Raw genomic sequence first — 223,956 nt, forward strand, 5'->3', positions numbered from 1 at the left:
AAAACGGGGCAAAAAGTCAACCACCCCCTTGCCCTTCCCCAACCCCCCCGCCGCACCCGCACCCGCCCCCCTCCGCACCCACCCGGCTCAGAGGTAGCCGCCCAGCGGTGCCCCCGCACCACCGGCAGGGCCCTCGCCCCCTCAGTCACGCTTAGCCAGCGGGCTCCGCCTCCGGAAGCGCCTGGCCGGTCTCCAGCAGCGTCTTGAGGCTGGAGACGATGGCAGGCCAGCCGTGCCGGATCATCTCGCGCACCGTGCTGCCTGGTTCGAAGCCGTCATGGACGACGGTCAACCTGACCACCTCCCCCAGGGCTTCGATCTCGAACGCGACCTTCGACCGCCGCTCAGCGGCGATCTCGGCACGGGTCCCCTCATCCACCCCCACCGCCTTGGCCCATTCGCGCGTGAAGGTGTGCCATGGGTAGGACAGCCGCCGGCACGGCTCGGATTCCAGCACGATCTGCGCCGGGTCGGCGACCTTCGCACCCCTCTCCTCCCAGGTCATCGCCGATCCGACCGCCCAATCCGTAGTGAATTCGGCGCCCCAGTAGCGCCGGGTGAAGGCCGGGTCGGTCAGGCCCTGCCAGAGCTTCTCCGGCGTGGTCTCGATGTAGACGGTGTAGACGAACGCGTTCCCGTCCATGGCAATGCCCTCCAGTCCGTACGCTCTCCGGATCAGCGAGTGCCTGCGCGCCCGCGAACGGTGCAGAGGCCGGGCCGCGCGGCTTCTTGTCCAGCCCGGAACGCGACGCCCGCAGGCGCTGCCCACACCAGGCATGGAAATTCTCCGGCAGCCGAAGGCGGCCGGCATCAGGAAGCCAGTCCCCCAGGTCAGCACGCGAGCTTCCGTCCAGAGCCGTGCGCCTCCGCTTCCCCGCGGCAGCATCGGCGTTGACAAAACGTACCCTCAAGCAGATCGTAAGCGCATGCGTACGAAATTGTTGAGGTCGCCCTGGACGCCCGGCCCGGACCACGGCCGGGACGGCCCCGTCCTCGTCAGCGTCACCGACTTCAAGCCCGACAACGTCTGGGCTCTGCCCGGCATTTACCGCGCGGCGCGGCGGCTCGCGCACGGCTGGCAGGAGCTGGAAGGGGCGTATGGAATGTGGCTGTGGGCGCAACCCCTCGCCCGCCGCTGCGGCTCCGTGGCCGTCTGGCGCGATGAGGCCGCCCTGCACCGGTTCATCGCCTGGGCGCCGCACGTCGACATCATGCGCGCGTATCGGGGAAGGGGGGCGCTGGCCTCCACCACCTGGCGCTCCGACGCCTTCGACCCGGCGGAGACGTGGGCCTATGCCCGCACCGGCCTCCTCGCCTGAGCCCGGCCGGTCGCGTACTGCCGGTATTCGGCGGCGTTGTGCGCGGACAGTATGCGGACCTGGTCGCCCTGGTGGCGGGCCAGTTCGCGCAGGCGTTGCTGGTTGTGCAGCCTGGCGTGCTTCTCGGTCTGCACCAGCGACTCGAACAGGGCGAGGGCGGGCGGGCAGTGCGGCCGGTCCGGATCGAGTTCGCCGGGGTGGAAGTAGGCGTCGCCGGCGTGCAGGAGCCAGCCGTCTCCCGTGTCGACGGCGACGCCGGCATGGCCCCGGGTGTGGCCCGCGAGCGGAATGAGGAGGATCTCCGGCGGCAGGCCCTTGAGTTCCCGTACGGCGTCGAAGCCCCGCCACGGCTCGCCGAGGCCCTCGTAGGAGGCCCACTTGGGCCCGTGGGCGAAGTGCGCCGCGCGGTACCGCTTGTGTTCCCGCAGGGAACGGGGGCGTTGGGCCGCGCGGAGTTCTTCGGCGTAGACGTGGACGGTCGCCTGGGGGAAGTCCGCCAGTCCGCCGGCGTGGTCGAGATCGAGATGGGTGAGTACGACGTGCCGGACGTCGTTCGGGTCGAACCCCAGGCGGGCGATCTGCCGCACCGCCGACCGGTCGGCGTCGAGGTCCGGGTTGGTGAGGCGCAGGAACCGCCGGCCGAGCCACTCGTCCGGCCGGTGCGCCGCCTGCGCGCCGATTCCGGTCTCGACGAGGACCAGGCCCGCGTCCGTTTCCAGCAGCAGGCAGTGGCAGACCATCGTGGCGCGCCGGAGCAGTCCCGGCTCGCCGTCGATGAGCCGGCCGCCGAGCGGCCGCAAGGTCCCGGCGTTGAGGTGGTGGACGCGCATCAGGCAAGCTCCTTCGTGATCGCGGCCTTGAGGTGTTCGGCGACCGCGCGCAGCGGGGCGGTGTCGTGGCGTGCCTTGGCCAGCAGCAGACCGCCCTCGAGGGAGGCGAGGACGACGGTCGCCAGGGTCTCCGCCCGGTCCGCGGCCAGTCCCTGCTCGGTGAGGAAACCGGCGATCAACTCGCGCCAGGAGTCGTAGCCTTCGGCACAGGCGTGCCGGATCGGTTCGCTGTCGGCCGCGGCGTCCAGGGTGACGGCCGCCAGCGGGCAGCCGCGCTGGAAGCCGGAGTCGGCCAGCAGGCCGCTCAGCAGATCCACGACCGCGCCGATGGCGCCGGCCGCGTCCGGGGCCTCGGCGAGGACGTGTTCCAGCGCCTCGCGTAGCTGACCGCCCGACAACTTCAGTGCCTCAGCGGCCAGTTGCTCCTTTCCGCCCGGGAAGTGGAAGTACAGCGAACCCTTTGGGGCCCCGCTGGCGGTGACCACCTGATTGAGGCCGGTGGCGTGGTAACCCTGCGCATGGAAGAGCTCGGCGGCGGACTCCAGCATCCGCCGCCGGCTGTCGGTTCGACGAGCCATGACGGGAACGCTACCGCTAACTATGACGACCGGTCTAGTTATTTTTCCAGGAGCGCGGGGCGGGAGTGGGCATGGGTGAGCCCCCGCCCCTTCGATCCGCAACGACTTGGGCGAGGACCCACACGTCAGCGCCGCGCTACGGCGCCCACGTCCACATCTCCTCCATCGCCGCGGTGTAGTGCTCGGTGTGGCGGACGCGGAAGACAGACATCTCAAGTCCGCTCCGGAATCCGCGGCCGCAGTGCTCCAGGACCAGTCCGCCGAGCATCCCCCAGTTCGTGAGGTGGGGTTCTTCGCCCAGGCGGAGGTCTTCGCGGTCCTGCTCGGTCAGGTCGGCCTGGTCGATGCCCAGCGCCTCGAGGATGGCCTCCGGGTCGCCTTCGACGTGCCACGGGTCCTCGTACGCGGGGAAGCCGGAGGCGAAGAGTGTCCGGCCATCGGGAAGGCGGATCACGTCCTCGGTGTGCGTCTCGCCGAAGTCGGGCGCGGCGGAGCCCACGATCAGGGCGCGGGGGTAGCGCTCGTGGAGGGCGGTGACCTCGTCCAGGACCGGCGTCATACCGGCGTCGTACGCGGCCAGGGCCGGATCGGATATCCAGGTCACGTGGCCCCAGCAGCCGATCGCGATCAGGTCGAGGTCGGAGCGGATGTCCACCGCGAGCGTGTCGGACGCGGACCGGGGAGGGAGTTCCTCCAGTACGGCGTCGACAGTCGGGAACGCCTCGGCGAACGCCCGCGCCCGCCCGGGGTCGTGCGACGGCAACGGGGTCGTGCTCCCGGGCAGCGGCGGGTCGAGGAGGGTGATGTGGTACTCGTCGGAAACCGAACCGCGGACGGGCTTGTCGGGCGGGCAACTCCAGAAAGAGATCTCGTTCATGACGGCACCGTAGCGAGGGGCGCTGACAGTGCGTGGCCGGTCGGCCCCGACGCCGGGCCAACGGGCACGTAGTTGATGGGGCGTCAGGTCATGACCTCGGACGCGTCGGTCGGGTGAGAGGGAGGAGCATGAGGGTCACGGCGGTGATCAGGAGGAGGTCGATCAGGGTGGTGGTCGCCATCGCGCCGGGGAGGTCGGCGGACGGGCCGGCCAGGGCGAAGAAGACCGTGCCGAGGACGGCGACTCCGGCGGCGCCGGCGAACTGCTGGGCCGTGGTGAGCACCGCTCCGCCGATACCCGCCTGGTCGGGGCGCACGTCGACCAGCGAGATGCCGAGCAGGCGCGGCAGGACCAGGCCGTTGCCCAGTCCCACCAGGGTCAGGGCGAGCACGATCCAGGCAGGTCCGGTGCGCGGGCCGGCGGCGTGCAGGCACAGGGCGAGGAGGGCCAGGCCGAGGCCGGTCGTCGCACCGCCGAACACCGTGGTCCGCGGACCGTAGCGGGCTATGAGCCGGGGGCCGAGCAAGGCCGTCGCGGAGAACGAGACGCCCATCGGCGCGAACACCGTCCCGGCGCGCAGCGCGCCCATTCCCAGGCCGTCCTGGAGCAGCAGCGCCAGGGTGAACATGAACGAGGCGAAGTAGGCCATGAACGCGGTGACCGCGACGATTCCGGCAACGTAGGAGCGGGAGCGGAAGAGGGCCGTTTCCAGCACCGGCGACCCGCCGCGCGCGCTTAGGTGGCGCTGCCACCAGCCGACCAGGACGGCGAGCGGGACGCTGCCCAGCAGACCGGCCCAGGCCCAGGCGGGCCAGCCCTGGCCGCGTCCCAGCGTCAGCGGGACCAGTACCAGGGCGAGGGTGGCGGCGAGGCCGAGCGCTCCCAGCGGGTCCTGCCCGGGCGGGCGGCCGGCCCCGAGGGGCGGCAGGGCCCGCACCGCCAGCCAGGCGGCGAGCAGCCCGATGGGGACGTTCACCAGGAAGATCACGCGCCAGCCGAGGCCGAGGACATCGGCCTGGAGCAGCAGTCCGCCGAGCACCTGGCCGGCGATCGAGCCGAGCCCGCCGGCGGCCCCGTACCAGCCCAGGGCGCGGGGCCGGGTGGCCGGCGGGTAGGCGGCGGTGATCAGCGCCAGGACCTGCGGCACCATGACGGCACCGGCCAGTCCCTGGAGCAGCCGTGCGCAGGTGAGCGTGACCGGGCCGGTCGCGGCTCCGCACAGCAGCGAGGCGAGGGTGAACGCCAGCACACCGCCGGTGAACGTCCGCCGGTAGCCGAACCGATCGCCCAGGCGGCCGCCGGTGATCATGCCGGCCGCGTAGGCGAACGCGTAGCCGCCCACGGCCATTTCGAGTGCGGCCGGGCCGGTGCGCAGGTCGTGCCGGATGGACGGCGCGGCCACGTTCACCACGAAGAAGTCGAACTGGGCCAGGAACCACGCGGACAGCAGCACGGGCAGCATGAGCCTGCCGGGTCGCGGCCCCGGATCGGCGGCGGATATGCCGGTCGGGGTGCGGGGGCGGGTCGTCATCGACTGCCTCCCAGATATTAGAACCTTTCGATGTCCGTAATAGCTATAGTAGGCGCCATGAAGCTTTCGCAAGGGGTGGAGTGGGGGGTGCACTGCGCCACGCTGCTGGCGCTGGCGCCCGCCGGGCGGTCGGTCCGCAAGGAGGGGCTCGCCGGGCATTACGGGCTGCCCGAGACGTACCTCGGCAAGCACCTCCAGGCGATGGCCCGGGCGGGCATCCTCCAGGCCGTCACCGGGCCCAAAGGGGGCTACCGGCTTGCCCGTTCGGCGGAGGAGATCACGGTCCTGGATGTGGTGGAGGCCGTGGAGGGTGCGCAGTCGCCGTTCGTCTGCCAGGAGATCAGGCAGCGGGGTTCGGGCGCGCTGGCCCCGGAGCAGTGCCGCCGGCCCTGTGCGGTGCACGCGGTGATGGCGCGGGCCGACGAAGCCTGGCGGGCGAGTCTGCGCGCGGTGACCCTCGCTGATCTGGTCGACCGCCTGCCGCCGGGCATCCGCGAACGCAATACCGAACTCGCGGCCCAGGCAGCCGGCCCAGGCAGCCCGGCCGGCCCCGGCGGCCCGGCCAGTCGCGCGAGTCGCTGACCGGGGCCGGGGCCGCGCCGAGTGCCGGAGCCGGCCCGTCCCTCACCGAGGGTGCCGGGCCCCCGAGGGAAACGCGGCCATCCGCCAGATGCGGACCTCGCGCACCAGGCCGGGCATCTCCCGGATCAGCAGGGCGAGCGCCGCGCCCGCGAGGAGCACCACCTCCGCGGTCACCACGCGTCGGGCCGTCAGCCGTGCCATGTGTCGCTCCTCATCGCTCCTCGCCGCACGCCGTCATGTCTGTTCATCGCTCCTCGCCCCGTCGTCGCTTCGCACCGCTGCTCGCCGGTGCTCATCCCGGCGGGATGTTCGGCATGATCTTCATGATCGCGTTGTGCTTCTTCCAGTGGATGCCCGTCGAACGGCGCGCGTCGGCGGTGCCGTCCTTGTGGTGTCCGGCCTGGTGCCCGTAGGGGCCCTTGTTGCCCTGGTGGAGGCCGCGGACATGGGTGGGCGTGTCCGGTTTCACCTGCGGTTTTCCGACTCTGATGGTGCTCATGGTGTGCTCCTTGCGGTCGTGAGGCCGGCGAAGAACTCCTCGACTGCGGGCCATACCCGCGCCCCGCCCGACAGGCCCCGCCACTCCCGTCGCACCACGGCGACCAGGCGGAAGCAGTCGTCGATCGGCACGATCCAGTGGTGCCGCATCGCGCGTGCGGTGTTGACCAGGAGTGCCTCGGTGTCGGGTGCCACCGTCGCCAGCTCGGGGCACGCGGTGGCGACCCGCTGCCAGGCGGCGGCGTCCACCTCCCACTGCGCCGGGCCCGCGGGGCTCGGGTAGTGGGCGACGACCGTGCCGTCGCTCCGGGGGACGAAGAAGGCCAGGCCGACGGGGACGCCCAGCGGTTCGGTGTCGAGTGGGGGGAGCCGGATCCGGCGCTGCGGGATCAGGCGGTAGTGCCGGTCGCTGGCCTCGCCGCGGACGAACAGCAGCGCGCAGGCCCGGCAGGCGCACAGCACCTCGTCCCGTTCGCCGTCGTAGAGGTGGCGGTGGTCGTCGGGGACGGCGGCGGCGCACAGGTCGCAGCGTTCCTCGGCCGCCGCGCGGCTGCCGGCCGCCGCCGAGCGGATCAGCCGGGCCAGGGGGGTGCCGGTGGTCATGGCGCCCCCTGGGGCTGGGCGGGCCGGCGGGTCACCGTTTCCAGCGGGACGAACGCGGCGGGTGCCTGGCCGGCGGCGGGTTCCAGCTCCACACCGTCGAGTTCGGGGGCCACCGCGAGGATCGTCTCGCGGACGGCGTCCAGGACACCGTCGGTGCCCGCGCCGCACCCCTTGGCCGTCAGCCGGACCCGGGCCAACTGGCCGTCGATACCGGCCAGTTCGAGGTCGGCGCCGCGTTCGCGCAGCTGGTCCCGCAAGCGTCGGACGGCCCGGGCCACGCGGGTCGCCACCGGCTCCGGGTGGACGCCGTGCAGCACCATCAGGTGGCCGACGAGCTCGTCGTCCGCCAGCTCGCGCGCCAGCGCGGGATCCGCGCGGTCCAGGACGCGGGCCAGCGCCTCGCCGTAGACCTCGGTCAGCGACCGCACCGCCGCCAGCGCGTCCTGGACGGTCGGTCCGGGCGCGGCCTCCAGGCGTTCCAGCAGCTCGTTGATCCGGGTGAGCCGGCCGCCCACCGCGGTGTCGTCGAGCCGGGCCGGGTCAGCCATGGCCGCCGGCCCCGTAGATCGGCGAGTGGACGGTGGTGCGGGTGGTGCCCTTGCCGAGGTACATGTGGACGCCGCAGGGCAGGCACGGGTCGAAGCTGCGGACGGTGCGCATGATGTCGACGCCCTTGAAGTCGTCGGGGCCGTTCTCCTCGAAGATCGGCTGGCCCTGTACGGCGTCCTCGTAGGGGCCGGGGTTGCCGTAGCTGTCGCGGGGGCTGGCGTTCCAGGGGGTGGGCGGGTAGGGGTGGTAGTTGGCGATCTTCTTGTCCTTGATCACCAGGTGGTGGGAGAGGACGCCGCGGACGGCTTCGTGGAAGCCGCAGCCGATCGCCTCGTCGGGGACCTCGAAGTTCTCGAAGACCTTCAGCTCGCCGGCCCGGACCAGGGCCATCGCCTTCTCCACGAACTCCAGCGCCATCGCGGCCGCGTAGGCGACGAAGTAGGGGCGGGCGCGGTCGCGTTCGATGGTGTTGCTCCACTGCGGGATCTTCCACTCCAGCGTGGTCTCCGGCAGCTGCTCGCTCTTGGGCAGGGTGATGCGGACGCTGTGCCCGGTGGCCTTGACGTACGGCGTGTCGACCAGGCCGTTGAGGGCCGTGGACCACAGGCGGGCCAGCGGCCCTCCCCCGGTGTCCAGGGCCAGGTGCCGGTCGGTCTCCTTGTGGTACCACCGCGGGCTCATCACCCAGCTGTACTTGCCGTCGAACTCGCGCTTCTGCGGGACCGGAACGGTGGTCTGGTTCCACGGGTGGCGCATGTCGACGGGGTTGCCGAGCGGGTCGTGGGTGACGAACGGGTCCTCGTTCACCCAGTCCTCGTAGAAGGAGCTGCCGAGCAGGATCCGCATGCCGAGGTTGATGTCGACCAGCTTGTTGGTGACCAGTTCGCCGTCGACGATGATGCCCGGGGTGACGAACATCGCCTTGCCCCACTCGTTCATCGACGCGTACCGGTAGTCGCAGACCTCGGCGTTCTGGAACGCGCCCCAGCAGCCGAGCAGGATGCGGCGGCGGCCGACCTCCTCGTAGCCGGGCAGCGCCTCGTAGAAGAAGTCGAAGACGTCGTCGTTCATGGCGACGGACTTCTTGATGAAGTCCAGGACGTTCATCAGCCGCGAGAGGTAGTCGGTGAAGGTGGAGGGTGTCGCGATGGTGCCCACGCCGCCGGGGTACATGGTCGACGGGTGGACGTGGCGGCCCTCCATCTTGCAGAACATCTCGCGGGTCAGGCGGCTGGCCTTGAGGGCTTCCTTGTACATGGCGCCCTCGAACGGGTTGAACGCCCGCATGATGTCGGCGATCGTCCGGTAGCCGTGGATGTCACCGCGAGGCGCTGGGGTGCGTTCGGCCCGGGCCAGGACGCCCGGGTTGGTGGCCTTGACCATGGCCTCGCAGAAGTCCACGAAGACCATGTTGTCCTGGAAAATGGTGTGGTCGAACATGTACTCGGCCGCTTCGCCGAGGTTGACGATGTGCTCGGCGAGCATGGGGGGCTTGATGCCGTAGGCCATCTGCTGGGCGTAGTTGGAGCAGGTGGTGTGGTTGTCGCCGCAGATGCCGCAGATGCGCGAGGTGATGAAGCCGGCGTCGCGCGGGTCCTTGCCCTTCATGAACACCGAGTAGCCGCGGAACAGCGACGAGGTGCTGTGGCACTCGACCACTTCGCGGTTGGCGAAGTCGATCTTCGTGTAGATGCCCAGGTTGCCGATGATCCGGGTGATCGGGTCCCAGGACATCTCCACGAGCTGCGCGGGGTCGCGCTCGCCGGATCCGGCCCGGTCCGCGGTCTGTGTCATGTCCGTTCCTGCTCCTTGTTTCAGGGGCGCCAGTACGGGTCGTATCCGCTGGTCAGCGCCGGTTCGTTGTGGTGCCACTTGGCTTCGCGGTTGACGGCGATGCTGGTGATGCCGCGCAGCCGGCGGATGAACGCGCCGTACGGCTTGATGAGCAGCGAGGAGAGCGCGCCGCCGGTGGGCTCGTCCATGAACGGCATGAAGGCGTCGGGGAAGCCGGGCATGGTGCAGCCGATGCAGATACCGCCGACGTTCGGGCAGCCGCCGATCCCGGCCATCCAGCCCCGCTTGGGGACGTTGCAGTTGACGACCGGGCCCCAACACCCCACCTTCACCTGGCACTTGGGGGCGTTGTAGTCCTTGGCGAAGTCCGCCTGCTCGTAGTACGCGGCCCGGTCGCAGCCCTCGTGCACGGTCTTCCCGAACAGCCACTGCGGGCGCAGCATATGGTCCAGCGGAGGCGGCGGCGCGGCGCCGGCCGCGTGGTAGAGCACCCACACCAGCGTCTCCATGAAGTTCTCCGGCTGGATCGGGCAGCCGGGGACGTTGACGACGGGGAGCGCGCCCTGGGTCTTGAAGTCCCAGCCGAGGTAGTCCGACAGGCCCATGGAGCCGGTGGGGTTGCCCGCCATGGCGTGGATGCCGCCGTACGCCGCGCAGGTGCCCGCGGCGACGATCGCCCATGCCCTGGGGGCGAGTTGGTCGATCCACCAGTTGAGGGTGAGGGGCTGGCCGGTCTCCGGGTCGTTGCCGAAGGACGTCCAGAAGCCCTCCCCCGCGATGATGTTCTGGTTGGGGATCGACCCCTCGATCACCAGGATGAACGGCGCGAGGTCGCCGCGCGCCGCCGCCCGGAAGGGGGCCAGGAAGTCCTCCCCGCCCATGGTGGGCGAGAGCACCTTGTTGTAGAGGTGCACCTTGGGCAGGCCGGGCACCAGGCCGAGGACGACGTCCTCGATCGACGGCTGGCCGGCGGCGGTGAGCGAGACGGTGTCGCCGTCGCAGCTCATCCCCTCGGAGATCCAGAGGATGTGGATCTCGTCGAAGCCGTCGCGCTGCTCCGCCTTGGCGGGTTCCCGGCTGTCGTCGGTGGTGGTGCCGCTCTGTATGGTCATGTCCTCGGCCTCCTGTCCAGTCGGTCTCGCAAGCGGTCGTACGCGGCGGCCAGCGGGCCGGCGAGGGTGAGCGCCGGTGGGTGGTCCGGGGCGTGCGGATGGGGCCGGGTCGGGGCGCTCTGCTTGGCCTGTGTAATGATCTGCCCGAGTTCGTCCAGATCCTCCTGGGACACGGCCGCGCGCACCCGCGGCATGAACTCCTCCTCTTCCTCCCGCACATGCTCGGTGACATCGCGGCGCAGTTCCGCGACGAGTCCGTCGGTGCGGGCGTCGCCCTCGGACAGCTTGTCCAGGGCGAGCAGCGTGGTCTTGACCGCCATGTGCTCGCCGAGGTGCTCGTCCACCTCCTCGTCGCCGTCCGGGAGGACCTTCCGCGCCAGCGGGTAGACCAGCAGCTCTTCCAGGGCGGCGTGCTTGGACAGTTCGCGGACGAGCAGTTCCACGACGGCCCGCCGCTGGGTGTCGGAGGCGGCGGAGTGGTAATCGCGGAACAGCTGCTCGACCATGCGATGGTCGTGGGTCAGGACCTCAAGGGCGTCCATGGCGTCTGTCCTCGTCGGTGGCGGCGGTCAGGGGCTGGAGTTCGTGCGGGCGGAAGTAGCGGTAGCGGCCGTACCAGGCGTCGAGTTCGGCGGCGGGGTCGTCGTCCAGGGTGACGGCGAGGTGCACGCTGCCGTCCACGTCGTGGAAGACGGCCGCCACCCGGGCGGTGCGGCCGGCCAGGAACATGTCCTGCGCGTCGGCCCCCCGCCCGGCCGGCCGCAGCCGCACCCGGCTGCCGGCCGCCACCGGTACGCCGTCGACCGGCACGCTGTCCGTCGTGGGGGACAGTCCGTCGTCGCCGCCTTCCTGCCACCAGGGGGTGCGGGAGCCGAAGGCGTCGTACGACTCCGGGGTGTGCGGCGCGGGGGTGCCTGGGGCGGGACAGCTGTCTGGGGTCGGACTGCCCGGGATCGGGGTGCCTGGGGCGGGGGCCGGGGCCGTGCGGACGGGGGCCAGCGAGCGGATCGCGCCGTGCAGGCGGGCGAACATCTCCGGCGGCATGGCCTCGACCCGGTCCAGGATGTCCGCGGCCCGCTGATCGGTGGCCCGCGCCTCGCGCTTCTCCTCATCGGTGAGGAGCAGTGTGCGCAGGCTGAGGATCTCGTCGATCTCCGCCGCGTCGTGCAGATCGCCGGGGCTCTCGGGGGCCACCTGGGGGTGGTCCGGGAGGATGATCGGGGACGACAGCAGCGCGTCGCCGCGCCCCGGCTCGCCACCCAGCACGGGGAACGTGTGGACGTTCCGGCAGTCACGGGCGAACCGCTCGCAGCCCGGCGGCGGGTCGATCAGGGACAGGAACGCGACGCCGTCCCCGGTGACGAGGGTGTGCGTGGCGATGAGCGCGTGCCGGAGCGCGTCGGCGCGGGGGGTGTCCGGGCCGGGCGACGGCCCGGTGTTCTCGGTGCGGATCCGGAGGCGGTAGAGGGCGGTGTCGGCCCGGCCCTGGCCCGCGTCCTCAACCACGCGCTCGGCGTCTCCGGGGACCCGCCCGGTATCGTCGCCGATCCGCTCCGCCTGGATGGTCGTTACCGCGTGGATACGGTCGCGTCGGCGCACGACCCGACAGGCGCCCCCGGCCAGCGGCTCGATGTCCTGGCCGGCGGGAGAGCCCACGTCCACCCGGTGGGGCCCATCGAGCAGGTGGGCCAGCGGCAGCGCGATGTCCGTTTCGCGGGGCACCGCCTCGTCAAAGGTGAGGTGGACGGCGTCGCCGACCTCCAGCGACTCGACCGGCTGATGGCGGCCGTCGGGCAGCCGCCGCTCCACCTGCTTGTGCTGCTGGTGCAGATAACGCACCGTCAGCCGCAGCCGGGCCGTCGCCGAGGCACGCACCAGGCACTCCGTCTGCTGGTACCAGGCGTCCACGGAGCCCGAGATGCCCTCGGCCACCGGACCGTCGCGTTCGGCCCACTCGCGCGGCGCGAGGACGCCGAACTGCCAGCGCACGCGGTTCTTGGGCGAGGACCGGCGGTAGGGGTAGAGGAGGTAGCCCTCGTACAGCACGGCGTCGGCGACGGCGCGCAGCCGCTGGAACGCGTCCGCGCCCGCCTGGTACGCGTCCTGGCCCGCCTGGTACGCGTCGGGGTCCAACGCCACCGGCACCGTCCCGCTCCGACCGCCGTCCATCGCCTCGCCTCGCCTCCTGCGACGACCGACGACCACCCACGGGTCGTCCACGCATCGCCACCAGGCTCACATCCCTTCCACCACGGCGCCTTCCGCAGCGCACGGAATACCGCCGGTCGGGTGGTGGCGGCCCGCGGTCAGGGGGAAACGGGACTGTGTGCGGGTGAACGCGGGGAACGGGAAAGGGCTGCCGGTCGCGGTCAGGCGTGGCCGCGTACGAACGACCCGGCCGCGATTTCGATCCGGTGCGCCAATTCGACGTCGTCGTCGGTGAGGCCGTCGCGGGCGTGGAGCGTGAAGTGCACCACCGCACCGCGCACATCGATATCGGGGCGGCGATTCAGCTTCTGGGTCTCGGCCACGATCTTCTCAAGGATCCGGATCGCCGTGGGGAAATCGTGCGCCTCAACCGTTCGGCGCAGCACATTTCCCTCGCGCCGCCATCCCGTCATCTCCGCGCCCGACATCCGCTCGTCGACCTCGGCGTCGTCCAGAACTCTGGTCACGGTGGCCTCCAACCGGTCGGCTGCTGCGTTTATCCGTGCTCGCTGGGTTCATCCGTGTTTATGGGCGGTTATCGCTCTGCCCCTTCATTGGTTATCGCTCTGCCCCTTCATACTGTGATGCGGATCCCTCGCCCAGGCAACACAGCGCTCGGCGCAGCGGCCGGCGGCGACAAAGCGGGCCGTGCGCGGGACACTGTTCCGGAACGCGATGGACTCCCCCGCCGCCGACCGGAAGGGAGGTTCCCGTGACGGTGCACACCACGGTCGGACAGGACCCTGACAGCAACGATGTCGTGATCCTGCTGGAGATGCAGCACCGCGAGATCCGGCGGCGTATGGACGCGGTGCTGGAGGAAACGGGAAAGGCCCGCGAGAAGGCATTCCGGCGCTTCGTCCACCTGCTCGCGGTGCACGAAACCGCCGAGGAGGAGATCGTCCACCCGTATGTGCGCAAGGCCGGCGAGAAAAAAGGCGATCAAACCGTCGCCGACCGGCTGCGGGAGGAAGAAGCGGCCAAACGCGCACTGCGCGAGCTGGAGGACGAACGCTGCGACAGCGAGGAGTTCGAGCCGAAATTCCGCGAACTCCGCGCGGCCGTTCTCGCGCACGCGGAGGCGGAGGAGGCCGAGGAGTTCCCCCTGGTCCGGTCGATGGCCGACGCGGCGCGGCTCCAGTACATGTCCAAGGCACTGCGCGCCGCGGAGATGGTGGCCCCTACGCGGCCCCATCCGGGCACCGAATCCGCCGCCGGGAATCTGCTCCTCGGCCCGTTCGCCGCGATCGCCGACCGCACCCGCGAGGTCGTCCGCATGGCGCTCGGGCACTGAGGGCCCCCGGCCGCCGAGGCCCTCCGGCGTCGCCGGTCAGGGGGTGTCGGTGGGGCGGTGGGGTGCCCACAGCTGGTCGGCGTCGCCGGCGGCGAGGCGGTCGCGGTAGATGTCGACCTTGCGCTGGATGAGCCGGAGGCTCTCCTGGAGTTCGGCGATCCCGGCCAGGACGTGGTCACGGTGCGATTCCAGCAGGGCCAGCCGCTCTTTCTCGTTGCCCCGGCCCGCGGCGACGAGTTGGGCGTAGCGGCGGATGTCCTTGATGGGCATGCCGGTGGCGCGCAGCCGGGTGCAGATGCGGATCCACTCCAGGTCCAGCGCGTGGTAGCGGCGCCGGCCGCTGTGCGTGCGGTCGACGGGGCTGACGGTGAGCCCGGCGCGTTCGTAGTAGCGCAGGGTGTGGACGCTGACCCGGGAGCGGCGGGCGGCCTCCGCGATGGTCAGCCCGCAGTCGGGGATCGGCTCCCCGCGGGGCTTCGACCGGGGCTGGGCGGCGGGCTCGGGGTCACGCTCGGCGGCGGCCTCGGGCGGCTGTTGGTTGACTTCGAGCACGGTCGAAATCCTAGCGTCACCGGCATGTCCGAACCCATGCCTGTCCCCCTGCCCGACCTCTCACCCCGCCGCCGGCTCCTGGTGCTCGCCGTCTGCTGCGCCAGCATGATCGTGGTGGTGATGGACATCTCCATCGTCAACGTGGCACTGCCCGCGATCCGCCGCGATCTGCACGCCTCCCTCTCCGGCCTGCAGTGGACGGTCGACGCGTACACCCTGGTCCTGGCCGCTTTCCTGGTCCTCGCCGGATCGGCCGCCGATCGGTTCGGCCGCCGCCGGATCTTCCAACTCGGCCTGGCCGCCTTCGGGTTCGGGTCGCTGCTGTGCGCCCTGGCGCCCGGTATCGACTGGCTGATCGCGGCGCGCGCGGTCCAGGCCCTCGGCGGCACGATGCTCAACCCGGTGGCGATGGCGATCGTCGCGACGACGTTCCCCGCACCGGCCGAACGGGCCCGGGCCATCGGCGTCTTCAGCTCCGTCTCCGGACTGGCCCTGGCCCTGGGGCCGATCCTCGGCGGCGCCCTGGTCGACGGCGTCGGCTGGCACGCCATCTTCTGGATCAACGTACCGATCGTGGCCGTCGCGCTCGTCGGCACCGCGCTGTTCGTGCCCGAGTCCCGCGCGCCCCGGGCGCGCCGGTTCGACCCGGTGGGCCAGCTGCTGATGATGGTGTTCCTCGGCGGTGCCGTCTTCGCGATCATCGAGTCCCAGCGGCTGGGCTGGGCCTCGCCGGTCATCTGGTGCCTGCTCGCCGCCGCCGTGCTGAGCGTCGCCGGGCTCCTCGCCTACGAACCGCGCCGGGCCGACCCGCTGCTCGAACTGCGCCTGTTCCGCAGTGTGCCCTTCAGCTCGGCGGCCGCGATGGCGGTGTTCGCGCTGTGCGGGTTCGGCGCGTTCCTGTTCGTCACCACGCAGTACCTCCAGGAGGTGCGCGGCCTGTCCGCGCTGGCGACCGGGCTGTGCCTGCTGCCGCTCGGCGCGCTGGTGGTGGTCCTCGCCCCGGTGGCCGGCCGGCTGGTCGGCGCGCGCGGCCCCCGGCTGCCGCTGACCGTCGCCGGGGCCGCGCTGGCCCTGGGCGGCGCCGCGTCGCTGGGGATCGGAGCGGCCACCCCGCTGCCGGCCGTGCTGGCGGTCTACCTGCTGTTCGGCGTCTTCATGAGCACCGTCAACCCGCCCCTGACCAACACCGCGGTCTCCGGCATGCCCCGTTCGATGGCCGGTGTGGCGACCTCGCTGACGTCCGCCGGCCGGCAGACCGGCACCACGCTGGGCGTCGCCGTTTCGGGAACGATCGCGGGGCCCGCCCTGGCCGGCGGCGGAACGGCGTTCGTGGCGGCCGCGCGCGGTGTGTGGTGGTTGGTGCTCGTCCTGGGCCTCGCCATCGTCGTTCTCGGTCTGGTCAGCACCGGACGCCGGGCGATGCGCACGGCAGCCCGCGCCGCCGCGCTGTTCGACGAGGTGGACCGCGGTCCGGCGCAACGGGCCGGAGCGCTCGAACGCCGGTGAGCCGGGACACCGCGGCGGTACGGTTCGGCGCCCACCCGGCGGGCAACGGGCCTCGGGCGGGCCCGCCGGGGGCGACCGGATCGGCGCCTACCCGCCTCTCCCCCGCTCGACCAGCGCGGCGAAGGCGTCGAGGACGCGTTGCAGGCCGAAGGCGTAGGCGTGGTCGGGGTCGTAGGCGCTGCCGTGGGCGGCGCCGGCGGCCGCGCCGACCCGGACGGCGGTGGGGTAGACCGCCTCGTCGAGGACGCGGGAGAGGAGCGGGGCGTTCGCCTCCCACCACTCCTGGTCGTTCATGGCGCTGTCCTGCTGGGCGGCGCGGGCGTCGGCGGCGGCGCGGGCGGTTGCCTGGACGAAGGTGAGGAGATGGGCCAGGCAGTCGTCCATCTCCACATCGGTGAGGCCCAGGCCGTCGAGTGCGGAGAGTTCGTGTTCGTACTTGGCCATCTGGCCGGGGCCGAGCGGGGGCCGGGTGGTGGAGACGCCGGCGGCCCATGGGTGGCGGGCGAAGAGGGACTTGTTCTCCTCGGCGATCGCGGTGACGCGTTGGCGCCAGGGCTGCCCTGAGGTGTCGGTGCGGGGCATGCGGGCGTAGGCGGCGTCGAGCATCAGGTCGAGGAGTTCGGCCTTGCCTGGCACGTAGGTGTAGAGGGTCATCGGTACGACGCCGAGTTCCTTGGCCACCCGGCGCATGGTCAGCGCGTCCAGGCCCTCGGCGTCGGCGATGGCGGTGGCGGCGTCGACCACCGCGTCGATGCTCAGCCCGCGGCGCGGTCCTCGGCGGGGGTCGGCCGGGGAGAGGGAACCGCGCCACAGCAGCTGGAGGGTGCGGGCCGGGTCGCCCGAGCTGGTTCGTTCAGTGGACACCGGGCCATCCTCTCGCATTCGATCTCTGTACGTGGTACAACGTACGTCGTACAGAGTAATGCTGCGCCGGCCGCGCGCCGACCGCCCGCCGCCGGCACCCCTTCTGGAGGAGCCTTCGTGAAGATCACTTCGAGTGCCGTGTCGCTCAACGTGGAGGACGTCCCGGCGTCCAGCGGCTTTCTCGTCCAGCACTTCGGATTCCGCGAGGAGATGGCCGCCGAGGGCTTCGCGTCCCTGACCCGCGACGACGCGGGCATGAACGTCATCTTCCTGCGGCGCGGACTGGAGACACTACCGGCCGACCAGCGCGAGGTGCACGCCGCCGGCCTGATCCTCGCCTTCGTCGTGGACGACCTCGAGGGCGAACTCGCGCGCCTGCGCTCCGAAGGCGTCGAGATCACGATGCCGCTGACCGAGGAGGAGTGGGGCGAGCGCGCCTTCCAGGTCCGCGATCCCAACGGCGTCATCGTGCAGCTGGTCGACTGGAACGCCCCGGCCGGCGCCTGAGGGCATCGCCAACTGGCGCCTCATACAAGGGTATTGGCGCCTTCCGTTTACAAACCTGGTGTGTACGGCGCGTGAAGGGTGCGGCGTTTGATTCACCGGGCCGCACCCGAGCGGGCAGTCTGGCGCGTGGCGGGAATCGTTCAAGGGATTCCTGCTCCAGCACGGCATGCGCTGCGATCCACGACGAGAAAAAGGACGCTCATCAGCATGAGCAACACCTCCGGCATTGAGACCCGCGAGATAGCCGACGACGACCTCGACAACGTCGCGGGCGGTCTCTCCGTCAGCGGCTCCTTGGAGGGCCTGACCGCCAAGTTCACCCCGGGCCCGAACGGGGTGCCTGTCCTGACGGGCGGCTCCATCAAGTCCCTCAGCATCACCGTCTCGGACATCCCGCTCGGCCCGCTCGGCGGCTGAGCCCGCGGGTTCGGCACGGCGCTCGGCCGCCCGGTCCCCGCTGCGGGGCCGGTCCCCGCTGCGGGGTATGGGGTAGCGCGTCGGGTGCCTGTGTGACGTCGGCCTTCAGGACGTGGGTTCGCCCCCGGTCCTGGGGGCCGATGTCGTTGTGCGGGGAGGGGGGTGGTTGCGTCCGTCACGCTGCCGCTTCGCGTTCCGGACAGGTCGGGCATGGCGGGCAGGCTCAGCAGACGAACGCCGCCGTGGGGACGTAAGGTGCGGCCATGACCGACGTTCAGACTGCAACGCCCCAGGAAGCCTTTGAGCTGCTGATGGCTGGCAACCAGCGCTTTGTCACCGGTGAGCCCGCGCACCCCAACCAGGACGCCGCGCGGCGCGCCGCGACCGCGCCGGCGCAGCGCCCGTTCGCCGTGCTGTTCGGCTGCTCCGACTCGCGCCTGGCCGCCGAGATCATCTTCGACCGGGGCCTGGGCGATCTCTTCGTGGTCCGTACCGCCGGCCACGTGACGGGCAACGAGGTGCTGGGCAGCATCGAGTACGGGGCCGCCGTGCTGGACTGCCCGCTGGTCGTGGTGCTGGGGCACGACTCGTGCGGCGCGGTCGGTGCGGCCCGCGCCGCGCTGGAGGACGGGACGACGCCGGCCGGCTACATCCGCGATGTCGTCGAACGGGTCACGCCCAGCGTCCTCGCCGCCCGGGCCGCCGGCTACGAGAAGCCGGAGGAGATCCTCGCCGAGCACGTGCGCAACACCGTCGACCTGCTGCTGGACCGCTCCCGGATCCTGGCCGAGCGGGTCGAGGCGGGCCAGGCCGCCGTGGTGGGGCTGTGCTACCGACTGGCCGATGGCACCGCCCAGGTCGTCGCCGCCCGGGGGCTGGACGTTCCGGTCGCGTTGTCCGCCTGAGCGGCGGGACTTCCTCGCCCGCCTGGACGGGCGGGCGGTGAGCAGTGCCTGTCGGCGCGGGGCGCACGGCGTCGCCGCGCCGACAGGCACTCCTCCTCTGCCTGGGACTCCGCACGGCTTCCTTCCGTGCCTAGTCGGCAGGCCGCGTACGGGTCGCGTCCGCTGCCTGGGACAGGGCCCGCAGGGCTCGGATCAGGCCGGTGCGCTCCTCGGCGGGGAGGCGGGCGACGATCGTGCCGATCTCCTCGTACCGGCGGGCCAGCACCCTTTCGACCAGGTGGCGGCCGGCCGCGGTCAGGCGCAGGACGACCTCGCGGCGGTTGCGGGGGTTGACCCTGCGGTCCACGAGGCCGGTGGCCTGGAGCTTGTCGATCATACGCAGTGCCGTGGACGGGCTGACCTGCAATGATGCGGCCAGTGCGGCCAGCTTCACCGGCCCCTGGCTGTGCAGCATGACCAGGGTGCGGAGCTGGGGCAGGGTCGGTGCGGGGTCGACCGCGGCCAGGGAGCGGGCGGAGATCCCCACGAAGATCCGTATCGCGGATTCCAGCGCGGCGGTGACTTGCTCGATGGTTTCCTGGGCGTCGCCGGCCGCGTCGGCGTCCCCGGCGCGCGTACGGAGGTCCCCCGCTCGGGCGCCCCATGCCTCGCCGCCGCGGCCTGCGTACTGTCCCACGGGAAGCACCGCCTCTTCCCCAGCCAGTTCCCCGGTGTCCTCCCGGGCTTTTACCCGCTCGCGCGAGCTTCACGGTTCACTATTGCAGAGTACAATGGTGGCGTAGGTGAGGTCATTCGAAGGATCTGCATCTGAGAGGAAGCGATTCGAATGTCGGACCTCTCTCACCGCCCGTCGCATCAGACGACGGACATCACCAGTCACCCCGATGTACCCGAGATGCGGGAGCGCTACGCGCGGCTGACTTCCGGGCGCGAAGCGGCGGCGCTGGACGGGTTCGTCCTCCTCACCGGGATGTACACGGCGATCTCGCCGTGGGTGGTGCACTTCCGTCTGTCGAGTCCGGAACTCATGGTGAACAACCTCGTCATCGGCCTGGTGCTGGCCGTGATCGGCCTCGGGCTGACCCGCGCGCCGGAGCGGATGTTCCAGCTGAGCTGGACCTGCGCGGTGGCCGGTGTGTGGTTGATCATCTCGCCGTGGGTCGTGACGGCCGGGCACAGCGCGACGGCCGGAATGATCTGGAACAACGTGTGGATCGGAGCCGTGACTCTGGTCCTCGGTCTCGCCGCCACCTATCTGGCGCTGCCGACGCTGCGCCGGCCGTCGGCCAGCCCGTAGAAGCGGCGGAGAGCGACCGGAGCCGCGCGCCGCGGCACGTCCGGCGGGCGCGCGGCTCCGGGAGGAGGCGACCATGACTCTCCCCATGCGTGACCGGCGGATCCTCGCTGAAATCGAGCAGTGCTTCCTGGCCGACGATCCCGAACTCGCCATCCTGCTGGGCACGTTCGGCGAGGTCCGGCCGAGGCGCCGGTGGCGTCTTCTCGGGCCGCGCCGCCGGGTGGTGGCGCTTGCCTACGCGGCGGTGGCGGCGAGCGCGGTCCTGCTGGTGGCGGCCTGTGCGGCCCGGAGTGTGATCCTGCTGTGCGCGGCCGGAGCCATGGTGCTGCTGTCCGCAGCGCCCTTCCTGCTCAGGGCGCGCCTGCGCAACGGGAGTCGGCGCGAGTCCGCAGGAAGCGGAGGCGGGTGAGGGTCGTGAAGTGCTTCGACTGCGCGCGGGCCGAAGAGGCCGTCGACGCGGTGGGGATCTGCCATCACTGCGGTGTCGGGGTGTGCCTCGCGCACTGCCATGTGAGCCTGGAGCCCGGCCATCGGCTGTCGGGCGTGGGCCAGTCCACGCTGTCCCGGCGGGCCCGGGTGCTGGTCTGCCTCACCTGCCACTCCGCTCTGGTTCCCTCCTACGCGGCCGACGCCCAGGGCCACCACGCACGCTGACGAAACCACCGCCGCTGTTCGCCAACCACCGTTCACCGCTCGTCAGTCGCCAGTCGCCGTTCTCCCCCCACCAACCGCCGAATGTGCACCGCACGGTCGGCTTAACTCCTTGCGGATGACGCCCCGAACCCTGTTTCTGGATTGCCGCACTGGCCCCCATACGCGAACGTAAGGGACATTCGGCCACGGGGGAATCGAGGGTGGCGTGGCGGCGGGGGCGAAGCGTTCCCGCCGCTCCGGGCAGTTTTCACACCGCCGCGCAGGCGCGCGCGTCGCGATGCGGTATCCCCGTCGGCAACCGAGGCGGCGTCTGCGCGACGGCTGCTCCCCCTCCCCGTGGCACCTTCTCGTGTGCCTTTCGGCAGAAGGGTGGCAGTGAGCATGGACATCCGGGAGAGACGAACGCGGAAGGTCCCGGCGGACCGTTCCGCGCACCCTGGACGAACGACGCCGGCCGCGCGCTCCCGGCTTCCGCTTCTACCGGACCGCGACGACCTCGCGGCGCTGCGCCGCGCACCACGCCAGGACGTCTTCGCCGGACTGACCGTGGCGATCGCCGCCCTTCCGCTCTCCCTCGGCTTCGGAGTGGCGTCCGGGCTGGGCGCCCGCGCCGGGCTGATCACCGCCGTACTGGCCGGCGGGCTGGCGGCCGTACTGGGCGGGGCGCGGCTGCAGATCACCGGGCCGAGCGGGGTCATCGCCGTCGTGCTGGCCCCGGTCGCGGCAGCCCGCGGGACGTCGGCGGTGCTCGTGACCGGGCTGCTGGCCGGGGCCGTTCTCCTCGCGTTCTCGCTGGCGGGCGCCGACCGGTATCTGCGGTGGGTGCCCGCGCCGGTCGTCAAGGGCTGTGTGCTCGGCGCCGCCGCGGTGATCATCGCCCAGCAGATTCCGGCCGGGCTGGGCAGGACGGTTCCCCACGGGGAAGCCGTGGCCGCGGCGGCGGCCGGGGCGGTCGGCGGCTTTCTCCGCGACCCTGACTGGCCCGCGCTCGCCGTGGCCCTGGCGACCCTGGCCATCAGCCTGCTCGGCCCCCGGCTGCGTCCGGCCGTCCCGTTCCCGCTGCTGGCCGTCGCCGCGGCCACCGCCGTCGCCGAGTGCGCCCGGCTGCCGCTCCCCCGGATCGGCCACCTGCGGACGGGCCTGCCGGCACCCTCCCCCGACTTCCTGGTGCCGTCCGAGGTGTTCGGGCTGGTACCCGGCGCGCTGACCCTCGCGGCGCTGATCGCCCTGGAATCCTTGATGGGCGCGGCGGCGGCCGACGCGATGAGCGGTACCGAACGGCACGACGGCCGGCGGGTGCTGTTCGGCCAGGGCGTCGCCAACCTGGCGGTGCCGTTCTTCGGGGGCGTGGCCGCCACCGGCACCATGTGCCGTACCGCCCTCAACGTACGGTCCGGAGCCGTGTCCCAGCTGGCCGCGCTGGCCAACGCCGCGGCCCTGGCCGTCGTCCTCCTCGCCGCCGCCCCGCTGGCGTCCGCCGTCCCGCTGGCGGCGCTGGCCGGGGTGCTCATCGCCACCGCCACCCGCATGATCGACATCGGGTCGCTGCGCGCGCTGAGCCGCGTGGGGCGCGGCCAGGCGGCGATCGCCGCGCTCACCGCGACGCTCACCCTGGCCGTCGATCTGGTGACCGCGGTGTGCACCGGCATGGTCCTGGCGATGGCGCTGGCCCTGCGCACCCTGACCGCGACCTCGCGGGTGGAGCACGTACGGGTCCCCGCCCAGCGGACCCCGCTCCCCGAGGGGACTCCCCCGGCGCCCGCCTCTTCCGAGGCGCAGATCGCCGTGCACCACCTCGCCGGGCCGCTGCTGTTCACCACCGCCGACCGGGTACTGGGCCCGGTCATGCTGCCCTCGCCGGCCCGGGCGGTGGTGCTCGACCTCAGCCGGGTCACCGGACTCGACAGCACGGCGATCCTGCTGCTGGCCGAGGTCATCGACCACCATCGGCGGCGCGATGCGGTGGTGCATCTCTCCGGTGTCTGCGAGGCCCACCGGGTCCACCTCGGCGCTCTCGGCGTGCTGGCCAAACTGCCGCCGCCAGGCACCCCGTTCGCCACGGCGAGCGAGGCGGTCGCCCAGGCACGCGCGCACCTGCACGCCCTCGCGCCCTCACCCCAGGACGAGCCCGCGACCCGCCCGCTCCCCTGACCGACGACCGCGCCCGCACCACCCCACCTCACTCCCTACGCGGCGACCAGCCGCCACCCCCCTCTTGCTCAGTCGAGCAAACCCCACTACCGTCTTGCTCATGCAAGCAAAAAACAGCACGGGCAAGCAAACGGGGAGCCGCCGCCCGGCCGGTCCGTCCTTCACGGAGACGGGCCGGCGCGCGCAGATCGTCGCCGCGGCGATCGAGGTCATCGCCGAACTCGGTTACCACCGGGCCTCGTTCGCCAAGATCGCGGAACGTGCCGGGCTGAGCAGCACCGGGATGATCTCGTACCACTTCGACGGGCGGGACGACCTGATGCGCGAGGTCGTCACCGAGGTGCTGCGCCTCGCGGAGGGCTACCTCCGTCCCCGTATCGAGGCCCACGAGAGCTACTCGGCCCGCCTGCGCGCCTCGATCGAGGGCAACCTCGACCTGTTCGCGGAGTACCCCGAGCACCTGGCGGCGATCACCGAAATCCTCGGCAACCTCCGGGGCGGCGAGCCAGGCATGGTCGCCTTCCGCGACACCACGGAGGCCCACCTCGCCGTCCAGGTGGAGCAGCTCCGCAAGGCCCAACGCGCCGGTGAATTCCGGGAGTTCGACCCCTGGGTGATGATGCGCGCGATCCGCGCCGCCATCGACGACGTGGTGCGCCGCGCCACCCACGATCCCGAGCTCGACGTACGGGCCGCCGGCCGGGAACTCGCCGACCTGTTCGAACGCGCCACCAGGAACGCGTGACCGCCCACCGGCACGTACTCCGCTACGAGCCCACCACGACCACACCGAACACGGGGGTACCCATCATGGCAACGCAGCAGGCAGCGTCACAGGCCGATCCGAGCAAGTCCGATACGGGCGAGCCCGGCGCCGGCGAGCCCGGCGCCGGCGAGTCCGGCGCGGCGGCCGCGCGAGCGCGCACCGCGCGGCTGCGCCGGCGCCTGGCCGCGCAGCTGGTCTTCGAACTCGCCCTGCCGCTCGGCTCGTACTACGGGCTGCGCGCGGCCGGGCTCGGTGAGTGGCTGGCGATGGCCGTCGGCGGGGCGCTGCTGCTGCCGTGGATCGTCTACGGCATCGTGCGGCAGCGGCGCCTGGAGGCGATGGCGGTGTTCACGCTGAGCCTGGTGGTTGTCGGCACGGTATTGACCCTGGTCACGGGCAGTCCGCGGGTGCTGATGATCCGGGACAGCTGGCTGACCGCGGCGATCGGGCTGTGGATCGTCGGCACCCTGTTCACCCGGCGCCCGTTCATCATGACGGCCTCGCGCGGCATCGTCATCGCCAAGGTGGGCGAGGCCGGACTGGCCTCCTGGGAGGCGAAGTGGGACGCGGAGCCGGCGTTCCGCCACCACCTCCGGCTGGTGAGCGCGGTCTGGGGCGGGGTCTTCCTGCTCGACGCGCTGCTGCGGGTGGTGCTGGCGTACACGATCCCGGTGGACTCCTTCCCGCTCGTCAGCACGGTGCTCTGGCTGGCGCTGCTGGGCGGCCTGCTCACCTGGCACAACTGGTACCTCACCCGGCACGGCCTGAAGCTGTAGCGGAGCCGTGGCCCGGGACGTGCGGCGGGGCCGTTCGTCCCGGCGCCGAAAGGGTCGGTCGCGGTCTGTCGCGGGGCTGTTCGGCCCTGGGGTGTGTGGTGGGCGCCGGCGGACGATGGCGGGGCCGGGAAGGGCCGGGTCTCCCCCGTGTCGATGGTTCTTCCCGGCCCTGGCCCCTTCCCGGTCCAGTTCACGTTTTCTCAAGGTGGAGGACGACAGCACCGTGGATGGTTGGGAAGTTCAGCAGACGGCGGTCAGGGAACCGGCGCCCGGCCGGGCCGGTCCGGGCCGGCCGCGGCGCCGGAGCAAGGTGGTGGAGTGGCTGACGACCACCGACCACAAGCAGATCGGCACCCTCTACCTCGTCTCGTCGTTCGCCTTCTTCCTGATCGGCGGTGTGATGGCGCTGCTGATGCGCGCCGAACTGGCCCGTCCCGGGAACCAGATCCTCAGCAACGAGCAGTTCAACCAGGCATTCACCATGCACGGCTCGGTGATGCTGCTCCTCTTCGCGATGCCGCTGTTCACCGGCTTCGCCAACTGGATGATGCCCCTGCAGATCGGCGCCCCGGACGTGGCGTTCCCGCGCCTGAACATGCTGGCCTTCTGGCTGTTCCTGTTCGGTTCGCTGATCGCCGCGGCCGGCTTCCTCACCCCGCAGGGCGCCGCGGACTTCGGCTGGTTCGCGTACGCGCCGCTGTCGGACGCCGTCCACTCCCCCGGCGTGGGCGCCGACATGTGGATCATGGGTGTGGCGATGTCCGGCTTCGGCTCGATCCTGGGCGCGGTCAACTTCATCACCACCATCATCTGCATGCGCGCGCCCGGCCTGACGATGTTCCGGATGCCCATCTTCACCTGGAACGTCCTGCTGACCGCGGTGCTGATCCTGATGGTCTTCCCGGTCTTCGCGGCCGCGCTGTTCGCGCTGGAGATGGACCGCAAGTTCGGCTCCCACATCTTCGACGCGGCCAACGGCGGCGCGCTGCTGTGGCAGCACCTCTTCTGGTTCTTCGGCCACCCCGAGGTCTACATCCTGGCCCTGCCGTTCTTCGGCATCGTCTCCGAGGTCATTCCGGTCTTCTCGCGCAAGCCGATGTTCGGCTATATGGGGCTGATCGCCGCGACCATCTCCATCGCCGGCCTGTCCGTGACGGTCTGGGCCCACCACATGTACGCCACCGGCGGCGTCCTGCTGCCGTTCTTCTCCTTCATGACGTTCCTGATCGCGGTGCCCACCGGGGTGAAGTTCTTCAACTGGATCGGCACGATGTGGAAGGGCTCGCTGTCCTTCGAGACGCCGATGCTGTGGGCGATCGGCTTCCTGGTCACCTTCGTCTTCGGCGGTCTGACCGGCATCATCCTGGCGTCCCCGCCGCTGGACTTCCACGTCACCGACTCGTACTTCGTCGTCGCGCACTTCCACTACACGCTCTTCGGGACCGTGGTCTACGCGATGTTCGCCGGCTTCCACTTCTGGTGGCCGAAGTTCACCGGCAAGATGCTCGACGAACGCCTCGGCAAGATCACCTTCTGGACGCTGACAGTCGGCTTCAACCTCACCTTCCTCGTCCAGCATTGGCTCGGCGCCGCGGGCATGCCCCGCCGCTACGCCGACTACCTCGCCGCCGACGGCTTCACCGCCCTCAACACCCTGTCCACCATCGGCTCGTTCCTCCTGGGCATGTCCTTCCTGCCGTTCTTCTACAACATCTGGAAGACCGCCAAGTACGGCACCGAGGTCGGCTGCGACGATCCCTGGGGCTACGGCCGCTCCCTGGAGTGGACCACCTCCTGCCCGCCGCCGCGCCACAACTTCGTCGCGCTGCCCCGGATCCGCAGCGAATCGCCGGCCTTCGACCTCCACCACCCCACCGCGGACGCCCTCGAAACGGCCCGTCCCGCGGCCGGCCGCTGAGGGAGGAACGCCCGTGCTGTCTCCCGCCGTTCTGGCCCTGGGGGCCACCGCGCTGTGCGCCTCGGGCTGTGTCTGGTACCTCCCGGCCGTCGTGGATCTCCGGGCGGGCGCGGACCGCCCCGCGTCCCGGCGCCTGGCGGCCGCCGCCTGCCTGACCGCCTGGGCGACCGTCGCGCTGTGCGCGCCGCTGCTGCTGGCGGCCGTCCCCTGGACCGCGCTCGGCGCCGTCGTGCTCACCGGCGCGGCCGCCGCGCTGCTGCTCGCCGCGCTGGCCCGCGTCCGGCGCGGCCACGAGCGGCGCGCGACCGACCGTGCCTGGGCCGCACTGCGTCTGCGTCCCCCGGCCGCCCAGGCATCCCGGCCCAGCCGGGTCTTCCTCCGGTGGTTCATCCCCGGGTACGCGGTGGCCGCGGGCGCGGTGTTCCTGCTGGTCGGGGGCGCGGTCGTCCGGTAGGGGGGAGGGGGGAAGGGGGTGCGAGGGACAGGGTTTGCCGGCCCGCCGGTCACCGGGGCGGCCATCTGCCCTCCCCTCCTTTTCCCTCCGCTCCCCCGCCAACCGGCGTTATGATGCGCCCATGCGTGTGCGTACGTCATCGTGTCCGAGCTGGTGGCGCTCCTCGTAGGAGCGGCCGCCTCTCGCGCATGACCGGGCCGTTCGGACGGACGGCCCTTTCGCATTCCCTGGACCGGGGCTCGTGTCGCCCGTACGGCGCGTCCGACACCCACCAGGAGACCTCGTGAACACCACCATCCCCACCCCTCCCTCCGCCGATGCTCTCGGGGTATCCGCGGCGCAGGCCCGCAACGCGGTGCTGGAAGAGCTGATCCATCAGAACCCCGGGCGGTTCCGGGTGCTGACCGGGGACCGGCCCACCGGCCGCCTGCACCTCGGCCACTACTTCGGCACGCTGCACAACCGCGTACGGCTCCAGGACCTCGGCGTGGAGATGTTCGTACTCATCGCGGACTACCAGGTCCTGACCGACCGCGAGGTCGCGGACAACCTGGCCGGGCACGTCGAGGAACTGGTCCTGGACCACCTGGCGAGCGGCGTGGACCCGGCCCGCAGCACGATCTTCACGCACAGCGCCGTACCCGCCCTCAACCAGCTGATGCTGCCGTTCCTCAGCCTCATCTCCGTCGCCGAGCTCAGCCGCAACCCCACGGTCAAGGACGAGATCGCGCACTCCCGCCAGTCGGCGGTGAGCGGGCTGATGTTCACGTACCCGGTCCACCAGGCAGCCGACATCCTCTTCTGCAAGGCCAACCTGGTGCCGGTCGGCCAGGACCAGCTGCCCCATCTGGAAGTCACCCGCACCCTCGCCCGCCGCTTCAACGACCGCTACGGCGACGGCGACGCCGTCTTCCCCCAGCCCGACGCCCTGCTGTCGAGCGCGCCCCTCCTGCTCGGCACGGACGGTACGAAGATGAGCAAGAGCCGGGGCAACGCCATCGCCCTGGCGGCCACTGCCGACGAGACCGCCCGGCTGATCAAGGGGGCCAGGACCGACTCCGAGCGCCGCATCACCTACGACCCGGCCAACCGTCCCGAGGTCGCCTCCCTCCTCCTGCTGGCCGCGCTCTGCCTGGACCGCACTCCGCAGCAGATCGCCGACGACATCGGCTCCGCCGGAGCCGCCGCGCTGAAACGGACCGTGACCGAGGCGGTCAACGAGTTCCTGGCCCCCCTCAGAGCCCGCCGCAGCGCGTACGCCCGGGACCGCGGCTACCTCCGGCAGGTACTGCGCGAGGGCAACGCACGGGCGGCGGCCGTGGCCGATGCCACGCTCACCGAGGTGCGCACCGCCATGAACAGCCGCACTTAGCCGCTTTCGACGGCAATTCGCGAGTGCCTGGCTCGGCGATGCGCGTGCCGTGGGCGGTGCGCTGTGCCTGGCACCTACGATCCGTGTTCGTCAGCGTTTGGCCGGAGTGGCCGGGAACAGCGGAATCCGGAAAGGCGGGAGCGGGGTACTGATGGGCTCTTCCGCGACGAGATGGCCCCGGTACGTGTCGTTCCTGCCGGCCGCCATGATCCTGGCCGGGGCGCTCTGGAACGCCCTGTCCCCGCGTGCGTACTGGGGCGACTACCTGCTGGTCTCCGCCGTGACGGTGGCCGGGGCGCTGCTGCCGCTGTGGCACACGATCGCGGCCGGGGCGGCCATCGTCCTGGTCGAGACGGCGCTGCTGTACGCGGGCGGCTACCTCCGCAATGCCGCCGCGACGAGCATCGAACTGGCCAACCTGGCGTTCACCGCGCTGATCGCCATCGGGGTGAACCGGGTGGTGGCCCGGCACGGCCGCCGTCTGGAGCGGGTGCGTTCGGTCGCCGAGGCGGCCCAGCGGGCGGTGGTGCCGCAGCCGCCGGCGCGGGTGGGTCCGCTGGCCGTCGCCGCGGTCTACAAGGCCGCCCAGATCGAGGCGTTGATCGGCGGTGACGCGTACGCGGTGCAGGAGACCCCGTTCGGGACGAGGCTGCTGATCGCGGACGTGCGGGGGAAGGGGATGGGCGCGGTCGGCGCGGTGGCGGTGCTGCTCGGCACGTTCCGGGTGGAGGCGGACCAGGCACCCGACCTGGCGGTGCTGGCGGGGACGTTGGAGCGCGCGCTGCTCAAGGAAGCCGCGTCGCGGGAAGAGGAGGTGCGGATGGAGGGGTTCGTCACGGCGCTGCTCGGTGAGATCCCGCCGGACGGGGCGGAGGTGCGGTTGCTGAACTGCGGGCACCCGTCCCCGTATCTCCTCCACGGCACGGCCGTCGCGGCGCTGGATCCGGACGAGCCCGGTCTGCCGCTCGGGATGAGCGGGCTCGGCGCGCCGCAGGCGGGGCCCGAGAGCCGGCCGCTGCCGCCCGGCAGCACGCTGCTGCTGGTGACCGATGGGGTGACCGAGGCCCGGGACCGCACCGGGGCCTTCTACGACCCGGCCGTCCGGCTCGGCGGCCGGGGTCCCTTCGGGGAGCCGGCGGAGGTCGTCGCCGCCCTCGTACGCGATGTCGAACGCTGGACGGGTGGTCCGCGCGATGACGATATGGCCGTGCTGGCCGTTACGCGGAGCGGCCCCGGCCGGTGAACGCCGCCGGTGAACGGCCCGGAGGCACCCCGTTGACGCCGTGCGCGGACCCGCCGCGCGCCCCCTGACGCCGCCCCTCGCGCAACCCTTCGGTGGGAACTTAGCCGATTTCCAGGTCACCGTACCGGAGAGCACTGCACCATATGGCTGGCGAAAACGGTCGTCAGAAAGGTTCGGGAGCGATGGCGGAACACGGCAGCACGCCGGAGGACAGCGCGGTCGGCGGTACGGCCGGGAGCGAGAAGGAGAAGGCGGCGCCGTTCCACGCGGCCCGGGCCGCCCGGCTCACCAGCGCCGTGGCGGCCCTGCACCTCTCCCCCGCCAAACGCCCGTCCGCGGCGGCGGCCCCGCGGACGAATCCCTGGCTGCGGTAGGCGGGCCCTAGGGCGTCAGCCGCCGTCGGCGCCTCGGGTGGCCCACACCTCGGTGAAGACCCCGCGGCCGACCTCGTCCACCCGGAAGCCGGCGGCGGTGACGGCGGCGGCGAACGCGTCGGCGTCCCAGACCGTGTACCAGCGGCGGCCGTCGGGTTCGTCGAGCCAGCCGGTGCGGCCGGCGGACTTGACGCAGGCGTACAGCTTGCCGCCGGGGCGCAGCAGGCCGGCGAACTGGGCCAGTACGTCCACGGTGTCCGGCTCGCCGAGGTGTACCAGTGACGCGCAGGCCCAGATGCCGTCGAACGTCCCGGCCGGGAAATGGGCGCCGGCCTCGCGCAGGTCGCACCGGGTCGTGGGCGCGTGGGCGCCCGCCATGGCGACGAACACCGGGTTGAGGTCGATGCCCCGGGCGCGGTGGCCGCGGGCGGTGAAGCGCGCGAGGTCGCGCCCGGGGCCGCAGCCGGCGTCGAGGATCAGCGAGCCGGCGGGCAGGGCGGCGGCGAACCGTTCGGCCTGGTCGGCCATCTTGGGCGCGTGGTGGGCGGCGTAGTCGTCGGCGTGGTCGGTGTAGACGGCGACGGACCGGGTGGCCGCGTCGGGTTCGGCGGCCGTGCGGGATTCGGCGGGCCCGTGGGAACCGGCGGCCGCATGGGACTCGGCGGGTGCGTCGGACCGGGATTCCCGGTCGCCGGTGGGGTAGGGGCCAGGCGCGTGCAAGGGGGTGCTCTCACTCTCGTTGTCGCTCAGGAACCGCCCGATTCTCGGCCGTTCGGGCAGGTGGCGGCAACTTCTCCGGTCCGCCGCGGGCCAGGCACAGGCACCTTGTCAGGCGGGATCGAGGGCCTCTCGGGCTCCCGCCGTCTCGGGTCCGGCCGGGAGCCCCTTCCGGCTGCGCGGCAGCAGCAGCGGCGTGGCCAGCAGGAGGACACCGGCGAGCGCGAGAGCGGTCCGGGGGTCGGTCAAGGCGGCCAGCAGGCCCCACAGGGCGGTCAGGGCCGCGATGGCGGCGCTGCTGCTGACCGACCAGGCGGACAGGGTGCGGGCGACCCGGTCGGGGGCGGTGTGGTCGAGCCGGTAGGTGGCCAGCAGGGGGTTGAACAGGCCGCAGCTGGTCACCAGGCCGAACTGGACGAGCATGACGAGGACGAGCCCGGGGACGCCGGGCCCGACGAAGGCCAGTCCGAGGGACCAGCAGGCACGCAGCACCCCGCTGAGGAGCAGCATCCGCCGGTGCCCGTAGCGGGCCGCGAGCGGCCGGGCGAGGCGGGAGCCGATGAGGCCGCCGACGCAGGGGGCCGCGAACGCGAGGGTGTACTGCCAGGGGGCGAAGCCGAGGCGGCCCGTCATGAGGACGACGAGCAGCGGTTCGGAGGCCATGATCAGGCCGTTGACGACGATTCCGTTGAGGAACAGGGGGCGCAGGCCGGGGTGGTGGAGGATGTGACGCCAGCCTTCCAGCAGGTCGGCCGGCCGCAGCCGCGCCGTGCCGGCCCGCGCGGGGCGGGGCTCGTGGCCGCCGATGGCGCGGATGCCGAGCGCGGAGAGGAGGTAGCTGATCGCGTCGGCGAGTACGGTCGCCACCGGGCCGAAGAGACCGATCGCGGCGCCGCCGAGGGGTGGGCCGACCACCGTCGCGGTCCAGGTCGTGGCCTCGAAGCGGCTGTTGGCGACGAGCAGGCCGGCCGGCGGCACCAGCGCCTTCAGATACGCGCCGCTGGCCGCCTTGAAGGCGATATCGGCCGCGGCGACGAGGACGGATACGACCAGAAGTTGTACGAAGCCGAGCCGGCCGAGGGCGTAGGCGGCGGGGACGCTGAGCATCGCGGCGCACCGGAGCAGGTCCATCGCCACCATGACCGGCCGTTTGCGGTGGAACTCCACCCATGGCCCGAGCGGCACCGCGAGGACCGCTCCCACCGCCCGGCCGGCGGCGGCCAGCACCGCGACCTGGGCCGGCCCGCAGTGCAGCACCAGCACCGCGATCAGCGGAAACGCGCCGAATCCGAAGCCGGTGCCGTACGCGCTGACCGCGTACGCGGCCCACAGCCAGCGGAAACGCCGCCCCGGCACCCATGTGTCCTTCATACCCTCACGCCCCCGCAACCGATCCGGACGACCGCACCCTGACCACGGCATCCAACCGAGTCGCGGGCCGCCGGGGCAAACAACCGGCAGGGCGGGACATCACAACGGGTCGTTGTGAGAGCCGTTCAGGGCCGGATGTCCGCGGCCGCCGCGCGCAGGTGGCGCAGCAGCAACCGGGCGGTCAGGGTGAGCGGGCGGTCCGCGGGCAGGGTCACGCCGACGGTCTGGCCCATCATCTCCAGGGCGGTCGGCAGCATCGCGAGCCGGTCGTCCCCGCGGGCCACCAGCTCGGGCAGGGCCGCGACCATGTCGGTCTCCAGCAGCAGGGTGCGCAGGGTGAGGATCGAGGTGCACTCGACGCGGTCCTCGGGCAGGGACAGGCCGCGGCGCCACAGGGCCTCCTCCAGCTCGTGCCGCAGCGCGGTCTGCGGGACGGGGACGACCCACGGGTAGGCCAGGAGGTCTTCGAGGGCGGGGTCGCCGAGGGTGTGGGCGGGGTGGCCGGCGCGGGTGACGAGCCGGATGGACTCGCGGCACAGGGTGTGCTGGGTGACGCGGGTGTCCGGTGAGGGAAGCAGCCGGCCGAGGGTGAAGTCGACATCCCCGGCGAGGAGTTCGGCCTCCAGGAGGTCCGGGGTCGCCTCGCGGACGACGACCGTGACCCGGGGCCGTTCCGCCTTCAGCGCGGCGATCGCCCGGGGCAGCAGCACATTGGTACCGGCCAGGTGCGCGCCGACGGTGACCGTGCCCACCTGCCCGTCGGCGAGTTCGGCCAGGTGCCGGCCCGCCTGGCGGAGTTCGGCCAGGACCCGGCGGGCGTGGGCGGCGAAGGCGCGGCCGTAGACCGTGGGTGTCATCCCGCGCGGGCCGCGTTCGAAGAGTTCGACGCCGAGCAGGGTCTCCAGTTCGCGCAGGGTGCGGGTCAGGGCGGGCTGGGTGACGTGCAGATGCTCCGCCGCGCGCAGCAGGCTGCCGTGGTCGGCGAGGGCGGTGAGCAGGACGAGGTGGCGCAGTTTGAGGCGGCCGTTGAGCAGATCGTCGGGGTTCATCGGGTCCTTCCTCGGGCCGGACCAGCGGCTATGCCGTGATGGCATACCGGCGAGCAGGATAGGCATTATTCAGGCATGGCTCGGACCGCCAGGATCGCCGTACGCACGGCGGAAGTTCTGGGAGGTCATCGGTATGAGCCAGGCACGGCCCGCGCATCCGGGCCCGCGCCACTGGGCGCACTACATCGGCGGACGGTTCGAGGAGGCGGGAGAGCGCTTCCCGCTCGTCCATCCCGTGGACGGCACGGTGCTCGGCACGGTCCCCGAGGCGGACGCCGGGACGGTCGACCGCGCGGTCCGGGCGGCGCGGGCCGCGCTCGACGGGCCGTGGGGCGCCGCCACGGTGGAGGAGCGCTGCCGGGTGCTGCGGCGGGTCGCGGACGGGATGGCGGCGCGGTTCGAGGAGTTCGTCGCCGCCGAGGTGGCGGATACCGGGAAGCCGGCGGCGCTGGCGCGCGAGGTGGACATCCCGCGCGGGATCGCCAACTTCCGCGCCTACGCGGACCTGGTGTGGGGCCGCCCGGAGCGATCGTTCGCCACTCCGACGCCGGACGGCGCGGGCGCGCTGAACTACACGGTGCGCCGCCCCCTGGGCGTGGTGGCCGTGGTCTCGCCCTGGAACCTGCCGCTGCTCCTGCTGACGTGGAAGGTCGCCCCGGCGCTGGCGGCCGGCAACACGGTGGTGGCCAAGCCGTCCGAGCTGACACCCTCGACGGCGACGCTGCTGGCCGAGGTGATGGACGCGGCGGGGGTGCCGGCGGGCGTGTTCAACCTCGTCCACGGCTTCGGCGAGAACAGCGCGGGCGCGCACCTGACCGCCCACCCGGGCGTGGACGCGATCGCCTTCACCGGCGAATCGCGCACCGGCACCGCCATCATGCACGCGGCGGCCGCCCGGCTCGCCCCGGTCTCATTCGAACTGGGCGGGAAGAACCCGGCGCTGGTCTTCGCCGATGCCGACTTCGAGCAGGCCGTGGAGGGCACGGTCCGCTCGGTGTTCACCAACGCCGGGCAGGTGTGCCTGTGCACGGAGCGGGTCTACGTCGAGCGCAGCGTGTTCGGCGACTTCGTCGACGCGCTGGCCGAACGGGCCCGTGGGCTGCGCCTGGGCGGTCCGTACGACGGCGCCACCGAGATGGGGCCGCTGATCTCGGCCGAGCACCGCGACAAGGTGCTGGGGTACTACAGGATGGCCGAGCAGCAGGGCGCCACGGTCCACGCCGGCGGCGGCCTCCCGCCCTTCGGCGACGCGCGCGACCGGGGCTTCTTCGTGGAGCCGACGGTGCTGACCGGCCTGCCGGAGGACGCCCGTCCGGTCCGCGAGGAGATCTTCGGCCCGGTCTGCCATATCGCGCCGTTCGACGACGAGGCGGAGGCGCTGCGGCTGGCCAACGACAGCCCCTACGGCCTGGCGGCCACGGTCTGGACCACCTCGCTGTCCCGCGCCCACCGCGTGGCGCCCCGGCTGCGGACCGGTATCGCGTGGGTCAACTGCTGGAACCTGCGCGATCTGCGGACGCCGTTCGGCGGCGTCAAGGCGTCGGGCATCGGCCGCGAGGGCGGCGAGCACTCCCTGGACTTCTTCTCCGAACCCCTGAATGTGTGCGTGAAGCTGTGACCACCGATGCGATCACGCGGGCGGCCGACCGGCTCGCCCGCGCCCACGAGGACGGCGTCCCGGTGGCGCCGGTCCGCGATCTCGTCACGGACGTGGCGGACGCGTACGCCGTGCAGGAGCGGCTCACCGAGCGGGCGCTGGCCGCCGGCCGCCGCCTGGTGGGCCGCAAGATCGGCCTGACCTCGGCCGCCGTCCAGCGCCAACTGGGCGTCGACTCCCCGGACTTCGGGATGCTCTTCGCCGATATGGCGGTGCCCGACGGCGCCGAGATCCCGGTTGGCGCCGTCCTCCAGCCCAGGGCGGAGGCCGAGATCGCCCTCGTCCTGGAGCACGACCTCACCCACGAGCGGCACACCGCCGCGGATCTCTTCCGCGCGGTGGCGTACGTCGTCCCGGCCATCGAGATCGTCGGCAGCCGGATCCGCGACTGGGACATCCAGCTGGTCGACACCATCGCCGACAACGCCTCCTGCGGCCGCTACGTTCTGGGCGGCACGCCCGTACCGCTGGTGCGCGCCGGGGACCTGCGGGCGGCCGGCATGGTCATGGAGCGCCGCGGCGAACAGGTCTCCACCGGCACCGGGGCCGCCTGCCTGGGCCATCCGCTGCACGCCGCGCTGTGGCTCGCCGACACCCTCGTCCGCGTCGGCCGCCCGCTGCGCGCCGGCGACACCGTCCTGACCGGGGCGCTCGGCCCGATGGTGCCGGTGGCGCCCGGGGACGTCCTGGAGGCGCGGATCGAGGGGCTGGGCGGCGTGCGCGCCGCCTTCGCCCGGGAGGAGGAGCGGTGACCGGCCCGACCACCGACATCCTGGCCGCCGCCCGCGCCCTGGACCAGGCGGCGCTGGACGGTCGGCCCGTTCCCCAACTCACCGATACCGCCCCGCTGGACGTGGCGACGGCCTACGCCGTGCAGCGCGCGCTGCTGGAACGGCGCCTGGCCCGCGGCGAGCGCCCGGCCGGGGTGAAGATGGGCTTCACCAGCGCGGCGAAAATGCGCCAGATGGGCGTCGGCGACGTCATCTGGGGCCGGCTCACGGACGCGATGCGGATCGCCGACGGCGCCACGCTCGACCTGTCCGGTTTCGTCCACCCGCGGGTCGAGCCGGAGGTCGCGTTCCTGCTGGGCCGCCCGCTGGCCGGGGCGGTGAGCGGCGCGGAGGCTGCCCGGGCCGTCGCCGCGGTCGCCCCGGCGTACGAGGTCATCGACTCCCGCTACGAGGGGTTCCGCTTCTCGCTGCCGGATGTCATCGCCGACAACACCTCCGCCGCCGCGTTCGGCGTGGGTCTGTGGCGGGACACCGACCGGTTCGATCCGGTGGCCGGGCTCGCCAACCTCGGGATGGCGCTGGAGGTGGACGGCCGCCCCGCCGAGACCGGCAGCTCCGCCGCGATCCTCGGGCACCCGCTGCGGTCGCTGGTCGCCGCGGCCCGGCTGGCCGCCGACGCGGGCCTGGTCCTGGAGGCCGGCTGGATCGTGCTGGCCGGCGCCGCCACCGCCGCCGTCCCGCTGGAGCCCGGCCGCCATCTGCGCGTCACGGCCGGCGCCCTCGGCCGCGTCGAGGTCACCACCGGACGGGCCGCGCCCGCCGCGAAGGGAGAGCGCTGATGACCGCACCGGACCGCACCGCGCTGACCGTGGCCGGCCAGGCCCGCCCCCGGGGCCGCTTCCCGCACCTGCGGCGGGCGGGCGACTTCGTCTACGTCTCCGGTACCAGCTCGCGCCGCCCCGACAACACCTTCGAGGGCGTCGAGGTGGACGAACTGGGCACCACCCGCCTGGACATCCGCGCCCAGACCCGCGCGGTCCTCGCCAATATCGGCACGGTGCTCGCCGCCGCCGGCGGCAGCCTCGCCGACGTCGTCAACGTCACGGCGTACCTGGTGAACATGAACGACTTCGGCGGCTACAACGAGGTCTACGCCGAGCACTTCGACGAGCACGGCCCCGCCCGGACGACCGTCGCCGTCCACCAACTCCCCCATCCGCACCTGCTGATCGAGATCGCCTGTGTGGCGTATCTGCCCCGGCCCGCGCACGAGGAGTGAGAGCCATGGTGTCCAAGAAGACCCTCAAACCGTTCAACTTCCAGCGGTGGATCAGCGACCACCAGGACCTGCTGAGGCCCCCGGTCGGCAACGTCCAGGTCTGGGAGGACGGCGAGCTGATGGTGACCGTCGTCGGCGGCCCCAACCAGCGCACCGACTTCCACGACGACCCGGTGGAGGAGTTCTTCCACCAGCTCAAGGGCGACATGGTGCTGCGGGTGATGGAGGAGGAGGGCGCGCCGCCCACCGACATCCCGATCCGCGAGGGCGAGGTGCTGCTGCTGCCCGCGCACGTCCGGCACTCGCCGCAGCGCCCGGAGCCCGGCAGTATCGGCCTGGTCGTGGAGCCCGCCCGGCCGGTAGGTGAGCGGGACGCGTTCGAGTGGTACTGCGTGCGCTGCCACCGCCTGGTGCACCGCGCCGAGGTGCGCCTGTCCTCGATCGTCACGGACCTGCCGCCGGTCTTCGCCGCCTTCCACGGCGACGCCGCGGCCCGCGCCTGCGGGCACTGCGGTGCCGTGCACCCCGGCAAGGAATGGCCGGACGACCTGCGCCCGGTGACCCGGCAGACCGGCGGCGCCCGGTGACCGCCGCACCCCGCCCCGCGGAACGAACGGAGTACCCGTGACCGTCGTCGACGTCCACGCCCATGTCTTCCCCCGCGTCTCGCGCGCCGAGTCCCGCATCCTGCACCCCGAGGACGGCCCGTGGCTGCGGGAGGACGGCGGCGGCGCCGGGATGATGATGAGCGGGACCACCGCGTACCGGCCGGTGGGCCAGGAGTTGTGGGACCCCGAACCGCGCCTGCGGCAGATGGACCGCCAGGGTGTCGACATCCAGGTGGTGTCCTCGACCCCGCTGATGTTCGGTTACGCCGCCGACCCCGGGCGCGCCACGCAGTGGTGCGAGCTGGTCAACGACCGGGTGCTTCAGCTGTGCGCGCACGCCCCGGACCGGCTCGTCCCGCTGTGCCAAGTCCCGTTGCAGGATACGGAGTTGGCGTGCGCGGAGGTGAGCCGGGCGATGGCCGCGGGCCACGCCGGGGTGCATCTGGGCAACCACGTGGGCGACCGAGGCCTGGACGACGGCCCGATCCGCGAGTTCCTGGCGCACTGCGCCCACGAGAACGCGCCGGTGTTCGTCCACCCCTGGGACATGCTCGCCCCCGAGCGGATGCCCCGCTACATGCTGCCCTGGCTCGTCGGCATGGCGGCCGAGACCCAGCTGACCCTCCTCGGCCTGTGCCTGTCGGGCGCCTTCGAGCAGCTCCCGGAGAGCCTGCGGCTGTGCTTCGCGCACGGCGGCGGCAGCTTCCCGTACCTGCTCGGCCGGGCCGACAACGCCTGGCACCGCCGCGATCTGGTGCGCGCCGACTCCCCACGGCCGCCGTCCGCCTACCTCGACCGCTTCCACCTGGACTCTGCCGTGTTCGACCCGCGGGCCTTCCGGCTCCTGGTCGAGGTGATGGGCCCGGAGCGGATCATGCTGGGCACGGACTACCCGTTCCCGCTGGGCGAGGAGCGGCACGGCGCCCTCGTCCGCGACAGCCACCTCACCCCGGCCGAACGCGCCCTGGTCCTCGGCGGCAACGCGCTGCGGTTCTTCGGCCTGGACGCCCCGCGCCACGACTCCACGGAGGCACCGCGATGAGTACGACGAAGGTCGCCGTCATCGGATCCGGCAACATCGGAACCGATCTGCTGATCAAGATCCGGCGGTTGTCGGACCGGCTGGAGACGGCCGTGCTGGCCGGGATCGACCCGGACTCCGACGGCCTGGCCCGCGCCCGCCGGCTGGGCATCGCCACCACGGCCGGGGGCATCGACGGGCTGCTGGCCATGGACGAATTCGCCGAGGTGGAGCTCGTCTTCGACGCCACCTCGGCGCGCGCCCACCACCACCACGACGCCGTGCTGCGCCGGCACGGCCGCCGGGTCGTGGACCTCACCCCGGCGGCGCTCGGCCCATACGTCGTCCCGCCGGTGAACCTCGGCGCGCACCTGGACGCGCCCAACGTCAACATGGTCACCTGCGGCGGCCAGGCGACCATCCCCGTCGTCGCCGCCGTGTCCTCGGTGACGCCGGTGCACTACGCGGAGATCGTGGCGTCCATCGCCTCCCGCTCCGCCGGGCCGGGCACCCGCGCCAACATCGACGAGTTCACCGAGACCACCGCCCGCGCCCTCGAGCGGGTCGGCGGCGCGGCCCGCGGCAAGGCGGTGATCGTCCTCAACCCCGCCGAACCCCCGCTCATCATGCGGGACACCGTGCACTGCCTGGTCGGTGACTGCGACGAGGCCGCCGTCACCGCGGCCGTCCACACCATGGCGGAACGGGTCCGGGAGTACGTGCCCGGCTACCGCCTCAATCAGCGCGTCCAGTTCCAGCCGGTCCGCGCGGACGATCCGCTGCGGCGCCTGGCGCCGGCCGGCGCGGGCCCTCTCACGCAGGTGTCCACCTTCCTCGAAGTGGCGGGCGCCGCGCACTACTTGCCCGCGTACGCCGGCAACCTCGACATCATGACCTCGGCCGCCCTGCGCACCGCCGAACGCCTGGCCCGACCGCTCCCCCAGGAGGCCGCTGCCCGATGACCGCCACCCCGGCCCTGTACCTCCAGGACGTCACCCTGCGGGACGGTATGCACGCCGTCCGCCACCGCTACACCACCGACCAGGCCCGCACCATCGCCGCGGCCCTGGACGCGGCCGGTGTCGCGGCCGTCGAAGTCGCCCACGGCGACGGCCTGTCCGGCTCCAGCATCACCTACGGCATCGGCGCCCACACCGACTGGGAGTGGATCGAGGCGGTCGCCGGCAGCCTTGGCCGCGCCGTCCCCACCACCCTGCTCCTCCCCGGCATCGGCACCGTCCGCGACCTCCGGCGCGCCCACGCGCTCGGCGTCCGCTCGGTGCGGGTCGCCACCCACTGCACCGAGGCCGATGTCGCCGCCCAGCACATCGCCGCCGCCCGCGAGCTGGGCATGGACGTCGCCGGTTTCCTGATGATGTCCCATATGGCCGGGCCCGCCGAACTGGCCCGGCAGGCCCGGCTCATGGAGTCCTACGGCGCGCACTGCGTCTACGTCACCGACTCCGGCGGCCGGCTCACCATGGACGGCGTACGGGACCGGGTCCGCGCCTACCGGGACGTGCTCGATCCGGCCACGGAAATCGGTGTGCACGCCCATCACAATCTCGGTCTGGGCGTGGCGAATTCGGTGGTCGCGGTGGAAAGCGGCGCGCTGCGCGTGGACGCCTCGCTGGCCGGGCAGGGGGCCGGGGCCGGAAACTGCCCGCTGGAGGCGTTCATCGCCGTCGCCGATCTGATGGGCTGGCGGCACGGCTGCGCTCTCTTTCCGCTGATGGACGCCGCCGACGACCTCGTCCGCCCGCTCCAGGACCGTCCCGTCCGCGTGGACCGGGAAACCCTCACCCTCGGGTACGCCGGCGTGTATTCCAGCTTTCTGCGGCACGCCGAGGCCGCCGCCGCACGCCATGGCCTGGACACCCGCGCGGTCTTGGTCGAGGTCGGCCGGCGCGCGCTGGTCGGCGGCCAGGAGGACATGATCACCGACATCGCCCTCGACCTGGCGCATTCCGATGAGAACCGTGCGAACCCGTGAGAACCGTGCGGGCCGTTTTCCTCCTCCGTTCCGGAATCGGGGAATTGCGGTCACCTTTCCCCGGGCGGGGAAGAATGAATAAGCACACCTGGCGCGAATCCCCCTTCATATCTTCCCATTATTTAACTCACACGAGTTAATTGCCGTGTGTCGCATTGTCGCGCGGGCATCCCGATTTCGCACAGAGTCATGAAGAGTCACCGAAAGAGGGGAGGAACTGTGCGCGAGGAGAGGGACATCGAGCAGGTCGAGGTCTACGAGCCGCCGGTGCTGGAGGAGGCCGGCGGGTTCACCGAGAAGACCGAGGGATTCCGCGGCCACCACTGGGACGGCTGGGCCGGCTTCGGCCACAAGTGGTGGTGACACCCCTGTGCGGTGAGCGCTGGTTCGCGGTCCTTCCGGACTGCGACGCGGCGCTCGCCGCATTCCGACGGTTGCGCCATGCGGCCTGCCATGTCGTACGGCACGAGTCCGGCCGCCCCTGGCTGCTCGGCTGCTGGGAGGAGAGCCAGGCCCGGATCGTCCGGACCGGACCGGTCCGCCTGGCCCTGCTCGGCACCTGCCGGACGAGCGCCGCCGAACTCCTGCTGCGGGCCGACAAGTTGAGCACGGCGGCCCAGGCGGAGGACGCCGTGCGGGGCACGGCGGGATGCTTCACCCTGCTGGCGTCCGTACGGGGAGTGGTCCACGCCCGGGGCGCCGCCGCGGGAGCGCGGCGGCTGTACCGCGCCTCGGTGGACGGAGTGGCCGTCGTCGCCGACCGCGCCCGGACCCTGGCGTGGCTGACGGGCGCCGGGGTGGACATGGCGCAGCTGGCCGCCCGCATCACCTGCCTGGAGTCGACCCCCTTCCCGCTGGACCGGGCGGCGGTCTTCGAAGGCGTGCGCGCGGTGCCGCCGGAGCACGCCGTCCACCTCGACCGCTCCGGCCGCGCGGACGAACGCCGGTGGTGGCAGGCGCCGCCGCAGGACCTGCCGCTGGCCGAGGGAGCGGCCGGGCTGCGCCAGGCACTCCGGGAGGCGGTGGCCGCGCGGGTGCGTCCGGGGCAGGTGTGGGGCGCGGACCTGTCCGGGGGGATGGATTCCACCTCATTGTGCTTCCTGGCCGCCGAGACCGGCGCCCAACTCGTCACCACCACCCTGGAGTTGAGCGACGCGGCCAATGAGGACGCCGGGTACGCCCGGTCCGCGGCGGCGGCCCTGCCGCGGGGCACCACGTGCCTGTCGTTCCCCATCGCGGAGCTGGAACCGTATCTGACGGGCCTGGCGGACGGCGGCGAGCCGGACGACGAGCCGGCGCTCAAGCGGCGGGACCTGGCCCAGCAGCGGCGCATCCGCGCGGTGCTGCGCGAGCACGGCGCGGAGCGGCGGCTGTGCGGACAGGGCGGGGACCATGTCGTCCTGCCGCCGGAATGCCATCTGCACGACCTCGTACGCCACCGGCCGGCGGCGGCCGTCCGCCGGCTCGCCGCGTTCGCCGCCCTGCAGCGCTGGCCCCGCGGCGCCACGGCGCGCTGCCTGGCCGACCGCCGGGGGCACGGTGCCTGGCTCGCGGGCCAGGCAGCGCTCCTGGCCCGCGGGCGGACGCCGGCCGCCGCACCCGACCTGGGCTGGGGCCCGTCGATGACGCCGAGCCCTTGGGCCACCGAGTACGCCCGGCAGGCCACCGCGGACCTCCTGCGCCAGGCCGCCGCGGACGTCCCCCCGCTGGCGGCCGCCCGCGGACCGCACCGCTGGATCTACCAGGCACAGCAGGCCGGACGGGTCGCCGTCACCTACGAGCAGTACGGGATGGACCTGGAGATGCCGTTCTGCGACGACGCGGTCCTGGAGGCGTGCCTGCGCGTGCGTCCGCACGAGGCGCTGAGCCCGTGGAGCTACAAGCCGCTGCTGGCCGCGGCGATGCGCGGCATCGTGCCGGACCCGCTGCTGGACCGTACGACGAAGGGCGACGCGTCCGCCGAGTGGCACGCCGGGATGAAGGCGCAGCAGCCGGTGCTCGCCGCCTGGGCGGACTCCTCGCGCCTGGCCGCCGCCGGCCTGGCCGACCGGGGCGCGCTGCGCCGTGCCTGGCTGAGCCCCGGCACGCTGCCGGCCGCCTGCGGCCCGGCGGTGGAAGCGGCGCTGGCCGCCGAAGCCTGGCTGCGGGACGTCGAGACCCATCCCGTTCCGGACTACCTCGAGGAGCATCCCCGTGACCGTGACCCTGTGCCGTGATGTGACCGCCTGCGACACCGAGGACGGTATGGTCCTGCTCGACATCCGCCGCGGCCGCTACTGGCAGCTCAACACCACCGGCGCCCTCATCCTGCGGGCGCTGCTGCGTGGCGTCGACCACCCCCGCCTCGCCGGACAACTCGCCGGCACCCGCCCCGTCACCGCCGAACAGGCCGCCCGGGACATCCGCGACCTGCTCGACCGGCTGACCCGGGCCCGCCTGGTGGAGGAGCGGACCGCGGCATGAGCCAGATCCTCGACGCCCAGCGCGGCCCGATGCCGTTCCGGCGCCGCTGCCAGGCACACCTGGCCGTCGGCGCCGCCCGCCTCCTCGCCCGCCTCACCCCCAAACGCCTCGGCGCCCTCCTCAACCTGCTGCGGCACGGCGCCCGCGCGGCCACGTACCACGAGGCGCTGCGCGCCCGCCGCGACGTCACCGCCGTCAGCACCCTGTGCGCGGGCACGTACTGCCTCCAACGGTCCCTGGCCACGGCCTTGTTGTGCCGTATGCGGGGCGTCTGGCCGACCTGGTGCACCGGCGTGCGGACGCCGCCGTTCAGCGCGCACGCCTGGGTCGAGGCCGAGGGCCGCCAGGTCGGCGAGCCCGCCGACGCCGCCGCCTACCGCCCGATCCTGGCCGTGCCGCCGCACCATCCGACGCCACGGACCTGACGGGGCCGACTCCCTGACGTCAAGCCCCCGCACCCCCTCGGACACCGTGCACATCGTCCTCGCGGACGGGGACGAGTCCGCGCCGCTGGCGCGGTAGGGGCGCGGGGCGGCCGGCTTACCTGGAAGAGCCGGACGGCGCGGCGTCCGCCCCGAACCCGTAGTCCAGCAGCTTCGTCGCGTCCCCGTACCGGTCGGTGCTGTTCAGCACGGTGCCGACGAGCGTCTTGCCGCCGCGGGTGGCCGCGAAGACCAGGCAGTCGCCGGCCGGGGTGGTGGTCCCGGTCTTGATGCCGATGGCACCCTCGTAGGAGCCGAGCAGCTGGTTGGTGTTGTTCCAGGTGTAGTAGCGGGTGCGGCCGTTGGCGGCCGGCGCCTCACCCTTGTACTGCTTGGTCTTGACGACGGTGCGGAAGGTGTCGTTCTGCATGGCGTACCGGGCCAGCTTCGCCAGTTCGGTGGGCGTGCTGGAGTCCGACCCCGCGCCGTCGAAGGAGTCGAACTCCGTGTGGGACAAGTGGAGTTCACCGGCCTTCGCGTTCATCTTCGAGACGAACGACGCGGTGCGTTCGGTGCGGTTGGCGCCGCTGCCGAAGGTGTCGGCCAGGGCGTACGCGGCGTCCGCGCCGGAGGGCAGGAGCGTCGCGTACAGCAGCTGGCGGACGGTGACCTTGTCGCCGGTCTGGAGGTCCGCGGTGCTGGAGCCGTGCTCGGTGACGTAGTCCCGGTACGCCTGCTGCACGGGGACCTGGCGCTCCAGGTCGACGTTCGGGGTGTCGAGCACGACGGACGCGGCCATGATCTTCGCCGTGCTGGCGATCGGACGGGCGGTGTCCGCGTCCTTGCCGAAGAGCGTCCGGCCGCTGGAGTCGTCCACGAGCGTGGCCCCCTTGGCGGCGACCGCCGGCGCCGGCCGGTCGGGAGTCGCTGCCTGGGCGGTCAGCGGGGAGAGCGCGAGCAGGGCGCCGCCGGCGACGGCGGCCACGCGCCTGGTGAGTGTGGTGACAGTCAAAGAGAAACGCTCCGTATCGGGTTGGGGTGCCTGCCTCATCAGTGACAGTGCCCTATACATCTAACCCCATCAGCGGTGGTACGACTCGCGCCGGCGCCGCGATCAACTCCCGATACCGCCTTGGGAGTCAGGCCGCGGCCCCTCCGCCCGAGCGCATCGCCCGCCCCTCAATGGCCGGGACCGGGCGGGGGCGGCAGCTGCTCGATGATGACGAGCGTGCCCCGGCTGCCGGGACGCACCGCGTGGCGCACGCCCGCCGCGACCACATACAGCTCCCCCGCGCGCACCTCGACCTCGGTGTCCTCGACGGCCAGTCGCAGCGTGCCGTCCAGTACGAGCAGCGCCTCCGCCGTGTCGTGCGACTCCGGCTCACCGGCCCGCCCGTCCATCCGCAGCACCTTCACCCCGGCGCCCCCGACCCGACCGAGCAGGTGCGAACTCCAGGCATCCGGCAGCCCAGCGGCCGTCCCCCGCACATCGACAACACCGGCTGTCTCAACAACCTTCAAGGCATGCCTCCTCCCGGGCTCAGCCGCCGGGGAAGGAAACAACCCCGCCCAGGCACCCGCCCGCACTCGCAATCGGTGAATGCTGCGACGTTACGACAGGACGGCGCGCCGCCGGCTGACCGTTCGGTAAAGCCTGTCCGGGTGCGCAAGCCGTTCGGACGTGCCCGGATGGCGGCGGCGGCCGGTCCGTGCATGACTGGCATGGGCCGCGCAGGGCACGGGCACCTGCGCTGGCGTGACAGACCGGGCCGACCGCGAAGGGAGCCCTGCGATGGCTGGTACCACCGGCGGCCCGCCACCCGTGACCGGCCCGCCGCCCCTCACCGAACGGCCCGGAAGTCTCCGGCTTCCCGGCCTCCTGCTGGGCGTCGGACTGGGCGGATTCGTCGACGGCATCCTGCTGCACCAGGTCCTCCAGTGGCACCACATGCTGACCAGCACCGACCAGGACCGCATCGGGGTGAAGTTCTACCCGGCCACCACCGTCGACGGCCTGAAGATGAACACCGTCTGGGACGGCGTCTTCCACGCCGTCTGCTGGCTCTCCGTCCTGCTGGGCCTGGCGATCCTGTACGCCAGGGTGACCTGCCACCGGCGCCGGGTGTGGACCTCCGCGGTGCTGTGGGGGTGGGTGGTGGCCGGGTGGGGCGTCTTCAACCTCGTCGAAGGGTTGCTGGACCACCAGATCCTCGGCATCCACCACGTACGCGCCGGCGCCCAGCAGGTGTGGTGGGACGCCGGTTTCCTGCTGCTGGGCGTGCTGTTCGTCCTCGTCGGCTGGCTGCTCCAACGCCGCGGCCGCCCGTTCGACCCGGATTCCGCGGCCGGTACGGCGCCGGCCGGCCCCGCCTCGGCATGATCCCGCCGCACGCCCTGGCCCACCACACCACAGGCACCGGACCGCCGCCCGGCGTGATGCCCCTCGCCGGTGCCTTGCTGGCCGCGGGCGCGCTCTACGTCCTGGGCGCCGCCCTCGCCCGTCACCGCAACCCGGCCGCGGACTGGAGCCGCTGGCGGACCGCCTCGTTCCTGTGCGGTCTGGCGCTGCTGGGCGCGGCCCTGCTACCGCCGGTCGCCTCCCTCTCCCACGCCGACTTCCGCGGCCATATGCTCCAGCACCTGCTGATCGGCATGTACGCCCCGCTCGCCCTGGTGCTGGGCGCGCCCGTCACCCTGCTCCTGCGCACCCTGCCCGTACGGCACGCCCGGCGCCTGGCCCGCCTGCTGCGCGGCCGCTGCGTGCGCGCGTTCGCCCGCCCAGCCGTCGCCCTCCTGCTCAGCGTCGGAACCCTCCCGCTGCTCTACCTCACCCCCCTCTACCCCACCGTGACCGGCCACCCGCTCGGCCACCCGCTCCTCCACCTCCACTTCCTCCTCTCCGGCTGCCTGTTCGCGTGGGTGATCGCCGGGCCGGACCCGGCGCCCGCCCGGCCCGGCGTGCCCGCGCGGCTGGTCGTCCTGGGCGTCGCGGTCGCCGCGCACGCCACGGTGTCGCAGATGATCTACGCCGGGCTCTTCCTCGGCGTACCGGCGCCCCCGGAGCAGATCCAGGGCGGCGCCGCGCTCATGTACTACGGCGGCGACCTCGCCGAACTGCTGCTCGCCGCCGCACTCGTGTCCACCTGGCGCCCCACGCGCCGCCCGCGGACCCCTCCGGGCCGGTGGGCGGACGCGCGAGGAGCGACGCGGGCGACTGCCAGGACGCCCGCTTCCGGCGGCACAGGGACAGACCGATAACAGATCGCGTGCGGCCGGCGCTGCCTGGCAGGCTAGCGCCATGGATCAGACACCACCCGATCTACACCAACACCATGAGCGTGCTGCCGGAGACGGCCGGCATGTTCGAGCGGGCCATGGGGCCGGGGGTGGGAATCGTACGGGTCCTGCTCACCGCGTCCGACGCCACCGCGCGCGGGAGGTGGTGGCCGCCACGGGGTGGGCCGGCGGGCCGCCGCCCGCCGACCGGTCGTGGCCGCGGAGGGGGATCAATAGCCCTTCAGTACAAAGGAGTTGATGAACTCGTAGAACTCCCGCATGTCGCCGCCGGCGTCGAAGGTCTCAGCCGCCTCCGTCTCGTCCTGGTTGGCGACGGCGGCCATCGCCTCCTCCCGGCGTGCCTTGTTGTCCAGGGCGAACTGCTGGGTGCCGCGGACGTGGTCCCGCAGTTCTTCCTCGTAGGCGGCGAACGCCGCGCGGTGATCGCCGCCCGCGGCCTTGAGTTCGCCCGCCAGGACGTACGCGCCGATCAGCGCCAGGCTCGTGCCCTGGCCGGTCATCGGGGAACCGCAGTAACCGGCGTCGCCGAGCAGTACCACGCGCCCGCGCGACCAGGAGTCCATCCGGATCTGGCTCATGGAGTCGAAGTGGAAGTCGGGCGCGTCCCACATGTACTTCAGGGCGCGCGGGAATTCCCATCCCGCGTCGGCGAACCGCGCGGCGATCAGGCGCTTCTGCGCGTCCACGTCGCGGTAGTCGTACTCCAGCGGCTCCTCCTGCTCGAAGCCCAGGAACACCCGGCATTCCTTGTTGTTCCGGGCGCTCATGATGATGCCGCCCAGCTCACCGCTCTGATGGAACGTCTGCCAGTAGTCCAGGTCGAGGAAGTTGGGGGCGGTGAACAGGCCGATGTAGCTGCCGAGGTGGTGGATGTAGTCGGACTCCGGGCCGAAGGCGAGCTTGCGGACGGTGGAATGCAGGCCGTCGGCGCCCACGACGAGATCGAACGTGCGCGGTGCGCTGCGCTCGAAGGTGACGTGGACCTCCCGGTCGTCCTGGGTGAGGGAGGTGATGGAGTCGTTGAACAGGTATTCCACCGTGCCGTCGATGGCCTGGTGGATGATGCGGCACAGGTCGTCGCGCATGATCTCGACGTCGGGGTTGTCGATCTGCCCGCCGGTGAAGGTGTGCTCGGTGCTGCGGTACAGCTCCTTGCCGGACGCGTCGACGACCGACGCCCCGCGCAGGCCGGTGGCCAGCTCGCGGACCTGGGACAGGATGCCCATGCGCTCGGCGACTTCGAGGGCCGGCCCCCGAACATCGATCGCCTGGCCGCCGGCGCGCAGTTCGGGGGCCCGCTCCACCACGGTGACGTGGAACCCGTAGCGGCTCAGCCAGTAGGCCAGGGCCGGGCCGGCGATACTGGCGCCGGAGATCAGGACGTTCGTGTTCTTCATGAGGGGTTCCTCCGTATCGGTCACACCTGCCGAGGTGGACGCGAAACGCCGTACGAAGGTTCCCTGGGCGGTGGGGGGTTGGGGCGGTTGCGGGAGGGGGCGGCGGCACGTTGGGGTGCGCCGGGCCCTGCTCCCGCCCCTGCCGCCCCGCGGGGTCACCGCACGGCCGGCAGCGCGTCCACCGCGGCGAGCGCGACGGACTCCCGGACGGTCTCCAGCGCCGCCGCCCGTTCCTGGTCGGTCATATGCGCCGGCCCGTAGGTGATGACGGGCGCGAGGACCTGGTAGCCGACGAATTCCAACATGCCGCGGTGGATGTGGAACAGGAAATCGTCCATCGAGCCGAGGGCGCCGCCGGGCCGGAACGCCTCACTGGGCCCGCCGGTCGTGAACAGCAGCATCGCCCGCTTCCCGGCGAGCGCCGCCTCGCCGAACAGGCCGTACTCCCCGCCGAAGACCCCGCCCATCACGAAGACGCGGTCCACCCAGCCCTTGAGAATGGCGGGCACCGAGAACCACCACAGCGGGAACGACAGCACGAGCAGATCCGCGGCGAGCAGCCGGTCGAGGTGGTCCCTGACGGTCGCGTCGAGCGTCCCGTCCTTGACCGCGCGCCGCTGTTCGGCCTGCGGCTTGAAGTGGCCTTCCACCGGCGCGAATTCCTCCCGGCCGAGGACCGGCGCCCAGGCGTCGGAGTAGAGGTCGATCACATCGACCCGGTAGCCGGCGTCGCGCAACGCCTGGGCAGCGGTGGTCATTTGGGCGGTGCTGAAGGACTGGGACTCGGGGTGAGCGTGGACGATCAGGGCGGTGGGAGCAGCATCGAAGGTCGACATGAGGAAATCATATCGACGTATTGCGATGTGTCAATGAAATGCCCGCCGGACGCCGAACGACGGACGCGGGACGCCGCCCGTCAGACGCTCGCGGCCATCGCCCGCGCCACCTCCGCCAGCCGCTCCTCGTCCCGGCGGTAGTGGGTCCACTTGCCGACCCGGGTGGAACGCACCAGACCGGCCCGTTCGAGCGTGCTCATATAGCTGGAGACCGTTGACTGCGCGAGCCCTGACTTGCCCTGGATGTGCGTGACGCAGACACCGACCGACCGGCGGTCCGCGATCGGCTCGTACGCGCTGAAGTACCGGTCGGGCTCCCTCAGCCACTGCATGATCTGCAAACGCGCGGGGTTGCCCAGGGCCTTGAACACCTCGACCAGATCACTCGCCCCCACTTCCGCCGCCGCCACCATCAGCCACCTTCCTCGCGTACGGGACACCTCCTCCCCACGGTATCTCGCTACGGAACACGGCCGGACGACGAGCCGGGGCCAGGGCCGAGGGCCGGGCGGCGTCCACCCCTCCGACACCCCCGACCCCAGCCCCCACCCCCCTCAGATGCCGTCCACCTCCGCCACCGTGAACGGCTGCGGCGTCCCCTGCCCCATCGGGCCGCCCTTGTCGAACTGGGAGCGGACGACGAGCAGCCGCCCACCGCTGTGCACCATCGTGGTCGGGACCTGGAGCGCCGGGTCGGTGATCACCCGCTCCCTGCGGGCGGACCGGCCGCCATCGCCAACCTCCCACCGGCTGATGGCGTTGGTCGCATTGTGGACGACCCAGAGGGTGCGCCCCCGCATCTCCAGACCGTCACCGTGCTCCATGTCCCCACCCGCCAGGGCGACTTGGCGTATCGATCCGGTGGCCACCTCGACCCGGTACAGCGTGCCGGCGGTCATGTCGACGGTGAGCAGATAGCGTCCGGAGGGGTCCGCCACGATGCCGTTGAGCGTGACGATGCCGGCCGGGACCGGCGGGAGCACACCGGTCAGGTCGTAGGCCGCGGTCAGCTCGGCGCGCCCGCCGTGCGCGGCGGCCCGGGCCAGCTGGGCGGGTGTGACGCGGTAGACGACGCCGCGGTAGCTGTCGGTCAGGTAGGCGCTGCCGTCCGGGGTGAACGCCAGGTCATTGACGAACCGCGTGGCACGTCCCCGCACGTCGAAGCGGGCGATGAGCCTGCGATCGCGCAGGTCGTAGACGGCGACGCCGGTGGTCGAGTCGATGACCCACAGCCGGCCGGCGCGGTCGACCTTCAGGCCGTTGGCTGTGGTGCGCCCGTCGGCGCCGGACGGCAGGAAGATCCGGGCCGCGGGATGCCCAGGCACCGCGCGGTAGACGGCGCCGGTCTCGTAGGAGCCGATGTAGAGGTCGCCGGTGCGCGGGTCGGCGGCGATGCCTTCCGGATAGACGCGGTCGCCAGGCAGATCGAAGGCGGTACGGACCTGGGCGCGGACTTCCTGCCGGGCGGCGGTGTGCCTGGCCGGCGGTACGTCCAGCGGCCGGGCGCCGGCGGTCGCGGCCGGCAGTACGACGACGGCCGCCAGGGCCAGGGCGGCCGAAGCCAGCGTCCGACGAGTAAGCGCTTGGGACATGGGTGGGTCCTCCCCCGTTCATCACGCCTGCGGATGCCCCCAGGCGATTGGATACCCACGAACTTACATTAGAGCACTAATCATCAGCAAACCTCTAACTAGCATGCGCACACTCATCCCCAATCGAGGTCTTCCCTCCTATACGGCCGATACGATGCGGGGATGACGTCCATGCCCGTGTCCGAGCGCCTCGGATCCTCCATCAAGCGCGCCGAGCAGGCCCTCAACGGCGCCAAGACCGCGGCGCTGAAGCCGGCCGGCCTCACGGTTCCGCAGTACGCGGCCCTGCTCCACAGCGCCGAGCGCCCCGGCATCTCGGCCGCCGCGCTGGCGCGGGCGTGCGGCGTGACGCCCCCCACCATGAACACGGTGCTCAAAAACCTCCAGGAGCGCGGCCTCATCACGCGCACCCCGCACGAGTGGCACAAGAACGTCCTGGAAATCCGCCTCACCGACGAGGGCCGCGCCGTCGTGGCTCAGGCCGATGCCCGCGCGGTCCCGGTCGAACGCGCGCTGGCCGCCGAGTTCACCGACGAGGAACGGGCAACCCTGGTCGATCTTCTCGACCGGTGCGTGACCCTGCTCGATTCCGTACGGGCGGGCTGAGGGGACGAGCACGGGGCCGGTGCAAGGCGTTATCGGCTCCGGGCAGCCTCCGTTAGGCTCCGCCTCCACGTCCGGCAGAGGGGAGCACCATGAACACCGGCTTTTCGGCAGGCGAGGAGCGATGGCGGTCCCGCCTGGGCACACTCCGCCAGGTCGTGCGGCAGGAGTTGGTCCGCCGCCAACTCCTCAGCCACCTCCCCGACTCCCCACCCCGCAGAGTCCTCGACATCGGCTGCGGCCAAGGCACCCAGGCACTCCTGCTGGCCCGCCGCGGTCACCACGTGACGGGACTGGATTCCTCGCCCCAGTTGCTCGGTGACTTCCGCACCGCCCTGGCCGACGAGCCCGAGACCGTCCGCGATCGCGTCCAGCTCCTTCACGGCAGCGCCGAAGACCTCACCAGACTCTTCGAGCCCGCCGGTTTCGACGTGGTCCTCTGCCACGGCGTCTTGATGTACTTCCCGTCACCCGAACCGCTCCTGGACGCCATCGCCCACGTCATGGCGACCGGTGGGCTGCTGTCCCTGCTCGTACGCAACGGCGACGCCCTGGCGATGCGCCCCGGACTGCTCGGCGACTGGTCCAGCGCCACCCACGCATTCGACAGCGACACCTATCTCAACCGCCTCGGCCTCAGAGCCCGCGCCGACCACCTGGAGCCCCTCACCTCCGCACTGGCCCAGCGCCACATCCACCTTGACCAGTGGTACGGCGTCCGCATATTCACCGACACGGCCGACGCGAACGCACCAGTGCCCGACGAGGAGACCCTCAACGCCCTCCTCGACGCCGAGGACCGTGCGGGGAGCACCGACCCCTATCGCCGGGTCGCCTCCTTGCTCCATCTCGTCGCCCACCGCACGGATACGTCGCCGGCCGGCTGAGAAACGGGTGGCGGTGGTTATGCGGTTCGGTCGCTGTTCGGGTCAGTGTCTGATGCCTGACGAGGCGATGCCGAACGCAATCCCACGACGCTGTGTTCCAACGCGCCCGCGGGAGCGTCGTTCTTCCCGGAGAGCCGAGCCGTCAGGTCCCGCAGGGCGGCCCGGAGCTCGGTGGCGGGCTCGCCGAGGACGATGGCGCTGATGACGAGTTCGAGCATCAGCTGGTCGTGCTCATCGCCCGGGCTCCGATAATGCCGCGTATCGGCCTCCACCACAGCCGACACGATTTTCCTCCCGCCGCCGGCTATCGGAGCGAAGCTCGCTTCGTAGACACCGCGTCCGGTCCAACTCCGGTGCAGGAAAAGGACGTCACCCTCCACGAAGGCGTTCCACTTCTCGTCCATGTCCTGTGCGTGATACCCCTGCTGGATCCGCTCCCATTCCCTCTCGCTCCAGACGCGGTCCGGAACGTGAGGCATCTGCTTGGGGGTGCTGATCGGCTTGAGGCGACGGAACGAGTCGCGGGCAAGCGGGGCATCGGTAGTCATGCGGTGATCCTAGACTCGGGGGTACGGCCCGGTCGGCCGTTGGCATAACGGGAATGCCTCGATGCTCGGGCTGTGGCTATGGCTGTGGCTGTGGCCGCTACCCGGCTTCTGCTTTTCGGGCCCGGCGGTCCAGGAAATCGATCAGATCTGTTCCGAGCGGACGAGCCGTTCGCGTTGCCGGGTGGGGAGAGATGCCAGGGCGTCGTCGAGAATTCGCTTCCGGGGGATGTGGACCATATTTCCCGAGTAGATCCGGCAGCCGGAACACCAGGCGAACCCCACGCATCGTTCGTACATGGACGATTCGGGTGGATAGCGGCGGTACTGGTACGAGCGGACGGGCGTTCCGCAGGCGGCGCAGGCCCTTCGGCCTCCGTCAGCGACCGTGGCCCAGGTGCCGACCCTGCGCCAGTGCGGCCGATCGGCCGGTGCTCTTCAAGTCGTCATGATGCCCTCCGTTGATGCCGAGTCGCCCTGGACGGAACGACGTTACGGCACAGCGGGTCTCTGCTGTGCCGTAACGTCCTACAGGGCTGCGGTCGCCGCTTGTGAGGTGCGGCTCCCAGGCATCCGGCCGCTGCACGCGTGTGCGCTCCGCTCAGCGAAGGGGCGGCGGGCTTCGTCCCGTCAGCGTTGGCCGGCGGCGCGCCATATGGTGCGGCGCAGGTCGGTGCCTCGGATCACCTGGACGCGCCAGGGTTCCAGCCGGAGGACGCCCAGTCCGGGATCGGTGGGCCCGCCGCGCCAGAAGTTCCCCAGGTCGTAGCCGGCGCCCTTGGGGCTCGTCCGCCGATACAGGTCCCAGACATGCCGCTTGGTGTCCGCGTCCTCGGCCCACGAGGCGACGGCGTCGATGCTCACCGCGTTCTGCCTGGGGTCCAATACGAGAAGGTGGTTCCGTCCCAGCGTCTCCCCGTCTCCACGTCTCCACGTCCCGCGTCCCGCGTCCCGCGTCCCGCGTCCGCGCAGTACCGCTCAGGCGGCGGTCGCGGCGGACTCAGCGGGGGCCTCAGCCGGGGCCTCGGCGGCGGCGGACGCGGTCGGCGGCGTGACGTTCCGGCCGGTGGGGGCGCGGAGGCCGAACGCGAGGACGAGGGCGCCGAGCGCCGCGGCCGCGACCGGGACGAGCAGCGCGCTGCGCAGGGCCGTAAGTCCCGTGCCGGCGCCGACGTTGACGGCGGTGACGGCCGACAGGCCGAGCGCCGCGCCGAACTGGAGCGAGGTGTAGAGCAGTCCGCCCGCCAGGCCGTGCTCGTCCTCCGCGACGCCTTCGGTGGCGGCCATGGTCATGGGGCCGTACGCCAGGGAGAAGGCGAGCCCCAGGAGCAGCAGCGCGGGGAGCATCGCCGCGTACGTCCAGTCCTTCCCGACCGGGAGGAACAGGGCGTACGCGGCCGCCGCGAGCACCAGGCCGCCGAACAGTACCCGGACGTTGCCGAACCGGTTGACCAGGCGCGGCGTCAGGACGGGCGCGAGGACGGTGTCGATGCCGATCACCAGCATGGCCAGGCCGGTCTGCAGGGTGCTCCATCCCCGCACTTCCTGGAAGTACAGCGTGGCCAGGAACTGGAAGCCGGCGAAGGCGGCCAGGAACAGCAGCGCGGCCGCGTTGACGCGTACCAGCGGTGCGGAGCGCAGGATTCCCAGTCGGACCAGCGGCGCGGCGGACCGTCGTTCCACCGCGGCGAACACCCCCAGCAGCGCCAGGCCGGCGGCGAACACCGCGCCGGTCAGACCGGGGCCGTCGCCGGGGTGCTCCAGCCGGACCACCCCGTACACCAGCAGCAGCATCGCCGCGGTGAGGGACAGCGCCCCGGCCAGGTCGAAGCCGCCCCGGGGCCGCTCCCCAACCGTGCCAGGAACGGCGGTGTCCGCGTCGGTGCCTGTGGCGGGAGCGGTATTGGGAGCGGTATCGGGAGCGGTATCGGGAGCGGTATCGGTACCGGTGGCGGCCCCTTCGCGCAGCAGAGCCAGCGCCGCCACCAGGATCAGCGCCGACAGGACGACCGGTGCGAAGAACACCCACCGCCAGCCGAGCGAGGTCAGCAGCCCGCCGGCGACCAGGCCGAGTGAGAAGCCGCCCGCCGCGGTCCCCGCGTACACGCCCAGGGCCTTCGTCCGCACCGGCCCCTCCGGGAAGTTGGACGTCACCAGCGCCAGTCCCGCAGGCGCCATGAAAGCCGCCGCGACACCCGTCACGAACCGGGCGACCAGCAGCATCCACCCGCCGGCGGCGAACCCTCCCAGTCCGGAGAAGGCCAGGAACACCACCAGCCAGAGCACGAACATCCGGCGGTGTCCCAGCAGGTCGGCGGCGCGTCCGCCCAGCAGCATGAATCCGCCGTACCCCAGCACGTAGGCGCTGACGACCCCGCTGAGCATCCCGGTCGACAACCCCAGATCGGCGCGGATCGACGGCAGCGCCACATTCAGCATCGCCACATCGATCCCCTCAAGGAAGATCGCCCCGCACAGCACCAGCAGTACACCCCACGAGCGCCCCGTCAGGCGGGCGCTCCCCCCGGCAGACCCGGTCACGGTATTCGGCATCGGTCCAACCTCTCGCACGGGAACCGGCGTTCGGGGCAGTTCCCCAAGTGCCTGTGAGTTCCCTCTTGTAACCGAGAGCATCGTCAGGCACCATCCGTGACCATGGAAGACGGCACTTTCAAGTCCCTTGGTTACTGCGGGGATACCGGCCCCGACGACGATGTTCTGCAGTGGGACCAGCGCGCCGACTGCGAGGTGCGGCAGATCCTGGACCGCATCGCCGACAAGTGGTCGCTCCTGGTGATCGCCCTGCTGGACCGGCAGAGCCTGCGGTTCACCGAGCTGCGGCGGGCGATCGACGGCGTCAGTCAGCGGATGCTGACCCGCACCCTGCGGCACCTCGAACGCGACGGACTGGTCAGCCGCACGGTCCACCCGACCGTCCCGCCGCGCGTCGACTACGAGCTGACGCCGATGGGCGCGACCCTGCACAGCACCATCCGCGCCCTGGTCGTCTGGACCGAGGAGCACCAGAACGCCATCGCCGCCGCCCGCGCCGCGTACGACCGGCGCGAGGCCGCCGAGCGCGCCGCCGCCGCACACCAGGCAGCGGAGCGCGAGCGCGTCGCCCGGGCGGCGGCACCGCCCCGGCGCGTCAGCTGACCTGCGGGAACGTGTCGGGGCACCGCCGCGCGTGGCCAGGATCACAACACCGTTCGCCGAGCGGGAGGAATGCCATGGCGACCGGGGCGGTTGGCGCCTACGCAGAATCGGTGCATACGCCATCCAGTGCGTCCGGCGCCGGGTGGGTTACCCACCACCCGTGCGTACGCACCCCACCGCCTGGTACCTACGAGGAGCCCCCGTGACCGACGCCGCCTCCACCGCCTCCCGCGCGGCCGGGATACTGTCCCGGCCCGTCGCGCTGAACGGCCTGACCGTGCCGAACCGCATCGTGATGGCGCCCATGACCCGCATGTTCTCCCCGGGCGGCGTCCCGGGCGACGACGTGCTGTCGTACTACGCCCGCCGCGCCGGCGCCGGTGTCGGCCTGATCGTCACCGAGGGGACGTACGTCGGCCATGAGTCGGCCGGGCAGAGTGACCGGGTGCCGCGGTTCCACGGCGAGGAGCAGCTGGCGGGCTGGGCGAAGGTCGCCGACGCCGTGCACGCGGCGGGCGGCACGATCGTGCCGCAGCTGTGGCACATCGGCATGGTGCGCGAGCAGGGCGACCCGCCCTTCCCCGACGCCCCCGCCATCGGCCCCTCCGGTCTCCGCGTCGACGGCACCGAGGGCCGCGGCAAGGCAATGACCCGGCGCGATCTGGACGACGTCATCGCCGCCTTCGCCACCGCCGCCGCGGACGCCGAACGCATCGGCTTCGACGGCGTCGAACTCCACGGCGCCCACGGCTACCTCATCGACCAGTTCCTGTGGTCCGGCACGAACCGCCGCACCGACGCCTACGGTGGCGACCCCGTGGCCCGCACGAAGTTCGCGGCCGAGCTCGTGGCCGCCGTCCGCGCGGCCGTCTCCCCCGGCTTCCCGGTGATCTTCCGCTACTCCCAGTGGAAGCAGGAGGTCTACGACGCCAGGCTCGCCGAGACCCCGAACGAACTGGAAGCGATCCTGACGCCGCTCGCCGAGGCCGGCGTGGACGCCTTCCACGCCTCCACCCGCCGCTACTGGCTCCCCGAATTCGACGGCTCGGACCTCAACCTCGCGGGCTGGACCAAGAAGCTCACCGGCAAGACCGCCATCACCGTCGGCTCGGTCGGCCTGGACGGGGATTTCGTCAACGCCTTCCGGGGCGAGGGTTCGCCGGTCCGGAGCATCGACAACCTCCTCGACCGCCTGGAGCGCGACGAGTTCGAGCTGGTCGCCGTCGGCCGGGCCCTGCTCCAGGACCCGGAGTGGGCGGCCAAGGTCCTCGGCAACCGCTTCGACGAGCTCAAGCCGTACGACGCGGCAGCGGTGAAGACGCTGAGCTGACCGCCCGCGCCTGCCGGAGGCGGAGCCGCTGCCGCTCGTTGGGTTCGCGCCCACCGGCGGCGGGCTCCGCCAGGCACAGGCATGGGTACAGGGACAGGCGCCGGCCCGGCTCGCGGTGCTGCCGGAACACGGCGCCGACCCCACCGCTCACCTGCTTGTCCGAGAGCCGCTCCGCCTGCGCTCCTCGCACCCGCGCCGCCAGTCCTCCTGGTACCAGCCCGGATGCTTCCGTCGCGCCATCCGGTCGCACGAGGGCAGGGCGTACGCCCGGACGACCAGCTTCGGTGCCTGGCCGGCGGGCATGCAGATCACCTGCTGCAGCCGCGTGCGGCAGTCGGCGCGCCGGCGCTGCTCCTCCCACGCCGACTGCTGTTCCGCACGCCGCTGCCGCTCCTCGGCGGCGATCTCGGCCCGCACTTTCGGGTAGTACGACGCCGCCCAGGCACCGCCTTCTTCCCTGGCCAGCGCCCGGCGCTCGTCATGCACCCCGGCCACCACCGCGGCCGCCACACCCAGCAGCAGTACGCCCGCACCAGCCGTCTTGGATATCCCCCGCATTCCACGCATGCCCGCCACCCTGCCATACCGCACGGACGCACGGCAGCGGGGGGCCAACGCCCGTACTTCGCACGGTACTTGCGCTCGGGGTACCGGCCCGACTCGCGCTACGAAACGGTCGCGGCCGGCGGGGCCCATCGCCGGGTCCGGGGCGTCCCGGCGACGCCGTAGTCCTTCTTGAGCTCTTCCGGAATCGCGTAGTGCATGACGCGTCCGCGGGTCAGGGAGGAGAGTTCGAAGAGCGTGGTGAGGTGTCCCAGGCGGTCCAGCGCCCAGGCACCGAGCGGTGACCGGTCCTCGATGGTTTCCAGTACGCCGAGCAGGTGGGGCGCGGCCTTGACGGCGGTGTCCCCAGCTGGTTCGGGGCACCTGGAGCCAGTCGGCGCAGGTGTCGCCGATGAGGTAGCGGATGAGCGCGGAGACGATCGGATCGAAGAAGGTGCCGGGCACGACCTGCTCGTAGAGGTCGATGAGCTGCCGGGTCAGGTGCGCGCCTGCCGCGGAGGGGCCCATGTACCGGACCAGGTACCGGTCGAGGAAGCGCCGGGCCTCGTCCAGGCACGTGGGGACCGCCTCCTGGTCCACGCCGAGCAGGGCACCGACCACACGCCAGGCGTAGTAGTACGCCTCCGCGCCCTCCACCGACATATGGATGCCGAGGCGGTGCAGACTGTCCAGCACCAGCAGCGAGAAGAACATCTGCCCGCCGATCATGTCCTCCTGGCAGATCGGCGTGCCCAGGGCCGCGGTGTCCCACCGGCCCTCGCGGACGAGGTGATGCCGGATGGCGGCGTGCAGCAGGCGCACCTTCTGGGCGGCGGGCAGGAAGCGCCCACCGGCCTCGAACGCGTCCGGCTGCATCAGGTAGACGGTGAACTGCCCGGTCTCCGCCATCCGTTTCGACGGGTACTTCAGCCCGTGCGTGGCCGCCAGCAGCTTCGCCACATGGGGCACGAGGTAGCAGGCGGGCATGGCGGCGAACGACAGGGCGGTGGAGATGTGCACATTGTTGTCGATGAAGAACAGCCGGGCTTTCTCCATCTCCGCCCAGTCGACCCAGGCAGGTGGCGCGCTGGTGGCCTCCAGGTAGGCGCGGGCCACGTCCGGGAGCCCGTCCGGAAGCGGAGCGCCCGCGGTGGAGACGTAGCGCATCAGGGCGTTGAACTTGCCCACCTCCCCGCGTTCGAAGAGCGTGGCGACGGTGGTGTCGGCGAGCTCGTCTCCGGCGTGGCGCAAGACGTTGGCCGATTGCGGGGACTCCTTCTGCCGGGGGGCGTTCCGTGCGGGGTCTGGGTGTGGGTGCGGGTGTGCCATGGGGTCTCCGTGGGGCGATTGCTGTGCGGTGGGCGTTTCGTGGGGGGCGGGTGTCTGGGGGCGGGTGTCGTGTGGCCGGGGGCGGCGCGCGTGGTCGGTCAGGGATGCGCGCACCGTCGATGTCCCGTTACGACAGTCGCAGCGTCGCCGAGTGCGCCAACGCCGTCAGGGCCTCGGCGGCGTGCGCGGGCACGTCCAACTCGTGCAGGGCGGCGAGGGCTTCCTCCACCCGGGCGCTGATCATGGCCTCGATACGCTCGGGCGCCCGCAACCGCCGCATCACCTCCCGTACCGCGGTCAGGCCGCCGTCCTCCCCCGGGTGGCGCCGGCCCAGCAGCTCCCGAAGGCGCTCCCGGTCGTCCTCGCCGGCCATCCGCCACGTCTCCGCCAGCAGGGTCGTGGGCCGGCGGCCGCGCACATCGTCGGCGTTGGCCTTGCCGGTGTGTTCCGGGTCGCCGAACAGGCCGAGCAGGTCGTCCCGCAACTGGAACGCCTCGCCCAGCGGCAGCCCGTACGCCGAGTAGCCCTCCCGCAGCCGCTCGCCGGCTCCCGCCAGGGCGCCGCCGATCAACAGGGGTTGTTCGACGGTGTACTTGGCGGTCTTGTACCGGATGACCTGCAGCGACTCCGCGGTGTCCGGATCGCTTCCGGTACGCAGGATCTCCAGGCACTCCCCCGCGATCAGCTCCCGGGCCAGCACCGACCACAGCGGGCGCGCCCGGGCCAGATACGCGGCCGGCAGACCGCTGGTGGCGAACATCTGCCCGGCCATCGCCATCAGCAGATCCCCGACCAGCATCGCCAGCGACCGGGCGGAGGTCACCGCACGCGGACGGCGGCGTACGGCCCCGCGCAAGGCACGATGCGCGGTGGGCCGGCCGTGCCGCAGCGGGCTGTCGTCGATGAGGTCGTCGTGCACCACCGCGGCGGCGTGCACCAATTCCATCGCGGCCGCCGACCGGACCAGCGCGTCGCTGTCCGGCTGCCGCGCCGCCCGCCACCCCCAGTAGCAGAAGGCCGCCCGCAGCCGCTTGCCGTCCGCGACCGCCACCTCCAACTGCTGGGCCACCGGCGCCAGTTCGGGATCGATGGCCACGAACTCGTCGGCTTCCCGCGCAACGAACTCGGACAGCACCGCATCGACACGGGCCTTGAACGCGGCCGGCTCCCAGCGCTCAGGCATCGTCGGCGGCCCGCCGCGCCAGCGCGTGACGGGCAAGGATTTCCAGGTGCGCCGGCGGGACCGCGGCGTACCGGTCCAGCACCAGGCGGCCGCGCGCCATCAGGTCCCGCTCGGCCTCCGCCGCCAGTTCCGCCGCATCCGAACGGCGCAACAGCTGGCGCACCGTCCCCAGAGCCGAGCCCACCGTACTCACCGCCAGATCGGCCAATCCGGCCACCAGCAGCACAGCCTGCCCATCCAGCCCGCCCCGACGTCCCTCTTCCCGGGCCATCCGCAACTCCCCCACCCGCAACCCAGTCACCCGGCGCCGGCAATCCCGCACCGCCGCCCTTCCCGGCCGTCCGGCCCTTACCGCCGTACGCCCGCCCCTTGCGGCCGGGGGTTCCAACCCTGGGACCATTCCAGCCGCCCCCAGGATCCCGCCCACCCGGGAAGGAGGCACCGGAAACTCACCGTCGAGTGACCACCTCGCCCACCTGTGCGGTCAGCGCGGACGGCGGGCTCCCGGCGCGCTCAGCAGGCCCCTACGCCGGGTACCGGCCCGGCTAAAAGGCCCCCATGTCCAGAGACAGCCAGTTTTCCGGCCGCAGGTAGAAGAGCACGTGCTCACCCAGATGGGTCCGGTCGTACTCGACGAAGTCGGCGACCTTTTCCTCCGGGAGGTACCGGGCGGCCATCTCCCAGGCACGTTCCCGGCTGTCCGGCTCCGTCCTGGTCACCGGCCCCTCGACCGATACGTAGCGCACGGTCGGCTCGGTACGCTGCACCATCATGCTGAACCGCCCGGCGGAGCGGATCGCCCGGGCCTTCCGGGAATCAGGCCCCGTACGCACCCACAGTTCGCCGCCGGGAGTGTAGTGGTACCAGATGGGAACCGTCAGCGGTGCCCGGTCCGGCCGTTCGACCACCGACAAGGCACCGACATGCGGCTCGGCCAGAAACAACTCTCGTTCTCGGATCGACAGTGACATGCGCTCGACTGTAACGGGGAGCGGTAGCCCCCGATGGGCATTCGCGGAGCCGCCTGCATCGGAACCCCCTCGGCCTCCGCGCGCACCCCCACCCCGCGCCCCGAATACGCTTGTCCGTCCTTCCGGCCCGGTATTACCGTGCCGCGCGTGGACCTCTTCTCACGCTCCTGGACGGCGTTGCGCGCGGCCGTCGCCGAGACTCCGGACGAAGACTTCGAGCGGCCGTCGGGCTGCGCCGGCTGGCTCGTGCGCGACCTGGTGTGCCACCTGGTCATCGACGCCCAGGACGTCCTGATCACGCTCGCCACGCCCACCGAAGCCGAGCCGACCGCGGACGCGATCACCTACTGGGAACTCCTCGCCGCACCCCCGGCCGGCGAGGACCCGCTCGACGCGCTGATCCCCCGACTGGCAGCCGCCTACGGCGAACCGCGATGGCTCAAGTTCCATCTGGACGACGTCGGTTCCGCGGCCGGCCGCGCCGCCCGACTCGCCAACCCCGCCACCCGCGTCAGCACCAACGACAAGGTACTCACCGTCGCCGACTACCTGTCCGCCTACATCCTCGAATGGACCCTGCACCACCTGGACCTGATCGCCCATCTGCCGTCGCTCGCCAGGCCGCCCGCCGAGACCCTCGCGGCGTCACGCGCGTCCCTGGAAAAGATCGCGGGCGCCGCGTTTCCCCCTTCGTTCTCCGATCAGGACGCACTACTGATCGGCACCGGACGCCGCAGACCAACTGACTGGGAAAAAGCGAAACTTGGCCCTCTCGCCGCTACCCTTCCGCTCATCCTCGGCTGAGCGTACGGGCCGCGGAAAGACGCGGAACAATCCGGCCCCGTGCCGATCCGCCGGCTCTCCCCGGCACCCCGCCCTACCCATACGCGATTGACAGATCATTTTCCCCATTGGTAAGACCTTACTCAGCGTCGCAGTGCGCCCGGCAAAGAGACCGCCGAGGGCATGGAGGCGCCGAACCAACGGGACACATCCTTGGTGACATCCCACGAGCGCCTGGCGGCGTTCGGCAACCAACTGATCCAAGTACACCTCTGGCTTCGCGAGGAGCTCGCCACGCTACGTGAAGGCATCGACGCCTATCTCACCGGCGGCGCGCGACTCCGCGAACTGCGGACCCACTGCCTGACCTTTTGCTCCGCACTGAACCGGCACCACTCAGGCGAGGACAATGCGGCGTTCCCCGCGGTCGCCGAGCAATTCCCCGAACTGCGCCCCGTACTCGTCGAGTTGCGCCGCGACCACGAGCTGGTCGAGGAATCCCTGCAACGGCTCAACGCGCTGATCCGCGAGCTGGACCGGGAAAGCGACCCCACCGCGGTCCGCCGCGAGGTGGACAGCCTGACGGCTTTGATGGAGACACACTTCCTCTACGAGGAAAAGCGCATCGTCGCGGCGCTCAACGCGCTGAACGTACCTGAGTGGAAGCAGGCGCCACCGGCGTTTCTCCTCACGGATGACACAGAAATCTGACCGGTCCGAAAGCCCCACCCTCGCTCACCCCATCACCACCCCCATGAGGAGGACACCCTTGTCTCCGATATCCCTCACCATCGAGGAATTCGCCGTGGCCGACCGTGACAGCGGCCCGTACGCCGTCACGACCGGGCCGGACGGTGCGCTGTGGTTCACGTTGGTGCACAGCGGCCGGATCGGCCGGCTGGTGCCCGGCGGCGTACCGACCGGTTTCCCACTCGATCCGTCCAGCGGGCCGACCATCATTGTCCCGGGTCCGGACGGGGCGCTGTGGTTCACCGAATACCGCGCCCACCGGATCGGACGGATTTCCGTCGACGGCTCGGTCGACGAATTCGCGCTGCCGACCCCCGCCTGCGGTCCGTTCGGTATCGCTCCGGGTCCGGACGGCGCATTGTGGTTCACCGAGACAGCCGCCGACCGCATCGGCCGTATCACCCCTGCCGGAGATATCACCGAGTTCCCGCTGCCGGTCAGTGGCGCGTTCCCCTCCGCGATCACCGCGGGCGGTGACGGCGGGATGTGGTTCACCCTGAACCAGGCCAATGCGATAGGGCGGATCGGCATGGACGGAAAGATTTCCGTCCACCCGCTGCCGACCGAGGCCGCCGCACCGGTGGGAATCACCGCGGGCCGGGACGGCGACCTCTGGTTCGTGGAAATCGCCGCCGGACAGGTCGGCCGCATCACCGCCGAAGGCGAGATCACCGAATTCCCGCTGCCCGATCGCTCGGCCCGGCCGCACGCCATCACGGTTGACGGAAACGGCACCCCGTGGTTCACGGAGTGGGGCGCCAATCGCGTCGGCCGCATCACGCCCCAGGGCGCCATCGATGTGTACGACCTGCCCACGCCTGGCTCCGAACCGCACGGTATCGCCCTCGGCCCGGACGGCGCCCTGTGGACGGCCCTGGAAATCGGCACCCTGGCCCGCGTCAGTCCAAGGCAGGCTCCCGACCGCAACAACAACCAGGAGGTGTGAGGCCCCACCGCCTCAGCGGAATATGTCGGCGTGCTCCTCGGCCCACGTGCGGAATGAGCGCGCCGGCGCCCCGGTGAGCCCTTCCACCGTGGACGTGACGACGTCCGATCGGGACCGGCTTTCGGCACTGGCCAGCAGGGCTTCCACCAAGACGGGCGGTCGTCCGTCGGCAAGCATCCGCTGCCGCGCGACCGCCACCGGTACGCTCTCGAAGCGCACCGGGCGGCCGATCGCCTCGCCGATCGCCCGTACCTGTTCGGCCCGGCTCAGCACCTCGGGGCCCGTCAGCACGTACGTCGCGCCCTCATGCCCGTCCTCCGTCAGCACGCGGCGCGCCACGGCGGCGATATCGCGTTCGTGCACCACGGCCGTGGCCGCGATGTCCGGCCCGCGGACCGCGTCCGTAGCGCGGATCTGTTCCGCCCAGCCCCGCGCGTTGGACGCGATGGTGTTGGCCCGCAGGACCGTCCATCCCAGGCCGGAGGCGGCAATCAGGCGCTCCATATCGGCGTGGAGCTGGTTGATGGGATCGGTCTGCCGGCCGGCGGCATCATCCACCCCCGATGACGAGAGGTAGACGACGCGGCGGGCCTGCCGCGCTATCGCCTCCAATACGGCGGGCGCCCCCTCGGCCGTCAGGAACGGCCACACCAGGAAGACCGTATCGCTGCCCTTCAGGGCCGCCTCCAACGACTCCGGCCGGGACAGGTCCCCGCCGAACACCCGGACCTCACCCGGCAGCCCAGCCGCTTCGGGCCGACGCACCACGGCGCGCACGGGGGCGGCACCGGCCGCTACGAGCTCTTCCACAACCACTCGGCCGACGTTGCCCGTCGCACCCGTCACAAGAATCTCACTCATGGTCAGGTAAGGCGCGGCACTGCCTGCGGTATTCCGTCTCCTATCCCCAACTGCGCGAACACAGCACCAGTCGGTATCCGTCCGGGTCAGCGACGGTCACCCCGTGTTCGTCCCAGTAGGGGTTGTGTGCGGGGACCCGGGTCCCGCCTGCGGAAACCAGGCGGTCCACCATGGCTTCGTCCACCGGGGACCCCAGATAGATGACGAACAGGTCGTCCGCGGTCGGGGTGGGCTCCCGCGGGCCGTCGGGGTCCCGGGTCAGTTCGAGGTGCCAGGCCGCGCCGGGACGGCCGACCATCAGCAGATCGTGTTCGCCCGGGGCCCGCTTGGTGCCCCGCCACAGCACATCGAGCCCAAGGCCCGCGACGTAGAAGTGCTCGGCCGCGGCAAGGTCCCGCGAGGGCCTGGCCACGCGGACCTGCGCCGTGGGATCGATCATGCCTGGACCTCCGGGTTCGTTCGTTCAGCACGCCGGGCAGGACGGTCGGCGCAGCGGTCGCCACAGCAGTCGCCACAGCGCGGAAGCTGCGCAACCCACCACGCTACCTCCCTACTTGGCCGCCGAATCACTCGGTCGCTCTCGACCACCGTCACGGAGACCCGGACCCCTCCCCTCACACGCAGGCGTGCCCGAGGCGCCCATCCCGAACGCAACCCACCTGACGCTACGTCAGTGGGCGTGCGACTCGGGCAGGATCCTCGGGCACGCCTACCGCAAGACCGGCTACGTCACGTCCCCGGCTTCTTCACCCAGCCCTTCTGCACCAGCAGGTTGCAGTGCCACCGGGCGTACTTCGGCGACTCCCCCTTCTGCTTCACGGCGGCGTGGATGCAGTCGGCGTACGGGAACGGGGGCTTGTCCGCGGCATGGGCGGCAGCCGCCCCCGTCATCACGCCACCGATGGCGGCGGCCGCAACCAGCAAGGCACTCATTCGGCGCACAGTCGCGCTCCTTCTCTTCCTGTCCGAAGCCCGTCTGCTTCGGACAACTCCAGACCGTTCAACGACTCACCCCACGTCGAGAAACGATCTGCGGGAGGGAGGAAAGACAGGCAGGAAGGAAGGACCTGGCGTGCGTGGTGGCGCGCCCTCGCCGCCTCCTCCCTCCCCCTCCTCATAAATTTGCCTACTCGGAAAACTTGCCGGATCGGCAAGAATTGCTAAGCTGCCCGCATGCCACACGAAGACGACGCCCCACTCGGGTTGCGCGAGCGCAAGAAGAGGGCGACGCGGGTCGCGCTCAGTCAGGCCACGATCGGCCTGTGCATCCAACGTGGTTGGGACAACGTGACGGTCGAGGACATCGCGGCCGCGGCGAACGTGTCCGTGCGAACGTTCCGCAACTACTTCTCCAGCAAGGCGGAGGCCATCGCCGCCGGTCACCTGGAGCGCATGCTGCGGATCGCGGACGAGTTGCGCGACCGTCCGGACGCCGAGCCGTTGTGGGACTCGATCGTCCACGCCGTGCAGTCCCAGTTCGCAGCGGGAGATGCGGCAGCCGCGGCGGGCGGCGGATCGGCGCACGATCGGCGCTGGCAGGACGGGCTTCGGCTGATGCTGGCCGAACCGGCGCTGCAGGGCGAGGTCGTCAAGGCCAACGCGGCCGCACAGGACGAACTGGCCAAGGCGATCGCCGAACGCACCGGCACGGACGCGACCCGCGACCTGTATCCGAAGCTGGTCGCCGCGGTGGTCAGCGCCGGCAGCGCGGTCGCCGTCGAGCACTGTCTGCGCGCGGACTCCCCGACTCCTCTCGGGCCGGTACTGACCGAGGTGTTCGAACAGCTCGCCAGGGGACTGCCGGTCCCGTAGCAAGCCGGCCGACCGCCCAGTCAGTCAGCCCCCCCGGGCGGCTACGTGCTCCACGGCTCCACCGCGCACTTCACCCCACCCCACCCCGCCAACGGAGGAGAACATGCCCGTGATCAGCGATGTCGTCATCGTAGGAGGCGGTCCGAACGGACTGATGCTCGCCTGCGAACTGAGCCTGGCCGGCGTCCGCTCGACCGTACTGGAGCGTCTTCCGGAGCCGGCCAACGAGCCGAAAGCCAACGGCCTGCTCGGGCAGGTGGTGCGGCTGGCCGACCACCGCGGACTGTACGAGCGCCTGAGCGGCAGTGCCGAGCCTCCCGTGGCGAACTCCGCGTATTTCATGTTCGCCGCGATGAGCCTGAATCTCGGTCTGCTGGAGCACAGCCCGGTGTACGGCCTGCCGGTACCCCAACACCGCATCGTGGAAGTCCTGACCGAGCGGGCGACGGAACTCGGCGTGGACATCAGGCGCGGCCACGAACTCGTCGGCCTGGCGCAGGAGGACGGCACCGTCACCCTCGACGTCACCAGTGGCGCGAACGGCCCGTACCAGCTCCAGGCACGGTACGTGGTCGGCGCGGACGGCGGGCACAGCGCCACCCGCAAGCTGTCCGGGATCGGATTCCCCGGCGTCAGCTACGACCGGACGACCACCCGCTCGGCCCACGTCACGCTCCCGGGCGAGAGCTGGGTGGACCCCGCCACCGGCGCCTTGAACGTTCCCGGATTCGGCACCGTCCTGCCGTTCGCGCCCCACCGCACCGACCAGGGCGGGTTCACCTACGCACCGCTGCCTGGCCATCCGCCCCTGATCAGCACCCTGGAGTGGGACCAGCCACCGGCCGATGCGCCGATGAGCCTGGATGAACTCCAGGCCAGTATCCGCCGCGTGCTCGGCGCCGAACTGCCGATCGGGCCGCCCACCGGGGACGGTCCGCACGTGCTGCGCCGGCTGACCGGTGGCAACACCCGCGTCGCGGAACGGTTCCGGGACGGCCGGATCTTCCTCGTCGGTGATGCCGCGCACGTCTACGCTTCCGGCGGCGGTCCGGGGCTCAACCTCGGGCTCCAGGACGCCGTCAACCTCGGCTGGAAGCTCGCCGCCGAGATACGCGGCGCCGCACCGGCCGGTCTGCTCGACAGTTACGACACCGAACGCCGGCCGGCCGCCCACCGGATGGTCATGAACGCCCAGGCCCAGTCGGCACTCCTGGCACCGGGCAGCGACGTCACCGCCCTCCGCCGGCTGTTCACCGAACTCCTCGGCCAGCGGGACACCGTGCAACACCTGGCCGACCTCCTCGCGGGCGCCGACGTCCGCTACGACATGGGCGCTCCGGACGCCCACCCGTTGACCGGCCACTTCGCCCCGGAGTTGCACGTACGCATTCCCACCGGCACCGTGCGCCTCGCTGAACTCACCAGGTCCGCGCGCCCGCTGCTCCTCGACCTGACCGACGACGCCTCGGCCGCCGATGCCTTGGCAGACCAGCACGAACACGTCGACATCGTCACCGCACGGCCGTCCACTTCCACTCCCGGCTCTCCCCAGACACCCGCCTCCGCACCCACATCCACCCCCTCACCCACACCCACACCCACCGTCCTGCTCCTCCGCCCCGACTGCTACGTGGCCTGGGCATCGGAATCGCGTCGCCCGGGCCGGGAAGAACTGGCCGGCTTGCGCACAGCGTTCCAGCGGTGGATCGCTCCGTCGAAGACCCCGACGGGGAACTAAACCGTCTCGGCGGCCGTGCCAATACCCAGGGCCACCAGAACGCCGGCGGCGGTTCGCTCCAGGGCCGTGTTCACTCGCGGGCGACGCAGCCAGGTCATCATCCGCGCTGCGAACACCGCCACCAGCGTCAGCCAGAGAGCGGCGATCGCCGCGTCGATGACGCCCAGCACCAAGGTCGCGGACAGCGCCGAGTGTCCGTTCGGCAGGAACTGCGGGACCACGGCGACGAAGAAGATGCCCACCTTGGGGTTGAGCAGGCAGCTCAGCACTCCCTGGCGGAAGGCTCGTCCAGTGGTTGGGACGGGGCCGGTCGGCTTCCCGGGAACCTCCGGTCGGCCCCCGGCGCCGCGGCGGTACGCCCAAAGACTCTGCACACCGAGGAAGATCAGATACGCGGCGCCCGCCAGGCGGATCGCGGTGAACGCCACGTCCCACCGTTGCAGTACTGCGGCCAGGCCGACGGCCGCGGCCACCGCCCAGGCGAGCGAGCCGGCCGCCGCACCCAGCGCGGTCGCGATGCCCGAGAAGCGACCGCCGCGCAGGCAGTTCCGCAGCACCAGGAGCGTGTCCGGCCCCGGCGCCATCGTCACCAACAGGGCGAACAGCGAAAAGCTGACGACAGCAGTCGTCACGGCAGCCTCCTGACCTTCGATCACAACCGGTGCGAGCGGGCACGGACCTCGTTCGGCCCCGCCCTCCCGGCAGTTTAGAGCCGCCCAGGATCCGCCGGACGGGCCCCTGGACTGCGACGATGGAACGCGCGGCCCGCGCTGGTGGCCCTCGCCGGAGCCGTGGCCGGCCGCAGGTACCGCCAACGGCTACCGGCTCGGACCTCCCGTAGCCAGTCGCGGACCACGACACGAACGGCCCTCCGCAGGCGGCACCCCGCCCCACCGCTCAGCCCTGCGCGATGCGCTCGATTTCCCCTAGCTGATCGGCCCCGACGCGGTTGGCCTCCAGCCGCAGAAGCCAGGGCAGGAGTTCAGGGGTGGCGTGGACCTCGCCGTAGAAGCCGAAGTGGAGATCGGCGAGTTCGTCCTCGATGAGCCAATCGTTGATGGCGTCGTTGAGGTGCTGGTCCGCTGCCTCGGTGCGGGTTTCGGCCCAGAGCGCCAGCCAGGGGCCGGGGGCGCCTGCGGTGGCCGACAGTATCTCCAGTACGTCGGTGACGTGGCCGACGCCGGGGTACGTGTGCAGGAAGGAACGCCACCAGGCGACCCAGAACCCCTCCAGCGCCGAACGCTCCGGAGCGGGCCAGGCTCGCCAGTCGGCGGCGATCAGCCGGGAGGCCACCAGACTGTGGTCCAGATCGTCCGCGACAAGGCGGCGAAGGATCCGGGGCATCAGCCGGCGGTACAGACCGTGGAAGTCGTCCCAGTGACTGGGGACCTCGTGCGCGACACGGGGGATCAGCTCCTCCGCCACCTCGGCTACGGGGCCGGTCAGCGTTGCGAGATCGGATTCGGCGTAGCAGAAGGTGCAGCCGCCCACGGGGCTGACTGCCGACTCGGCGAGTGGCGCGAAGGCGGCATCCAAGGCGTCCCAGGCATCCTGGAGCTGCTGGCGGGGGTCGGTCATGAGGCGTGACGCCTTACGGGACTCCGTCCGGACGTACCGGCGAAGAGAGCGACGTTAGCACAAGTAGCGGCGGCTGAGGGGAAGTTGATTCGCTGGGCCCGCCCATAGCCCTCCGTCAACCACTGCTCGGCCCCGTCAGCCCTTGTTCGGCTGGTGCATTAGCGGTGGGTTCCCCGCGTGGCGCGTCGTCGCCCAGAGGAGCAGGGCGGCGAGGCTGAAGGTTGCGCCGAGGGCGGTTACGGCCGGCCAGCCGGCGGTTGCGTAGGCGAGGGAGGAGCCGAGGGCGCCTAGGCTGCTGCCGGCCGAGTAGAAGACCATGTAGCCGCCGATGATCCTGCTGCCCGCGTCGGGGCGGACGGCGTGGATCAGGGTCTGGTTGGTGACGTGGACGGCCTGTACGGCGAAGTCCAGGAGGACGGCGCCGGCCGCCAGTGCCCACAGCGACTGCCCGGTCAGGGCGAGGGGGATCCAGGAGAGCGTGAGGAGGGCGAGGCCGGCGCCGGTTGTGCGCTGGGCGTAACCGCGGTCGTTCCAGCGTCCGGCCACTCCGGCGGCGACGGCCCCGGCCGCGCCCGCGAGGCCGAACGCGCCGATCGCGGTGTGCGACAGCGACCACGGCGGACTGCTGAGCGGCTGCGCCACGCCGCTCCACAGCGTGCTGAAGGCCGCGAACACCAGGAGGGCGAGCGCGCCCCGGACGCGCAGCAGCGGTTGGCGGGCGAACAGGGTGACGGTGGAGGCCACCAGTCGTCCGTACGAGGGCCGCGGCACCCCGGCGGACGGCTTGCCCGGGGGGAGGACGCGGCGCAGCAGTACGGCGAGGACGGCGGTGGCGCCCGCGGACACCAGGTAGACCGCCCGCCAGCCGGCGAGGTCGGCGAGGACGCCGGCGGCGGCGCGGGCCAGCAGGATTCCGGTGACGATGCCGCCGGTGACCGTTCCGACCGCGCGGCCGCGCCGGGCGGGTGGGGTCAGGGCGGCCGCCGCGGCGACCATGGTCTGGGCGACGACGGCGAGCAGCCCGACCACGGCGAGCGCGCCGAGCAGGGCCGCCACGCCCGGCGCCAGCCCGGCGGCCAGCAGGGCCAGGGCCAGGAGTCCGAGCTGGCCGGTGACCAGCCGGCGGTGGTTGAGCAGGTCGCCGAGCGGTACGAGTGCCAACAGGCCGACCGCGTAACCGAGTTGGGTCACGGTGACGATCGCGCCGAGCAGTCCGGAGCCGATCGCGAACCGCTCGCCGAGGGTCACCAGCAGGGGCTGGGAGAAGTAGACGGTGGCGACGGAGCTGCCGCAGGCGAGGGCGAGAAGGGGGACGAGGCGGGCGGGGGGTGAGGGGTGGGGTGAGGCGTGGGCGTCCGGCATGGGCGCGGGTCCTGACGTCCCGGTGCGTACCCCCGCTTCGCCGGAATCGGCGGCCTCACCGAACTCAGCGGCCTCACCAGGGCATTGGAGCGCCATGGCGCACTCCCTCCAGTCGGTTGCAACTTGCTACCGTCGGGACAGTAGTCGCGCGAGGTAGCATGTTGCAACCACTCCTGGAGATGCCCGGGGGAATTGGAGGAGAGGAGCCGTGGGTGGTCGCTCGCACCCGTTTCGATGCCGACCCCTGTCCCGTCGCCCGGTCGGTGAACGCCATCGGTGACTGGTGGTCGCTGCTGATCGTGCGGGACGCCTTCGACGGCAGCCGCCGCTTCGGGGAGTTCCATCGCAGCCTCGGCATCGCCAAGAACATCCTGGCGGCGCGGCTGCGCGCGCTGGAGGGGGCCGGGGTGCTGCGCGCCGTCCCCGCGCCGGACGGCGGGTCCCGCCGCGAGTACGTCCTCACGGACAAGGGCCGCGCGTTGTTCCCGGTGATCGTCGCGCTGCGCCAGTGGGGCGAGGAGCAGTGCTTCACCCCCGGCGAGGACCACTCCCGCCTGCTGGACCGCCGGACCAATCGCCCGTTGCCCCCGTTGCGGATCCGGGCGGCGGACGGACGGGTGGTGGAGCCGGAGGACACGGTGGTGGAGAAGGTGCGGGAGGATTGACGACACTGCCCCTCACGCCGGCGGAACGGGGCGTTGAGGTGCGGGAACAGCGGACGCACAGCTGAGTCGACGGGTTGGCCGCGGGCCGTACTCGGCGACGGTCGCCATGACTGGCCCCCGCCCGGTAGCTTGTGGGCCGTAGCCGAGGAGGTTGGCCATGGGCGAGTACGCAGCGGTGGTGTGGAAGACCGTGATCGACGGGGAGCTGGTGGAGGTCCCGGCGACGATGGACGGTATCCGCGCCGCGCTCCCCGAGAAGGACCGCGCCGCTTTCGACGCGGAGGTCCGCCGGACGCCGGCCCAGGATCTCCACCGGGTCCTGGCGCGGTGGGCCCTGCCGGCCGCCGCCGAGAACGAGGACGAGGCGATCGTGGCCCGGCTGCGCGACGGTGACTTCACCGGCTGCGTTCCGCAGGACGGCGACGCGCGGCACCCGGGTGCGGCGTGAGCCGGTACCGGATCCAGTACGCCGACCCGGCCGAGGCCGCGCGGAAGGCGATGGTGCCGCGGACCCGCGCGGCGTTCGAGCAGGCCATGGCCAAGACGCTCGGCGACGATCCGTACGGGCACGGCTCGACCTCGGTCAAGCGCGGGGGCCGTGACTACCGCGAGGTCACGGTCGGCGGCGCGTTCGTCGTCTACTACGTCAGCTCGACCGTTCTCGTCGTCACTGCCGTCCGGATCATTCACTGAGCCGCGGCGAGGAGACGGTGACCGGCAGAGAGAACGGTGACCGGCAGATGGAACGGTCGCCGGCAGATGGATATGAGTGGTACGGCCGCCCGACCCCTCGCCAGCCTCGGCGATCATGAAGCAGAGGCGGCGGAAGAAGCTGGCCGGGCGACTCGTCATGGCGGCCATGGTGGAGGACACCCCTCGCGTGCAGGCGCTGCTGCGGGCGGGGGCCGATCCGGAGTGGGCGAACGGGGAGGGCACCACGCCGCTGTATGCGGCATCCGTGCAGGGCGCGGCCGGGATCGTGCGGCTGCTCCTCGACGCCGGGGCCTCGCCGGATGCCGAGAGCGGGCACGGTACGGAGGGCACGCCCCTGTGTGCGGCCGCGTGCTGGGGGCATGCGGACGCGGTGCGGGAGTTGCTGGATCACGGGGCCGATCCGAACCTTCGGGAGGATCAAGGCACCGGTCGGGCGCCGCTTGACTGGGCGGTTGGCGGGCCCCATCCGGAAACGATCGCCCTGCTCACCGCGGCGGGGGCGATCCGTACCCGTACCCGCCAGGCGTGAGGCGGTCGGCGGCGCGGGCCAGGGTGCGGAGGGTGGGTGAGCGGCCGTGGCGGGGGACGGTCCACAGGGGCTGGCCGCGTACGCCCCAGCGTTCGAGCAGGGCGTTGGCGGCCAGGAAGCCGCTGGTCGCGGCGCGTTCCATGAGGGCCACCGGCAAGTCGGTGCGGACCAGGTCGCCGGCCAGGACCAGGTACGGGTCGGGGGTTCGCACGGTGGGGCGGCCCGAGTAGGTGCCGGCCGCGAAGAGCGGGCAGTCGTCGTGCCATTGGTGGACGGCGTCGAGGATCGTGGCGCCTCTCAACTCCTGGTAAATCTGGAGGAGTTGGTCGGTCAGGTGGGACTGGACGGTGGTGCGGTCGCGGTTCGGGTCCACGGCGTAGGCGTGCAGTTCGACGACCGATCCGCCGGTGCGGGCCGACCAGCGGGCCGACTGGCCTTCCCAGCGTTCCAGGACGCTGACGTTGTCCAGGGCGCCGAAGCCGCTGGTGCCGAGGAATCCGGGGCGGTCGGCGGCCACCGGCCGGTCCAGCCACAGGCGGGTGACGAGGAACGGCGGGGCGGTGCGGAGCCGGGCGATACCGGCGCGCCAGGCATCGTCGCCCAGGCGCGGCGAACGGGCGACGAGGTCGCGCAGGCCGGCGGTGTCGAGGGCGAGGACGGCGGCGTCGTGGTGGTGGTCGCCGAGGGTGCTGGAGACGGTGAAGCCGCCCTGGGGCGGCCGGGTCACGCCGGTGACGGCCGTGGCCGTGTGGAGGGTGGCGCCGTGGCTCCGGAGGTAGTCGGCGAGGGGGTTCCACAGGGCGTCGGTGAAGGGCTCGCGGGGGACGTCGAAGAGGAGTCCTTCGCTGGATCCCAGGAAGTAGATGTGGAACATCATGGCCATTTCGGCGGCCGACAGTTGGCGGGGATCGGCGAAGAAGCTGCGGGAGAAGACCTCGAAGGCGAGGTGGCGGGCGGCCTGGGGGAAGCGGAGGGCGGCGAGGAAGTCGTGGGCGGATACGGAATCCAACTGCTCGTAGACGCACGGGACTTGGACGTCGAAGAGGGGGACGGCCGCCAGGGGGCGCATCCGTAGCAGGTCGCGGGGGCGGAAGGTGGGGCTGGTGGCGGCGAAGCCGAGGGCGCTCCAGGGGGGTGTGCGGGGGACGCGGCGGAAGCTGTCGTGCAGGCCGTCGCGGTGGCGCAGGGGGTAGTCGGGCAGGGGGACGAGGCGGCTGAGGGCGGGGTCGGTCCGGCGCAGCAGGCCGCGGAGGTTGTAGTACTGGCGGAAGAAGGCGTGGAAGCCGCGGGTGACGGTGGCGGTGGTGCCGTCGCGGAGGCCGACCGGGAACGCGCCGGCGCGGCCGCCCAGGTGCGGTGCGCGTTCGTAGAGGGTGACGCGGACGCCGCGTTCGGCGAGGGCGGTGGCCGCGGCCAGGCCGGCGATACCGCCGCCGATCACCGCGGCGGAGGGCGGGGCGCCGGTCACGCGGGCGGTGCCTGGCGGCGGCGGGATGATCTGCGCTCTGCGGTCCCGGCCGCGGCGGGCGTTCGGGGGCTGCGGTCGGCGGGTCACCGGGGGGCCTCCGGGCGGGTCCGGCGGCGCAGGAGCGGCAGTTCGGCGGCGGTGCGCAGTATGGGGAGGACGGGGGTGCGCAGGCCGATGGCGAGGTCTTCGGCGGGGTGGCTGCGGCCGTCCAGGAAGCGCAGCAGGCGCGGGGTCGAGGTGTGGCGGAAGAGGTCGGCGAAGAAGTCCGGGCCGTCGATCCGGCCGGTGGCCAGGGCCCGGAGCAGGATGGCGTCCATGGTCCGGGCGCGCCGGGAGTGGCACGGTGGCGGTACGGGGCGCCGGCCGGCGGCGCAGGCGGCGGCGATGGCGCGGGCCTGCCGCTGGACGGCGGCGAAAGTGTAGCCGGTGGACGGGCGGGTGGCGCCGCCGGCGGTGCCGATGCGGAACACCGAGTGGCCGCGCTGCCGGTGCAGGGGCGCGTCGGTCATGGGGATCACCCCGGTTTCGGTGCCGGTGCGGGTGAACTCCCCCAGGCCCAGGATCCGTTCGGCGTAGTGGTGCAGCGCGTCGTCGTATGCCTGGGAGGGGAGGGCGGTGGGCGAGAACTGGGTGTATTCGATGAGTGCCTGGCGCGGGCCGAGCGGCAGGACGTAGCCGAAGGCCAGGCCGCGGGGTGGTTGGGGGACGCGGAAGTCCATGAGGTCGGCGGTCGCCGGGTCGAAGGCCGGGTCCCGGGTGCGGACGAACCAGCCACGGAAGTGCTGGAGGAAAGTGGTGCGCGCGGGCGGGAGGGCGGGGAGCGGGCGGGAGTCGAAGACCCAGCGGGCGCGCAGGTGGAGCGGGGTGCCGTCGGTGGCGCGGGCGTGGAGGTGGGCTCCGCCGGGGGTGTCGCGGACTTCGGTGACGGTGGCCGTGATCCGGCGGACCGTGGGTGCCTTGGCCAGTTCGGCGGCCACCAGGGCGGTGAAGTCCGGGGAGCGGAGCATCTTGTAGCGCAGCGGGGCCAGGCGGCCGAGGGTTGCCCGGCCGTCCCGGGAACGCACCCGCAGCCGGGACCACGAGGTGGTGAGTACGGCGTCGAACTCGCCCCCGGGCTCCTCCCAGAAGCACCAGGTCCGTTCGGGCGGGCGCAGCGGGCCCGGCGGGGCGTCGAGCAGGATCACCGGGGGCGGGTCGGCGTGCGCGGCCAGGCGCCGGACGAGGGAGAGGCCGGCGGCCCCGGCCCCGATGACCGCGATCCGCGCGTCGCGCACTCGTACCTCCTCGGGCCGCGGCAGGCGCCGTACTGCACAGGCGGGCGTCGCTCCGTGAGCGGTCACCAGCATGGCCCGCGCGCCACCGCGCCGGTGGCAGGCCGCGCCCGGGGACCGCCGTCCGGCGGCCGGTCGCACCGCCGAACGTGTGGCCGTCCGCCGTGCTGCCGCCACCGGCCCGTTCCGGAGTGGTCCCCTGGGCGGGACGTGCGGTGCGCGCCGCCGGCTCCGCGGCCACCGCGGCGGACCGCCCGCGGCGCCAGGCGAAGGAGCACGACGATGCGCACTGTGGACGGGCCGACCGACCATGTCGTGGTGGTGGGCGCGGGGCTGAGCGGGCTCGCCGCGGCGCTGCACCTGCTGGGCGCCGGGCGGCGGGTCACCGTGGTCGAACGGGACCCGGTGCCCGGCGGCCGGGCCGGGCGGACGGCCCGCGGCGGCTACCTCATGGACACCGGGCCGACCGTGCTGACCATGCCCGGTCTGCTGGCGGAGGCGTTCGCCGCGGTTGGCGAGAGCCTGGCCGACCGGCTGCGGCTGATCCCGCTGGCGCCGGCGTACCGGGCGCTGTTCGCCGACGGTTCGCGGCTGGACGTGCACAGCGACGGGGCGGCGATGGCGGCGGAGGTCGAGCGGTTCGCCGGGCCGCGCGAGGCGGAGGGGTACCGCCGGCTGCGTGCCTGGCTGACCCGGCTCCACGCGGTGCAGATGCGGCGCTTCATCGACACCAACTTCGACTCGCCGTGGCAGCTGCTCCACCCGGACCTGGCGCGGCTGGCGGCGCTCGGCGGCTTCGGCCGCCTGGACGCCCGGATCGGCCGCTTCCTGCGCGATGAGCGGCTGCGGCGGATCTTCACCTTCCAGGCACTGTACGTGGGGGTGCCGCCGGCCCGGGCCCTGGCGGCCTACGCGGTGATCGCGTACATGGACACCGTCGCGGGGGTGTACTTCCCCCAGGGCGGTATGCACGCCGTACCGCGGGCGATGGCGGACGCGGCCACCGCCGCCGGTGCGGAGTTCCGCTACGGGGAGGAGGTGGCCGGTCTGGAGCGGACCGGGGACCGGATCACCGCCGTCCGCACCGCCGACGCCCGGATCGCCTGCGACGCCGTCGTGCTGACCTGCGACCTGCCGGCCGCGCACCGGCTGCTGGGCCGCCGGCCGCGCCGCCCGGTGCCGCTGCGGCACGCGCCCTCGGCCGTCGTCCTGCACGCCGGCACCGACCGCACCTGGCCCCAACTCGCCCACCACACCCTCTCGTTCGGGCATGCCTGGCGGCGCACCTTCCGGGAGCTGACCGCCACCGGGCGGCTGATGAGCGATCCCTCGCTGCTGATCTCCCGGCCCACCGCCACCGACCCGGCGCTGGCCCCCGCCGGCCGCCACCTCCATTACGTCCTCGCGCCCTGCCCCAACACCCGTGTCGGGCCCGGGGTGCATGCCTGGGCCGAGCTGGGGCCGCGGTACCGGGACCGGCTGCTGGCGGAGCTGGAGCGCCGCGGACTGGCCGGTATCGGCGCGGCCATCGAGGCGGAGTGCCTGGTCACCCCGGCTGACTGGGCGGCGCGGGGGCACGCCGCGGGCAGCCCGTTCTCACTGGCCCACACCCTCGCGCAGACCGGGCCGTTCCGGCCCCGCAACCTCGTCAGCGGGGTCCGCAACGCCGTCCTCGCCGGGTGCGGTACGACTCCCGGCGTGGGCATCCCCACCGTCCTGCTGTCCGGGAAACTGGCCGCGGCCCGCGTCACCGGCGGCCACTCCCCCGGCCCGGCGCACCGGGCGAGCACCCCGGTGCTGCGTTCTCGTGCCGCGCTCCCCCGCTCATGACCGGCCGGGAGCTCGACGCGGCGGGCATCACCGAGCCCGCGCTGCGTGCCGCGTACGCGCACTGCCGGCGGCTCAACGCCCGGCACGGCACGACGTACTTCCTGGCCACCCGGCTGCTGCCCGCGGAGCGCCGGCCCGCCGTGCACGCGCTGTACGGCTTCGCGCGCTGGGCGGACGACATCGTGGACGACCTCGGGTCGCCGGCGGGCCGGGACGAACGCCGGTACCGGCTGGCCGAGTTGGAACGGCGCCTGCACGACGGCCTGCGCACCGGACACAGCGGCGAACCCGTCGTACGCGCCCTGGCCGACACCGCCGCCCGCTACCGCATCGACCACCGCCACTTCACCGACTTCATGGCGGCGATGCGCGCCGATCTCGACGTGACCGGCTACGCCACCTACGCCGACCTGCGCCGCTATATGCACGGTTCGGCGGCGGTGATCGGTTTGCAGCTGCTTCCGGTGCTGGGCACCGTCGTGCCGCGGGAGCGGGCGGCGCCGCACGCGGCGGCGCTCGGGGTCGCCTTCCAGCTCACCAACTTCCTGCGCGATGTCGGCGAGGACCTCGACCGCGGCCGGGTCTACCTCCCCGCCGATCTGCTGGCCGCGCACGGCGTGGACCGCGCGCTGCTGCTGTGGAGCCGCCGCACCGGCCGCCCCGACCGGCGGATCACCGCCGCGCTGCGCACCGCCGAGCACCTGATCCGCGGCGTGTATCGGGAGGCCGCCCCGGGCGTGGCGCTCCTCGATCCGGTCTCCCGCCCGTGCGTCCGCACCGCGCTCGTCCTCTACGCGGGCATCCTGGACGCCGTCGCCGCCAGCGGTTACGCGGCACTGCACCGGCGCGCCGCGGTGCCGCGGCGGTACCGGGCCGCGCTCGCGGTGGACGGGCTGGCGCGGGTCGCCGCGGCCCGGGTGCGGGCACGGGGCCGGTCCGCCCCGGCCCCTGTGGCGGCGCCCGGTCCCGTACGTCCGCACCGGCCCGCGCCCCGTACCCCCGTCCCCCAGGAGACGCGATGAACCGCCGGCGGCCCCGAGCCCGGACCGGTCCCCTGCTCCACCTGCGCCGGCGTCCGCCTGCCTGGCCCGAACAGCCCGCGACCTGGCGCGCCGCCGCGCCGGGGCTGATCGCCGGCGCGCTCAAACACGCCCTGGCCCGCCCGTCCGGCAACTGGTACGTCCTCGGCCCGTCCCGGGACCTCGTTCCCGGCCGCGCCCTCGGCCGTACGATCGGCGGGCGGGAAGTCGTCGTCTGGCGCACCGCGCACGGCCGGCCGGCCGCCGGCCCGGGCAGCTGCCCCCATTTGGGCGCGCCGCTGAAGGACGGCGCGGTCCACCGCGGCGCCCTGATCTGCCGCTGGCACGGCCTGGCGCTCGACGGCACGCCCTGCGCCGGCTGGTCCCCGTACCCCGTCCACGACGACGGCGTGCTGCTCTGGGTACGCCTGGACGACCTCGGCCGGGAGGAGCCCACCGACCGGCCCGTGCCCACCGCGCGTCCGCCGCTCGCGCGGGCCCTGTCCGCCGTCCACACAGCCGTCGGTGTCTGCGAGCCCGAGGACATCGTCGCCAATCGCCTCGATCCCTGGCACGGGGCGTGGTTCCACCCGCATTCCTTCGTGGACCTCGCCGTCGTCGGCGCCCCCGGGCGGGGCACCGCGACGTACGACGACGGCTTCACCGTGGACGTGTCGTTCAAGGTCGCCGGGCGCCTCGTCGTGCCGGTGCGCGCGGTCTTCACGACGCCTGGGCCCCGCACGGTGGTCATGCGGATCACCCGGGGTGAGGGCCGGGGCTCGGTGGTCGAGACGCACGCCACCCCGCTGGCGCCCGGCGCGGCCGGCCGCCCCCGCACCATGGTCACCGAGGCCGTGCTGGCGGTCTCCGACCGGCCCGGCTTCGCCGTCACCCGCCGCGCGGCCCCGGTCCTGCGGCGCCTGATGCGCGCCGCCGCCGGGCGCCTGTGGCGCGATGACCTCGCGTACGCGGAACGCCGCTGGGAGCTTCGCGGGAGCGGGCGCTTCCCGGGCTGACGCGGGCCGCTTGCCCGGCCGGGACCGGCGGCTCGCCTGGCCGGCATCGGCCGCGTGTCCCGGCCGCTGACCCGCGGCGCGGCGCCGAGGTGACGCCTGTGGCGGTACGCGGGAAAATGGTTCCGGCATCCGTTCCACGACCCGCGAGGGGGAACCAGTGGCCGACCCCCGATCCCACAGCCGTAAGAACCCGCCCGGACCTCCGCCGGCCGGACGCCAGGAGAGCCCGGAGGGCAGGCTCCGCTACATCGTCATCCTCGCCGTCGTGCTCTTCATCATCATTCTGATGGGGACCGTGTTCATCTTCTGAGCGCGACCGCCCGCTCAGGCAGATCAGGCAGGTTCGAAGCGCAGCGGCTTGCTCAGCGTGGTCCGCACCGGGGAGCGCTCGATGCGGCGGTTCAGCACGGCTCGGTGGGCCTCCAGCTCGGGGGCGAGGATCAGTGCGTAGCGGAAGCCGGTCGCCGCTTCCGTTCGTTCCAGGTCGACCCGCACCGTCACCCCCGGGTCCCCGCCATCGCCGCCGTCACCGGTGATGCCCAGCTCGGCCAGTGCCCTCCGCGCCGTCATGGTCATGCAGGTGGCCAGCGCCGCCTCCAGCAGTTCGTGCGGCCGCAGGCCCGCCGAGCCGCCGGTGCCCGCCTTGCGCGTATCGGCGACTCCCTCGTTGCCGTCCGCCCGGAAGCTGACCTGCCACGGCGTCGGAAGTGCCCTCGCCTCGACCATCGACTGTCCCTTCCCGTCGCAATTCCTGCGCGCCGAAGCGTAGTGAGTCGGCCCGTATGGCGAGAAGCCGTATCCGTATGGTGGACGGGCAGTTCAGGACCACTGGGGTGCCGGGGAGTTGACGTGCCGTCACGTCCCCGTCACGGTCATCACGACCAGCACGAGAACCAGCAGGCCGACGTAGGCGGCGGAGTAGACGCGGTCGGGGACGCGGCCCGAAACGCGCCTGGCGAGGGCGATGGTGGGGAGTGAGCCGGTGAGCAGGGCGGCGCAGGCGGTGAGGTCGACGTAGCCGAGGTGGCCTGCCTGGGCCGGGATGCCCGGTACGAGCGCGTAGACCAGGGTGCCGGCCACCGCGACCGGCACGCTGAGGGGGTTGGCCATGGCGGTGGCGTTGGCCATCGGCAGGCCCCGGCGCCGCAGCAGGGGGACGGTCATGACGCTGCCGCCCACGCCCAGGCATGCGGCGACCGCGCCGATGCCGAGCCCGCCGAACGTGCTCGCGCCGCGCCCGAGGGGTTCGGGAGGCGTCTCGCGCCGGACGGACAGGAAGCCCTTCCGCAGCAGACTGTCCGCGATCGTCACCAGGAGGTAGCCGGCGAACAGGACCCGCAGCGCCGTGCCGCCGATCCAGGTGGCCGCGCAGGATCCGGCCGCGGCGCCGAGCAGGATGTAGCCCGCCAGCGGCCAGACATAGTGCCGGTCCAGCCGGCCCTGGCGCCACTGGACGGCGGCCGCGACCACCGCGTTCACCAGCATGACGGCGGTGGAGGTGGCCACCGCGGTGTGCATGGCGTCGACGCCGGACGGCGCGGTGACGGACAGGAACCCGTACACGACCGGAACGGTGATGAAGCCGCCACCGAAGCCGAAGAGCACGGTGGTGACGCCGGTCAGGATTCCGAACAGGAGCAGGATGGAGAACGAGGTCAGCACGTGGTTGAGGCTACGTAGGAGGGCGGGTGGCGGGCATTCGGTGATATGCCAGTTTCTTACGCGGAGCGGACAGGTGGGGCCTTGCCGCGTAGCCTGGGGCGGTGCGCAACACTCCTCTCGCGGAGGTGGACGGCCTGGACCGGGCCGTGCTGGCCATCGGTACCGACTACCCCGACCCGTACCTCCTCGCCTGGCACGAGCACCGGCGCGCCCAGGTGCTGTACGCGGCCACCGGCATCATGCGGGTCGAGACGGAGGAGAGCACCTGGACGGTGCCCACCGCGCGGGCCGTCCTGATCCCGCCCGGGACCAGGCACCAGGTCACGATGCTGGGGGTCAGTACGCGCAGCCTGTACATCGAGCCGGACGCCGTTCCGTGGTTCCCGGAGCGCTGCCGGGTGGTCGGCGTCTCCGAGCTGCTGCGGGCGCTGATCCTCGCGGCCGTGGACATGGAGCCCCGCTACCGCGAGCACAGCCGGGACGCGGCCGTCGCCCATCTCCTCCTGCACGAGTTGGAGAGTCTGGCCCCGCTGCCCCTCGATGTGCCGCTGCCCGCCGAGCCGCGGCTGCGCCGGCTCTGCGAGGCGTTCCTGCGCGGGCCCGACGTCCATGATCCGCCGGCCCGTTGGTGCGCCGCGCTCAACGTCAGCGAACGCACCCTGAACCGCATGTTCCACCGCGGCACCGGTATGGGCTTCGCGCGGTGGCGGCAGCGCGCCTGCGTCCTGCATTCCCTCCAGCACCTCGCCGCGGGCACGCCGGTCACCCGCGTCGCGGCGCTGCTCGGTTACGACAACCCGGCCGCGTTCACCACCGCGTTCCGGAATCTGCTGGGCCGGCCGCCGAGCGCGTACCGGCGTCCCGGCAGCGGCGGGCCGCGGTAGCCGGGTGGCTCCTCGCGGCGCGGGCCCAGCAGTTGGCTGACCGCGCCGAACGCCAGCACCCCGCACGGGTTGGTTCCCCAGGTGCAGAGCCGGTCCACGCTGACGCCGCGGAGCGAGGACCGCCGGTCCCCCGGTGAGGACCGCGCGGCGGCCGAGGGCTTCGGTCAGGCGCGCCGCCGTGGCGCCGGCCGCGCCGCCGCCGGAGCCCGTCCGCCCGTACCGCGCCGGATTCGGCGCGCGGGATCCGGGTAGAGCTGGTCTGCTGGATTACGGGAGCGGTGCTGCCCGCCGGCGGAGCGGAGGGAGGCGACCGACCGCGATGACCACCGCACGGGACCTGATGATCACCTCCATGGACGTGGCCGCCGGCCACCCCGTGGACCAGGGCAATCTGTCGCTCGCCCTCGCCGGGGCCGAGCTGATCGACCTGCTCGCCGCCGAGGCCGCCACCCTGGACGGCGACCGCGTCGTACCGGGCTACCGCCCCACCCTTCCCGATCCCCTGCTGGACCAGGCGGCCTCCGCCCTCGTCCGCACCTCGCCGTACGAGTCGGTCGATGACTGGCTGTGGCGGCGGGGAAGCGGCCTGGCGGCGGCCTATCTGACGAGACTGGAGGCGGAGGGAGTGCTCAGCCGGCAGCGCCGCCGCGGGATGCCGTTCCGGGCCGGTGACCCCGTGCTGACCGACTCCCCGGACCGCCGCCAGGCAGCCCACCGCTGGTCCTCCGAGGAGCCGCTACTGGCCTCGCTCGCGGCCGCCCTCGGGATCGGCGGGGCGGACCGCGCCGAGGACGCCGACTCGCCGGGAGTCGACGACGACGCCGTGGACACCGTGCTGGCCGCCACCCATGACGCGCTGACGCGGTTGGCGGGCCTGCGGCAGCGGCGCGCCATCGAACAGGCCGCCTTCGACAACATCTGGCGCGGCAACTGACGCGCGGCGGCGCCCCGGCGCGCTGACCTCGCCCTCCCAGGCCGTCCTCATCCGCCCACGGGATTGCCTTCCCAGGCGGTCACCCCAGGCGATCACCCCAGGCCGTTGTCGTGCACCGCCACGGACGGCTTGTCCCACGTCAGCGAGTAGCGGCGGAGAATGTGGCGGCGGTAGCGGACGCCGGGGAGCAGGCGCCGCGCCGTGGTACGCACCTCTCCGTAGCTCATCTCCGGTGCGGCGACCGGCATTCCCTCGGGGGTGCGGGCCCGGCGCAGGAACTTCGTGACGCGGACGGCCGGCGCGGCCGCGATCAACGCCGCCCACTCGCCCGGGCTCGCCTCCCGGGCCAGTCCGACCACCACCAGCCTCCCGCCCGGACGCAGCAGCGTCCGCATCCGCGTGAGCGCGGCCGCGAAGTCCATGTGGTGGACGGCGGTCACCGAGCAGATGAAGTCGTAGGCGGCGGGCGGGAGTTGGGTGCTGGTCAGGAAGTCGCCGTGGAGGAAGGTGAGGGCCGGGTGGCCGCCGGAGCGCTCGCGGGCGCGGGCGATCATCTCCGGTGACGTATCGATTCCCGTGACGTGCCTGGCGTGCCGGGCGAGCTTCCGGGCCAGCAGTCCGTCGCCGCAGCCGACGTCCAGGGCGGCGCCGCAGCCCTCGGGGACGGCGCGCAGGATGCCTGGGTGCCTGGCGACGTTGGTGTTCCAGTACGGGTCCGGGGGTTCGGGTCGGCGCACCGGTTCATCGTAGGCGTGGCGTGGCGGGGCTGGGCGGTGGCCCGTTCGCCCGGTCCGCCGGCCGAGAGCTGCGGGGACCGGGCCCGAGCACGTACCGCCTCGCCTCACAGGCGGACGCCGCCGGTCGCGTCGATGACCTTGCCGGTGATCCAGCGGGCGTCGTGCGAGGCGAGGAACCCGACGATATCGGCGATGTCGTCCGGCTGCCCGACCCGGCCGAGTGCGGCGCGGGAGGCGGCGTCGGCCTCGGCGGCCGGATTGCCGCGCAGCCAGTCGGCGTTGACGTCGGTGTCGACGATTCCGGGGGCCACCGCGTTGGCGGTGATGCCCCGGGCGCCCAGTTCCTGGGCGAGGTTGAGGGTGAAGGTGTCGAGGGCGCCCTTGGTGGCGCCGTAGGCGATGGCCTGGGGCATCGCCAGGCGGCCGGCGCCGCTGGAGATGTTGATGATCCGGCCGCCGTCGCGCAGGCGCTTGAGCCCTTCCCGGACGATGAAGAACGGGGCCCGGACGTTGACCGCGAAGACCTGGTCGAAGTCGTCCTCGGTCAGGGCGGTGAGGTCCGCGACCATCGCGATACCGACGTTGTTGACGATGATGTCGACGGCCGGTTCGGTGCCGGGTGCCTGGGCCGCGATCCGTTCGTCGAAGGCCGACCACAGCTGCGCGGCGTCGCCGCGGTGGCCGAGCGGGGCGGCGAACGCGACGGCCCGGCCGCCGTCCTTCCGGATGCGCGCCACCACCTCGTCGGCCGCCGCCGCGTCGCGGGTGTAGGTGAGGGCGACCGTGGCGCCGTCGCGGCCGAGGCGTTCGGCGATGGCGCGTCCGATGCCGCGGCTGCCGCCGGTGACCAGCGCGGTCTTGCCGTCAAGGGGGCGTGCGTTCATGGGAGGTGGTCCCTTCGAGGGTGGTGGGTGCCCGGCCCGGAGGGCCGGCGTCGAAGGGACGCTAAAGCCTCACATGAGTGGCAGAGTCAAACGGTGGCCGGTCGGCGCGCGCGGCAGGCGGCGGCTCAGGCGACGTCGAATTCGTTGCCCTCGGGGTCGGCGAGGACCGACCATTCACCGCCCTGTTCCTTGACGTGCCGGACGAGGGTGGCGCCGTGCGCCTGCAAGCGGGCGACGGTGGCTTCGCGCGCTTCGGGGCCGGCGTGGACATCGAGGTGGAGCCGGTTCTTGCCCGACTTGGTTTCCGGTACGCGGTTGAAGAGCAGGCGCCGGCCCAGGCCCGCGCCGCTGACCGGGTCGACGGGGTCGCCGGGGTGCCGGACGGCCGCGGCGTCCCGCCAGAACAGGCGGCCTTGGAACTCCAGGCACAGGTCGTCCTCGATCGCGCCGGCGGACAGCAGCCGCCGGATCAGCGCGCTGTTGTCCTCGACCACGTAGTCCAGTGCCTCGGCCCAGAAGAGTGCCTGGCGGTGCGGGTCGCTGGCGTCGAAGACGACTTTCCATCCCAGGGGCATGGGTTTCTCCTCCTTGTCGCGCGGCGCGGGGGCGCGGGGCGCGCGTTCGTCGTGTACAGGCGTGGTGCGGGTGGTTCGGGAGATTCGGGCAGGGCGCACGGGGTGCGCTGACTGCGCCGTAGCGGACCGGGCCGCCGGGGCCGGAGCCGCTACCGCCCGAAAAGGTCGCGGCAGGTGTCCAGGCCATGGACTTCGACCGGCACCGTGCGGTGGGCCGTCCAGGCCGCGCGGTCCAGGCGCAGCCGCCGCAGGGTGCGGGACCTCCCTTGGACGGCGGTGACCGTCAGGCCGTCCGGTGCGTAGCCGAGCTTCTCCGAGACCCGGAGGGAGGCCGGGTTGTCGGTCATCGCGGCCGATGTGACGGAGTGGGCGCCGAGCCCCGCGAAGGCCAGGTGGAGGACCGCCGCGCGCATCTCCGTACCGAATCCCCGGCCGTGGTGGGCGAGTCCGAGCCATGAGCCGGTCTGCGCCTCCCGGGTCACCGGGAAGTCGTCCGCCGAGAGGTCCTGGCGTCCGATGACCCGGCCGCCGGTGAGCACCGCCAGGCTGAGCTTCCACCGGTGCGGGTGCCATTCCGCGAGGGTGCCGAGGACGTGCTGGAACGTCGCCCGGGCGCGCTCGCGCGGGGACGCCGCGGTCCACGGGACGGTGAACGGCATCCGGGCCTCGTCGTGGACTCCGGCGGCGGCCACGGCGGCCAGTTCCTCCAGCGCCTGGAGGTCGGGAAGGCGCAACTCGAGGCGCGGTGTGGTGATGCGGAGGCCGTACAGGGGCCAGACATGAGCATCCATGCCGGGAGCCTGCCAACACGGCCGGGGCCGGTCCAGCGATATACGCAGGCGCGGGGCGCCAGGCGTGCGGGACGTCATGAGCCGGTGAGCAGGGCCGCCACGGCCCGGGCCGTCGCAGGGTAGCGGGTGGTGAGGGCGGCGGCGCCCTGCGGCCCGGCCGTTGACGCCGCGTCCTGCCACGTCCCGTCGTAGCCCAGCAGATCGGCCAGGGCATCGCAGGTGGCGGGGTGGGCGGCCAGGAGGGGTGTGCCGCGCGGGGTGGCGCCGGCCGGTGCGGTGAGCGGCGCGGCGGGCGCCGCGGGTGGGGTGCGCCATGGGGGTGTCCAGGTGTCGAGGGCGGGGAGGCGGCCCGGGAAGAGGCGGCCGGCCTCGCGGATCAGCAGGGGGGCGAGCTCGGCGCCGTCCGCGCGGAGCGTGGTGATCAGGGTGGGCAGCCAGGGCAGCAGCACCGGGTCGGGGAGGCGCGCGAAGGCGTTCGAGACCGCCTCGACGACGAAGTCGGTGAGGGCCGGGACGGGCTCCAGGGCGTGCAGGAAACCGCTGAGGTAGCGGGGGTAGGCGGGCACCACCAGGGGGTTGTCGAGCAGGGCGGCGCACCGGGCCCGCAGCTCGGCGCGGGTGAGGGTGCCGAGGTGCGTCCGGGCCGCCCACACCAGTGCGGTCCTGGCCGGGTCGTCGGGATGGGACTGGGCGACCGCCAGCTCCAACTGCGTGCGGTCGCAGCCCAGGGACAGTGCCAGGCCCTCCATGCTGAACAGGAAACCCAGCATGGCCGCCACCTGGCGCACGGTGGCGTCCTCGTCGGTGAAGGCGGTCGGGAGCAGCGTGCAGTAGTGCGCGTAGCCGGTCTTGACGAACGATTCGATCCACGGCGGCAGGACCGGTTCGCTGGTCCTGTAGTGGGCCAGCAGCCGCCGGACCCGCCGCAGCACCTCCGGGGCGCCGTCCACGCTGCGCTCGGTGGCCAGCACCTCCAGGGCGTGTGCGCCCAGTTCGTCGGCGAGGCGGCGGCTGCCCAGATAGAGCGTGGCGTCCTCGACGGCTTCCAGGACGGTCGCCGTGGTGGCGTGCGGGGCGTACGCCGTGCGGCGCAGGCGCTGTTCCAGGACCTGCTCGATGCTGACGCCCTCGTAGCCCAGCTCGATCAGGGCGCGCTGGTGGGTGCCGAGGGCGAGGTCCCAGGATTCCTGGAGGGAGCGTTCGCCGAGCCGCCGTTCGCCCATGATCGGGCGGGCGGCGCCGCGGGGCAGCAGCCGGCGCAGGATCCACAGGACGTCGGAGCAGTCGGCCAGCTCCGGCCGGCCGGCTATGTCCAGCAGGGCGCGCTGCACACCGCGCTGCTGGAGGGGGAGGTTGAGCGGGGCGAGCCGGTCGTGGACGTCGCGGGCCAGGGGCGGCAGCGCGTCGTAGCCGACCTGGCCGACGCGGTCGCCGCCCATCATGATCTCCACCAGGCGGCGCACATCGCGCCGGCCGGGCACGGTGTCCTTCTCGATGCAGGTGACGGCCGCGTCCTGGAAGTCGTACGGCGTCGGCCGGGCCCGGTCGCGCATCCCGGCCAGCAGGATCGAGGTTTCGAACACCGCGATGGCGTCGGCGGTGGAGGCGAGGTAGCCGTTGCGGCGCGCGGCGCGGACGATGTCCACGGACCAGCCGAGGAGTTCGGCCTCGTCCAGGCGGTCGAGGGCGGGCGGTTGGCGGAGGAAGCCGGTCAGCCGGTCAGCGGGGTCGGCCGGCGGCGCGGCGGCGGTCCGCTGCGTCGCCTCCTTGGCCTGCTTCGCGGCCGTCCGGGTGCCTGCCTGGCCGGCCAGGCGGTACGGCCGGGTGCGGGTGCGCTTGAGGTTCTTCGCCCAGACCGTGGCGGCGATCGACACCGAGCCGCCGGCCAGGCCGAACTGCGCCTCGATCGCCGCGTGACTGGACGGGATCAGGCCGTACTGCCACTTGGTCGCCGTCCGCGGCCCCGGGTCGAACGTGTCGGTGCCGTGGACGCCGAACTCCGCGACGCGGCTGGCGGCGTGGAACGCGCCGCAGACATACAGGCAGTCGGCGGGGTCGGTGCCGGTCGCAGCCAGGTGGGCGCGCATCCGCGTCCACATGTGGCGCTCGCGGTCCTCATCCACCCGAACGCGGTGCGGGTCGCCGGGGGCCAGGCGCCGGAAGAGGCTGCCAATCAGCAGCATGACCTGGCGGTAGGTGTCGTGGTCGCCGTCGCCGAGCGGCACTTCGACGTACTGGTGCCACCACTCCGACCAGTGCCGCACCTTGCCGTGGCGCAGCAGGTGCTCCTCCAGCTCCGCGAAGCGCGGGCGCAGGTCGCCGATCTCCACGCCGACCGCGTCGCCGTGCAGGGCCGCTTCGGGCTCGGCGGGCGGGGCGTCCGGGTCGGCCGGGGCGGCGGGCAGGGGGCGGCGCGCGTCCCATTGGAAGACATGGTCCGAGGAGCGGTCCACGAGGACCAGCTCGACGCCGGGGGTGTCCAGGGCGTAGGCGATGGCCTGGTATTCGGCGGACGCTTCGGTGATCGGCGCGACCACCGACAGCGGGGACCACTCGGCCGGGAAGCCGTCGGTGTCGGTGGCGAACGCCTGCACCGCCACCGGCAACTTGCAGTTGCGCAGCTCGGTCAGGAGCGGCGCCATGTCCTCGCACAGCTCCAGATAGACGACCTTGGGCTGCTTCTGCCGCAGCCGGCGCGCCATGGCGAGCGCGGAGGCCGGCGAGTGGTGGCAGACCGGGAAGATCTCCAGGGGTTCGTGGAGGGCGCGGTCGACGTCGTCCACGATGCCGAGGAGGATGTCCTCGAGGGCGTCGGGGCCGCCGGCGAAGGTGGCGGCGGCTTCCTGGAGCTGGCCGCGCAGGCCCGCGAAGGTCCCTTCGGCGGGGGCGGTCATCACGGTGGCGTCGGTGGCGGTCATGACAGGGTCGCGATCGCCTCGCGGCCGCCGGCCAGGAACTCCGGCCAGGATCCGCCCTCTTCCTTGCTGCGCGGCTCCACGACGCCGTGCAGGTACTTGTTGAGTATGGCGAGGTCTTCGGGCTCGCGGCGGGCCAGCGAGCCGACGAGCGAGGAGGCCAGGGTGTGCGCGGTCAGGGCGCGCTCGCCGAAGAAGTTGCTGTGCAGGATGGCGTCCTCCAGGACGCCGATCTGCTCGGCGGTGGACAGGGCGGACTCCAGCTTCTCGTCGTCGCTGCCGGCGGCGGCCGACGAGGCGCGCAGGTCGGCGAAGCTCTGCAGCAGGACGTCGAGCAGGGTCGGCGGTACGTCCAGCTCGATCTGGTGGCGGCGCAGCAGTTCCTCCGTACGGAAGCGGACGATCTCGGCCTCGCTCTTCTTGTTCGTCACCACCGGGATGCGGACGAAGTTGAAGCGGCGCTTGAGCGCGGAGGAGAGGTCGTTGACGCCGCGGTCGCGGCTGTTGGCGGTGGCGATGACGGAGAAGCCTGGCTTGGCGAAGACGATGTTGTCGCTGTGGTCGCTGTCCAGTTCCGGAACCGAGATGTACTTCTCGGACAGGATGGAGATCAGGGCGTCCTGAACGTCGCTGGTGGCACGGGTCAGTTCCTCGAAGCGGCCGATCGCGCCGGCCTCCATCGCGGTCATGATCGGCGAGGGGATCATGGATTCCCGCGACTGGCCCTTGGCGATGACCATGGAGACGTTCCAGGAGTATTTGATGTGGTCCTCGGTGGTGCCGGCGGTGCCCTGCACGACCAGGGTGGAGTTGCGGCAGATCGCGGCGGACAGCAGCTCGGCCAGCCAGCTCTTGCCGGTGCCGGGGTCGCCGATGAGCAGCAGACCGCGGTCGGAGGCGAGGGTGACGATGGCGCGCTCGACGAAGCTGCGGTCGCCGAACCACTTCTGCGCGACCTCCCGCTCCAGGCCGTCGGCGCGCTCGGAGCCCAGGATGAACAGGCGGACCATTTTCGGCGACAGGCGCCAGGAGAAGGGCTTGGGGTTGTCGTCGATGGACTCCAGCCAGTCCAGCTCCTCGGCGTACTTGATCTCGGCGGGGGCGCGCAACAGGTCGGACATAACGGGGCCTTTCGGGCGAGTATGGGGTGGGGGAATCCCACGTACGTGGATGGTGTGCGGGTAGCGGCCAGGCGTCTTGGCCCGGCCGGGACCGGGGCAGAGGCCGCGGTCTAGGTGAGGAACGCCTTGAGTTCCTGGACGAGTTTGCGTATGTGGCCGGATATCACCGGCGTACCGAGGTCCTTGAAGCGCTCCCGGAACCACGGGTTGACACTGCCGCGGCCGGAGCTGGTCACCGAGCCGACCGGGATGAATTTCGCGCCGGAGCGGTGGATCGCGGCCATGGACGCGAACAGCGGCTCGGTCTGCCATTCGTAGAAGTCGGAGATCCAGACCACGACGGTGTTGCGCGGCTCGGCGATCTTCGGCTGGGCCAGGGCCATAGCGACCGTGCCATCGGTGCCGCCGCCGAGGTTCGTCCGCAGCAGGGTCTCGAACGGGTCGTGGACCCACGGGGTGAGGTCGAGTGCCTGGGTGTCGTAGGCGATGAGGTGGACGTCCACCTTCGGCAGGCCGGCGAAGATGGACGCCAGGATGGTGCAGTTCACCATCGAGTCGACCATGGAGCCGGACTGGTCCACGACGACGATCAGCCGCTGGGGTGTGGTCTTGCGGGCGGTGTGGCGGTAGTAGAGGCGGTCGACGTAGAGGCGCTCCTCCTCGGGGCTCCAGTTGGTGAGGTTCTTCCAGATCGTGCGGTTGAGGTCGAGGTTGCGGAACACCCGCTTGGGCGGGACGGACCGGTCGATGGCGCCGACCGTGGCCTTCTCGACCTGGGTGCGCAGCACCTCGGCGACCTCGTCGACGAAGCGGCGGATCAGCGCCTTGGCGTTGGCCAGGGCGACTCCGGAGAGGTTGTTCTTGTCCCGGAGGAGCTGCTCGACCAGCGACATGCTGGGGGTGAGCCGCGCGGCCAGCTGCGGATCGGCGAGCACCTCGCGCAGCCGCATCCGCTGGACGAGTCCGGCCTCGATGGCGGCGAGGTCCGGGCCGATGTCCGGGATGAGCCGGCCGAGGCCGGGCAGGGCGCCGCGGCCGCCGGTGCCGGTCGGGCTGACGCCCGGGCCGCCGGAGGGCGCGCCGGCGCCGTTGCCGTTGCGGCCCGCGCTGGCCGTACCGCTGCCGTGGGGGCCCGTGCCGCCGCCGGTGGGCCGGCCGCCGCGCAGCTCGCCGGGCGCGCAGCCGAAGGCGCGCTCCAGCCAGCCGGCGTCGGACTGCCAGCGGGCCAGCTGGCTCGCGCTGACCGCGCCGGAGCCGGTGGCGAAGACGTTGAGCAGCACCTTGGACGCCAGGGCCGCGCGCCGTACTTCGGCGGCCCGGTCGCGGGCGCCGTCCGCGTCCGGTTCGGGCGCCATCAGGCCCTCGAACTCGGCGGCGAGCTGCGGATGGCGCTGGACGACGGAATCGACGGACGCCGCCGGGTCCAGCAGCGCGGTCGGCAGTCCGAGGTCCTTGACGACGGCGAGACCGGCCGATTCCAGGCTCGGCTGCTCCTCGGGGTCGAAGAGGCGGGCGAGCAGCTGCCAGTAGAGGACCTGGCGGCGGTTCTCCTGGGCCTCGGCGCCGGTGCCGGTGGTCTCCCCGGGCGGGCCGGTGGTGTCCCCGGGGTGGGTGGTCTGGTCCGTCATTTCCGCAGCAGCCTCCCCGCCCGCTCGCGCAGTACGGCCACGGCGTCGGTGGCCGCCTTCTCGGCCTTCAGGCCGGCCTTGTCGGCCGTCCCGCCGGCCCATCCCCCGGCGTGCCGGGCGACGGTCTTCTTCCGTACGGTCGTCTCGACGGCCAGGGGCTGGACGCGGAACGTCCCGGCGTCCCAGCGGAGCAGCCCGATGCAGGCACCGGACGCGGCGACCGCCTCCGGGGTGAGCGGCCCGGCGGCCGGAATACGGTCGGTGTCGACGGCGAACGGCCGCCCGGCCACGACGAACGTCAGCGAACCGTCGCCTTGCGGGGCCTTGCCGCCCTGCTGGCCGTCGGCGCCTTGGGGGGCCTTGCCGCCCTGCTCGGTCTCGGCGCCTGGCGGGGCGTCGTCCGCCTTCTGGACCGCGTAGCCCTCCAGGAAGACGGGGACGGCGAGCCCCGCCGGATGCCGGTCCAGCGGTGCCGTCACCGCCTCGGCCGCGGTGGGCAGAACGACGCGGGCGGTGGCGAACGGGTCGGCGGGCTCGCCCGGGTGGGCGTGCTCATCGCTCCAGATCAGGTCGCCCGCCTCGGTGAGCGGCATATCCGTGAGCTGCATCGACCGGCCCTCGCTGACGGCTGCCAGGAGGGAGCAGTGCGGCCGGAGCAGCTGCCACAGACCGGCCCCGACGACCGTGTCGGGCTTGGGCGCCGCCGCCCCGGCCCGCACCAGGCGCGGCGGGCCGCCGTCCGCGGGCTCGAACACCGCGTGGATCTGCGCCTGTACGGCGGTCGGATGCTCCTGGACGTCGGCGCCGAGGGGCAGCAGACGGCCGGTGGCCGTACCGGCCGGAGGCGCGTCTGCCGCTCCGGGCACCGTCAGCAGCATGGCCCGCGCCCACAGATCGGCCCACCGGCGGACCGGTACGCGGTCCAGGGAGGCACCGGGGCAGGAGGCGGCGAGCTCGGCGGCGAATCCGTCGAGGAGCGTCGCCAGGCGGCGCAGGGCGGTGTGCGGAAGCATCGCGGAGACGATCTGCGCCGCGCCGGAGACCAGCTCGTGGTCGATGCCCTGCCAGCCCGCGCGGGCCAGATCGCACAGCCAGGAGCGGGCCGCGGCCAGCAGATTCCCGGACTGCCCGGCCGCGTCATCCGAGCCATGCGCGCCCCGCCGCTCCCCGGCCGACGCCGCCCCGCTCTCCGCGCCGGACCTCTCAGGTGACGCGCCCTGGGACCGCCCGGTCACCTCCTGAACACCCGTCATCAGGGCGTCGTGGACGGAGCCCAGCAGTGCGGTACGGGCGGCGGCGAGGGCGACGAAGTGGTCCTCGCCCGCGGCTCCGGCCGCCGCCTTCTCCGCGGCCTCGGCGACCCTGGCGGCCAGCGGTGTACCCGCCACCGCGTGCGCGCACGCCGCCAGGCCGGCGGCTCCGTCCGGCTGCGGGCGGAGCAGTCCGGTGACCAGGGCCCGGTCGAAGGCGTCCACGGCGGCCAGAGCCTCATCCAGACCGTCCAGGCCCGCCATCAGCGGGTCGGCGCTCTCGTCCGCGGCGCCCGCGCCGGACTCACCCGGGGACACCCCCGCCGTACCCGCCCCGCCGGTCGTCTCCCGCGTCGGCGGGTACCACTGCATCTCCGGCAACGGGACGGTATCCGGGGCGAGTTCGAGATAGGCCAGGTGGCGCAGGAAGCGGCTGAAGACGGAGGCGGCGGCCTGGCTGTCCCCCTGCGGCGGCCGCGCGCCGGCCATCTCGAGGGTGAGGGAGTGGGCGGTCGGCTCGCCCTCCGTCTCGACCTTCAGATAGCGGGCGACGCGCTCGGCGCCGTACTGGAGCACCGCCTCGCCGATCAGCGCCCGGATGTGGTTGCAGAACCCGCCCCGGGCGCCGCCGCAGGGCCGGTTGTTGTTGGTGCTGCACGCGAAGGCGTAGCTGCCGGCGGCCACCGACGAGACGTAGACCCGCCCGATGTCCGAACCGCTGGACACCACGCCCTGCAAGCGTCCGTCGGCCAGCTCGACGAACGGGACCTTGGCGAGTTTGCGCGGCCGCGCCGGCGGGATCACCCGCGCCGTGCTCGACCTCTCCCAGTCAGACAACGCACCATCTCCTAAGCAGCCCAAGGGATGTCCGCACCGCACTCGGTGGGAACACTGCTGAAGATAGTGGCGACCACTGACAACGCCGTCCGAGCGCCGTCCGGCGGCCCTCTCAGGCGGATTTGCCTCCGCCCGACCGCTGGATCCGCGCCGGGTCGAAGGTGTAGCCCACGCGGTGCACCGTCACGATGGCCACCCGGTGCACGGGCCCCAGTTTTCTGCGGAGCCTGGCTATATGGACGTCCACGGTGCGGGTGTTGCCGACGTCCGGCTGCCCCCACAGGTCGTTGGTGAGCTGGGCGCGGGTGTGCACGCGGCGGGGGTGCGCCACGAGGTGGGCGAGGAGTTCGAACTCCAGGTAGGTCAGGGTGAGGGGCCGTCCGTCGACCGACGCGCTGCGCCGTTCCTCGTTGATGACGATGCCGTGCCCGGTCTGCCCGGCGCCCGGGGCCGGCCGCCCGGTGACCGGCGCAGACCCCTGCGCGGCGGCAGGCCCGGCGGCAGGCCCGGGGTTCGGCTCCTCGGGATGCGGACGACTCCGGAAAGGCTGCCGGTACAGGCAGTTCCGGCTCAGGGTGTACTGCGCTCGGGGGTAACGGACCAGCATGCCTCGCCTCATCGCTCCATGACGGCCACCGGGTGACTGCGCACCGCACAACAACGCCGGTACGCGGCGGCGGACCGCACCCACCCTACACCAGTTGAACATCGTTTTCATCTAGCCGCACGGCCCGCCGCCCGGCTCACCGTCCGCCCGCCTGGCCGCGGCCGGGGCTCGGCGTACCGGTACGCACCGGCACGCACAGGTACGCCGAGCCCGTCGACGATCAGCCGCGCCCGCCCGCGAAGCGCCCTTCGAACGACGCGAACGCGGCTTCCTGCCGCCACTCAACCGCCGCCTTCTGACTGGCGGCGAGCAGGCTCCGGCAGGCCGCGCCCGGAGTCCCGTGGCCCGGGAGCTGCCCCCGGCACGCGGCCACCGGCCGGTACCCGTCCCGGGTCGGATTGCCCTCCCACAGACTGTGGCCGGGCAGGAAGGAGTAGTGCAGCGAGGCCCGGGCCAGGTCCTTCAGCTCGCCGTAGCGGAGACCGTAGGTCGTCGCGGCGTACTGGTACTCATGGGTGATGTCGATGCGGGAGATGCCTGGATCGTCGGTGGCCAGCACGATCGGCACCCCGTACGCGCGGTAGGTGGTGAACGGGTGCTCGGCGCCCTTGACCCCGAGGATCTGCGCGTTACTGGTGAACGGGACCTCGACGGCCACCTCGCGGGCGGCCATGGTCCGCGCCAGCCGCTGCCAGTTGTCCTCATGGACGAGGTCGACGCCGTGGCCGATGCGTTCGGCGTGGGCGACGTCGACCGCCTCGTTGATGTGGAACTTCAGGTCTTCCGGCTTGACCAGTCCGGTCCACAACTCCCCGGCGTGCAGGGTGATATGGGCCCGCGGGTAGGTGCGGTGCAGGTAGTCGAGCATCCGCATCTGGAGCGAGTAGTTGCGCAGTGAGCTGTCCCAGTCCTCGGGCTGGACGAGGTTGACCGCGGCGAACCGCGGGTCCCGCTCGGCCAGCCGCATCCCCACCTCCATCTGCGTGAAGACCCGCTCGGGGCTGGAGCCGCGGGAGACCTGGGAGTTCCAGCGGACGGTCAGCCGGCAGGCCGGGGCCGGGTGCGCGGTGCCGCAGCGGGCGGCCGAACGGAACTCGGCGTCCGCGTCGTCCGTCTCCTTGCGGGCCGTGGCCACCAGGCGGTCGAGCTTGCCATCGGCGACCAGCGCCTGGTGCATACGGTCGAAGTCGCCCTTCCAACCGACCTCGTCCGCCACCTTCTTGGCCTCTTCGGAAGCCGGGGTGATCAGCGTCTCCAGGTAGAACTGGTTCTGCTTGACGATCCCGTCCGCGACCTCGGCCAGCAGTTTGCCGCGGTGGCGCCAGGTCACCTCGCCGAACTTCCCGAAGGTGTCGAAGAAGTGGTCATGGCCGGACTGGCCGGGCGGGAAGTCCTGCATGGACCAGGCACGCACCAGCGCGTCGTGGAACGCCCGGTCGGTGCGGGCATCCGCCGCCGGCCGCTTGCCCGGCCCGCACGGCGGCGCGACGGCGGTCATCGTCTTGACGTCGATGCACAGCCCGTCCTCGGCGGCGAGTGTGATCAGGTACTCGGTGCGAACGGCGCCGGAGAGGTGGTTGTGGAGGTCGCCGCCCTTGGGGAGGCGCAGGAAGAACTCGCGCATCCGGGCCGGATCGCGGCGGATCGACTCCAGGTACGCGGCGGTGCGCGCCTCGGACGGGTCGAGCGGGCGCGCGGAACTCTTCGTTGGTGGGCGGGAGTTGGTCGGCTGCGCGGCGGCGGGCAGCGCAGACACCAGCGACAGCATGCTGAGAGTGGCCAGGCCGGCCCGGAGAACCCGGCGCCGGCGCACGGCACGTCGATCACGATTCACGGTCGCATGGTCGCCGTACCGGGAGAACGGACGAGGTGATTTCAGTCAGGTTCACCCGGACGTGGAGCGTAAACCTGTTGGGGTGGATTGGCTGAACGGCACCCCGGCCTCGGCCCGGCGGTCACGCGCGTTCCACCGCCGCGGCGAGGCCGGCGAGCAGGCACTCCAGGCCGAATGTGAAGCGGGCCTCGGCGTCCGGCTCCTCGGCCTCCAGGATGCGCCGGTTGAAGTGCGGATACCGCCCCGAGTCGACGACCTGCTGGACATAGGCCCCCACCGAATTCCGCCACTCGTCCTCGGTCATACCGGTGCTGCGCTGGGCCTCCAGCTCGGCCAGTTCCGTGGTGGCCGAGCCGAGTACGTAGGTCATGACCGCGCTGACCATCATGGCGGCGGTCGTCGCGTCCTCGGTCGCCCTGCCCGCCGCGGCCAGTGCGCGGTCGCTCCGTTCGATCACGTGGGGGCCGAGCGCGGGCCGCCGCGACGCCTGCTGCGCCAGCCACGGGTGCCTGAGCAGCGCGGCCCGGAAACCGTGGGCGATACCGGCCATTTCGGTACGCCAGTCACCTCCGGACCCAGGCGCTTCCGCGGGGGCCTGCTCCCCGTACACGGCGTCCACCATCAGCTCGATGAGTTCGTCCTTGCCGGTGATATGGCGGTAGAGCGAGGTCGTTCCGGAGCCCAGTTCGGTCGCGATGCGGCGCATGGAGAGGGCGTCGATCCCTTCCGCGTCGGCGAGTTCGATCGCGCAGCGGACGATCCGCTCCTCGCTGAGCGCCGGCCGGCTGCCTGGCCGGCGCTCCCGCATCCAGACCAACGTCGAGGGCCGCCGCGGTGGCTGAGCGCACGATGGCGAACGCGACTGGCGGGACTCCGCCTTGGACTCGGACGCTGAATGTGACTGAGACGACATGGGGTCAGTGTACCCGTGAGGCGTACAGTGTTCCCATTGGCGGGAACAGTGTTCCCGAACTCGTGGCGCGCACCCGCGCCCACAGTCCACACAGGGGGATTCATGCCTGATTTTCCGGTCGTGATCGCCGGCGGGGGCACCGTCGGTCTGGCCACCGCCGTCTTCCTCGGCCACCACGGAATACCGTCCCTCGTCGTGGAGCGGCGTCCGGCACCGTCGGTCCATCCGCGCGCACTGGGACTGAGCCCGCGGACGCTGGAGTTCTTCCGGGAGGTGGGGCTCGGCGAACGGTTGGCGGACGTCGCCGTACGGTCGGCCGACCTGGGCCGGGCGGAGGCGCGTACCGTCGCGGAGATCGACCGCAGCGAAGGCGCCGGCGCGCCGGCCCCCGCCGCCCCCTTCCCCGCCTCCCCGGTGATCCCGCTCGGCCACTACCCGCAGGACCGGATCGACTCGGTCCTCCTCCCCGCCGCCCGCGAACGCGGCGCCACCGTCGCGTTCGGCACCGAGGTGACCGCCGTCGAGCAGGACGCCGACCAGGTACGGGTGGCGTTGTCGGACGGACGCACCGTCAGCGCGGGCTATTTGGTGGGTGCGGACGGCGTCAACAGCGCGGTGCGCGGCATGCTGGGCATCGGCACGACGGGCCCGGGCGTCATCGGGGAGACCACCCTGAACATCCTCTTCACCGCCGACCTGGTGGGCCACTTCGGGTCGATGCCCACCATGACGCAGATCGGCCACCCCGACGTGCGGGGAGTCCTGCTGGCCGTGGGCGAACGGCGCTGGGTGCTGCACACCCGGCCCCGGTCGGAGGGCACGCCCTCCGAGGAGGACTGCCTGGCAGCGGTCCGCACCGCGCTCGGCACGGCGGACGTACCGGTGGAGATCCTCAGCGTGCTGCCGTGGCGGGCGACCGTGCGGATGGCGGACCGGTTCCGCGCCGGACGCGCCTTCCTGGTCGGCGACGCCGCCCGGGCCGTCTCGCCGCTCGGCGCGTTCGGCCTGAACACCGGTATGGCCGACGCCCACAACCTGGCGTGGAAACTGGCGATGGTGCTGAACGGGCAGGCCGCGGACCGGCTCCTGGAGAGCTACCACGACGAACGCCATGCCGTCGCGGAGTTGGTGACGCGCCAGGCACTGCTGCGCTGGGAGAATCCGCGGCTGCACTGGGATCCGGCGGCCGTCGCGGAGCGCCGCGCGGTGGGTGGCTGGAACGCCCCGATGGTCACCATGGGCTACCGTTACGACTCGTCCGCCGTCCTCGATCCGGTGGTCGACGTCCCCTCCACCGAGGACGTGGCGGCGAGCCTCGACGGCGCCCCGGGTTCGCGCCTCCCCCACCACTGGCTGAGCGGCCCCGGTGGCTCCCGCGTCTCCACCCTCGACCTCCCCGCCTCCCGCTTCGCCGTCCTGGCCGGCCCGGCCGGTGACGCCTGGTGCGAAGCGGCGCGGAAGGCCGCCGCCGCACGCGGGATGGACCTGCGTACCGCCCGCCTCAACGCCGCCATCGCCGCGGCGCTGCGACTGGCGGACACCGACGCCCTCCTGGTCCGCCCCGACGGCTTCATCGCCTGGCGCTCCCCCGCCACCCCCGCCGACCCGGCCCTCCTGGAAGAGGCCCTGACCGCGATCACGGGGGTGGCTGCGAAGCCGGCGTAGCTCGCGGGGAGACGGGACCCGTCGGCCGCGTATCAGCCAAGCGGCTGGGTGAACCGGATGCGGTTGCCGAACGGGTCGCGCAGGCCGCAGTCGATGCCGTACGGGCGCTCGGTGGGCTCCTCGGTGAACTCCACGCCCTGGGCGAGCAGCGTTTCGTAGGTCTTGCGGCAGTCGTCCGTGGTCAGGATCAGCCAGCCGCCCATGGCGCCCTTGGTGACCAGTTCGCGGACCTGCTGCGCGGTCTCCTCGGACATCGCCGGGGCGCCCGGCTTCTCCAGCAGGATCTGGCGCTCGGGGTGGCCGGGCACGCTGACGGCGAGCCAGCGCATGAAGCCCATGTCGACATCGGCGGCGACCTCCAGACCGAGCTTGCCGACGTAGAAGTCGAGGGCCTGGTCCTGGTCGAGGACGTAGATCTGTGAGTGCGTGATGGCGTTGAACATGGGAATGACGATAGTGACCGGGCCGGTGGGAAACTTATCCAAAACTGCTCAGCTGGTCAGCGGCCCGGTCGGGCGTGCGGACGGTCATCCGCTGGGGCGCGTCCAGGCCATCGTGAAGCAGGTCGGCACGCCCGCGGCCGCCGCTTCCTTGCGGTACGTCCGCGGTGACCGGCCGACGATCTCGCGGAAGGTGCGGCTGAACGTTCCCGGGCTGCCGAAGCCGACGTCGAAGCAGATGTCTGTGACGCTGCGGTCGGTCTCCCGCAGCAGGAACATCGCCCGCTCGACCCGGCGCCGCTGCAGATAGCGGTGCGGCCTCTCACCGAACGTGACGCGGAAGGTGCGGCTGAAGTGCGCCGGTGACACATGGGCGATCCGGGCCAGGGCCGGGACGTCCAGGGGTTGCGCGTAGGCGCGGTCCATCGCGTCGCGGGCGCGCAGCATCCGGCGGTTGGTCTCTTCCACGGGGCTGTTCACGGCACCATCACACCATGGTGCGCGCGGGCCGCCCGTCCCGGGACAAACGTGTGGTTGTGCCGGGCGCGTGCTGGGAGACTGGGACGGTGACGTACGAGAGTGACGGTGGTGCCTGGGGGCCCGTACCAGGCGGTGACGGGACAGGTACCGGGCCGGTGGGGTCCGAGGGGTTGACGGTGGGGCGGGCGGCGGCGCTCGTCGGGGTCAGTGTGAAGACGCTGCACCACTGGGACGCGATCGGGCTGGTGCGCCCGGGCGGCCGGACCCGGTCCGGTTACCGGGTGTACTCCGGCGAGGACATCGGGCGGATCCACCGGGTGCTCGTCTACCGGGAGCTGGGGCTGCCGCTCGCCGAGATCGGGCGGCTGCTCGACGACCCGGAGGCCGACGCCCGCGCCCATCTGCGCCGGCAGCGTTCCCAACTTGTCGAGCGCATCGCGCGCCTGGAAAAGATGGTCGATGCCGTCGACCGCACGCTGGCGGCGACCAACGCCGGGATCCGGCTGACGCCCCGGGAGCAGGTGGAGATCTTCGGCGCAGACTGGGAGCCCGGCCTGGTGGCGGAGGCCGAGGAGCGCTGGGGCGACAGCGCCCAGTGGGCCCAGTACGCCGAACGGGCCGCGGCCCTGTCCGCCGAGGACTGGAAGGACGTCGCGGCCACCACCCACGCGCTCAACGCCGACCTCGCCGCCGCCTGCCGCGCCGGCGTCGCCCCGGGCTCCGACGAGGCCAACGCCCTGGCAGAGCGCCACCGTGCCCTGATGTCGACCTATTTCGACTGCACCCACGCCATGCAGGCATGCCTGGGCCGCCTGTTCACCGACGATCCCCGGTACGCGTCGTACTACGACGCGCTGGCGCCCGGCCTGACGCTCTGGCTGCGCGCGGTGTTCTTCGCCAACGCGGAGGCCCACGGGGTCGATCCGGCGACGGCGGTGTGGGAGTGACCGCGTAGGTGGCGTGCCTGGGCGGCTAGGGGGCGATGATCACCTCGTACCACTCCTTCTCGAGGATGCGGTCCGCGACGACGGCTCGGCCGAGTTCACCGCCCGCCCCCCTGTTCTCGGGCAGCGGCACATGCGCCCGGATGCAGGGCGCGTTATCGCCGTGGGGGCTGGCCCGTACGACATCGACGCGCCACACCCCGGCGGTCTTCCTGGGGATGATCTCCGTGCACTCGGAGCCGTTCGTGCCGCCCTGCACGGAGCTGGCGAAGGGGAACTCGTCGCAGGAGTCGTCCGGGACGCTGGGGTCCTTCTTGAACGGGTCCGGGGCCGCCGTGCACGACTGCCTGCGCTTCTTGGCCGCCTCCGTCTTCCCACCGGAATTGCGCTGCAGCGGCCTGGTCTTGGTGCCGAAGTTGCCGCCCTTGAGGTTGCTCTGCGCCCACCCGTAGGCGATGGCGGCGGCCCCGTAGGCGGATTCGCGGATGGTCACGTTGGCCAGGTGCCCCATCACGATGCAGCCGGGGGTCTGGCCGATCTGCGCATCGCAGCGCAGCTCGTGGCCGTTCCAGGTCACCGGGTTCGCGGGGCTGCCGGGCACGTCGAGGATCTCCCCGAACGATGTGTAGGTGGGGGAGATGAACGAGTAATTGCCGTTGGTGACGGTGGAGGTGAAGGAGAGGTTCCCGGTCTTCTCGTCGCCCAGCGCCAGTTCGACGGGCGCGCCGCCCCAGGCCGGTGCGTCCACGGTGCACAGGCCGCTGCAGGTGGCGGACAGGTCCATCGACACGGTCTTCGCCTCGCCCTCCATCTCGGTGGCCTTGACGGCGATGTTCTCCGTCCACTTCCCGCTGGAGGAGCTCAGGCGGGCGAAGCTCGCGGCCACGACGACGGCGTGGCCTATCTCCTTGCCGCTGGTGTCGAAGGCCCAGATCGTGAACCTCTCGCTCCAGCAGTAGTTGTGCCGGTCGGAGTCCCGGCCGTTGGCGCAGGCACCGTCCGAGACGCCGCGCACGGTGCGCGCGGTGGCAGTGGCAGGGGCGGCGACGGGCACCGCGTCGGCACAGGTCCAGCCGGTGCCCTGGCGGCGTGCCTGGGAGCCCGGGGCGGTGGCCTTGCAGGTGCCGTAGCCCTTGGGGGCGGCCTGGGCGGGTGCGGCGGCGGCCGGTGAGGTGCCCAGGGCGAGGAGGGTCGCGGTGAGGGCGAGTGCGGCCACGGCCGCGAGCAGGCGTCTGAGGCGTTTCAAGGGTGGTCCCCCTCAATCGGTGGTGTACGGGTCCACCAGGGATCGAACCGGTCCGGCGCCTGCGCGCACAGGGGCGGAATAAGCCCATCCGTGACTATTTTTGGCCCGTTGGGGGCTCACACCACCACTGCCGTGGCCGCTACGTTCACCCGTTGACCGAACACACAACCAGGGGGAAAGGGCAACGATGCGCCCCAGAAGACCCGTCAGCCGCATGGGCAGAACGCTCATGGCCTGTGCCGCCTCGGCCGCCGCAGCCACCGTGGGACTCGCCGCCTCACCGGCCGCCGCCGCACCTGCCAAGTCCGCCGCCACGCAGGCCGAGCCCGGTGGTGCCTGCACGGCGGCCGACCTCGGCACACGGCACCCGTTCATCAAGACCTCCGAAGTGACCCCGACGATCACCCACTTCAAGGGCTGGTACGTCACCGCCGGCTCGACGGGTACCCAGACCGTCAGCACCAGCGTCCAGACGACCATCTCGGTGTCCGTCGGCGTCACCGGCAACGTCGAAGGCGGCTTCGCCGTCGAGACGCTCGGCAAAGTCGGCGCGAGCCTGGGCCTGAACGTGCAGGTGAACTACACCTCCACCAGCAGCACGTCGACGTCCGTCACGTGGAACTTCCGCAACCCCGGCTATTACGGTCTCTACAAGGGCACCAAGAAGGTCACCGGTACGTACGGCAGCCTCAACTGCAACCGCGTCCAACTGGGCGACGGCAGTTGGGCGCTGAAGTGGGTCGAAGGGGCCGACACCGGCAGCTACACCACCTTCACCGCCCTCGAGGAAGGCGCGGTGCGCTGCGAGGACCAGGTCCCCGCCAACAGCATCATGCGCAAGGCGCAGGACCTCCTCGACTGCGGCTCCCCCACCGCCACCGCCAAGCACCCGGCCGGGCCGGTCCCCTCGGCGAAGGCCGCCCAGGCCAGGCAGGAAGCCGAGAAGGCCGCCAAGGCCGAGAAGAGCGCGCAGGCCACCGGGAGCCCGGCCCCCGCCACGCGGGCCGCCCTGAACTGCCAACCCGCCGTCTACAAGATCGAGGTCCCCGGCAAGCCCCTGAACTGGAGCGCACCGCTCCTGGCCAGCGACGGCATCCGCCTGCGCGAATCCACCTTCTTCAGCGCCCACCTGGACAACTGGCGGCTGTGCAACGTGACGGAGCGCAACGGGGTCATCGAGGCGTCCCTGTGGAACTGGGGCAACGGCGGGTGCGCCACCGTCCCGGCGAACATCGCCAACCAGGAGCAGGCCTACCTGACGACGGCCACCTGCGCGGAGGACGACCTCCAGCGGTTCTACATCTACCGCGACGTACCCGGCAGCTCGAAGATCGGTGTGCAGAACAAGTACACCGGCTCCATGATGGGCCACGACCGGTACGCGGACGGGGAGTTGATCCGCCAGTACTCCAGCGGCAGGCAGGACGGTACGGGTACGTACACCCTGACCGCGGTCTGACGGCCCCCACCCCGTGAGCGCGGCCCCGCACGTGAACCCCCGGCCTCCCGGTTCCGTGCGGGGCCTTCCGCGTCTCTGACCCTGAGCCCAGCGCTCCCTCTTGCCCTGCCCTCCCCTGCTCCGCCCTCGCTCCGGTCTCCCCCTGGACACGATCTGGCCGGTCGGCTAAATTTCTGGCCATGCGGTCAGAAATTGGTCCGAGTGGCCAGCTCGGCGGGACAACCGGTGGCACCAGCGGCAAGACGGCCGGTGCCGAGCCGCAGCGTTCGCTCATCGAGAAGGTGCGCCGGGCGCAGATCATCGAGGCGGCCATCGAGGTCATCGCGGAACGGGGGTTCGCGAAGGCGTCGATGGCGCAGATCGCCCAACGGGCCGGGGTGAGCAAGGGAGTGATCTCGTATCACTTCGCGGGGAAGAGCGAGCTGATCGAGCGGACCGTCGAGCAGGTCTACGAGGCGCTGGGCAGCTTCGTCCAGTCACGGCTCGCGGGCCAGTCCGGCACGGCTGCCTGGCTGGGCGTCTACATCGGCTCGATCGCCTCGTACATGGCCGACCACCGGACCCAACTCGCCGCGCTGGGCGAGATCTTCGTCCACTTCCGCACCGACGACGGCCAGCTGCGCTACGGCATCGAGTCCAGCGAGCCGCTCTACGCCCATGTCGAGGAGGTCTTCCGGGAGGGGCAGCGCAGCGGGGAACTGCGGGCCTTCGATCCCCGGGTGATGGCGGTGAGCCTTCAGGCCGCCATCGACAACATGTTCGCGTACTGGAGCGCGCACCCGGAGCACGATCTGGCGGCGCACGCCCGCGAGCTCATCGACCTCTTCCGGCACGCGACCAGGGCCCGGCCCGAGAGCGACGGCCCGGCCGCTCCCTGACGCCGCACGACGGCGGGACGGCAGACCGACCACAACACGAAACGGGGGACAGACACCGGTGGCAGACAACCTCGGGCGCGCCGCAGCGCCCACCGGCACCACGGCGCCGACCACCACGCGTCCGCGCCTGCACTACCTCGACAACCTGCGCATCGCCCTGACGGCCCTGGTGGTGCTGCACCACACGGCCGTCACCTACAGCCACATCCCCGCCTGGTACTACACCGAGCCCGCCAAGGACGGCTCCGGGCTGCTGCTGGACGTCTTCCTGATGCTCAACCAGGCGTTCTTCATGGGCTTCTTCTTCATGATCGCCGGGTACTTCACCCCGCCGTCGTACGAGCGCAAGGGCGCCGGCGCCTTCCTCCGCGACCGGCTCAAGCGGCTCGGCATCCCGCTGCTCCTCTTCCTGCTGCTGATCCGCCCGCTGACGGACTTCGGCGGCTTCCTCCACCTCCGTTCCGTGTTCGCCGAGCGCGGCGACGCGCTCCCGTACTGGCTCTACTACCTCATGAGTTGGGACGCCGGGCCACTGTGGTTCGCCGAAGTGCTGCTCGTCTTCGCCCTGTTGTACGTGCTGGCGCGCCGACTGCGCACCCGACGCGCGATGACCGTGCCCACGGTCGATGCCAACGCGCAGTTGTCGCTGTCGCGCCCGTTGCGCGCCGGCACCATCGTGCTCTTCACCGCGGGGCTCGTCCTCGCCACGTACGCCTGGCGCATCGCCGTCCCGACCGGCACCTACGTCCCGTTCCTCGGGCTGCCGACGCCCAGCTACCTGATGCAGTACGCGAGCTTCTTCGCGGTCGGCGTGGTGGCCCGCCGCCGGGGCTGGCCGGAGACCCTGTCCCGCCGCGCCGGGCGCCTGGGATTCGCGGCCGCGGGTGCGGCGACCCTCGCCTACCTCCCCGTGGTCCTCACCGCGCCGGACCGGACGCTCGACGGCCACGGCACCTGGCAGTCACTGCTGGCCGCCGCCTGGGAGTCGGTCTTCGCGGTGAGCATGGTCATCGGCCTGACGGTGGTCTTCCGCGAGCGCCTCAACCGCCAGGGCCGCACGGCCGGGTTCCTGTCGCGGCACGCCTTCGCGGTCTACGTGCTGCACGCACCGGTACTGGTCGGGCTCGGCCACGCCTTCCGCTGGCTGCACGCACCGGCCGCGGCGAAGTTCGCCCTGGTCGCCGTCCTCGCACTGCCGGCCTGCTGGGCCGTGGCCTACGCGGCCCGCCGCCTGCCACGCGCCGACCGGGTGCTGTAGGGCCTGTCTCACAGCACGTACCGGGCGCTGACCGACCGACCCTCAACTCCTCTCTCTTGCAAGGTAATTGGGTCGCGCCCACCACCCCGCGCCCGGTACACAGACACGGTGACGATTCCTCCCCGGTATCCCCCGCGCAGCGTCACCGGCGACGAGTTCGACGCCTGGGCGCGCATGATCGCCGACACGTACGGCGCGGACCGTACCGCGGCCACGCGCGCCCTAGTCGAGACGGTATACGAGCAGGCGCGGGCGGTGACGGTGGGCTGGCCCGACCGGCAGGCCGCTCACTGGCGGGTCCGGCTCGCCGAGCACGACCGGAGCCGCGGTACGGCCGGCACGCCGCGGTGCGCCGTCCACCAGGAACACGACGGGCGCGCCACCGGCTACGCGCTCTACCGCCACCGGACCGACCCGGACCCGCTCGGCGGCAGCGCCCGCGTGCTGGAGGTGCTGGAACTGGCCGCGCTCTCGCGCCACGCATACGCCGCGTTGTGGCGCTATCTCGCCGGGATCGACCTGGTGGCGTGGATCGAGTACGAGGGCGCCCCCGACTGTCCGCCCTCGCCGCCGCGGGCCTGGTCGAGGAGGCCCGCCCCGGCGCGCTGGCCGTGGCGTCCGCCGCGTTCCGCCATGAGCGGGAGCCGTGGTATCCGGGCGGCTGGGCGTTCCCCCCTCTATTGACGCCCCTGACGACCCTGATGACCCTGACCGCAGCTTCATGGCGCGGGGGCGCGGCCGGGGGGCGGGCTGGGGTTCCGCCCGGCGGGGCATGCTGGCCGCATGACGCTCACCACCGCGCTCACCGAGCTGCTCGGCCTGGAACATCCTCTCGTCCTGCCGCCCATGGGCGGCACCGCCGGCGGCGCGCTCGCGGCCGCCGTCTCCCGGGCCGGCGGGCTCGGGATGGTCGGGGGTGGGCGGGGCGGCGCCCCGGACTGGCTGCGGCGGGAACTCGCCCTGGTGCGGGCGGAGACCAGCAGGCCCTGGGGCGTCGGATTCCTGTCCTGGGCCATCGGGCCCGAGGATCTGGCCTGCGCGCTGGAGTACGAGCCGGCCGCCGTGATGCTCTCGTTCGGCGACCCGGTTCCGCATGCCGAGCGGGTGCGGCGGGAATCGGACGCGCTGCTGATCGTGCAGGTGACGGACCTGGCGGAGGCGCGGCGCGCCCTGGACGCGGGCGCGGACGTGCTGGTGGCGCAGGGGACGGAGGCCGGCGGGCACGGCGGCCGGCGGGCGGCGTTGCCGCTGGTGCCGGCGGTGGCCGACCTCGCCGCGCCGGTGCCGGTGCTCGCCGCGGGCGGGATCGCGGACGGCCGCGGGGTGGCGGCGGCGCTGGCGCTGGGGGCGGCGGGCGCGGTGATCGGCACGCGCTTCCAGGCCAGTTGCGAGGCGCTGACGGCGCCCGGGGTGGGGGCGGCGCTGGTCCGGGCGTCCGGCGACGAGACCGAGCGGAGCCGGGTGCTGGACATCGCGCGCGAGGCGGGCTGGCCCGAGCGCTACACCGCGCGGACCCTGCGCAACGGCTATCTCGACCGGTGGCGGGCGCGGGAGGACGAGCTGCGCGGCGACGCGGCGGCGAAGGCGGCGTACCGGGAAGCGGCGGGCAGGCACGATCTGGACGTCGTACCGGTGTGGGCCGGGGAGGGCGTGGATCTGATCACGGATCTGCGGGCCGCCGCCGAGCTGGTGTCCGCGCTGGCGGCGGAGACGGAGGCGGCCCTCGACCGGCTGGCCCGGTTGCGGGGGGCAAGGTGAACCGGATGCGGGGTGCGGGGTGACCCCGATGCCCGGGGGGGGGCGGGGTGACCCGGATGCGGCCGCGTCCGCCGGTCGCGCCACTGAACATGACATTTTGTCAGGACCCGCCGGGCCGCCTCCCTCTTCACAAAAGCACAACCTCGTAGACTCATGTGCAACGCAAGGGAGCCCGGGCCAGAGCAGGCCGACGGGTCCCGGCCCGTCGGGGCTCCCCCTGTGGAACCGCTGTTCTTCGCGTGTACGAGAGGGGTTCCTATGACGACTGTGGAGGGACGTCCGCCGACACCCGCCCGTTTCCGCAAACCATGGCGCCGCTACGGCCGGCTGGTGGTCACCAATTTCTTGCGCGGCGCGTCCTACGCGTGCGGCACCGGCCTGATCGGCCTCGCGGTGTGGTGGGCGGAAAACCGCTAGGGGTGTCCGCAAAGTCCCGCCTGCCGTCCGGCAGAATCGGCGCATGCTGAGTGTTGGTTCGGTGGTCCTGGGCGTGGCGGACGTGCGGCGCGCGGCCGCGTTCTGGACGGCGGCGCTGGATTACGTTCCGCGTGAGGAGATGGCGGACGACTGGGTGGTTCTGGTCCCCCGGGACGGCACCGGGGTGCAGTTGTCGCTCGGTCTCAGCCGGACGCCCGCCCAGGAATACCCGCGCGTGCACCTGGACTTGTACGCCGGGAACGCCGCCGACCAGGCGGCCGAGGCCGAGCGCCTGATCGCCCTGGGCGCCCGGCGGGTCGACTGGGACAGCTATCCGGACGACGCGGACTTCATCGTGCTCGCCGATCCGGAAGGCAATCGCTTCTGCGTGATCGACACCGGGCGCGAGTGAGAGCCGGGAGGAGGCGAGAGCCCGGAAGGGGAGCCGCCCGGGCGGCAGCGAGCGGCCCGGGAGGCTCCCCTCGCCCGTACCCCCATGCCTGAAGTTCGATCACTGTCGTACCATGGCGGTGGCAGGAGGACGCCAGGCGGCGCGGAAGGCCGCGGGCGGCGCGCAAGCGTGCCAGGCACCACGGGAGGACGTCGGATGAGGCGAGAGGTCGGCGGGCGATGACGGCGGGGCAGCGGTGCGGCCGGGACCGGGTGCCGCCGCATCCGGATCTCCGCACGATCACGCTCCAGCAGGTGCTGGAGGCGCTGGTCGATCCGGTGCGCCGCAGTATCGTCCGGCAGTTGCACACCTCCCGGGACGACCTCGCCTGCGGGACGTTCGACCTGCCGGTCAGCAAGTCGACGGCCACCCACCACTTCCATGTGCTGCGCGAGGCGGGACTGATCCGCCAGTACTACGCCGGTACGTCCCGGATGAACGCCTTGCGCGGTGCGGAGTTCGACCAGGCGTTCCCGGGGCTGCTGCGGACGCTGCTGGCGCAGCGCGACGAGGCGTGAGCGAAGGCCCCCGCGGACCGGAGTCCGACGACCGGACCTAGGATGCCTGGCATGGGTGTCTTTTCCTGAGCAGGGCGGTACGGCGCCGATACCAACCGCCGCCGCCATCACTGTCACCGGCCCGGTGAGCACCGGGCTCTCTTCAGCGTGTCCGCACGCTCGGCTCAGGAGACTTTCCCACCATGGCATCGCGTACTGCCGCTCCCCTACTCGACGCCCGTATCGCGCAGTTGCGGCGGATCGCCCGGGCGGAGCCGCGCCTCGAAGGCGTTCTGCTCTACGGGTCCTGGACACTCGGCGAGGCCGACGCCCACTCCGACATCGAGGCGTATCTCTACGTCCGGGACGCGGACCTCGACGGTTTCGACGGGCCGGGCTTTCTGCGCCGGCTGGCCCCGCTCAAGCTGGCGTACACCAACATGTACGGCGTTCTGGCCGTGGTCTTCGAGGATCTGATGCGCGGTGAGTTCCACCTCAGCGCGGCCGGGCCGGGGATCGCGGAGGTGCCCGGCTGGCGCGGGATGGTGCACCTCCCCCGCCCCGAGGAGGCCGTTCTGCTCGACCGCACCGGGCGGCTGACCCGGGCGGCCCGGGAACTGGCGGAGTTCCGGCCGCCGGAGCCCGTCAGCACCGCCCGGCAGCTCATCGACGAGCTGACCAACTGGACGCTGATGCTCGCGCACGTGCTGGCCCGTGGGGAGACCGCGCGGGCGCACGCCCTGCTGCACACCGTCATCGCGCCGCAGCAACTCCAGCTCTGCCGGCTGCTGCGCGAGCGGACCGCGCACTGGCTGACGCCCAGCCGCGCGCTGGAACAGGACCTGCCGGCCGCCGACCGGGACCGCTACACGGCCACCACCTGCGCCGCCCAGGCACCGGCCGTGCGCGCCGCGGCCCGCAGCAGTTGGAGCTGGAGCCGGGAGCTGAGCGCCGAGGCCGCCGGACGGTGGGGCCTGCGGCTCCCGTCCGCGCTGCACGACGAGATCGGTCAACTCCTCGGCAGATAGGGGTTGTCGGAGGGGGTGGTGCTGGCGGCTGTGCCCGTTGGGGCCGCTGAGGTCATCGTGGGCACGCTCTCGCGCCACCCCCGGCGGTGAATTCCGGCCATGCCGCCGCAATGCCGATGGCGGCCGCCGGGCGTCCGTTTACAGTTCCCCGCATGGCTCATGCGCGCCGCGTTCAGCAGGTGGCCAGGGGGCGGACGTTCGCCCGCGCCGGCCGCGGTCATGGTCGCGGCGCCGGCCGGCCCGTCCGCCGGTCCGAGCCGCGCGCACCGCGTACGGCTTGATACGGCACTTCACCGGCGGCGGGAGGAGCGGCATGTCCGAATGGGCGGGGGACGGTTTCGAGGCGGAGCGCGGCGGGGTGGAGCGGGGGCCGGCCGGCCACAGCCACCTGGAGTACGGCCGGGCAGACCGCGCCGTAGCGGATCGCGCCGTGGCGGACCACGCCGGGCCGGGCCGCGCCCTGGCGGCGGAGCCCCCGGCCGGGGACGTGCGGGTGCTGGTGGCCGATCTGGACGGGACGCTGCTGGGCGGTGACGAGGCGGCGCGGCGGCGGTTGCGGCGGGCGCTGGACCGGCACCCGGAGATCACCGTGGTCTTCGCCACCGGCCGCGGTCTGGCGTCGGTCCGTACCCGGCTGGCGCGGGACCCGCTGCTGCCCGCCCCGCGCTGGATCATCGCGGACGTCGGCGCCAGCGTCATCGACACCGCCGGGACGGAGCACACAGCAGGGACACGGGGCCCCGGCAGCGAGCCGAGCCCCGCTATGGAGCATGTCGACGCGCTCGAGGCGGAGTTGCGGGCCGGGTGGCCCGGGTCCGAGCGCGTCCGGGCGGCCTTGCGCGGCTTTCCCGGGCTCGTCCACCAGGACGGGGTCGCGCAGGACGGCCGGTGTTCGTTCTTCCTTCCCCCCGAGTGCCTGACCCCGGAGCTGACCGGAGCGGTGGAGCGGCTGGGCTGCTCCTGGACGTACTCGGACGGGCGCTTCTTCGATGTGCTGCCGCCGCACGCCGGCAAGGGCCAGGCGGTGCGGCGGCTGGCCGACAAGCTCCAGTGGCCGCTCTCGGGAATGCTGGTGGCCGGCGACTCGCTGAACGACCTGTCGCTGTACCGCCTGGGCGCGCACGGCGTCATCGTGGGCAATGCCGAACGGGCGCTCGCGGAACGGGTCCCGGACAGCGCGCTGGTGCACCGGCCCGCGCTCGACGGTGCCGCCGCGATCCTCGACGCCTTGGAGCGCCTGGGCTGGGTGCGGCGCACCGCGCCGGTGGTGATCGGCTACCACCGGCCGCCGGTGCACTGGTCCGGGGGGCGTTGGCGGCGGCCGGCCAGTCCGAACGGGATCCTGCCGACGCTGACCGCCGTCCTCGGCGACCGGTCGGACGGACCGGACGCCGTATGGGCCGCCGCCCTCGTCGGGGACGGCGGGCGGGCGGCGGGGGCGGCGGGGGCGGCGGCCGCCACGGGACTGCCGCTCGCGCTGCTCCCCCTGGCGGCCGGGCGGTGGGCCGGTTACTTCCACGGTGCCTGCAAGGACACGCTGTGGCCGGCGCTGATGTCCCAGCCCCACCTGATCCGCCGTTCCGCGTCCGACTGGGCGGACTACGAGGCCGTCAACGCCGCCTTCGCCGACCACCTGGGCGCGCACGCCGAACGCGGCGCGACGGTCTGGCTGCACGACTACAACCTCTGGCTCGTACCCGGCCTGCTCAAGGCGCGGCGGCCGGATCTGCGCATCGGGCTGTTCCACCACACGCCGTTCCCCGCGCCGGATGTCTTCCGCCAACTGCCGGACGCCGCGCAGCTGCGCCGTTCGCTGGCCCGGCTGGACTGGGCGGGTTTCCACACCGCGGCCGCCGCCGGCCACTTCGGGGGACTGTTCGCCGCCGCGCGCCGCGTCCCGCGGATCGGCGTGCATCCGCTGGGCATCGACCGCGGCGCGGTCGCCGCCCTGGCCCGCGTCCGGGACCGCGCCAGGCAGAAGGCGGCCGGCGACGGCAGTCTGCTGGTGCTGTCCGTGGAGCGCCTGGACTACGCCAAGGCACCGGTCCACAAGGTCCGCGCCGTCGGCGCGCTGCTGGCCCGCGATCCGGCGCTGCGCGGACGGTTCCGCTTCCGCCTGGTGTGCCCGCCGCCGGAACCGGGCATCCGGGCCTACGACACCACCCGCACCGCACTCGAGGCGGCCGTGGCAGACGTCAACGACCGCTGGCGATCCGGGAGTTGGGAGCCGGTCGACTACCGTCCGCGGGGCCTCCCCTTCGCCCAGGTGGTCGACCAGTACCTCGCCGCGGACGTCTTCTGGGTGACGTCCCTGGCGGACGGGATGAACCTCACCGCCAAGGAGTACCTCGCCGCCCGGGACGCCACCGGCCGGCCGGGTGTGCTGGTGCTGTCCCGGCACGCCGGTGCGGCCGAACAGCTGGGCGCCGCCGCCCTGCTCACCGATCCGCACTCGCCGCGTGACCTGGTGCGGACCCTCCACCGGGCGCTGACCATGCCGCCCCACCGGCGGGCGGCCCACACCGCCGAGCTGGCCGCCCTGCTCGGCGACCGGTCCCCGGCCGACTGGGCCCGCGCGGTCCTCGCCGACATCCGCGGCGAGGGCCCGCCGGCTACCCGGTCCCCTTCCGGGCCGCGTAGTGGCCGGGGGTGACGCCCACCAAGCGTTTGAAGTGGCGGGTCAGATGCGGCTGGTCGTAGAAGCCGGCCTCGGCCGCCACCGCGGTCGGCGGCCGGCCGTCCAGCAGCAGCCCGCGCGCCCGCTCGACCCGGCGGGCCATCAGGTACTGGTGCGGGGCGATGCCGAACGCGGCGCTGAACGCCCGTACCAGATGCGTGGGATGGGCGTGCAGCAGGCCGGCCGCCTCGTCCAGGGTCACGCCCTGCCGCACCCGGGCGTCGAGGAGTTCCCGCAGCGCGTGCGCCAGACCGCGCGATGCCTGGCGTGATGCCTGGCGCTCGCGGAGGGCGAGCCTGGGGCGCAGGTGGGCGCGCAGCTGGGCGGCGATGAGGGCGAGCCGGCTCTCGGCCTCCAGTTCGTCGCCGGGGTGGGCCAGCGCGGTGTGCAGCTGCCCGACGCGCCGGCGCAGGAGGGGGTCGGCCAGGTCGGGGCCGTCCACGGCCGGTCCGATGTAGCTCTCGTCCAGCTGCGAACGGTCCAGGTACAGGACGCGTTTGCGGAAGCCGTGCGCGGTGGTCGGGGAGCCGTTGTGCGGGACCTGCGGCGGGAGCAGGGACACGGTGCCGTGCGGGGTGCCGCGCTCGTGGCGGTCCAGGTCGTAGCGGACGGCGCCGTCGTCCACGATCAGCAGCGTCCACACGTCGTGGACGTGCATGGGGTAGGCGTGGGCGGTGAAGCGGGCGTGGAAGACCTCCACGATGCCCGGGACGTTCGGGCGCCATGCGGAGACCTGCTGCCGGACGACCATGCAAAGAACGTACAAGACGCCGCGGCGGGCCGGTCGGCAGCCTGGTCCCATGACAGCGACCGACCACAGCCCCGCACCCACCGCCGACCAGCAGGTACGCACCGGACACGCCGACGCCGTAGGCACCGACCACGCCGCCCCCGTACGCACCGAGCACGCCCCGGTACGCTTCGACACCAAGATCGCCGTGCTGCTCCGGGACGACCTGGCGCCCTGGCAGCGGCTGAATGTGACCGCGTTCCTGGTGAGCGGACTGGGAACGGCGGTCCCGGAGGTGATCGGCGAACCGTACGCCGATGCCGACGGAACCGCGTATCTGCCGATGTTCCGCCAGCCCGTGCTGGTCTTCGAGGCGGACAAGGAGACCCTGACCGCCGCGCACGGGCGGGCGCTGTCCCGGGCGCTCCCCCGGTCGGTGTTCACCTCCGACCTGTTCGCCACCGGGAACGACCGGGACAACCGCGCGGCGGTGCGGGCCGTCCCGCGCGACCATCTGGACCTGGTGGGCCTGGCCGTCCACGGGCCGCGCAACGCGGTCGACAGGGTGCTGAAGGGCGCCCGCATGCACCCGTGAGGCGGCCGCAGTTGATGCCTCAACTGTTTGCCGTTCACCGTTCATGGGCGGCGCCCCTCATTCGCGCCCCCCAGGCACACAGCCCGCCCTTGTCCCCCATTCGGCCTCTATAGTGGGACATGTAGCCACCACATCCGTACGACTTCAGGAGATGGCGGCGTGGCTCGCATCACCATCAACGGCGTGACTGTTGACCCGTTGGCCCAGTCCGAGCAGCTGGCCAGTGCCTCACTGACCTTCGAGGACGCTTCGGCGTCAAATTATCTGCTTGTGCAAACCACGCATGTGCCGTCCGCCGAGGAGAAGGCGCGACTGGCGGAGCTGGGCGTGGTGATCCATGAGTACGTTCCGGAACGTACCTATCTGTGCGGCTACCGGCCCTCCGACCTGGCGGCCGTGCGGGATCTGCCGTTCGTCGCCTGGGCGGACGTGTACCTCAAGGGGTTCAAACTCGGGCCGTCGCTGCGCTCGGGCCGGCTCCGGCCGGGGGTCGCCGTGCTCGCCGACCCGTTGGAAGTGGTGCGGCCGCGCAGCCGCACGGTGGACGTCGTACTGCACCAGGACGTGGACCCGGCCGCCGACGCGGTACGGGACCGTATCGCCGCGGCCGGCGGAGTGGGGCCCGGTGACATCCGGACCGGCCGGCGGAAGCTCCGGATCACCGTCCTGGAGGAGGCGCTGCCGGAACTGACGTCCCTGGACGAGGTCCGGCACATCGAGGAAGTCCCCGAGATGGGGCTCTGCAACGCGGTCGCCGGGAAGCTGCTGCACGCCCGGATCTCCCTCAACGGCACGGAGTTCGCCGGTGCGGGCCAGGTCGTCGCGGTCGCCGACACCGGACTGGACCTCGGCTCCGCGGAGGATGTCCATCCGGCGTTCCGGGGCCGGGTCGCGCGGCTGACCGCCCTCGGGCGCACCGGTCCGGACCGGACCGACGACCCCGCCGGCCACGGCACGCACGTCGCGGGGTCGGTGCTCGGCGACGGGACGTCCCCGGCGATGGGCGGCGCGATCGCCGGTACCGCGCCCAAGGCGACCCTGGTCCTCCAGTCACTGCTGGACGACAACGGTGCGCTGAGCGGTATCCCGACGGACCTGCGGGACCTGTTCGAACCGCCCTACACGCAGGAAGGGGCGCGGGTCCACACCAACTCGTGGGGGCCGGTCCGGCCGGGCGGGCCCTACAACGAGCAGTCGGCGGAGATCGACCAAATGGTGTGGGACCACAAGGACCTGGTGATCTGCTTCGCCGCCGGCAACGCGGGCCGCGACCAGGAACGGAGCGGCCGGATCAGCCAGGCATCGGTCAGCGGCCCGGCCTGCGCGAAGAACTGCGTCACGGTGGGCGCGAGCGAGAGCGACCGGCCCGATATCCCGCTCACCTACGGGGAGTTGAGCGCGACCTCGTTCCCCGTCAATCCGATCCACGACGACCGGCAGGCGGACAATCCCGCCGGTATGGCCGCGTTCAGCAGCCGGGGCCCCACCCAGGAGGGCCGGATCAAGCCGGATGTCGTCGCGCCGGGCACGTCGATCCTGTCGACGCACTCCCGCGCTGCGAGGTTCAGCACGGACTTCGGGGCCTCCGACGACCCGGCGTTCTTCTTCGACAGCGGTACGAGCATGGCCACGCCGCTGGTCGCCGGCTGTCTGGCGGTGCTGCGGGAAACGCTGGTGAAGAACGGCACGCCCGACCCGAGCGCCGCGCTCCTGAAGGCGATGCTGATCAACGGCGCGGACGATCTGCCCGGCCAGTACGACCCGTCCGAGGCCGGTCCCTCCCCCAACAACAACTCGGGATTCGGCCTGGTCAATCTGGAGAACGCCCTCGTCGTGCCCGGCACCGGCGAGCACGCGGGGTTCACCGACGCGGACCCGCTGGACCAGGACGCGGAACGCTCGTTCACCATCGCGGTGCCGGCCGGCAGCGGCCACGGACTGAAGGCCACACTGGTGTGGTCCGATCCGCCAGGGCCGGCGCTCCAGAACGACCTGGATCTGATCGTCCGGGCCGGCGGCCAGGAACGGCACGGGAACATGGGCACCGGCAGCGACTTCGACCGCGTCAACAACGTCGAGCAGGTCAGCTGGACGGACGTGCCGGCCGGGGACGCCCAGGTGGTGGTCCGGGCGCACCGGATCACGCAGGACGCCCAGCCGTACGCCGTTGCCTGGCGGCTGACGTGAACGCGGCGCACCCGGAGCCGGTGCGACGGGACCGGATCACCCCGCTGCCGCAGGGCTTCGAGGCGGTCTGCGACGCGCTGTCCGCACAGGCGAGGGCGCAAGCCTGACCGCCCCGCTCCGCCCGCCCCGAGGAGACCCGCATGCTGTTCCCCAACCCGTTCCCCGACCTGCTGAGTCCTGACCCCGGGATGGCCGCGGCGCTGACCGCGGCGCAGGCGCAGACGGCGCTGACGTTCCCGGCCGCGGGGGTGCAGACGGACTGCCCGCTGTCGGTGGCGGCGGTGCAGAATCCGACCAGCACCTCGCCGACGTTCGCCTACGCCGGTTTCCGCGACACCGAGATGCACTTCTCCGCCAGCCTGCTGAAGATGGCGGCCATGCTCGCGGGCTTCGAACTGCGGCAGAGCGCCAACGACTTCGCGGCCACGGCGGGCGACTGCACGGCGGGCACGGTGTTCAGCGGGCTCCAGGCGGCGTTCGACCCGGGCATCGAGAGTTCCGTGCCGCGGTTGCAGACCGAGCCGGGGATCACCCACGCCATGCGGGTGCCCAAGTATCCGAGCATCTTCGACGCACCGCAGAACCTCGCCAGCGGCGGATGCCTGATGGCCTTCAACCCGACCTTCACGGCCAGCATGCGGGGCATGGTCGTACCCAGCAACAACGACGACGCGTCCGCCACGATCCAGGCGCTCGGCTACAGCTGGATCAACGGGCTGCTGGCCAACGCCGGGCTGTTCGACCCGGCGACGAACCAGGGCATCTGGCTGGCCGGGACGTTCAAGGGCGCGTTTCCCGCGGTGCGGGTGCCGTCGGTGAACGACGGGCCCTCGGCCCAGGCGACCACCACCATCGATATGACGCGCTTTCTCGCCCTGGTCATCGAAGGCGCCACGCTGGACGCGCGCAGCGTGGACGGGATCGCCGCGGACATGCGGGGCCTGCTGGCCGATGCCCAGTCCACCGGCGACGCCTCGTTCATGACGACCGGCGCGCGGATGGGCATCGACGGACTGGGCGCGGGGTTCACGATCACCCATTGCAAGGTCGGGGTGGGAGGGCTCACCAACGACGGCGAAGTGGCCTCCGAGGCGACCGTCCTCTCGCACGACGCCAGCGGGCAGCAGTTCCTCGTGGTCTGGCAGAACCTGCGGAATCTCGTCGACCGGCACAACGCCATGGCGTTCCTGGTACGGCGGACGATGCTGAACTTCCTCGGCATTCCGTGATGCGGCTGGTGTGAGCGGAGGCGTTGGCCATGAGGTTCGGGGATCACGGGGGCGGGCACGGGGGCGGGTTCGGCGGCGGGTTCGGGGGCGGGCCCGATCACGGGGACCACGGGGACCACGGGCCCGATCACGGGGACCACGGGGACCACGGGCCGCCCGACGGCACCGGCCACGGACCGGACCACGGCCCGCACGACGACGATGTCGCGGAGGGGCCGTTCCGGGTGGTGCGGCCGGCGGATCTGCTGCTGCTCGACATCGGGCTGGTCAACCTGCGGTTCGACGGGCGCCGCCTGGTGCGGCGGGATCCGGCCGCGCCCGCGCTGATCCTCGTCGGACTGCCGCCGCAGCACGTACGCGAGGAGGTGCCCCCGCCGCTGGACACCGTCCCGGGCACGCTGCCCCCCATGGGCGCGTTCGCCGCCGACGCCAGCCGCCTGGTGTTCTCCATTCCGCCCACCCTGGACGGTCTGGACCTGACGTTGGAATCGCTGCTCACGTGGCAGCCGCTGGTGCCGATGAGCGTGCCGGAGGGCCTCCAGGTCCCGGACGACCCGGGCACGACGGTCTTCCAGGGCATCCCGCGCAGCGTCATCGAGTTCCCGGCCCAGCTGCTGCTCACCTACGACGAGGCGGTGCACTGGCTGGCCGCGCGGTCCCCCCAACTCGCGGGAAACCGCGCGGCGGTGTGGCACGCGCGGCTGCGCGGCCAGCGGGACGGCGACATCCTGCTGAGGGCGGTGGCGACGGCCACGGGGCGGCAGGCGCCGTTCGCGCGCAGTCCGCTCCAGGACACCGTCCTCGCGGACCTGGTCACCCTCACCAGCCGGGCCGAACTCCCGCTCCCGCCCGGCAGTACGCCCCTCGCCGTCCCCAGCGCGCCGCTGCACGCCGAGCAGCTGCTCGTCACGCCCATGGGCTGCTCGGCCCATCTGCACGGTAATTGGGACGCGCCGCCGGAGGGCGACCGGGCGCGGTACCAGCAGGCCGGCCGGCACTTCCCGACGCTGGCGGCGTACGACCACATCACGGGCCTGGGCCGGGACCAGTACATCCGGGTGGTGACGCGCGGCCGCCTGTCCCCCGGCCACGAGTCGCTCGATGTGTGGGAGGCCCGCCGGGTGTTCGTCGCCCGCCCCGACGACGGGATCGTCGCGTACCTCCAGGTCGAGGAGCACATCGTCCTCAAGCAACCGGAGGTGGCGTACGCGCCGGACGACGGCTTTGTGCACGCGGGGCGGGAGATGCCGTTCCGGTCGCTGCGGATCACCGACCGGGTGACGCCGCCGATCCAGTCGCACCGGCCGAAGCCGGGTGACGGCCCCGGCCCGCCGCCCAAAGCGTTCTGGGTCCAACTCCGCGACTCCGGGAAGGACTTCGAGTTCTCACTGATCGGCACGGACGCGGAGGGGCGGAAGGTCAGCTTCACGATGCCGCTGGTGTTCGTCCCCGATGACGTCCAGGACCCGGACGGGCAGGTACGGGACCTCTACCGCCCGCCCGCCGGCCTCACCCCCGACCCCGCGGCGGCGGCCCTGCTGGAGCAGCGGACCCGCCGCCCGCTGGGCGGCCAGGTGATGGCCATGGCCGAGGCGCCGGACGGCGCGGCCGGCAGCACCAGTCACGCGGTCACCGCGCTGACGTTCGGTTTCGGGCCGCTCGGCGGCGGGCCCGGCCGCACGCTGGGCCTGCCGCATGTGGCCGGCGCGGCGGTCCGCGTCCCGGCGCTGGAGCAGTTCACTCCGCACGGCGGCGACCAGGAGGTGGTGTTCAATCCCACCTACCTCCAGCAGAGCATGGCCAAGCATCCGGCGGGCGGGTACCTGGACCTGGTGCAGCCGGTCGCGCTCGCCTTCGCGGCGGAGCAGGCCGGCGGACTGGCCCGCCCCGACGCCGCGGTCCGCACGCTCACCAGCCAGGCCGGAGTCGTTCCCGACATCTTCGCCACCGACGCCGCCACCGGCGAGGTCACCGGCGCGGCCGACCTGGCCGACATCCAGAAGGCGTTCGGCGAGGCGAAGCTGCTCGGCTTCATCGACCTCAAGAAGTTCCTGATGGCCCTCACCAAGGACCACCTCGACACGCTGCGGCAACTCGACGACCAGCGGATCGAGGACATCCTGGGCGCCCCGGGCGGCGTGCTGCCGGCCCCCGTCCTGCGCATCCGGGACACGCCCGGCGGCAGGGAACTGCGCTACGTCTGGAAGCCCGCACTGGCCCAGCCGATGAAGGACGGCCAGAAGGACCCGACGGAGCTCCTCGACGTGACCGGTGCCGCCCTGGTTCTGGACGCCCGTACCGTCCTGGCCCCGGACGCCGCCGCCCGGACCACCGTCGACGGGAAACTGACGAACTTCGCGCTGGACTTCGCCGGGATCGCCCAGGTGAATTTCCGCGAACTGCACTTCACGACCGGCGCGGGCGCCAAGCCCCAGGTGACCGCCGACGGCGTGGAGCTGACGTTCAGCAACGAGCTGGAATTCATCAACACCCTCCGCAGCGCCCTGCCGGCCGATGTCTTCGGCACCGGCGCGTTCCTGGACGTCCAGCCGACCGGCATCAGGGCGGGCTACAGCCTGGCGCTCCCCGCCATCGGACTGGGCGTCTTCACACTCTCCAACGTGGCTCTGTCGGCCGCGCTGACGATCCCCTTCGACAACCGCCCGGTCTCGTTCCGCTTCGCGGTCTCCGAGCGGGAGCACCCGTTCGACGTCACCGTCTCCGCCCTCGGAGGCGGCGGCTACTTCGCCCTCCAGGTCGGTACCGACGGGGTGGAGGAGATCGAGGGCGCGCTGGAATTCGGCGGCAGTGTGGCGCTGAACCTCGGCGTGGCCAGCGGCGGGGTCTCGATCATGGCCGGCATCCGCTTCAGCTACGCCGACGCCGCGATGTCCCTCGCCGGGTACCTGCGGTGCAACGGCTTCCTGTCCGTGCTGGGCATCGTCACCGTGTCCGTGGAGTTCTATCTGGAGCTCGGCTACGAGAAGCACGGCCACGAGTCGGTGATCCGCGGCCGGGGCACCCTCACGGTCAGTGTGCGGATCGCCTTCTTCAGCAAGTCCGTCAGCCTCACCCTGGAGCGGAGCTTCTCCGGCGCTCCGGGCGACCCGTCCTTCGCCGCGTGCGTCGCACCGGAGCACTGGCGCACGTACTGCGCGGCGTTCGCCCCGCTCCCGTCAGGAGTCGGCCATGGCGGCTGAACAGCACCTCAACTGGACCGCGCTGCCGGCGGGGCTGACCGCCGACGGCACCCAGGCCCGGGTGTCGGTCTTCCTCACCCCCCGGCTGGTGACGCCGGGCCGGCCGGACGACACCACGCTGGACCAGTTCCCCGACTTCCTCGCCTGGCCGGACCGGCTGAAGGACGCCACGTTCACCTTCCTGACCGGGGACGGCGCCACCCCGTTCCCCGGCCCGCTCACCCCCCAGGGCCCGGCGCCGTCCAGCGCGTCGTGGACGAGCCTGTTCCACAAGGACACGCCGGTGAAGCCGTACGTCTTCGACGACCCGGCGAAGCAGGACCACCGCACGTACTCGGCCAAGGAGGTCAGCGGCGTCACCCGCGCCGCGTACGCCAAGGTGGCCAGGGAATCGCCCGAGAAGCCGCCCCCGACGGGCGGGGTGCTGCGCGCGCTGAGCGGCCTGCCGCCGGGCTCCGAGGCCGCGGCCGGCACGGGAGACGGCGGCCTGCCCGCGCCGCTGGCCGCGCTGCGCGACTTCCACCACGCCGCCGGCGGGCCCAAACTCGCCCACGGCGAGACCGCCCCGCCGCCGGAAGTGCCCACGCCCGACTTCCACCACATGCTGACCCTGCTCGGCGACCATCCCGCGCTGCTCCGCCACCTCGGGCTGGTCCTGGACTTCCTGCTGCCGGCCGACCGGCTCCCGGTCTCCACCGGCGATGGCTTCCTGGCCGTCGTCCCCACCTGGACGTCCGCGCTGGGGCCGGACACGCACAACGTGCCGGCCCGCACCCGGTACGTCTTCTCCCGGGACCACGGCGGTGCCTTCGTCCCCGCGTCCCGGAACCGGACCACCGCCGACCCGCTGGCCCCGCCGTCCCGAGGCGTGGAGGCGCTGCCGGAGACGGACTTCTCCGTCGAGCAGGTCGATATCGACGGTGCCGCGCTCAAACTGCTGTCCCTGCCGCCGGACGCCAAGGGGCTGTCGCCGGTGCGGACGCACGGGATCTCGCTCGTCCGGCACGGGCGCCTGGACCAGCTCAAGGCGGACTTCGCCCAGGCCGCGGGGCACCACCAGGACTTCACCCAGGAGCTGGCCCGGCGCGGTGCCCATGTCCCGGACCCGGGCCCGGGGCCCGCGGACGCCGCCCCGGGCGGCACCGCGCCCGGGCTGGGCCCCGAACTGTTCGCCGAGGACGTGATCCGCGGCCACCGGATGGACATCTGGGACGACACCCAGCAGGCGTGGCTGTCCCTGCACCGGCGGGACGTGGAGTACCGGCAGCCGCACCACGGACCGCTGCTCCTGACCGCCTCCGACGAGGGCTTCTTCCAGGACAACCTGGTCGGCCCGCCGCCCGGCTCCACCGACCACAGCCTCGCCGTACCGGAGACGCTGGCCTCCTGGGACGGCTGGTCGCACTCCGCGCACCGCCCGGGCCTGGTGCTGGACATCGACGAGGGCTCGGTGGAGGACAACCGGCCCCCCAACATGCCGGTGCCGGTCACCAACGACGCCAAGACCGACCTCCCCCTGGAGATCACGGCCACCGCCCACCCCGGCTCGCTGCCCCGACTGCGCTTCGGCCACCGCTACCGCGTACGGCTGCGCACCGTCGACCTGGCCGGCAACGGCCCCGCCGGCAAGGACGCCGACGCCCTGATGACCCAGGCGGATCTGGCGCTCCCCGCTGCCGGGACGCTGGTCTTCCAGCGCTTCGAGGCCGTCCCGGCACCCGCCGTGGCGCCCCGGCTGCCCTTCGGGGAGGGCGCCTCGGCGTTCCGGATGGTGATCCGCAGCAGCCCCGGGGCGGGGCCGCCGGCGGTGCGGGCTCCGGCTCCCGGGGCGCCCGGCACGGGTACGCCTTCCACGGGAACACCTTCCACGGGTACGCCGGTGAGCGGCGCGCCCGGTACCGGGACCCCCGGCACCACCGGGCCGGTGCGGGTCGCCCTCGCCCGCGTCCAGCCCGGCGCGGCCAACGAGGACGTCCGGATCGTCCAGCAGGCGCTCCTCGCCCGCGGCCACCCGCTGCCGGGCGGCGCGGACGGCGACTTCGGCGAACGGACCCGGGCCGCCTACGCCGAGGAGCAGCGCGACCAGGGCTTCTCCGGCGGCGGCGCCGACGGCTCCCCCGGCTGCTTCACGCTGCGCGCACTCGGCGCGAAGACCGGCCTCTTCACGGTGGACTGCGGCACCGAGGGCCCGGACAGCGCCGGCAGCCCCGCCGGGGCCGGCGCCGACTCGGCCGATGGCGGTCGGACGGCGGAGCAGTACGCCGCGGAGTTCAACCGCACGCCGCTGGTCACCCAGGACGGGCACGTCCCCTACCAAGGCGCCGACGAACGCCATGTGGTGGCCCCGAAGGCACCCCTGCGGTGCATCGAGTGGCACGGACTGCTGGACGCCGCCATCGGGTCCACCGACCAGAACACCCAGGACGCGCTCTACCGGCTGGCCATCCGGGAAAGCGGCTCGCTCAACGACCCCGCGCAGCCGGACGTCCGCCTGGAGCCCATCCCGTCACCGGCCGCCGACCCCAAGAACCCGGCGACCATCGCCCTGCACACCGGCGATCAGATCCAACTCCCGTACCTCCCCGACCCGTTGTCCACCGGAGCCGTCCTGCTGGACCTGCCGGGCCTGCCTCCCGGTGAGCCCTTCCCGGTCCCGTGGGACGGCGATGCCTGGCACCAGCCCCGGTCGTTCCGGTTGCGGCTGGCCGAAGGCACCGGGCCGCCCCGCTTCGACGCGGCGTCCCGGGTGCTGACCGTGGCGCTGCCCAAAGGCGCGGTGGCGACCGTGCGGCTGTGTTCCAGGATCGCCTTCGACGCGGATCTGCTGGGCCTGGCGTCGTGGTGCCGGCAGCCGGACGAGCCGCCCGCGCCGTCCGCGCCCGGGACGGCGGCGCCCGCGGACGCGGCGGTGGAGCAGGCCGCCCAGGACGCGCTGGCGCTGGCGGCGGCGAGCCGGCACTGGATGTTCACCCCCTGGCAGGAACTCACCCTCGTCCACGCAGTCCAACAGCCGCTCCAGCCGCCGCAGTTGGACCTGCCACCCGCGGCCGGGCCCCGCGACCCCAACGCCACGGCCGAGCACCTCGCCGGCTCCGTCACCCTCGACGAGGCGACCACCAGCCGGATCGACCTCGTCGCCGAGTGGACCGAGGTCACGGACGCCGGGCCCACCGGCCGCCGGACCCAGCAGCGGACCGTCCCGGTCTTCGGCCTGCTGACCGCGCAGGTGCCCCGGACCGGAGTCCCCGGCGCGGAACCCGCCGTCCTCCGCGACGGCCGCCTGACCTTCAGCACCCGCGCGGCGGAGGAGAAGGCCAAGGCGAATCCGGCCGCGCCCGGCACCGCGACGCCGGTCCCGCCCGTGCCCCCGAAACACGAGTTCGGCGACACCAAGCACCGTACGGTCCGCTACCACCCGGTGGCCGGCAGCGCCTTCGCCGACTACTTCCCGCCGGAGTTCGCCGACCCCGGCCACATCGACGCGCTGACCGTCGAGGGCGCCGCGCGGGAGCACTCGGTCCCGAGCAGCGCCCCGCCCACCGTGCCACGGGTGCTGTACTGCGTGCCCACCCTCGCGTTCGAGCCCGCCACCGGACCGCCCGGCACCCTCGTCCACCGCCGGCGCGGCGGCGGAATCCGGGTGTACCTGGGCCGGGACTGGTACTCGTCCGGGGACGGCGAACTGCTCGGTGTGGTCCTCGGCGCGCCGCCGGGCGGCACTCCGGCGTCCGTCCAGGACCCCTGGGTCACGCTGCTGGGCCGCGACCCGCTCCACCGGTCCGCGCCCGTCACCGCGCCGACCGCGGCCACGTTCCCCAACGCGGAGCGGCGGTCCGAGACGCTGTCCCTGCCCACGCCCTCCGGGCCGCTCGATGTCACGGTCGTGGGTTTCACACCGCGGTTCGACGCGGACGAGCCGGGCGGCCGCTGGTTCTGCGATCTGGAGCTGGACACCGGGACCGCCTGCCTGCCCTTCGTCCGGCTCGCCCTGGTGCGCTACCAGCCGGACGCGATCCCGGGAGCCAAGATCTCCCAGGTGGTCCTCGCCGACTTGGTGCGCACCCTCCCGGACCGCGAACTGCGGGTCGTGCTCGGCGACTCCCTGGCGGTGAGCGTCACCGGCCCCTCCTGGAACCCGGCCCAATCGCTGCCCCCGCGGATCACCGCCGCCCTCCAGCGCCGCAACCACCTCATCGACGACGAGGACCTCGGCTGGGTGACGCTCGACGGCACCACCACCGCACTCACCTCGATCGACGCGGAGTCCACCGCGACCCCGTCCTACACGGGCCAGGTCGCGGTCCCGCCGGAACACCGCGGTTCCCCGCTGCGCCTGCTGGTCATCGAGACCGAGGGCATCCCGCCCGACGCCCCGACACCGCCCGACACCCCAGGCCCGGTGGTCTACTGCGACACCGTCACGCTCCCGCCGCCCCACGGCGGCCCGGACGACGGCCATGACCACGACGGCGATCACGGGCACGACGGGGATCACGGGCACGACGGCGGCCCGGACGGTCACGGTGACGGCCAGGAGGACGGCGGTCACGGCGGGCCCGGGGACCACGGCGATCACGGCGATCACGGCGATCACGGTGGCGGCGGATTCCACGGGGGCGGCGGATTCCACGGCGGCTGACGCCCGGCCCACCGCCCGGCCCACCGCCCGGCTATTCCTCCACGGCCCTGACCGCGGACGTGGCACCGGCCGCCCCGTCGCGCCGGAGGCGGCCTGGACGGCGCCCGCGCAGGACGGCGAGGACAAACGCCAGCAGCCTCCGCACACCTCGGCGGGGACGGGCAGCGACCGGACCTGGAGCCGGTCCGGGGACCGGATCGGGTGCCGGGCGCCGGTCGTAAGCCGGGCCGGGATCAGCACCCGGTCCCGGCCCCGTCTCGGCCTGGGCCTGGTCCTGTGCCCGTGCCTTGGCCGGCACCGGCCGGGAGCCCTCGGGAACGGCCGGAGGCGCGGGCCGGGGCACGGAACGGGGGACGTTGCGGACGGCCTCGGCGCGGACGAGCGCGCCAAGGGCCGCGAAGATGTCGGCGGGCATACCGGAACTCCTGCGGTGAGAGTGCGTGGACGCTGACGGCGGCAGGCCGCGCCCGCCCGCCGGCCCCGCTGCCGCCAGGACGGCAGGCAAACAGGACAACGGCAGGACGGGATGACAGGAAAGTCGGGAACGCGGCCGGGTCCGCTCAGCAGCGCAGCACGGTCACCCGGGTCAGGGATCCGGCGGAGGCGGTGGGCAGTACGGCCCAGGGGGCGGCCTGCCCCGGCGCGGCCAGGGACTCCGGCCCGCCCGATTCCCGGACGGCCTTGCCGCTCGGCCCCGTTGGGGCGTGCGGACGCAGATGGCAGGCCGTGGCGTGGCACAGCCGCCGGAAGCCGCTGCCCGGATGGCGCGGGTCCTCGCCGGAAGGTGTCAGTACGTGCGCCGGGGCCTCACAGGCGCGGTCCGCGGCGCCGGTGCGCTCCGGCTCCTCGGCGCGTACCGCGCAGATCCCGGCCGCGGCCGGCGCCGCGTCGGAGACGGCGGTGGTCAGCGCCGTGAACAGCAGGGCCAGCAGCACCAGGAACAGCACCGTGCGGCGGCCGCCGGTCGCGGCCGAGCGGCCCGGGCTGGCGGACTGGCGCATGCGGGTCTCCCAACGCTCTTCCCGCTGGGGATTCCCCGGAGAAGAACCGGGCATTCAGGAGACACCGGAAACAGCGCACGATTCCACTCGTTCCGGCTACGCATCGCATATACGCCCTTAACTGCCCTCGCGCGCACGGCATCACCGGGAGCTACCCGCTCACCCGGTCACGCACCCGCCCGAAGCCACGCACCCACCCGGTCACGCACCCACCCGGAGCCACGCGCTCACCCGGCCGCCGTCGCCCGGGCGAAGTGGTGCGAGAACCGCTCCAGCGGCTCGCCCTCCGCGCTCCACGGCCACGGCGCCGCCACCCCGCCGGTGGCCCGCAGCGCGTTCGCCGCGTCGCCGGGCCGGCCGGCCTTGAGCAGCGCGTAGGCGAGCACGTTGAGATCGGCGAGTGCCTGGGCGTGGTGGAGGAAACCGGGGCTCGTCCAGTAGTGCGCCGCGTGGTCGAGGACGGCCACCGCGTCCGGGCGGCGCCAGAACTCGCCCGCCCCCAGGGCCGTCACACCGCCGGGAGTCATCGCGCGCTGGTGGCTGCGGACGAGGGCGGTCAGTTCCAGGCCGGCCGCCGGGGCGTTGGGCGGCATGGCGGTGCGGACGCTGTCGAGCAGGTCCAGCACCTGGCTGCTGGAGCCGCACTCGTCCGGGGAGAGGTAGCCCAGTGCCTGGAGATGGGCCTCGCGGTTCCAGGGGTCGCGGGCCTTGATCTCCCGCCAGATCGCGGAGAGTTCACCGGCCGGCCGCCGCTCCAGGCGGAGCAGCGCCAGGTAGAGGGTCCACGGGGTGGGGTCGGCGGGCAGCAGCTCGGCGGCCCGCCGGCAGGTCTCCCGGGTGGCGTCCAGGTCGATGTCGGGCCCCTGGCGGCCGGCCTGCAGCAGATCCGACCAGGCGTGCAGCAGCAGGGCGGCCGGGTCGTCCGGGTTGTGGCGCCGCCAGATGCCCGGGAGTCCGCGCCCCGCGGCCGCCGCGAGCACCCGCAGGCGGTGGGCCTTGCGGTCCCAGTCCTCCCCGGCCTCGTCGATGGTGTCCTTCAGCAGGGCCATGACAGCCGTATCGAGCGCCCCGCGGTCCCAGCACGTCTCCACGCGCCGCCGGACCCGTCCCAGCGCGGCATCGTCGAGTTCGGGCACCAAACGGGGACGGTTGCCTTTGCGGCGTCTGAAGACGGGCATTCCGCGGTGGCCTTCCGGTGAGGGGACGGACGGAATTGGGGCATCCTAAAGGCGACGGTGTACCGCGGACATCACCGCCCGTACTCCGAGACACTACGTACGGAGACTACGTCAACGGCCACCGCCCCCGTCCAGATGTTCCAGGCAGCCTTCCCAGGAACCTTCGCTTCCGCGGGATGTCCTCCGCAGGCAGCCGTCCCAGGCACCTCCGCCGGGCCGGCTCAGCCGGTGTGCAGCACGCGGAAGCGAGCGGGGTCCGCCGGGTCCCGGTCGACGACCTGGACCGGCGCCCAGGCCCACTGCCGGACGCCGATGCCCGGTACGCGGGAGAAGCGGATCGGGCCGCGGGTCCCCTCGACCGCGATGTGCGGCCAGGCTCCGGCGATGCGCGCCCGTTCCGCGCCGTGCGCGCGCAGCACCTCGGCGAGCACGGTGACCGTGTCGTAGCCCTCGAAGGCGACGAACGACGGTGCCTGGCCCAGCCGTTCGCGCAGGGCCGCCCCCACGCGCGCGCCGAGGGGGCCCAGGCACTCGGGCAGATAGCGCAGGAACGGGATCGCGGCGCCGTCGCCGCCCAGCAGCTCCGCCCACTCCGCGAACTCCGGCTGCCCGGCCGGGGCGCCCATCATGACCCCGGCGAGGCGCGGATCGCGGCGGACGGCCCGGACGATCGGCACGGCCGGCTCCGGGAGGCCGACCAGGAGCAGGAGGGCCGTCGCGCGGTTCTCGGCCAGCGCGTCGCACACGGCCGCGGGCGTGAGCGCGTCCGGGTCGAGTGCGAGGACGGTGCCGCCGCGCGGCGCGAGGTGGTCCCGCAGAACGCGGGTGCCGGACGCCCAGTAGACGCTCTGCGCGGCCGCCACGGCGATACGGCGGTGGCCTGCGCCGAGGAGGAAGTCCCCGTAGATCCGCCAGCCGTGGGACTGCGCGGGGGCCAGGCGCGCGACCCACTCCGTCGGCTGCTCGGTGAGCGCGTCGAGCACCGCCGACGAGCAGAGGAACGGCAGGCCGAGCGCGTCGGCCCGGGCAGCGGCGGCGCGGGCGACGACGCTGTGGTACTCCCCCACCACGGCGGCCGCGCCCAGGCGGGCCAGGTCGTCCACCGCCGCCGCGGCCTGCCCCGGATCGGCCGCGGTGTCCCGGACCAGCAGCTCAAGCGGTCTGCCGAGGATGCCGCCGGCGTCGTTGGCCTCGCGGACCGCCAGTTCCAGTCCGGCGAGCAGATGCCGGCCGGCCTCGACCCAGCCGGGCCGGGTCAGCGGGACGAGCGCGCCGATCCGGAGGGCGGACCCGTCAGTCCGCTCCCGTTCCGCTCCTGCTGGTGTGGGTGGCGTAGGCATGCGTAGTCGTCTCCCGAGTGGCGATGCGGTTGGCGTGGGCGGGGCCGTGACCAGGGCCGACTCGCTGGATGAACGTCGGCGGCGCCGAGAGTAGCCGAGCCGCGTACGGCCGGCTCCGGCACCCCTCCTGCCTGGTCACGCGTGCCTGAGGACGCCTGCCTGAGCACCCGCACTCCTGAGTACCCGTACTCAGGCGCTCCGCGCACCGGCCCCGTCATGATCTGGCAGGGCAACCCCTGCGAGCTGGAGGAAATCATGTCCGAACACCCACCGCCCGGAAGCGAAGGCCGGGCGCGGCGCTCGGGCTGGGCGATATTCGGCATCGTGCTCGCCGTGGTGCTGGCGCTCTGCGGACTCCTCGCGGTGGGATTCGCCGTCTTCTTGGTTGTGGGGCTGAACAACTGGGCGAGCACGAAATGACGGTGGCGATGCGCGTACGGGCGCTGTTGATGGTGGTCCGACCTCCCGTGCTGGCCCTGCTGGCCATCTACACCGCGCTGGGCGTGACCAGCGGGAGCCCGGCGCACACCGCCGGCGCGCCGCCGCTGCTGACGACCGGTCAGGCGTTGGTGCCGGTCATCGCGTTCCTGATGTTCTCGGTGGCCTGCAATGACGTGGCGGACGAACGGATCGACCGGATCAACCTGCCGGGCGACCGGCGCCGCCCGTTGGTCAGCGGTGGCATCGGGCCCAACGGCATGCGCGTCGTCGCGGTGGTGTGCGCGGTGGTGGCGCTCGCGGGCGGGCTGCTGGTGTCCCCGTGGGCCGCGGCAGTGACCGCGGTCGGGCTGGCGATCAGCGCGGCGTACTCCCTGCGGCCGGTGCGGATCGCCGATCGCGGCGTCCTGGCCTCGCTGACGCTGCCGGCCTGCTATGTGGCGGTGCCGTTCCTGGTGGGCCGGCTGGCCGCGGGGGCGGAGGCGGGTGCCTGGGCCGGTGCCGGCGGCCGGCCGGGGGCGCGGGAGCTGTTGCTGCTGGCCGGGCTCTACGTCGGGTTCATCGGCCGGATCCTGCTCAAGGACTTCCGCGATGTGCGCGGTGACGCGCTGTTCGGCAAGCGGACGTTCCTGGTCCGGCACGGCCGCGTACCGACCTGCCGGCTGAGCGCGGTGTGCTGGACGCTGGGTTCGGCGCTGCTGGTCGCGGGCGCGCCCGGCGGCCCGGCACCCGCCTTCGTCACGACGATCGCCGCTCAACTGGCCGTCGTACTCTGGCTGTTGCGGCGTATCGCGCACGAGACGCACCCGCACCGCGAGGAGTTGCTGATCTGCGCCGCCGCCATCGTCGGGCGCGGGGTGATGACCGTCACGCTGGCCCAGCTCTCCATGGGGCCGCTGCACTGGTCCGCGTGGGGCCAGACCGCCGTACTCGCCGCCCTGGTGGTGCTGACGCTCGGGCAGACCTGGACGATGGTGCGGTACGGCCCCGGCGGCCGCCGCCGCTACGTACCGGCACGCTACCGGCAGGACGAGCGGGAAACGGCGGCGGCCTGAGCCGGCGAGAGCGGGCAAGGCAGGAGAGCGGGAGAGGAGCTAGGGCACGATGCGGGCAGTGGTGATCGACGGCAGGGGCGGCTTCCACCTCGCGCGGCGCGCCGATCCGGTGGCCGGGCCCGGCCAGGTGGCGGTGCGGGTGCACGCGGCGGGGCTCAACGCGGCCGACCTTCAGCAGGCCCGGGGCGACTACCCGGCACCGCCGGGCTGGCCCGCCGACATCCCCGGGCTGGAAATCGCCGGCGAGGTCGAACAGGTCGGGGCCGGGGTCACCGGGGTGCGCGCCGGCGACCGGGTGATGGCCCTCGTGGGCGGTGGTGGGCATGCCGAACGGATCGCGGTCCCCGCCGACCTGCTGCTGCCGGTGCCTGCGGGGTTGTCCTGGCGGGCGGCGGCGGGTTTCCCGGAGGCGTTCAGCACTGCCTGGGACGCGCTGGTCGTCCAGGCAGGGGTCCGCGCGGGAGACCGGGTGCTGGTGACCGGCGCGGCGGGTGGGGTCGGGACGGCCATGGTGCAGGTGGCCGCCCTCTCCGGCGCCCGGGTGGTGGCGAGTGTGCGCAGGGCCGAACTGCACGCCCGGGTACGGGAATTGGCGCCCGCCGGCAGCGTCGTCGAGGTGGTGGCCCCCGGGCAGGAGGGCGGCCAGGCACCGTACGACATCGTGGTGGAGCTGGTCGGCGGGGAGGAGTGTCTGCGGCGGGTCGAACTGCTGCGGACCGGCGGGAAGATCCTCGTGGTGGGGGTGCAGGGCGGGGCGGTGGCGCCGTTGCGGATGTTCGATCTGATGCTTGCGCGCGCTCAGCTGATCGGCACCACCATCCGGGGCCGCTCCCCCGCCGAGAAGGCGGTCCTCGCGGCCACGGTCCGCGCGGGCGTCGTCCCGTTGCTGGCCCAGGGACGGCTGCGGGTGCCGGTCGACGCGGCGTTCCCGCTCGACCGCTACTCCGGCGCGTACGCCCGGCTGGCCGGCCCGGGGAAGTTCGGCAAGGTGGTCATGCTGCCCTGACGGCGCCGCCAGGCCGACAGGCCCGTGGGGCCCGCCCGGTGCGGCTGGCTGTCAGCATTCAGGCGGGCCTCAGTGGATGACTGGGGCTTCGCCCGGGGTCAGGCGGGCGTAGCGCACCGGGCCGGGGAGAGGCGTGCCGCCCACCACCGGCGACCGCGCCGGGTCCGCGCCGAGGGCCACCAGGACCCAGGTGCCGTCCGGGAAGCCGGCGGTGACCGTGACTCCCACGCCAACTACCTTACTACTAACGGCTGTTGGCCCCTCGACGGTGCAGTGGACGTCCGGTGGTGCGGGGTCGGCGCCCCGGCCGGTGAGGGCGATCAGGGCGGCGTGCACGGTCCGTTCGGTGGTCCGCCGGGCGGTGGCGTACGGGACGGCCGAGTGGGGGCCGTAGGCGCTGCCGTCCGCCACGGCCGCGACCGCCACCGCGGTGTGGCCGGCCAGCGAGACGAACGTGCTGGTCAGACCGGAGTCGGTGACCGCTTCCGCCCGGCGCTCGCCGGTCCGGGTGCGCGGCGGCCGGGCGTCCGCGACCTGCCAGCCGCTGTCGTGGACGGACAGGCCGGCGGGCGCCTGGACCAGGTGGACGCGGAGTTCGAAGGCGCCCCAGAACACCGCGGCGGTCTCGATACGGGCCCCGGGCTGCGATCGGCCGGGGCCGTACCAGACCGGCCGGTGCCAGGACGCCGCGTAGCGGTCCAGGACGCGCAGGCGGTGGATGCGGGTGCGGCCCGACAGGCCCAGTTCCGGGTGGAGGAGTCCGATGTGGTTGTCGACGGCGGGGAAGGGCCGCCGGTCAGCGCGGTCGTCAGCGGCGTCGTGGCGGCGGTATGGGTGGTACGGGCCGGTGGCTGTGGAGTAGGCGAGCCGGGCGTAGTGCGGGTCCCCGGGCGTGCGGTCCGGCGGCCAGGCATCCCCCGTTCCGCCTCGACCGGTCCCGAGGCCGGTCCCCCGGTCGGCCCAGCGGCCCGGCCCCCGGGTATCGCCCGCCTGGTTGTCGCTGCCGTGGTTGAGCAGCCGGACGATGCCGTCCGCGCGGGTCGCGGAGAGCAGGAAGCCGGGAACGGGCAGTGCCTGGACGCGGTCGCCGCGTTCGACGGGCAGTGGCTCCTCGCGCGCGGTCCAGCACGGGTGGCCGGCCGGCAGCAGCAGGCCGAGGAAGCCTTTGGCGAGCCAGTACGGGGATCCGGGGCCGGAGTAGCCCTGCACCATGGGCGGGTACGGCCCGTACCAGCCGAGGGTGGCGATGCCGTGCCGGTCGCGGAAGCCGCGGTCGGTGAAGTGCCGTAGCGCGCCGCTGGCCAGGCGCCTGGTCTGGCCGGGGCTCAGCGGGGTGGCGTCCGCCAGGGCGCCCATCCAGGGAGCGGCGACGGCCGCGAAGCGGTAGATCAGCGAGCGTCCCTGGTGCATCGGCGCGCCGTCCGCGCCGAAGAACAGCGCGAAGTCGGCGAGGAAGCGGCGCAGTCGGGCGGTGTACGCGGGCAGGCGGTCCGCCGCGCGGGCACCGGCCATCCGGGCCCAGAGGAGGGGGTACAGGTGCAGCGCCCAGCCGTTGTAGTGGTCGAAGTGGTCAGCGGTGCGCGGGTCGCCGCCGTCGCGGTACCAGCCGTCGCCCGCAGAGAACTCCTCGATCCGCGCCAGGTCGGCGGCCATCTCGGCGCGGTCGTGGGCGGCGCCCGCGCTCGCCAGGAACTCCCCCACGATCACCCGGAACAGGTGCCAGTTGTTATCGGGTATCCGCAGCCCCCAGACACCCTGCAACCAGTCGGCGACCTGCTCCCGTACGACGGCGGGGAGGTGGTCCCACAGCCAGGGCCGGGTGAGGTGGAGGCCGAGGGCGAGCGAGCACGCCTCGACGAGTGTCTGGCGGCAGCCCTGGCCGAGGGCCGGCCAGGCTTCCGGGTGCCTGGGATCGGTCCCGGCGCGCAGACCCGCCGCGTACGCCTCGATCAGCCCGGCCGGCGCCTCCCCACCGCAGCCGGCGGCACGGAACGCCAGTAGCAGGAAGGTGCGGGCGAAGCCTTCGAGGTGGTCGGAGTCGGGGCCGGAGGACGAGGGGCGGCCCGGCAGCATGATCCGCGCGCCGGACGGCGAGGCGAACCGCCGTACATCGGTGAGGAGTTGGTCGGCGAGGGCCAGCCAGTGCGCGCGGCCGTAGCCCGTGAAGGGGGACAGTGCGCGGTCCTCGGGCGGCAGCGGCGGCGCTCCGCCTCCGTACGTCTCCGGCATCGGATTCCTCACCTCGCATCGGCGGGCAACACGGCCCATTCACCGCACGTTCATGACGATTCCGCGTAATTGAGGAATCGTGCAAGGGCCGCGCACGCCCAATGCGGCCAGTGGCGCGGGATGGACAGGAACCGGCCGCGGATTCCGGTAGCAAGGACCCGTCGGCGCTTGTACAACGCAACCCGACCGCCGTACGGAGAAGGCATCGCGGCGGCGGGAAAAGGAGTGGTGGAACAATGGCCATGGCCATCGCCAAGGGAAAGACGGCCGCCCTTGTCCTGGGTCCGGTGACCGTCCTGCTGGCGGCCCTTCCCCTGACGGCGCAGGCGGCGCCTCGTACGGAGACACCGCGTGCGGCGGCACAGCCCGTGAACGCGCCCCGTACGGAGACACCGCGTAAGGAGTCGCTGCCCAGCGAGAGCGAGTGGCTGGCCGATGTCGCGCCGGTCGCCGCGTCCCTCCAGGGCTACCTGGAGCAGCGGCTGGCCGGCGCGCACAGCGGCGAGAAGCCGGCCGTCGTCCTGGACATCGACAACACCTCGCTGGCCACGCACTACGACCGGGGAAAGGCCATCGAGGCCATTCTCAAAGCCACCGATTACGCGCATGCGCACGGTGCCGCGGTCCTGTTCGCCTCGTACCGGAATGCGGACAAGGCGGATGCCACGACCCGGGAACTCACCTCGGCCGGTTACACCGTGGACGGGCTCTGCCTCAAGCCGGAGGGCGACAGCCCGGGCAAGGCGAAGGTCAAACTGGGCTGCCGGAAGAAGTACGAAGCGGAGGGATACACCCTCGTCGCCAATGTCGGAAATCGCAGCACCGACTTCGAGGGCGGACACTACGAAAAGGGCTTCAAACTGCCCGATTACGACGGCCAATTGAGCTGAGCGCGCCCGGAGCCCAGATGACCGCGGCAGACGACGACCGGATCGCGCACCTGGTCCGGCTCGGCCTGTCCGGCACCGAAGCCGGCGCCTATCTGGCCATGCTGGACACCGGGCCCACCACCGTCGCCGCCCTGGCGCGGCGGCTGGGGCGGACGCCGGCGGACACGGAGCTGGTCCTCGCCGGGCTGGTGCGGCTGGGCCTGGCCGCGAGCCACGGCCCCGACCGCTCCGGAGTCGCCCCGATCGAGCCGTCGCTGGGCCTGGGGCAGCTCGCCAACGCCCGTACGGCGGAGCTCCAGCGGGCGCACCTGGCCGCGATGGACGCCTACCGCACCTACCGGCGCCAGGTCCATCCGCAGACCACCGACGATCTGGTGGAGGTGGTCACCGGGCCGCAGATCGTCGAACGCATCCTGCAGATCGAGGACGCCGCCGCCTCCGAGGTGCTGCGCTTCGACTCGCCGCCCTGGCACACCGGCGGCACCGCCAACCCGACCGAGATCCGCAACCTCGAACGCGGGGTCTCGTACCGCGTCGTCTACTCCAAGTCAGCGGTGGGGAACGGCGATTACTACGCCCGCAACATCCGGCCGTGCATCGCGGCGGGCGAGGAGGCCCGGGTGCTCCAGTCGCTGCCCGTGAAGCTCGGGATCTTCGACCAGCGGCTGGCCCTCGTCTCGATGACGTTCGGCGACGCGGAGGTGAACGATTCGCTGCTGCTGGTCCGCCCGTCGAGCCTGCTGCGCGCGCTGACCGGCCTGTTCGAGACCTCCTGGCGGTCCGCGTATCCGCTGCACTTCGGCGCGCGGGTGCCGCCCGCGCTGCGGCCCGTACAGCGCCGGATCCTCGAACTGCTCGGCACCGGCGTCACCGACGAGACCATCGCCGAACTCCTCGGCATCAGCCGCCGGACCCTCTCCCGCCAATTGGAACAGCTCAACCGCGCCGCCGGCGCCACCACCCGCTTCCAACTCGCCCTGTACGCGGCCCGGAAGGGTTGGATCTGAGCGCCGCCGCGATCCGCCCCGGGGGGGGCGGCGGGGGCCGGGAGGGGCCGTAGGGGGCGCTCGAACGGATCCCGTAGGGGACGCGAGGCCCCCCTGCGGGGCCCCAACTCAGCCGCGCCTGTGCGTATTCCCGGGAGGGGCATACGGGAGCGGACGATCGTACGGAAGGGGACGGCCGAACGGGACGACCGTACGGCAGGAAGCGGCCGCACGGGAGGGCCGTACGGCACGAAGCGGCGGCGCGGGAGGGCCGTACGGAAGGGAACGGCCGCACGGCAGGGAACCGCCCCACGGCAGGAAGCAAATGGTCCCGCCCCCCCGTACGGCCGCCCGCCCCCGGCTACCCGTCAGCCTCAGTGACCCGCACCGCGCCCGACGGGCAGAGGAGGCCCGCCTCGCGTGCGGCGGAGCCGTCGCCGCCGGCCGCTGAGGGCCGAAGCACGGTGACCAGGCCGTCGTCGTCCTGGTCGAAGACGGCGGGAGCGGTCAGCGCGCACAAGCCGGCGCCGACGCACACCGTCCGGTCAGCGGTCACCCGCACGGCACCTTCCGGCGCCGTCGCGCCGCCCTCAGCCTCGGTCATCGTCCGTCCCCTCTCTGTCGCAGCCGTGCCATGCCGACCCCTGCCGTGCGCTGCCGTCCGCTGCCGTGCCTGTGCGCATCGGCCGTCCCTATTCCCCTCGCTGTCCCCGTTCGCCGCGCCGTCCCCGCTCCCCGCGCCGTTCCCTCTCCCGTCCCCCTCACCACGTCACCGGCAGTTCGTTCACGCCCTGGATGGTGGTCCCCGGCCGCAGGGTCAACTCCTCGACGGGGACGGCCAGCCGGAGGGTGGGTACCCGGTCGAGGAGGGCGGTGAGGATGACCTCCAGTTCCAGGCGGGCGAGGTTCTGGCCCAGGCACTGGTGGACGCCGAAGCCGAAGGAGAGGTGGTGGCGGGCGGAGCGCCGGATGTCGAGGGTGTCCGGGTCCGCGAACACCGAACCGTCGCGGTTGGCGATGGAGTTGGTGACGATGACGCCCTCGCCGGCCCGGATGAGCCGGCCGTCGATCTCGATGTCGGCGGTGGCGGTGCGGCCGCCGGCGATATCGGCGATGGCGAGGTAGCGGAGCAGTTCCTCGACGGCGCCGGGGACCAGGCCGGGGTCCTCCCGCAGCGCGGCGTACTGGTCGGGGTGGTCGAGCAGGGTGATCACGCTGAGCGAGGTCATCGAGGCGGTGGTCTCGTGGCCCGCGATGAGCAGCAGCATCGCGGTGGCGACCAGCTCCTCGCGGTCGATCTCGCCGTTCGCCAACTGCCCGGCGACCAGGCTGCCGACGAGGCCGGGTCCGGGCTCCGCCTGGAAGGCGGTGATCAGCCCGTCGAGGTAGCGGGCCAGGTCCTCGCGGGCGGTGGCCGCTTCCTGGGCGTCGGTGGACTGGACGAGGCGCCGGCTGGCGTCCTGGAAGAAGTCGTGGTCGGCGTAGGGCACGCCGAGCAGCCGGCAGATGACCATGGACGGTACGGGCAGCGCGAACTGGCTGACCAGGTCGGCCGGCGGGCCGGCGGCGAGCATCGTGTCGAGGAAGCCGTGGACGATCTCCTCGACCTCCGCGCGCATGCCCTTGATCCGCTTGACGGTGAACTCGCTGATCGTCATGCGCCGTTTGGCGCCGTGCTCGGGCGGGTCCATGCCGATGAAGGCCGGGCGGACGTTGCGGACCACCTCGAACCGCGGCGAGGTGGCGGGGAATCCGGGGTGGCTGCGGTCGGAGGACAGCCGGGGGTCGGCGAGCAGCCGGCGGGCGGTCTCGTGCTTGGTGACGACCCATGCCTGGCGGCCGTCGTAGAGGGTGACGCGGTGGAGCGAGCCGGGGGCGTCCCGGAGTTCGGCGTAGCCCTTCGGTAACGCGTAGGGACAGGTGCGGTCGTTCGGGAACGCGGGGGCGTCGGCTATCTGGGGCGGCAGGGCGGTCTCGGTCATCGGTCCCCTCGGGCGTCGTCCTCACCCACCGCTAAGGAACGGTGAGTTCTCTAATCGGCACCATAGGGTGGGCACCATAGAGAACGCAACGACCTCTCTCGGACATCTTCAGGAGTCACGCTGTCACCGAACGCCGACCCCACCGCCGCCCCGGAGCCGACCGCTCCCCCCGCCGGTCCGGGCACCGCCGACCACCGCAAGGGGCCGCGCCGCCGCGGCGCGGAGCTGGAGCGCGCCATCCTGATGGCGACCCTGGAGGAACTGGGCGAGACCGGTTACGCGGCGCTGACGATGGAACGGGTGGCCGCCCGGGCCCGTACCGGCAAGGCCGCCCTCTACCGGCGCTGGGCCAACCGCGCCGAACTGGTCATGGACGCCGTGCGGTTGGCCGGTATGTCCGCTGTGCGGCTGCCGGACACCGGCGCCCTCCGGACGGACGTCCTCGCGCTGATGCGCCAGCTGTCGGCGAAGATGGACAGTCCGCTCGGCGGGATCCTGCGCGGGTTGCTCACCGAGATGACCCGCGACCCGGAATTCGCCGCGCTGATCCGGGAACGGGTGCACACCGTGGGCCCGGCGACCCTGCAGACCATCCTCGAACGGGCCGCCGAACGCGGCGAGATCGACCGCTCGATGCTCACCTCGCGCCGGGCCACGGTCGCCACCGACCTGCTGCGCAACGAATTCCTGCTCTTCGGCGCGCCGGTCGAGGAATCCGTCCTCATCGAGATCGTCGATGATGTGTACCTGCCGCTGATCCTGCGCCCGGCGCCGCCCCGGTCGGGCGGCGGCGCGCCCGCCTGAGCGGCGGCGGGCGCGCCGGGCCGCGGCCCGTCAGGTGATCAGCGCGAGCGCGAAACCGTCGTACCCCTTGGCGCCCACGGTCTGCACGGCCGTGGCGTCCAACCGCGGTTCCCGGCCGAGGAATTCCAGGCCCCGGCGGATGCCCTCGGTCCGCTCGCCGGTGTCGTCCGCATCAACGACGGCCCCGTCGGCCACCACGTTGTCGAGGATGACGAGGGTGCCCGGCCGCCCCAGCTTGAGGGACCACTCCAGATACGCGGCGTTGCTGCCCTTGTCCGCGTCGATGAAGATCAGGTCGAACGGCTCGCCGCCCTCGGCCGCGAGGTCGGGCAGCGTGGTCAGCGCCGCGCCGACGCGCACCTCGACCCGGTCGGCCAGTCCGGCCCGCGCGAGGTTGGCGCGGGCCACCTCGGCGTGCTCCGCCCTGGCCTCCAGGGTGACCAGCCGGCCGTCCGGCGGCAGGGCGCGGGCCAGCCAGATGGTGCTGTAGCCGCCGAGGGTGCCGATCTCCAGGATGCGGCGGGCGCCGCGCAGTCGGGCGAGCAGATGCAGCAGTTTGCCCTGGGCGGGGCTGACCGCGATCGGTGGCAGACCCGCCGCGTCGCTCGCCTGCCGGGCCTGCGCCAGCCCGACGTCCTCCAAGGCGAACAGGTCGGCCAGATAGCCGTCCACCTCGGCCCAGCGCCGCGGACCTTCGTGTGGGGGGTGAGGGGTACTCATACGGGCTCCGTTCCGGTGGGTTGCGCAGCCTGGCCGCGCGAGGGCGATACCAGGCGGCATCGACATACCAGGGACCTCGGGACCCTACCCCTCGGCACCGGCCAACCACCCACCAGGAAAGAGAAGGTTCGACCACCATCGAAGTTTGACAGTGATCATACTTTGCGCTTGGGTGAGGGCCGAAGGCAGAGCGGCAACACCCGGAAGGGGAACGTGAGATGGCCGGAACGGTGCGGTTCCACGCGTACGGCGGTGCGGAGGTCCTGCGGCTGGAGGACGTGCCGGTGGGCGACCCCGGCCCCGGCGAACTGGCGATCCGGGTGGACGCGATCGGCCTCAACCGCGCGGAGGTGCTGTTCCGCGCCGGACGGTACATCGAAGCGGCCCGGCGGTTCCCGGCGCGGCTCGGGACCGAGGCCGCGGGCGTGGTCGAGGCCATCGGCCCGGGGGTGACGGGATTCCGCACCGGCCAGCCGGTCAGCGTGCTGCCCGCCTTCTCGATGAACGACTACGGCGTCTACGCCGAGCGGGCGCTGGTCCCCGCGGCCGCGGTGGTGCCCCGCCCCGAGGAGCTGGACGCGATCGGCGGCGCGGCGGTGTGGATGCCGTATCTGACGGCGTACGGGGCGCTGGTGGAGGTCGGCGGGCTGCGCGCCGGGGACACCGTCGCGCTGACCGCGGCGTCCAGCAGTGTCGGCCTGGCCGCGATCGAGGTCGTCCGCCGGGCCGGGGCGGTGCCGATCGCCACCACCCGCACCGCCGCCAAGAAGGACGCGCTGCTCCGGGCGGGCGCGGCCGAGGTGATCGTCACGGGCGAGGAGGATCTCGTCGGGCGGGTGCTGGAGCACACCGGCGGGCGGGGCGCCGAGTTCGTCTTCGACGCCGTCGCCGGGCCCGGTGTGGTGGACCTGGCGAAGGTGGTCGCCCCGGGCGGCACGCTGTTCCTGTACGGCGCGCTGAGCGGTGAGGTGACCCCGTACCCCGGGTTCGACCTGGGCATGCCGTCGCTGAACATGCGGACGTTCGCCGTCGTGCACGAGACGACCGGGGATCCGGAACGGCTGCGCCGGGGTGTGGCGTACGTGGCGTCGGGGCTGCGGACGGGCGCGTTCCGGCCGGTCGTGGACCGGACGTTCCGGCTGGCGGAGATCGCCGACGCGCACCGGTACATAGAGGCGGGCGCCCAGGTCGGGAAGATCGTGGTGACCGTGGACCACTGAGGCCCGGCGCGCGGGGCCCGGCGCGGTCATCCCCCCGCCGGGCCGCGTCACCCCGACAGGCGGTTTGCCGACTGGTACGGCGCGTGGCCGGAAAACATCGCGGGCGATCCGAGCCAGCGGCTCACGTCTCCCGACGAGAGGTCCGACGATGCCATGCCTGTCACGGCGACCACGACAGCCACGCCCCTCACGACTCCCACGGCTACCGCGTCTGCCACGGCTACCGCGCCTGTCGCGTAGACCGCGCCTGCCGTTGCACGCGGCGCCCGCGCTGGCCGCCGCGGCCGCGCTGCTGTCCAGTGCCGCGATCCCAGCTCCCCCGGCGCACGCCACCGACGGCTCCCGGCCCGCCGTCACCCAGGCGCCGGCCCGCGACCGGGCACACACGGATGTGCTCTTCATCGGGGCGCATCCGGACGACGAGTTCCAGTCACTGGCGACCTTCGGGCAGTGGCGGCAGCGCCGGGGGCTGAGCACCGCGGTGGCCACCATCACCCGCGGTGAGGGCGGCGGCAACGCCGCAGGCCCGCAGGAAGGCGCCGCACTCGGCCTGATCCGCGAGCGCGAGGAGCGCAAGGCCGTGGGTCTCGCCGGAATCCGCAACGTCTACTACCTGGACAAGCCGGACTTCTGGTACACCCTCTCGGCCCCCTTGACCGCACACGTCTGGAACCGGCCGCCGCAGCCGCCCACCGACACCCTGGAGCGCATCGTCCGGCTGATCCGGGCGACCACTCCCAGGACGGTGGTCACGATGGAGCCGCGCCCCTTCAACCAGCACGGCGCGCACCAGGAGTCCGCGCGCCTGGCGATCGAGGCGTTCCGGCTGGCGGCGGCCCCCCACGCCTTCCCCGGGCAGCTCCAGCGGGAGAAGTACCGGCCCTGGCAGGCGTCCGAACTGCTCACCCAGAGCTGGGGGTTCAAGGGCCCGGCCGGTCCGGGGTGCGCCCGGGCGAAGGAGACCGATCCGCGTACCGGACTGCCGGTCAGGGGGTTCTGGACCGGCGTGCGGTCCGCCACCGGGAAGACCTGGGCGCAGGTCGAGCGGGACGCCGCGCGCACCTACGTCACCCAGGGCTTCGGGTCGCTGCCGCCGAAGGTCTCCACCCCGCGCCGGGAGCTGCCGTGCGAGTGGTTCACGGTCCTGGCCCGCGGCGGGAAGCCGGTCCCGGCGCCGGTGCGGGACCAGTCCCAACTGCGCCCGCTCTACGCCGAGTTCCGTGACGGGGCGCGGCGGACGGGCCTGCCGTGGCTGGCGAACGGCGCCCAGCCCGCCTACCCGCCCAACCCCGCCGCCGAAGCCCCCGCGGTGCGGCGGGCACCGGTCGTGGACGGCCGGGCCGGCCCCGGTGAGTACCCCGGCCCGGCGCTGACGCTGCGGCACTGGGAGGGGAAGGAGTGCGCCCCGGCGGACTGCTCGGCGACCGCCAGGATCTCCCGGCACGGGTCGGCGCTGTACGTCCTGGTCGAGGTCCGGGACGACGTCCTGGGCGCGGCGCTGGACGCCGGGAACGACTGCAAACGCCACTGGCGCACCGATGCCGTGGAGATCGACCTCGACCCGCGCGGTGCCTCCACCGACACCTCGACGACCTTCAAGGCCGGCATCCTGCCGTTCACGGCGCGCGGCGGCGGGCCGTGCGCCGCGCGGGACGGGGACAACCGCCAGGGCCCGGCGGCGGCCACCGCGCCGGGGATGCGGGTCGCTTCCGTCGTGACCAGGCCGTACACCGGCTACACGGTCGAGGCGAAGATCCCGTTCGCCGGCCTCCCGGCCGCCGCCGACCCGCGCCGGCTCACCGCCAACATCCTGGTCTACGACTCCGACACCCAGGACAAGACCGGGAAGAGCCGGCTGGCCTGGTCGCCGTTCGGCAGCGCCCAGGCGGACCCGTATGTCTGGGGCGCGGTGCGGCTGCCCGGGTACCGGCCGGTCGCGCGTCCGGTGAGCCCGGCCCGGATCCCGCTGGAGGCCGCGCGCAGCCAGGACTCCCCGGCGGCCCGGGCCCAGGCCCGCCGGACCGGCGTCCCGCTGGCCGTGGGGCCGCGCCACGGGCGCGCCGGCTGAGGGAGCGCGGGGCGCCGCACCGATCCGGGTGCGGCGCCCCGCCTGGTGCCGGTGCGGCGCGGCGGCCGCTACCGGTCAGACATCGTTGAGGCTGGTGTGGTTCCACCAGCCCTGGCGGCCGACGATGAAGTCCACCGCGGCACCGTTCACGGTGAGCTTGCCCTGGTACTGCTGGCCCTTCTTCAGCGGGCTCTCGGTCACCTTGTTGTGCGGGTCCTTGATGGACTCGATGACCAGCGTCGGGACCTTCTTGAGGGTGGCCGCGTCGATGGTCTGCTTGGTGGTGACGGTGACGGCCTCGTCCCAGTTGGGGTGCTTGGCGAGCTGGTGGGCGAGGTGGATCTCGTCGCCCTCGCCGAAGAGGAGGTAGGTGAGGTACTCCGGGTAGTCCAGGCCGCCGAGCTTGCGGAAGGAGAGGACGTCGGCCGGCGTGCACTCCACCTCGGTCTCGGTGTCGGTCATCTGCTGGAAGTCGCGGCTGCCGTCGCTCTTGACGACCACCCGCTCCAGGTGGACCTTGAACTTCTTGCCCTGCTGGAGCTCCGGCAGTTCGAAGTGGTGCGGGCAGCGCAGCGCGTAGTACACCTGCTTGTCCTCGTGCTGGGCGCGGTCCTCGAGGTACTTCTTCTGGAGCGCGCCGCCGTCCTTGATGTCGAGGGTGAGGACGGCCTGGTAGTTGTGGCCGGAGGTCTCCTTGTAGAGCGCCAGGTGGTAGAAGAACAGCTTCTTCTTCCCCAGGATCAGGAACCGGTGGATGTGCTCGTGTCCGGAGTGTCCGGAGTGCTCGGTGGATTCGGCTGTGCTCATGGGGTGTTTCCGCCTTTCACGGTAGGGGTGTCGGGGTGGGAGCGCGGTGCCGCCTGGCCCAGAAGGGGCGGTCGGCCCATCGGGTCTCCTGGGCGTGGACGGCGCGGTGGCCGTCGAGGTAGGCGGCGCGCGCGGTGGCGACCTTGTCCGCGTAGCCGGCCGGCGCCGTGCGGTCGCCGGAGAGGTGGGCGTCGACCGCCTCGCCCGCGCTGAGCCCGGTGTAGAGGGCGGTGAGGATGCCCTGGGAGCTGAGCGGGTCGAAGGCGGCGGCCGCGTCGCCGGCGGCGATCCAGCCGTCCCCGTGCACCCGGTCCAGGTGGGCGGTGTGCGCGGGGGCGCGGCGTGGGGGCCGGAGGGTGGTCAGCCCGTGCGGGCGGGCCCGGCGGGAGATGTGCCGGGTGGCCAGCAGCCGGGCGCGGAACCCCTCGGTGCCGCGGTCGGCGGCGAGGGGCAGGTCGGGGTCGGTGAAGTAGGCGACCAGGCGGTGCCCGGAGGGCAGCGGCGCGGTGTACCACCAGCCGTCCCGGTCGGATTCGACCAGCGAGCGGCTGTCGGCGGTGCCGTGCGGCGCCGGGTCGAGGAGGACGTGGCGGGCGGTCAGCCGGTCGGCGGTGGTGCGGCGGGCGCCGGCCCGGACCGCGAGGGCCGCGCCCCGGCCGGTGGCGTCCACCACCCAGCGGCAGCGGACCGTCCGCCCGGCCCCGCCGGCGCGCGGCCGCAGCGCCAGCCGCCAGGTGCCGTCCGGTTGCCGGCGCGGCTCGCGGACGGCGGTGTGCTCGGCGACCTCGGCACCGGCCGCGCGGGCGGCGGCGCGCAGCCCGCGGTCGAAGAGCGGGCGGTCCAGGTGCCAGCCGTGGCCGTAGGGGTCGCGGAGGAAGTCCACCGCGTGGAGTTCGGACGAGCCCCAGGCCGAGAGGTTGCCGTGGCAGGGCAGATGGCCGCCGCCGAGGACGGCGCGGTCCGCGCCGAGGTCGGCCAGCAGCAGCCGGGCCACCGAGACCAGTGCCTCGCCGACCTTGGGCGGTCCGGTGCCGGCGTCGGCGAGCAGTACGCGGCGGCCCGCCCGCGCCAGGGCGAGTGCGGCGGCGCAGCCGGCCGGTCCGCCGCCCGCCACCACGGCGTCGTAGGCGGGCCGGGCGGTCACTGGGCGTCGTGGAACGGGTCGAGCTTCTCCAGGTAGCCGGCCGCGATGGCCGTCTCGTCGTAGCCGGTCAGCTCCTTGACCTCTTCGATCGCGTGCTGGACGAGGGCGGCTTCGACGCTCTCGGCGGGCAGGTCGCCGCGCCAGAGGCCGGCCGCCGCGGCCAGCTGGGGCGCGCCCGCCTCGGGCACGTGGACGTTGACGAGGTTGGCGTGGTCGGGCGCCGGCGGGTAGCCGGGTTCGGACTCGACCTGGATGTACTTGGGGAACTTGTTGTCGCCGACGGTGTATTCGTGGATCTCGACGATGCCGAACTTGTACCAGTCGTCGATCATCTGGCGGCGCTGGGTGTTGAAGTCGCTGCCCTTCAGGCCGCGCAGCCAGACCGCGCGGTTCTCGAACGCCTTCCGGCGGGCGGTGTCGTCACCGCCGCTCGGTTTGGTGTTGACGGTGGTGAAGTCGGCTTTCTTCAGGACGTGGTTGGGCATCTGGGCGGGCCAGAAGGTGGGCAGGAAGGGGCTGTAGCGGGGGCCGAATCCGGAGCGGGACTGGTAGCCGAAGCGGCAGCTGGCGGTGTCGCACTGCCAGGGCGCGGCCATCCACCGGGTGAGGTCGCCGGGCCCCTGGGCGTACAGCGGGCCGTCCTTGCGCTGGAGGACCGCGCTGGTGAGCGTGTCGCCGTAGTCGGGTTCGGGGGTGTTCGGCGAGCGGTGCAGGATGCGGAACGGCTCGCTGAACATGGTCTTGTGGCGGATCGGCCAGGTGACCTCGCTGCCGGGGTGGAAGGCGTCGGCGGCGCAGTTGTCCAGGGCGGCGCGGTCCAGCAGGCGGGGCTGGTCGGCGACGGGCGCCTTGTCGACGTCGGGCTGGCCGGTGCGGGGCGGGCCGGGGGTGAAGTCGCCCTTGGCCCAGCGCTCCAGGATGCGGTCCTGGGTGGGGGTGAGGGTCAGGTGCTCGCGGACGGAGGTGATGACCTTGTCGCCGGTCATGCCGTCGCCGTAGATCCACGGCCAGGGGATGGGCGAGATCCCGTCGCGGTCGTAGTCGCGCATCTGCTGGTAGATCTGGCGGCGCAGATCGCGGTTGGTCTCGCTGGGGTCGTTGAGCCGCGCGCGCAGGTCGTCGCCGAGGAAGTGGTACGGGCCCTGCCAGCCGAACTGGGTGGCGAAGCCGTGGTTGACCCACTGGAGTTCGGTGAAGCGGGCGAGCAGCGGTTCGACGTGCTCGGGGTAGGAGATCTGCGCGTCGGCCTCGAGGGTCTTCTCGGTGACGAAGACGTCGTAGAGCAGGTCGTAGAGGGTGCGGACGGTCTTGACGCCGGGCGCGTAGTGCGGGGGTCCGACGACGGCCCACGCGGGCGAGGCGGCCTTGGTCTCGCCGTCGATGACGACGTCGGCGGTGACGGGGCCGTCGGAGACGTTGTCGTACCAGGTGTCGTTGTTGGCGACGCCGCTGATCGGGTTGTGCTGCTCGTCCCAGGAGGCGGAGGCGCCGTCGCCGCCGGTGAGGACCAGCCGGCCGGTTTGCTCGGTGCGGGCCGAGCCGAGGGTGACCGCCCGGTCCATGATCTTGCCGGCGAAGTCGGCGGTCTGCTGCTGGGACGCCTTGAGGCTGTGGCGGCCGGAGTCGATGACGAGCTTCTTGCGGTCGGCGCCCGTGACGGCGGCGTTCCGGCGGCCCCGCTGGGCGGGCGAGAGCTTGTCGGCCTCGGGGATGTCGAGCGGGATGTGGAAGCGGTACCACGCGGCTTTCTTGTTGGCCAGGTGCACCGACCAGGTGATCTCGGTGACGCCGGCCTCGCCGAGCTTCAGTTCCCGGACGACCTCGCCGGCCTGGTTGTAGCCGTAGATCCGGAAGCGGGCGGCCTGCCGGATGATTTTTCCGGTGGAGTCCTTGTACGAGCCGGGGGGCAGCGGGGGCTGGTCGGGCGACTCCGGCCCGATGAAGGCCGGTTGGTCGCTGTTGCCGACCCGGGCTATGCCGATGGCCGGGTGGATCTTCACCTGGACGATCTTCTGATCCATTGCGGAACCTCATGTCGGAGTGATCGCTGAAATTCCCCCTGTTCCGTAATGGTTGTTATCTCCGAATCGCCCTGCTATGGCCGTGCGCCCCAATGGCCGCACCCGTTCACTCCCCGGGGCCGCAACCCGCCGCGACCAGCGGTTTTCCACCGCAAGCGACCGGCGGGCCGGTTTCTCCGCCGGCCGTACGCGGAGGACGGTGGCGCTGCCCTCGGCGTGTGCGGCCCGGGCCACCGCCGGCCGTTCTCAACTGATCGGGTGCAGTCCGGGAGAGGTCATCGTCCGCGGACCGCCGGGCCGCTACCCTCCGCGCCATGGGGACCTTCGCCGACGAAGCGCGCTCGCGGCTGGCGCATCTGCTGCGGATGGCCGGGAACAGCGAGCGGGACCGGGAGCTGATCATCGCCTACGTGGAGGCCACGCCCGAACCGCCGCCGCTCGGGCCGCGCGGTATCCACACCAGCGGCTGCCCGCGGTGCCGGAACACCATGTGGGGCCAGCGGGACCGCGACGGCCGCCCCATCTCGGTCTGCGCCCGGTGCGGTTTCGTCAAGGAGGCCGATGGTGGACTGTCCTGACTGCGGCTTGCCGATGCTGGAGCCGGGCCCGCAGAGCAACCGGCACTGCTGCTACCGCTGCGGGCGCGTCGCGGCGACGGGTGAGACCGCGGACGACATCACCATCCGGGAGCGGAGCCGGCAAGAGGCGTTCGTCCTGCTCGACTACGCGATGGCGCTGCGCGGCGGATGCCGCCGGCGCACCCCGAGGGAGGAGCTGCGGATGGGCCAGCTGATTCAGACCCGAGGCTGCGGCAGATGCGGCGGCACCATGTACCGGACGGTGGAGACGGACCAGGAGGGGAACCCCACGGGCGAGAGCCAGTTCGTGTGCTCGGCGTGCGGCCATGTGGAGTGAGACGCGGCGCGGACCGCGTACCCCGCGGGCTCACACCACCGGCAGCCCCACGTAGTTCTCGGCTAGTGAGGCCGCGGCGGCCTGCGAGGACACCAGGTAGCGCAGATGCGACAGGCGCAGCCGGCGGTCGAACGCCGACTCGTCCGGCGCCGGGTGCAGCAGGGTGGTCAGGGTGTACGAGAAGTGCTCGGCGCGCCACACCCGGCGCAGCGCGGCCTCCGAGTAGGCGTCGAGCAGGGACGGGTCCCCGTGCGCGTAGCGGTGGGCGAGCGCCCGGGCCAGCAGGGTGACGTCGGCGACGGCCAAGTTGAGGCCCTTGGCGCCGGTGGGCGGCACGATGTGGGCGGCGTCACCGGCCAGGAACAGCCGCCCGTACCGCATCGGTTCGGCGACGAAGCTGCGCATCGGGGTGATGCTCTTCTCGGTGACCGGGCCGCGCCGGAGCCGCCAGCCGTCGTCGGTGGCGAAGCGGGTCTCCAGCTCGTCCCAGATCCGCTCGTCGGGCCAGTCGGCGGGGCGGTCGTGCGGATCGACCTGGAGGTAGAGCCGGCTGACGTGGCGGGAGCGCATACTGTGCAGCGCGAAGCCGCGTTCGTGGTGCGCGTAGACCAACTCGTCGCAGGACGGCGGGACTTCGGCCAGGATGCCCAGCCAGGCGAACGGGTACTCGCGGGCGGAGACGGTCAGCGCGTCCGGGGGCAGCGAGCGCCGGCCGATGCCGTGGAAGCCGTCGCAGGCGATGACGTAATCGCAGTGCAGGGTGTGTTCGGCGCCGTCGTGGCGGTAGCGGACGCGCGGCGCGTCGGTGCCGATGCCGTCCACCGACAGCGCCTCGGCCTCGAAGAGGAGGGTGCCGCCGGCCGCCCGGCGCAGCGCGATCAGGTCCTTGACGACCTCGGTCTGGGCGTAGACCATCACCGACCGGCCGCCCGCCAGGGACGGGAAGTCGATCCGGTGCGCGCGGCGGTCGAAACGCAGCTCGATGCCGTGGTGCGGCAGTCCCTCGCGGTCCATCCGGGCGCCGGCGCCGGAGGCGCGGAGCACGTCGACGGTGGCCTGTTCGAGGATGCCGGCGCGCTGCCGGCGCTCGGCGTACGCCCGGCTGCGGAGTTCCAGGACGGTGGAGTCGATGCCCTGGCGGTGCAGGAGGTGGGAGAGGAGGAGTCCGGCCGGGCCGGCTCCGATGATGGCGACGCTGGTGCGCATGGCGGGATTCCGTCTCGGGTCGGCGGGCGAATCAGCGGATGGGCGCGGCGGCGCGCGGTGCGGTGAAGTGCGCGTGGAGGGCGGTGCGGACGGCCCGGGGTTGTTCGACGGGGGCGAGGTGGGCGGCGCCGGCCAGCTCCAGCAGGGTCGCGCCGGGGATGCCGTCGGCCAGTTCGCGGGCGTGCGCGGGCGGGGTGGCGCGGTCCGCGCGGCCGGCGACGACCAGGGTGGGCGCGGTGATCCGGGCGAGCGCGGCGCGCAGGTCGTGGCCGGCGAGCGCGTCGCAGCAGGCGGCGTAACCGGCCGGGTCCGCGGTGCGGAGGTCGTCGAGCAGCCCGGCCGCGGCCCCGGCGGCGGGCCCGGTGCGGAACGCGGGCGTGAACCAGCGGTCCGGCGCGGTGGGCACCAGCGCGCCGGTGCCGCGCGCGCGGACCAGCGCGGCCCGTTCGCGCCAGCCGCCCGGCTCCCCGAAGCGGGCCGAGGTGCAGAGCAGCGCGAGCGCGGTGACCCGCTCGGGATGGTGTGCGGCGAGGTGGGCGCCCACCGCCCCGCCGAGCGAGATCCCGGCGTACGCGAAGCGCGCCGCGCCGAGGTGATCGGCGAGTTCGAGGACCAGTGCGGCGAGGTCGGCGACGGTCGTGGCGCCGGGCACGGGGTCGGGCAGGACACCGGCCGGGGTACCGCCGTGTCCGGGGAGGTCCCAGCGGACGACCCGGTGGCGGCGGGCGAGCACGGCGGTCTGCCCGTCCCAGACCCGCAGCGAGGTGCCGAGGGACGGGCCGAGCAGCAGGACGGGCGCGCCGGGCGGGCCCTCGGCGGTGTGGTGGAGGCGGGCGGTCACCGGCGGCTCTCCTCCCGTCCGGTCGCGGCGGTACGGGCCAGGGCGCGGTCGACCAGGGCCCCGGCCGACCCCAAGTAGCCGGTGGGGTCGGCGAGTTGGCGCAGCCGCTCGATGCCGGGCAGGCCGTCCGGCACCGCTCCCCCGGCCGCCGCCTCCGCCAGCAGGCCGGCCAGCGCGTCGGCGAAGTCCGTCCCCTGCTCGGCGCACCGGCGGGCGGCCGCCTCGACCAGCCCCCGGGCCGGGCCGCGCCCGAGCGGGCCGCTGAGTTCGGCGGCCACCCGCTCGGCGGTGGCCAGTCCGCGGTCGCGGTCGAGGTTGGCGCGCATCCGGTCGGCGTCCACCCGGAGCCCTGGGCAGAGTTCGGCCGCGTGGGCGGCCGCGCCGCCGGCCAGCCGCAGCAGGTCGCGCAGCGGCTGCCATTCGGCGTGCCAGGCGCCCGCCGGGCGTTCGTCCTCGGCGGCGACCGCGCCGAGCAGCACGGCGGCGAGCGCGGGGGCCTGCCGGGCCGCGGCCGCGAGGAGCGTGGCGCGTACGGGGTTGTGCTTGTGCGGCATGGCGGACGAGCCGCCGCCGTCCCCCTCGGCGAGTTCGCCGGTGTCGGTACGGGCCAGGACCAGCACATCGGCGGCGAGCTTGCCGAGCGCGCCGGTGGTGAACGCCAGGGCGGCGCCGAGGTCGGCGATCGGCGTGCGGAGGGTGTGCCAGGGCAGCGGCGGGGCGGCCAGGCCCAGTTCGCGAGCGTAGGCGGCGGCCAGCTGCGGGCCGGTGCCGGGCGCGCCGGCCAGCGCCTCGAAGGCCGCCAACGTGCCCGCCGCGCCGCCGAGTTGGGCGGGCGGGCGGAGGGCGGTGAGCCGGTCGGCGGCGTCCAGGACGAGGCTGCGCCAGCCGGCGGCCTTGAGGCCGAAGGTGGTGGGGACGGCGTGCTGGGTGAGCGTCCGCCCCGGCATCGGCGTCGTCCGGTGCGCGGCGGCGAGCCGCCGCAGGGCCGCCGCGGTCCGGGCCAGGTCGGCGGTGATCAGCGGCAGGCAGCGGGCGGTGACCAGCATCGCGGCGGTGTCGAGGATGTCCTGGCTGGTGGCGCCGCGGTGGACGTACGGGGCGGCGTCGCCGGGGACCGCGGCGGTCAGGTCGGCGACGAGCGGGATGACGGGGTTGCCGCCCGCGCGGGCGCGCAGCGCGAGGTCCCGGACGTCGAAGCGGTCGGCGCGGGCGGCGGCGGTCACGGCCTCGGCGGCGCGGGCCGGTGCCTGGCCGAGCGCGGCCTGGGCGCGGGTGAGGGCGGCCTCGGCGTCCAGCATCGCCTGGAGGAACGCCGCGTCGCCGGTGGCCGCCTCGACGGCCGTACCGGCCCGGCCGGGCGCGAGCAGGCCGGCGTCGGCGGGCGGCAGCGACCCCGGGTCGGCGAGTGGCGGCCTGTCAGGCGCGCGGTGGTCAGCGGAAGTCAAGGAACACCGTCTCCTTCGGTCCCTGGAGCCGGATGTCGAAGCGGTACGTCCGCCCGCCGGGCCCGGCCCCGCCTGCCGTTTCCGTCGCGAGCAGCGTCGCACGGCGCTCCGGGTCGAGCCCGGTCAGCAGCGGATCGTCCGCGAGCCCCGGCCCGGGCAGGTAGACGCGGGTGAACAGGTGGTGCAGCAGCCCGCGGGCGAAGACGCACAGCGACAGATAGGGCACCCCGCCGGGCGGCAGGGTGCGGAACGCCCAGCGCCCGTCCGCGTCGGTGGCGGCCCGCCCGAAGCCGGTGAAGGTGAGCCCGTCGCGCCCGGCGAACCCGCCGGTGGCCGGATCGCGGCGCAGGGAGCCGGGTGCGCCGGTGCGGCTGCCGTCCGGGGCGGGCTGCCACAGTTCCAGCAGCGCGTCGGGGACGGGCGCGCCCGCGCCGTCGAGGACGGTGCCGTGGACGGTGAGGGTGTCCGGGTGTCCCGGCGGCGCCGGTTCCGGGCCGCCGGGGAACGGCAGGGCGTGGCCGTGGAACGGCCCGATGGTCTGCGCGGGGGTGGGAAGCATCAGCGGCCTTCCTCGGTCCAGGTGGCGGCGGGCCCGTCGAGGACGATGTCCCAGCGGTAGCCCAGCGACCATTCGGGGACGGACAGGTCGTGGTCGTAGGCGGCGACCAGGCGGGCGCGGGCGGCGGGGTCGGTGACGGACTGGAGGATGGGGTCGTGGCGGAAGAGCGGGTCGCCGGGGAAGTACATCTGGGTGATCAGGCGCTGGGTGAAGGCGGTGCCGAAGAGCGAGAAGTGGATGTGGGCGGGGCGCCAGGCGTTGGTGTGGTTGCGCCACGGGTAGGCGCCGGGCTTGATCGTGGTGAAGCGGTAGACCCCCTGATCATCCGTCAGGCAGCGTCCCGTTCCCGTGAAGTTGGGGTCGAGCGGGGCCGGATGCTGATCGCGCTCGTGGGCGTAGCGGCCGGCGGCGTTGGCCTGCCAGATCTCCACGAGCTGGCCGGTGACGGGGCGGCCGGCGCGGTCCAGGACCCGGCCGGTGACGGTTATCCGCTCGCCGAGCGGTGCGCTGGAGTGCCGGCGGGTGAGGTCGTGGTCGAGGTCGGTGAGGTCGGTGCGGCCGAAGACCGGGCCGGACAGCTCGGCCGCCTCCGGGTCCAGAACGGGCACCAGCGGCTGCCGGGGGTGGCGCAGCGCGGTGCTGCGGTACGGCGGGTAGTCGCGGTCGGGGTGGTGGCGGGGGCGGCCGTCCGCGGCGGCGGCCTCGGCGCGGGCGGCGATCTCGCGGGCGATGTCCTGCTGGTCGGCGGGCATGGCGTTACCTTTCGAGGACGGGGGCGGCGGTCCGGTGGACGACGTCCCGGGCGCTGACCCCGGGCGCGGTCTCGGCCAGCACCAGGCCGGCGGGGGTGACGTCGAGGACGGCGAGGTCGGTGATGATCCGGTCGACGCAGGCCCGGCCGGTCAGCGGGAGGGTGCACTCGGGGACGAGTTTGGGCGTGCCGTCCTTGGCGGTGTGCGACATCAGCACGATCACCCGGCGGGCGCCGTGCACGAGGTCCATCGCACCGCCCATGCCCTTGACCATCTTGCCGGGCACGACCCAGTTGGCCAGGTCGCCGCGGGCCGAGACCTGCATCGCGCCGAGCACCGCGGCGTCGAGGTGGCCGCCGCGGATCATGCCGAAGGAGAGCGCGGAGTCGAAGCAGGCGGCGCCGGGCAGCGCGGTGACGGTCTCCTTCCCGGCGTTGACCAGATCCGGGTCGAGTGCGTCCTCGGTGGGGTACGGGCCGACGCCGAGCAGGCCGTTCTCGGAGTGCAGTACGACGTCCACGCCGGGCGGCAGATGGCCGGGGACGAGCGTGGGCAGGCCGATGCCGAGGTTGACGTACCAGCCGTCGGCGAGTTCGCGGGCGGCGCGGGCCGCCATCTCGTCGCGGGTCCAGCTCATCCGGTCCGCACCGTCCTCCGCTCGATGCCCTTGGCGGCGGCCTGCTCCGGCGTCAGCGCCACCACGCGCTGCACGAAGACGCCGGGCAGGTGCACCGCGTCCGGGTCCAACTCCCCTGGTTCCACCAGCTCTTCGACTTCCGCGATGGTGATCCGCCCGGCCATCGCGGCGAGCGGGTTGAAGTTGCGGGCGGCCTTGGCGAAGACCAGATTGCCGTGCCGGTCGCCGCGGGCGGCCCTCACGAGCGCGAAGTCGGTGCGCAGCGCGCGCTCCAGGACGTACTCCCGGCCGTCGAAGGCGCGGACCTCCTTGGGCGGTGAGGCGACGGCGACCGAGCCGTCCGCGGCGTAGCGCCAGGGCAGTCCGCCCTCGGCGACCGGGGTGCCGACGCCGGCCGGGGTGAAGAAGGCGGGGATGCCGCAGCCGCCGGCCCGCAGCCGCTCGGCGAGCGTGCCCTGCGGGGTCAGTTGCACCTCCAGTTCGCCGCTGAGGTAGCGGCGGGCGAATTCCTTGTTGTCGCCGACGTACGAGCCGGTGACGCGGGTGATCCGGCCGGCCGCGAGCAGGATGCCCAGACCGCCGCCGTCCACCCCGCAGTTGTTGGAGACCACGCCCAGTCCGCGGGCGCCCTGGTCGTACAGCGCCTGGATGAGCACGTTCGGGACGCCGGTGAGGCCGAAGCCGCCGACCGCGAGGGTGGCGCCGTCCGGGATGTCGGCCACCGCTTCCGCGGCGGTGGCCACTTCTTTGTCCATGCCCGCTCCCCTTGTTCGCCTGGTGAACTTTGGTTCATACTCGCGAGTGGGCAGAGTGTCCGCCCCTGCTGGCGCACTGTCAATGGCCCGTACGCCGCGCCGCGCCGCCGGGGCCCGAACGACCAGGAGCGTCCGCCATGCCGCAGCCCGATCCGCGCTTCCCCGACGCCCCCGCCGAGCTGGTCGGCCCGCTGGCCCGCGGCCTGGCGCTGCTGCGCACGATGGGCGCCGCGCCCGAAGTCCGGCAGCGGCCCGGCGACTTGGCGCGGGCCACGGGGCTGGCCCGCTCCACCGTCGACCGCATCGCCACCACCCTGACCCGGCTGGGGCATCTGCGCGCCGAGGGCCGCGATCTGCTGCTCGCCCCCGGGGCGATGGCGCTGAGCAACGCCTATCTGGCCGCCAGCGGTCTGCCCGGACTCCTCGGCCCGCTCGCGGTGGACCTCGCCGACCGCCTCGACGAGTCGGTGTCGCTGGCCGTGCCGGACGGGGACGGGGTGCGCTTCGTCACCCAGGCCACCCGCCGCCGCACGATGGCGATCGCGTTCCGCATCGGCGATCTGCTGCCCGCCGAACGGTGCGCGCCCGGCGCCCTGTTCGCCGACGGCTGGGACGCCGAGCAGCAGGCGCGCTGGCTGCTCCGGCTGCGCCGCGACCCGCTGCACACCGGTTTCCCCGCGGTACCGCCGCGCCCCGCCCCGGCCCGGCCCGACGAGGTCGCCGCCGCGTTCCTGGATCGCGTCCGGGCGGCCCGGGACCGCGGCTTCTCCCTGGACGACCAGCTGATCGAACCGGGCCTGGTGGCGGTCGCCCTCCCGGTCCGCGATCCGTCCGGCGCGCCGGTCTGCGCGCTCAGCGTGGTCAGCCACACCAGCCGCCACGACGCCGGTTCGCTGGCCGGCCACGCCCTGCCGCCGCTGCGGGAGACCGTGGCCGAGATGGAGCGCCGGCTCGCCGCGCCGCGCCCCGCGCCGCCCGCCCCGGCCGCCGCGCCCTCCGCCGGCGCGCTCAAGGAGGAGCTGGGCTCCGGCTTCCTCCAGTCCCTGGCGCGCGGCCTCGATGTGCTGTGCGCGCTCGGCGCGGCACCGGACGGCGCGCCGCTCGCCGAGATCGCCCGGTCCACCGGCCTGCCGCGCGCCACCGCCCGCCGGTCCCTGCTCACCCTCCGCCACCTGGGCTACGTGGCCGCCGACGACGAGGGCTTCCGCCTCCTGCCGCGGGTGCTGGAGCTGGGCTGCGCGCGGCTGTCCGGGCTCCCGCTGCCCGAGATCGCCCGGCCCCACCTGGTCGATCTGGTCCGCAGGGTCGGCGAGTCGGCGTCCGCCGCGGTGCTCGACGGCGATGACATCCGGTATGTGGCGCGCGTCCCGACCACCCGCGTCATGCGGCTGGACCTCACGGTCGGCACCCGCCTGCCCGCGTACGCCACGGCGATGGGCCGGGTCCTGCTGGCCGCGCTGCCGGACGCCGAACGGGCCGCGTTCCTGCGCCGGGTGGCACCGCGGCCGCTGACGCCGTACACAGTGGCCGGCCGGGCCGCGCTCGCCCGGGCGGTGGCCGCCGCCGGGCGGGACGGGCACGCCCTGGTCGAGCAGGAGCTGGAGGAGGGGCTGCGCTCGCTGGCGGTGCCGGTGCGCGACGGGCACGGCCGGGTGGTCGCCGCCGTCAACGTCGCCCTGCACGCCGGCCGGGGCACGCCCGAGGAGAGCCGGGCGGCGCTGCTGCCGGCGCTGCGGGAGGCGGCCGGGCGGATCGGGGCCGACCTGGCCGCGGTCGGCCGGTGGACCGGCACCCCCGCGGCCTGAGCGGCGCCGCGGCGGCACAGCGGGCCCCGGGTACGCAAAGGGCCCCGCCCCGCTCCTGCCCGAGGTGACGGACGCAGGAACGGGGCGGGGCCGGTGCGGGGGAGCCGCGCCGTCAGGCGCTCAGCGGCGGCCGCCCTTGCCGTGGTGGCCCTTGTGGTGGTGCTTGTAGTGGTGGTGGTGGTGGCGAACGATCACGTGCCGCCGCTCATGGGAGTTGATGCAGGTGTTCCCGAAGGCCGGGTTCAGCAGCCCGATGATGTCGATGGTGTTGCCACACACGTTGAGCGGAACGTGCACCGGGATCTGGATGACGTTGCCCGACAGCACGCCGGGCGACCCGACGGCGCCACCGCCCGCACCGCTGTCGGCGAAAGCGGCCGAACTTCCACCCAGAGCGGTCCCGGCCGCCAGAGCAGCCACAGCGGTAATCCGTGTGATCCGTGACATTCCGAACCTTTCGATCAATCCAAGCGACCCAACGCCGCTCTCTGCTCTTCCCTTCGGCATACACACCGTCACCATGAGGGCATAGGCCCGCAATTCCCTCTTTCGCGTCGCTCCGGACGCCGCCAATCGGACGACGGTTGACGCTCCCCCGCCCGCACCCCGGTCCGGCGGCGGCCCCCGGTCACCGGCGCGACCAGGTACGCCGCCACCCCGCCGGCACGGCAGGCCGGCTCCTGACTCCCCCGGGGCGGGCCAAACCTGCTCCGTCGCGGACCGGACCCCCGGTCAGCGCGGGGTTGACGCCTGGCAGTACGGGCAGCGGACCGCGCCCCCGGCCGTGACCAGCCGGCCGCAGCCGGCGCACACCGCGCCCAGCCAGCAGGCCGCCTCCCCGCCCTCCCCGGACCGGCCGGCCGCCGCCCCGCCCGTGAGCAGGCACCGGGCGAGGACCCGGGCGTGGCTGAGGTGGAGCGGTGCGACGGCGGTCCGGAGCACGACCGGGCCGCGGCCGGCCAGCGCCCGCAGCCGGCGCAGTCCGGCGGCCCGGACCGCCTCCGCCAGCTCCTGCTCGTAGTGGCGGGCGAACGCCTCGTACCGCTCCTCGCGCGTCCCGTACCAGCGCCACAGCGCGGCCGACGGGGCGACCGCGGCGAGCCAGACGTCCGGTACGGCGCTCCTGGCCAGGCGGCCGAGCGGCAGGCGCCGGTCGACCAGGACCCGCGTACCGGGCCAGGGGCGCGCGGCCGCGTACACCGACTCCGTCCACACCCGGAGCGCGGTCTCCCCCGCGGCCCCGGTCCCGTCCTCGGGCCGTTCCCCACCGCTCCTCATACGAGCTCCTCGCGCCGCCGCGATCCTCCCGGCCCGCGCCGGGACGCCCCCAGCCCTAAGCATTGCACAGCGCAAACGCCGTCACCGGTTCGAAGTACATGCCATTGGCAAGTATTGCAAAGGGCAAGAAAAACTCCGTATAACTCTCCTCAACTCTGCGGGGAGGGCGCCCCGATGGGGGCGCCGCGTCGTGAAGCTGGACCGCGAGCGGAACGCGACCGGTCCGGTGCGGGGGGCCAGGCGGCCGGTGCCGCCCGCGTGCCCTGGAAGGAGCGACGACGGTGGTACGACGCGGTGCCCGTAAGGAAGCCGAACGAGTCGCGGCGCTGGCCGCGGAGCAGTTGCTGAAGGTGGGGACGACGCTGCGGCGGACCCCGGCCAGCCCGGATCTCCGGGCGGTCTACCGGGCCGATCAGCGCGTCAATGACGCGCCCTATCGCGAGCGGTGGGCCCACGACCGGGTCGTGCGGTCCACGCACGGGGTCAACTGCACCGGCTCGTGCTCGTGGAAGGTCTACGTCAAGGACGGCGTGATCACCTGGGAGACACAGGAGACCGACTACCCCTCGGTGGGCCCGGACCGGCCGGAGTACGAGCCGCGCGGCTGCCCGCGCGGGGCGTCGTTCTCCTGGTACACCTACTCGCCGACCCGGGTGCGCCATCCGCACGTCCGCGGGGTGCTGCTGGAGCTGTACCGCGAGGCGCGGGAGCGGCTCGGCGACCCGGTGGCGGCCTGGGCGGAGATCACCGGCGATCCCGCCAAGCGGCGCCGCTACCAGGCGGCGCGCGGCAAGGGCGGTCTGGTGCGGATCGGCTGGGACGAGGCGCTGGAGATCGCGGCCGCCGCGCACGTCCACACCATCGCCGCGTACGGCCCGGACCGGATCGCCGGGTTCTCCCCGATCCCGGCGATGTCGATGGCCTCGCACGCGGTGGGGGCGCGCTTCATGTCGCTGATCGGCGCGCCGATGATCTCGTTCTACGACTGGTACGCGGACCTGCCCATCGCCTCACCGCAGGTCTTCGGCGACCAGACCGATGTCCCGGAGTCCGGTGACTGGTGGGACGCGGCGTATCTGATGCTGTGGGGCTCCAACGTGCCGGTGACCCGCACGCCGGACGCCCACTGGATGGCCGAGGCCCGCTACCGCGGCCAGAAGGTGGTGGTGGTCTCCCCGGACTACGCGGACGCGACCAAGTTCGCCGACGAGTGGCAGCATCCGCACCCCGGGACCGACGGGGCGCTGGCGATGGCCATGGGGCATGTGATCCTCACCGAGTGCTTCGTGCGGCGGCAGGTGCCGTACTTCACCGACTACGTGCGGCACTTCACCGATCTGCCGTTCCTGGTCGAACTGGACGAGCGCGAGGGGAAGGTGACGCCGGGGAAGTTCCTGACCGCGGCCGCTCTGGGGCTGGACGCCGACGCGGGCGCGGCGGCGGCGTGGAAGCCGGTGCTGGTGGACGCGGCCTCCGGCAGGCCGGTCGTCCCCAACGGCACGCTCGGCGACCGCTGGTCGAAGAGCGGCATCGGCCGCTGGAACCTCGAACTGGGCGATGTGGAACCCACTCTGACGTTCCATCAGGAGGGTGCGGAGTGCGCCGAGGTGCTGCTGCCGCGCTTCGACTCCCCCGGGTCCGTGCGGCGCGGCGTCCCGGTGCGGGAGCTGTCCGGGCGCCGGGTGACCACCGTCTTCGACCTGCTGCTCGCCCAGTACGGGGTGGCCCGCCCGGGGCTGCCCGGTGACTGGCCGGCCGGCTACGACGACCCCGCCGGCCCGTACACCCCGGCCTGGCAGGAGACGATCACCTCGGTGCCGGCCGCGGCGGTGGTGCGCGCGGCCCGGGAGTTCGCGGGGACGGCGGAGAAGACCCGCGGCCGCTGCATGATCGTGATGGGCGCGGGCACCAACCACTGGTTCCACTCCGACACCATCTACCGCTCCTTCCTCACCCTGCTGCTGCTCACCGGCTGCCAGGGCGTGAACGGCGGCGGCTGGGCGCACTACGTCGGACAGGAGAAGGTGCGCCCGTACACCGGCTGGCAGCAGCTCCAGTCCGCCGCTGACTGGGTGCGCCCGTCCCGGCAGATGGCCGGCACACCGTACTGGTATCTGCACACCGATCAGTGGCGGTACGACGGCCAGGACGCCGGTGCGCTGGCCTCGCCGACCGGGCGCGCCGCGTTCGCCGGCCGGCACACCGCCGATCTGGTGGCGCAGTCGATGCGGCTGGGCTGGATGCCGTCGGCGCCCGCGTTCACCGCCAATCCGCTCGATCTGGGGCGGCGGGTGCGGGAGTCGGGGCATGAGCCCGGGGAGTGGGTGGCCGCCGAACTCGCCGCCGGGCGGCTGGCGTTCGCCTGCGAGGACCCGGACGATCCGGCCAACTGGCCGCGGGTGCTGACCGTGTGGCGGGCCAATCTGATCGGCTCGTCGGCCAAGGGCAACGAGTTCTTCCTGCGCCATCTGCTGGGCGCGAGCGACAACGCGCGGGCCGAGGAGGCCCCCGAGGGCAGCCGGCCGCGCGAGGTGGTCTGGCACGCGGAGGCGCCGCGCGGCAAGGTGGACCTGCTGCTGGCCCTGGACTTCCGGATGACCTCCACCACCCTGCTCGCCGACCTCGTCCTGCCGGCCGCGACCTGGTACGAGAAGCACGATCTGTCCAGTACGGACATGCACCCGTTCGTGCACGCCTTCTCCCCGGCGATCAATCCGCCCTGGCAGGCCCGGACCGACTTCGAGATCTTCCACGGTCTCGCGGCCCGCTTCAGCGAACTGGCCGCCGGCCGCCTGGACACCGCCTACGACCTGCTGGCGACCCCGCCGCAGCACGACACCCCCGGCGAGACCGCCCAGCCCGGCGGCACCGTGTGCGACTGGCGGGACGGCGCGCCCCCGGAGCCGGGCCGCAACCTCCCCCACTTCACCGTGGTGGAACGGGACTACCGCGCGGTCGCCGCGAAACTGGCCGCGTTCGGACCGCTGGCCGAGGAGCAGGGCATGACGGTCAAGGGCGTCACCGTCCGGCCGGTGCCCGAGGTGCGGCGGCTGGCCGAGCGGTGCGGTACGGCGCCGGACGGGCCCGCGCGCGGCCGGCCGCTGCTGGACACCGACGTCAAGCTGTGCGAGGCGATCCTGGCGCTGTCCGGGACGACCAACGGGCGGCTGGCGGCCGAGGGGTTCGAGCGGCTCGCCGAGCGCTGCGGTCCGGGCAGCGGCTTCGCCGGGCTGGCCGAGGCGGTCCGGGAGCGCCGGGTGGTGTTCTCCGACACCCAGGCCCGGCCGGTGCAGGTCGGCAGCAGCTACGAGTGGTCCGGCAAGGAGGCCCCGGACCGGCGCTACGCCCCGTTCACCATCAACACCGAGCACCGCAAGCCCTGGCACACCCTGACGGGCCGTCAGCACTGCTATCTCGACCATGACTGGATGGCCGAGCTGGGCGAGCAACTTCCCATCTACCGGCCGCCGTTGAGCCCGGCGTTCCTCGGCGGCACCGGCGACCCGGCCGCCGGGTCCGGCCCGGGCGGCGACGGCGAGCGCTCGGTGACCGTCCGCTACCTCACCCCGCACTCCAAGTGGTCGATCCACTCCGAGTACCAGGAGAACCTGCTGATGCAGACCCTGGCCCGCGGCGGACCGGTGATCTGGATGAGCGTGGCGGACGCCGAGGCCATCGGCGCCGCGGACAACGACTGGATCGAGGCGGTCAACCCCAACGGCGTGGTGACCGCCCGGGCCGTGGTCTCGCACCGGATGCCGCCGGGCACGGTGTTCATGTACCACGTCCAGGAACGGCTGGTGAACGTGCCCCGCACCCAGGCCACCGGGCGCCGTGGCGGCGTGCACAACGCCCTCACCCGCCTGCTGATCAAACCCACCCATCTCATCGGCGGCTACGGCCAGTTGTCGTTCGCGCCCAACTACTACGGACCGACCGGCAACCAGCGCGACGCGGTGACCGTCATCCGCCGCCGCACCCAGCACGTGGAGTACTGAGATGCCCCGTCGCACCACCACCCCCCGCATCGGCCGCTGCATGGCACAGGTCGCCATGGTCATGAACCTCGACAAGTGCATCGGCTGCCACACCTGCTCGGTCACCTGCAAGCAGACCTGGACCAACCGCCAGGGCACCGAGTACGCGTGGTTCAACAACGTCGAGACCCGCCCCGGCCAGGGCTACCCGCGCGGCCACGAGGACCAGGAGAAGTGGCAGGGCGGCTGGCGGCTGGACGGCCGCGGCCGGCTCGTCCCGCGTACCGGCGGCCGCGCCCGCCGCCTGGCCCGCCTCTTCGCCAACCCCGAACTCCCCGCCCTGGACGACTACTACCAGCCCTGGACCTACGACTACGAGACGCTGATCTCCGCGCCACTCGGCGACGACCTGCCCACCGCCCGCCCCCGCTCCCTGACCGACGGCCGGCCCACCGCGGTGACCTGGGGCCCCAACTGGGACGACGACCTCGGCGGCGGACCGGACCACCTCGCCGGCGACCCCGTGCTGCGCCGGATGAACGAGCAGGTGAAGCTGGAGTACGAGCAGGCGTTCATGTTCTACCTGCCGCGGATCTGCGAGCACTGCCTGAACCCCACCTGCGTCGCGGTCTGCCCCTCCGGCGCCCTCTACAAGCGCATCGAGGACGGCATCGTCCTGGTCGACCAGGACCGCTGCCGCGGCTGGCGGATGTGCGTCAGCGGCTGCCCGTACAAGAAGGTGTACTTCAACCACACCACCGGCAAGGCCGAGAAGTGCACCCTGTGCTACCCGCGCATCGAGGCGGGCGAGCCGACGGTCTGCTCGGAGACCTGCGTCGGCCGGCTGCGCTACCTCGGCGTGATGCTCTACGACGCCGACCGGGCCGGCGAGGCCGCGGCCGTCCCCGACGAGCGGGACCTCTACGAGGCGCAGCTCAACTGCTTCCTCGACCCGCACGACCCCGAGGTGGTGCGCGCCGCCGAGGAGTCGGGCATTCCGCACGACTGGATCACCGCCGCCCGCCGCTCCCCCGTCCGCGACCTGATCACCCGCTACCGCGTCGCGCTGCCGCTGCACCCGGAGTACCGCACCCTGCCCATGGTCTGGTACGTGCCGCCGCTCTCCCCCGTCGTGGAGGCGCTGACCCGCGGCGGCCACGACGGCGAGGACCCCGCCAACCTCTTCGGCGCCATCGACACCCTCCGCATCCCGCTGGAATACCTGGCCGGGCTGTTCACCGCCGGGGACACCGGGCCGGTCGAGGCCGCGCTGTGCCGGCTCGCCGCGATGCGCGCGCACATGCGCCGGATCAACCTCGGCGAGGAGCGCGATCCGGCCATCGCCCGCGGGGTCGGGATGGACCAGGAGTCCATCGAGGCGATGTACCGGCTGCTGGCGCTGGCCAAGTACGAGGAGCGGTACGTCATCCCCACCGGCTACGCGGCCGGCGCGGACCGGGACGGCAACCCCACCGGCGGCGCCGGGCACGCCGGGTGCAGCCTGGAGGGCGCCGGCGGGCCGGGGATGTACTCCGCGGACACCTTCCACGCCCCGCCCGTCCCGGCGCCCGCCGGCACCGCGAGCCGGCTCGGCGGCCGCCTCAACCTGCTGAACTGGAACGGCCGCGGACGCCCCAGCGGCCTCTTCCCGCCGCGCGGCGGAACGGAGCACGACCGATGATCCACCACCGGGCGATCCACCAGGCGGCCGCCCTCCTCCTGTCCTACCCCGGCCCCGACTGGCCGGAGCGGATCGCCAAGGTGACCGCCGCACTGGCCGGACTCGGCGGCCCGGAGGCGGCGTTGCTCCTCGACTTCGGCCGAGCCACCGCACAGGTGCCGCCGCTGGACCTCGCGGCCCGCTATGTCACCACCTTCGACCGCAGCCGGCGCCGCACCCTCCACCTCACCCACTACACCGACGGCGACACCCGCCGCCGCGGCGCGTCGCTGGCCGGCCTCAAGGCCCACTACCGGGCGCACGGCTGGGAGCCGGACGCCGGGGAACTGCCCGATTTCCTCCCCGCCATGCTGGAGTTCGCCGCCCGCTGCCCGCGGGGCGGCACGCCCCTGCTGCACCGCTACCGCGGCGCGATCGACCTGCTCACCCAGGCGCTCGACGACCACCGCAGCCCGTACACCGAGGTGCTGCGGGCCGTCCGGCTCACCCTGCCCGCCGCCGGCCCGCTGCCGCGGCCCGCGCCGGACACCACCGCCCCCGTTCCGTTCCCGCTCCGGACCACCCCGGGCGACGAAGGAGTCCGCCGGTGATGACCCACCTGCACATCGCACTCTGGGGCGTACTGCCCTATCTCTCCCTGACCGTGCTCATCGCCGGGACGGCCTGGCGCTACCGCTACGACCGCTTCGGCTTCACCACCCGCTCCAGCCAGCTGTACGAGTCCCGGCTGCTGCGCGTCGGCGGACCGCTCTTCCACTACGCGCTGTTCCTCGTCATCGGCGGCCACGTCATGGGCCTGCTGGTCCCCGAGTGGATCACCGAACGGCTGCGGGTCAGCGAGACCGCGTACCACACCGTCGCGCTCGCCATGGGCGGTACGGCCGGGCTGGCGGCGGCCGGCGGGCTGGGCGTGCTGCTGTGGCGGCGGGTGCGGGTGCCCGCGGTCCGCCGGGCGACCAGCCGCAGCGACCGGCTGGTCCTCCCCCTGCTGACCGCGGTCCTGCTGGCCGGCCTGACCGCCACCGCCTCGTCGGTCACCAATCCCTACGACTACCGGCTCGGCGTCTCGGTGTGGTTCCGCAGCCTGTTCGAACTGGATCCCGACGTCCCGGCGATGGCCCACGCCCCGCTCGAATACCAGGTCCACGCGCTGCTCGCCATGGTCCTGTTCGCCCTGTGGCCGTTCAGCCGCCTCGTCCACGCCTTCGCGGCGCCGGTCGGCTACCTCTTCCGCCCCTATATCGTCTACCGCTCCCGGGCCCGCGGCGCCGGGATGTGACGCCGGGCGCTCAGGCGCGGAAGGTCTCGGCGAGCCGGGCCGCGAACGCGGCGGCGTGGGTCGTGCTGCCGGTGTGCCCGCCGGGGAAGTGCACCAGCTCCGTGCCGAACCGCTCGGCGAGGAACGCGGCCGGGAGATAGGCGACTTCACCGCGCGAGTCCTCGCCGCCGGCGAGCACCAGCCGGTCCGCCAGCGCCGCCAGCCGCTCGGTGTCCGGCACGTAGGCCATGAAGCGCGGCACCACGCGTCCGAGGAAGTACGGCAGGTTGGCCATCGTCTGCTCGGCGCGCGCCGCGGCCTGCGGCGGAAGCTTCAGCTCCGGCTGCGGCAGCGCGGTCGCGCCGGGCTTCTTCAGCCCCGCGGCGAACTCGGCCATCGCCGGCATCAACCCCCGCGTACGGAAGGTCTCCTGCACCCGCGCGACCATCGCCCGGTGCGTCGCGGCGTCCGGCAGCACCTCCACCACCGGCGGTTCGTGCACCACGGCGCGCAGGACGCGATCGGGGTGGGTGGTGAGCAGGTGGAGGGCGGTGATCGCGCCCGAGCTGAGGCCGAACACCCGGGCCGGCTCGCCGGGCGACAGCTCCGCCAGCAGCCGGTACGCGTCGTCGGCGTGCTCGGCCACGCTCTGCTCGGCGTCCGGGTCGTCGAGCGCGCTGCGGGAGATCCCGCGCGGGTCGTAGGTCGCCACGGTGTACGCGGCGGCGAGGTCGCCGGCGATGCCCTCGAAGGCCGCGGCGCCGCCCGCGCCGCCGGGTATCAGCAGCAACAGCGGTCCCTGGCCGCGTACTTCGTAGTGCAGGGTCGCGCCGGGCACCGTCAGACGGCCGGTGGTCACCGTCGTGGTCATGAGGGGTCTCCTTCTCGGGATGCGGGCCAGTTCTCCAGGAGGGTGTGCAGGGCGTCGAGCGCGCGCACCCAGGACTCCTCGGGCGGCCGCTCGTGCGCGAATCCGCCCGCGGCCTCCAGGGCGACGAACCCGTGGAACGTGCTGCGCAGCAGCCGCACCGCGTCGGTCAGCTCGGGCTCGGCCAGTCCGTAGCCGCGCAGCAGGCCGTAGGTCAGCTCCACCGCGCGCCGCGGTCCGGGCGCCGCGGCGGCCAGTCCGGGGTCGATGCGGATCCGGATCTGGGTGGCGGTGTAGCGGCCCGGGTGCGCGTGGGCGTACTCCCGCCAGGTGTTGGCGTACGCGACCAGCGCGTCCCTGCCCGCCCGGCCGGCCATCGCCTCGGCGATGCGGAGGGTCTTCTCGTCCGCGGCCAGCAGCGCGATCCGCCCGCGCAGGTCCTCAAGCCCGCGGACGTGCGAGTAGAGGCTCGCGTCCTTCACCCCCAGCCGCCGCGCGACCTGAGACATCGTCACCTGGTCGAGCCCGGCCTCGTCCGCCAGCTCGGCCGCCGCAACCGTCACCCGCTCCGCCGTCAAACCGGCCCGCGCAGCCATGCACCCTCCTGGGAGATCCGGACGTTCTTACCTAGGGCCCCTAGTTTTAACCTAGGGCCCCTAGGTAAGCAAGCGCGGGGGTGGCCTGATAAGGCACGTACCCCCGTCGCCCATTTATCGACTCCCCACAACACACACCGCATCGGATCGGTTGACGCCAGCCCTGACCCGCGAGGTGATCGCTGACATCATCCAGGAAGGATCAAGAAGCCCTTTGTGGTGACCCCACAGGTATGCGAAGGAGACGGGATGGCGGAGAACGGTGCGGTGCTGGTGACCGGGGCCGGGGCGATGACCCCGCTCGGCGATGACGCGGCGGCCACGTGGTCGGCGCTGCTGGCCGGCAAGTCGGGTGTGCGCGCCCTGGCGGAGGAGTGGGCCGGCGGGCTGCCGGTGCATGTCGCGGCCCCGCTGGCCGGGGATCCGGCCGCCGGCCTGCCGCGTGCCGAGGCGCGCAAGCTGGACCGGGTGGAGCAGATCGCTCTGGCCGCCTCCCGGGAGGCGTGGCAGGACGCCGGTGCGCCCGAGGTGGACCCGGTACGGTTCGCCGTCGTCATAGGCACCGGCATCGGCGGGATACTCACCACGCTCGGCCAGGACGACGTGTTCGAGGCGTCGGGGGCCCGGCGGCTCTCGCCGTTCGCGGTCCCGATGCTGATGGCCAACGGCCCGGCGGCATGGGTGAGTATGGACCTGGGGGCGAAGGGCGGCGCGCGGACGCCGGTGAGCGCCTGCGCCTCGGGCGCCGAGGCCCTGGCGATGACCCTGGACCTGCTGCGCGCCGGGCGGGTGGACGTGGTGGTGGCCGGCGGGGTGGAGGCGAGTCTGCACCCGTTCACCCTGGCCGCGTTCGCCCAGATGAAGGCGCTCTCACCGCGGTCGGAGGATCCCGAGGCGGTGTCCCGGCCCTTCGACGTTGCCCGCAGCGGCTTCGTGATGGGTGAGGGCGGCTGCGTCCTGGTGCTGGAGCGCGCCGAGTTCGCGCGGGCCCGGGGCGCCCGTGCGTACGGCGCCCTGGCCGGCGCGGGGATCAGCTCCAGCGCCGACCACATCACCGCCTCCGACGTGGACGGCCAGGTGCGCGCCATCGACGCGGCGCTGCGGGACGCCGGGCTGGGCCCGCGCGATATCGGCCACGTCCACGCCCACGCCACGTCCACCCCGTCGGGCGACCTGGCCGAGGCGCGGGCCATCGCGCGTGCCGTGGGCGACCACGCCGCCGTCACCGCGACCAAGTCGATGACCGGCCATCTGCTCGGCGCGTCGGGCGCGGTCGGCGCGCTGGCCGCACTGCTGGCCCTCAAGGACGGTGTGGTGCCGGCCGTGCGCAACCTGGACGAGCTGGACCCGGCGATCGACCTGGACGTGGTCCGCGGCGCGAACCGCAACGGCCGGTGGGGCGCCGCACTGGCCAACTCGTTCGGCTTCGGCGGGCACAACGTCAGCCTGGTGTTCACGGAGTGAGGCGGTGGGGGCACGGGTGCGCGGGCCGGACCGTCGCGCGCACCCGTTCCCTCCAACCCCCCGGCAGATAGCGGCAGTTGGGCGACTCAGGCAGTGACCTGCGGCTCGCCGGGGCTGAGGTAGTGCACCGCGATCCCTTCCGCGTGCGGTGCGAGCAGGCCCTCCAGTTCGTGCGCCGCGGCCTTGAGGAGGTCGGCGTCGCGGGTGGCGTCGACGGTCTCCAGGAGGAACGCCACCTTGGTGGAGTTCTCGGTGACGCGGGTGCGGTGGGCGTCGCGGTGGTTCCAGTGGCGGGTCAGGACGCCGGTGGTGTCGGCGTAGATGATCTCGCCGGGCTTGGGGTGCTCGACGGTGCCGGGCTCACCGAGCGGGGTGAACTCCTCGCCGCCCTCCGCGTAACGGATCTCGACGTCGCCGGTGACGTGGTCGAGGTCGAAGGCGCCGGCCGGCAGGGCGTGGCGGACCGAGACGGCGTTGTAGGAGTCGACGGCCGGGTTGATGCGCGGCAGTGTGCCCTTCTTGGCCATGCGGCGGCCGAGGGCGTCGACGCTGGGGCGGACGCGGCGGGGGTTGGTGCCGAAGGAGCGGTAGGCGGTGTGCCAGGCGGCGATGCGCGGGTCGTTCTCGTCGGCGGGCTGCCAACTGCCTTCGGCGAGCCGCCGTTCCAGCTCGTCCAGGGCGGCGGCGGTGGCGGGCCAGGGCTCGCGGCCGCGCAGGCCGGTGGCGGTGACCAGGGCGATGAGCGCGCCGGGGAAGGCGTCGGCGACGGCGGGGGTGATGCGGAAGGTGGTCATGGACGGGCTCCGGTTGCGGTGTCGGTGCGGGGGGGGCTTTCTGGGTGGGCGTACGGTCGGTCCCGGTCTCAGCTGAGGGCGAGGAGGCTGACGGCGACGGCGGCGCTGCCCAGGCCGAGGAGTTGACCGCGGTGGATGCGCTCGGCGAGGACGCAGCGGGCGAGCAGTACGGTACCGGCCGGGTAGAGGGCGGTGATCACGGCGACGACGGCGAGGTCGCCGCTGCGGGCGGCCAGCAGGAAGAGCAGGTTCGCCATCGAGTCCAGGACGCCGGCGGTGGCCGACAGCGCGTAGGCGGGCTTCTCGGTGCCGAGGCGGCGGTACAGCAGCCCGGCCGCGGCCAGGGTGACGGCGGAGGAGACCGCCCGGCCGGTGATCAGCGGGGCCACGCCGCTGTCGGCGGGCGCCTGGTGCAGGAAGACGAGCTGGAGCGCGATGGCCGCGCCCGCGCCCAGGGCCAGCAGCAGCGCGGTACGGGACGGGCGCGCGGCCCCGGTGCCGTGTCCGGCGCTGACCAGCACCACCGCGACCAGCGCCAGCGGCAGCCCGACCAGTCCGGCCAGGCCCAGGTGCTCGCCCTGCACCAGCCCCACCCCGACCGGCAGCATGGCGGACACCAGCGCGGTGATCGGCGAGAGCACGTTCATCGGGCCCATCGCCAGAGTGCGGTAGAGCAGGGCGAACGCGGCGGCCGAGGCGACACCGGAGGCGGCACCCCAGGTGAGCGCGGACTGGCTGAACGAGGCGCCGAGGAACGGCCACAGCAGGAGTTCGACCGCGAGCGACGCCGGGGCGGCGATCAGCACGGTGCGCAGGACATGGGCCTTGCGGGCGCCGAGGCCGCCGAGGAAGTCGGCGCACCCGTAGGCGAGGGAGCTGCCCAGGGCCAGCAGCAGAGCGATCACGGTACATCCCTTACTATCGAATGGAACGACCGAACGGTACATCGCACCGACCGGGCCGTGTCAACCAAACGACCGTGGGGCACTCTCAAACGACCGTGGGTGACCGTGGGCGCCTGTCACACGACCGTGCCTGCCTGGCAAGATCCACCCGCGAGACGGGATTCACGCGCGAGACGGGGTCCACGCGACGAGGCGGGCTCCCCGCACGAGAAGGGAATCGGATGACCGAGACCGAGGCGGCGCTGCGGACGCTCGCCCACAACGTCCGGGCGGCCCGGACCCGCGCGGGCCTGTCGCTGGACGAGCTCGGCCGGCGCGCCCAGGTCAGCAAGGGCGCCCTGGTCGCGCTGGAGAAAGCCCAGGGCAACCCGAACTTCGCCACCCTGGTCCGGCTCGCCGACACCCTCGGTGTCTCGGTCTCCGCCCTGACGGAGGGCAAGGCCGAGGCGCGCGTCCGGGTCGTGTCCGCCGACGCCCAGCAGCCCTTGTGGACGGGCGCGCGGGGCAGCGCGGCCCGGCTCATGCTGACGACCCCGGGGCCGGCCCCGGTCGAGGTCTGGCGCTGGGAGCTGCGGCCGGGCGAGGAGTACCCCAGCCACCCCCACCAGGCCGGGGTCGTGGAGACCGTCAGCGTCACCTCCGGCCGGATGACGCTGGTCGTGGACGGCACCGAGCACGCCGTCGAGGCCGGGCAGACCGCGGCCTTCGACGGCGACGCCCCGCACACCTACCGGGGCGCGGGCACGGAAACGTGCCACCTGATCATGACCGTCCACCTCCCGCCCGGCGGCGGTGGCCCGGCGGCCTGATACGGCCCGCCGCCGGGCGGCGGATTCAGCATGGGCCGGTGGCGGTCCAGCCGTTGGCCGTTCTCAGCCGTTGAGGGACGCGACGCCGGCCTGGGCGAACTGCTCGTCCAGGTCGCCGCTGGGCGCGCCCGCGACGCCGATGCCCGCGATCGGCGCGCCCTTGGCCTGGACGGGGGCGCCGCCCGCGAGGAACAGCGTGCCCGGGATGTCCTTCAGCGTGGGTGCCTGCTCCAGGCGCTTGACCAGCGCGGAGGTCGGCGCGTTCCAGGACACCGCGGTGAACGCCTTGGCCTCGGCCGCCCGGTACGACTGCGGCCCGGCGCCGTCGCCGCGCAGGGTGGCGACGGTGTTGCCGTTGCGGTCCACCACGGCCACCGACACATGCTGACCGGCCTTCTCGGCGGCGTCGAGCGCGGCCCGCGCCGCCTTGCCCGCCGCGGCGATCGACAGGTGGTCGGTGGTGACGGTGCCGGTGGCGGGCGCCTGGCTCGCCGGGGCGGCGGAGGCGGCACGGGCGCCGGTGCCGGGGGCCGCGACCGCGAGGGCTCCGGCGGCGCTCACCCCCACCGCGGCGAGCACGGCCGCGCCGGTGAGGATCCGGGTACGCCTGAACGGCATCTGCATGGGTCTGCTCCTGTTCGTCGGTCCGGGACCGGGGGCCCGGCGCCGCGGCGGGCGGCCACGGCCCGTCCATCGTCGGCGGCCGCCGAGGGGGCCGCGTTCGCCGGAGCGGATGCCGTCGCGGAGCATGATGGAGGACGCCGATGTCCACCGATCGGATGACGGACGCGGTCCGTGAGCCGGGTTACGAATCAGGGATGGATGCCGAATCAGGGATGGATACCGGGCCAGGGATGCATGCCGGAGCGGGGAGGAACGTGCAGCACCCGAGCCGCGGCTCCGCGGCGTCCCCGCCCGGCGCATGCGCGACGGCACCCGGACCGGCCCCGGAAGCCGCCGCCGTGACCTCCTCCGGCCGCCGCCTGGAGGCCGTGATCTCGGCGTCCTTCGTACTCCTCCTGATCGCCGCCATGGCCCGCTTCCTCACCCGGCACTCCGGCGCCCCCAACACCTGGTGGGTGATCGCGCTGACCACCGTCCTGGCCGTGGCGTACGCGGCCCGGCCCGCCGCCGGCGGAGGCGTACCGGTGCGCTGGCAGCGGGTGTGGTTCGGGGCGTTCATCGCCGGCTGGGTGGCGCTGGTGCTCCAGGCCCCGAGCTTCGCCTGGAGCGCCGTGGCCATCCTCTACACCGCGCTCCAACTCCTCCCGGAACGCGCGGCGTTGGCGCTGAGCGCCCTGCTGGCCGTCCTGGTCGTGGTCGCCCAGGTGCGCATCGACGGTCCGGATCCGCTGCTGATCGTGGTGCCGCCGGTGGTCACCGGCCTGGCCGCGGCGGTCTTCGTCCATATGCGGCGGCAGTCCGCGCGGCAGCGCACGCTCATCGACGACCTGGTCCGCACCCGGCGCGGCCTGGCGTCCAGCGAACGGCGGGCCGGGGTGCTGGCCGAGCGCGAGCGGCTGTCGCGGGAGATCCACGACACCCTCGCCCAGGCACTCTCCAGCCAGCGGATGCTGCTCCAGGCCGCCGACCGGCTCTGGGACGAGGACCCGGCGGCGGCCCGCCGGCACATCGCCACCGCCTCGGACATCGCCGAGCGCAATCTCGTCGAGGCCCGGCGGTTCGTCCACGACCTGGCGCCCGCCGACCTCTCCGCCGGGGCCGGGCTGCCGGACGCGCTACGGGCCCTCGCCCGCCGCGAGACCGCCGCCGGAACGACCACCGGATCGGCCACCGGCAACGACATCGACACCCGCAACGACATCGGCGACGGCGACCGCGATACGGGCGGCACAGGCGCCACGGCGCCCCCCGGACCGACGACCGTGACGTTCCGTACGGACGGCGAGCCGGTCCCGCTCCCGCCGGCCGTCGCGGCGGCCCTGCTGCGGGTGGCGCAGGGCGCCGTCGCCAACGTCCGCGAGCACGCCCGTGCCACCGCCGCCGTCCTCACCCTCAGCTATCTGGACGAGGACGTGGTCCTGGACATCGCCGACAACGGCCGCGGCTTCACCCCGCCGCCCGGCGACGCGTCCGGCGCCCTCCCCCACCGCGGCCACGGCCTGCCGGCGATGGAAGCCCGGATGCGGCAGCTGGACGGCACCCTGACCGTCGAATCGCGCCCCGGGGAGGGCACGGTCGTCTCGGCGGCGGTCCCGCTCCGGACGACCGGCCCGGCCACCGCCCAGGACGAGGAGTGAACCCCGTGCCCCCTGCCCCGCACTCCCCCGGGCCCCGGGCTGCCGGCGGCCGCCGGGTGCGCCTGCTGCTGTGCGACGACCACGCGGTGGTCCGGGCCGGTCTGCTGGCGCTGCTGTCCGCCGAACCCGGCATCGAGGTCGTCGGCGAGGCGGCCACCGGCGAGGAAGCCCTGGCCGTCGCCGCCAAGGAGCGGCCCGACGTGGTGCTGATGGACCTCAGCCTCGGCGCCGGCATGGACGGTATCGAGGCCACCCGCCGCCTGCTCGCCGAGGTCCCGGGCACCCGCGTCCTGGTCCTCACCACCTACGACACCGACGCCGACGTCACCCGGGCCATCCACGTCGGCGCCACCGGCTACCTCCTCAAGGCCGAGCGGCCCGAGGAACTGTTCGCCGCGATCCACGCCACGGCCGAGGGCCGGGCGGCGCTGTCCGCGCCCGCGGCCGGCCGGGTCATGGCCCGCGTCCGCGCCCCGCGGGCCGCGCTCACCGACCGCCAGCTGGACATCCTCCGCCAGCTCGCCCGGGGCCTGGGCAACCGCGAGATCGCCCGTACCCTCTTCATCAGCGAGGCCACCGTCAAAACCCACCTGGTCCGGATCTACACCAAACTCGGCGTCGACACCCGCGCCGGCGCCGTGGCGGCCGCCAAGGAACAGCGCTTGATTCCCTGAACCTCGGGGCCCCTGACCCCACGGAGGAGGGCGTCTCCCGGCTCTGTACCTACTAGTATGTACGGAACCAGCATCAACAACAGGTCAGACCCCGGCCCAGGAGAGGACCCCTCCCATGCCCTTCGTCCGCATCGACGCACTGCGAGCCGACCCGGCCCGGCTGGACGCGCTCAGCCGGGCCGTGCACGACGCCCTGACCGAGACGCTCGGCATCCCGCCCGAGGACCGCTTCCAGGTCCTGGTCGGCCACGACGGCGTCACCAGCACCCTGCGGCACGGGAACTACCTGGGCATCCAGCGCGACGACGGGATCGTCTACATCGCGATCACCCTGCGCGCCGGACGCACACCCGACCAGAAGCGGGCGCTGTACCGGCGGATCGCCGAACTGGCCGAGGAGTACGCGGGCACCGAACCGCGCAATGTCTTCGTCACCCTGACCGAGAACGCGTCGGTCGACTGGTCACTGGGCAACGGCCTCGCCCAGTACGCCCTGCCGGACCCGGACTGAGGGCGCCGGAAGCGGACTGAGGGCACAGGACCCGCGCGCGAAGAGCCCCGGCGGAACGAATCCGCCGGGGCCCTTCGCGTACTCGGAGATCGCCGCGACCAGCTCGTACGGCCGGCCGGCCCGGATCAGTCCGTCCCGGACTCCATCGCCGCGCGGTCCAGCATGGCCTCCTCGGACGGGGCCGCGCCGCGCGAGGCGATCGCCTGGGCGCCGCCCTTGTCCATCGCGCCGATCAGGCCGGTCGAGGCCGCCTGGGCGGCGCCGATCAGCGTCGGGTGACCGCTGCCGACCAGGCCCAGACCGGCGTACTGCTCCAGCCGCGCGCGGGAGTCGGCGATGTCGAGGTTCCGCATGGTGAGCTGGCCGATCCGGTCCACCGGGCCGAACGCCGAGTCCTCGGTGCGCTCCATGGACAGCTTGTCCGGGTGGTAGCTGAGCGCCGGGCCCCGGGTGTCGAGGACCGAGTAGTCCTCGCCGCGCCGCAGCCGGAGGGTGACCTCGCCGGTGATCGCGGCGCCGACCCAGCGCTGGAGCGACTCCCGGACCATCAGGGCCTGCGGGTCCAGCCAGCGGCCCTCGTAGAGCAGCCGGCCGAGCCGCCGGCCCTCGTTGTGGTACGCGGCCACGGTGTCCTCGTTGTGGATCGCGTTGACCAGCCGCTCGTAGACGATGTGCAGCAGGGCCATGCCGGGGGCCTCGTAGATACCGCGGCTCTTCGCCTCGATCACGCGGTTCTCGATCTGGTCGGACATGCCCAGACCGTGCCGGCCGCCGATCTCGTTGGCCTCCATGACCAGGTCGACGGCGGAGGCGAACTCCTTGCCGTTGATGGTGACCGGGCGTCCCTGGTCGAAGCCGACCGTCACGTCCTCGGTGGCGATCTCCACCTCCGGGTCCCAGAACCGCACGCCCATGATCGGGTCGACGGTCTCGATGCCGGTGTCGAGGTGCTCCAGGGTCTTGGCCTCGTGGGTGGCGCCCCAGATGTTGGCGTCCGTGGAGTACGCCTTCTCCGTGGAGTCCCGGTACGGCAGCCCGTGCGCGAGCAGCCACTCCGACATCTCCTTGCGGCCGCCGAGCTCGGCGACGAAGTCGGCGTCCAGCCAGGGCTTGTAGATCCGCAGGTGCGGGTTGGCGAGCAGGCCGTAGCGGTAGAACCGCTCGATGTCGTTGCCCTTGAACGTGGAGCCGTCGCCCCAGATCTGCACGCCGTCCTCGAGCATGGCCCGCACCAGCAGGGTGCCGGTCACGGCCCGGCCCAGCGGGGTGGTGTTGAAGTAGGGGCGGCCGCCCGACTTGATGTGGAACGCGCCGCAGGCGAGCGCCGCCAGCCCTTCCTCGACCAGCGCGGCACGGCAGTCGACGAGCCGGGTGATCTCGGCACCGTAGGCGGAGGCACGGCCGGGCACGGACTCGATGTCGGGCTCGTCGTACTGGCCGATGTTGGCGGTGTACGTGCACGGGATGGCGCCCTTGTCGCGCATCCAGGCAACGGCGACCGAGGTGTCGAGACCACCGGAGAAGGCGATGCCGACGCGCTCGCCGGCGGGGAGGGAGGTGAGGACCTTGGACATAGCAAGACTATGCATCATCCCGCATGACCATGCAAGTGCGGATTTCGTCCGGGCCCGGCCGGCGCGCTCGGCCGGGCCCGGACGGGCGGGTCAGGACCGGTCGTCCGGTGCCGGGTTCCCGGGCTGGCGGCGGTGGCCGCCGTTCCGCTCCTGCCAGGCGCGGTAGACCTCGACCGCCGCGTCGCGCGGCTCGTACCGCATCGGCAGGCGGCGCTCGTCCCAGTCCTTGCCGAACTCCTCGTAGAACGTGCTCAGCTCGAAATACTTGCGGTCGTCCACGTAGTGCGGCTCATAGGCGTCCCGGGTGGTGAGGAAGACCACCTCGTCCGGGGAGCAGTAGTAGAGCGCGCCCAGGCACATCGGGCAGGGGTGGGCGAGCACGTAGATCGTGGTGCCGGTCAGGTGCTCGGTGCCCAGCGCGGTGCAGGCCGCGCGGATGGCGAGGATCTCGGCGTGGGCGGTGGGGTCATGGGTCTGGGCGACCTTGTTGGGACTCTCGGCCAGGACCTCTCCGTCCTTGACGATCACGGTGGCGAACGGACGGCCGCCCTCGGCGACGTTGCGGCGGGCGAGGTCGATGGTGCGCTGCGCGAAGTCCATGGGGCTCCTTCGGGGCGTGGGGGCGCCTGGGGTCATGGGGGGTTGGTGGGCCGGAAGGGGTTGGCGAACCAGAAGAACTTGCCGGGTCAGAACGGCTTGGTGGGGAGGTACTTCCCATCGAGGGTGATGATGGCGCGTTCGCCGCCCTCGGGGTCGGCGACCTTCCGCACGTCCAGCTTGAAGTTGATGGCGCTGATGATGCCGTCGCCGAACTGCTCGTGGATCAGCGCCTTGAGGGTGGTGCCGTAGACCTGGAGGATCTCGTAGAAGCGGTAGATCGTCGGGTCGGTGGGGACGCCGCCGGGGATCGAACCGCGAGTGGGGATGGTCTGGAGCAGCAGCGCGGCGTCGTCGTCCAGGCCCAGCAGCCCGGCGACGGCCTCGGCGGCCTCGGCGGGCAGGGCGTGCTGCCCGAGGATGGCCGCGGTGACGAACGCGGGCGACAGCCCGGCCGCGTCGGCGAGCTGCTGCCAGGTGAGGTCCTTCCGCGTCTTGGCCTCGACCGCGGCGACGGCGAGCGCCTGGCGGGCGGCGGGGTCGAACTGGGCGTGCGGGGTGGGCTGGTTCATGACGGTCCTCTCGGATGTGGGTCTTGAGATCTCGTGGCGCGGAGATCTTTTCGGTGCTGAGATCTTGTGGGCTTGGCGGCCGGGGCGGAAGGGCGCGTCAGGCGGCGCGGGCCGCGTCGCCCACCGCGCCGAGGCCGTTCCCGGCTCCGACGTCGTCCACCGCGCCGGTCCCGATGTCGTACACCCACCCGTGCAGCGCGAGGGTGCCCGCCGTACGGGCGCGGGCGACCGCCGGGTGGGTGGCGAGGTTGGCCAGCTGGGCGCGGACGTTCTGGCGGATCAGGGCCGGCAGGTCCACGGCGTCCGCCCCGGCCGCGGCGCGCGCCGTGGCGGCGTCCGCGTGGTGCAGCCAGTACGCGAGCGCGGGCACACCGGTCAGGTCGTGCGCCTCGGCGAGGGCCGTCATCGCCCCGCATGCCGAGTGCCCGCACACCACGATGTCGGTGACACCGAGGACCGCGACGGCGTACTCCACGCTCGCCACCACACCGTCACCGGACGACCGGTGATAGGCGGGGACCAGATTGCCGGCCGTGCGGATCACGAACAGGTCGCCGGGCTCGCAGCCGGTGAGCAGCTCCGGGACGACGCGGGCGTCGGAACAGCCGATGAAGAGCGTAGGTGGCCGGTGATGAGCGGCCAGACGGCCGAAAAGTTCCGCCTTGGCCGGAAAGACGTCCCGCTGGAAGCGGGCGACCCCGGCGGCGAGGTCAGACATGGGAACTCCGCATGGGCACTCCTTGAGCTGGCGGACTTGCGGGGGACTTGCGAGGGCTTACGAGGACTCGCTTCCGCCGACCGTGCGGGCCGACGAGTTCCACCCTGCCCGACCTGCTCGTATAGAGTCCAAGAGCTGCTACGGATCCCACCCATAGATGCCACCAATACCACCGCCTATAGTCGTCCGCATGGCCCTGGAACTGCGTCATCTGCGCTATCTCCTCGCGGTCGCCGAACACGGCAGCTTCACCCGCGCCGCCGAGGAGCTGCACATCTCCCAGCCGACGCTCTCCCAGCAGGTCCGGCAGCTGGAGCGGACCGTGGGGGCGCAGCTGCTGGACCGCACCGGGCGCACCATGCGCCTGACCGACGCCGGCGAGGCGTACGCGGAGCACGCCCGGAGCGCGCTGCGCGATCTGGCCGCCGCCGAGCGGGCCGTCCATGACGTACGGGACCTGTCCCGGGGCCATCTGCGGCTGGGGGTCACGCCGACGTTCACGGCCTATCTGGTCGGCCCGCTCACCGCCGCGCTGCACTCCCGGTATCCCGGGGTGACGCTGGCCGTCCGGGAGATGCCGCAGGACCGGATCGAAAGCTGCCTGCTGGGCGACGAGTTGGACCTGGGCATCGCGTTCGCCGGAGCGCACCTGCGCGGGATCGAGGCAGCCGCTCTGTTCACCGAGACCCTGAGCCTGGTCACCGCCGCCCCGGGCCCGGCGGAGGACGAGCTCCCGCTACCGGTGTCCCACCTCACCGACCGCCAACTGGCCCTGCTCAGCACGGACTTCGCCACCCGCACGCACATCGACGCCTACTTCACCGCGCACCGGGTCACCCCGCGGATCGCGGTGGAAGCCAACTCCATCCAGGCTCTCACCGAGATCGTCCGCCGCAGCGCGCTCTCCACCGTCCTGCCGGACGCCCTCACCCACGACCATCCCCACCTCACCCCCGTCCCGCTCGACCCCGCCCTCCCCGCCCGCACCGTCACGCTGCTGCGCCGCACCGACGCCTATCGCACCGCCGCGGCACGGGCGTTCGTCCACCTGACGAGGGAACTGGTCGAAAGCCGGGGGTATCCGCCGGCCTGATGCGAGGGGGGCGGGCGCCCATACGGCCCGACGCCGCACCTAACTCGCCCTCCACGCAAGGGATTTCACCGCCCCACCGGATCCCCCCACCCAGGGTCGTCCGGGCAGAGGAGGGCGAGGTGGCCGCCCTCGTTCAGGGGGGTGGGGACGGTCAGGGTGGTGCGGTGGTGGGGGTGGTCGGCGTCGAGGAGTTCGATCTCGCCGTGGCCGCCGCGGGTGACGGCGATGAGGGAGGAGGCCGGGGAGGCGGCCAGGGCGCGGCGCTGGACGCCGTCCCAGGGGGTGCCGCCGGGGCGGGGGGCGCCGGCCATCGGGGGCAGCGGGATGCGTGCGGTGATACGGGGGTCGGGGCCGGAGCCGGGTGTCAGGAGGATCAGTTCGTCGCCGTCGGGGTGGACGCGGGTGTAGGCGATGTGGCGGGCGGCGACGGCCAGGCGGAAGACCAGGCCGGGGCCGAGCGGGACGCGGCCGGTGCGGCCGGTGTCGAGGTGGTGCCACCAGGCGTGGTTGTCCCAGTCGGGCCAGCGGCCGGGGTGCGGCGGGCCGCCGCGGACGGCGGACCAGAGGAGCCGGCGTACGGGGTCCAGGCGCAGGTAGTAGCCGCGGCCGGGGCCGCCCCAGGGGAGCGGCGGTTCGGGTATGAGGCGTCCGGCGTGGTGGCGGGCGCGGTGCACACCGGAGCCGGCGGCGGCGAACAGCCGTCCGGTGCGCGGGTCGTGGGCGTCGCCGTGGCCGTCGTCGTCGGCCAGCGGCAGGGTGAGGTCCGGGACCGCGGGCGGGCAGGAGGGGGCGGCGGCCATCAGGGCGGTGTGGCGGTAGGCGGCGAGCTGTCCTGGTTCGCGGTGGCGGAGGACGACCAGGGGGTCGTCGGTGCCGAGGACGGTGACGCCGGGTTCGCCGGGGCGGGTGCGGAGGCGTACGGCGTCGGGGCGGCCGGGGGCGTGCAGATCGATGGCGGTCAGGAGGTCGCACCAGGGCTGGTCGTTGCGGCCGAGGCCGGTGGTGACGGCGAGGTAGCGGCCGGTGGGGTCGGCGGCGAGGTGTTCGGCCGGGACGGCGACCGGGACCGTCGCTTCGGTCAGGGGGCGGCCCGCGTCGGGGCCGTAGGGGTCGAGGACGACCAGTTCGCCGGCGCGGTCGTCGATGAACGCGGCGCGGGCGCCGGGGAGGACGAGGAAGCCGGCGTGTTCGGCGAGGTGGCGGCCGGGCAGCGCTGAACTCTCCGTGCCGTCCGGGAGGTTGAGGACGCGGAGCGAGCCGGCGACGTGGTCGGCGACGAGCAGGCGGGGGTGCGGGGGCATGCGGTCTCCAGGGAGGGAAGTGATGGGTCAGTATTTCGATAATGATTATCATGTTGGTGATTGGTGATCGTGGGTTCGGAATCGGAAGACTGGAGTGACATGGCACGCAGAGCGCTGTGCGTCATCCGCCGTCTGGCGGTGGCCGTGGTCATAGGCGGCACGTTGGCGGGATGCGGGGGCGCGGCCGATGACGGCGCCTCCGGGGACGACGGGGCCGGGGACGGGCGCGGGGGCCGGACACCGGTGGCGGTCCGGCCGATCGCCGCGGCCCGTGCGGTGACGGACGCCAAGGGCGTCACGGTCAGTACGCCGGCGCCGCCGAAGCGGGTGGTGTGCCTGGTCGCGCTGTGCGACGACATGCTGGCCGAGCTGGGGATGCGGCCGGTGGCGACCAACTCCCGGCTGCTGGCGCACGAGAAGTTCCTGGGCCCGGCGGAGGCCGCGAAGATCCCGACCGTACCGGGCGGGTTCCTGAGCCCGGAGGCCGAGGCGATCCTGTCGTTCAAGCCCGATCTCGTCATCGGGTTGAAGGACACCCACGGCAAGCTGGCGCCGGCGCTGAAGGGCGCCACGGTCTTCTGGCCGGTGGAGCCGGAGTCGTGGCAGGACAGCGTCGGCTATCTGCGGAACCTCGCCGCGCTCACCGGGCGCACCCCGGAGGGCGAACGGGCCGAGCGCGCGTTCCGGACGAAGCTGGCCGCGGCCGAGCGCGCGCCGAGCGGCCGGACCGCGCTGGTGATGTTCGGCACCGCGGAGAACTTCGGCGTCGCCACGCCGGGCACCGATGTCACCGCCGGGCTGCTGCCGAAGATCGCCCGGTATCCGTGGCGCAGCCGGGGAGTTGACGGGACGTACAGCATGGAGGAGATCCTGGCGCGCCAGGTGGACGTGCTGTTCGTCGAGTCGCTGTCGGCCGGCGGGCCGGCCGCGCCCGGCGAGCGGCTGTCGGACCGGCTGGCCCGGAATCCGCTGTGGTCGCGGATCCCGGCCGTGCGGAACGGCAAGGTGGTCGAGGTCGATCCCGAGGTGTGGGCCAAGGGCCGGGGCACCCGGTCGCTGGGGATCGTCCTCGACGAGGCCGCGGCCGCGCTGCGGTGAGCGGACGGACCTGGGTCCTGACAGGGATCGTGACGGGGGTGCTCGCGGTGGGGGCGGTGGCGGCGCTGTGCCTGGGCACGCCGGTCGTCGCGCCGCGGGCGCTGCCCGGGGTGCTGGGCGGGGACGGTGTGGCCGCGGTGGTGGTCGGTGAACTCCGGCTGCCGCGGCTGGTGTTGGCGCTGGTGGCCGGTGCCTGTCTGGGCGCGGCCGGGCTGGTGCTCCAGGAGGCGCTGCGCAATCCGCTGGCCGTTCCGGAGCTGCTCGGGGTGTCCTCGGGCGCGGCGCTGGGCGTGGCGGCGCCGCTCGTACTGGCGCTGCCGCTGCCGGCCGCGCTCGCGCCGCTCACCGCGCTGGCCGGGGCGGTGGCCGGCGGGCTGCTGACGCTGGTGGCCGGCGGGCTGGGGCGGAGCCCGTCGGCGGTGCTGCTGACGGGGGCCGCGGTGACCGCCGGGCTCCAGGCGGCGCTGCTGGTCCTGATGGTGCTCGCCGACCAGTTGGACCTGCAGATCGTCTACCGCTATCTGCTGGGCAGTCTGTCCGCCCGCACCTGGGACGACGTGGCGGGCCTGGCGCCCTGGCTGCTGGTGGCGCTGCCGGCGCTGGTGCTGTGCGCGCCGGTGCTGTCGGTGCTGCGGCTGGGCGATGACGACGCGCGGGCCCTGGGAGTGCGGGTGCGGCACGCCCGGGTGGCGGCGCTGGGGCTGGCCGCGGTGCTGATCGCGCCGGTCGTCGCGGTGTGCGGGCCGGTGGCGTGGGTGGGTTTCCTGGCGCCGCATCTGGCCCGGCGGCTGTGGCCGGCGGGTACGGCCGTGGGCTGGCTGCCGGGGTCCGCGCTGCTCGGCGCGGTCACCGTACTGCTGGCCGATCTGCCGGCCCGGCTCGCGCTGGCGCCGGTGGAGACGCCGGTGGGTGCCTGGACGGCGCTGCTGGGGGTGCCGGCCGGTGTGGTGCTGCTGCGCGCCGGGCGGCGCCGGGCGGGGGTGGTCCGGTGAGCGTGATGGTGCGGGCCGGGCGGGCGGTGCGGACGCGGCGGGTGCCGGCGGCCGTGATCCTTGTGGTGCTGGGCGTCCTGGTCGTCGGCGCCGGACTGGCCGGGCTGGTCGCCGGGCGGGCGCTGGGCGCGGCGGAGGTGTGGGAGGTACTGCGCGGTGCCGGGGACGCCGGGGCCCGGCACGTGGTGCTGCAACTGCGGCTGCCGCGCGCCCTGGTGGCGCTGGGGGCGGGTGCGGCGCTGGGGCTGGCCGGGACGGTGCTCCAGGCGGCGCTGCGCAATCCGCTGGCCGGGCCGGAGGTCACCGGTGTCACGCCGGGCGCGGTGCTCGGCGCGGTGGCCGCGACCGGGCTGGGGCTGGCGGGCTGGGAGCATCCGGCGGCCGTGGTGGCCGCCGCCGCGGCCGGCGGGTTCGCCGGGGCCGGGCTGCTGTGGCTGCTGGCCGGGCGGGAGCAGGGCGATCCGGCGCGGGCGGCGGTGTACGGGGTGCTGGCCTCGGCCGTGCTGTCGGGGCTGACCGCGGTGGTGCTGCTGGTGGCGCCGGGCGAACTGGGCAGCGTGGTGCAGTGGTTGGTCGGCTCCACCGAGGGCCGGGTCTGGGCGCACTGGAATCTGCTGTGGCCCTGGACGCTGGTGTGGGCGGTGCTCGCCTGGCTGCTGGCCGGGCCGTTGACCCTGTTGCGCTGCGGTCAGGAGCAGGCCGCGGCGGCCGGGCTGGCCACCGGCCGGGCGCGGGCCGCGGCGCTGGTGTGCGCGGTGGCGCTGACCGCCGGTGCGGTGCCGGCCGTGGGGGCGCTGGGGTTCGTCGGGCTGCTCGTCCCGCATCTGGCGTTCGCGGTGCTGGGCGCGGAGTTGCGGACCGCGCTGCCGGGTGCCGCGCTGCTGGGCGCGGCGGTGGTCGGCTGGGCGGACGCGGTGGCGCAGTGGCTGTCGCGGGCGCTGGCGGCCCTGGCGGACGCGGACCGGCTGGTGGTGCCGGCGGGCGCCGTCACCACCGGGTGCGGGGCGCTCCTGCTGCTGGTCGTGGCCCGCCGGACGGGCGGTGCGGAGCAGTGAGGCCATCGGTGAACACCGTTAAGGGAGTGGGGAGTTCGAGGGTCATGGCGACGGCGGAGGCAGATGTGCGGCCAGGCGGCGGCGCGGCGGGGGACGTGCGGCCCGGCGGCGGTATCCGGGTGGAGGGGCTGCGGTTCGGCTATCCGGGCCGCGAGGTGCTGCGCGGGGTGGACATGGCGGTGGCCGGCGGTGAGCTGGTCGCGCTGGTCGGGCTGAACGGCTGCGGGAAGAGCACCCTGCTGCGGCTGTGCGCCGGACTGCTGCGGCCCGCGGCCGGCCGGGTGCTGCTGGACGGGGCGGAGGTGGGCGGGCTGTCGCGCCGGGCGACCGCGCGCCGGATCGCCCTGCTGCACCAGTCGGCGCCCGCCGTACCGGGCATGACGGTACGTCAGCTCGTCCGGCAGGGGCGGTACGCGGTCCGGGGCCCACTGGGGATGCTGCGGGACGGCGAGGACCCGGTGTGCGCCCGGGCGATGGCGGACGCGGGGGTGGCGGCCTGGGCGGACCGGCCGGTGGAGGCGCTGTCGGGCGGTGAGCGGCAGCGGGTGCGGCTGGCGATGGCGCTGGCGCAGGACACCCGGGTGCTCCTGCTGGACGAGCCGACGACCTTTCTGGATCCGCGGCACCAGCTGGAGGTGATGGCGACGGTGGTGCGGCTGCGCGCGGAGCGCGGGCTGACCGTCGTCATGGTGCTGCACGACATCGGGCAGGCGGCGCGCTTCGCGGACCGGATCGTGGCACTGCGGGACGGCCTGGTGGTGGCCGACGGCGCCCCGGAGGCGGTGGTGACCCCCCGGCTGCTGGCGGACGCGCTGGGGGTGGCGGGCCGGGTCGGCCAGGACCCGGAAGGGGGGTGGCCGGTGTGTTACCTGGATCACCCTCTTCCCGAAGGAAAACAGATTGAGAAATGACAATCATTTTCACTACTGTTGGTGGCGCACCGGCACTTCCGCCGCTGCCGCACCACGACCTAACGGAGGCTCAACTCATGGAGCAGCACAAGGTGTTCACCCCGATCGCCGACCCGGGCCAGCTCGCCCACCTCTCCGCCACGCACTCCAACGCCCTCGTCGAGAACCCCTTCGACGAGGAGGCGCCCGCGGCCGGCACCGACGCCGACAAGTAAGGCACCGCGGCGGGCCCGCCCGGCACCGTCCGGGCGGGCCCGTCCCGTTCCCCCTCCCCCGACCCGTCAGGAGACCCCCCGTGGCCAGCGCTCCCCAGCTCCTCCCCGGCGTCAGCCTCGTCACCGCCCCCGGCGGCGGACTGGCCGTCCGTACCGCCGAGGGGGAATTCCTACGGGTCGACACCGCGCGGACCGCGCCGGAGCGGCTGATCGGCGCGCTGACCGGGCAGCCGGAGGGCACCGCGGCGGATCCTGAACTCGCCGCGCTGCTGGGGGCGTTCGAGGACGCGGGCTACGCCGGGACGGACGCGGCGGCGCGGCCGGGGCGGCTCACCGGGCGGACCGTGCTGCTGCTCGGCGACCCGGCGCTGACCGCACCGCTCGGCCGGCTGGTACGCGCCGAGGGCGGCACCGCCCGCCCGGCCGGCACCGAGGAGATCGCCCGGCTGCCCGACGGCACGCACCGGCCGGGCACCACCGCGGTCGTGTGGTGCCTCAACTCCCCGGTGCCGGAAGGGCTGTGGGACGGCGCCGACCGCCTCCCTGGGCACCGCACCGCCTGGCTGCGCTGCCACCGCGAGGGCGCCCAGGTCTGGCTGGAGCCGCTGGCCGACCGGCCCGGCGACGTCACCTCCGGCCACGTCCGGCTGCGCCGCCTGGCCGCCACCCCCGCGCACCGCGAACTGGCGGCGTACTGGGCCGGCCACCGCACGCCCGACACCGGGCCGCCGGTCACCGAGACCGCCGCCGCGCTGATCGCCGCGCTGCTCACCGCCGATCTGCTCGCCTGGGCCGCCGGCGCCCCTGGCCCCGGACCGCTGCCCGTCCGCCGCCGGCTGCGCCGCCTCGACCTGCGCGACCTGGCGGTGACCGCGCACCCGGTCCTCCCGGTGCCGGAGGTGGCGCCGCTGCCCGACCGGACGGGCCGATGACCAGCCCGGGAGAGCCGATGACCAGCACCGTGCTCGTCCCCATGGACGACGGCGTGCGCCTGGCCACCGACCTCCACCTGCCGGACCGGACCGGCCGGCACCCGGCCGTCCTGATCCGCACCCCCTACGACCGGCGCGCCCACCGCGCCGAACTGCGCGCCTGGGCCGCGCGCGGTTTCGCCGCCGCCGTCCAGGACGTGCGCGGCCGGCACGGCTCGGAGGGCCGGTGGCGGCCGTTCCACGGGGAGGCGGCGGACGGCACCGCGACCCTGCGGTTCCTGCGCGCCCAGGAGTGGAGCGACGGCCGGGTCGTCGCCGCCGGCAGCTCGTACGCCGCGCACTGCGCGCTCGCCACCGCCACCGGCCCCGGCGGCCGCCCGGACGCGGTGATCGCCGCCGTGCCCGCGCTCGGCCCCGCCGAGACCGCCCGCGAACCGCACGGCCCGGAGCGGCTGCTGGCCCGGGCCGGCTGGTGGGCGGCGCACGGCGACCGGCCCGACTCCGACCCCGGCGCCCTCGGGCGCGCCCTGGCCGCCGACCCGGACCTGCTCGCCCACCTCCCGGTCGCGGCGCTGCCCGTCCGCCTCGGCCGCGCGCTGCCGTCCTGGCGCGGGGTGTGGGACGCCGAACGGCCCGGCGCGCTGCTGCGGTCCGCCGGCCGCGCCACCGTGCCGCTGCTCGCCGTCGCCGGCACCCAGGACCCGTTCGCGGACGACACCCACCGCCTGTGGCGGGCGTGGGGCGGCCCGGCCCGCCTGCTGACCGGCCCCTGGGGCCACGGCCTGACCGCCGAGCCCGGCCCCGGGGCCCGCCCCGCGCACCGCGTCGCGCTCGGCGCGCTCTACGTCCGCTTCGCCCGCGCCGCCCTCGACGGCCGGCTCTCCCCCGGTGCGTACGGCGCGCTCGCGCTGGCCGGCAGCGACCTGTGGTTCCGGCCCGGCGAACGGACCGCGCCGCGGGTGTGGCACTTCGGGGCCCGGGACGGGCTGCGGCCGCTGCGGGGCCCGGACTTCACCGCCGACCCGGCGCGCCCGGTGCGCTCCGACACCCTCGACGTCCCGGCCGCCGGCCCGCCCGACCGGTGCCTGCTGGTCACCCCGCCGCTGCCCCGGCCGCTGGATCTGCTCGGCCCGGCGCAGGCGCGGCTGACCGCCGTCGCGGACGCGGCCCCGGCCGACTGGGCGGTCCGGGTGGCCGCGCTCGCGCCGGACGGCCGGGCCGAACCGCTGGCGCTCGGTGTGGTCCGCCGCGCCGATCCGCCGGGCGCCGCCGCGGAGTTCACCGTCCCGCTGGGCCGCCCGGCCCGCCGGCTGCCCGCCGGCACCCGGCTGCGCGTCGAGGTCGCCGGCCACCACTTCCCCGCCCACGCCCGCCAGCCGCACACCGGCGAGGACCCGGTGACGGCCACCCGGCTGCGCGCCTCCCGCCGGACCGTGCGGCTCACCGGCAGCGCCCTGGTGCTGCACACCGGCCGGACCCGAGGCGTCGACCCCGTACAGGAGATATGCCGTTGAACACCCCGCCGCTGCCCCTCGACGCGCTCGTCGACCCGGTCTGCGGACTGATCCGCACGGTCGCCCCCGTGGCCCACCCCGACGGCGCCCCGCCCCGCTACACCGCGATGACCGCCGAGGTCTCCGACGCCCGCCGGTTCGGTGCCTGGCCCGCCGACCGGGTCTCGCTGGGCACCACGTTCGGCGATCCGGACGGCGCCCGCACCGCCGCGATCGCCGAGGCCGTCGAACGCTACTGCGGCAACTACCTCCCGCCCGCCGGCCACCCCGGCGCCCCGCGCCGCGCCACCGCCGCCGAACTGGCCGCCGAGGGGCTGCGGTTGTACGGCCCCGGCGAGCTGCCCCGGTATGCCGACTGGCAGTACGGCCGGCCCGGCTTCCCGTACCGGCCGTTCGACGCCGACACCCCGGCCCTGTGGGCGCGCGGCACCGAGGACGGCGACGCGTGCTGGGCGCCGGTCGCGCTCACCCACCTCAACTGGCGCCAGGGCGCGCTGCGTTCCCTCCCCCGCACCCATCACCTCAACTACGCCGGGATCGCCACCGGGCAGGGCCTGGCGGACGCCGTCGAGCGCGGCCTCCTGGAAGTCGTCGAACGGGACGCGCTGGAGCTGTGGTGGCACCTCGACGGCCCCACCCGCGGCATCGACCCGGCCAGCGTCCCCGGCCTCGGCCGCGACCTGGCGGGCTGCGGCCTCGACGTGTGGATCGTGGAGCTGCCGTCGGAGTTCGCGCCGTGCATGGCGGCGCTGGTGCACGACCCCGGGCGCGGCCTGTACGCGGCCGGTTTCGCCTGCCGGTACGACCCGGCCGAGGCCGCCCGCAAGGCCGTGCTGGAGGCCGTGCACACCTGGGTCTTCACCCAGGGCGCGGTGGACGCGGACGGCTGGGTCTTCGGGGCCGTCGAGGCGGGCCTGCTGGCGCCCGGCCTCTATCTGGACCACCGGGCCGACCGCCGCTATCTGGACGACTGCGGGCCCGACTTCGCACACGTACGGGACCTCGGCGCGCACGTCCAGGTGTGGCTCGACCCGCGCACCGCGCCGCTGGCGGAACGCTTCACCGCGCCCGCCCTCGGCGTCGTCCCGGTCGGCGCGGTGGCGCCCGGCAGCCGGGCCGCGCTGGACCGCCGGCTGGCCGAAGGCGGCCACCGGGTCCTCACCTTCGACCTGACCACCGAGGACGTCGCCGAGACGCCCCTGCGGGTGGCCCGCGTCCTGGTGTCCGGGCTGATCCCCAACGCCCCCGCCGCCTTCGGCTACTTCGGCTGCCCGCGCTTCGCCGACGCGGCGCTGGCCCGCGGCTGGCGGACCCGCCCGCCGGCCCGGCCCGGCGACTTCACCCTCGCGCCCCCGCCCCATATGTGAGCCGCCCCGATGACCACACCCCCGTCCGGCCCCCTCGCCTCCGGGGCCGACCCCGCCGCCCTGGTGACCGCCGCGCTCGCCCGGGCCCGTTCCGCCGAGGTCCCGCGCCCGGAAACGCCCGGACCCCGGCCCGCCCCGGCGCCCGGCCCGTCCGCCGGTCCCCCGGTCCCCGTCCCACCGCCCCTGGACCGGATCCTGCGGCTCTCCCTCGCCGCCGCGGACGGCCCCGCCGGACGGCTGCGCCCGGTGCCGTCCGCCGGTGCGCTGCACCCCGTGGCCGCCCGCCTCCTCGCCGGTCGCGGCGGGCCGCTGCCCCCGGGCCGCTACCGCTACGATCCGCTCGCCCACCGGCTCCACCCGTACGCCCCGGCGCCGCGCACCGCCCCGCCCGGCACCCTCGCCGTCCTCACCGTCACCGCCCACCGCACCACCGCGCACTACGGGCACCGCGGCTGGCCGCTGCTGCTCCTGGACACCGGGCACGCCGCCGCGGCGCTGGCGCTGGCCGGCGCGCACGCGGTGTGCCTGGACGCGGACGGCGCCCTCCTCACCCGGGCCGCCGCCCTGACCGCCGCCGACCGGGCCCATCCGCTGGCCGCCGTCCGCCTCACCCCCGGCGGCCCGCCCGACGCCCTGGAACGCTGGGCCGCGCCCCCGCCACCCGACCCACCAGCAGCCGAACTGACCGCTTCAGAAAGGGTGTTGACGGCCCTCACCCACGCCCCCGGCACCCGGCCCCGCTGGCACCCCGTCACCTCGCTCGGTCTGCCCGACGGCCTGCTGGCGGCCCGCCGCAGCGCCCCGCCCGGCTTCCCCGCCGTCCCCGGCGACAGCGAACTGGCCGCCGTACTCACCGCCGCCCGCGACGCCCTCCCCGCCGCGCCGCCGTGGTGCGCCGCCACCGGCGGGCCCCGGCCGGCGCTGCGGGAGCTGCGCGGCGACGGCCGGCTCGGCGTGCTGGCCGCCGGCGACGCCCGGCCCACCCTCGCGGTGTGGGCCGCCGGCCAGGCGTGGCTCGCCACCACCGGCGCGGTGCTGCTGGCGTACGGCTGCCCGGACGGCGCGGCCCCGGCGGCGGTCCGCGCCGCCCACCTCACCGCCGGCTACGCGGCGGGCTTCGCCCTGCTCACCGCCGCCGCGCTGGGCCTGCGCACCCGGCCGGTCGGCTCCTGGCAGGGCGCCGACCTCGGGGCGGCGCTGGGCGGCCCGCCCGGCCGCGACCTGGTGGTGCACGGCCTGGCCCTGGGCCGCCCCGGCCCCCCGCACCAAGGAGATGACGACCCGTCATGATGCTCCACCCCGAACTCCTGCGCGCCGCCCGGACCGCCCGCGGCCCGCTGCTGGGCGCGACCGCCCTGCTGGCCGCCGTCACCGCCACCCACCTGGCCCAGGCGGTGCTGCTGGCGCACGCCCTGGCCGCGCTCGCCCGCGGCGGCTCCCCGCACCTGGCGGCGCTGCTCGGCGCGGTGCTCGGCGCCGTCCTGCTGCGGGCGGTGCTGGTCCGCGGCCAGCGGGACCTCGCCGTCCGGGCCGGATCCCGGGTCCGCGTCGAACTGCGCGACGCCCTCCTGGAACGGCTCGGCCGCACCGGCGGCGCACCCGGCGGCCCGGACGCCGCGGCCCGGTCCGGGGCGGTGCGGGCCACCCTGGTCGACGGGGTGGAGGGCGTGGACGCGTACGTCTCCCGCTATCTGCCGCAGGCCGCCGTGACCTGCGTGGTCCCGCTCGTCCTGCTGGCGGTGGTGACCGCCGCCGAACCGCGCGCCGGAGCGGTCCTGGCCCCGGCGCTGGTGCTGGCCGTGTTCGTACCCCGCTGGTGGGACCGGCTGCTGGCCCGCCGCGGGGCCCGGCACTGGGGCGCGTACGAGGCGCTGGCCGCCGACTATCTGGAGGCGCTGCAGGGCATGCCGGCGCTGCGGGCGGCCGGTGCGGTCGGCCGCACCCGCGCCCGGCTGGAGCGCGCCTCGGGAGAGCTGCACCGGGCCACCGTCGCCAAACTGCGGGTCTCCCTGATCGACACCGGTCTGACCGACCTGGCCGTCCAGGGCGGTACGGTCGCCGCCACCCTGGTCGCCTGCTGGTCCGCGGCCTCCGGGCGGACCGCCGCGACCGGGACGTATCTGCTGCTGATGCTGGCGTCGGAGTGCTTCCGGCCGGTGCGCGACCTCTCCCGCGAGTGGCACGCCGGTTACCTCGGCGTCTCGGCGGCCGACGGCCTGGCCCGGCTGCGCACCGCCGAAGGCGGCGTCGCCGATACCGGCCGCCACCGGCCGCGGTGGGACACCGCCCCGGCGATCCGCTTCGACCACGTCACCTACCGCCACCCCGGGACGGCCCGGCCCGCCCTCGACGACGTCAGCTTCACCGCCGAGGCGGGCCGCACCACCGCGATCGTCGGCCCGTCCGGCGCCGGCAAGTCCACCCTGCTGGGCACCCTGCTGCGCCGGTTCGACCCCGACGCCGGCCGGGTGCTGCTCGACGGCACCGACGCCCGCGACCTCGCGCTGGACGCGCTGCGCCAGGGCATCGCCGTGGTCTCCCAGGAGACGTACCTCTTCCACGGCACCGTCGCCGACAACCTGCGGCTGGCCCGCCCCGGCGCCACCGACGCCGAACTCCGCGCCGCCGCCCGCACCGCCGGCGTCCACGAGGAGATCGCCCGCCTGCCGGGCGGCTACGACAGCGTCATCGGCGAACGCGGCGCGACCCTCTCCGGCGGCCAGCGGCAGCGCCTGGCGCTGGCCCGCGCGCTGCTCGCCGACGCGCCCGTGCTCGTCCTGGACGAGGCCACCAGCGCCGTCGACGAGCGCCGCCAGGCCCGGATCGGCGCTGCCCTGGCGGCCGCCGCCCGCGGCCGCACCTGCCTGATCGTCGCCCACCGGCTGTCGTCCGTCCGGCACGCCGACCGGATCGTGGTGCTGGACGGCGGCCGGGTCGAGGCCGTCGGCGACCACACCGCCCTGCTCGCGGCCGGCGGGCTCTACGCCCGGCTGGTCGCCGCCGACGAGGACCGCCCCGCCACCGCTCCGCCCCCCGAGGAAACCGCCGCATGACGATCCCCACCACCCCGGACGCCACCCGGGGCGCCCTGCGCGCCCTGCTGCCCGTCCTGGCCGGCCACCGCGCCATGGCGGTACGGACCTTCGCCGCCGCGCTCGCCGACCAGGCCGCCCTCGTCGCCCTGGTGACCCTGACCGCGCACACGGTCGGCACCGCCGTCCTCGCCCACCGCGCCCCGCCCCCGGCGACCGTGGCGCTGCTCGCCGGTCTCGTCGCGCTGCGGGCCCTGGCCACCTGGCGCGAGATGGACCTCTCCCACGACCTCGCCTACCGGGTGCTGGCGGCCCTGCGCATCCGGGTCTTCGACGGGCTGGCCCGCAGCGCCCCGGCCCGGATCGCGGGGCGCCGCAGCGGGGACCTGGCCGCCGCGGCCCTCGGCGACGTCGAGGCCCTGGAGTTCTTCTACGCCCACGCGGTGGCCCAACTCGCCGCGACGGGGCTGGTGTTCGCGGCCGGCGCGGCGGTGCTCGCCGCGCTGCTGCCCTGGCTCCTGGCCGCCGTGCTGCCCGCCGCCGCGCTGCTCGCCGCCGTCCCGCTCGTCGACGGCCGCGGCCGGGCCGCCCGCGGCGCCCGCACCCGCGCGGCCGCCGCGGAACTCTCCGCGGACGCCGTCGAAACCGTGGACGGACTGCGCGAACTGCTCGCGTTCAACGCCCTGGGCCGGCGCCGGGAGCGGCTGCGCGAGCGCGGCCGCCGGCTCGGCGCGGCCCAGCGCGCCGAGCAGACCTGGGAGGCGGGCGCGGGCGCGGTCCGCGACCTGCTGGTGGTCGGCGCGGTCGCCGGCACCGTCGCGGTCGCCGCCCGGGCCGTCGCCACCGGCACGCTGCCCGGCGCCTGGGCCCCCGCCGCCATGGCGCTCGCCCTGGGCGTCCTGGCGCCGCTCGCCGACGCGGCCGCCGCCCTGGGGCAGGCCGGCGGACTGCGCGCCGCCGCGTCCCGGGTCGGCGCCGCCGCGCACGCCCCCGCCGGCGCCCCGCCGCCCCAAGAACCCCGGCCGCTCCCCCCGGGCCGCCTCGGGGTGCGCCTGGACGGCGTCCACTTCGGCTACGGCGGCGCACCCGTCCTCAACGGCCTCACCCTCACCGTCCGCCCCGGCGAAACCGTCGCCCTCGCCGGCGTCTCCGGCTCCGGCAAGTCCACCTGCGCCCACCTCCTCGCCCGCTTCTGGGACCCCGCCGCCGGCACCGTCGCGCTGCTCCCCGCCACCGGCGACCCCGTGGACCTGCGCGACCTGGCCGAACCCGACCTCCGCCGCGCGGTCGCCGTCGTCGGCCAGGAGGCCCCCCTCTTCCACGGCACCCTCGGCGAGAATCTCCGCCTGGCCGCCCCGGACGCCCCGGACGAACGGGTCCGGGCGGTGGCCGCGCTGTGCGGTGTGGACCGGATCGCGGCCGGACTGCCGCACGGCTACGCCACCCCGGTCGGCGAACGCGGCGCCACCCTCTCCGGCGGCCAGCGCGCCCGGATCGCCCTGGCCCGCGCCCTGCTCACCGCCCCCCGGGTCCTCGTCCTGGACGAGACCACGGCCCACCTCGACACCGAGGGCGACGCCGAACTGGCCCGCGCCCTGGCCGCCGGCGCACCCGACCGGGCGACCCTGGTCATCGCCCACCGCCCGGCCACCCTCCGCCGCGCGGACCGCATCGCGGTCCTCTCCGCCGGCCGCATCGTGGCCGACGGCCCCTGGGCGGCCCTGACCGCCCGCCCGGACGGCCCCTTGGCCGAGGTCCTGACCAACGATCCGGATCGGGGGCCGGGCGACGGCGGTGGGGAGCCCTGACGGTGTCGGGCAGACCGGGCCGGACCGGCCTGCCTACCCTGGTCCCGTGACGGAGTTCCGGATCGTGCGTACGGCGCGCTGCTCGCCCGAGGCCGCGTGGCAGCGGCTGACGCGCTGGGAGGCGCACGCCGCGCACGTACCGCTGACCACCATCACGGTCACCACCCCGCCGCCCACGGGCCCCGGCACGACCTTCGTGGCCCGCACCGCCCTCGGCCCCCTGGCCTTCGACGACGTGATGCGGGTCGTACGGTGGGAGCCGCCCGCCCGGTCCGGTTCCGGGGCGGCCGCGTCCGGCCGGTGCCGGCTGGAGAAGCGCGGGCGGGCGGTGCGGGGCTGGTCCGAGATCGAGGTCGGGCCCCACGCGGCCGGCGGCTGCCGGATCGTCTGGCGCGGCGAGATCCACCCCCGCGGCCTGCCCGCCGCCCTCCAGCCCTTGACGGCCCGCCCGGCCGGCCTGCTCTACGCGCGGATTCTGCGGGGGTTGGTGGCGGGGTAGGCGGCGATCGGCTGGCGTACCAAGTCGCCCGGCTGCACGGAAGTTGACGTAGCATCAGCAACCCAAGCATCCCACCCCTCACACCTTCACCAGGAAGGCGCGCACCACCTCGGCGTACCCCTCCGGGTCGTCGTCGTGCAGCCAGTGCCCGCAGCCGGGGAACTCCCGCAGCGTCGTGTCCGGGCGCCGCCGCGCCATCTCGCGCGCCATCGCGGTGGGCAGGACGAAGCTGTCCAGGCCGTGCAGGAGCAGGGCCGGGCAGGTGGCGGCGAGCCAGTCGGGCCACCAGTCGCCGATCAGCGCTTCCTGGGAGCGCACCATGGCGTCGTAGTCGAAGAGGAAGCCCCAGCCGTCGGGGCGTTCGACCGCGCTCTCCAGGAAGTAGCCGGCGTCCGGGATGCCGCGCGCCTCGACCCGGCGCCGCAGTTCGGCCAGGGTGGGCGCGCGGTGCGGCCAGTCCCGTACGTCCAGGACCGGATGGGCCACCTCGGGGCGGCGGTTGAGCGCGCCGCCCTCCTCGTTGACCAGCGCGGTGACCAGGTCCGGGTGGCGCGCCGCCAGCCGGAAGGCGACCACCGCGCCCATCGAGTGGCCGACCACCGGCAGCGGCCCCAGTCCGAGCGCGCGGACGAACGCGGCGGCGTCGGCCACGTAGGCGTCCGGGGAGAGGTCCGCGGCACGCTCGCTCAGGCCGTGCGCGCGTTGCTCCAGGGCGATCAGCCGGAACTCCGGTGCCAGCGCGGCGGCCAGGCCCGCGAACGCCCGCGCCCGCCCGAAGTGGCCGTGCAGGGCCAGCACCGGCCGCCCCGGCCCGCCGGCATCGGCGTACGCCAGCCGCAGCCCGCGCACGGTCGCCGCCGCCATCTTCATGGTGTCGCCCCGTTCATGTCGTCGTCCTGTTCTCCTGTCGTCGCTCGTACAGTTGCCGCGTGACGGACATCGAGAGCCTGCTCGCGGCCTACGACGAGCAGATGCGGGGCGCACCGCCCAACCCTCCGGCCGGCGTCGGCTACGAGCAGGACGGGCCGCTGCTGCGGATCACCGGCCAGTACCGGGGTTTCGTCAGCGCCCCGCGCGACCTCACCCTACGCGGCGCCGAACTGGACCGGCTGATCGCCCGGCAGCGCGACCACTTCGCCGCGCGCGGTGAGGCGGTGGAGTGGAAGACCCGGGGCCACGACCGGCCGGCCGATCTGCCCGACCGGCTGCGCGCGGCCGGGTTCGTCCCGGAGGAGCGGGAGACCGTACTGATCGGCCTGGCCGGGGAGTTGGCCACGGAACCGGTCTCGCCCGCCGGGGTGACGCTGCGTCAGGTGACCGCGTACGAGGACATGCGGCGGATCGCCGCCATGGAAGCGGAGGTCTGGGGCGAGGACCGGGAGTGGCTGGCCGATGACCTGGCCGGCCGGGTCGCGGCGGCGCCCGAGGAGATCGCGGTGCTGGTCGCCGAGGCCGGTGGCGAGGTGGTGTGCGCGGCCTGGCTGGTCTTCCGGCCCGGTACCGACTTCGCGTCCCTGTGGGGCGGTTCGACGCTCGCCGCTTGGCGCGGGCGGGGGATCTACCGCGCGCTGGTCGCCGCGCGGGCACGGCTCGCGGCCGCGCGCGGGGTGCGGTTCCTCCAGGTGGACGCCTCCGACGACAGTGCGCCCATCCTGCGGCGGCTGGGCTTCCACGCCGTGACGACGACCACGCCGTATGTGTGGTCGCCCTCCGGCCGGACGTGACGGGGCCGGGACGGGCGGGACGGGGCGCCCGCCGTCCGCTCACCCGGCCGCGACGGGCAGCGGAGGCGACGGCGGCGCGGGGGCGGGCAGCGGAGGCACCGGCGGCGCGGCGGGCATGGACGGCGTCGGCGCGGGCCGGCCGTTGAAGGCGGCGCGGTAGGACTGCGGGGTGGTGCCGACCACCCGGCGGAAGCGCTCCCGGAAGGCGGTCGGGGAGCCGAAACCGGCCTGCTGGGCGATGCGTTCGACGGGATGGTCGGAGTTCTCCAGGAGGTACTGGGCCCGGCGGACCCGGGCCCGGAGCACCCACTGGAGCGGGGTGGTGCCGGTCTGCTCGCGGAAGCGGCGGCTGAACGTCCGCTCGCTCATGCCCGAGCGCGCCGCCATCGCCTTGAGGCTGATCTCGTGGGCGAGATTGTCCTCGATCCAGTCGAGTACGGGCTGGAGCGTGGCGCCGCGCGGTACGGGCGGGTGGCTGTGGACGATGAACTGCGCCTGCCCGCCCTCGCGTTCCAGCGGCATCACCGACATCCGCGCGGCGTCCGCGGCCACCGCCGAGCCGAGGTCGCGGCGGACCATGTGCAGGCAGAGGTCCATGCTCGCGGCGGCGCCGGCCGAGGTGAGGAGCTGGCCGTTGTCGACGTAGAGGACGTCGGGCTGGACCTCGACGAGCGGGTAGCGGCGGGCGAGCTCGGCCGCCGCGATCCAGTGGGTGGTGGCCCGCAGGCCGTCGAGCAGGCCCGCTTCGGCCAGGATGAAGGCGCCGACGCAGACGGAGGCGATCCGGGTGCCGGCGGCGGCCGCGGCGCGCAGCGCTGCCAGCGCCTCCGGGGGCGGCGGGGCGGCGCCTTGTTCGCAACCGGGCACGATGACGGTATCGGCCTCCGCGAGCGCGTCCAGTCCCCGCTCGACGCGCAGGCCGAAGCCATTCGTCCGCACCTCGGGCGAGGGTCCGCAGATCCGCGTCCGGTAGGGGCGGCGGCCATCGGGCAGCCGGGTGCGGCCGAAGATCTCCAGGGGCGCCGCCAGGTCGAACGGCACCACGTGGTCGAGTACGAGGATCGCCACCGTGTGCATGGCAGGACACGATAGACGGGGTTCCGTGAACAGGGGTCATGAACGGATTCCCGCCAGCTGCCGCAGAGGGCTGTGAGCGGCGGGCGGAGAGGTGGCGGGAGAGGCTGCCCGGACCCGGTCTCACCTGGCCTGACCCGGTCTACGGAGCATTGCCCCTGGTCAGGGACCCAGCGTGACCGCCGCGTCCCACCCGGCGAACGCGTTGGCGAGAACCCGTGGAAAGTTGTCATTCCAGCCACTGTGCGGGTCGTCGCGCCCTTCCTAGCGTGGGCCGGGCACTGGTGATCACGATCCGAAGAGAGACCCGCATGCGCGCCCGATTCATACCGTTCGACGGCTTCGACCGGCCGGACACCCTGGCGGCCCCGCCGCGCCTCCGGTCACGCACCCGCCCGGCGCACCCCTGCCACACCGCCCCGGGCGGCGCCCGCCGAACGGCGGCCGGCCGGTGACCAAGATCCTGCTCTCGCTGCACGTCCTGGCCGCGATCATCGCCATCGGGCCGGTGACCGTGGCCGCCAGCATGTTCCCGCCCGCGGTCCGCCGGGCCCGGGCGGCCGGCGGCGCGGAGGCCGGGCGCGCGGCCCGGGTGGCCACGGTGCGGCTGCTGCACCGCATCTGCCGGGTGTACGCCGGGGTCGGTATGGCCGTACCGGTCCTCGGTTTCGCCACCGCCTCCGCGATGGGCGTCCTGGGCGATGCCTGGCTGATCACCTCCATCGCGCTGACCGCGGCCGCCGCCGCCGTCCTGGCCGCCCTGGTCCTGCCCCAGCAGGACGCGCTGCTGGCCACCCTCGACGGCCCACCCCCGGTGGAGGGGGCGGACGGAGCGCCGGCGGACCGTGCGCCCGCGCGGCTGGCCATGGTCACCGGCCTGTTCAATCTCCTCTGGGCGGCCGTGACCATCCTCATGATCGTCCGCCCCGGCTCGTCGACAGGAGCATGACGTGACCGCACTCCGCCGGCCGCTGCGCGCCGCCGCGACCACCGAACTGGCCTCCCTGATCATCCTGCTGGCCAATCTGGCGACGGTCCATCTGCCGGCCGTCTCCTCCCTCGCCGGCCCGCTGCACGGCTGTGCGTACCTCTTCACCCTCGGTGCCGTCGCCCGGGACCCCGACCGCACCCCGCGGGCCATCGTGCTGGCCTGCGTACCCGGTATCGGCGGGATGCTCGCCCTGCGGCGGCTCGGCACCGTCCGCCGCCCGCTCGGCGTCGCCCCGCGCTGACCCCGCGGTCACCGTCCGCCACCACGGGCCCCGGCCCGCGCGCCCCCCGGGAGTGCTGCCACACTGTGGCGTGCCGCGGCAGCGCCCCGTTCCGTACGGAGGCGGCGCGCCGGGGCCCCGGTGGCAGGTACCGCGCCACCGGGAGCACAAGGACCGGCCTGGTGAAAGGGTGCGCATGGTGGCCTCCGCAGGGAGCAAGAAGAACGGCAGCGGCACGACGCGGAGCGGCTCCCGCCGCAATTGGCGCACCTACGCGGTGTCCGCGGTCGGCCTCGCCGTGGTCTGCGGGGCGGCGGCGGTCCTCGGCCAGTTCGCCCGCGCCGGTGAGGCGACCACGTTCGAGGCGCCCTCCGGGGCGGTGGCCCCGTCCGGCGCGCCCTCGGGGGCGCCGAAGCTCGACCTGCCCGTCCGGCCCACCATCCCGGTCACCCTGACCGTGTACGAGGACCCGCGCAGCCCGCTCTCCCGCGATTTCGCGCAGCGGTACGCGGGGACGTTCGCGCAGCTCCTCGCGTCCGGCCAGGCCCAGATCAACTACCGGCTGGTGACGCAGAGCGACAAGCAGTACGGCGGCAGCGGCGCGAAGGAGGCCGCCGCCGCGGCCGCCTGCGCGCAGGACCAGGGCCGGTTCCGCCAGTTCATGGACCAGGTGTGGGCGAACCAGCCGGCGCCGGAGAAGGACGTGTTCAACAACCGCGCCCTGCTGAAGAAGCTGGCCAAGAAGGCCGGGAAGATCCAGCACGACACGTTCGACCTGTGCCTGGACCGCAAGCAGCGCCAGGGCTGGGTGACGAAGTCGCAGGCGGAGTACGCCGCGTCCGGCCTCGGCCCGGTCCCCGTCGTCCAGCTGAACGGGCGCACCCTGGCCGACCCCGCCACCCAGCTCACGCCCGCCAAGCTGACCGCGATGGTGGCCAAGGAGGCCCGCCAGGTGGCCGCCTCCGCCCAGCAGTAGGCGGCGGCGCCCGGCCGGGGAGGGCGGTCGGCGGCCGGGCGCCGGTGGTGGCCGGGCGGGATCAGGCCGGGGCGTCCCCGAAGTCCCGGACGTCCAGCTGCGCGCCGCCCGCCAGGGCGGATCGGTGGGCGACCAGGCCGGGCAGGGTGTAGCGGGCGGCCGTCCAGGCGTTGACCGGGGGCGTCTTCCCGGTCAGGCACGCCGAGACGAAGTCGTCCGCGAGGAACTGGTGGGAGCCCTGGTGGCCGTTGGGCCGCCCGGCGAACTCGGCGGGCAGCCGGCCGATGTCGTGGACGGGTGCGAAGCCGCTGACGAACGCGTCACGCAGGGACGGGTCGATGTCGGCGAGCGCGGCCTCGTCGAGGCGAGCGGTCGGCACCGTGCGCATCAACTCCTCGATGTCCTCGGCCTTCTCGCGGTCCTGCCACAACGTCGTGGTGGCCAGCTGCTCGAAGCTGCCCTCGGTGCCGAAGAAGCGGAACCGGGATTCACGCAGCCGGGACGGGTAGCCCACCCGCCGCATCTCGTTGGTACGGACGATGCCGCCGTCCGCGGTGCGGAAGAGCGCGGTCGCGTTGGAGAAGTCGTTGTCCCAGCGGCTGACCTCACGGTCGAAGACGCCGTCGCCGCGGGTGTCGGAGACGCCGAGGCAGGACACGGAGGTGACGTGCGAGCCGGTCACCGCGAGCACCCCGCCTAGGGCGTGGGTCGGGTAGTACATGGGCGGGAAACTCGCGGTCTCCTTCCAGCGGTCGCCACCGCTGAAGCGGTACGCGTCGTAGAAGCCGAGGTCCATGTCGTGGACGTAGTCGCCCTCGGCGTAGAAGATGTCGCCGAACGCGCCCTCGGCGAGCCGCCGCCGGCAGTACACGGCGGCGGGGTTGTAGTAACTGGTCTCCCCCATCATGTAGGTGAGGCCGGTGCGGCGCACGGCTTCGATGATCGCCTCGATCTCCTCCTCGGCGACGGCCATCGGCACGCTGGAGTAGACGTGCTTCCCCGCCTCCAGGGCCTGGACGACGAGGGGGCCGTGGGTCCAGCGCTGGGTGAAGATCGCGACGGCGTCGACGTCCGAGGCGAGCATGTCCTCGAAGGACGGGTACGTGGTGGCGATGGCGTGCCGGGCGGACTCGCGCGCGAGCCGCTCGGGCACGGCCTCGGTGAGGCGGACGTCGTGGACGCCCGGGTGGGCCTGGAAAAGAGGGATGAACGCGCGGGCGAACTGCCCCGCGCCGACGATACCGACGCTGATGGTCACGGTGTTGGCTCCTGGAAGCGGATGCGGGCGGGCCGGCGCGCATGCCTGCGCGTCGCGGCCGCAGTCCTACCGACGGCTGTCCTGCTGTTCGCCGATGGCGTGCACCTTGACGCGCATGAGGTGGCGGGCGACGCCTTCGGGCCCGACGTCGGTGCGGCCGTGCAGCAGGCGCCTGTTGTCCAGCAACAGGAGTTCGCCCGCCCGCAGGAGGAAGACCGTGGGCAGGTGCCGCGTTTCCAGCGCGCGTTCGAACGCGCGGAGCGCGCTGACGTGCTCGTCGTCCAGGGCGTGCCCAGCCCGCGCTACGCCTGCGGTGACCCGCACCGGGCAGTACCGCACGGTGGCGCCCCCGCCGGACAGCGCAAGGATCCGGTGGGTCGTGATCGACGGCTCGCCGCTCCCGGACGCATGGGGAACAGCGAACGGATAGCAGGGGTCCCGCAGTGCCCGCAGGTGGCTGCGGTCGGCGATTTCGGCGGCGACATCCGCCGCGCTCACCAGAACGGTCTGCCCATCGCCCGCCGGACTCGGGCGGACGCAGAGCAGTCCGAGGTAGGCATGCGGACGCGCCAGCAAGGGGGAGTCGGTGTGGAACGGGTCCGGATCCCGGTAGGGCCGGGCTTCGCTGTCGACCACGTCGTGCACGAGGGAGTCCGGTTTCGGGCCGTTGTAGCTCGGATCGACCCTGCCGAGCGCGGCGGCGGTGATGACCAGCGCGGTGGTGTCGAGCGGGAAGCCCTCGACGACCACGGCCAGCGATGCGCGGAGAGCGGTGGCGGCCTCGTCCAGCAGCCGGTGCAGTTCGGGAATTTCTTCGCGGGCGCGGCGAAGAGCCGCCTGCTGGGTCCGCTCGCTCTTCAGCTCTTCCGACCGCCAGGTTGAACTGAAGTCGGCCAGTGCGACGGCGGTCGAATCCGTCATGGCGAGTCGAGGTGGCCATACCGCGTCAGGCATGGAAGCAGACTTTTCGATCACGAATCGCAGCCCATCGTGTCGTCCGTCATCTATATTCCCGGTGTCACTCACACAGCGTGAGCCGCACCTGGTGTATTGATCACTGCATTATCCGCCAACAGCCCGGAGGACAGGAAGCGCTCCCCGGACCCATACGCCTCAAACCGCAAGAATCACGCCATGCTGATGGCCTATCACGCACCGTATTGACCGTGCAGGGGAACTCGCCTAGCTTGCTTCAGGCCGTACCCAAATCGCAAACGATCATCGACGTAGCAGATACGGAGTGTCGCACGCATGGGGACCAGCACGGCACCGTTATATGACCGGAGGAAAGCGCTCCGCAGCCTCTCCGAGATCGATCCCGAATACCCGGTACCCAGGGTGTCCTCGCTGCTGTCCGACGAGCGTAACCACGAACTCCTCGGCTACCTGCAAGCCGAAGCATTCACTCATGTTTTCACGGGAGACGTGGAGAGCAGTCCGCAGCAGTTCTTCCGTGTTCTGGACCGCGAGCTGCGCGAGGCGCCGTCCTTTCACCTATGGGTGGATATTCCGCTCTGCCGGTACCGCTGCCATTTCTGCCAGTTCCCGATACTCGTCACGAGCAGCCGGCCTCAGACGGCCGACGCGACCGCACGCCGGTGGGTGGACGCGAACATCCGGGAGGCCCGGGCCTGGGTGGAGGCGGTCCCGGCGCTGCGCACCACTCCGGTCGGCGAGTTCTGCCTGTTCGGCGGTACGCCGAGCGTCCTGCCCGCCCACGAGATCGAGCGGCTGGTGAGCTTCTACCGGGAGACGTTCGCCTTTGACGAGCGGACCTCGATGCGGGCGGAGGGAAGCCCGGACTCCCTCACCGAGGAGATCCTGGGGACGCTGCGCGATGCGCGATTCACCGCACTCTCCTACGGAATCCAGTCCCTGGACGACCGGCTGCTGAAGGTCGCCAACCGGCGGCACACCGGGGAACAGGCACTACAGGTGCGTTCGGCGGCGGGACGGCTGGGTTTCACCAGGGTCGACGGTGATCTCGTCTGGGGCCTGCCCGGCCAGACAGTCGCCGGTTTCCTCGACGACATCGATCGCCTGATCGAAGCTGATTTCAGCACCATTGTCGCGATCAAACTCCATCTGCAGTCCTTCCATGACGTGGAATCGGCCATCGGGCATGTGTCCCCGGCCCCGTGGGAGGACCCGCGCGTACGCGAGCGGCTGGCCCAGCGCGGATTCGCGTGGCCGTCGTTGGGACAGCAGTTGCAAATGCGGGAGGGGGCCGTCGACCGGCTCGCCGCTGCCGGCTACTACGAGCACCCCACCACCTACTTCCCCCAGCGCGACGTGGGACCGGAAGTGTGGCGCTCGTTGAACCTCGACCAGGACAAACAGGTCCCCCAGGTGGGTATCGGCCTGGGCGCCTACAGCTGGTGCGGGGAGGCGGAGGCGAATGCGGAGGTTGCTCCGGCGAAATATCTCAGCCTGGTCGAGAAGGGCGAGATCCCGTTGGAGAAGGTCACGTCGGTGAGCGCGGAACACCGCGAGGTGCGGGCGGTGCAGATGGCGCTGTCCACCTGTCAGCCACTGCTTGAGGAGGTTCATCGCTCCCGATTTCCCGGCAGCTCGCTGCTGTCCGGCAGGTGGGGTGCGGTATTCGACTCGCTCACCGACCGCGGGCTGGTGCGGATCGACCGGGGGGCCGGCAGCGTCGCCCTCACCGAAGCGGGAGCCACGCTGGTGGAGGCCCTCATCAATACTCAGCTGGGCCGGTGACGCCGGGGTGCGCATAGGACTGGTCTGCGGGGACGGAGTGCCGGCCAGCGGCCTGCTGACGATCTTCCGCAACGTAGTCGGCCTCGGCGTCGACCTGCGCCTGCTCGAACTGCCCGTATCCGCTGATCTGGGCTACTCGTGGCGACCCGACAAGCCCGCCTTCTTCCCGTACGGGCCGGCGGAGCGGGAGGCGTCCGGGCTGTTGGAGCCGGCCGGGCAGGCCCCTCCCGCCCTCGGGGATCCCGACCGCATGGCGGCCGAGTGGACCTCCATCCGGATGTCGGTCGCGGAGGGTGCGGCTCTGGGCCCCGCCGAACGTGCCCGGCTGCACGAGCGCATCGACCGCCTGGCCGGCCCTTACCGGGACTACTTCTCGGAATGGATGCGCCGGAACCGAGTCGACTGGACCATCGCGGTCAACATGACGCTCTCGGACGCCGCGCCCGTCACCAAGGCGCTCCACGCCGCGGCGCGCCACCGCCGTCACGAGAGCGGGGCCGGCGGCGTGCTCTTCTGGGACCACGATCTCTTCGGCAGCTGCGCGGACTACGAGGAAGGCGTGCGCAAGTATCCGGACCGTCCCAATGAGTTCACCCCGCTTCCCGAGGCCGGCCCGGGTGTGCGGTGGGCGGTGGTTTCCGAAGCGCTTGCGCAGGAGGCGGCGCGTTACCCGGTACCGGAGCGGCCGCGGGTGGTGCCCAACATCCTGCCCCGCGTGCCCACCGGAGCACTGGAGCCGCGGCTCAAGGAATTTCTCGACGGCCTGGGCCTCGACCCGCGAAGGCCGATCCTGCTCAACCCGGTGCGGGTCTACCGGGTCAAGGGGGTGGAGCTCGCCCTCGAAGTGCTGGCAGCGGCCCGGTCGGCCAGCGCCGAGCGCGGACTTCCCGCCCCGTACCTGCTCGTGTTCGGCAGCCTGGCGGAGGATCCCTCCTACTCCGACGAGGTGCTGAGCACCGCACGGCGCCTGGACCTGCTGCCCGACGTGCGGTTCCTCGACGGTGTCCCGTTGCGCAGCGTCCGGGACAGCAGCGGCTCCTGGCGGTTGGACGAGATAGACCTCCTTCGGACCGCCGCGGCGAGCGGTGGTGGCGTCGTCTTCACTCCGAACACCGAGGACGTCGAGACGGTCGGCCTGGGGCCGGCGCTGGCCGCCGTCGCCGGGCTGCCCTGCGCGAGCACGGCCTACACCGCCTTCGAACCGACGTACGGAAAAGACTTCTTCGTCGTCCCGGTGGATCCCCGCCCCGCCGGAATCGGCCGGTCGGGCGTCGAGCTGGTGGCGGCGATGCGGGCGAACCGCGCCGGGGAGCCCCGCATGGCCGGCATGGTGCGGCGCAACCGGGAGATCGTCGACCGCCGGTTCCCGACCGGTCCGTGGGCCGAGCTGCTGACGGAGCTGGCGGAGGGCACCGGATAGCCGGCCGTGCGGCACCGCCGCCTTGGTCAGACGGATCGAGACAGCAGAAGGGTACGCACATGCGTGAGTCCGCCCCAGTGCCCGACATCCAGGAGATCGTGCTCACCGCGCAGGAGACACGTCATGCGGACGACGTCATCCGCCGCCTCGTGAGCGAGTACGGCACGACGGACGACCTCGGCCTGCTGGCGGGGCTCGCCGAACACCGGGACCGTCTCCCCGTACGGCTGACGGACGTACTGGCCGGTGTCCGGTCCCGGCTGGGCAGCGCGGTCACGGTGGTACGCCGACCCCGCCTGGACGAGAACGTCGGCCCGACGCCGTCGCACTGGAGACCGCGCGGACGCGCCGCCACAGCCGCCCACGACCTGTGGCTGGCGCTGGTGTCGATACAGGTCGGCGATCCGGTCTGCTGGCAGACGCTGCAGGACGGCAGGCTGTTCAACGACGTACTGCCGATCGAGGGCCAGGAACACGCGCAGACCGGCCACAGCAGCGTGAACACCCTCGACTTCCACGTCGAGGACGCCTTCGACGACGACCGCTGTGACGTGCTGGCACTGCTCTGTCTGCGCAACCGGGATCTGACCGCGACGACCGTCGCCACCGCCGGCGCGCTCGCCGAGGTCAGCGCGGAGGACCACGAGCTGCTCCGCCGGCCTCGCTTCGCCCTCCTTCCCGACCCCGAACACCTGAAGGCGAGCGGATCCGTTGATCCGTCTCCCGTGTGGCGGCCGGTGCTCTTCGGCGGCTCGCGGCCGTATCTGAGGGTCGACCCGGCATACACCACCACCGCGCCGGGGGACGACGCGTCCGCGCGGGCGTTCTCCCGGCTGTGCCGCCGGCTGGAGGGAGCACTCGTGCCGGTCCGGCTGAGGCCCGGCGACCTGGTGCTCATCGACAACTACCGGGCAGTGCACGGCCGGGAACCGTTCACACCCCGCTATGACGGTACGGACCGCTGGCTGCGCAAGCTCACCCTCACCTTCGACCTTCAGCAGTCCAGTGGCCGCCGACGGGCCGGGAGCCGGGCCCTCGCGTTGTCATGACGGCCGTGGTACGAGCGGACACCCGGCCGGCCTCACCACGGTTCCGGTTCGCCAGCCGCGGCCGGCAGAGCGGCAAACCGGTGGTACTGTCCGGGCGATCGCTGCTGTGCTGCTACCCCGGCGCCCGCGTGGGCGTGGTGGACGCCAACGGCGATCCCTCACTTGTCAGTCAGCGCTTCGGCCCGGGGAACGTCGACGTCGTATCCCCGGCGATGATCCAGTGGGACGAGACAGGGGCCAACGCGATGCTTGGCGAGACGACCGCACTCGATATGTCTTCCCTTACCGAATCGGTGGAGCGCCACCTCGGCAGCCGCCCCAGGGCCGAGCTGTGGCGCTGGGCGCATCTGTCCACGGTCCTCGGCCTGGAACTGGCGGACCGGCGCCGAGTGGTGGTCAAGATCCGTCCGTTCGCCGACCGGTTGACCGGCTGCTTCCGAACCCACCGGCTGATGTGGCTGGCAGGGCTGCCGTGTGCTGAACCGCTGGGCGAGCCGGTCCGCGTCGGCAGCCTGATCGTGACGATGGAAACGCTGGTGGACGACGGCGCGGCACTCGACGTCGCGCCCCGTACTTCGGCCCGGTCGGCCGCCGAACTGGCCCGGTTCGTGTCGGTCGCACCCGCTGTGGACGAGGTCGGCGAGCTTGGCCCGCCTCCGCCGTGGGTGTGGTGGAATCACGACCAGGACGGTGTCTGGCCGCTTCCCGACGATCAGCCGGAGGACCTCAACCAGCACCCGGGGCCGGACTGGCTGGACGACGCGGCAACCCGGGTACGGGAACGGCTGAACGAGCACGGCCTCGGCGCCCCTGTCATCGGCCACTGCGACTGGGAAGCGCAGAACGTGACGTGGAAGGGCGGCGCACTGCACGCCGTGCACGACTGGGACAGCATCGTGGCGCTGCCGGAAATCGTCATCGCCGGTGCGGCCGCCGCGGTGCACGCCGTCCTGGGCGGCCGTCCCGGCGAGGCGACGATTCCGCACACGGCTCAGTTCATCGATGCCTACCAGGCGGCCAGGGCACTGCCCTGGACCGCTGCCGACCGCGAGGCCGCGTGGGCCGCCGGCACCTGGGTGCACTGCTTCAACGCCAAGAAGGCGACGCTGCGTTCCGACGGCGGCCCCGTCGTCGCAAGGCTCGCCGGTGGGATCGAGGAGCGGTTGCGTCTCGCAGGCGCTTAAGACCGTGTCCTGTGTGGTGAAGCGGACGAGTCGCTCAACACCATCACGCGTTCACGCATTCCCTGTCGCCAACTGGACGCGCGGTGGACTTGGCGCTCGCGGAGAGGAGTGACCAGGAAGCTGGATCTGTCCCATTGATAGCAGCACCGCACAAAGGCATGAATCTGCACGAAGGTGACACCGGAGAGGAATGAAGGATGCGCATAGGGGTCGTATGCGGCGATGGGCTACCCGTGTCCGGATTGCTTACCAGTCTGCGGTACGCGCTCGATCTCGGTGTACGGCTGGACGTGGTCGAGTTACCAGTGATCACGGATCTGGGGTATTCGTGGCGGTTCGACAAGGGGTTTTCTCCGGATGGTCGGGGTGAGCCGTATCCGGACTGGATGATCCCCGCCTGTATGGAGCTGCCGGGCGATCCTGATGAGTGGGGGCGGGATTTGCTGGCCGTCCGTGACCGGGTGGCCGGCTTCGATGAACTCAGCGCCCCGGAACGCGAAATACTCCGGGAGGAGATCGACCGGCTGGCGGCTCCGTACGAGCGGCATTTCCGCGCCATGCTGGCGGATGTCGATGTGGTGATCGCGATGAACATGACGCTCACCGATGCGGTGCCGGTGACACTGGCGTTGCTGCGGGTGCTGGACGAGATGTTCGCCGATGGGCAGCGCCCCGGGCGGGTCGTGTGGTGGGACCATGACCTGCTCAAGGACTACGCGCGGACCACGGACGGGAAACGCCTCTACCCGGTCTTTCCGAATGAGCTGACCCCATTGCCGGGGGCAAACGCCTATACCTACTGGGCAACGCTGACACCGGCCCAAGTCGCCGAAGCGACCGATTATCCGACCGATGCGGTGCCGATCCTCCTCCCCCCGATGGTGCCGCTGTCGATACCGGACGGGGACCTGGGAGCACATCAGCTGGAGTTCCTGGCAGAGCACGGCGTCAAGGAGGACCAGCCGGTGCTGGTCGTCCCGAAGCGCGTGGTGCCCGAAAAGGGCGTCGCGCTGGCGTTGCGCCTGCACGCCGCGACGATCGCGGAGGCGCGGAGACGTGGAGACCCCCTCCCGGTACTGGTCGTGTTCGGCAGCCTCGCCGAGGAACGGGAGCACGCGCAGGACATGCTTGACCTGGCGGACCGCCTCGGACTGGATGGCCTGGTGATCTGGGCCGATGGCGTGCCGCTCAGCACCTATCGCGACGCGCTGGGGGTGCATCTGGATGAGATCGACCTGCTGCACATCGCGCGGAAAAGGTGGGGTGGGGTGGTCTACACACCGAACGTCCCCGGTGTCGAGGCCGCGAGCATGCCTCCGGCGTTCGCCGCCGTGGCGGGATTGCCGTGTGCGGTAAGCCCGTTCAAGGTTTTCGAGTCCGTCTATCCGGGGTACGCAGCGGTGATGGTCGGCGCGTCGGCCGGCGAACTTGAGCGTGCAGCCGGTGAACTTCTCGACATGCTGGCGGCTGTGCGAAGTGCTGACCCCGTCATTCAGCAGAAACTCACAAAAAACCGCGACATCGCTTTGCGAACCTTCGGGGAAGACCACTGGCGCGCATTCTGGCACGAACTGGCCGCAGCCTTTCGGTAACCCGGCCTCGGCTGCGAGAGCGAAGGCCGCGGCCCTGGACCTCTGGTTGTTCACCCACATCCCTAGGCGGTGTCCGGCGGATCAGGGACGGACCGGGACCCGGCGGGCCGGGGGTGTGCCATCGGCGGGTACGTCAAGGCTGGTGACGAGGGCCTCTCCGGTGTCGGCGAACTCCCAGCGGGTTGCGATTGCCCCGGCCGCTGCGGGCCATTCGGCACGAACGACGGGGCGGCTCAACAGGCTCTCGAACCAGTCGGCGCACCGTAGGGCAAGCTCGCCGGCCGTGCCGGAGGTCTGGAAGAAGCCGTGCTTATGTGACTCATGGAGGTTGAAGAGCTGGTCGGAGACTTTCCCTGCCCGTACGTGCGTGCCGTAGAAGTGCACGGCCCATTCGCCGAGTACCAGTGGGCGTTCCTCATCGAGGAGGGAGACCCAGACGAGGAGCGACGAGTCGTCCTCGGGCCGTGAGACGTTGCTGGGAGCCCATGACACCCGCCAGATGGCGGCCCGAGCCCGCAATGCGGCGAGGAAGGCGAGTTCGGCCTCGTCGAAGTCCCAGGGCTCCTCGTCGTACTCCTCCGGGTCCTCAACCTCGAACCAGGTGTTGTCGTCCACGGAGAGACTCTAAACCGAGGGTGTCCCGGGAATCAGGGGCGAAGCCATCATCGGATCGCCGCGGTCGTGACGGCGGATCGCCGCGGCCAGAAATCCGAGAGGCACATGACCCGCCGGGCACCCGAGCCCTACCGCTCCGCCAGCAGCCGGGCCACGTACGCCGTCACCGCGGGGATCACCGACGTCATCCGCGGCCGCCAGCCGGGGACGGCGTTCACCTCGCAGATGGTGTGGCCGCCGTCCGCGGTGAAGAGCAGGTCCACGCCGGCCAGCGTCAGCCCGAGCGTCCCGGCGGCCGCGACCGCCAGCGCCTCGGCGTCGGGGAAGCGCCCCAGGCACAGCTCGGCGGCTCCCCCTTGGGCGAGGTTGGCCGCCAGGGAGCCGTCGCGCGCGGTGCGGATCTGGGCGGCCACCGGCTCGCCGTCCACCACCACGACCCGCAGGTCGCGGCCGTGCGAGGCGGACACGTACTCCTGGAACACCAGCGGGACGTCCTGCGCCAGGCTGCCGGCCACCGACCGCAGCAGTCCGGTGTCCGGCGCCAGGAACACCTCGCGTCCGTTCCGTCCGCGGACGGCCTTCACGATGCAGGGGGCCACCACATCGGGGCTGCGGACGACACCGGTCAGCGGTGCGGTGGCGTAGGAGAGGGTGTCGGGGACCGGGAGGCCGGCGGCGGCGAGGTCCTGGAGCTGCCAGAGTTTGTTGCCGCACCGGATGTGCGCCGACGCGGAGTTGATCAGGACGGCCCCCAGGTGCTCCAGGTGCCGCAGCAGGCTCACCTCGCGGTCCTGCGCCATCGTGCCGGGGGTCTGGCGCACCAGGACGACCTTGGGCGGGGCGACCTCCAGACCGCCGAGCGTCCGCAGCACCAGCCGGCCGCGCCGGACGCCGAAGAGGAGTTCATCGGTGTGCCAGACGGCGAAGCGGGGGCCGTGGGCCGCCTCCAGCGCTTCGGCCAGCGCCTGGGTGGCTTTCATCAGCGGCACCGGATTCTCCCGCACCAGCATCCAGACGTCGGCGGCTGCCGCCGGTACGGACCCCATCCACGCTCTCCTTCATCGCCCTGTGGCCTTGCTCGGCCCGGCCGCGGGACCGGTACGTCCGGCCTTCGTCCGCGCCCGTCCGCTCCGGAACGGGCGCGTGCGCGCGGCACACCCCGGGCGAACGCTACCGCCCGCCGCACCACCCCCGCGCCCGCGCCCGCCCCGGCCCGGCGCGGGCGCGGCGCGGAAATAGATGTGCCCGCCCGGCATCTCATTGACAGACTGAGACCATGAACGCCCCGAACGACCATGACGGCGGCCAGGACCCCGGCCGCGATCACGACCAGGACCACGGCCACTCCCCCACCACCGCCCCCGCTTCCGGCGCGGCGCGGTGGTTCACCGTTCCCGACCTCGCCGTGCTCGTGCGCGGCGCGCTGGACCTGGAACGGACCGAGCACGGGCTGCTGCCACACCGGCTGCCCGCCCGGGCCCGCGCCCAGTGCCCGGACATGCAGCTGTCGGTGGCGGAGGGCCAGCCGTCCGGCGTCCGGCTGGTGTTCCGGACCCGGGCCACCGCCCTCGAACTGGACACCCTGCGCACCAAAATGGAGTACCGGGGCGCCCCGCCCCGCCCGGACGGCGTCTACGACCTGCTGATCGACGGCGCCCCGGCCGGCCAGGCGCGGACGACCGGCGGCAACGTCGTCCTGGTCGATATGGCCGCCACGTCCGCGGAGACCCGCCCCGGACCGGTCGGCACGGTGCGGTTCACCGGGCTGCCCGGCCGCGACAAGCACGTCGAGATCTGGCTGCCGCACAACGAAACCACCCGGCTGGTAAGCCTGCGCGCGGACGCGGCCGTCGAGCCGGCGCCGGACTCCGGCCGCAAGGTCTGGCTGCACCACGGCAGTTCGATCAGCCACGGTTCCGACGCCGCGAGCCCCACCACCACCTGGCCCGCGCGCGCCGCGCGCCTGGGCGGGGTGGAGCTGATCAACCTCGGGCTCGGTGGCAGCGCGCTGCTCGACCCGTTCACCGCCCGGGCGCTGCGCGATACCGCCGCCGATCTGATCAGCGTCAAGATCGGCATCAATCTGGTCAATGCGGATCTGATGCGGATGCGGGCCTTCGTCCCGGCCGTGCACGGATTCCTCGACACCATCCGCGAGGGGCACCCGACCGCTCCCCTGCTGGTCGTCTCCCCCATCCACTGCCCCATCCACGAGGACACCCCGGGCCCCAGCGCCCCGGACTTCAGCCAACTCAGCGCCGGGCGGCTCGGCTTCCGCGCGGCCGGCGACCCCGCCGAACGCGCCGCCGGCAAGCTGACGCTGACCGCCATCCGCGACGAACTCGCCCGGATCGTCGCCCAGCGGTCGGCCGACGATCCGCACCTCCACTATCTCGACGGCCAGCGGCTCTACGGCCCGGCGGACTTCGCCGAGCTCCCGCTGCCCGACGAGCTCCACCCGGACGCCGCCACCCACCTCCGTATGGGCGAACGCTTCGCCACCCTGGCCTTCGGCCCCGGCGGCCCGTTCGCCCCCGCGTCCGCCTGACGCCGGCGGGGCCGGGCCGCCGGGGACCCGCTACGGCAGGTCGAACGGGGCCGGATCGTGGCCCCGCCAGATCTCGTACGAGCTCCGCTCCGGATAACGCACGGTGCTCGATGCGGTGTCCAGTACGCGGGTGAGCTGCGGGCCCGGGTCGTAGGCGGCCCAGCCGGGGGAGCCGCTGGTGGTGAAACGGACCCAGGCCCGCTGGAGTTCCCGGGAGACGGCCCGCACCTCGGGGGCGGGCCGTTCGCCGAAGAGCTGCCGGCCGGTGGGGCTGCCGAGCGTACCGAACGCCAGCGGGACATCGAGGCTGTGGCAGGCACCGAAGACGCCCCCGAACTCCGTTGCGGCCAGGGCCAGTTCGAAGAGGTACGAGGCGCCGCCGGCCGCCGCGTTCGCCTCGGCCAGGCGCAGGGACGGCATCCGGAAGAGGGCGTCGGAGTACACCGTTTCCAGCAGGTCCCCGGGTGTGGCCCGGGGGCGGGCGGCGCGGTAGGCGTCCGCGCCGTGCGGCGGCGGGGCGAAGAGCTCCAGCGCCGCACGGGCCTCCTCGTCGGTCCAGCCGCCCGTCCCGTCCGGGCCGGTGCCGTGCCGGCCGCTCAACACGCTGAACAGCCGGAATTCGTCGCGGGTATGGCCGACGAGGAGGTCGATTCCGTCCGCCCGGCCGCCGGCCAGGGCCGGCCACGGCGTCTCGGTGAGCAGCTCCCCGTCGAGGACGGGGCAGACCGGGACGCCGGTCCGGGCCAGCCGCCCCCAGCGTTCGGGGTGGTCGCCGAGGGCGGCGCCGAGCGCGGTCACCTCGCCGGCCAGGCGCCGCGGGGGGATCCGGGCGAGGCCGGCGGCGGTGGGCGCGGTGCCGAGCCGGTCCGCGAGGGCCGTGGTGACCTCGGCGGCCAGGGCGCGGGTGCAGTGGTTGCCCGGCACGGAGTGGGTGATGGCCCGGCGGAACAGGCCACGGGCCGGCTTCACCGTCAGCAGGGCGGCGATCGATCCCGCCCCGGCGGACTGGCCCGCCACGGTGACGCGCTCCGGGTCCCCGCCGAACGCGGCGATATTGCGCCGGATCCAGTGCAGCGCGGCGATCTGGTCCAGGAGTCCGCGATTGGCCGGCGCCCCCTCGATGAGGGCGAAACCCTCCGCGCCGACACGGTAGTTGAGGCTCACCACGACGAGGCCGGCTCCGGCCAGCGCCGCCGGATCGTACGACGGATCGCTCGACGCCCCCGCGATATAGGCGCCGCCGTGGATCCACACCAGCACCGGGAGCCTCGCCGCACCGAGGTCCGGAGTGCGGACATTGAGCGTCAGCCACTCCTCGTCCGCGTCCGCGTCCGCGTCCGCGTCCGCCGGCGTCCCGGCCGCTCCGCTACGGGACGGATCGGAGGTGACGGCCGGACCCGACTGCGGCGCCACCGGCCCGTACGCCACCGCCGGCCGCACCCCCTCCCACGGCAGCGCCGCCACCGGCGCCGCGAACCGCAGCCCGCCCACGGGCGGTCGCCCGTACGGAATACCGCGGAACTCCGCCTGCCCGCCCCGCCACCGCCCCCGGACCGCACCCGCCGCCGTCCGCACCTCGGGCTCTCCCGCCATGCCGCCACCCCGCCCCATCATCGTCGTCATCGTCGCCCGTCCTCGACTTGGCTCAACTCCTCCCCAAGGTTTATCAGCCACCTGTATTATGTCAACTGTACGAGAAAACCTCACGCCCCCAACACCCATGAGAAGGTGGCCAGTTGCCCAAACAGGTGAACCACCAGGAGCGCCGCGAAGAAATCGCCCGGGCGCTGTGGCGAGTGGTGGAAGAGCGCGGGGTCACCCGCCTGTCGCTGCGCGAGGTGGCGCAGGAGGCCGGCATGTCGCACGGCCAGCTCCAGCACTACTTCCCGACCCGCGCGGCCATGCTCGCGTTCGCCATGGACTTCGCCGCGGAACAGACCGCGCGGCGGGTCGACCAGGGCGTACGGAAGCTCGGCGACCGGCCGCAGCCGCGGGATGTCCTGCGCCTGCTGCTCACCGAGATGCTCCCGCTGCACGCCGACGCCCGCGCGACCAGCCGGATGAGCGCCGCCTACGTGGTGGAGGCGCTGCACGACGAGCACCTCCGCATCCGCGCGCGGGATGGCATGGCCCACGGGCGTGAACTGGTCGAGCAGCTGGTCCGGCAGGCGATCGCCGACGGCCACATCCGGCCCGACCGCGATCCGGTGACCGAAACCCACCTCCTGCTCGCCCTCACCGGCTTCACCCCGCTCCTGGAACTGGGCGTGCTCCGGCCCGCCGAAGCGCTCACCGCCCTCGACGCCCACCTGGACCGGTTGTTCACGACAACGGCGGACCAGGCGCAGGCACAGGCCCAGGCGCAAGCCGACGACCAGTAGGCGCCGACCAGCCATCGGTACGGACCCACCGACCTACCATGGGCCCATGCCCGCCACCCCGCCGCCGAGCCTGACCTCCTCCACCACGTACCTGCTCGCCAAGGTGGGCAAGCGCGCCCGCGGTCTGCTCGCCGAACGCCTCGCGGCCCAGGGCCTGCGGCCGTGGCATCTGGCGACGCTGGCCGCGCTCGCCGACTTCGGCCCGCACGCCCAGCGGGATCTGGCGGAACGGCTGGCCATCCACACCAGCGATATGGCCAAGCTCCTCGACGAACTCGCCGGCCGGGACCTGCTCACCCGCGACCGCGACCCCGGCGACCGCCGGCGGGTGCTGGTCGGCATCACCCCGGCCGGCCGGGAAGCGCTCACCGCCCTCACCGGCGCGGCCGAGTCCGTCCAGGACACGGTCCTCGACCCGCTGACCGCCGAGGAGCGCACCGTCCTGCACGGCTTGCTGCTACGGCTCCACGGCGGACGCTGACTCCACTTCCGCTGGCCCTACGGCCGTTGCCGGGGTCGAGGCCGCCTGCGCGGCGACCAGCGCCCGGAAGGCGTCCACATCCCCGATCACCTCTTCCGCGCGGTCGTGCTGCCCGTACAGGCGGTAGTAGCGGGCACCGATGGCGTCGGGGTCGGTCACGGGGTCACCCGCGGTGATGGGCGAGGCGATCGTCACCGTCGCCACGTGGACACCCTGGGGGCCGAGTTCGGTGTGCAGGGCGTGCGCCCAGTTGTGCAGGCCGGCCATCGCCAGCCCGACGTTGGCGAGGAAGGGGGCGGGGACGGTGGCGGAGACGCCGGTGGTCAGGAGCAGCGTGCCGGCGCCTCGGGCCAGCATCCCGGGCAGGACCTGCTCCACCGCCGTCACCGCGCCCAGGACGTGAAGAGTGAACTGGTCGGTCGCGGCGGCGACCGTGGTCCCGGCCGCGTGCGTGATCGGGCCGCTCGGGCTGGGGCTGTACTCCAGGACGTCGATCGGCCCCAGGACTTCCGCGGCGCGGGTCAGGGCGGCCGCGAGGGCGGCGCGGTCGCGGATGTCGGCGGGGAAGGCCGCGGCCGGCACGCCCTGTTCGGTCAAGGTGCCGACCAGGGCCGTGAGGCTGTCCTCGTTACGGGCGATCAGGCCGACCCGGAAGCCGTGGCGGCCGAAGGCGCGGGCGACGCCCATGCCGAGTCCGGGCCCGGCGCCGACCACGACAAGTGCCTTGGGCACGCGATCTCCCTTTGCTGGAGCGGTAGTTACTCTTTGTGCGCAGCAGCATGATTTGTCACGGGAGTCACGCTGACAAGACGGCACATCGGTGTCGGTGACGCACACGGAGGTAACCCTTGGCGACGACCAGCCGCGAGCCGGAGCCGGGAACGGAAGCGGAAACGGAAGCGCCGGACGCGGCGGAGTCCGAGGAGGAGGTGTGCCGGCAGGTGCTGCGGATCCTGTCCCTGATCGGGGACAAGTGGAGCATCCTGGTGATCGGCCAACTCCGGGACCGGACGCTGCGGTTCACCGAGATCCAGCGGGCCGTACGGGGTATCTCGCAGCGCATGCTCACGCTGACGCTGCGGCAGCTCGAACGAGAAGGGCTGGTGACCCGTACCGTCCACCCTTGCGTCCCGCCACGGGTGGAGTACGCGCTGACGCCGCTCGGCGGCACCCTGCTGGAGTCGATGGCCGGTCTCACCGCGTGGGCCGTGGAGCACCGGCGGGAGATCAACGGCAACCGGCACCGCTACGACGCCGCTCACCCCGCGCGGAAGTGAGCGGAAGCGGGCAACGGGCGGGGCCTGCCTGGGTGAGTGGGAAGGTGGCGGGATTCGGCCAGAGTTGGCGGGTGGGGTGGGGGCCGGGTAGGGGTCTGTCACGATGAGGCGCCCGGACCGTGAGGTCTCTGCGATGGGAGGAGTGGCCCGGTGAGCACCGTTGCGCTCAGTTCGGCTGTGATGACCCACCCGGTGCGCGAGGAGCAGGCCGCGGCGCTGGCCGCGCGGCTGGGGCTCGGGGGGCTGGCCCGGGACCCGGAACCGCAGGGGCCGCCCTCGGCGCTGCGGACCGCGCTGGTGGCATGGGCGGCGCGGACGGCGGAGGCCGGGCACCACCTGGTCGTCCAGGACGATGTGGCGGCGCCGCCGGAGCTGCTGGAGCTGGTGGCCGGATCGGTGGATCGGTTTCCGGACGAGGCGCTGATCTTCTACACCAACTGGCACGCCCGGAACGGCGCCGCGGCGCGGCTGGCGGCGCTGGCGGGCGCGGGGTGGGTGCGGGCGGTGCCGGAGGAGTTCGCGCCGACGCTGGCGATCTGCCTGCCGGTGCGCGCGGCGGACGCGTTCCGGGCGTTCGCCGCGGGCAGCGGTGAGCGGCACGACGACGAGGTCATGGCGGCGTTCCTGCGGTCCGAGGGGCGGTCGGGGCTGCTGGCGGTGCCGAATGTGGTGGAGCACATCGGGACGAGCAGCATCAACGGGCACGCGGCGCAGGGCGTGCGGCTGGCGGTGTGCCCGGTGGGCGCGGCCGAGGCGCGGCCGCTCCTGGGGCGCGGCTGGGTGCTGGAGGAGCTGGACTGGCTGCCGTACATGCGGTACGGCGAGGGGTATCTGCGGCCGGCCGGGTTCGAGCGGGACGCCGATCCGCGGCGGCATCTGCGGTGGCCCGAGGCGCTGCCGGGCACGGGGCTGACAGAGGGTCAGGTGTGGGACGCGGTGCGGCGCCACCGGCCGGCGGACGCGGCGGCGGAGGTGGGGCGGCTGTTCGGGGACGGGTTCGCGGACGAGCTGTGGATCCACTGCCTGCTGCTGGGGCGGCAGGCCGACGAGGCCGCGCGGCGGTACGCGGACCGGCGGGCGGCGGCCGGGCCGATGGGCGAGGCGGGGGCCCGGGTCCGGGCCGCCGCGCTGTCCACGGTCGGCCCGGCCGGGTTGCCGCCGGAGCGGCGGCCGGAGGTGGGCCCGGAGCGGGCCACGCTGCTGGCGGCGTACGCGGAGAGCGCGGTGTGCCGCGGAAGGCTGCTGCTCGGCCGGGTGGCGGAGGAGCGGGGCCGGGCCGGGTAGCGGCTTCTCCCGGGGGCGGTGGGCCGCTGCCCCCGCCCCCGGGGCAGTGGGTCGCTACGGCTGCCCGGAGGGTGCGCGGCGGACGTCGTGGGTGATCCAGACGCAGGGCTCCCAGTAGGCGCCGCGATCGCGGGCGTGGTCGATGTCGAGGGGGGCGAGGCCGCCGGGGAAGACGTAGCGGCCGTCGTCGGGGAAGGCCATCCCGGTCCAGGACTCCCATTCGGCGACGGTGCCGGTGATCCGGGAGGATTCGGCGACGGCGGCGGCCACGGTGCCGCCCTGGCGCACCTGGGTGCGGATCCACGGGTCGAACGGGGCGCCGTCGGCGCGGGTCCAGGCGGCGTAGCGGTCGATGGGGACGAGCGGGTAGCGGTCCTTCCAGGTGGGGCGGACCGGGACGATGACGTGGGCGAGGCCGGCCGCGCGGGCGAGGTCGGCCATATGTGCCAGGAGGCGGGTGGAGTGGCCGCGGCCCTGGTGGCGGGGGGAGATCTCGATGCCCAGGGCGCACAGCGCGTTGGGGGCGGTCCCGGTGTCGTGGTCGCGGAAGGCCGCTTCGATGGAGGCGTCCAGGCCGGTGCCGAGGCCGGCGGGGGTGCCGTCCCAGGCGCGGGGCAGGGTGCGGCCGGCGCCGATGACGGTGTCGGTCGCGGTGTCGTGGAGGACGAACTGGTGGCCGGGGAAGTCGGTGAACAGCCGGTTCCAGAAATCGGCGTTGATGTCGCCGTGCAGGTTGTATTCGGGGACCACGCCGGCGAATTCGGCGGGGAGCCGGTCCCAGAGTTCCGGGTGTTCGGAGTGGTGGACGAAGCGGAGGGTCATACGCGCGGCTCCCCGGCGTTCTCGGCGGGCTTTTCCGCTTCCCAGATGATGACCAGCGGAATGTTTTCCCAGGCGGCCCGGGCGGCGTCGGCGATGGCTTCCTCGTAACCGCCGGGCGCGAGCCGGCCGTTGAAGAGCGGCTCCCGGCATTCGCGTACGGTCAGGCCGGCGGCGCGGAAGGCGGCGAGATAGCGGCCGGGGAGGTGGACGTGATTGCGGACGAACGCGAGGCGGTCCTGCCCGTCGACGAAGAGGCACTGGCCCTGGAGGGAGATGACGAACGGGTGCAGGTCGGAGACGATGACGCGCCCGCCGGGGCGGACCACCCGCGCGAGTTCGGCGATTCCTTTGGAGACGTCCGGGAGATGGGTCATGGCCAGGGAGCAGACGGCGAGATCGACGCTGTTGTCGTCGAGCGGGAGTTCTTCGAGCCGGCCCTGGCGGAATTCCGCGCCGGGCACTTTGGCGCGGGCCCGGTCGAGCATTTCGGGTGACTGGTCGACGCCGATGACGCGGTGGCCGCGGGCGGCCAGGGCGGCGGTCTGGCGGCCGGTGCCGCAGGCCGCGTCGAGCGCGGTGCCGGCCGGGGAGCGGTCCAGCAGCGCGTGCAGCACGGGCTCCTCGACCTCGATGTACGAGCTGGGCAGCGCGTCGTAGCGGGCCGCCCAGGAGGCGTAACCGGCGGACGCGTCGAGCTCGCCGACCGCCGCGCCGCCGTCCGGGAGCGGGCTGCCGTGGCCGGTCACGAAGGCGCGGATCTCCTCCACCCGGGCCTTCACGAATTCCTCGTCGGCGTCCAGCGCGTGGCGCAGGAGAGCCAGTCCCTCGATACCCAGGACGAGTTCCCGTACCCGGAATTCATGGTCCATTGTCGTCCGTCTCCCTTGGCCTGAAAGGTCTGTTGTGGGGTCGCGCACCCGCGCCTAGCATGACGCGGATGATCGAGGGATATCTGGATCGTGAGAGTGTGCGCGCCGGGCGGCCGGTGGTCTTTCATGTCTCGACCGATGCCGCGGAATTCCGGGTGCGTTTCTACCGCTTGGGGCGGGAATTGACGTTCATGGCGGAGTCGGGGCCGTACGGCGGTGTGGCGGCCGCTCCCCCGCCGCATCCGGACGGCGTTCCGGAGCACGCCTCGCCGGCCGTGGACTGGAAGTGGCCGGCGTATCAGCACACCGTTCCGGAGGACTGGCCGCCGGGGATCTATCTCGCGCATTTCATTGAGGGTGACGAGCGCCGGGCCCGGGCCGTGCCGCTGCTGGACGATTCCGGGATCGAGGGTTTCGGGCGGGAGTTCTTCGTGGTCCGGCCGGCCCGGCCCGGTGCGAGCGGGGCGCGGATCCTGTACAAGAAATCGACGTTCACCCGGCACGCCTACAACCGCGCCGACCGGGAGGATGTCCAGCGGGCCGCCAGCCTCTACGACAACCCGGTGTACCAGGAGGCCGGGCCGGACGGGCCGCGCGGCCACCGGCTCAGTCTGCACCGCCCGGGCGGGGTGATCGATCTGGCCTACTGGGACGCGCCGTTCCTCGCCTGGCTGGAGCGCAGCGGTTACGCCGTCGACTACTGCACCGACCTGGACCTGCACGAGGAGCCCGGTCTGCTGGCGCCGTACCGGCTGCTGCTCAGCGTCGGGCACGACGAGTACTGGAGCGCGGCGATGCGCGAGCACGTCACGCGGTTCGTCCGCGGCGGCGGGAACGTCGCGTTCCTCAGCGCCAACACCTGCTGGTGGCGGGTGCATCCGGTGGACGGGAACACCGCGTTCGTCAGCGATACCGACCACCAGGCCGGCGCGGAGTACCCGCATCTGCCGGCGACCGACCAGTGGTGGCCGGCGCCGCCGGACGGCGTCGGCGCGCCGGAGAACGCGCTGACCGGCGTGAGCTTCCGCAACGGCGGGATGTGGCCGGGCGAATGGCCCGGCGACCGGCCGCGCGAGGGCTATCGGGTGCAGCACGCGGACCACTGGGTGTACGAGGGCACGGGGCTGCGGGACGGTTCGGACGGCGGGCCGGCCGACGCCCTGGGGGCCGGGACGCCGCTGATCGGCTACGAGTGCGACGGCGCGGCCTTCGCCCGGGACGCGGAGGGCGTGGCGTACGCCACCGGTGTGGACGGTACGCCGGAGTCGTTCGTCATTCTGGGGATCTACCTCCTGGATCCGGTGCACGAGGACTTTCACCACCTGAAATGGGGGCACTGGAACTGCCCGGTGCGGGAGCCGGGGATCACCGGTCCGCGCGCGGCCACGATGGGGATCTACACGGCGGGCGGGACGGTGTTCACGGCCGGGACCACCGACTGGCCGGTGGTCTGCGGCCGGGAACTGGACCCGGGCGTGGTGCGGGTGACCCGTAATGTGCTGGACCGCCTCTCAGGACCGGGACCGGAGCCGGGCCCGGCTCCGGCTACAGCAGGGCGCTGAGCGCCGCCAGCGTCGGGATGCGCGCGGCCCCGTCCGGCAGCGGCGGGGCCGTACCCGCCACCGCCCGGTCCGGGCGCCGCAGATGCACCGCCCGCATCCCGTACGCCAGCGGCCCCGCCACGTCCGCCTCCCACATGTCGCCGACGAACAGCGCCTCGCGGGGCGCGAGTTGGCAGCGTTCCAGCACCGTGCGGTAGATCAGCGGATGCGGTTTGCGGGCGCCGGCCCGGGCCGAGCTGACCGCTACGTCGACCAGCCCGGCCAGCCCCGTGTCCTCAAGGGCGCGGTCCAGGTCCCAGAACCAGTTGGAGCAGACCGCCACCGTCAGGCCCCGGGCGCGCAGTCCGGCGAGCGCTTCCGGGACGTCGTCGAAGCGGGCCAGGCGGAGATCCTTCATCGCCCGGTCCAGTTCGGCGGCGAGCGGGCCGGCCTGCGCGGCGGGGACGCCGCAGGCCAGCGCCCGCCGCCGCAGCCGGTCCAGCTCCCAGGCGTGGTACGCCCGTTCGCTGGTGGAGTGCGCGGTGTGCTCCTCGCCGTCGCGGGGGCCGGCGGACCACTGGTCGCCCCACCGGTCGGCGGCCTCGGCCAGCCCGCGGCGGAGGAAGAGCGGCCGGTGGCTGGGCGGCAGCGGTTCGACCAGCCGCACCAGCGTCCCGTAGAAGTCGAGGATCACGCCCCGGACGGCGGTCCGGCGGGGCGGCGCGGGGTCCGGCACGCGGATCAGTACCGTCCGTGGCGGTGCGGGAAGTAGTCCTCCAGGGTGCCCTCCCGTTCGATGTCGACGGTGGCGCAGTGCAGTCCGCCGCCGAACGGCCCCACCGCGCGGAACGGCACCGGCACGATCTCGAAGCCGTAGCCGGACAGCTGGTCGGCGAGGGCGACTTCCTTCTCCTCGATGCACAGGGTGTTGGGGTCGAGGTTGAGCATGTTTCCGGCCAGCCAGGGGCTGCAGTACGAGAGCTTCGGCGGATGGTCCCAGCTGGCGGGCTGGACCGCCTCGATGATCTCCCAGTCGTTAAGGCGGAAGAACTCCATCAGCTCGGCGTCGGCGAGCCGTTCGCCGCAGTGCAGCACCAGTCCGGGGCGCAGCGGCACCCAGGTGGCGTCGATGTGCAGCGGGTGGGTGTTGGTGGAGGTCACCGCGTGCACCCGGTGGTCGGGGAAATGGCGTTTGAGCCACTGGTAGCCGCTGCGGTTGGTGACGAACGAGAGCTGGACGAAGAGGTCCTTGCCGAAGCGGGCGATATCGGCCGCGTCGAACAGCGGCTCCTCCTCGGTGAGCACCAGGTCGTAGTCGCGGACGCGGGCGAGCTGCACGTCGGTGGGGAGGTCGTTGTAGGTGTCCCAGAAGCCCGCGTGGTAGGAGGCGTCGGTGAGCCGGGGCTTGGGGGCGGCCTCCCAGCGCATGTCCGGGTCGGCGGTGAACAGCTGCTGGAGCAGCGGCCGGTAGCAGAGGTACTCGAACCACCGGCTGCGGTACGACATGGTCGCTTCGAGGATCTCGTTGCCGACGGTCAGCAGCAGATCGCGCGGCGGCATGCAGCCGGACATCGTCTCCTGGGTCCAGTCCGGGGTGCTGACCGGCTGGTTGAAGTCCAGCGGGGTGGGGCGGTCGACGCGGATGCCGCGGCGGCGCAGCAGTGCGGCGAAGTTGTCCAGCTGCTCGTTGGCCTCGGCGGTCATCTCCTCCGGCATCGGGCCGTAGGTGCCCAGCGGGAAGCCGTCGTCGGGGAAGTCCCGGCGGATGGCCGGCTCGGGGGCCTGCACCACCGTGTTGTCGGCGCGTCCGACGACGACGTGCCGCAGGGGATCCCAGCCGTTCCAGGAATTGACTTTCACCGGGCGGGTGGCCGGATCTGCGGCCGTCGTGCCGTAGTCAGTCACGTGCAAACCCTTCGATAGGGGACGTGGGAGACACCCGAGCAAAACTGAGGCAGCGGGGGCTCCACCGTCAAGAGCGGATCATGCGGGCAGCGCGCCTTTTGCGTCAAAACCGCGATGGCTTTACTCCGCCGTAGCCAAGATCGGCATACCGTCCGGCCTGCCGTACGGGTGGTGCGGGTTTCTCCGGCCGATCGTTTCCGGGCACCCGATTTTCTGGCCGGAAAGAATCCCCGGGGTGAGCGGCGGGAAACGCAGGGGTAGATACAGCCGGTTCCCGTCAACGGATGGAGGAGCTCATGGCCGGGCGGATCTCCCGTTTAGCGGCGGGCCTGGGAGCGGGTGCCGTGCTGGTCTCGCTGGCCGGGTGCGGTGGGGGCAAACCGGTCGCGGCCGCGGACCGGACCGGCGAGCTGACGGTGTGGCTGACCGTGGACGCCCAGGAGAGCTGGCCGGATCTGGTGGCCGAGGTCAACCGGCGGTTCCGGCGGACGTATCCGAAGATCAAGGTCACCGTGCAGTACCAGCAGTGGACCACGAAGAACCAGAAGATCGATGCCGCGCTCGCCGGGCGGAAGGTCCCCGATGTGATCGAAATGGGGAACAGCGAAACCACCAATTACATTGTCAACGGCGCCTTCACCACCATCGATCCCGCGAAATACGACCATTCCGCGCAGTGGCTTCCGGCGCTCCGCGACGCCTGCCGGTACGAGGGAAAGACGTACTGTGTCCCGTATTACGTCGGCGCCCGGGTGGGAATCTACCGCACCGATCTGCTCGCCCGCGTCGGAGTGGCGGCGGCGCCGCGCAGCTATTCCGAACTCCGCGCCGATCTCGACAAGCTGAAGGCCGGGTTCGGCGCCGCCGACCGGAATTTCTCGGCGCTCTACATGCCCGGCCGCTACTGGTACGCGGCGATGGCCTTCGTCAAGGACGCCGGCGGCGAGATCGCGGTACAGGCCAACGGCCGCTGGCACGGCACCCTCTCCTCCGCGAAGTCCGTCGCCGGGCTCACCGCCTGGAAAGACCTCCTGGACGCGTACTACACAGGGGACCGCTCCAAGGACAACGGGGACGAGCCGGCCGTCGTCGGCCAGGGCAAGGTCGGGATGTTCTACGGCAACACCTGGGAGGCGAAGGCGGCCACCGACAGCCGCTCGGGCGGTGATCCGGCGCTGCGCGGGAAGTTCACCACGTTCGCCTTCCCGGGCCCGTCCGGAAAGCTGCTGCCGCCGTTCCTGGGCGGCTCGACCCTGGCCGTGCCCGCGAAGTCCGCGCAGCCGGACCTGGCACAGGACTGGATCAAGCTGTTCACCGACCGCACCTCGCAGCGCCGCCTGATCGCCGCCGACACCCTGCCCAACAACACCGTCCAGCTGCGGGAGGTGGCGGCCGGCGGCCTCAACGGCCCGGCCGCGCGCGCCGCCGAGCACGGCTGGGTGACCCCGCCGGCGCCCGGCTGGACGGCGGTGGAGAAGTCCAATGTGCTGCCCGAGATGCTCCAGGACATCGCGACCGGCAAGCAGTCGGTGGCGGACGCCGCGCGGGCCGCGGACCGCCGGATCGACGCCGTGATCAACGAGCGCTGACGGCGGTGGGGACCGTGGAGCAGCCGCCGCGCCCGCCGCGCGCCGCCCGGGTGCGGCGGCTGGCGCTGCCGTATCTGCTGATCGCGCCGACCGTGCTGGCGCTCGCCGCGGTCCTCGGCTACCCGCTCGCCGACCTGCTGGTGCTGTCGTTCCAGGGCATGACCCGGCGCGAGCTGTTCTCGGGGGCCGCGCCGCCCTGGGCCGGGCTCGCCAACTACCGCTCGATCCTGACCGACGGCTTCTTCTGGACGGTGGTCGGCCGCACCGCGCTGTTCACGGTGGTCTGCGTGGCGGCGACGATGGTGCTGTCGCTGCTGGTGGCGCTGCTGATGCGGGCGGTGGCGCGCGGGGTGCGGACGCTGATGACCGGGGTCCTGGTCGCCGTGTGGGCGATGCCGGTGATGGTCGCGGCGTCCATCTTCCGCTGGCTGACCGACGCGGACTACGGCGTCGTCAACTGGCTGCTGAGCCGCCTGCCGGGGCTCGATATCGCCAAGCACAACTGGTTCGAGAACCCCTGGCAGGGCTTCGCCGTGATCACCGCGGTGGTGGTCTGGGGCGCCGTCCCGTTCGCCGCGCTGACCCTGCTCGCCGCGCTGAGCCAGGTGCCCGCCGAGCTGGCGGAGGCGGCGCTGGTGGACGGCGCCCGGCCCCGGCAGCTGTTCCGGTACGTGACCTGGCCGGTGATCCGGCCGACCGCGGTCCTGGTCACCTCGCTGTGCGCCATCTGGGACTTCGGGGTCTTCAACCAGATCTGGCTGATGCGCGGCGGCCAGCCGGAGAAGGAGTACTACCTGCTCGGCGTCTACTCGTTCACCGAGTCCTTCGCGGTCAACCGCTACAGCGCCGGCGCGGCGATCGCGGTGCTGACCGTCCTGATGCTGCTGGCCGGCGCGGTGGTCTACGTCCGGCAGCTCGTCCACCTGGGAGCGGCCGAGTGACCCGGGCCCCCGGCCGCACCCGGCGGCGCGCGGCGGCCAACGCCCTCGGGCTGCTCTTCGCCGCCGCGATGGCCTTCCCGCTCTACTGGATGCTGCTCACCGCCTTCCGCCCGGCCACCGAGATCCACGCCGACCCGCCGCACTTCCTGCCCGGCCATCTGACGCTGGAGCACTTCCGGCGGGCGCTGGGCACCGCCACGTTCTGGGCCAATGTCCGTTCCAGCGTGCTGATCGGCGCCGGTACGGTGCTGGTGTCGCTGCTGATCGGGACGCTGGCGGCGTTCGCGCTGGCCCGCTTCTCGTTCGCCGGCCGCAAGGCGCTGGTGCTGGTGATCCTCGGCGTGCAGATGGTCCCGCTGGCCGGGCTCATCATCCCCCTCTACCTGCTGCTGAGCGACGCCGGACTGACCGACAGCCTGCTGGGCGTGATCCTCACCTACCTGGTGTTCATGCTGCCGTTCACGGTGTGGCTGCTGCGCGGTTTCATCGCCGCCGTCCCGGCCGAGCTGGAGGAGGCCGCGATGACCGACGGCTGCACCCGGCTCGGGGCGTTCCGCCGGGTGGTGCTGCCGCTGCTCGCGCCGGGCCTGGTGGCGACGTCCATCTACGCGCTGGTGCAGGCGTGGAACGAGTACGTACTGGCCTATGTGCTGCTGTCCAGCAACGACAAGCAGACCCTCAGCATCTGGCTGCTGTCCTTCCAGACCAGCTTCGGCACCGACTACGGCGGTCTGATGGCCGGTGCCACGCTCACCGCGCTCCCGGTCGCGGTCTTCTTCGCGCTCGTCCAGCGGCGGATCGGCGCGGGTCTGGCCGCCGGCGCGGTCAAAGGGTGAGCGGTGAGCCTTCGTTCGTACGCGCCCGGCCGGCGGACCGGTGTCCGCCGGTGTACGGAATCCCCGACCTCACAGGAGAACTTGTGACGTTCGACCGTCTCGATCTGGTGTCGAAGCTGTACCAGCCGTCCGGGTGGCCCCGGATCGTGGAAGCCGCCACCGGCTCCCGCACCAGCGGCCCCCTGGTCGTGGATCTGGACCCGACGACCTTCTGTGACCTGGCCTGCCCGGAGTGCATCAGCGGAAAGCTGCTCAACCAGGGGCGCTTCACCCCCGAACGGCTGGCGGAACTGGCCGGTGAACTGGTGGAGATGAAGGTCCGGGCGGTGGTCCTCATAGGCGGCGGGGAACCGCTCGCCCACCGGGGCACGCGGCAGGTGCTGCGGGTCCTCGGGGAGGCCGGTATCGCCCTCGGCGTGGTCACCAACGGCACCCTGATCAAGCAGAATCTGGCCGAACTCGCCGCCTACGCCTCGTGGGTTCGGGTCTCCATGGACGCCGGGACGAGCCAGACGTACCGGCTCTTCCGCCCGGACCGCAAGGGCCGCAGCGTCTTCGACAAGGTCGTCGCCAATATGCGGCTGCTGGCTCGGGAGAAGCGCGGCGCGCTGGGCTACTCGTTCCTGGTGATGACCCGGCAGGAGCGGGACGGCACCGTCGTCAGCAACCACCACGAGGTGCTGCGGGCCGCCGAACTCGCCCATGACATCGGCTGCGACTACTTCGAGACCAAGGCGATGTTCGACGACGGGCACCATGTGGTGCAGGTGCCGCAGGAAGTGCTGGCCTCGGTGGAGGAGCAGCTGGCCAAGGCCGCCGCGCTGACCGGGGACGGCTTCGAGATCGTCAACTCCTCGACGCTGACATCGCTGCGGAACCGGGTCGGGCCGGTGCAGGAGAAGTACTACCACCGCTGCCGGGTCGCCGAGCTGCGGACCCTGGTGACCCCGTCGGGGGTGTACGTGTGCTCGTACCACCGGGGGAACGAGGGGGCCCGGATCGGGGACGCGGTGACCGAGAGCCTGCCGGAGATCTGGCGAACCTCGGACCGCGGGATCGTGGACCCGAGCCGGGACTGCCGCTTCCACTGCGCCCGCCACCGCTCCAACCTCGAACTCGACGCGATCGGGGCCGGAACGGCGGCGGGCACGGTGGTCCCGCCGGAGCCGGGGACGGACTACGACCCGTTCATCTAGGCGCCTGGCCGGCCGGTGGTCTGCCCGGCCGGGGCCGCGGCGAGGTCCGGAGCCAGGCCCGCCGCGGCCCGGGCCGGGATGACCCGGGCCCGCGGGTGCGCCGGGGCGAGCGCCCGCCGGAGGCGGGCCACCACCTCGGCGCGGTCGGCGGCCGGGCAGACGCCGACCAGGGCTCCGCCGCCGCCGGCCCCGCTGAGTTTCAGCGGCAGGCCGGCGGCGCGCCGGGCCAGCGTCCGCAGGTCCTCCAGCAGCGGCGTGGACATGCCCTGGAGGTCCCGCATCGCGGTGTGCGCGGCGGTCATCGCGGTGCCCAGCGCCGCCAGGTCGCGGCGGTGGACGGCGTCCCAGACGGCGGCCGAGGCGGCGTCGGTCCGCTCCCGGTAGGCGGCCAGCCGGGCGTCGCCGGTGGCCAGTTGCCCGCGGACCGTGCGGATGTGGTCGCTGGTGTCCTTCCGGGTGCCGGAGTCCAGGACGACCACGGCCCACTCGCCGGGGAAATCCGCGCGCTCCCTGATCTCCGGCAGGCCGGTGGTGCGCCCGTCGAGCAGCAGCAGACCGCCGGCGATGACCGCGAGGTGGTCCATCCCGCCGCCGTTGAACACCGCGAACTCGAACTCGTACGCCCACCGGGCCAGCGTCGCGGCGGGCACCGGCGGGCTCCCGGGCGGCGCGGCGGCGTCGGTGAACGCCCGGAACAGCGCCACGATCAGCGCGGTGGAGGAGGACAGTCCGCTGGCCGCGGGGGCGTCGCTGCGCACCGTGACGGCCGGGGGCCGGTCGCCGAGGCCGGGCAGCCGGGAGCGCAGGAACGCCCACACCTCGTCCGCCCAGCCGCCGCCCTCCGGGGCCGCGGGCCGGGCCCCCGGCGGGCGCACCGCGACCGTGGTCATCAGGTCCAGGGCGAGGCTGACCGAGCGGCCGCCCAGCCAGTCCAGGTCCTCGCCGGACAGGCAGGCCCGGCACGGTACCGCCACCTGCCCCCGGGGGCGCGCCGCCGCCCCGTCCGCCGTTTCGGACACCGTGCTCGATCCGCTCATCGGGCCTGGAACCTTCCGGTCGTGCTGTACTCCCGGAACATCTCCAGGACCACAGCGGTGGGCG

General features: G+C 73.2%; 221 protein-coding genes and 2 pseudogenes (1 of these 223 only partly in view). 120 read left to right on the plus strand and 103 right to left on the minus strand.

Annotation, left to right across the window (positions count from 1 at the left end):
* Positions 1 to 151: 151 nt before the first annotated feature.
* The gene (locus ADL22_RS10530; protein WP_066976140.1) at positions 152 to 643 is read right to left on the minus strand and encodes an SRPBCC family protein; all 492 of its coding nucleotides are present in this window, start codon (positions 641 to 643) and stop codon (positions 152 to 154) included.
* Positions 644 to 926: 283 nt separating this feature from the next.
* Between ADL22_RS10530 and ADL22_RS10535 the strand changes: the two genes are divergently transcribed.
* Complete coding sequence (locus ADL22_RS10535; protein WP_066976144.1) at positions 927 to 1,319, plus strand: hypothetical protein; 393 nt, start codon at positions 927 to 929, stop codon at positions 1,317 to 1,319.
* Here the strand turns inward: ADL22_RS10535 and ADL22_RS10540 are convergent.
* The 4 genes from ADL22_RS10540 to ADL22_RS10555 form a co-directional block, all read right to left on the minus strand.
* Complete coding sequence (locus tag ADL22_RS10540; RefSeq protein WP_066976147.1) at positions 1,292 to 2,149, minus strand: MBL fold metallo-hydrolase; 858 nt, start codon at positions 2,147 to 2,149, stop codon at positions 1,292 to 1,294. The two genes, ADL22_RS10535 and ADL22_RS10540, sit on opposite strands and share 28 nt — an antisense overlap.
* Complete coding sequence (locus tag ADL22_RS10545; protein WP_066976151.1) at positions 2,149 to 2,727, minus strand: TetR/AcrR family transcriptional regulator; 579 nt, start codon at positions 2,725 to 2,727, stop codon at positions 2,149 to 2,151. Before ADL22_RS10545 ends, ADL22_RS10540 begins: the two co-directional genes overlap by 1 nt.
* 136 nt (positions 2,728 to 2,863) lie before the next feature.
* Complete coding sequence (locus tag ADL22_RS10550) at positions 2,864 to 3,604, minus strand: DUF6333 family protein (RefSeq protein WP_066976153.1); 741 nt, start codon at positions 3,602 to 3,604, stop codon at positions 2,864 to 2,866.
* An 88-nt stretch (positions 3,605 to 3,692) separates the two neighbouring features.
* Complete coding sequence (locus tag ADL22_RS10555; protein WP_234430632.1) at positions 3,693 to 5,135, minus strand: MFS transporter; 1,443 nt, start codon at positions 5,133 to 5,135, stop codon at positions 3,693 to 3,695.
* 57 nt (positions 5,136 to 5,192) lie between these two features.
* Here ADL22_RS10555 and ADL22_RS10560 point away from each other — a divergent pair, with 57 nt between their 5' ends.
* Positions 5,193 to 5,717 carry an RrF2 family transcriptional regulator gene (locus tag ADL22_RS10560; protein WP_066976156.1) on the plus strand — a complete coding sequence of 175 codons (525 nt, stop codon included), beginning with the start codon at positions 5,193 to 5,195 and terminating at the stop codon, positions 5,715 to 5,717.
* Positions 5,718 to 5,759: 42 nt separating this feature from the next.
* Here ADL22_RS10560 and ADL22_RS35225 read toward each other — a convergent pair whose 3' ends face one another.
* The 9 genes from ADL22_RS35225 to ADL22_RS10600 form a co-directional block, all read right to left on the minus strand.
* Positions 5,760 to 5,918: a hypothetical protein gene (locus ADL22_RS35225; protein ID WP_159048602.1), complete on the minus strand. Its 159-nt coding sequence runs from the start codon at positions 5,916 to 5,918 to the stop codon at positions 5,760 to 5,762.
* 91 nt (positions 5,919 to 6,009) lie between these two features.
* Positions 6,010 to 6,216, minus strand: a complete 207-nt coding sequence (locus ADL22_RS10565; RefSeq protein ID WP_066976158.1) for a hypothetical protein — start codon at positions 6,214 to 6,216, stop codon at positions 6,010 to 6,012.
* Complete coding sequence (locus tag ADL22_RS10570) at positions 6,213 to 6,818, minus strand: DUF5947 family protein (protein WP_066976161.1); 606 nt, start codon at positions 6,816 to 6,818, stop codon at positions 6,213 to 6,215. Before ADL22_RS10570 ends, ADL22_RS10565 begins: the two co-directional genes overlap by 4 nt.
* Positions 6,815 to 7,366 carry a NifU family protein gene (locus ADL22_RS10575; protein WP_066976164.1) on the minus strand — a complete coding sequence of 184 codons (552 nt, stop codon included), beginning with the start codon at positions 7,364 to 7,366 and terminating at the stop codon, positions 6,815 to 6,817. The genes ADL22_RS10570 and ADL22_RS10575 overlap by 4 nt, the downstream gene beginning before the upstream one ends.
* Entirely contained in the window at positions 7,359 to 9,161 is a 1,803-nt protein-coding gene (locus ADL22_RS10580; RefSeq protein WP_066976166.1) for a nickel-dependent hydrogenase large subunit, read from the minus strand. Before ADL22_RS10580 ends, ADL22_RS10575 begins: the two co-directional genes overlap by 8 nt.
* A 20-nt stretch (positions 9,162 to 9,181) precedes the next feature.
* Positions 9,182 to 10,273: a hydrogenase expression protein HypE gene (locus ADL22_RS10585; protein ID WP_066976169.1), complete on the minus strand. Its 1,092-nt coding sequence runs from the start codon at positions 10,271 to 10,273 to the stop codon at positions 9,182 to 9,184.
* Positions 10,270 to 10,815: a hemerythrin domain-containing protein gene (locus ADL22_RS10590; protein ID WP_066976171.1), complete on the minus strand. Its 546-nt coding sequence runs from the start codon at positions 10,813 to 10,815 to the stop codon at positions 10,270 to 10,272. Before ADL22_RS10590 ends, ADL22_RS10585 begins: the two co-directional genes overlap by 4 nt.
* Positions 10,802 to 12,442, minus strand: coding sequence for a hypothetical protein (locus tag ADL22_RS10595; RefSeq protein ID WP_066976174.1), 1,641 nt, complete (start codon positions 12,440 to 12,442; stop codon positions 10,802 to 10,804). The genes ADL22_RS10590 and ADL22_RS10595 overlap by 14 nt, the downstream gene beginning before the upstream one ends.
* Before the next feature lie 200 nt (positions 12,443 to 12,642).
* Positions 12,643 to 12,948 (minus strand): 4a-hydroxytetrahydrobiopterin dehydratase, encoded by a 306-nt coding sequence (locus ADL22_RS10600; protein ID WP_107116269.1) that lies wholly within the window; start codon positions 12,946 to 12,948, stop codon positions 12,643 to 12,645.
* Positions 12,949 to 13,193: 245 nt separating this feature from the next.
* Between ADL22_RS10600 and ADL22_RS10605 the strand changes: the two genes are divergently transcribed.
* Positions 13,194 to 13,775, plus strand: coding sequence for a hemerythrin domain-containing protein (locus ADL22_RS10605; RefSeq protein WP_066976176.1), 582 nt, complete (start codon positions 13,194 to 13,196; stop codon positions 13,773 to 13,775).
* Positions 13,776 to 13,811: 36 nt separating this feature from the next.
* On the opposite strand, the gene ADL22_RS10610 is transcribed toward ADL22_RS10605, so the two are convergent.
* Positions 13,812 to 14,327: a MerR family transcriptional regulator gene (locus ADL22_RS10610; RefSeq protein WP_079064009.1), complete on the minus strand. Its 516-nt coding sequence runs from the start codon at positions 14,325 to 14,327 to the stop codon at positions 13,812 to 13,814.
* 24 nt (positions 14,328 to 14,351) lie between these two features.
* Here ADL22_RS10610 and ADL22_RS10615 point away from each other — a divergent pair, with 24 nt between their 5' ends.
* Complete coding sequence (locus tag ADL22_RS10615; protein ID WP_234430633.1) at positions 14,352 to 15,833, plus strand: DHA2 family efflux MFS transporter permease subunit; 1,482 nt, start codon at positions 14,352 to 14,354, stop codon at positions 15,831 to 15,833.
* An 87-nt stretch (positions 15,834 to 15,920) separates the two neighbouring features.
* Here ADL22_RS10615 and ADL22_RS10620 read toward each other — a convergent pair whose 3' ends face one another.
* Positions 15,921 to 16,697 carry a TetR/AcrR family transcriptional regulator gene (locus ADL22_RS10620; protein WP_066976179.1) on the minus strand — a complete coding sequence of 259 codons (777 nt, stop codon included), beginning with the start codon at positions 16,695 to 16,697 and terminating at the stop codon, positions 15,921 to 15,923.
* Between the two features lie 117 nt (positions 16,698 to 16,814).
* Here ADL22_RS10620 and ADL22_RS10625 point away from each other — a divergent pair, with 117 nt between their 5' ends.
* The 3 genes from ADL22_RS10625 (at position 16,815) to ADL22_RS10635 (ending at position 18,526) form a co-directional block, all read left to right on the plus strand.
* Complete coding sequence (locus ADL22_RS10625) at positions 16,815 to 17,204, plus strand: VOC family protein (protein WP_066976182.1); 390 nt, start codon at positions 16,815 to 16,817, stop codon at positions 17,202 to 17,204.
* Between the two features lie 207 nt (positions 17,205 to 17,411).
* Positions 17,412 to 17,621, plus strand: a complete 210-nt coding sequence (locus tag ADL22_RS10630; RefSeq protein ID WP_066976185.1) for a hypothetical protein — start codon at positions 17,412 to 17,414, stop codon at positions 17,619 to 17,621.
* 263 nt (positions 17,622 to 17,884) lie between these two features.
* Positions 17,885 to 18,526, plus strand: coding sequence for a carbonic anhydrase (locus ADL22_RS10635; RefSeq protein ID WP_066976187.1), 642 nt, complete (start codon positions 17,885 to 17,887; stop codon positions 18,524 to 18,526).
* A 130-nt stretch (positions 18,527 to 18,656) separates the two neighbouring features.
* Here ADL22_RS10635 and ADL22_RS10640 read toward each other — a convergent pair whose 3' ends face one another.
* On the minus strand, positions 18,657 to 19,202 hold the full coding sequence (locus ADL22_RS10640; protein ID WP_066976190.1) for a MarR family winged helix-turn-helix transcriptional regulator: 546 nt from the start codon (positions 19,200 to 19,202) through the stop codon (positions 18,657 to 18,659).
* Positions 19,203 to 19,352: 150 nt separating this feature from the next.
* Between ADL22_RS10640 and ADL22_RS10645 the strand changes: the two genes are divergently transcribed.
* The 11 genes from ADL22_RS10645 to ADL22_RS10695 all read left to right on the plus strand — a co-directional run bounded on the left by ADL22_RS10645 (position 19,353) and on the right by ADL22_RS10695 (position 29,531).
* Positions 19,353 to 19,823, plus strand: a complete 471-nt coding sequence (locus tag ADL22_RS10645) for an SPW repeat protein (protein WP_066976193.1) — start codon at positions 19,353 to 19,355, stop codon at positions 19,821 to 19,823.
* Between the two features lie 73 nt (positions 19,824 to 19,896).
* The gene (locus tag ADL22_RS10650) at positions 19,897 to 20,232 is read left to right on the plus strand and encodes a DUF3040 domain-containing protein (protein ID WP_066976195.1); all 336 of its coding nucleotides are present in this window, start codon (positions 19,897 to 19,899) and stop codon (positions 20,230 to 20,232) included.
* Complete coding sequence (locus ADL22_RS10655) at positions 20,229 to 20,477, plus strand: DUF2180 family protein (protein ID WP_234430634.1); 249 nt, start codon at positions 20,229 to 20,231, stop codon at positions 20,475 to 20,477. Before ADL22_RS10650 ends, ADL22_RS10655 begins: the two co-directional genes overlap by 4 nt.
* Positions 20,478 to 20,858: 381 nt before the next feature.
* Positions 20,859 to 22,628: a SulP family inorganic anion transporter gene (locus tag ADL22_RS10660; protein ID WP_079064010.1), complete on the plus strand. Its 1,770-nt coding sequence runs from the start codon at positions 20,859 to 20,861 to the stop codon at positions 22,626 to 22,628.
* A 100-nt stretch (positions 22,629 to 22,728) separates the two neighbouring features.
* Complete coding sequence (locus tag ADL22_RS10665) at positions 22,729 to 23,373, plus strand: TetR/AcrR family transcriptional regulator (RefSeq protein WP_066976198.1); 645 nt, start codon at positions 22,729 to 22,731, stop codon at positions 23,371 to 23,373.
* 65 nt (positions 23,374 to 23,438) lie between these two features.
* The gene (locus ADL22_RS10670) at positions 23,439 to 24,170 is read left to right on the plus strand and encodes a VC0807 family protein (RefSeq protein WP_234430635.1); all 732 of its coding nucleotides are present in this window, start codon (positions 23,439 to 23,441) and stop codon (positions 24,168 to 24,170) included.
* 223 nt (positions 24,171 to 24,393) lie between these two features.
* Complete coding sequence (ctaD, locus tag ADL22_RS10675) at positions 24,394 to 26,088, plus strand: cytochrome c oxidase subunit I (protein WP_420711553.1); 1,695 nt, start codon at positions 24,394 to 24,396, stop codon at positions 26,086 to 26,088.
* Between the two features lie 13 nt (positions 26,089 to 26,101).
* Positions 26,102 to 26,542: a hypothetical protein gene (locus ADL22_RS36055; RefSeq protein WP_066976204.1), complete on the plus strand. Its 441-nt coding sequence runs from the start codon at positions 26,102 to 26,104 to the stop codon at positions 26,540 to 26,542.
* A gap of 283 nt (positions 26,543 to 26,825) precedes the next feature.
* The gene (gene trpS / locus ADL22_RS10685) at positions 26,826 to 27,914 is read left to right on the plus strand and encodes a tryptophan--tRNA ligase (protein WP_066976207.1); all 1,089 of its coding nucleotides are present in this window, start codon (positions 26,826 to 26,828) and stop codon (positions 27,912 to 27,914) included.
* A gap of 184 nt (positions 27,915 to 28,098) precedes the next feature.
* Positions 28,099 to 29,157, plus strand: a complete 1,059-nt coding sequence (locus tag ADL22_RS10690; RefSeq protein ID WP_234430636.1) for a PP2C family protein-serine/threonine phosphatase — start codon at positions 28,099 to 28,101, stop codon at positions 29,155 to 29,157.
* A 182-nt stretch (positions 29,158 to 29,339) separates the two neighbouring features.
* On the plus strand, positions 29,340 to 29,531 hold the full coding sequence (locus ADL22_RS10695; protein WP_066976213.1) for a hypothetical protein: 192 nt from the start codon (positions 29,340 to 29,342) through the stop codon (positions 29,529 to 29,531).
* Between the two features lie 15 nt (positions 29,532 to 29,546).
* On the opposite strand, the gene ADL22_RS10700 is transcribed toward ADL22_RS10695, so the two are convergent.
* The 3 genes from ADL22_RS10700 to ADL22_RS10710 all read right to left on the minus strand — a co-directional run bounded on the left by ADL22_RS10700 (position 29,547) and on the right by ADL22_RS10710 (position 32,668).
* Entirely contained in the window at positions 29,547 to 30,251 is a 705-nt protein-coding gene (locus tag ADL22_RS10700) for a class I SAM-dependent methyltransferase (RefSeq protein ID WP_066976215.1), read from the minus strand.
* Positions 30,252 to 30,359: 108 nt separating this feature from the next.
* Complete coding sequence (locus ADL22_RS10705; protein WP_066976218.1) at positions 30,360 to 31,619, minus strand: MFS transporter; 1,260 nt, start codon at positions 31,617 to 31,619, stop codon at positions 30,360 to 30,362.
* Between the two features lie 125 nt (positions 31,620 to 31,744).
* A complete protein-coding gene (locus ADL22_RS10710) occupies positions 31,745 to 32,668 on the minus strand; it encodes a LysR substrate-binding domain-containing protein (RefSeq protein WP_066976221.1) in 924 nt (307 codons plus the stop codon).
* Between the two features lie 133 nt (positions 32,669 to 32,801).
* On the opposite strand from ADL22_RS10710, the gene ADL22_RS10715 reads away from it, so the two are divergent.
* The 12 genes from ADL22_RS10715 (at position 32,802) to ADL22_RS10765 (ending at position 42,845) form a co-directional block, all read left to right on the plus strand.
* The gene (locus ADL22_RS10715) at positions 32,802 to 34,286 is read left to right on the plus strand and encodes a 2-hydroxymuconic semialdehyde dehydrogenase (RefSeq protein WP_066976224.1); all 1,485 of its coding nucleotides are present in this window, start codon (positions 32,802 to 32,804) and stop codon (positions 34,284 to 34,286) included.
* Positions 34,283 to 35,077, plus strand: a complete 795-nt coding sequence (locus ADL22_RS10720; protein ID WP_066976227.1) for a 2-keto-4-pentenoate hydratase — start codon at positions 34,283 to 34,285, stop codon at positions 35,075 to 35,077. The genes ADL22_RS10715 and ADL22_RS10720 overlap by 4 nt, the downstream gene beginning before the upstream one ends.
* Positions 35,074 to 35,895, plus strand: a complete 822-nt coding sequence (locus ADL22_RS10725; RefSeq protein WP_066976230.1) for a 2-keto-4-pentenoate hydratase — start codon at positions 35,074 to 35,076, stop codon at positions 35,893 to 35,895. The genes ADL22_RS10720 and ADL22_RS10725 overlap by 4 nt, the downstream gene beginning before the upstream one ends.
* Positions 35,895 to 36,335 carry a RidA family protein gene (locus tag ADL22_RS10730; protein ID WP_066976233.1) on the plus strand — a complete coding sequence of 147 codons (441 nt, stop codon included), beginning with the start codon at positions 35,895 to 35,897 and terminating at the stop codon, positions 36,333 to 36,335. Before ADL22_RS10725 ends, ADL22_RS10730 begins: the two co-directional genes overlap by 1 nt.
* A gap of 5 nt (positions 36,336 to 36,340) precedes the next feature.
* Complete coding sequence (locus ADL22_RS10735) at positions 36,341 to 36,922, plus strand: 3-hydroxyanthranilate 3,4-dioxygenase (RefSeq protein WP_066976235.1); 582 nt, start codon at positions 36,341 to 36,343, stop codon at positions 36,920 to 36,922.
* Positions 36,923 to 36,959: 37 nt separating this feature from the next.
* A complete protein-coding gene (locus ADL22_RS10740) occupies positions 36,960 to 37,985 on the plus strand; it encodes an amidohydrolase family protein (protein ID WP_066976238.1) in 1,026 nt (341 codons plus the stop codon).
* The gene (locus tag ADL22_RS10745) at positions 37,982 to 38,926 is read left to right on the plus strand and encodes an acetaldehyde dehydrogenase (acetylating) (RefSeq protein ID WP_066976241.1); all 945 of its coding nucleotides are present in this window, start codon (positions 37,982 to 37,984) and stop codon (positions 38,924 to 38,926) included. Before ADL22_RS10740 ends, ADL22_RS10745 begins: the two co-directional genes overlap by 4 nt.
* On the plus strand, positions 38,923 to 39,957 hold the full coding sequence (gene dmpG, locus ADL22_RS10750) for a 4-hydroxy-2-oxovalerate aldolase (RefSeq protein ID WP_066976244.1): 1,035 nt from the start codon (positions 38,923 to 38,925) through the stop codon (positions 39,955 to 39,957). The genes ADL22_RS10745 and dmpG overlap by 4 nt, the downstream gene beginning before the upstream one ends.
* A 219-nt stretch (positions 39,958 to 40,176) precedes the next feature.
* A complete protein-coding gene (locus ADL22_RS34645) occupies positions 40,177 to 40,320 on the plus strand; it encodes a lasso RiPP family leader peptide-containing protein (RefSeq protein WP_159048603.1) in 144 nt (47 codons plus the stop codon).
* Positions 40,314 to 42,173, plus strand: coding sequence for an asparagine synthase-related protein (locus ADL22_RS10755; RefSeq protein WP_159048604.1), 1,860 nt, complete (start codon positions 40,314 to 40,316; stop codon positions 42,171 to 42,173). The genes ADL22_RS34645 and ADL22_RS10755 overlap by 7 nt, the downstream gene beginning before the upstream one ends.
* On the plus strand, positions 42,151 to 42,420 hold the full coding sequence (locus tag ADL22_RS10760; RefSeq protein WP_066976250.1) for a lasso peptide biosynthesis PqqD family chaperone: 270 nt from the start codon (positions 42,151 to 42,153) through the stop codon (positions 42,418 to 42,420). Before ADL22_RS10755 ends, ADL22_RS10760 begins: the two co-directional genes overlap by 23 nt.
* Positions 42,417 to 42,845: a lasso peptide biosynthesis B2 protein gene (locus tag ADL22_RS10765; RefSeq protein WP_066976255.1), complete on the plus strand. Its 429-nt coding sequence runs from the start codon at positions 42,417 to 42,419 to the stop codon at positions 42,843 to 42,845. The genes ADL22_RS10760 and ADL22_RS10765 overlap by 4 nt, the downstream gene beginning before the upstream one ends.
* Before the next feature lie 115 nt (positions 42,846 to 42,960).
* On the opposite strand, the gene ADL22_RS10770 is transcribed toward ADL22_RS10765, so the two are convergent.
* The gene (locus ADL22_RS10770) at positions 42,961 to 43,854 is read right to left on the minus strand and encodes a D-alanyl-D-alanine carboxypeptidase family protein (protein WP_107116266.1); all 894 of its coding nucleotides are present in this window, start codon (positions 43,852 to 43,854) and stop codon (positions 42,961 to 42,963) included.
* A gap of 167 nt (positions 43,855 to 44,021) precedes the next feature.
* A complete protein-coding gene (locus tag ADL22_RS10775; RefSeq protein ID WP_066976263.1) occupies positions 44,022 to 44,363 on the minus strand; it encodes a cupin domain-containing protein in 342 nt (113 codons plus the stop codon).
* A 271-nt stretch (positions 44,364 to 44,634) separates the two neighbouring features.
* Here ADL22_RS10775 and ADL22_RS10780 point away from each other — a divergent pair, with 271 nt between their 5' ends.
* Together ADL22_RS10780 and ADL22_RS10785 are read left to right on the plus strand one after the other, a co-directional pair.
* A complete protein-coding gene (locus ADL22_RS10780; RefSeq protein ID WP_079064011.1) occupies positions 44,635 to 45,222 on the plus strand; it encodes a DUF2243 domain-containing protein in 588 nt (195 codons plus the stop codon).
* The gene (locus tag ADL22_RS10785) at positions 45,219 to 46,100 is read left to right on the plus strand and encodes a cytochrome c oxidase assembly protein (protein ID WP_066976266.1); all 882 of its coding nucleotides are present in this window, start codon (positions 45,219 to 45,221) and stop codon (positions 46,098 to 46,100) included. Before ADL22_RS10780 ends, ADL22_RS10785 begins: the two co-directional genes overlap by 4 nt.
* 248 nt (positions 46,101 to 46,348) lie before the next feature.
* Here ADL22_RS10785 and ADL22_RS10790 read toward each other — a convergent pair whose 3' ends face one another.
* The 4 genes from ADL22_RS10790 to ADL22_RS10805 form a co-directional block, all read right to left on the minus strand.
* On the minus strand, positions 46,349 to 47,536 hold the full coding sequence (locus ADL22_RS10790) for an FAD-dependent monooxygenase (RefSeq protein ID WP_066976269.1): 1,188 nt from the start codon (positions 47,534 to 47,536) through the stop codon (positions 46,349 to 46,351).
* A gap of 155 nt (positions 47,537 to 47,691) precedes the next feature.
* Positions 47,692 to 48,372 (minus strand): NAD(P)H-dependent oxidoreductase, encoded by a 681-nt coding sequence (locus tag ADL22_RS10795; protein WP_066976273.1) that lies wholly within the window; start codon positions 48,370 to 48,372, stop codon positions 47,692 to 47,694.
* Positions 48,373 to 48,452: 80 nt separating this feature from the next.
* Positions 48,453 to 48,785 (minus strand): ArsR/SmtB family transcription factor, encoded by a 333-nt coding sequence (locus ADL22_RS10800; protein ID WP_066976276.1) that lies wholly within the window; start codon positions 48,783 to 48,785, stop codon positions 48,453 to 48,455.
* A 141-nt stretch (positions 48,786 to 48,926) separates the two neighbouring features.
* Complete coding sequence (locus ADL22_RS10805) at positions 48,927 to 49,964, minus strand: SMP-30/gluconolactonase/LRE family protein (protein WP_079064012.1); 1,038 nt, start codon at positions 49,962 to 49,964, stop codon at positions 48,927 to 48,929.
* A 162-nt stretch (positions 49,965 to 50,126) separates the two neighbouring features.
* Here ADL22_RS10805 and ADL22_RS10810 point away from each other — a divergent pair, with 162 nt between their 5' ends.
* Positions 50,127 to 50,570, plus strand: coding sequence for a MarR family winged helix-turn-helix transcriptional regulator (locus ADL22_RS10810; protein ID WP_234430637.1), 444 nt, complete (start codon positions 50,127 to 50,129; stop codon positions 50,568 to 50,570).
* Positions 50,571 to 50,659: 89 nt separating this feature from the next.
* Positions 50,660 to 51,454, plus strand: a complete 795-nt coding sequence (locus tag ADL22_RS10815; RefSeq protein ID WP_079064013.1) for a class I SAM-dependent methyltransferase — start codon at positions 50,660 to 50,662, stop codon at positions 51,452 to 51,454.
* 17 nt (positions 51,455 to 51,471) lie between these two features.
* Here ADL22_RS10815 and ADL22_RS10820 read toward each other — a convergent pair whose 3' ends face one another.
* From ADL22_RS10820 to ADL22_RS10830, 3 genes are all read right to left on the minus strand, one after another.
* The gene (locus tag ADL22_RS10820) at positions 51,472 to 52,002 is read right to left on the minus strand and encodes a hypothetical protein (RefSeq protein ID WP_234430638.1); all 531 of its coding nucleotides are present in this window, start codon (positions 52,000 to 52,002) and stop codon (positions 51,472 to 51,474) included.
* Positions 52,003 to 52,629: 627 nt separating this feature from the next.
* On the minus strand, positions 52,630 to 52,863 hold the full coding sequence (locus ADL22_RS10825; protein ID WP_066976279.1) for a hypothetical protein: 234 nt from the start codon (positions 52,861 to 52,863) through the stop codon (positions 52,630 to 52,632).
* 114 nt (positions 52,864 to 52,977) lie between these two features.
* A complete protein-coding gene (locus ADL22_RS10830; RefSeq protein WP_066976282.1) occupies positions 52,978 to 54,552 on the minus strand; it encodes an MFS transporter in 1,575 nt (524 codons plus the stop codon).
* A 102-nt stretch (positions 54,553 to 54,654) separates the two neighbouring features.
* Between ADL22_RS10830 and ADL22_RS10835 the strand changes: the two genes are divergently transcribed.
* Both ADL22_RS10835 and ADL22_RS10840 read left to right on the plus strand, forming a co-directional pair.
* Complete coding sequence (locus tag ADL22_RS10835) at positions 54,655 to 55,155, plus strand: winged helix-turn-helix transcriptional regulator (RefSeq protein WP_066976285.1); 501 nt, start codon at positions 54,655 to 54,657, stop codon at positions 55,153 to 55,155.
* A 202-nt stretch (positions 55,156 to 55,357) separates the two neighbouring features.
* A complete protein-coding gene (locus ADL22_RS10840) occupies positions 55,358 to 56,485 on the plus strand; it encodes an NADH:flavin oxidoreductase (RefSeq protein ID WP_066976288.1) in 1,128 nt (375 codons plus the stop codon).
* 147 nt (positions 56,486 to 56,632) lie between these two features.
* Here ADL22_RS10840 and ADL22_RS10845 read toward each other — a convergent pair whose 3' ends face one another.
* The 5 genes and pseudogenes from ADL22_RS10845 to ADL22_RS10865 all read right to left on the minus strand — a co-directional run bounded on the left by ADL22_RS10845 (position 56,633) and on the right by ADL22_RS10865 (position 60,511).
* Positions 56,633 to 57,052, minus strand: a complete 420-nt coding sequence (locus ADL22_RS10845; RefSeq protein WP_159048605.1) for a hypothetical protein — start codon at positions 57,050 to 57,052, stop codon at positions 56,633 to 56,635.
* Positions 57,053 to 57,150: 98 nt separating this feature from the next.
* Positions 57,151 to 58,279 (minus strand): annotated as a pseudogene (locus tag ADL22_RS10850) (oxygenase MpaB family protein).
* 205 nt (positions 58,280 to 58,484) lie between these two features.
* Positions 58,485 to 59,540: a polyprenyl synthetase family protein gene (locus tag ADL22_RS10855; RefSeq protein ID WP_066976690.1), complete on the minus strand. Its 1,056-nt coding sequence runs from the start codon at positions 59,538 to 59,540 to the stop codon at positions 58,485 to 58,487.
* The gene (locus ADL22_RS10860) at positions 59,533 to 59,811 is read right to left on the minus strand and encodes a polyprenyl synthetase (protein ID WP_066976687.1); all 279 of its coding nucleotides are present in this window, start codon (positions 59,809 to 59,811) and stop codon (positions 59,533 to 59,535) included. The genes ADL22_RS10855 and ADL22_RS10860 overlap by 8 nt, the downstream gene beginning before the upstream one ends.
* Positions 59,812 to 60,085: 274 nt before the next feature.
* Positions 60,086 to 60,511, minus strand: a complete 426-nt coding sequence (locus ADL22_RS10865) for a pyridoxamine 5'-phosphate oxidase family protein (RefSeq protein ID WP_066976293.1) — start codon at positions 60,509 to 60,511, stop codon at positions 60,086 to 60,088.
* Between the two features lie 147 nt (positions 60,512 to 60,658).
* On the opposite strand from ADL22_RS10865, the gene ADL22_RS10870 reads away from it, so the two are divergent.
* The 3 genes from ADL22_RS10870 (at position 60,659) to ADL22_RS10880 (ending at position 62,990) form a co-directional block, all read left to right on the plus strand.
* Complete coding sequence (locus tag ADL22_RS10870; protein WP_066976693.1) at positions 60,659 to 61,315, plus strand: maleylpyruvate isomerase N-terminal domain-containing protein; 657 nt, start codon at positions 60,659 to 60,661, stop codon at positions 61,313 to 61,315.
* Positions 61,316 to 61,510: 195 nt separating this feature from the next.
* Positions 61,511 to 62,005, plus strand: coding sequence for a hemerythrin domain-containing protein (locus ADL22_RS10875; RefSeq protein ID WP_199836262.1), 495 nt, complete (start codon positions 61,511 to 61,513; stop codon positions 62,003 to 62,005).
* Positions 62,006 to 62,048: 43 nt separating this feature from the next.
* A complete protein-coding gene (locus ADL22_RS10880; RefSeq protein WP_079064014.1) occupies positions 62,049 to 62,990 on the plus strand; it encodes a virginiamycin B lyase in 942 nt (313 codons plus the stop codon).
* 12 nt (positions 62,991 to 63,002) lie between these two features.
* On the opposite strand, the gene ADL22_RS10885 is transcribed toward ADL22_RS10880, so the two are convergent.
* The 3 genes from ADL22_RS10885 to ADL22_RS10895 all read right to left on the minus strand — a co-directional run bounded on the left by ADL22_RS10885 (position 63,003) and on the right by ADL22_RS10895 (position 64,784).
* Complete coding sequence (locus tag ADL22_RS10885) at positions 63,003 to 63,851, minus strand: NAD(P)H-binding protein (protein ID WP_066976298.1); 849 nt, start codon at positions 63,849 to 63,851, stop codon at positions 63,003 to 63,005.
* Positions 63,852 to 63,891: 40 nt separating this feature from the next.
* Positions 63,892 to 64,290, minus strand: a complete 399-nt coding sequence (locus ADL22_RS10890) for a VOC family protein (protein WP_066976301.1) — start codon at positions 64,288 to 64,290, stop codon at positions 63,892 to 63,894.
* Between the two features lie 290 nt (positions 64,291 to 64,580).
* Complete coding sequence (locus ADL22_RS10895) at positions 64,581 to 64,784, minus strand: hypothetical protein (RefSeq protein WP_066976304.1); 204 nt, start codon at positions 64,782 to 64,784, stop codon at positions 64,581 to 64,583.
* Between the two features lie 240 nt (positions 64,785 to 65,024).
* On the opposite strand from ADL22_RS10895, the gene ADL22_RS10900 reads away from it, so the two are divergent.
* On the plus strand, positions 65,025 to 65,663 hold the full coding sequence (locus ADL22_RS10900) for a TetR family transcriptional regulator (RefSeq protein ID WP_066976307.1): 639 nt from the start codon (positions 65,025 to 65,027) through the stop codon (positions 65,661 to 65,663).
* Between the two features lie 103 nt (positions 65,664 to 65,766).
* Positions 65,767 to 67,401, plus strand: coding sequence for an FAD-dependent monooxygenase (locus ADL22_RS10905; RefSeq protein WP_234430639.1), 1,635 nt, complete (start codon positions 65,767 to 65,769; stop codon positions 67,399 to 67,401).
* Here the strand turns inward: ADL22_RS10905 and ADL22_RS10910 are convergent.
* From ADL22_RS10910 to ADL22_RS10920, 3 genes are all read right to left on the minus strand, one after another.
* Complete coding sequence (locus ADL22_RS10910; protein WP_079064015.1) at positions 67,398 to 68,033, minus strand: LysE family translocator; 636 nt, start codon at positions 68,031 to 68,033, stop codon at positions 67,398 to 67,400. The genes ADL22_RS10905 and ADL22_RS10910 overlap by 4 nt on opposite strands.
* Positions 68,034 to 68,298: 265 nt before the next feature.
* The gene (locus tag ADL22_RS10915; protein ID WP_066976310.1) at positions 68,299 to 68,979 is read right to left on the minus strand and encodes a hypothetical protein; all 681 of its coding nucleotides are present in this window, start codon (positions 68,977 to 68,979) and stop codon (positions 68,299 to 68,301) included.
* Between the two features lie 135 nt (positions 68,980 to 69,114).
* Positions 69,115 to 70,341 carry an MFS transporter gene (locus ADL22_RS10920; protein WP_066976313.1) on the minus strand — a complete coding sequence of 409 codons (1,227 nt, stop codon included), beginning with the start codon at positions 70,339 to 70,341 and terminating at the stop codon, positions 69,115 to 69,117.
* 212 nt (positions 70,342 to 70,553) lie between these two features.
* Here ADL22_RS10920 and ADL22_RS10925 point away from each other — a divergent pair, with 212 nt between their 5' ends.
* The 4 genes from ADL22_RS10925 to ADL22_RS10940 all read left to right on the plus strand — a co-directional run bounded on the left by ADL22_RS10925 (position 70,554) and on the right by ADL22_RS10940 (position 72,249).
* Positions 70,554 to 71,006, plus strand: a complete 453-nt coding sequence (locus ADL22_RS10925; protein ID WP_066976316.1) for a winged helix-turn-helix transcriptional regulator — start codon at positions 70,554 to 70,556, stop codon at positions 71,004 to 71,006.
* Positions 71,007 to 71,163: 157 nt separating this feature from the next.
* Positions 71,164 to 71,454: a hypothetical protein gene (locus ADL22_RS10930; RefSeq protein ID WP_066976319.1), complete on the plus strand. Its 291-nt coding sequence runs from the start codon at positions 71,164 to 71,166 to the stop codon at positions 71,452 to 71,454.
* Entirely contained in the window at positions 71,451 to 71,699 is a 249-nt protein-coding gene (locus tag ADL22_RS10935) for a hypothetical protein (protein ID WP_107116267.1), read from the plus strand. The genes ADL22_RS10930 and ADL22_RS10935 overlap by 4 nt, the downstream gene beginning before the upstream one ends.
* Positions 71,700 to 71,814: 115 nt before the next feature.
* Positions 71,815 to 72,249, plus strand: a complete 435-nt coding sequence (locus ADL22_RS10940; protein WP_066976322.1) for an ankyrin repeat domain-containing protein — start codon at positions 71,815 to 71,817, stop codon at positions 72,247 to 72,249.
* Here the strand turns inward: ADL22_RS10940 and ADL22_RS10945 are convergent.
* Both ADL22_RS10945 and ADL22_RS10950 read right to left on the minus strand, forming a co-directional pair.
* The gene (locus ADL22_RS10945) at positions 72,206 to 73,804 is read right to left on the minus strand and encodes an FAD-dependent oxidoreductase (protein ID WP_066976325.1); all 1,599 of its coding nucleotides are present in this window, start codon (positions 73,802 to 73,804) and stop codon (positions 72,206 to 72,208) included. The two genes, ADL22_RS10940 and ADL22_RS10945, sit on opposite strands and share 44 nt — an antisense overlap.
* Complete coding sequence (locus tag ADL22_RS10950) at positions 73,801 to 74,991, minus strand: lycopene cyclase family protein (RefSeq protein ID WP_066976328.1); 1,191 nt, start codon at positions 74,989 to 74,991, stop codon at positions 73,801 to 73,803. The genes ADL22_RS10945 and ADL22_RS10950 overlap by 4 nt, the downstream gene beginning before the upstream one ends.
* A 279-nt stretch (positions 74,992 to 75,270) precedes the next feature.
* On the opposite strand from ADL22_RS10950, the gene crtI reads away from it, so the two are divergent.
* The 4 genes from crtI (at position 75,271) to ADL22_RS35230 (ending at position 79,163) form a co-directional block, all read left to right on the plus strand.
* On the plus strand, positions 75,271 to 76,818 hold the full coding sequence (gene crtI, locus ADL22_RS10955) for a phytoene desaturase family protein (protein ID WP_066976331.1): 1,548 nt from the start codon (positions 75,271 to 75,273) through the stop codon (positions 76,816 to 76,818).
* Positions 76,815 to 77,840, plus strand: a complete 1,026-nt coding sequence (locus ADL22_RS10960; protein WP_066976334.1) for a phytoene/squalene synthase family protein — start codon at positions 76,815 to 76,817, stop codon at positions 77,838 to 77,840. The genes crtI and ADL22_RS10960 overlap by 4 nt, the downstream gene beginning before the upstream one ends.
* A complete protein-coding gene (locus ADL22_RS10965; RefSeq protein ID WP_066976337.1) occupies positions 77,837 to 78,853 on the plus strand; it encodes a DUF5914 domain-containing protein in 1,017 nt (338 codons plus the stop codon). The genes ADL22_RS10960 and ADL22_RS10965 overlap by 4 nt, the downstream gene beginning before the upstream one ends.
* Before the next feature lie 157 nt (positions 78,854 to 79,010).
* On the plus strand, positions 79,011 to 79,163 hold the full coding sequence (locus ADL22_RS35230; RefSeq protein WP_159048606.1) for a hypothetical protein: 153 nt from the start codon (positions 79,011 to 79,013) through the stop codon (positions 79,161 to 79,163).
* A gap of 23 nt (positions 79,164 to 79,186) precedes the next feature.
* Here the strand turns inward: ADL22_RS35230 and ADL22_RS10970 are convergent, their stop codons facing one another.
* Entirely contained in the window at positions 79,187 to 79,579 is a 393-nt protein-coding gene (locus ADL22_RS10970) for an OsmC family protein (protein ID WP_066976340.1), read from the minus strand.
* 129 nt (positions 79,580 to 79,708) lie between these two features.
* Positions 79,709 to 80,515 carry a sulfite exporter TauE/SafE family protein gene (locus tag ADL22_RS10975; RefSeq protein ID WP_066976343.1) on the minus strand — a complete coding sequence of 269 codons (807 nt, stop codon included), beginning with the start codon at positions 80,513 to 80,515 and terminating at the stop codon, positions 79,709 to 79,711.
* Between the two features lie 101 nt (positions 80,516 to 80,616).
* Between ADL22_RS10975 and ADL22_RS10980 the strand changes: the two genes are divergently transcribed.
* Together ADL22_RS10980 and ADL22_RS10985 are read left to right on the plus strand one after the other, a co-directional pair.
* Entirely contained in the window at positions 80,617 to 81,399 is a 783-nt protein-coding gene (locus ADL22_RS10980; RefSeq protein ID WP_066976346.1) for an AraC family transcriptional regulator, read from the plus strand.
* A 319-nt stretch (positions 81,400 to 81,718) separates the two neighbouring features.
* Entirely contained in the window at positions 81,719 to 82,333 is a 615-nt protein-coding gene (locus tag ADL22_RS10985) for a GOLPH3/VPS74 family protein (protein WP_066976349.1), read from the plus strand.
* A gap of 92 nt (positions 82,334 to 82,425) precedes the next feature.
* On the opposite strand, the gene ADL22_RS10990 is transcribed toward ADL22_RS10985, so the two are convergent.
* The 12 genes and pseudogenes from ADL22_RS10990 to ADL22_RS11040 all read right to left on the minus strand — a co-directional run bounded on the left by ADL22_RS10990 (position 82,426) and on the right by ADL22_RS11040 (position 96,320).
* Positions 82,426 to 83,070 carry a class I SAM-dependent methyltransferase gene (locus tag ADL22_RS10990; protein WP_066976352.1) on the minus strand — a complete coding sequence of 215 codons (645 nt, stop codon included), beginning with the start codon at positions 83,068 to 83,070 and terminating at the stop codon, positions 82,426 to 82,428.
* A 104-nt stretch (positions 83,071 to 83,174) separates the two neighbouring features.
* Complete coding sequence (locus ADL22_RS10995) at positions 83,175 to 83,954, minus strand: SDR family oxidoreductase (RefSeq protein ID WP_066976355.1); 780 nt, start codon at positions 83,952 to 83,954, stop codon at positions 83,175 to 83,177.
* 125 nt (positions 83,955 to 84,079) lie between these two features.
* Positions 84,080 to 84,529, minus strand: coding sequence for a VOC family protein (locus ADL22_RS11000; RefSeq protein ID WP_066976358.1), 450 nt, complete (start codon positions 84,527 to 84,529; stop codon positions 84,080 to 84,082).
* 149 nt (positions 84,530 to 84,678) lie between these two features.
* Positions 84,679 to 85,320, minus strand: a complete 642-nt coding sequence (locus tag ADL22_RS11005) for a GNAT family N-acetyltransferase (RefSeq protein ID WP_199836263.1) — start codon at positions 85,318 to 85,320, stop codon at positions 84,679 to 84,681.
* 74 nt (positions 85,321 to 85,394) lie between these two features.
* Positions 85,395 to 88,214, minus strand: coding sequence for a DUF5682 family protein (locus ADL22_RS11010; protein WP_107116273.1), 2,820 nt, complete (start codon positions 88,212 to 88,214; stop codon positions 85,395 to 85,397).
* Between the two features lie 20 nt (positions 88,215 to 88,234).
* Positions 88,235 to 89,356, minus strand: coding sequence for an ATP-binding protein (locus tag ADL22_RS11015; RefSeq protein WP_066976366.1), 1,122 nt, complete (start codon positions 89,354 to 89,356; stop codon positions 88,235 to 88,237).
* A 110-nt stretch (positions 89,357 to 89,466) separates the two neighbouring features.
* Positions 89,467 to 90,984 (minus strand): VWA domain-containing protein, encoded by a 1,518-nt coding sequence (locus tag ADL22_RS11020; protein WP_066976369.1) that lies wholly within the window; start codon positions 90,982 to 90,984, stop codon positions 89,467 to 89,469.
* Positions 90,981 to 92,552, minus strand: coding sequence for a hypothetical protein (locus tag ADL22_RS11025; RefSeq protein ID WP_420711554.1), 1,572 nt, complete (start codon positions 92,550 to 92,552; stop codon positions 90,981 to 90,983). The genes ADL22_RS11020 and ADL22_RS11025 overlap by 4 nt, the downstream gene beginning before the upstream one ends.
* 30 nt (positions 92,553 to 92,582) lie before the next feature.
* A pseudogene (locus ADL22_RS36060) lies at positions 92,583 to 93,071 on the minus strand (hypothetical protein); the annotation flags it as partial.
* A gap of 112 nt (positions 93,072 to 93,183) precedes the next feature.
* Positions 93,184 to 93,678, minus strand: coding sequence for a winged helix-turn-helix domain-containing protein (locus ADL22_RS11030; protein WP_066976372.1), 495 nt, complete (start codon positions 93,676 to 93,678; stop codon positions 93,184 to 93,186).
* Between the two features lie 220 nt (positions 93,679 to 93,898).
* Positions 93,899 to 95,446, minus strand: a complete 1,548-nt coding sequence (locus ADL22_RS11035; protein ID WP_199836265.1) for an adenosine deaminase family protein — start codon at positions 95,444 to 95,446, stop codon at positions 93,899 to 93,901.
* 187 nt (positions 95,447 to 95,633) lie between these two features.
* Entirely contained in the window at positions 95,634 to 96,320 is a 687-nt protein-coding gene (locus ADL22_RS11040) for a TetR/AcrR family transcriptional regulator (protein WP_066976379.1), read from the minus strand.
* A gap of 207 nt (positions 96,321 to 96,527) precedes the next feature.
* On the opposite strand from ADL22_RS11040, the gene ADL22_RS11045 reads away from it, so the two are divergent.
* On the plus strand, positions 96,528 to 98,090 hold the full coding sequence (locus tag ADL22_RS11045) for an FAD-dependent monooxygenase (RefSeq protein ID WP_066976382.1): 1,563 nt from the start codon (positions 96,528 to 96,530) through the stop codon (positions 98,088 to 98,090).
* A 32-nt stretch (positions 98,091 to 98,122) separates the two neighbouring features.
* On the opposite strand, the gene ADL22_RS11050 is transcribed toward ADL22_RS11045, so the two are convergent.
* Together ADL22_RS11050 and ADL22_RS11055 are read right to left on the minus strand one after the other, a co-directional pair.
* Positions 98,123 to 98,533 carry a VOC family protein gene (locus tag ADL22_RS11050; protein WP_066976385.1) on the minus strand — a complete coding sequence of 137 codons (411 nt, stop codon included), beginning with the start codon at positions 98,531 to 98,533 and terminating at the stop codon, positions 98,123 to 98,125.
* 84 nt (positions 98,534 to 98,617) lie between these two features.
* A complete protein-coding gene (locus ADL22_RS11055; protein ID WP_066976715.1) occupies positions 98,618 to 98,977 on the minus strand; it encodes a helix-turn-helix domain-containing protein in 360 nt (119 codons plus the stop codon).
* A gap of 119 nt (positions 98,978 to 99,096) precedes the next feature.
* On the opposite strand from ADL22_RS11055, the gene ADL22_RS11060 reads away from it, so the two are divergent.
* Complete coding sequence (locus ADL22_RS11060) at positions 99,097 to 99,957, plus strand: MerR family transcriptional regulator (protein WP_066976389.1); 861 nt, start codon at positions 99,097 to 99,099, stop codon at positions 99,955 to 99,957.
* Between the two features lie 25 nt (positions 99,958 to 99,982).
* Here the strand turns inward: ADL22_RS11060 and ADL22_RS11065 are convergent, their stop codons facing one another.
* A complete protein-coding gene (locus tag ADL22_RS11065) occupies positions 99,983 to 101,200 on the minus strand; it encodes a NucA/NucB deoxyribonuclease domain-containing protein (protein ID WP_066976392.1) in 1,218 nt (405 codons plus the stop codon).
* A gap of 214 nt (positions 101,201 to 101,414) precedes the next feature.
* Here ADL22_RS11065 and ADL22_RS11070 point away from each other — a divergent pair, with 214 nt between their 5' ends.
* From ADL22_RS11070 to ADL22_RS11110, 10 genes are all read left to right on the plus strand, one after another.
* Complete coding sequence (locus ADL22_RS11070; protein WP_199836267.1) at positions 101,415 to 102,659, plus strand: hypothetical protein; 1,245 nt, start codon at positions 101,415 to 101,417, stop codon at positions 102,657 to 102,659.
* A gap of 179 nt (positions 102,660 to 102,838) precedes the next feature.
* Positions 102,839 to 103,537 (plus strand): TetR/AcrR family transcriptional regulator, encoded by a 699-nt coding sequence (locus ADL22_RS11075; protein WP_079064019.1) that lies wholly within the window; start codon positions 102,839 to 102,841, stop codon positions 103,535 to 103,537.
* Positions 103,538 to 103,595: 58 nt separating this feature from the next.
* Positions 103,596 to 104,795 (plus strand): acyltransferase family protein, encoded by a 1,200-nt coding sequence (locus ADL22_RS11080; protein ID WP_066976395.1) that lies wholly within the window; start codon positions 103,596 to 103,598, stop codon positions 104,793 to 104,795.
* 108 nt (positions 104,796 to 104,903) lie between these two features.
* A complete protein-coding gene (locus ADL22_RS11085; RefSeq protein ID WP_066976398.1) occupies positions 104,904 to 105,479 on the plus strand; it encodes a hypothetical protein in 576 nt (191 codons plus the stop codon).
* A gap of 99 nt (positions 105,480 to 105,578) precedes the next feature.
* Positions 105,579 to 106,553, plus strand: coding sequence for an NAD(P)H-dependent flavin oxidoreductase (locus ADL22_RS11090; protein ID WP_066976401.1), 975 nt, complete (start codon positions 105,579 to 105,581; stop codon positions 106,551 to 106,553).
* A 258-nt stretch (positions 106,554 to 106,811) separates the two neighbouring features.
* Positions 106,812 to 106,970, plus strand: a complete 159-nt coding sequence (locus tag ADL22_RS35700; RefSeq protein WP_199836268.1) for a hypothetical protein — start codon at positions 106,812 to 106,814, stop codon at positions 106,968 to 106,970.
* Positions 106,971 to 107,013: 43 nt separating this feature from the next.
* Positions 107,014 to 107,382: a VOC family protein gene (locus tag ADL22_RS11095; RefSeq protein WP_066976404.1), complete on the plus strand. Its 369-nt coding sequence runs from the start codon at positions 107,014 to 107,016 to the stop codon at positions 107,380 to 107,382.
* 218 nt (positions 107,383 to 107,600) lie between these two features.
* Positions 107,601 to 107,939, plus strand: a complete 339-nt coding sequence (locus ADL22_RS11100) for an ArsR/SmtB family transcription factor (RefSeq protein ID WP_066976407.1) — start codon at positions 107,601 to 107,603, stop codon at positions 107,937 to 107,939.
* 182 nt (positions 107,940 to 108,121) lie between these two features.
* Positions 108,122 to 108,946, plus strand: coding sequence for a DNA polymerase subunit beta (locus ADL22_RS11105; protein ID WP_066976410.1), 825 nt, complete (start codon positions 108,122 to 108,124; stop codon positions 108,944 to 108,946).
* A gap of 313 nt (positions 108,947 to 109,259) precedes the next feature.
* Positions 109,260 to 111,599, plus strand: coding sequence for a trehalose-6-phosphate synthase (locus ADL22_RS11110; RefSeq protein WP_079064020.1), 2,340 nt, complete (start codon positions 109,260 to 109,262; stop codon positions 111,597 to 111,599).
* Here the strand turns inward: ADL22_RS11110 and ADL22_RS11115 are convergent.
* A complete protein-coding gene (locus tag ADL22_RS11115) occupies positions 111,559 to 112,374 on the minus strand; it encodes a helix-turn-helix transcriptional regulator (RefSeq protein WP_066976412.1) in 816 nt (271 codons plus the stop codon). The genes ADL22_RS11110 and ADL22_RS11115 overlap by 41 nt on opposite strands.
* A gap of 49 nt (positions 112,375 to 112,423) precedes the next feature.
* On the opposite strand from ADL22_RS11115, the gene ADL22_RS11120 reads away from it, so the two are divergent.
* The 5 genes from ADL22_RS11120 (at position 112,424) to ADL22_RS11140 (ending at position 124,203) form a co-directional block, all read left to right on the plus strand.
* Positions 112,424 to 112,948, plus strand: a complete 525-nt coding sequence (locus ADL22_RS11120) for a DUF2000 domain-containing protein (RefSeq protein ID WP_079064021.1) — start codon at positions 112,424 to 112,426, stop codon at positions 112,946 to 112,948.
* A gap of 159 nt (positions 112,949 to 113,107) precedes the next feature.
* On the plus strand, positions 113,108 to 115,135 hold the full coding sequence (locus ADL22_RS11125) for a S8 family serine peptidase (protein ID WP_066976415.1): 2,028 nt from the start codon (positions 113,108 to 113,110) through the stop codon (positions 115,133 to 115,135).
* 140 nt (positions 115,136 to 115,275) lie between these two features.
* Entirely contained in the window at positions 115,276 to 116,364 is a 1,089-nt protein-coding gene (locus tag ADL22_RS11130; protein ID WP_066976418.1) for a hypothetical protein, read from the plus strand.
* Between the two features lie 29 nt (positions 116,365 to 116,393).
* Positions 116,394 to 119,564, plus strand: a complete 3,171-nt coding sequence (locus ADL22_RS35705; protein ID WP_066976421.1) for a hypothetical protein — start codon at positions 116,394 to 116,396, stop codon at positions 119,562 to 119,564.
* Positions 119,554 to 124,203: a peptidoglycan-binding protein gene (locus ADL22_RS11140; RefSeq protein WP_066976424.1), complete on the plus strand. Its 4,650-nt coding sequence runs from the start codon at positions 119,554 to 119,556 to the stop codon at positions 124,201 to 124,203. Before ADL22_RS35705 ends, ADL22_RS11140 begins: the two co-directional genes overlap by 11 nt.
* A 560-nt stretch (positions 124,204 to 124,763) precedes the next feature.
* Here the strand turns inward: ADL22_RS11140 and ADL22_RS11145 are convergent.
* The 3 genes from ADL22_RS11145 to ADL22_RS11155 form a co-directional block, all read right to left on the minus strand.
* Positions 124,764 to 125,204, minus strand: coding sequence for a hypothetical protein (locus ADL22_RS11145; protein ID WP_066976427.1), 441 nt, complete (start codon positions 125,202 to 125,204; stop codon positions 124,764 to 124,766).
* Positions 125,205 to 125,431: 227 nt separating this feature from the next.
* Entirely contained in the window at positions 125,432 to 126,340 is a 909-nt protein-coding gene (locus ADL22_RS11150) for a hypothetical protein (RefSeq protein ID WP_234430648.1), read from the minus strand.
* Between the two features lie 263 nt (positions 126,341 to 126,603).
* Positions 126,604 to 127,722 (minus strand): ABC transporter substrate-binding protein, encoded by a 1,119-nt coding sequence (locus tag ADL22_RS11155; RefSeq protein WP_066976433.1) that lies wholly within the window; start codon positions 127,720 to 127,722, stop codon positions 126,604 to 126,606.
* Between the two features lie 216 nt (positions 127,723 to 127,938).
* Between ADL22_RS11155 and ADL22_RS11160 the strand changes: the two genes are divergently transcribed.
* From ADL22_RS11160 to ADL22_RS11170, 3 genes are read left to right on the plus strand one after another with little or no spacing between them, the layout of a single operon-like run.
* Complete coding sequence (locus ADL22_RS11160; protein ID WP_066976436.1) at positions 127,939 to 128,142, plus strand: hypothetical protein; 204 nt, start codon at positions 127,939 to 127,941, stop codon at positions 128,140 to 128,142.
* Positions 128,139 to 129,215: a UbiA family prenyltransferase gene (locus tag ADL22_RS11165; RefSeq protein ID WP_079064025.1), complete on the plus strand. Its 1,077-nt coding sequence runs from the start codon at positions 128,139 to 128,141 to the stop codon at positions 129,213 to 129,215. Before ADL22_RS11160 ends, ADL22_RS11165 begins: the two co-directional genes overlap by 4 nt.
* Before the next feature lie 49 nt (positions 129,216 to 129,264).
* Positions 129,265 to 130,221, plus strand: a complete 957-nt coding sequence (locus ADL22_RS11170; RefSeq protein WP_066976442.1) for an alcohol dehydrogenase catalytic domain-containing protein — start codon at positions 129,265 to 129,267, stop codon at positions 130,219 to 130,221.
* Between the two features lie 69 nt (positions 130,222 to 130,290).
* Here ADL22_RS11170 and ADL22_RS11175 read toward each other — a convergent pair whose 3' ends face one another.
* The gene (locus ADL22_RS11175) at positions 130,291 to 132,450 is read right to left on the minus strand and encodes a DUF2264 domain-containing protein (protein ID WP_066976445.1); all 2,160 of its coding nucleotides are present in this window, start codon (positions 132,448 to 132,450) and stop codon (positions 130,291 to 130,293) included.
* A 236-nt stretch (positions 132,451 to 132,686) separates the two neighbouring features.
* On the opposite strand from ADL22_RS11175, the gene ADL22_RS11180 reads away from it, so the two are divergent.
* Positions 132,687 to 133,340, plus strand: a complete 654-nt coding sequence (locus tag ADL22_RS11180; protein WP_234430640.1) for an HAD family acid phosphatase — start codon at positions 132,687 to 132,689, stop codon at positions 133,338 to 133,340.
* Between the two features lie 17 nt (positions 133,341 to 133,357).
* Positions 133,358 to 134,347, plus strand: a complete 990-nt coding sequence (locus tag ADL22_RS11185) for a helix-turn-helix domain-containing protein (protein ID WP_066976448.1) — start codon at positions 133,358 to 133,360, stop codon at positions 134,345 to 134,347.
* A gap of 340 nt (positions 134,348 to 134,687) precedes the next feature.
* Here the strand turns inward: ADL22_RS11185 and ADL22_RS11190 are convergent, their stop codons facing one another.
* Together ADL22_RS11190 and ADL22_RS11195 are read right to left on the minus strand one after the other, a co-directional pair.
* Positions 134,688 to 134,888, minus strand: coding sequence for a ferredoxin (locus ADL22_RS11190; protein ID WP_066976732.1), 201 nt, complete (start codon positions 134,886 to 134,888; stop codon positions 134,688 to 134,690).
* Between the two features lie 199 nt (positions 134,889 to 135,087).
* Complete coding sequence (locus tag ADL22_RS11195) at positions 135,088 to 136,308, minus strand: cytochrome P450 (RefSeq protein ID WP_066976452.1); 1,221 nt, start codon at positions 136,306 to 136,308, stop codon at positions 135,088 to 135,090.
* A gap of 243 nt (positions 136,309 to 136,551) precedes the next feature.
* Here ADL22_RS11195 and ADL22_RS11200 point away from each other — a divergent pair, with 243 nt between their 5' ends.
* Positions 136,552 to 137,112 (plus strand): TetR/AcrR family transcriptional regulator, encoded by a 561-nt coding sequence (locus ADL22_RS11200; RefSeq protein ID WP_079064026.1) that lies wholly within the window; start codon positions 136,552 to 136,554, stop codon positions 137,110 to 137,112.
* Positions 137,113 to 137,142: 30 nt separating this feature from the next.
* Here the strand turns inward: ADL22_RS11200 and ADL22_RS11205 are convergent, their stop codons facing one another.
* Positions 137,143 to 137,832 carry an O-methyltransferase gene (locus ADL22_RS11205; protein WP_066976454.1) on the minus strand — a complete coding sequence of 230 codons (690 nt, stop codon included), beginning with the start codon at positions 137,830 to 137,832 and terminating at the stop codon, positions 137,143 to 137,145.
* A gap of 218 nt (positions 137,833 to 138,050) precedes the next feature.
* On the opposite strand from ADL22_RS11205, the gene ADL22_RS11210 reads away from it, so the two are divergent.
* Positions 138,051 to 139,052 (plus strand): zinc-dependent alcohol dehydrogenase family protein, encoded by a 1,002-nt coding sequence (locus ADL22_RS11210; protein WP_066976456.1) that lies wholly within the window; start codon positions 138,051 to 138,053, stop codon positions 139,050 to 139,052.
* Between the two features lie 253 nt (positions 139,053 to 139,305).
* Entirely contained in the window at positions 139,306 to 141,120 is a 1,815-nt protein-coding gene (locus ADL22_RS11215) for a sugar-binding protein (RefSeq protein WP_234430641.1), read from the plus strand.
* Positions 141,121 to 141,195: 75 nt separating this feature from the next.
* On the opposite strand, the gene ADL22_RS11220 is transcribed toward ADL22_RS11215, so the two are convergent.
* From ADL22_RS11220 to ADL22_RS11230, 3 genes are read right to left on the minus strand one after another with little or no spacing between them, the layout of a single operon-like run.
* Positions 141,196 to 141,927 (minus strand): hypothetical protein, encoded by a 732-nt coding sequence (locus ADL22_RS11220; RefSeq protein ID WP_066976458.1) that lies wholly within the window; start codon positions 141,925 to 141,927, stop codon positions 141,196 to 141,198.
* Between the two features lie 16 nt (positions 141,928 to 141,943).
* On the minus strand, positions 141,944 to 143,071 hold the full coding sequence (locus tag ADL22_RS11225; RefSeq protein WP_066976460.1) for an NAD(P)/FAD-dependent oxidoreductase: 1,128 nt from the start codon (positions 143,069 to 143,071) through the stop codon (positions 141,944 to 141,946).
* Entirely contained in the window at positions 143,068 to 145,092 is a 2,025-nt protein-coding gene (locus ADL22_RS11230; RefSeq protein WP_066976462.1) for a LodA/GoxA family CTQ-dependent oxidase, read from the minus strand. The genes ADL22_RS11225 and ADL22_RS11230 overlap by 4 nt, the downstream gene beginning before the upstream one ends.
* A gap of 314 nt (positions 145,093 to 145,406) precedes the next feature.
* Between ADL22_RS11230 and ADL22_RS11235 the strand changes: the two genes are divergently transcribed.
* Both ADL22_RS11235 and ADL22_RS11240 read left to right on the plus strand, forming a co-directional pair.
* Positions 145,407 to 145,670, plus strand: coding sequence for a hypothetical protein (locus ADL22_RS11235; protein ID WP_066976464.1), 264 nt, complete (start codon positions 145,407 to 145,409; stop codon positions 145,668 to 145,670).
* Complete coding sequence (locus ADL22_RS11240) at positions 145,654 to 146,007, plus strand: hypothetical protein (protein ID WP_159048607.1); 354 nt, start codon at positions 145,654 to 145,656, stop codon at positions 146,005 to 146,007. Before ADL22_RS11235 ends, ADL22_RS11240 begins: the two co-directional genes overlap by 17 nt.
* Positions 146,008 to 146,037: 30 nt before the next feature.
* Here the strand turns inward: ADL22_RS11240 and ADL22_RS11245 are convergent, their stop codons facing one another.
* Genes ADL22_RS11245 through ADL22_RS11275 form a run of 7 tightly spaced genes read right to left on the minus strand, consistent with a single transcriptional unit; the run spans position 146,038 to position 152,202 of the window.
* The gene (locus tag ADL22_RS11245) at positions 146,038 to 147,213 is read right to left on the minus strand and encodes a 4-hydroxybenzoate 3-monooxygenase (protein ID WP_066976468.1); all 1,176 of its coding nucleotides are present in this window, start codon (positions 147,211 to 147,213) and stop codon (positions 146,038 to 146,040) included.
* 31 nt (positions 147,214 to 147,244) lie between these two features.
* On the minus strand, positions 147,245 to 148,054 hold the full coding sequence (pcaD, locus tag ADL22_RS11250; RefSeq protein ID WP_066976471.1) for a 3-oxoadipate enol-lactonase: 810 nt from the start codon (positions 148,052 to 148,054) through the stop codon (positions 147,245 to 147,247).
* Positions 148,051 to 149,499 carry a 3-carboxy-cis,cis-muconate cycloisomerase gene (gene pcaB / locus ADL22_RS11255; RefSeq protein ID WP_079064028.1) on the minus strand — a complete coding sequence of 483 codons (1,449 nt, stop codon included), beginning with the start codon at positions 149,497 to 149,499 and terminating at the stop codon, positions 148,051 to 148,053. The genes pcaD and pcaB overlap by 4 nt, the downstream gene beginning before the upstream one ends.
* A complete protein-coding gene (gene pcaG / locus ADL22_RS11260; RefSeq protein ID WP_066976472.1) occupies positions 149,486 to 150,058 on the minus strand; it encodes a protocatechuate 3,4-dioxygenase subunit alpha in 573 nt (190 codons plus the stop codon). The genes pcaB and pcaG overlap by 14 nt, the downstream gene beginning before the upstream one ends.
* Positions 150,058 to 150,810, minus strand: coding sequence for a protocatechuate 3,4-dioxygenase subunit beta (gene pcaH, locus ADL22_RS11265; RefSeq protein ID WP_066976474.1), 753 nt, complete (start codon positions 150,808 to 150,810; stop codon positions 150,058 to 150,060). Before pcaH ends, pcaG begins: the two co-directional genes overlap by 1 nt.
* A 4-nt stretch (positions 150,811 to 150,814) precedes the next feature.
* Entirely contained in the window at positions 150,815 to 151,447 is a 633-nt protein-coding gene (locus ADL22_RS11270) for a CoA transferase subunit B (protein WP_066976476.1), read from the minus strand.
* Positions 151,444 to 152,202, minus strand: a complete 759-nt coding sequence (locus ADL22_RS11275; RefSeq protein WP_066976481.1) for a CoA transferase subunit A — start codon at positions 152,200 to 152,202, stop codon at positions 151,444 to 151,446. The genes ADL22_RS11270 and ADL22_RS11275 overlap by 4 nt, the downstream gene beginning before the upstream one ends.
* 137 nt (positions 152,203 to 152,339) lie before the next feature.
* Between ADL22_RS11275 and ADL22_RS11280 the strand changes: the two genes are divergently transcribed.
* The gene (locus tag ADL22_RS11280; RefSeq protein ID WP_066976485.1) at positions 152,340 to 154,007 is read left to right on the plus strand and encodes an IclR family transcriptional regulator domain-containing protein; all 1,668 of its coding nucleotides are present in this window, start codon (positions 152,340 to 152,342) and stop codon (positions 154,005 to 154,007) included.
* Positions 154,008 to 154,127: 120 nt separating this feature from the next.
* On the opposite strand, the gene ADL22_RS11285 is transcribed toward ADL22_RS11280, so the two are convergent.
* Both ADL22_RS11285 and ADL22_RS11290 read right to left on the minus strand, forming a co-directional pair.
* Complete coding sequence (locus ADL22_RS11285; RefSeq protein WP_079064029.1) at positions 154,128 to 154,454, minus strand: chaplin; 327 nt, start codon at positions 154,452 to 154,454, stop codon at positions 154,128 to 154,130.
* A gap of 285 nt (positions 154,455 to 154,739) precedes the next feature.
* A complete protein-coding gene (locus ADL22_RS11290; protein ID WP_079064030.1) occupies positions 154,740 to 155,285 on the minus strand; it encodes a DUF488 domain-containing protein in 546 nt (181 codons plus the stop codon).
* A gap of 281 nt (positions 155,286 to 155,566) precedes the next feature.
* Between ADL22_RS11290 and ADL22_RS11295 the strand changes: the two genes are divergently transcribed.
* The 4 genes from ADL22_RS11295 to narI are packed head-to-tail and all read left to right on the plus strand — an operon-like array spanning position 155,567 to position 162,222.
* On the plus strand, positions 155,567 to 159,283 hold the full coding sequence (locus ADL22_RS11295) for a nitrate reductase subunit alpha (protein ID WP_066976488.1): 3,717 nt from the start codon (positions 155,567 to 155,569) through the stop codon (positions 159,281 to 159,283).
* A gap of 1 nt (position 159,284) precedes the next feature.
* A complete protein-coding gene (gene narH / locus ADL22_RS11300) occupies positions 159,285 to 160,943 on the plus strand; it encodes a nitrate reductase subunit beta (protein ID WP_066976491.1) in 1,659 nt (552 codons plus the stop codon).
* A complete protein-coding gene (gene narJ, locus ADL22_RS11305) occupies positions 160,940 to 161,533 on the plus strand; it encodes a nitrate reductase molybdenum cofactor assembly chaperone (protein ID WP_066976494.1) in 594 nt (197 codons plus the stop codon). The genes narH and narJ overlap by 4 nt, the downstream gene beginning before the upstream one ends.
* Positions 161,533 to 162,222, plus strand: a complete 690-nt coding sequence (narI, locus tag ADL22_RS11310; RefSeq protein WP_066976497.1) for a respiratory nitrate reductase subunit gamma — start codon at positions 161,533 to 161,535, stop codon at positions 162,220 to 162,222. The genes narJ and narI overlap by 1 nt, the downstream gene beginning before the upstream one ends.
* A gap of 10 nt (positions 162,223 to 162,232) precedes the next feature.
* Here the strand turns inward: narI and ADL22_RS11315 are convergent, their stop codons facing one another.
* A complete protein-coding gene (locus tag ADL22_RS11315) occupies positions 162,233 to 163,072 on the minus strand; it encodes an alpha/beta fold hydrolase (protein WP_066976500.1) in 840 nt (279 codons plus the stop codon).
* Entirely contained in the window at positions 163,069 to 163,665 is a 597-nt protein-coding gene (locus ADL22_RS11320; protein WP_066976502.1) for a TetR/AcrR family transcriptional regulator, read from the minus strand. Before ADL22_RS11320 ends, ADL22_RS11315 begins: the two co-directional genes overlap by 4 nt.
* Positions 163,666 to 163,914: 249 nt before the next feature.
* Here ADL22_RS11320 and ADL22_RS11325 point away from each other — a divergent pair, with 249 nt between their 5' ends.
* The gene (locus ADL22_RS11325; RefSeq protein ID WP_066976504.1) at positions 163,915 to 165,129 is read left to right on the plus strand and encodes a beta-ketoacyl-[acyl-carrier-protein] synthase family protein; all 1,215 of its coding nucleotides are present in this window, start codon (positions 163,915 to 163,917) and stop codon (positions 165,127 to 165,129) included.
* 86 nt (positions 165,130 to 165,215) lie between these two features.
* Here the strand turns inward: ADL22_RS11325 and ADL22_RS11330 are convergent, their stop codons facing one another.
* Positions 165,216 to 165,923 carry a B3/4 domain-containing protein gene (locus ADL22_RS11330; RefSeq protein ID WP_066976514.1) on the minus strand — a complete coding sequence of 236 codons (708 nt, stop codon included), beginning with the start codon at positions 165,921 to 165,923 and terminating at the stop codon, positions 165,216 to 165,218.
* A gap of 68 nt (positions 165,924 to 165,991) precedes the next feature.
* Entirely contained in the window at positions 165,992 to 166,828 is an 837-nt protein-coding gene (locus ADL22_RS11335; protein ID WP_066976517.1) for an EamA family transporter, read from the minus strand.
* 221 nt (positions 166,829 to 167,049) lie between these two features.
* Here ADL22_RS11335 and ADL22_RS11340 point away from each other — a divergent pair, with 221 nt between their 5' ends.
* Entirely contained in the window at positions 167,050 to 167,637 is a 588-nt protein-coding gene (locus tag ADL22_RS11340; protein ID WP_066976520.1) for a helix-turn-helix domain-containing protein, read from the plus strand.
* Positions 167,638 to 167,700: 63 nt separating this feature from the next.
* Here the strand turns inward: ADL22_RS11340 and ADL22_RS11345 are convergent, their stop codons facing one another.
* Complete coding sequence (locus tag ADL22_RS11345; protein ID WP_066976530.1) at positions 167,701 to 168,261, minus strand: GlcG/HbpS family heme-binding protein; 561 nt, start codon at positions 168,259 to 168,261, stop codon at positions 167,701 to 167,703.
* Positions 168,262 to 168,599: 338 nt separating this feature from the next.
* Between ADL22_RS11345 and ADL22_RS11350 the strand changes: the two genes are divergently transcribed.
* The 3 genes from ADL22_RS11350 (at position 168,600) to ADL22_RS11360 (ending at position 171,083) form a co-directional block, all read left to right on the plus strand.
* The gene (locus ADL22_RS11350) at positions 168,600 to 169,898 is read left to right on the plus strand and encodes a sensor histidine kinase (protein ID WP_066976533.1); all 1,299 of its coding nucleotides are present in this window, start codon (positions 168,600 to 168,602) and stop codon (positions 169,896 to 169,898) included.
* A gap of 5 nt (positions 169,899 to 169,903) precedes the next feature.
* Positions 169,904 to 170,572 carry a response regulator transcription factor gene (locus tag ADL22_RS11355; RefSeq protein WP_324615533.1) on the plus strand — a complete coding sequence of 223 codons (669 nt, stop codon included), beginning with the start codon at positions 169,904 to 169,906 and terminating at the stop codon, positions 170,570 to 170,572.
* Positions 170,573 to 170,687: 115 nt separating this feature from the next.
* A complete protein-coding gene (locus ADL22_RS11360) occupies positions 170,688 to 171,083 on the plus strand; it encodes a tautomerase family protein (protein ID WP_066976536.1) in 396 nt (131 codons plus the stop codon).
* 125 nt (positions 171,084 to 171,208) lie between these two features.
* On the opposite strand, the gene argG is transcribed toward ADL22_RS11360, so the two are convergent.
* From argG to ADL22_RS11380, 4 genes are all read right to left on the minus strand, one after another.
* Complete coding sequence (gene argG / locus ADL22_RS11365) at positions 171,209 to 172,657, minus strand: argininosuccinate synthase (protein WP_066976538.1); 1,449 nt, start codon at positions 172,655 to 172,657, stop codon at positions 171,209 to 171,211.
* Positions 172,658 to 172,747: 90 nt separating this feature from the next.
* Entirely contained in the window at positions 172,748 to 173,257 is a 510-nt protein-coding gene (locus tag ADL22_RS11370) for a nucleoside deaminase (RefSeq protein WP_066976541.1), read from the minus strand.
* Between the two features lie 86 nt (positions 173,258 to 173,343).
* Complete coding sequence (gene cynS / locus ADL22_RS11375; RefSeq protein WP_066976543.1) at positions 173,344 to 173,826, minus strand: cyanase; 483 nt, start codon at positions 173,824 to 173,826, stop codon at positions 173,344 to 173,346.
* Positions 173,827 to 173,923: 97 nt separating this feature from the next.
* Positions 173,924 to 174,544: a carbonic anhydrase gene (locus ADL22_RS11380; RefSeq protein WP_066976545.1), complete on the minus strand. Its 621-nt coding sequence runs from the start codon at positions 174,542 to 174,544 to the stop codon at positions 173,924 to 173,926.
* A gap of 190 nt (positions 174,545 to 174,734) precedes the next feature.
* Between ADL22_RS11380 and cynR the strand changes: the two genes are divergently transcribed.
* Positions 174,735 to 175,637, plus strand: a complete 903-nt coding sequence (cynR, locus tag ADL22_RS11385; protein ID WP_199836270.1) for a transcriptional regulator CynR — start codon at positions 174,735 to 174,737, stop codon at positions 175,635 to 175,637.
* Between the two features lie 65 nt (positions 175,638 to 175,702).
* Here cynR and ADL22_RS11390 read toward each other — a convergent pair whose 3' ends face one another.
* Positions 175,703 to 176,938: a hypothetical protein gene (locus tag ADL22_RS11390; protein WP_066976548.1), complete on the minus strand. Its 1,236-nt coding sequence runs from the start codon at positions 176,936 to 176,938 to the stop codon at positions 175,703 to 175,705.
* A gap of 99 nt (positions 176,939 to 177,037) precedes the next feature.
* Between ADL22_RS11390 and ADL22_RS11395 the strand changes: the two genes are divergently transcribed.
* The 12 genes from ADL22_RS11395 to ADL22_RS11445 all read left to right on the plus strand — a co-directional run bounded on the left by ADL22_RS11395 (position 177,038) and on the right by ADL22_RS11445 (position 190,361).
* Positions 177,038 to 178,036, plus strand: a complete 999-nt coding sequence (locus ADL22_RS11395; RefSeq protein WP_066976550.1) for an ABC transporter substrate-binding protein — start codon at positions 177,038 to 177,040, stop codon at positions 178,034 to 178,036.
* Positions 178,037 to 178,065: 29 nt separating this feature from the next.
* The gene (locus tag ADL22_RS11400; protein ID WP_234430642.1) at positions 178,066 to 179,028 is read left to right on the plus strand and encodes a FecCD family ABC transporter permease; all 963 of its coding nucleotides are present in this window, start codon (positions 178,066 to 178,068) and stop codon (positions 179,026 to 179,028) included.
* A gap of 5 nt (positions 179,029 to 179,033) precedes the next feature.
* The gene (locus tag ADL22_RS11405; protein WP_066976551.1) at positions 179,034 to 180,083 is read left to right on the plus strand and encodes a FecCD family ABC transporter permease; all 1,050 of its coding nucleotides are present in this window, start codon (positions 179,034 to 179,036) and stop codon (positions 180,081 to 180,083) included.
* A 44-nt stretch (positions 180,084 to 180,127) separates the two neighbouring features.
* Entirely contained in the window at positions 180,128 to 180,994 is an 867-nt protein-coding gene (locus tag ADL22_RS11410; protein WP_079064032.1) for an ABC transporter ATP-binding protein, read from the plus strand.
* Positions 180,995 to 181,071: 77 nt separating this feature from the next.
* Positions 181,072 to 181,209: a streptamidine family RiPP gene (gene amiA / locus ADL22_RS35710; protein WP_199836271.1), complete on the plus strand. Its 138-nt coding sequence runs from the start codon at positions 181,072 to 181,074 to the stop codon at positions 181,207 to 181,209.
* 80 nt (positions 181,210 to 181,289) lie between these two features.
* The gene (locus tag ADL22_RS11415; RefSeq protein WP_066976553.1) at positions 181,290 to 182,141 is read left to right on the plus strand and encodes a hypothetical protein; all 852 of its coding nucleotides are present in this window, start codon (positions 181,290 to 181,292) and stop codon (positions 182,139 to 182,141) included.
* Between the two features lie 17 nt (positions 182,142 to 182,158).
* Positions 182,159 to 183,655 (plus strand): CocE/NonD family hydrolase, encoded by a 1,497-nt coding sequence (locus tag ADL22_RS11420; RefSeq protein WP_107116268.1) that lies wholly within the window; start codon positions 182,159 to 182,161, stop codon positions 183,653 to 183,655.
* The gene (locus tag ADL22_RS11425) at positions 183,646 to 185,022 is read left to right on the plus strand and encodes a YcaO-like family protein (RefSeq protein WP_066976558.1); all 1,377 of its coding nucleotides are present in this window, start codon (positions 183,646 to 183,648) and stop codon (positions 185,020 to 185,022) included. The genes ADL22_RS11420 and ADL22_RS11425 overlap by 10 nt, the downstream gene beginning before the upstream one ends.
* 9 nt (positions 185,023 to 185,031) lie before the next feature.
* The gene (locus ADL22_RS11430; protein ID WP_066976561.1) at positions 185,032 to 186,312 is read left to right on the plus strand and encodes a hypothetical protein; all 1,281 of its coding nucleotides are present in this window, start codon (positions 185,032 to 185,034) and stop codon (positions 186,310 to 186,312) included.
* On the plus strand, positions 186,309 to 188,075 hold the full coding sequence (locus tag ADL22_RS11435; RefSeq protein ID WP_066976563.1) for an ABC transporter ATP-binding protein/permease: 1,767 nt from the start codon (positions 186,309 to 186,311) through the stop codon (positions 188,073 to 188,075). Before ADL22_RS11430 ends, ADL22_RS11435 begins: the two co-directional genes overlap by 4 nt.
* Complete coding sequence (locus ADL22_RS11440; RefSeq protein ID WP_066976566.1) at positions 188,072 to 189,862, plus strand: ABC transporter ATP-binding protein; 1,791 nt, start codon at positions 188,072 to 188,074, stop codon at positions 189,860 to 189,862. The genes ADL22_RS11435 and ADL22_RS11440 overlap by 4 nt, the downstream gene beginning before the upstream one ends.
* A 46-nt stretch (positions 189,863 to 189,908) precedes the next feature.
* Positions 189,909 to 190,361 carry an SRPBCC family protein gene (locus tag ADL22_RS11445; protein WP_066976569.1) on the plus strand — a complete coding sequence of 151 codons (453 nt, stop codon included), beginning with the start codon at positions 189,909 to 189,911 and terminating at the stop codon, positions 190,359 to 190,361.
* A gap of 78 nt (positions 190,362 to 190,439) precedes the next feature.
* Here ADL22_RS11445 and ADL22_RS11450 read toward each other — a convergent pair whose 3' ends face one another.
* Entirely contained in the window at positions 190,440 to 191,225 is a 786-nt protein-coding gene (locus ADL22_RS11450) for an alpha/beta fold hydrolase (RefSeq protein ID WP_234430643.1), read from the minus strand.
* A 65-nt stretch (positions 191,226 to 191,290) separates the two neighbouring features.
* Here ADL22_RS11450 and ADL22_RS11455 point away from each other — a divergent pair, with 65 nt between their 5' ends.
* Complete coding sequence (locus tag ADL22_RS11455) at positions 191,291 to 192,085, plus strand: GNAT family N-acetyltransferase (RefSeq protein WP_066976576.1); 795 nt, start codon at positions 191,291 to 191,293, stop codon at positions 192,083 to 192,085.
* Between the two features lie 39 nt (positions 192,086 to 192,124).
* Here the strand turns inward: ADL22_RS11455 and ADL22_RS11460 are convergent, their stop codons facing one another.
* Positions 192,125 to 193,162, minus strand: coding sequence for a GlxA family transcriptional regulator (locus ADL22_RS11460; protein WP_066976578.1), 1,038 nt, complete (start codon positions 193,160 to 193,162; stop codon positions 192,125 to 192,127).
* A gap of 448 nt (positions 193,163 to 193,610) precedes the next feature.
* Here ADL22_RS11460 and ADL22_RS11465 point away from each other — a divergent pair, with 448 nt between their 5' ends.
* From ADL22_RS11465 to ADL22_RS11475, 3 genes are all read left to right on the plus strand, one after another.
* Positions 193,611 to 194,108 (plus strand): hypothetical protein, encoded by a 498-nt coding sequence (locus ADL22_RS11465; protein WP_066976580.1) that lies wholly within the window; start codon positions 193,611 to 193,613, stop codon positions 194,106 to 194,108.
* 1 nt (position 194,109) lies between these two features.
* Positions 194,110 to 194,391, plus strand: a complete 282-nt coding sequence (locus tag ADL22_RS11470) for a DUF3817 domain-containing protein (RefSeq protein ID WP_066976582.1) — start codon at positions 194,110 to 194,112, stop codon at positions 194,389 to 194,391.
* 175 nt (positions 194,392 to 194,566) lie between these two features.
* The gene (locus tag ADL22_RS11475) at positions 194,567 to 195,346 is read left to right on the plus strand and encodes a DsbA family protein (protein ID WP_066976584.1); all 780 of its coding nucleotides are present in this window, start codon (positions 194,567 to 194,569) and stop codon (positions 195,344 to 195,346) included.
* Between the two features lie 61 nt (positions 195,347 to 195,407).
* On the opposite strand, the gene ADL22_RS11480 is transcribed toward ADL22_RS11475, so the two are convergent.
* Entirely contained in the window at positions 195,408 to 196,604 is a 1,197-nt protein-coding gene (locus tag ADL22_RS11480) for a Gfo/Idh/MocA family protein (RefSeq protein ID WP_066976586.1), read from the minus strand.
* A gap of 66 nt (positions 196,605 to 196,670) precedes the next feature.
* A complete protein-coding gene (locus tag ADL22_RS11485; RefSeq protein ID WP_066976589.1) occupies positions 196,671 to 197,525 on the minus strand; it encodes a TauD/TfdA family dioxygenase in 855 nt (284 codons plus the stop codon).
* A 330-nt stretch (positions 197,526 to 197,855) separates the two neighbouring features.
* Between ADL22_RS11485 and ADL22_RS11490 the strand changes: the two genes are divergently transcribed.
* The 5 genes from ADL22_RS11490 (at position 197,856) to ADL22_RS11510 (ending at position 204,570) form a co-directional block, all read left to right on the plus strand.
* Positions 197,856 to 199,325: a radical SAM protein gene (locus ADL22_RS11490; protein ID WP_066976591.1), complete on the plus strand. Its 1,470-nt coding sequence runs from the start codon at positions 197,856 to 197,858 to the stop codon at positions 199,323 to 199,325.
* A gap of 7 nt (positions 199,326 to 199,332) precedes the next feature.
* The gene (locus ADL22_RS11495) at positions 199,333 to 200,745 is read left to right on the plus strand and encodes a glycosyltransferase (protein WP_066976597.1); all 1,413 of its coding nucleotides are present in this window, start codon (positions 199,333 to 199,335) and stop codon (positions 200,743 to 200,745) included.
* Between the two features lie 59 nt (positions 200,746 to 200,804).
* A complete protein-coding gene (locus ADL22_RS11500; protein WP_066976599.1) occupies positions 200,805 to 201,794 on the plus strand; it encodes a TauD/TfdA family dioxygenase in 990 nt (329 codons plus the stop codon).
* Between the two features lie 5 nt (positions 201,795 to 201,799).
* Positions 201,800 to 202,978 carry a hypothetical protein gene (locus ADL22_RS33765; RefSeq protein ID WP_159048608.1) on the plus strand — a complete coding sequence of 393 codons (1,179 nt, stop codon included), beginning with the start codon at positions 201,800 to 201,802 and terminating at the stop codon, positions 202,976 to 202,978.
* A gap of 233 nt (positions 202,979 to 203,211) precedes the next feature.
* Positions 203,212 to 204,570 (plus strand): hypothetical protein, encoded by a 1,359-nt coding sequence (locus ADL22_RS11510; protein ID WP_066976602.1) that lies wholly within the window; start codon positions 203,212 to 203,214, stop codon positions 204,568 to 204,570.
* 81 nt (positions 204,571 to 204,651) lie between these two features.
* On the opposite strand, the gene ADL22_RS11515 is transcribed toward ADL22_RS11510, so the two are convergent.
* Positions 204,652 to 205,185: a hypothetical protein gene (locus ADL22_RS11515; protein WP_066976605.1), complete on the minus strand. Its 534-nt coding sequence runs from the start codon at positions 205,183 to 205,185 to the stop codon at positions 204,652 to 204,654.
* A 128-nt stretch (positions 205,186 to 205,313) separates the two neighbouring features.
* A complete protein-coding gene (locus tag ADL22_RS11520; RefSeq protein ID WP_066976608.1) occupies positions 205,314 to 206,231 on the minus strand; it encodes an ATP-grasp domain-containing protein in 918 nt (305 codons plus the stop codon).
* Between the two features lie 230 nt (positions 206,232 to 206,461).
* Between ADL22_RS11520 and ADL22_RS11525 the strand changes: the two genes are divergently transcribed.
* Positions 206,462 to 207,733: a GDSL-type esterase/lipase family protein gene (locus ADL22_RS11525; RefSeq protein WP_079064037.1), complete on the plus strand. Its 1,272-nt coding sequence runs from the start codon at positions 206,462 to 206,464 to the stop codon at positions 207,731 to 207,733.
* 30 nt (positions 207,734 to 207,763) lie between these two features.
* Here the strand turns inward: ADL22_RS11525 and ADL22_RS11530 are convergent, their stop codons facing one another.
* Entirely contained in the window at positions 207,764 to 209,356 is a 1,593-nt protein-coding gene (locus ADL22_RS11530; protein WP_324615535.1) for a carboxylesterase/lipase family protein, read from the minus strand.
* A gap of 113 nt (positions 209,357 to 209,469) precedes the next feature.
* Here ADL22_RS11530 and ADL22_RS11535 point away from each other — a divergent pair, with 113 nt between their 5' ends.
* Positions 209,470 to 210,114, plus strand: coding sequence for a TetR/AcrR family transcriptional regulator (locus tag ADL22_RS11535; protein ID WP_066976611.1), 645 nt, complete (start codon positions 209,470 to 209,472; stop codon positions 210,112 to 210,114).
* Between the two features lie 46 nt (positions 210,115 to 210,160).
* Positions 210,161 to 210,595, plus strand: coding sequence for a MarR family winged helix-turn-helix transcriptional regulator (locus ADL22_RS11540; RefSeq protein ID WP_066976614.1), 435 nt, complete (start codon positions 210,161 to 210,163; stop codon positions 210,593 to 210,595).
* On the opposite strand, the gene ADL22_RS11545 is transcribed toward ADL22_RS11540, so the two are convergent.
* Positions 210,572 to 211,327: an SDR family NAD(P)-dependent oxidoreductase gene (locus ADL22_RS11545; RefSeq protein ID WP_079064038.1), complete on the minus strand. Its 756-nt coding sequence runs from the start codon at positions 211,325 to 211,327 to the stop codon at positions 210,572 to 210,574. The two genes, ADL22_RS11540 and ADL22_RS11545, sit on opposite strands and share 24 nt — an antisense overlap.
* Before the next feature lie 116 nt (positions 211,328 to 211,443).
* Between ADL22_RS11545 and ADL22_RS11550 the strand changes: the two genes are divergently transcribed.
* A complete protein-coding gene (locus ADL22_RS11550) occupies positions 211,444 to 211,872 on the plus strand; it encodes a winged helix-turn-helix transcriptional regulator (RefSeq protein WP_066976616.1) in 429 nt (142 codons plus the stop codon).
* A 150-nt stretch (positions 211,873 to 212,022) separates the two neighbouring features.
* The gene (locus ADL22_RS11555; protein WP_234430644.1) at positions 212,023 to 213,156 is read left to right on the plus strand and encodes a hypothetical protein; all 1,134 of its coding nucleotides are present in this window, start codon (positions 212,023 to 212,025) and stop codon (positions 213,154 to 213,156) included.
* A 54-nt stretch (positions 213,157 to 213,210) separates the two neighbouring features.
* On the opposite strand, the gene ADL22_RS11560 is transcribed toward ADL22_RS11555, so the two are convergent.
* Positions 213,211 to 213,978 (minus strand): GNAT family N-acetyltransferase, encoded by a 768-nt coding sequence (locus ADL22_RS11560; protein WP_066976619.1) that lies wholly within the window; start codon positions 213,976 to 213,978, stop codon positions 213,211 to 213,213.
* Positions 213,975 to 214,847 carry a class I SAM-dependent methyltransferase gene (locus tag ADL22_RS11565; RefSeq protein WP_066976622.1) on the minus strand — a complete coding sequence of 291 codons (873 nt, stop codon included), beginning with the start codon at positions 214,845 to 214,847 and terminating at the stop codon, positions 213,975 to 213,977. The genes ADL22_RS11560 and ADL22_RS11565 overlap by 4 nt, the downstream gene beginning before the upstream one ends.
* 68 nt (positions 214,848 to 214,915) lie before the next feature.
* On the opposite strand from ADL22_RS11565, the gene ADL22_RS11570 reads away from it, so the two are divergent.
* Positions 214,916 to 216,409, plus strand: coding sequence for a N,N-dimethylformamidase beta subunit family domain-containing protein (locus ADL22_RS11570; protein ID WP_079064039.1), 1,494 nt, complete (start codon positions 214,916 to 214,918; stop codon positions 216,407 to 216,409).
* Here the strand turns inward: ADL22_RS11570 and ADL22_RS11575 are convergent.
* Both ADL22_RS11575 and ADL22_RS11580 read right to left on the minus strand, forming a co-directional pair.
* Positions 216,393 to 217,124, minus strand: a complete 732-nt coding sequence (locus ADL22_RS11575) for an HAD family hydrolase (protein WP_066976629.1) — start codon at positions 217,122 to 217,124, stop codon at positions 216,393 to 216,395. The genes ADL22_RS11570 and ADL22_RS11575 overlap by 17 nt on opposite strands.
* 5 nt (positions 217,125 to 217,129) lie before the next feature.
* Positions 217,130 to 218,293 (minus strand): serine/threonine protein kinase, encoded by a 1,164-nt coding sequence (locus tag ADL22_RS11580; RefSeq protein ID WP_079064040.1) that lies wholly within the window; start codon positions 218,291 to 218,293, stop codon positions 217,130 to 217,132.
* A gap of 284 nt (positions 218,294 to 218,577) precedes the next feature.
* On the opposite strand from ADL22_RS11580, the gene ADL22_RS11585 reads away from it, so the two are divergent.
* From ADL22_RS11585 to ADL22_RS11600, 4 genes are all read left to right on the plus strand, one after another.
* Positions 218,578 to 219,882, plus strand: a complete 1,305-nt coding sequence (locus ADL22_RS11585) for an extracellular solute-binding protein (RefSeq protein ID WP_234430645.1) — start codon at positions 218,578 to 218,580, stop codon at positions 219,880 to 219,882.
* A 14-nt stretch (positions 219,883 to 219,896) separates the two neighbouring features.
* The gene (locus ADL22_RS11590) at positions 219,897 to 220,823 is read left to right on the plus strand and encodes a carbohydrate ABC transporter permease (RefSeq protein WP_066976768.1); all 927 of its coding nucleotides are present in this window, start codon (positions 219,897 to 219,899) and stop codon (positions 220,821 to 220,823) included.
* On the plus strand, positions 220,820 to 221,659 hold the full coding sequence (locus tag ADL22_RS11595; RefSeq protein ID WP_066976635.1) for a carbohydrate ABC transporter permease: 840 nt from the start codon (positions 220,820 to 220,822) through the stop codon (positions 221,657 to 221,659). Before ADL22_RS11590 ends, ADL22_RS11595 begins: the two co-directional genes overlap by 4 nt.
* 83 nt (positions 221,660 to 221,742) lie before the next feature.
* Positions 221,743 to 222,855: a radical SAM protein gene (locus ADL22_RS11600; protein WP_066976638.1), complete on the plus strand. Its 1,113-nt coding sequence runs from the start codon at positions 221,743 to 221,745 to the stop codon at positions 222,853 to 222,855.
* Here the strand turns inward: ADL22_RS11600 and ADL22_RS11605 are convergent.
* Positions 222,852 to 223,892 carry a mevalonate kinase gene (locus ADL22_RS11605; protein WP_066976641.1) on the minus strand — a complete coding sequence of 347 codons (1,041 nt, stop codon included), beginning with the start codon at positions 223,890 to 223,892 and terminating at the stop codon, positions 222,852 to 222,854. The genes ADL22_RS11600 and ADL22_RS11605 overlap by 4 nt on opposite strands.
* A protein-coding gene (locus ADL22_RS11610) for an NUDIX domain-containing protein (RefSeq protein ID WP_066976644.1) crosses the window boundary here: on the minus strand, positions 223,889 to 223,956 show its end. Its footprint extends 427 nt past the window's final position; 68 of the gene's 495 nt are visible here — the last part of the coding sequence; its start codon lies off the right edge, out of view; its stop codon occupies positions 223,889 to 223,891. Before ADL22_RS11610 ends, ADL22_RS11605 begins: the two co-directional genes overlap by 4 nt.

The organism is Streptomyces sp. NRRL F-4489, from assembly GCF_001509485.1.
Lineage (GTDB): Bacteria > Actinomycetota > Actinomycetes > Streptomycetales > Streptomycetaceae > Streptomyces.

Coding starts and splice junctions, on each gene's coding strand:
- crtI (WP_066976331.1), top strand. CDS start 75,271: ATGCGCACTGTGGACGGGCCGACCGACCATGTCGTGGTGGTGGGCGCG.
- ADL22_RS11290 (WP_079064030.1), bottom strand. CDS start 155,285: ATGAGGAGCGGTGGGGAACGGCCCGAGGACGGGACCGGGGCCGCGGGG.
- ADL22_RS10845 (WP_159048605.1), bottom strand. CDS start 57,052: ATGCGTGGAATGCGGGGGATATCCAAGACGGCTGGTGCGGGCGTACTG.
- ADL22_RS10705 (WP_066976218.1), bottom strand. CDS start 31,619: ATGAAGGACACATGGGTGCCGGGGCGGCGTTTCCGCTGGCTGTGGGCC.
- ADL22_RS11315 (WP_066976500.1), bottom strand. CDS start 163,072: ATGACCACGACGGTGACCACCGGCCGTCTGACGGTGCCCGGCGCGACC.
- narJ (WP_066976494.1), top strand. CDS start 160,940: ATGATCCACCACCGGGCGATCCACCAGGCGGCCGCCCTCCTCCTGTCC.
- ADL22_RS11570 (WP_079064039.1), top strand. CDS start 214,916: ATGATCGAGGGATATCTGGATCGTGAGAGTGTGCGCGCCGGGCGGCCG.
- ADL22_RS10560 (WP_066976156.1), top strand. CDS start 5,193: ATGAAGCTTTCGCAAGGGGTGGAGTGGGGGGTGCACTGCGCCACGCTG.
- ADL22_RS10565 (WP_066976158.1), bottom strand. CDS start 6,216: ATGAGCACCATCAGAGTCGGAAAACCGCAGGTGAAACCGGACACGCCC.
- ADL22_RS35225 (WP_159048602.1), bottom strand. CDS start 5,918: ATGGCACGGCTGACGGCCCGACGCGTGGTGACCGCGGAGGTGGTGCTC.
- ADL22_RS11055 (WP_066976715.1), bottom strand. CDS start 98,977: ATGCTGCGCGCCCGCGACGCGATGGACCGCGCCTACGCGCAACCCCTG.
- ADL22_RS11180 (WP_234430640.1), top strand. CDS start 132,687: ATGGCCATGGCCATCGCCAAGGGAAAGACGGCCGCCCTTGTCCTGGGT.
- ADL22_RS11395 (WP_066976550.1), top strand. CDS start 177,038: ATGGCACGCAGAGCGCTGTGCGTCATCCGCCGTCTGGCGGTGGCCGTG.
- ADL22_RS10745 (WP_066976241.1), top strand. CDS start 37,982: ATGAGTACGACGAAGGTCGCCGTCATCGGATCCGGCAACATCGGAACC.
- argG (WP_066976538.1), bottom strand. CDS start 172,657: ATGTCCAAGGTCCTCACCTCCCTCCCCGCCGGCGAGCGCGTCGGCATC.
- ADL22_RS11170 (WP_066976442.1), top strand. CDS start 129,265: ATGCGGGCAGTGGTGATCGACGGCAGGGGCGGCTTCCACCTCGCGCGG.
- ADL22_RS11050 (WP_066976385.1), bottom strand. CDS start 98,533: ATGTTCAACGCCATCACGCACTCACAGATCTACGTCCTCGACCAGGAC.
- ADL22_RS10790 (WP_066976269.1), bottom strand. CDS start 47,536: ATGAAGAACACGAACGTCCTGATCTCCGGCGCCAGTATCGCCGGCCCG.
- ADL22_RS10800 (WP_066976276.1), bottom strand. CDS start 48,785: ATGGTGGCGGCGGCGGAAGTGGGGGCGAGTGATCTGGTCGAGGTGTTC.
- ADL22_RS10965 (WP_066976337.1), top strand. CDS start 77,837: ATGAACCGCCGGCGGCCCCGAGCCCGGACCGGTCCCCTGCTCCACCTG.
- ADL22_RS10780 (WP_079064011.1), top strand. CDS start 44,635: ATGGCTGGTACCACCGGCGGCCCGCCACCCGTGACCGGCCCGCCGCCC.
- ADL22_RS10550 (WP_066976153.1), bottom strand. CDS start 3,604: ATGAACGAGATCTCTTTCTGGAGTTGCCCGCCCGACAAGCCCGTCCGC.
- narH (WP_066976491.1), top strand. CDS start 159,285: ATGCCCCGTCGCACCACCACCCCCCGCATCGGCCGCTGCATGGCACAG.
- ADL22_RS11110 (WP_079064020.1), top strand. CDS start 109,260: ATGTCCGAATGGGCGGGGGACGGTTTCGAGGCGGAGCGCGGCGGGGTG.
- ADL22_RS11240 (WP_159048607.1), top strand. CDS start 145,654: ATGGTGGACTGTCCTGACTGCGGCTTGCCGATGCTGGAGCCGGGCCCG.
- ADL22_RS11195 (WP_066976452.1), bottom strand. CDS start 136,308: ATGACCGAGACCGCCCTGCCGCCCCAGATAGCCGACGCCCCCGCGTTC.
- ADL22_RS11410 (WP_079064032.1), top strand. CDS start 180,128: ATGGCGACGGCGGAGGCAGATGTGCGGCCAGGCGGCGGCGCGGCGGGG.
- ADL22_RS11130 (WP_066976418.1), top strand. CDS start 115,276: ATGCTGTTCCCCAACCCGTTCCCCGACCTGCTGAGTCCTGACCCCGGG.
- ADL22_RS11405 (WP_066976551.1), top strand. CDS start 179,034: ATGGTGCGGGCCGGGCGGGCGGTGCGGACGCGGCGGGTGCCGGCGGCC.
- ADL22_RS11270 (WP_066976476.1), bottom strand. CDS start 151,447: ATGAGCTGGACCCGCGACGAGATGGCGGCCCGCGCCGCCCGCGAACTC.
- ADL22_RS10650 (WP_066976195.1), top strand. CDS start 19,897: ATGACTCTCCCCATGCGTGACCGGCGGATCCTCGCTGAAATCGAGCAG.
- narI (WP_066976497.1), top strand. CDS start 161,533: ATGACCCACCTGCACATCGCACTCTGGGGCGTACTGCCCTATCTCTCC.
- ADL22_RS11345 (WP_066976530.1), bottom strand. CDS start 168,261: ATGCAGATGCCGTTCAGGCGTACCCGGATCCTCACCGGCGCGGCCGTG.
- ADL22_RS35700 (WP_199836268.1), top strand. CDS start 106,812: ATGACGACTGTGGAGGGACGTCCGCCGACACCCGCCCGTTTCCGCAAA.
- ADL22_RS10860 (WP_066976687.1), bottom strand. CDS start 59,811: ATGGCCCGGGAAGAGGGACGTCGGGGCGGGCTGGATGGGCAGGCTGTG.
- ADL22_RS11540 (WP_066976614.1), top strand. CDS start 210,161: ATGCCCGCCACCCCGCCGCCGAGCCTGACCTCCTCCACCACGTACCTG.
- ADL22_RS11275 (WP_066976481.1), bottom strand. CDS start 152,202: ATGGACAAAGAAGTGGCCACCGCCGCGGAAGCGGTGGCCGACATCCCG.
- ADL22_RS11560 (WP_066976619.1), bottom strand. CDS start 213,978: ATGACCCTCCGCTTCGTCCACCACTCCGAACACCCGGAACTCTGGGAC.
- ADL22_RS11230 (WP_066976462.1), bottom strand. CDS start 145,092: ATGGATCAGAAGATCGTCCAGGTGAAGATCCACCCGGCCATCGGCATA.
- dmpG (WP_066976244.1), top strand. CDS start 38,923: ATGACCGCCACCCCGGCCCTGTACCTCCAGGACGTCACCCTGCGGGAC.
- ADL22_RS11330 (WP_066976514.1), bottom strand. CDS start 165,923: ATGACCACCTTCCGCATCACCCCCGCCGTCGCCGACGCCTTCCCCGGC.
- ADL22_RS11380 (WP_066976545.1), bottom strand. CDS start 174,544: ATGTCTGACCTCGCCGCCGGGGTCGCCCGCTTCCAGCGGGACGTCTTT.
- ADL22_RS10645 (WP_066976193.1), top strand. CDS start 19,353: ATGTCGGACCTCTCTCACCGCCCGTCGCATCAGACGACGGACATCACC.
- ADL22_RS10765 (WP_066976255.1), top strand. CDS start 42,417: ATGAGCCAGATCCTCGACGCCCAGCGCGGCCCGATGCCGTTCCGGCGC.
- ADL22_RS10730 (WP_066976233.1), top strand. CDS start 35,895: ATGACCGCACCGGACCGCACCGCGCTGACCGTGGCCGGCCAGGCCCGC.
- ADL22_RS11010 (WP_107116273.1), bottom strand. CDS start 88,214: ATGACCGCCCCCGCCGAAGGGACCTTCGCGGGCCTGCGCGGCCAGCTC.
- ADL22_RS10940 (WP_066976322.1), top strand. CDS start 71,815: ATGAAGCAGAGGCGGCGGAAGAAGCTGGCCGGGCGACTCGTCATGGCG.
- ADL22_RS10590 (WP_066976171.1), bottom strand. CDS start 10,815: ATGGACGCCCTTGAGGTCCTGACCCACGACCATCGCATGGTCGAGCAG.
- ADL22_RS11320 (WP_066976502.1), bottom strand. CDS start 163,665: ATGGCTGCGCGGGCCGGTTTGACGGCGGAGCGGGTGACGGTTGCGGCG.
- ADL22_RS10710 (WP_066976221.1), bottom strand. CDS start 32,668: ATGAACCCCGACGATCTGCTCAACGGCCGCCTCAAACTGCGCCACCTC.
- ADL22_RS10805 (WP_079064012.1), bottom strand. CDS start 49,964: ATGTCCCAAGCGCTTACTCGTCGGACGCTGGCTTCGGCCGCCCTGGCC.
- ADL22_RS10830 (WP_066976282.1), bottom strand. CDS start 54,552: ATGCCGAATACCGTGACCGGGTCTGCCGGGGGGAGCGCCCGCCTGACG.
- ADL22_RS11605 (WP_066976641.1), bottom strand. CDS start 223,892: ATGAGCGGATCGAGCACGGTGTCCGAAACGGCGGACGGGGCGGCGGCG.
- ADL22_RS10545 (WP_066976151.1), bottom strand. CDS start 2,727: ATGGCTCGTCGAACCGACAGCCGGCGGCGGATGCTGGAGTCCGCCGCC.
- ADL22_RS11370 (WP_066976541.1), bottom strand. CDS start 173,257: ATGGACTTCGCGCAGCGCACCATCGACCTCGCCCGCCGCAACGTCGCC.
- ADL22_RS11425 (WP_066976558.1), top strand. CDS start 183,646: ATGCCGTTGAACACCCCGCCGCTGCCCCTCGACGCGCTCGTCGACCCG.
- ADL22_RS11070 (WP_199836267.1), top strand. CDS start 101,415: ATGGGCAGAACGCTCATGGCCTGTGCCGCCTCGGCCGCCGCAGCCACC.
- ADL22_RS10580 (WP_066976166.1), bottom strand. CDS start 9,161: ATGACACAGACCGCGGACCGGGCCGGATCCGGCGAGCGCGACCCCGCG.
- ADL22_RS10985 (WP_066976349.1), top strand. CDS start 81,719: ATGACCACCGCACGGGACCTGATGATCACCTCCATGGACGTGGCCGCC.
- ADL22_RS11475 (WP_066976584.1), top strand. CDS start 194,567: ATGGTGGCCTCCGCAGGGAGCAAGAAGAACGGCAGCGGCACGACGCGG.
- ADL22_RS11530 (WP_324615535.1), bottom strand. CDS start 209,356: ATGACGACGATGATGGGGCGGGGTGGCGGCATGGCGGGAGAGCCCGAG.
- ADL22_RS10810 (WP_234430637.1), top strand. CDS start 50,127: ATGACGTCCATGCCCGTGTCCGAGCGCCTCGGATCCTCCATCAAGCGC.
- ADL22_RS11090 (WP_066976401.1), top strand. CDS start 105,579: ATGACGCTCACCACCGCGCTCACCGAGCTGCTCGGCCTGGAACATCCT.
- ADL22_RS11200 (WP_079064026.1), top strand. CDS start 136,552: ATGGCGACCCTGGAGGAACTGGGCGAGACCGGTTACGCGGCGCTGACG.
- ADL22_RS10660 (WP_079064010.1), top strand. CDS start 20,859: ATGGACATCCGGGAGAGACGAACGCGGAAGGTCCCGGCGGACCGTTCC.
- ADL22_RS10735 (WP_066976235.1), top strand. CDS start 36,341: ATGGTGTCCAAGAAGACCCTCAAACCGTTCAACTTCCAGCGGTGGATC.
- ADL22_RS11245 (WP_066976468.1), bottom strand. CDS start 147,213: ATGCGCACCAGCGTCGCCATCATCGGAGCCGGCCCGGCCGGACTCCTC.
- ADL22_RS11565 (WP_066976622.1), bottom strand. CDS start 214,847: ATGGACCATGAATTCCGGGTACGGGAACTCGTCCTGGGTATCGAGGGA.
- ADL22_RS11285 (WP_079064029.1), bottom strand. CDS start 154,454: ATGTCACGGATCACACGGATTACCGCTGTGGCTGCTCTGGCGGCCGGG.
- ADL22_RS11585 (WP_234430645.1), top strand. CDS start 218,578: ATGGAGGAGCTCATGGCCGGGCGGATCTCCCGTTTAGCGGCGGGCCTG.
- ADL22_RS10695 (WP_066976213.1), top strand. CDS start 29,340: ATGGCGGAACACGGCAGCACGCCGGAGGACAGCGCGGTCGGCGGTACG.
- ADL22_RS11340 (WP_066976520.1), top strand. CDS start 167,050: ATGACCGAGACCGAGGCGGCGCTGCGGACGCTCGCCCACAACGTCCGG.
- ADL22_RS10785 (WP_066976266.1), top strand. CDS start 45,219: ATGATCCCGCCGCACGCCCTGGCCCACCACACCACAGGCACCGGACCG.
- ADL22_RS10900 (WP_066976307.1), top strand. CDS start 65,025: ATGCCACACGAAGACGACGCCCCACTCGGGTTGCGCGAGCGCAAGAAG.
- ADL22_RS10995 (WP_066976355.1), bottom strand. CDS start 83,954: ATGAACGCACGCCCCCTTGACGGCAAGACCGCGCTGGTCACCGGCGGC.
- ADL22_RS11490 (WP_066976591.1), top strand. CDS start 197,856: ATGGGGACCAGCACGGCACCGTTATATGACCGGAGGAAAGCGCTCCGC.
- ADL22_RS10530 (WP_066976140.1), bottom strand. CDS start 643: ATGGACGGGAACGCGTTCGTCTACACCGTCTACATCGAGACCACGCCG.
- ADL22_RS10960 (WP_066976334.1), top strand. CDS start 76,815: ATGACCGGCCGGGAGCTCGACGCGGCGGGCATCACCGAGCCCGCGCTG.
- ADL22_RS11220 (WP_066976458.1), bottom strand. CDS start 141,927: ATGAGCACAGCCGAATCCACCGAGCACTCCGGACACTCCGGACACGAG.
- pcaG (WP_066976472.1), bottom strand. CDS start 150,058: ATGCTTCCCACCCCCGCGCAGACCATCGGGCCGTTCCACGGCCACGCC.
- ADL22_RS10895 (WP_066976304.1), bottom strand. CDS start 64,784: ATGAGTGCCTTGCTGGTTGCGGCCGCCGCCATCGGTGGCGTGATGACG.
- ADL22_RS10905 (WP_234430639.1), top strand. CDS start 65,767: ATGCCCGTGATCAGCGATGTCGTCATCGTAGGAGGCGGTCCGAACGGA.
- ADL22_RS11000 (WP_066976358.1), bottom strand. CDS start 84,529: ATGCCCCTGGGATGGAAAGTCGTCTTCGACGCCAGCGACCCGCACCGC.
- ADL22_RS11280 (WP_066976485.1), top strand. CDS start 152,340: ATGCCGCAGCCCGATCCGCGCTTCCCCGACGCCCCCGCCGAGCTGGTC.
- ADL22_RS10670 (WP_234430635.1), top strand. CDS start 23,439: ATGGCAACGCAGCAGGCAGCGTCACAGGCCGATCCGAGCAAGTCCGAT.
- ADL22_RS10540 (WP_066976147.1), bottom strand. CDS start 2,149: ATGCGCGTCCACCACCTCAACGCCGGGACCTTGCGGCCGCTCGGCGGC.
- ADL22_RS10885 (WP_066976298.1), bottom strand. CDS start 63,851: ATGAGTGAGATTCTTGTGACGGGTGCGACGGGCAACGTCGGCCGAGTG.
- ADL22_RS11420 (WP_107116268.1), top strand. CDS start 182,159: ATGACCAGCACCGTGCTCGTCCCCATGGACGACGGCGTGCGCCTGGCC.
- ADL22_RS11040 (WP_066976379.1), bottom strand. CDS start 96,320: ATGCGGGAGCGCCGGCCAGGCAGCCGGCCGGCGCTCAGCGAGGAGCGG.
- ADL22_RS10930 (WP_066976319.1), top strand. CDS start 71,164: ATGGGCGAGTACGCAGCGGTGGTGTGGAAGACCGTGATCGACGGGGAG.
- ADL22_RS11075 (WP_079064019.1), top strand. CDS start 102,839: ATGCGGTCAGAAATTGGTCCGAGTGGCCAGCTCGGCGGGACAACCGGT.
- ADL22_RS11105 (WP_066976410.1), top strand. CDS start 108,122: ATGGCATCGCGTACTGCCGCTCCCCTACTCGACGCCCGTATCGCGCAG.
- pcaH (WP_066976474.1), bottom strand. CDS start 150,810: ATGCCCGCCGACCAGCAGGACATCGCCCGCGAGATCGCCGCCCGCGCC.
- ADL22_RS10630 (WP_066976185.1), top strand. CDS start 17,412: ATGAGCAACACCTCCGGCATTGAGACCCGCGAGATAGCCGACGACGAC.
- ADL22_RS11095 (WP_066976404.1), top strand. CDS start 107,014: ATGCTGAGTGTTGGTTCGGTGGTCCTGGGCGTGGCGGACGTGCGGCGC.
- ADL22_RS10795 (WP_066976273.1), bottom strand. CDS start 48,372: ATGTCGACCTTCGATGCTGCTCCCACCGCCCTGATCGTCCACGCTCAC.
- ADL22_RS11155 (WP_066976433.1), bottom strand. CDS start 127,722: ATGCCTACGCCACCCACACCAGCAGGAGCGGAACGGGAGCGGACTGAC.
- ADL22_RS10715 (WP_066976224.1), top strand. CDS start 32,802: ATGAGCCAGGCACGGCCCGCGCATCCGGGCCCGCGCCACTGGGCGCAC.
- ADL22_RS10615 (WP_234430633.1), top strand. CDS start 14,352: ATGTCCGAACCCATGCCTGTCCCCCTGCCCGACCTCTCACCCCGCCGC.
- ADL22_RS10915 (WP_066976310.1), bottom strand. CDS start 68,979: ATGACCGACCCCCGCCAGCAGCTCCAGGATGCCTGGGACGCCTTGGAT.
- ADL22_RS10820 (WP_234430638.1), bottom strand. CDS start 52,002: ATGACTACCGATGCCCCGCTTGCCCGCGACTCGTTCCGTCGCCTCAAG.
- ADL22_RS10535 (WP_066976144.1), top strand. CDS start 927: ATGCGTACGAAATTGTTGAGGTCGCCCTGGACGCCCGGCCCGGACCAC.
- ADL22_RS11175 (WP_066976445.1), bottom strand. CDS start 132,450: ATGCCGGAGACGTACGGAGGCGGAGCGCCGCCGCTGCCGCCCGAGGAC.
- amiA (WP_199836271.1), top strand. CDS start 181,072: ATGGAGCAGCACAAGGTGTTCACCCCGATCGCCGACCCGGGCCAGCTC.
- ADL22_RS11325 (WP_066976504.1), top strand. CDS start 163,915: ATGGCGGAGAACGGTGCGGTGCTGGTGACCGGGGCCGGGGCGATGACC.
- ADL22_RS11005 (WP_199836263.1), bottom strand. CDS start 85,320: ATGGATGCTCATGTCTGGCCCCTGTACGGCCTCCGCATCACCACACCG.
- ADL22_RS11485 (WP_066976589.1), bottom strand. CDS start 197,525: ATGACGGATTCGACCGCCGTCGCACTGGCCGACTTCAGTTCAACCTGG.
- ADL22_RS11520 (WP_066976608.1), bottom strand. CDS start 206,231: ATGGGGTCCGTACCGGCGGCAGCCGCCGACGTCTGGATGCTGGTGCGG.
- ADL22_RS10970 (WP_066976340.1), bottom strand. CDS start 79,579: ATGGTCGAGGCGAGGGCACTTCCGACGCCGTGGCAGGTCAGCTTCCGG.
- ADL22_RS11390 (WP_066976548.1), bottom strand. CDS start 176,938: ATGCCCCCGCACCCCCGCCTGCTCGTCGCCGACCACGTCGCCGGCTCG.
- ADL22_RS10570 (WP_066976161.1), bottom strand. CDS start 6,818: ATGACCACCGGCACCCCCCTGGCCCGGCTGATCCGCTCGGCGGCGGCC.
- ADL22_RS11205 (WP_066976454.1), bottom strand. CDS start 137,832: ATGAGTACCCCTCACCCCCCACACGAAGGTCCGCGGCGCTGGGCCGAG.
- ADL22_RS11185 (WP_066976448.1), top strand. CDS start 133,358: ATGACCGCGGCAGACGACGACCGGATCGCGCACCTGGTCCGGCTCGGC.
- ADL22_RS11030 (WP_066976372.1), bottom strand. CDS start 93,678: ATGCTGGTCCGTTACCCCCGAGCGCAGTACACCCTGAGCCGGAACTGC.
- ADL22_RS10635 (WP_066976187.1), top strand. CDS start 17,885: ATGACCGACGTTCAGACTGCAACGCCCCAGGAAGCCTTTGAGCTGCTG.
- ADL22_RS10835 (WP_066976285.1), top strand. CDS start 54,655: ATGGAAGACGGCACTTTCAAGTCCCTTGGTTACTGCGGGGATACCGGC.
- ADL22_RS10920 (WP_066976313.1), bottom strand. CDS start 70,341: ATGCCGGACGCCCACGCCTCACCCCACCCCTCACCCCCCGCCCGCCTC.
- ADL22_RS11440 (WP_066976566.1), top strand. CDS start 188,072: ATGACGATCCCCACCACCCCGGACGCCACCCGGGGCGCCCTGCGCGCC.
- ADL22_RS10665 (WP_066976198.1), top strand. CDS start 22,729: ATGCAAGCAAAAAACAGCACGGGCAAGCAAACGGGGAGCCGCCGCCCG.
- ADL22_RS11100 (WP_066976407.1), top strand. CDS start 107,601: ATGACGGCGGGGCAGCGGTGCGGCCGGGACCGGGTGCCGCCGCATCCG.
- ADL22_RS11160 (WP_066976436.1), top strand. CDS start 127,939: ATGATCTGGCAGGGCAACCCCTGCGAGCTGGAGGAAATCATGTCCGAA.
- ADL22_RS10575 (WP_066976164.1), bottom strand. CDS start 7,366: ATGGCTGACCCGGCCCGGCTCGACGACACCGCGGTGGGCGGCCGGCTC.
- ADL22_RS10815 (WP_079064013.1), top strand. CDS start 50,660: ATGAACACCGGCTTTTCGGCAGGCGAGGAGCGATGGCGGTCCCGCCTG.
- ADL22_RS10585 (WP_066976169.1), bottom strand. CDS start 10,273: ATGACCATACAGAGCGGCACCACCACCGACGACAGCCGGGAACCCGCC.
- ADL22_RS11140 (WP_066976424.1), top strand. CDS start 119,554: ATGGCGGCTGAACAGCACCTCAACTGGACCGCGCTGCCGGCGGGGCTG.
- ADL22_RS11500 (WP_066976599.1), top strand. CDS start 200,805: ATGCGTGAGTCCGCCCCAGTGCCCGACATCCAGGAGATCGTGCTCACC.
- ADL22_RS11115 (WP_066976412.1), bottom strand. CDS start 112,374: ATGGTCGTCCGGCAGCAGGTCTCCGCATGGCGCCCGAACGTCCCGGGC.
- ADL22_RS11430 (WP_066976561.1), top strand. CDS start 185,032: ATGACCACACCCCCGTCCGGCCCCCTCGCCTCCGGGGCCGACCCCGCC.
- ADL22_RS10890 (WP_066976301.1), bottom strand. CDS start 64,290: ATGATCGATCCCACGGCGCAGGTCCGCGTGGCCAGGCCCTCGCGGGAC.
- ADL22_RS11210 (WP_066976456.1), top strand. CDS start 138,051: ATGGCCGGAACGGTGCGGTTCCACGCGTACGGCGGTGCGGAGGTCCTG.
- cynS (WP_066976543.1), bottom strand. CDS start 173,826: ATGAACCAGCCCACCCCGCACGCCCAGTTCGACCCCGCCGCCCGCCAG.
- ADL22_RS10880 (WP_079064014.1), top strand. CDS start 62,049: ATGAGGAGGACACCCTTGTCTCCGATATCCCTCACCATCGAGGAATTC.
- ADL22_RS10865 (WP_066976293.1), bottom strand. CDS start 60,511: ATGTCACTGTCGATCCGAGAACGAGAGTTGTTTCTGGCCGAGCCGCAT.
- ADL22_RS11435 (WP_066976563.1), top strand. CDS start 186,309: ATGATGCTCCACCCCGAACTCCTGCGCGCCGCCCGGACCGCCCGCGGC.
- ADL22_RS10555 (WP_234430632.1), bottom strand. CDS start 5,135: ATGACGACCCGCCCCCGCACCCCGACCGGCATATCCGCCGCCGATCCG.
- ADL22_RS10595 (WP_066976174.1), bottom strand. CDS start 12,442: ATGGACGGCGGTCGGAGCGGGACGGTGCCGGTGGCGTTGGACCCCGAC.
- ADL22_RS11165 (WP_079064025.1), top strand. CDS start 128,139: ATGACGGTGGCGATGCGCGTACGGGCGCTGTTGATGGTGGTCCGACCT.
- ADL22_RS11450 (WP_234430643.1), bottom strand. CDS start 191,225: ATGGCGGCGGCGACCGTGCGCGGGCTGCGGCTGGCGTACGCCGATGCC.
- ADL22_RS11020 (WP_066976369.1), bottom strand. CDS start 90,984: ATGACGGACCAGACCACCCACCCCGGGGACACCACCGGCCCGCCCGGG.
- ADL22_RS35705 (WP_066976421.1), top strand. CDS start 116,394: ATGAGGTTCGGGGATCACGGGGGCGGGCACGGGGGCGGGTTCGGCGGC.
- ADL22_RS11460 (WP_066976578.1), bottom strand. CDS start 193,162: ATGCACACGGTGGCGATCCTCGTACTCGACCACGTGGTGCCGTTCGAC.
- ADL22_RS11360 (WP_066976536.1), top strand. CDS start 170,688: ATGCCCTTCGTCCGCATCGACGCACTGCGAGCCGACCCGGCCCGGCTG.
- ADL22_RS11525 (WP_079064037.1), top strand. CDS start 206,462: ATGAACGCCCCGAACGACCATGACGGCGGCCAGGACCCCGGCCGCGAT.
- cynR (WP_199836270.1), top strand. CDS start 174,735: ATGGCCCTGGAACTGCGTCATCTGCGCTATCTCCTCGCGGTCGCCGAA.
- ADL22_RS11120 (WP_079064021.1), top strand. CDS start 112,424: ATGACAGCGACCGACCACAGCCCCGCACCCACCGCCGACCAGCAGGTA.
- ADL22_RS10855 (WP_066976690.1), bottom strand. CDS start 59,540: ATGCCTGAGCGCTGGGAGCCGGCCGCGTTCAAGGCCCGTGTCGATGCG.
- ADL22_RS11015 (WP_066976366.1), bottom strand. CDS start 89,356: ATGTCCGACCTGTTGCGCGCCCCCGCCGAGATCAAGTACGCCGAGGAG.
- ADL22_RS11045 (WP_066976382.1), top strand. CDS start 96,528: ATGCCTGATTTTCCGGTCGTGATCGCCGGCGGGGGCACCGTCGGTCTG.
- ADL22_RS11145 (WP_066976427.1), bottom strand. CDS start 125,204: ATGCGCCAGTCCGCCAGCCCGGGCCGCTCGGCCGCGACCGGCGGCCGC.
- ADL22_RS11035 (WP_199836265.1), bottom strand. CDS start 95,446: ATGCTGTCGCTGGTGTCTGCGCTGCCCGCCGCCGCGCAGCCGACCAAC.
- ADL22_RS11235 (WP_066976464.1), top strand. CDS start 145,407: ATGGGGACCTTCGCCGACGAAGCGCGCTCGCGGCTGGCGCATCTGCTG.